A 230686-nucleotide genomic window follows, 5' to 3' on the forward strand; every position below is an offset into this window, starting at 1 on the left:
AAAGCCAGGACTTCATCATTTAATTTAGTTGTTGCGGCAGTAGGACCAGCCAAGAAACTTTCGTCACCTTCATATTGGTTCAAGTTCTTCTCAATGAAGTCGCGAACGTTGATCGTTGTTTGCCAATCTCCGCCAACAAAACCTTCCCAATAAGAAGGAGTTGCCGTTTTTTCCATCTGTTTCATTTATATAGCCTCCATTTGAACAAAATAGTTACAACACATTTGACGATTTAAGTATAACATATCACATTAGTTTTGCAAGCCTTTTCTCTGCCCTATTTTCAGGAGGTGTAACAGCGTAAAACGCTATCATTACAAGGTTTCGGAGCGTTTATGATGTAATACTGTTATCGCAATCACAAAAAAATATGCCAAAATAATATATATTGAGGTACAGATTAAACGAGTTGTATTATAACAAGACGCAGAAACAGCCATCCAACAAGCACCGCCGTTGCGGGGTCGAATGGCTGTATCAGTCAATCATTAAGTTTTAATTAGCCGAATCCGGGTCAGCATCAGGATCCGCTAAAATCGGTAAAATTTTAGTTGGGATCCCGACTTGATCGGTATCTAGGACAAAGCTGCCGTTAGAGTAGCGATCTCCGATTGGATAATCACTTGGTTGTAGCGTGACGAATTGCGCCGTCGAGGTCTGGATCTGCAATTCAGTCAGCTCGGTTGCGACCAGCACCACTCCCACGATTCGATGAGGCTTACTCTTTAGCTCCCGAAGGACCAGAAGACCACGACGGGCCCGATTACCTAATGGCAATTCACTGGCGCTCATTTGCTTATAGGCGCCGCGCTGGGTCAAGATGCCTAAGATCGGCTGCTCCGCCAGTTGGTCCGCGTTCAAGATCAAGGTGGCCGCCACCGTGTCGTCGTCTTTCAAACTGCTAGAACGCACACCAGCGGCTTTCGCGCCAACAACGGGAACATCACTTAAGGCGAAGTGAAGCCCATAAGCCTGGCGCGTGAAACTAAAGACCTCAGCGAAAGGCACTTGTTCGGGCAACAAATAGTCAACCGCCAGCACAACTGCCGCCGCGCTTTTAAGTGTGATCGCGTTTTGCGGTCGGGAACGATAAGTACGGCTGGGCTGTAAGTCGCTTAAGCTGACCTGTTTGATATAGCCATCAGAGGTGGTCAAAATAAAGTTGCCACCATGATCGAGGCTCGCGAACTTAAACACGGCCAAGACGGTTTCATTGCTAGCCAAGCCCACATCTTGCGAAAGATGTTGACCGGTATCCTTCCACTTAGAATCCATCAATTCATGAACCGGACGATACATCAGCCGTCCCAAGTTGGTGAAAATATACAGATGTTCCAAGGTGTTGGCCGGTTCGGCGTAGATTGGGAAATCTTCATCCTTAAGTCCATTATCGCTAGCACCGGTGGCTTGGTAAGAACGCAGGCTACTCCGCTTGATATAGCCGTCATGACTGACCAGCACCATCACATCTTCAGCGGTCACCATGACACTAGTATCGATCTCCAAGCTAGCGACTTCCGCTTCGATCTTGGTCAGCCGCGGTGTGGCAAAAGCTTGCTTGACCGTTTGCAGCTCCGTACGGATCACCCGATCAAGCTCAGTCGCTTCCGCCAGAATTTTCTGATAACCGGCGATGGCCACCGACAATTGTTGATGCTCAGCCTCTAAGGCGGTCACGTCGGTATTGGTCAGTCGATAGAGCTGTAAGGAAACGATCGCCTCAGCTTGCGCCTCAGTAAATTGATAAGCGCTGACCAAATTTTCTTTGGCATCGCCCTTATTTTTACTGGCACGAATCGTGCGGATCACTTCATCCAGAATCGACAAGGCCCGAATCAAACCTTCCACGATGTGTTGGCGCTTCAAAGCCTTGTTGAGATCAAATTCGGTGCGTTTCGTCACGACTTCCCGCTGATGCGCCACATAGGCACTTAACGCTTGTTGTAAGCCGACTTGTTGTGGCCGCAGATCCGCGATTGCCACCATATTGAAGTTATAGGAAATCTGTAGATCCGTGTTCTTGAAGAGATAGTTAAGAATGCCTTGACCGTCAGCATTCCGCTTCAATTCCACCACGATCCGCAAACCCGTGCGGTCGGTTTCATCCCGAACTTCGGAAATGCCGTCAACTTTCTTAAGGATCCGCAGTTCGTCGATTTTTTTGACCAGCAGGGCCTTATTGACTTCGTAGGGCAGCTCGGTGATGACGATCTGCTCCCGTTGACCCCGGGTGGTTTCCAGCGCTGTTTGTGCGCGCAACATCACCCGGCCGCGACCAGTTTGGTAAGCATCCTTGACGCCAGCGACCCCTTGCAAAATTCCTCCCGTCGGAAAATCTGGTCCCGGGACGAACTTCATTAAATCGGCCAAGGTTGCTTGCGGGTGCGCCATCAAATAAATCGTCGCGTCGATCACTTCCCCCAAATTATGGGGAGGAATCTCGGTGGCATAACCAGCAGAGATCCCTGAAGAGCCATTGACTAAGAGATTGGGAAAATGCGCCGGCAAAACAGTCGGCTCCTCCGTCGTATCATCAAAGTTCAACACCATGTTGACGGTGTCTTTTTCGATATCGCGGAGCAGTTCGCCAGAGATCTTACTCAACCGCGCTTCCGTGTACCGCATCGCCGCTGGCGGATCACCGTCCATCGAGCCATTGTTCCCGTGCATCTCGATCAAAGGCGCCCGCAGTTTCCAGTCTTGACTCATCCGCACCATAGATTCATAAATCGAGCTATCACCATGGGGATGGAAATTACCCATCACATTCCCCACGGACTTCGCTGATTTCCGAAATTCATGATCGTAAGTATTTCCATCAAGATTCATCGCGTAGAGAATCCGCCGTTGCACCGGCTTGAGGCCATCCCGAATATCCGGCAAGGCGCGCTCTTGAATAATATATTTAGAATAACGACCGAAGCGCTCCCCCATGACTTTCTCTAGGGAGAGTTCCTCGATTTTCTGTGGTTGTTCCGCCACCCTGATCACTCACCTTTATGTTGTTCGACTTGTTTCAAAAGATCTTGGGTCCCGGTATTTTGCTGGACATCTTCGGCCGCGGTCGTATCCAGAATACTGCCGGCCTCATCCAGAGTGAATTTAACATTTTGCTCGATCCAACGTCGCCGCGGCTCGACCTTATCACCCATTAAGGTGGTCACACGCCGTTCCGCCAAGGTGGCGTCGTCGATCTTGACCCGGATCAGCGTTCGTTGCGCCGGATCCATGGTGGTTTCCCACAATTGGTCAGCGTTCATCTCGCCGAGCCCTTTGAAGCGCTGCAAACTATAACCATGCCCCAATTCCTTGGTGGCCGCGCTCAATTGGTTTTCGGTCCAAGCATAACGGATCTGCGTTTTCGCGCCGCGACCTTTCTGCAGCTTGTATAGCGGCGGCAAGGCAATATAGATCTTACCAGCTTCGATCAACGGGCGCATATAGCGATAAAAGAAGGTCAGCAACAGAATCTGAATATGCGCGCCGTCATCGTCAGCATCGGTCATAATAATGATTTTGTCATAATTGGCCGCTGGTAAATCAAATTCCGCGCCCACACCGGCCCCGATCGTATAGATCATCGTATTGATCTCTTCGTTTTTGATAATATCTTGTAATTTGGCCTTTTGGGTATTCAAGACTTTCCCCCGTAAAGGCAAAATCGCTTGGAACCGCCGATCGCGGCCTTGCTTGGCTGACCCACCGGCGGAATCGCCTTCGACCAAATAAAGCTCATTTTTCTTCGGATTCCGAGACTGGGCTGGCGTCAGTTTACCCGACAACAGGCCTTCATTCTTCTTCCGCTTCTTACCGTTCCGACTTTCATCCCGAGCTTTACGGGCGGCATTCCGGGCTTCACGCGCCTTTAGCGCCTTTTGCACCAGCATTTGCGCCGTATCCCCATTTTCCATCAAGTAGAAGGTCAATTGTTCGTAGATCAGCCCGTCCACCGCCGAGCGCGCTTGCGGCGTGCCTAAGCGACCTTTGGTTTGGCCTTCAAATTGCAGGATCTCCTCGGGGATACGCACCGAGATGACCGCGCTCAAGCCTTCGCGAACATCGCTGCCGTCGAGATTCTTATCTTTGTCTTTCAGTAAGTTTGTCTTCCGGGCGTAATCGTTGAACGCCTTGGTCCACCCCGACTTCATCCCAACTTCATGGGAGCCGCCATCGCCAGTCCGGACATTATTAACGAATGAAATAATATTTTCGGAATAACCATCATTATACTGACCAGCAAATTCGATCTCAATGTCGTCCTTGGTGCCTTCGATGCTGATCACATCGGTCAAGGTATCCTTGTCCTCGTTTAAATAGCGCACGAAGGATTGCAAGCCATCATCGAATTTGAAAACATCGGTCCGTGTTGGCGTCACCCGTAGATCGGTCAGCGTGATCTGGATCCCCTTCAACAGAAAGGCCGATTCCCGCAAACGTTCCGCTAACACATCATAACTAAAGCTAGTGTTCGCAAAAATCGTCGGATCGGGCATAAAGGTCACCGTTGTTCCTGAAGCCAGCTTGCTCTTACCAACTTGCTTCAAGGTGCCAACCGGATGGCCGCCCTGTTCAAACCGCTCCTGATAAAGGCGATGGTCGCGGGAAACTTGAACTTCCATCCAGCTGGACAACGCGTTGACCACTGAAGCCCCGACCCCGTGGAGCCCACCAGAGGTTTTGTAATTATTTTCGGTAAATTTACCGCCAGCGTGTAACACGGTCAAGATCACTTCGATCGTTGGCCGGCCGGATCGGTGCATCCCAGTCGGCATCCCCCGACCTTGGTCCTTGACCGTCAAACTCCCATCGGCGTTCAGGCAAACATCGATTTCTTTGCCATAGCCACTGAGCGCTTCATCGACGGCATTATCAACGATCTCATACACCAAATGATGGAGCCCACGACTATCCGTGGAGCCAATGTACATCCCTGGCCGTTTACGGACCGCCTCCAGTCCTTCGAGAATCTGGATCGAATTATCATCATACTTCTGTTTAACCATTTAAACCCCCACTAGCGCTTCATACGAATGTATGTTCTTCTTTCAAAACATTAAATTAAAAAAGCCGATCTGTCAAGACTGGGTCGCCACACACACCGGTGATTCGCCCAAGCGCCACCTTCCATGCGGCCGCTTCTTAATGACTAACAGCAGCGCGGCCCCCACTGGTTGCGACCAAGAATACCACTGGTTGAGAAAACATGGTACAATATGAACGCAATCATTTTGGGAGGACTCACCTTGAAAATCGCAGTCTTAGTTATTTTAGCATATTTGCTGGGATCATTTCCTTCCGGCGTCATTGTCGGCAAAATTTTTTATCATCGGGACATTCGCCAGTTTGGCAGCGGTAATATCGGCACGACGAACACCTTTCGTGTCTTAGGACGCCCAGCTGGTCTGTTGGTTTTGGCCTTGGATATCCTGAAAGGGACTGTGGCGGCCAGTCTACCGGTGTGGTTTGGACTGGGGCTGCCCCATTACGCCATTCTCGCTTTCGGCGTCGCCGCGATCTTAGGCCATTCCTTCTCGGTCTTCATCAAATTCGCTGGCGGCAAAGCCGTGGCCACCAGCGCCGGCGTGTTGTTGGCCTATAATCCTAGTTTCTTCGTGATCGCCGCCAGCACCTTCGTGATCATCATGTTGCTCAGCAGCATGGTCAGCGTGGCCAGCATGCTTGGGATGATCTTGATCACCCTGTTTTCGCTCTTTTACCGGGATCCATTTCTAACGGCCTTGGCCGCCGCCTTGACCATTTTTATTTTCATTCGTCATCGCGAGAATATCAAACGGATCCGTCAAGGCACAGAAAATCTGGTGCCCTTTGGTTGGTATTACCATCACCAACACAAGCCGAAGCCACCGAAGCAATAACCGTCTAGAATAACCCCGCGACCCACCTCGTCGCGCAAAAAAGCTGTCCTAGCCCCGCCGCACTGATTCAAAGTGCGCTGGTACTAGTGGCAGCTTTTTTAACAGCTTCCGTAATTACGGTGGGATCAGGCGAAACTGATTTGATACTTCGCGCGGAAACGTTCTTGCGGCGCCAAGGTGTTCATGCCGAACTTCTCCGTCAATTCTCCGGTGGCGGTGGTCAAATCAGCGATGCCCCACCAAGGCTCGATACAGATATAATCACCTTCATGGGGATAAGCGGTCCAGATGCCCACAAAGGGAGCATCCCGCGTGTCCAGCGTCACCATGTGCGGGGTTTTATCGGAACGGATTTGAACCTCGTTGGCACTGTTCAACTGAAAAATCAGCGCGTCATTCTTAAAAACATCATGATCAATGCGCCAATCCACATCTGTCGGCGCTAGCGTGCGGGCTTCATAGTCGACCCCTTCAGGACTGAGGGGAATCTGAATCCGACTTTTGCTGGGCTTAAACCGCAAATAATAATCGCTGAATTTCAGCTCAGGGGTCATCGGAATCTTGAAGCCAGGATGACCACCGACCGCGAAGATCAGTGGTTGATCGGGACTGGGATTGGTCACGTAATAAGTCACATTGATCAAGCGGTTGATCAGTGAATACTTGATGCGCAACTCGAAGGCGAACGGATAATTGGCCCAAGTAGCGGGGCTATCCTTCAACAAGAACGTCAGACTGTGATCTGTCTCGCGCTCCAACGTAAATTCCGAATCTCGGGCGAAACCATGTTGGGTCATCTGATAAGTCTTGCCTTGATAGCGATACTGATCGTTTTTCAATTTACCCACGATCGGAAAGAGGTTCGGCGCATGCCGGCCCCAAACCTGGGTATCTGCTTGCCATAAGTATTCCTGACCAGTATGGCGATTGATCAGGCTTTGCATTTCGGCACCCTTCGTATTGACGGTCAGCCGATAAAACTCGTTTTGTACTTGAATGTCCATGGAAATGCCCCCTAAAGAATATATTTACTTAAATCACGATCCGCGGCGATTTCGTCGATCCGATCAGCCACATATTGCTCGGTGATCATGATCTCGCCCATTTGCATATCAGGGCCGTCGAAGAGAACCTCTTCCAACACCTTTTCCAAAATAGTCGCTAGGCGCCGGGCCCCAATGTTGTCACTGGTCTTGTTCACCTCATTGGCCACCGCTGCGATCTTATCGATTGCTTCCTTGGTGAAGGTCAACTTGACACCATCAGCGCCGACCAACGCGACATACTGTTTGATCAGAGCGGTATGCGGTTCGGTCAGAATCGCAATGAAGTCTTCCTTGGTCAAATCATCCAGCTCCACCCGAATCGGGAAGCGACCTTGCAATTCTGGGATCAAATCGCTAGGTTTGGTTTGCGCAAAAGCTCCAGAACCAATGAACAGCACGTGACTCGTGTCCAGAGGACCATATTTCGTATTGACTTGCGACCCTTCAACGATCGGAAGAATATCCCGCTGCACACCCTCACGAGAAACCTCGCCAGAATTACGTTGTTGCTTGGAGGTCAACTTGTCAATTTCGTCAATGAAAATGATCCCGTCATCTTGCGCCCGTTGCAGCGCCTGTTGTTGCAATTGATCACGATCGACCAACTTTTCAGAATATTGGCGGACCAATAACTCACGCGCCTCTTTGACCGGCAATGTCCGACTGACTTTCCGTTGGGGCGACAAGGAACTCAACATATCACCCATATCAACGCCCATGGTGCCCATGGTATCCATCATCGGATTCTTCTTCTTAGCTTCTTCGACTTTGATGGTCACTTCGCGGTTCTCAAGCAGACCGCGGTCCAATTTCTCGGCCAGATCCAACCGTTCATTCAGCACTTGATCTGACACTTTTTCCGGCTGTTCTTCTTCCGGCGCGGGCAGTTGACCAGACATTAACTGATTCATCATTTGCATCATGTTGTTATTGTTTTGCTTTTGTTGCTTTTTCTCACCTGGGGCCAATAGGCGAATCAACTTCTTGTTGGCTTCTTTCAGCGCCTGCCCGCGAACCCGATCATAGGCAGCCTTTTCTTCAATGGCGACAGCGGCATCGGCCAGATCCCGAACCATCGCCTCAACATCGCGACCCACGTACCCGACTTCAGTGAACTTGGTCGCCTCCACCTTAACAAAAGGCGCATTAACGATCGTGGCCAGCCGGCGGGCAATTTCCGTTTTACCCACCCCAGTTGGACCGATCATCAATAAATTCTTGGGGGTAATATCTTTTTGTAGTTGTTCATTCAATTGGTGCCGGCGGTAGCGGTTATACAAAGCGACAGCCACCGCGCGTTTGGCGGAATTCTGACCGATCACATAGTCATCTAAGGCCGCGACGATTTGCCGGGGTGTTTTCTCTAGTGCCATTAAACTGGACTCCTCTCAGAACTGGTCTGTGATAATGTTGTGGTTCGTGAAAATATCGATGGAAGCCGCGATTTCGATTGCTTCACGGGCAATCGCTTCCGCGGTCATCTCTGGCGCGTGCCGAGTCATGGCGATCGCCGCCGCCTGCGCAAAATTACCGCCTGAACCGATCGCGATCACATTCTCATCGGGCTCGATCACCTCACCATTGCCGGAAATCAGCAATAAATGTTCCTGATCAAAGGCGATCAACATGGCTTCCAGCTTCTGTAACGTGGGATCTTTGCGCCAATCTTGGGCCAATTCCACCGCGGAACGCCGTAAATCGCCGCTATAACTTTGCAATTTCTTTTCAAACCAATCTGATAAGGTGAAGGCGTCCGCCACACCACCGGCGAAACCGGTGATCACTTGATCATTGAAGATCCGCCGAACCTTATGGGCGGTCGCTTTCATAATATATTTCTCGCCCATGGTCACTTGGCCATCGCCAGCAATGGCGATTTGATCATGATGTTTTACAGCAACGATCGTTGTCATAATATCAACCTCTTTTATTTTTTCTTTTTAGCTTGTGGATCAGTTCGCGCCGAGTTGGGGCTTGCCGCTGAGTCGGTAGCGGTGTTTGGTTTAGGCGGCTCTGTTGTTGAGCTAGACGCGCCAGGCTCACTTTCGGACTGAGCCCGGGGGAAATACTGCCGATAATCCGCCTGAAGATGTTGCATGGTCACGTGCGTATAGATTTGCGTAGTGGACAGACTGGCATGACCCAATAACTCCTGGACCGTCCGCAGATCGGCCCCATGATCCAGCAAATGCGTCGCAAAAGTATGCCGCAACATATGAGGATGGATATCGCTATTCACACTAGAGTTCTTGATGATCCGATCCAAAATATAAGCGATCCCGCGACTGGTCAATTGTTGCCCGCGCTGATTAACAAATACATACTCATGCGTGGCCGGCCCTTGCGGTAGTTTTCGCATCAAAACCGGACGACTCTCCTGTAAATATTGCTGCAAAGCCGCCTGGGCGTGATGTCCGAACGGCACGTAGCGATCTTTGTTGCCCTTGCCATGGACCAGCACGATCCGCATGGTCAGATCCAATTGGTCGTTGGTCAAATCACTGACCTCGCTGACCCGCATACCTGTGGCATAGAATAGTTCCAGCAGCGCTCGATCACGCACTGTGACCGGCTCATCACCAACCACGGCGGCAAATAAAGCGGCCATCTCTTGCTCGTAGAAGAACCGCGGCAAGGTTTTGGCTTGGCCCTTGATGCGCACCGTCGCGAAGGGATTGCCTGCAACTAGTTTATGATTTTCCAGATAACGATAAAAGGACCTTAAGGCTGAAATTTTCCGGCTGATCGTCTCGCGGGCCAATTGTCGCCGCGTCAATTCATCAAGAAACGTCTCGATTTCCAGCCGGCCAACCTGACGATACGAAGCTAAACCACCATTTGCGGTCAAGAAATTCGTGAAATCAGCAATATCTTCCAAGTAGGCCTGTTGCGTCAGAGGCGAATACTGCCGCTGCACCAATAAATACTGGCCGAAATCAGTGACCCATTGTTGTTCTGCCATAAAAAAACCTCTCATCCAATAAGTATACTGTACCATACTGGTGAAAGGAATGAATAGAATTAAAGTTCAAAAATCAGGCTTTTACAAGCCAGCGCCCTGCCTAGCCAACGGTCAAGCGCCGGCGCGGCTTATCGCGGTCCAGCGTCAAAGCGGCCACTGGTCTTAGTCAAACAAGCTAGGTGAAACGGCCCTAGCTCAACGCCCCATCAACCGCGGGCCGACGATCGGATCGGACGTTGAGCGCTAACTGGTCGATGGCCGTTAACGCCCGCTGAGCCAAGGCCTCTTTCCGTAATTTTTTGTCACGGATCGTCGTGGGCAGCTCTGGGAAGATGCCAAAATTGGCATTCATCGGCTGGAAATGACGACTGCTGGCATGGGTAATATAGTGGGCCATTGAGCCCAATGAAGTGGCCGGATCAACGGTGTAAAGTTCCTGGCCGCGCAAGAGCCGCCCAGCGTTCAACCCCGCCAACAAGCCGCTGGCCGCGCTTTCCACATAGCCTTCCACGCCAGTCATTTGCCCGGCGAAGAACAAATCAGCCCGTTTGCGCGACCGATATGTTGGCTCTAGAACCTCAGGCGAGTTCATAAAGGTGTTCTGGTGCATGACACCATAGCGCACGATCTCGGCGTTTTCTAAACCAGGGATCATCCGAAAGACCCGCCGTTGTTCGCCAAACTTCAAATGTGTTTGGAAGCCCACGAGATTATAAAGGCTTCCCGCAGCATTATCTTGCCGCAACTGAACCACCGCGAACGGTTTCTTGCCTGTCTTGGGATCTTCCAAACCAACAGGCTTCAGCGGACCGAACGTCATGGTCTTCACACCGCGCCGGGCCATCACTTCGATCGGCATACACCCGTCAAAAACCTGGTCGTCTTCAAAATCATGCATCTCAGCCTGCTCCGCGGTGGCCAAATCCTCACGAAAGGCCATGAAAGTCGCTTCGTCCATCGGGCAGTTCAAATAGGCGGCTTCACCTTTATCATAGCGCGATTTCAAATAAACCTGATCAAAGTCAATAGATTCCTTCGTGATGATTGGCGCCGCCGCGTCAAAGAAATGCAGACCCGCCGCACCGTTAAGGTCTTGGATCGCCGCCGCTAAATCTGGTGAGGTTAGCGGGCCGGTGGCGATCACCGTGGGCCCGGTTGGCAAAGCCGTCAGCTCCGTGGCGATGACGGTGACTAAGGGATGTTGGCGCAATTGTGCCGTGATATAACCGGAGAATTGATCCCGGTCGACCGCTAAAGCGCCGCCGGCAGGAACGGCGCTACGATCGGCCGCCGCCATCACCAAGGAATCCAGGCGCCGCATTTCCTCTTTAAGCAACCCAACGGCATTTGTCAGCTGATTTGCCCGCAGTGAATTAGTACACACCAACTCCGCGAAATCACTGGTATGGTGGGCCGGGGTTGATTTAGTCGGTCGCATTTCATACAAATGGACCGGAATGCCTTGTTGGATCAACTGCCAGGTGGCTTCGCTGCCTGCTAAACCAGCGCCAACAACGTTAACATAATCTGTGGTCATCGCTTAACCTCATTTAATTGATTTTGAACTATGTGCCTACTCGTCTACTAGCATAGAAACGCTGCTAATTTTTTTGGGGGGCTCATTACGCCCCTGATTGAATTGAACCACTGTCCTGCTGTGCTGACGCAAGCGTTTATTTCTGGACTTGTTCTTGATAGTCACCGTTCGGACACAGGATCTGGTGACCACCCTTGACTTTCTTATCCACCAAATAATGTTGACAAACCGGGCAATCGCGACCGACTGGTTTGTCCCAAGAAACGAAATCACAGTCCGGATAACGGGAGCACCCGTAGAAAATCCGATTCTTCTTCGACTTACGTTCGAGAACTTGACCTTGATGACATTTCGGACATTCAACGCCGATTTCTTTGGTGATTGCCTTGGTATTGCGGCAGTCTGGGAAGCGACTGCAGGCGTAAAATTTCCCAAAGCGCCCCATCTTGATCACCATTGGCGCGCCACAAATGTCGCAATCAAAACCAGCAGGCTCATCCTTGATTTGGACTTTCTCGATTTGTGTTTCAGCGGTCTTCAATTCCGTTGCGAATGGTCGGTAATACTGATCGACCACCTTGACCCAGTCACCTTGGCCAGCCTCGATCCCATCCAAATCATTTTCCAACTTGGCGGTAAAATCAATATTGACAATATCAGGGAAGAATTCCTCAATCAAATTATCAACGATCTCACCAAGTTCGGTGGGTTCGAAGCTCTTACCTTGAAGTTTCACGTAATAGCGCTTCTGGATCGTATCAATGGTTGGGGCGTATGTTGAAGGCCGCCCCACGCCGTTTTCTTCCAGCGCCTTGACCAAACTGGCTTCCGTATAACGAGCTGGCGGTTGGGTAAAGTGCTGCTCCGGATCCGTTTTGACCAGATCAGCTTGGTCGCCAACGGCCAGATCCGGTAATTTGTTCTCTTTTTGCTCCTCGGTACTACTCTGATAGATCTTGGTGAACCCGGCGAACTTCATTTGCGAGCCATTGGCGCGATAAATGACCCCGTTCTGTTCCAACTGGACCATCATCGTGTCGTAGACCGCAGGCGTCATTTGACTAGCCAAGAACCGCGACCAAATCAGGCTGTATAAACGCAATTGATCGCGAGTCAAAATTTCCTTCAATGAATCCGGTGTCCGCATGACGGAACTAGGGCGGATCGCCTCATGGGCATCTTGAGCCCCCTCAGGATTCTTGTTCTTTCGGAGCTTCGTGGCCGCATATGCCTCGCCCAAAGTCTCGTGCAGATAAGTCGCCGCTTCATGCTTCGCAACGCTGGAGATCCGGGTTGAGTCGGTCCGCATATAGGTGATCAAACCAACGGTCCCTTCTTTGCCCAGATTGATTCCTTCATAAAGCTGTTGCGCGATCATCATCGTCTTGCGCGTCTTGTAATTCAGGCGACGATTGGCCTCTTGTTGCATTGAACTGGTGGTGAATGGCGCTGCCGGGAAACGTTTCCGCTCTTTCTTGGTCACCTTGGTCACGTCAAACGGTTGTTGGCGGTCGATCCGCTTAAGAACGGCCTGAACCGCAGCGTTGTCGGGTAAAGCCTGCTTCTTCCCGTCATAACCATAAAAATTCGCCGCGAACTTCTTGCCGCGCCCTTTTTGAAACTCTGCCGCAAGACTCCAATATTCTTCCGGAATAAAGGCTTTGATCTCCCTCTCCCGATCAATGACCAACTTTAAAGCAACGGATTGTACCCGGCCGGCGCTGAGCCCCTTCTTGACTTTGGCCCAGAGAATCGGACTGATCGAATAACCCACGATTCGGTCCAACACCCGCCGCGCTTGCTGCGCGTCAACCAAATTCATGTCGATACTGCGCGGTTCTTTAAAGGCGTCCTTGACCGCATTTTTCGTAATTTCGTTGAAAACGACCCGATTGTTCGCCGTCGGATCCAAGTTCAAAATGTGGGAAACATGCCACGCAATGGCTTCCCCTTCTCGGTCCGGATCGGCTGCCAGATAAACATGATCGGCTTTTTTGGCGGCGGCTTTCAGTCCTTTGATGACATCGCCCTTGCCTCGGATCGAAATATATTTCGGCTGATAATCGTGATCAAAATCAATGCCCATCTGACTTTTTGGTAGATCCCGAATATGGCCTAAACTGGCAACGACATGATAATTGCGCCCCAGGTATTTCTCAATGGTTTTAGCTTTTGCCGGCGATTCGACAATAACCAAGTTCTTCTTGGTGGCCATGCAAAAACTCCTTTCCTTCTGCTAGAAAACGTATTTATCAAAACTTCTAGACCGTCAAAAGCGGTGACGGTCAAATCGGAAATAATCATAAGCTAGTTTTCAACCGCTTGTCAACCATAAGAATTTCGGAGCAAGGCCGATTTGACCCGAAAAAGGCTAAATTGCCGCCATATTTTGAAAATCAACCAAGACGTCGGCAGCGGTCAGGACCGGGGTTGCGCCCGCGGCCAATAGTTCATTGGTCCCCACAGAGGTTGGCATCAAAATATCCCCAGGCAGCGCGTAAACATTGCGATTCTCTTGCAGCGCTAAATTTGCGGTGATCAAAGAACCGCTATGATGCTCAGCTTCCGTGACCAAAACACCTTGGCTCAACCCAGCGATGATCCGATTGCGCTGAGGGAAATTATATCGGGTCGGTGCCGTGCCAGATGGATATTCACTCAACACCAGACCCCGCTGCCCAATCAGTTGTTGTAACGAACGATTGCACTGGGGGTAGAAAATATCCAGACCCGTCCCAATCACCGCAATCGTTTGCCCATGGGCCAAGAGCGTTTCTTGATGAGCCAATTGATCGGCCCCCGCCGCCAGTCCACTGACGATCGTGATTTGATTTTGGACCAGCGGTGGAATCAAGCGGCGTAAACAATGTTGGGTGTAATTCGTACACGCCCGGGCGCCCACCACCGCCAATTTCGCGGTGGTCAACAGTCGCAAGTTGCCTTGATAATACAGGATCAGTGGCGGTCGATAGATTTCGGCCAAGGCCTGGGGATAGTCAGGATCTAGAATCGTCAAAAAGGGCATATTCGGCCGCGCGACTGGTTGCAACTGACTGGGACGCTGGGGCCAAGCCGCCAACAGCTCCTGATCAAGCCGCGGCCACTGCCAAGTCGCCACCTGAGTCGTTGCCAAAGTCCGCAACCACAGCGCCAACCACAGTCGATCGCGGTAACGCCACTTCGGTTGAGCCAACGCCGCTAATAACACCGCGTCTTTTTCCAAAAAAATCACCTACATTCTTAATCATACACTCATGATCAAGTACGCAGATGATCGCGATTTTACTTTTTCTGTTCGACCTTTTTGCCAAGAAAATAATCACTCTTGTGCGTTAGCGGCCAGCCGCTTGGACCGGGCTAAAACTGCGGCGATGGATCGGGCAAGGTCCCAGGCGAGCCAGCCCAGCCAAATGGGCCGCGGTGCCATAACCGGCGTTTTGAGCGAAATCATAGCCGGGATAAACCTGATCATACATCGCCATCAAGTGATCACGGACCTGCTTGGCAACAATACTGGCGGCGGCGATGCTGGCGGATTTCTGATCACCCTTGATCAACTTCTCCTGCCTGATCGGGACAGGGATGGTCATCGCGTCCACCAGAATCAATTGGGGCCGCCAAGCCAGCTGATTGATCGCCTGGGCCATGGTCAATTCGGTGGCGTGATAGATATTTTCCCGATCGATCAGGTCGGCGCTTCCGACCCCGATACCAACGGCTAACGCTTGCCCGAGAATTTCCGGATACAACGCTGCTCGTTTCTTCGCGCTGAGTCGCTTGGAATCATCGACGCCAACCAAAGCGAAATCATGGGGCAAAATAACGGCGGCGGTGACCACTGGTCCAGCCAGCGGACCGCGGCCCACCTCATCCACCCCAGCAATCAAGGGAAACTGCGGCCAGAATTGCCGCTCCAACCGCAAGCGCCCGGCCAAGGCCGCTTGGGCCTGTTCAGCGGCCAGCACCCGGCGCTGATACTGCTGCAACGCGTGCTGAACGCCCACCCGCGGATCGGCCTGCAAGCGCCGCAACCACTGGGGATCAATAGGTTGCGCTGGCGCGTCAGCCAATCGGGCCTTGATTTGGGCCAAAGTCCAAGGTGCTTCTGCGCCGGAATCGGCGCCGGCTAACTTCAGATCAGTCATCAGCAACGGTGGCCTCCCAACCAACTGGGGGCAGATCCAAAGTGATCCGCCCTAATTTACCTTTACGGAAATCAAGCAAGAACTTCGCCGCCATCCGATCGTAATCATCCCGCAATCCTGCCTGTTTGGTCAGTAACAACAGCAGTTCCACCGCCGGCAGGTCCAGTTGCGCCGCGGTCAACTGATAAGTTTGTTGTAAGATCTGTGGGTATTGTTTTTGATAGAAATCAAGGGCGAACAAGGTGATGTCATCCTCATGATATAACCCTTCCTTGATGGCCCCAGTCAGGGCTAGTTTCTGCCCGACGGTGGGATCTTCAAACTTCGGCCAAAGCACCCCTGGCGTATCGAGCACTTCAAAATCATCTTTGGTTTTCAACCAATTTTGCTTACGAGTTACGCCGGGTCGATTGCCGATCGGGGCGATATTCTTGCCAGCCAAGCGATTCAGAAAAGTCGATTTCCCCGAATTGGGAATCCCGATACACATGGCGCGGATCGTGGTTTTCAGGACCCCTTTTTGCTGTTGCGCGGCGATCTTCGGCGCCAGGATCTGCTTAGCCGCGTGCAAAACGGGACGGAGTGGCTGGCCGTGTTGTGAATCCAACGCCAAGACTGGTTGCTGTTCGCGCTGGTAATATTTCTGCCAAGCCTGGGTCATTTGCGGGTCCGCCAAGTCGGCCTTGTTCAAGAGCAATAAATGTGCCTTGTCGCCGATCAATTCCCGTAACATCGGATTGCGGGAACTTTCCGGCAAGCGGGCATCCACCACCTCCAAAACCAAATCAACCTGTTTTAAGCGTTCTTGAATCTCCCGTTTGGCCTTGGCCATATGTCCGGGATACCATTGAATTGTTGCCATTGTTCTAACTCCTTCGTGCCAAGGGTCTGGCGCCCATGGACTCTAATTTTCGCGAACGCCTCGCCAGAAAGCCACAGAATGGAACTGGGGGCCTTCTGTGCGGCCAAGCGCAAAATTCCTGTTCGTCGTCGGTTCACGCCAACTGCTGTTTCTGATGGACCTGTTGATCGTGGCCTGATCTACCCTGATCAATGACTAGTGCTTAATGATCAATGAATAATGATTAATGAGCAGACTCTATTTTACCATTCAACGCCAATATTTTCAGGGAATATTGAAACGTGAATCGACGGGTGGCCAAAAAAAGGGCCCGGCGCGCAAAATAATCATGTTTGCTGGTCGTTTTCCGTCATACTGCACTACTAAGTTACCGATCAGGTCAGGCAAATGGAACCCAAAAAGACCAAGTTAGCCGAACTACTGATCATTCAGTCGCGCTAACTTAGCCAGTGGTCGTATTTTTAGTTGAAAATCCTGACTTTTCGCAGGGTTTGAGCGGCGGACCGCCTTATTTCCGGGCCTGACGCGCTAGGATATCGTCAATGATATCGCGCAGTGACACCTGGGCCATTTGAGTTTCGGCGGCGGTTTGGACCTGGGTGTAAACCCCATTCAAGGTTCCTTGGATATTACCGCCCACAATACAAAGCGGATTTGTTTTCTCATCAACATGGAGCAAATTACGGTTGTCCTCAATCGCCAAATAAACATCCAAGAGGCTAATATCTTCCGGCGCTTTAGCCAAACGCAAGGCGACTTTACCTGGCTGGCTATTGAGCAGACCGGCCTTGACCAAGGTCGACATCATGCGGCGCACCATACTGGGATTCGCTTCAATGCTTGCCGCGATCGCCGTGCTGGACAGATTACCATCCGCATAAACATAAACAAAGGCCAAGATATGGACCGCATCGCTTAATTTATGGGAAAACTTCATGTTCAATCACTCTCCGGGTAACTTCTCGATAAGAAAGCACGCATATTTTCTGGCTGACGACCGGTGATTTTCGCAAAATCAGCGGTGACAATGTCGAACAGACCCAGCGCTGCCGCCGCATACATGCTGGCCAGTTCGGCGCCGTCACCTTCAGCCGCGTAAATCTCCTGGAATTGGGCGCCTGTCACCGGTTGATAACCGATCGAATGTCCGGTGACCGCTGTCATGATTCGACCCAATTCTGGCATCGTCAAACTTTCTTCCTGAGTTACAGTATACACCTGTCCGGCGTCTCGTAGTTGCGGTTTCGTCGCCAAGGCCGCGATCGCCGCGGCGCTATCAGCTTGACTGATGAAGGCCATTGCCTGTTGCCCCACCGGATAGATCAAAGCCTGACGCTGGATCAGCTCAGGTAGATAGGGCACCAGCGGATCCGCGTAAAGCGAATTCTTGATGATGGCGTAGTGTAAGCCACTCCCCGCTAAGCGCCGCGGCACGTAAGCATAATACGGCGCCATGGTAAAGGGATCATTCTCTTGATCCGCGTAAAAACTAACGAAGATCACACTAGGCACCTGCGCAGCCTGTAACGCTTGTAAGGAATTTTCAAATTCATTGATGCGCCGCTGTAAATCATAGGTTTTACTAGGAATGTAAACCACCACATCCTGGCCGCTAAAAGCCTGCGTCATCCCAGCCACATCAGCGTAATCCAACGCCGCCAGGTTCACACCTTGAGCCTGCAATGTTCGGGCCTTGGCCACCGTGTGCACCGCCGCCGTGACCTGCGCTGGACCCACCGTGGCAACTAAATCGGCCACCACTTGCTGGCCAAGATGGCCGGTCGCCCCGGTCACTAAATATTTCTGCAAAGTTGATTTCATTGTCATTTCCCCTTTTCTCATTAAACTTACTAATCTACCAGAAATCTCCTGATCTCCCAGTCAGCCAGGTTGGCGGTTAATTCATTTTTCAAGTCACCGCGCCAACCGATCTCACCTTTGATCGCGCTAGGCCTTAATCCTGCTTGAGAATACCATGGGCTTGTAAGTAACGTTTTGCGACCACCGCGGCCTTTTGATGCGCAACGGTCACCTGATAATTCATTGCCTGCATGTCTTTCGTGGAGATCTTCCCCGCGATCCGATTCAGACTGGTGACGATCTGCGGATGGTCCTGCGCAAAACTCGTTAACATCAGCGGCGCGCCTTGATACGGTGGGAAAAACGACTTGTTGTCCGTCAACACCACCAAATCGTACTTTTTGATCTGCGGATCGGTGGTATAGGCGTCACTCACATCCAGATCACCTTGGGCCAAAGCCTGATAGCGTAAAGCCGGCTCCAAAGTTTTCACGTTTTTGAAATTAAGGCCATAGGTTTTCTGTAAACCAGGGTACCCATCACTTTGTTGGAAGAAATCCGGGTCAAACCCCGCCCGCAGTTGCGGATACTTGGCCAGATCACTGATGGTCTTGAGCTGATATTTCGCCGCGGTCTGGCGGGTGACGGTCATCCCATAACCGTTCTGATACGCCATTGGCCGCAATAAGCTCATTTTGAATTGCTGCGCCAGTCCATTTTTCGCGTCCTGATAGGCACTTTGCGGATCATGACTGATTGCTGAATCGGTCTTGACCAACGATTGCAACACGGTTCCGGTAAATTCAGGATAAATATCGATTTGTTGCGCCTTCAGCGCCTTGAACAGGAAACTGGTCCCGCCAAAATTCCGCTTGAGCTCCACATTGACATGCTTGTTGTCGGCTTCGATCAAATCTTTATACAGATTGATCAAGATCTCCGGTTCGCCCCCCATTTTACCGGCGATGGTGATGGTTTCTGTTTTCGGCGCGGTCGCTGCCCGCACGCCATAAACACCACCACCAACCGCCACTAAGGCGACCAAACCGATCAGCAACCGTTTCAGCGAGGTGTGGGAGAGCAATTTGATCAACCAGCTGGCCACCAAAGCCAAGGCCGCCGCCAAAATCGCCCCAATCAACAAGGCCGGATTGTTATTGGTTTGGATGCCCAAGAGAATATAGGTTCCCAAACCACCACCGCCGATCAACGCCGCTAAGGTGGCCGTGCCAATGATCATCACCACGCCGATCCGGATCCCTGACAGAATCATCGGCATCGCCAAGGGGATCTGGACCCGCAACAATTTATACCGCTTGGACACCCCCATGGCATCAGCCGCCTCGATCAATAAGGGATCAATATTGGTCAAACCTGCGTATGTATTCTGGAAGATCGGCATGATCGCGTACAAGACCAACGCGATAATCGCTGGGACGGTCCCAATACCCACCAAGGGAATCAACAAGCCCAAAATCGCTAAACTAGGGATCGTTTGAATCACACTGGCCACCTGTAAGACAAATTCGCCACCGCGGCGATGGTTCATTAAAACCACGGCCAAGGGGATCGCGATCAAGATGGTGATGATCGTGGCGATCAAGGCCACCTCAATATGTTGGCCTAACGCCACCAAGATTTCATGCCCATTCGTTTGGGCGTAATGGATCGTTTCATTGAACATTGGTCGCAACCTCCTTTTCTAAACTGGCCAAGTAACTCACCAAATCGGTGGCGGCCAATGTCGTCTGGTTAACCTTGACCTGAACCAACGGCTGGTTCTGGATCAACGCCGCCCATTGATAGATCGTCGTTTCCGGCGGCAAAGCCACCAACGTCGGACTAGGTGACGGGCCCGTTGCTTGACCAAAGCCCGCTTTAACGACTTGGCGCAAGGTTTGGTGGTCTTCAATAATGTCCTTGAAGAAGTTAGCGACAAACTCATTGGCGGGAGCGCCAATGATCTCTTGTGGCCGCCCCACTTGTTGCAAATGACCATCATGGATCACCGCCACATGATCGGCCAACAACATTGCCTCATGCATATCATGCGTCACAAAGATAATCGTCGTGGCCAACTCCCGATGCAATTTCAAAATCAACTGCTGCAACTGCCGCTTGGAAACAGGATCCAACGCGGAAAAAGGTTCATCCATCAACATCAATTTCGGATCTGCGGCCAAGGCGCGGACGATCCCGACTCGTTGTGCCTCGCCGCCAGATAACTCTGCCGGCTTTCGGTTCGCGTAAATGGCCGGGTCCAAATCCACCATTTGCAACAATTGTTCGATCCGCGGCCGGATCTTCGCCTTGGACCAGCCCAAGGCCTCCAACTGCACCCCGGCGTTTTGTAGCACCGTCATATTGGGAAAAAGCGCGCTGGATTGTAGCACGTACCCAATATGTTGCCGTAATTCTTGCAAATTGCCAGCGGCAACGTCCACCCCGTCGATCAACACTTGCCCACTCGTTGGCACCACCAACCGATTGACTGTTTTCAACAAAGTGGTTTTGCCACTGCCGGATGGTCCTACTAAAACAAACAACTCCCGCGAAGCGACGCGCAAATTGATCGCCGCCAACGCCGCCCCACTTTGATACTCTTTAGTGACCCCTTTAAATTCAATCAAAATCATCGCTCCTACATGTAACTATATTAATAACTTGTTGTTTTAATAATAACACCATTTTCAAATTTGACAAGTCATTTATCCTAAAACAAGCGAAAAAAAAGACGAGCGCTGAACCTCGATGCTCAGCGCTCGTCTGACCCAAATAATCGGGTCTAAAATATTTTTTTAAGTGAATCAGGCCCCTGTTGCCGTTAATTTGGCGATGGCCTGCGTCAACATTTGATCGTGGGCGTGTAAATAGGTGGCCACGGCTTGATACAGCGCGATCCGCGTCTGTTCGTTGAAAACGCCTGTAGCGGTTAGCTGCGCTTGCGTCTGCACCTGTTTGACGGCGGCGACGGTGCTATCATCATAGACACCCTTCGTATTCGCCAACTGGTAACCCAAGCCTTGCAAATTCTGCTGTAACAATTTGACTTGGTCACTGACGTCACCAGCCTGTAAGGTTTTCCCGCTGGAAATCAGACTCAGATTCGCCAATGCGGGGTAAGCCACCAGCACATTAGGGGTAATTCCCTTGTGATTGATCCAAGTCTTGTTGGGCGTCAACCATTTCGCCGTGGTAAATTTCATTTCGCTGGTTTTGCTTAGTGGGACCACAGCTTGGACCGTGCCTTTCCCATAAGACTTGGTTCCGATCAGCGTCGCCGTACCCGATTGCTGCAACGCCGCCGCGAAAATTTCCGCCGCGCTAGCGCTACTGTTATCGATCAAGACCGCCACTGGTTCCGTTACTTTAAAGCCTTTGTCATATTTCTCGCTGGCGCGATAAATGTCTTCCTGGCCGGCGCGATCCTGAACCCGCATGATCACCTTTTTGTTGGCTAAGAACATACTGGTCACTGCCAGCGCGCTATCCATTAAGCCGCCGGGATTGCCACGCACATCGATCACGAAACGAGTCGCCCCAGCCTGACGGAGCTTCTTGATCGTCTTTTTCATGCCACTAGCGGTGTTTTCTGCAAAAGTCGTCACACTGATCACGCCGACGTTGGAGCCCTTTTCTGAAAGGGCGCCACTGACCGTAGCTTGATCGATCGCTGCTCGTTTCAAACTGACTTGGAAGGTGTCACTGCCCCGCTTGATCGCCAATTTGACCGTACTACCTTGCTTACCGCGGATCTTGCTGACGGCTTGATCCACGGTCATTTTGGCGGTAGAGTGGCCATCGATCGTCAGGATCAGATCATCAGCCTTCAAACCGGCTTTCTCCGCTGGTGAGCCCTTGATCGGAGCGACGATCTCGATGGCTTCCTTGCCCTGTCGCACCTGGGCTCCGATGCCTTGGAAGGACCCAGAGATCGAGTCATTGAGGCTGGAGGTTTCTTCCGTGGTCAAATATTGCGAGAACGGATCGTCCAAACTGTCCAACATGCCAGAAATGGCGCCGTTGATCAACTTCTTGGAACTCACTTTCTGAAAATAATTGGCTTTGATCGTGTGATAGACTTGATTGACCTGCTGTGTTTCACTGACCGCAGCCAGCCGTTGCGACACCTGATGCATGGTGAAAACAGCGCCGCCCACCACACCTAAAATCAAGGCGACCGCCACACTAACCCAATAAGTCAAACGAGTAAAGCGCTTCGGACGTTGCGGCTTGGGCAACAGTTGCCCCAGTTGCCCCTCATTTGAGGTTAGCTTGATGAGGTTGATGGCCGCCTCTGTATCGAATACAGGCGGCTCAGGCGCCGCGCTTGCTCCCGCTTGTTCCGGTTCCTTGGGGGCGGCGGTTTGGGGTTGTTCAGCCTGATCCCCAGTTGGCTGTTCTTGATCTGTTGATTTCAATCTTTTCCCTCGCTATGCTTCACTTTCCAAATATTGTTGGTAGGCCTGATCGAAAATCGTCATGCCCGGCAAATAATTGCCATTCAATTCCAAATAACGCGAAAGTCGGTCATAATCCGTTTCCTGTTTAGGAAAACTATGATCAAAGAACGCGTTGTTGGCAAACTGCGCGATCTCATCGTGGCTGTTGGGATTTCGTTGGGTCATTAAATATTGATAAAAGCTGCGTCTGAAGATCATGCGCGCGCCACCTTTCTTATTCCTGCGAAATCATTATCAAAAGTACGGCACCAGGTCAGTAAAAATAAAGCCAGCGCCTCAGCAAAGTTAATCAGCGCAAACCCGGTGAGTTCCGTCTGCCGGCTTGTCCGAATTGCGCCCTTATTTCGGCAAATACACGCTGAAATCCAGTTCATCGTTATCTAAATCAAAGCGCGTGGCCCGCAGGCTAATCCCGTTTTTGATCTTGTACTTGCGTAAATGCAGGGTGATCGTACTCTTCTTCGTGTCCAGGCTGACCCAGCTAGGAATCTTATAGTCATGACCAATAAAGTTCATCACTTGGCTGATTGGAATTGGGAGCGCGCCGATCGACAAGCTTTGGGCCTTCAATTGGATGTCGCCGTTTTCCAACACGTAGGGATCCAGCGATAAGTTAAAGGGCACCTGAGTCCCTAAGAAGGCGAAATTGCCGCTCAAAACGGCTTGATCGGTTAATTTGAACTGATACTTAATGTCATCACTCTTCAAGTAATCACTGAGTCCATACGCGACGATCCGATTGACCTGCTTCTTGGTCATCTGCACATTCATGACCGGCTCGTCAGCCGCCGCCACGTCGGCCGATAAGGTGGTCGGCGCCGGGCTAATGAATAGCTTCGTGCCGACAAAAATGCCCACGCCTAAAATCAAACCGATCAAGACTAGGAAAAGCCACTTCCACAGATTGAAAGGTTGTTTCGGTTTGTTTTTCTTAGGGGATTTCGCAGCTGGGGTCCGCCGTAGAGTTTGTGTTTGCGTTTGTTCTGCCATGATTTACTCCTCGATTTCCTAACGATATAACCAAGCTGTTCTGATACTCTGGATCTTCTTGACGAAGCGACCGGCAATCGCTTGGTAGCCGCGATTATTCGGATGGAAGTGATCTTCCGTATACAGATACGGATTGAAGGCATCCTGACCCGCCTTGTTATTCGCCAGGATCGATCCTTTTGGTTGGGTCATCACCGTGTCAATATCCACATAATACGTTTGCGTATATTGCTTGAGCACCTGTTGGGTCGTTTGATTCCACAGGCCCATGCTGGTTTTCATATCCGTGATCTGTGGGAAATAAACATAAAACGGATTATAGATGCTCGCCACGACTAAGGGCGCCTGGGGATTATACTTGCGAATCTCCTTGATCAACCGATTCAAATTCTTCTGATAAACCTTCTGACCTGCCTTAACTTTATTCAAATCCATGTTCATCACATCTTTTTTGATGATGTGCATCAAGTCATTGGCGCCGACGGTCATGGTGATCAGATCCGCCTTGGCCAACCCCGCTTGAATGTCCTTGGATTTAACGATGCGCTGATACACTTGACTGGAAGTATCCCCGCTCTTACCAAAGTTCTCACTGGTCAGAGTTACATTATCGACCTCGGCCAACTGTGATTTGACCAAGGGCACGTACCCGCCACTCTCACTGGCATCGCCTAACCCGAAAGTCAGCGAATCGCCAATGGCCACATAGTTGACCGTGGCCTTCACTTTAGTTTGCTTGGTGGTCAAACGACCCCCGTGACTGGTTGTTCCTGCTGGTGATTTGACCACCAATTCTAGCACCAAAAACATGACCAACGCGCTGATCACGATGGTCAAGATAACTTTAAGTGCCTGTCCCATTTTCTTCATTAACTTTCACGACCCATGTTTACATACTCTAAAACCTGAAAAAATCAACAAAAAAGTGGAACCGTAGCCCCACTTTTCTTCCCGCTTATCCTCGATAAAACATTACCGCGATCGCCCCAGCACCGGTATGGGTGGCGATTACAGGGCTCGTTGGCGCCACCAAGATCGGCACCTGTGGTAAAACGGCTTGGATTTGTTCCTTAACTTGATCAGCGAGGGCTTGCGCGTCGGCGTGAGAAATGCCGACCATCTTGACAGAAGCGCCGGCATTGGCCATTTTCTTGACCAGATCCCGGTAGAAATTCTGGATCGTCTTCATCCCGCGCCCTTTGGAGATCGCCTCTAACTGGGCATCATGTAACTGCAAAATAACTTTGATATTCAAAAGACTGGATAACATTCCGGAAACGCGGCTAAGGCGACCCCCCTTGACCATGTTCGTCAGACTGGTGACCGACATATACAATTCCGTTTGGTCGCGGACCTGATCCACCGCCGCGATGATCGCCTCGCGACTGGCGCCTTGCTGGGCCATTTTGGCCGCCTGTAACACTTGGAACGCCATCGCCCGATCGGTGAAATCACTGTCGATCACGGTCACCGTCGACCGAGAGATCTGGGCCGCTTGCCGGGCCGCGTTGACTGTGCCACTAATTGTTTCAGTCATATGAATCGAGATCACTTCGCTACCATCGGCTGTTAACTGATCGTAACAATCCAGGATCGTGCCGATCGAAGGTTGACTGGTCTGAGGTAAGGCCTTGGATCGGCTCATTTTTTCCATAAATTCTTGCCTTGATAAATTCACACCGTCAGTATAAACATCGTCATCGATCACGATCGTCAGTGGGATGACCGTGATTTGATATTGTTCGATTTCTGCCGGTGTCAATTGGACTGAGGAATCAGTCACAATCTTGATTTTGCTAGTCATGATATCTAGGCTTCCTCTCAAGCGCTTACCGCAATGATTTTATTGGCTTCATTTGGCTAGTATACCAGAATTAGCCGCCAAATTCATTAAAAGTGACTAGCCGAACCAACAAAAAAGGGGCACTTCGCCCAAAAGAGTGTGAGCCAGCCCGGGTAGCTTCCGAGCATTAACCTCGTCAGGATTTTGGAGGCCGCTCTTTGCCTCCGGAAGCCTGACGTTGTTAAGCGCAAGAAGCTGGGCTGGCGAACACGTTTCAAAAAAGAGTGCGAGCCGACCTGGGTAGCTTCCGAGCATTAGCCTAGCAATTGTTTTGAAAGCTGGGCTTTGCTTTCGGAACAATTGCGTAGCTAAGCGGAGGAAGCTAGGTCGGCGAACACGTTTCAAAAAAGAGTGTGAGCCAGCCCGGGTAGCTTCCGAGCATTAACCTCGTCAGGATTTTGGAGGCCGCTCTTTGCCTCCAGAAGCCTGACGTTGTTAAGCGCAAGAAGCTGGGCTGGCGAACACGTTTCTATCATGCCCGCGGCTTGCACTGCGAGAATCGGGGTGAGCTCGCTGTGGGCGTCACTTCGAGCTTTTCGGAAGGACGCCGAAAAGCTCAAAGCTGAGCCTTGTCCTAAGTGGCTGAGCCACCAAGGACAATTTCACGGCGACCTCACCCCGATTCTCTCCGCTCCAGCCGCTCAACGTTATCTTACTCGTTTCAGCGCTCCCGTCGGCTGGCGAACACGAGTAAGCGATCGCTGATTGCCGTTTTTCCGAACTGATCAAGCAGGATAAATTTGTTGCAAAGCCGCCACATCAGCGGCGCTCAAACTTGTCACTCCTTGATCCAATGGATACATGACCGAACTTTTCGCGGTACTGTGGCCTAACCCTAAACTATGGCCCACTTCATGCAAAGCCACGGAAACCGCCACGGCTTGAGGATAGGCCACGTTCAGTTGCGCCGAGCCTTGATTGCGCGCGTGCTCGTAAGTTCCCAGCCGATAAGTGGTGATCGCCGGTCCACCTTGACCTAATTCGATCGTCGTCTGAACGCCAGCGCCTTGGTTCTTCTGGTAGGTACCCAAGGTCAACTGATTGCTGTCACCATGGCCAGTGCCCGCCACTAAATTAACCAGTCGGGTGGCGTTGTACGCGGCAATCGCGCTGGTAAAAACTTGTCGCACTTGGTCGGGCGTTTGCGCCTCAAAGTGATAATAATAAGTGCGTTGCAACTTTCCAGTTGGGACGATCGACTCGATCGGTGTTGTGTTCGCCGCCTGATCCGACGTTTGCGGCGCCACTGCAGTCGAACTTGACGAACTCGATGCGCGCGTTGACGCCGCCGAATCACGACTCGCCGCAGCCGCGCTGGCCGCAGCCGACGCGCCAGTCGCCGCTGGCGTGGCGCCACCGTTCAACCGTTGGAACCCGGCTTTGATCAAGGCGATGGTTTTGAGCGAAACTTGTTTGACCTGTTGCTGAACTTGCAGCCGTTGTTGCGCTGGCAAGGGACTGCCGGCGCCAGTGAAAAACCAAATCACAGCGACTAACAGAATTAATTTGATCCATTTACGATGTCGACGCACCTGCTCACTCCCCATTATAGTTGTATACTTTAATCGCCTGACTCACGTGATCGCGGCAACTCAAATCGCATAATCACGTGATCGCGCACCTAAATCGCCCATTTTCAGAAACCAAAGGAGCGTGGCGTTATTTTTAAGCTAACTTTATTGAACCACACTCGCTGGTCAAGTGCGAACCCTTTTAGAAAAAATTAAAAAAGAAAGTCAGCAGGCTGACTTTCTCATTGGGAAAATGTTGATTTGATCAAACGCGTGGGCGCTGTTCTAACAAGCAAGCGGACCAGCGATCGTTTCATTCCCCGACGGATTCAGAAGACGGTCCAGCCGTGGCCCGGATCCGCTGAAACTCCAGAAAATGATAGGCGGGCTGAGAGCCCTGGGCCAAGAAATCTTGCTGCTGGGTCAATTCAAAGTCAGCCCAAGGCAGCGCGGGCATATAAGTATCGCCAGCGTAGTGCCCGTCGATTCGCGTCTGATAAAGAAAATCCACCTCGGCAGCAAATAGAGTAAATAAGGCCACGCCGCCGATCACATAGAAAGTACGCTGCGGTTCTTGGGCTAGGCGTTGCCGCAAAGCGGCCGCGCTGCCAAAGACCTCGACCTCATCTGGAAACTGCGTCGCCGCCTGATGCGTTAAGACCAAATGATGCCGTTGTGGCAACGGACCGTGGGGAAACGAGGCATAGGTCCGCCGCCCCATCACGATCGTTTGCTGCCACGTCACTTCCTTGAAACGTCGTAGATCAGCAGGCAAGCGCCAGGGCAGCTGCCCCTGAGCTCCGATCAACCCATTTTGATCCTCCGCCCAAACAAAGGCAATCATGGCAGACCTCCTTAAACAGCCACCGGCGCTTTGATCGCCGGCGCTGGGTCGTAGCCGCTTAATTTGATATCCGCCATTTGATAATCGGCCAGATCCGCCCGAGGCGCTGACGTCAATTCCAGCTGAGGCAGCGTCCGAGGGGTCCGCTGCAACTGCGTCTTGACTTGTTCCAGATGATTCGCATAAATGTGGGCATCGCCAAAGGTATGGACGAAATCGCCCACTGCCAAGCCAGTTTGGCGCGCCACCAAGTGTGTCAGCAGCGCATAACTAGCAATATTGAAAGGCACCCCTAAGAAGGCATCGCCGCTGCGTTGATACAACTGGGCCGACAATTTACCCTCATTCACATAAAACTGAAACAAGGTGTGGCAAGGTGGCAAGGCCATTTGGGGAATATCTTCCGGATTCCAGGCGCTGACGATCAGCCGCCGCGAATCCGGGGTCGCCTTGATCTGCGCCACCACCTGGGCCAACTGATCGATCGTCTCGCCTTGACGCGTCTGCCAATGCCGCCATTGCTGCCCATAAATATGGCCTAAATCACCATAGATTTGCGCGAAACTTGGATCATCAATGATTCGTTGATCAAACCGAGCCATTTCTTGGCGATAGACCTGCGCAAAGTCCGGATCGCGCAGGGCCCGCCGCCCAAAATCTGTCATATCAGGTCCCTGATAGGCCGAGCTGGCCACAAATTTAGCAAAGGCCCATTCATCCCAAATGTGATTATTGTGCTGTAACAAATAACGGATATTGCTATCCCCACGCAAGAACCATAACAGTTCGCTCTTGATCAAGCCAAAGGGCACTTTTTTCGTGGTCAATAAGGGAAAGCCCTGACTCAAGTCAAAGCGCATCTGATAGCCGAATAAGCTATAGGTCCCGGTCCCCGTTCGGTCTGATTTATAATGGCCGCGGGTCAAAATATCATTCAAAAAATTCAAATAAGTTTGTTCGCTTTGATTCACGTTGACTGATCCTTTATCTGTAGATTAGGCTCTCAATTCGGGATAAACATCAAACACGGTTCGGTTCGCGTCGATCACCACGTAGAGATGGCCATTTTGCGGCGAGATGATACTGGTTTGGTAAATGTTATCCAACCCCGAGGCATCTTTTTGTTTGAAAGGGAAATAGATCCGTAATGGTTTACGGTCACTTTCCTCAAACACGAGATCACATTTTTCGATATCTTGGTACTTGATCGCGCGCCCGAACATCCCCATTTCTAGAGAACCAGCATTGATATCGGTTGTCTTGGTGTGGTCTGCCTCAGGTAAAATCTCGATTTTAAAGCTCTTGCAAGGATGGATTTCTTGCATCTTACCCGCACCATTGATGCGGCCATAAGAAGTGGTGACGCGAGCGATCCAAACATCAGCCATTTCGGCGTGAGAAACCGTCCATTCATCCCCATTGCGGAAATAAAAACGTAATTCCTTAAACACGTGTTCTTCAATCATGACCAGATAACTTCCTTTCTCGCTTTCAGTCTAGGTTCTCCCCTATCATATCATATCTGGTAATCGTTTTCGTAGCCAAACGATCAGGGTCTCAGGCTCATTGATCACAGCTCCAGAAACGACAGCTTGCTCCGCTGATTTCAGCGCCCGTCCCAGTTGCGGACCAGGAGTCAACCCCAGGCGCGCCATTAAAAGGCCACCATCCACTGCAAGTTCGTGGGCGTCATGGATCGGCAAAGCCTGATAACGTTGCTCCAAGTCAGCGAAGTCCACCGTCCAGCCTAAATTAGCGCCAACCGTTGCCAACCGCGGCAATACCTGATCATCAAGTTGATAAAGATCGGCCGCGCTGATGGCTTGGCCCGCTTGCAACTTACGACTGAAGGCTAAGCTGGCGCGACTGGCCGCGATCACTTGATTGGCGGTTTTCCATTGACGTAACATCACCGTCAATTGCTGGTCCGACAGCGCGGCCACATCAGCCAACATGGTCCAAACGGCGGCCTCATCCTGCAGAGCGCTGGTGGCGCGCTGGGCAAACGTCGGCATGGTTAGCGCTTGGTCTTTAAAGAAAGGGACGTGGGCCACCAGTCCTGTTTGCAGGAAGCTGGCCCAACCCACTTGCCAGTTAGGACTAAGCATCATTTTGATAAACTCAGTGTGGATCCGTTCCACCGCGATTTTATCCAGCAAGGCCCGATTATCGATCAAACTTTGATAAGTTTCCGGGACGATCGTGAATCCTAGCTGACTGCTAAAGCGCACCGCTCGCATCATCCGCAGCGCATCCTCGTGAAAGCGAGCCTCCGCGGCGCCAACCGCCCGAATCTGTTTGGCCCGTAAATCGGCCAGCCCGGCGAAATGATCGATCACCAAGCCATCGTGGCGCACGGCTAAGGCGTTGATGGTGAAATCGCGGCGTTGCAGATCTTGGGCCAACGAGCGCACAAAGGTGACCTGATCAGGCCGGCGGAAATCTTGATAGCCCGATTCCGTGCGAAAAGTCGTCAATTCGTAACCCACGTGATCAACCAGCACCGTGACAGTCCCGTGTTTGATGCCGGTATCGATGGTTACCGGGAAGATGGCTTTGATCTCCGCGGGGAAAGCGCTAGTGGCAATATCCACATCTGCGATTGCCTTGCCTAAGAGAAAGTCCCGCACAGAACCGCCAACAAAATAAGCTTCATATCCATTAGCTTCAATTTGTTGTAGAATAGGAAGTGCCTGTTGGAATTCTGGGGGAAACTCAGATAAATACATTGATTATCAACACCTATTTCTTAATTTTAGTGGTGGTTTGATTCGGATAAGGGGTCAGGATATGGTAGCTAAACTACGTGTTCACTTCACTTGGACACATCTCAAGGAAATTTTGATGATCAGCCTCGGCGCGCTTTTTTATGGCTTTGGCTTGGTGACGATCAACATCAAGAACAATTTGGCCGAAGGGGGCATCACTGGGATCACCTTGCTTTTCCGCGCCTGGTGGCAAATCGACCCAGCCTACACCACGATTCTGCTGAATATTCCGCTGATCATTCTCGGTTATCGATTTCTCGGCAAAAAAGGCCTGGTCTACACGATTTACGGCACTATGGCCTTGTCCGCATCCCTGTGGATCTGGCAACGCTTGCCGGTAGGAAATTTGATCAATCTTCATGATGATCTGTTTATCGCCGGTGTGCTGGCGGGAATTTTCGGTGGCTTTGGCTCCGGATTGATTTACCGTTTTGGCGGGACCACTGGCGGCAGCGATGTGTTGGCGCGGATCCTGGAAATCGAACGCGGCGTCCCAATGGGCAAAACGCTGCTGGCCTTCGATGTGCTCGTGTTGTTGGCGTCACTGAGCTATCTGGACATTGAACACATGATGTATACCCTGCTGGCCTCCTTCGTCTTTTCCCGAATCGTGGACGCGACCCAAGATGGGAGTTATTCCGCCAAAGGGATGCTGATCATTAGTGACCATTATGAAGTGATCAGCCAGAAATTAATGGATGAGCTGGAACGTGGCGTGACCTACTTGAACGCCGAGGGTGGGTACCAACGCGACGAACGCCAAATCATTTACTGCGTGGTCGCGCCAAACGAACTGGTCCAAGCGAAGCGCATCATCATGGCCTGTGACAAAAAGGCCTTTGTGACGATTCTCGAAGTCCACGAAGCTGTGGGCGAAGGCTTCACCTATGCCCGGCCGCACCATTCTCTCTTTTCTAAACGCAAAGCCGGTTAACCCAACAAACAGACGGAATTGCCCGTCGTCAAAAGTAAGCCGCTTGCGCACGGCATGCTGCGCGACCATTGACCGTAACCACAACCTGCCCCACCACTATTTTGGTGAGGCGTAAGCACCTGCTAGCTGATTGCTAGGGGTGCTTTTTTGATGAGCTACTGATTCTATTTATTTTTCGGCAGTCGCGCCGCCTGTTTGAACGTGGCTGGTTTTAGCGTTCGCGATCATGCTCCAGGTCAAAGAGCAACTCGCTGTAATCAGGATCATCCGGAGCGAGCGTCAAATATTGTTTCAACGCCAAAATCAACTCGGACGTCTGGGCCTCCGCTTGTAAAAAGGCGATGAACTGCCGCATAAAATCAGGATTGGTTTTCAAATTCGGGTAGGCGGCAAAGAACGCCGCCTTGGCTTCGGGGACTTGATCCAAGCGATCGTAAGCCGCCGCCAATTGCCAGTTGACCTGTGGATCGGCCTGATCCGCCGTGGCAATCGGTGCCAACAACTCGATCACGGCCTGATCATCGCCCTTTTGCGCCATAATCGTCGCCAACAACAGCCGCAGCGGTTGAGCGTCAGGATCGACCCGCAGACCCGCTTCCAAGAGCTCCTGGGCCGTTTGGGGCTGTTGTAGCTGGATGGCCGCCTCTGCCCCTAACCGCGCCAGATTCAGATTAAACGCGTCATAGCCTAGACCAACCTGGGCCGTCTGTAAAGCCTCAGCCTCATGACCCAACGCACGCTGGCTGGCAACCAGTGGTTCATACAAGGCGCTATAATCAGCGTTTTGTTGCTGCAAACGGGTCAAAACCTTGATTGCCTGTTCCTCCTGATGCAAATTATGGTAGAGCACGCCCAATTGGAACAGTTGTTCATCTGTGGCCAAGTTCTTCGTTAGCTCCTCGAGCAACGCCACTGCGGCTTCGTATTCACCGGAACCAGAGAGTGCCTCGGCCAAGCGTTGTTTGATCGAAACCTGGGCCCAATAATCATGCCCCGCCGCCAACAAACGCTGATCATATTGAGCCGCCTCCTGATAACGACCCATATTGGCGTAAAGTTCCGCCAAGCCAAAGTCCAGCGCCGGCTCATCAGGTAAAAGCCGCTGCGCCGCCAAAAGTTTCTGCTCGCTGACTTCCAACAAGTTCATGGTTTGATACAAATCGGCCGCCGTGACCAGACTTTCTGGATAGACCGGTGAATCAGGCTTAATTTGATTCAGCCAATCCAAGGCCTGATCGGTTTGATCGTCATCGATCGCCACTTCGGCCAGAATCAGCTTCGCCTCATCAGCGCCAGGGTCATGAGCCAACAATTGCCTGGCGATCTGCGCCGCCTCCTGATCAAAGCCCAGCGCCTGCAACTCTTCCGCCAAACTAAATAATGTCGCGTCATCATCCTCGGCCAAAGCCAACGCGAAGTCACGCTGCGCCGCGGTCAGATCCTGATCATCTAGGTCTTGCAACATTTGTTCTGAATAACTCATGGTGGCACTCCCTTCTTTGCCTGATCACCTAAATCAGACAAGCTCCTTTTTATTATAACGGATTTCAGCTGAAATTGAACGGAACAGCACGACCTTTTACCGAAGAACCGATTGCCAACGATGACAAGCCCGGTCATAGCGCCGCTGAGTTGTTCACGGAACCCGGTGACGAGTTTGCCGTCTCGTGAGGATCAAGTAAAAAAAATAACCCGTTGGAGCATTGCGCCCCAACGAGTCTAACGTTCTAATTATTTAACTGCATCTTTCAAAGCCTTACCTGGTTTGAATGCAGGAACCGTACTTGCAGGGATCTTGATTTCATCACCTGTTTGTGGGTTGCGGCCTTTACGTGCTGCACGTTGACGAACCTCAAAGTTACCAAAGCCGATTAGTTGAACCTTTTCGCCATTAGCAAGCGTTGATTGGATCGTGTTGAAAACAGCATCGACAGCTGCAGTTGCGTCTTTCTTAGTCAAGCCGGTCTTTGATGCAACGCTATCGATCAATTCTGCTTTATTTGCCATATGGAATTCACCTCCCGCAGCCAAGCGTCACGCTAAGCATGCTTTTATATTTCATGAATTATGAAATTGAAACAATGATACGTTTTAGATCATTATTCCACTGATAAAGTTATCATAGAAAGCGCGATATAACAAGGTTTTTTGTCCAAAAAAGCGAGATTTTAGCAAAAAAATCTTAGCTTTCGCCTTTTTTCCTAAAATTAGGGTAAAATAAGGCGTTTTACTTGCGTTTTCGGGCAATCAAGCGGATCGGTGTCCCCGAGAAATCAAAGCTATCCCGAAGCTGGTTGATCAAGAAACGCTGGTAAGAGAAATGGAACAAATCGGGATCATTCACGAAAACCACAAATGTTGGTGGCTTGATCGCCACTTGGGTCAGGTAATAAACGCGGAGACGGTGACCTTTCACGTTTGGTGTCGGTGTGATCGCCACGGCGCGCAAGAGTACGTCATTCAGGACGGAAGATTGGATCCGGCGTTGTTGGTTCTCAGAAACGGTTTTGATCATTTCTGGCAACTGTTTCAACCGCTGCTTGGTGACCGCCGAAACGAAAATAATCGGCGCGTATTCCAAATACTGTAATTGTCCCCGAAGTTTCTCCGTGAACTCACCCATGGTTTTGGTGTCTTTTTCGACCAAGTCCCATTTGTTGACCAGAATAATGATCGCCCGCCCAGCCTCGTGGGCATAGCCGGCAACTTTCTTATCCTGCTCGCGCAAACCATCGGCGCCATCGATGACGAAGAGAACCACGTCGGAACGGTCGATCGCACGTTGCGCCCGCATGACCGCATATTTCTCAGTGGCCTCATAAACCCGGCCGCGCTTACGGATCCCGGCGGTATCGATCATCGTAAATTCTTGCCCGGTCTCATCAGTGAAATGGGTGTCGATCGCGTCACGTGTTGTCCCCTCGATATTGGAAACGATCACGCGCTCTTCGCCAAGAATCGAATTGACCAGAGACGACTTGCCAACGTTAGGCCGGCCGATCAAACTAAACTTGATCGATTGGTCGTCCTCATCATTTACTTCAGGCGGGAAGTGTGCGACCACTGCGTCCAAAAGATCGCCCAGCCCCGTTCCCTGAGTGCCGGAAATTGGCAAAGGTTCGCCGAATCCCAGCGAATAGAAATCATAAATATCTTGGCGTTGTTCGGGATTATCGGCCTTATTGACCGCCAAGATCACTTCCTTATGGGAACGGAAGAGAATCTGCGCGATCCGTTCATCAGCGTCTGTAATGCCTTCCCGAGCGTTCACGAGAAAAACGATCACATCGGCCTCTTCGATCGCGATGTCGACCTGATTACGGATCTGGGTCATGAACGGTTGATCCGCGAATTCGATCCCACCGGTGTCGATCATGCTAAATTCATGGTTCAACCACACGCCGCGGCTGTAGATCCGGTCACGGGTCACCCCTGGCGTGTCTTCAACGATGGAGATCCGTTCCCGGGCGATTCGATTAAAGATCGTCGATTTACCCACGTTTGGTCGGCCAACGATCGCGACTACTGGAATTGCCATTTAACCACCTCTATTTTTTATCGGTAAAAAAAGAGTTGGGCCAAATAAAGGTCCAAACTCTTTTTCAAAGTATGACACTGATTATTTGTCTGAATCGTCGCTGTCTTTCTTCAAAGCATCGCCGATCATTTCGCCTAAACTAAAGCCATTGCTAGTTTCAGGCATCTCATAATCACTTGGAGTCGCTTCTTCTTCCTTACCTTCTTCGCCTGGCTTTTCAGTCAGTGCTTTGATGGATAAAGATAGACGCTTGTTCTCAGGATCTTCGCTCAAGACCTTGACTTGAACAACTTCGCCCTCTTTAAGAACTTCATTCGGAGTAGCGATATGTTGATGAGAAATTTGGGAAATGTGAACCAAACCTTCAACACCAGGCGCAACTTCAACGAAAGCACCGAAAGTCGTCAAGCGTTTAACGGTTCCTTCGATTGTCGCACCTACTGGCGCAACCTCAGCGATCTTGTCCCAAGGTCCTGGTTGTAAAGCCTTGATTGACAGGGAAATGCGATCCTTGTCAGCATCAACGTTGAGCACCTTGACTTTGACTTCTTCGCCAACCTTTAAAACATCGCTTGGCTTGTTGACGTGTTCGTGAGCGATTTCAGAAATGTGAACTAAACCATCAATGCCGCCTAAATCGATAAAGGCACCAAAATTAGTTAACCGAGCAACCTTGCCTTCGACAACATCACCGGGTAACAATTTAGCGAAGATTTCTGCCTTCTTCGCTTCTTTTTCAGCCTTGACCATTTCACGCCGAGACAGGATCAGGCGGTTCTCGCTTGGTTCGATCTCAATGATCTTGACTTCCATGGTTTGACCAACATAGCTCTTCAAATCATCAACGTAGTGATCATCAACCATTGAAGCTGGAATAAAGCCACGAACACCAGCATCAACAACCAAGCCACCCTTAACGACCTCGGTCACTTTGACAGACAAAGTCTCGCCAGCCTTGAATTTAGCTTCAATATCGGACCAAACTTTGCGTGCCTCTAAGCGACGCCGTGATAACAGGTAGTTACCATTCTCTTTGTCGTGGCCCAAGCTTGATAAGACGACTAATTCTATAACGTCGCCCACTTGCGCTTGGTCTTCGATCTTGGCGTTGCGGTCAGCGGTCAATTCCTTTAAAGGAACGACCCCTTCAACACCGGCGCCTTGAACACCAACAACCAGTTGATTGTCATCGATTGCTAAAACTTCGCCCTTGACAACATCGCCCACTTTGATTTCTTGAACGCTATTCAGCGCTTTTTCCATTTCACTTTGACTGTAATCTTGCTCTGACATAATTATCCTCCTGCACTATAACATCACATTAATTCTAATAGAAAAGCAGCGAACAAGCTAGTAAAACGTACTAATTTGCTCGGAAAAAATGAATTTTATTGCATTTATTGCTTTTTTTGCGCCAAATCGACGATTTTTGCGACAACTTCGTCAATCGTCAGCGCGGTTGTATCGATTTCGATCGCATCTGCCGCCTTGGTCAACGGTGAGACTTTCCGATGCGAATCTTTATAATCTCGGGCGACGATCTCGTCCTCGAGTTGGGCCAAGGGCGTCTCGATACCTTTGGTCAAGTTTTCGGCGTAGCGCCGGCGCGCCCGTTCAGCGGCACTTGCCACCAAAAATACCTTGACCTGCGCCTGGGGCAAAACCGTCGTGCCAATATCACGACCATCCATCACGATCGAATGCCCGCTGGCAATCTGCCGTTGTTGCGCTACCAGTGCTTGGCGAATCTGGGCCAACGCTGAAACTTGCGAAACGTTATTGGTGATCTCTGGTGTCCGGATCGCAAAGGTCACATCTTCTTGACCAAGAAATACTTGCTGCTCATGTCCCGGTGCCCCCGGTTTGAAACTAATTTCTTGCTGGGTCAACTTGGCTAAGATGCCAGCCTCGTCGCCATAATCCAGCTGGTTCTCCGCGGCTAAAACTGTTGCGGCCCGATACATGGCGCCGGTATCACAATAAATAAATCCTAATTCTTGTGCGACCCGTTTGGCCACGGTACTTTTCCCGGCCGAAGCTGGTCCGTCGATTGCTATTTGCACGCCCTATCATTCCTTAACTAATTTATCAGTTTGCTTATTTGACTCGTAATGATTGACCTGGTACGATCGCCGAATTGCTACTCAACCCGTTGAGTTGGAGCAATTGATCCAATGAGATCCCATTGTTGAGCGCGATCCGGTAAAGGTTATCGCCCGCCTTAACGGTATATGTTCCGGCGGTCGTACTGGTTGATGACGAACTCTCCGTCGTGCTGGAACTAGCAGCCGTGCTGGTTGACGAACTGGTCGAATTGTCCGTGGTGTTGTCGGTTGAATTATTGCTATTGGCGATCGCTTCGCTGGAAGACGAAGCCGCTTCTTCCGAACTACTTGTCGCAGATTCGCTATTGGCCTTAGACGTCGTACTATTCGTATTCTTCTTCGTCGATTTCTTTGGTGCTGCTTTGGAAGAAACCTGGATCTCGGGACTCTTCTTAGCGTTCTGATCGCTGACCCAAGCACCGATCGTACTGCCGATCACGGCCAACAAAATGACCACCAAAACAGCAACGAAAACGGTATTGTTGCGTTCCCGCTTCTTCGTTGCTGTTCGAGAAAGTTGACCATTGGCGTCACGATCATTATCAAAGTTTTTTTCCCACGGACGCGTGACTTTTTCCGTTGGCTGATTTTGATTATCTTGATTGTCTTGCTTACTCATGATTGACCCCCTTTTCTGTCTATGCATTATTCTATCATAATCTCAGAAATATTTTCCAGAAATCTACTAAATCAGCAAAAAACTCACGTAACTTTCAAAAAAGGCGGGTCAAAATCACGAAAGGATCACGAATTTGGTCCGATGGCGCCGTTTTCGCCGGAACAACTTGAGCCAACTTCAACTGTTGCAACAAGGCACTCAGCCGGGGAGCTGGCGCCTCACTGCAACAAAGCTCATCGTGCTGGATCTGTGGCGGGTCCGGGTCAAAATAAGCACATAATTGTTGGCGCAAGCAACTTTGTGACGTCAGGTAGGCCCAGAAATTCTCCCACTGGCGCCAGCGCAACTGCGCGGTTTTTTGCAAGATCGCGATCACCTGTTCAGCGGGCATGCCCGCCTGTTGATAAGCTTGCAAAACCGTCTGTTGCCCTGGGTTGAGCCCCACTGGATCTTGAGGCTGGTCAAAGAATCTTTGGACCAACCCTGGTGTCAATTGATTGGTCTGGAGCCGCTGCGACAGCCGCTGCTGATCATTAGGCTGGACAAAGATCACGGCCAAGGCTTGCAGCCCATCACGTCCAGCTCGGCCGATCTCCTGCAAATAACTTTCGAAATTCGCTGGTAACTGATAATGGATCACCAGACGTAAATTACTTTTGTCAATGCCCATACCGAACGCACTGGTGGCCACCACCACCCGTAATTGATCCTTGAGAAACAATTGTTGGATCTGATTCCGCTCGATCGTCGCCAGCCCAGCGTGATAGAAAGCAGCCGTGCCTGGTTGGGCCTGGTTCAAACGTAAGGCGACTTCTTCGGCCTCGCGACGAGTGGCGACATAGATCAAGGTCGGCACCTGTTCGGCCACCAACTGTTGCGTCTGCTGCCACTTCGTTTGATCATCTGGCACATTTTGCAAACGTAAATAGATGTTGGGCCGATCCACCGACGCTTGATAGACAAAGGTCTCCGGACTTAACCGCAAATTCGTCAAAATATCCTGGCGAACGCGGGTGTTAGCTGTCGCGGTCAAGGCCAAGGTCAGGCGTGGTCGCAATTGCTGGCGCAACTGACCCAAGCGCAAATAACTTGGGCGAAAATCAGGGCCCCAACTGGAAATACAATGGGCCTCATCGATCACCAATAAGCCTAGGCCGAGCTGACGCAGTTGCGCCTGAACCACAGGCTGCTGCAAAGTCTCCGGCGCCATGAAAATAAACCGATAGTCGCCTAGCTGACGGAGCAATTGCTGCCGTTCATCAGGGGCTAACTGACTATTGATCACCGCGACTTTACCGAGATTTTGCCGGCGGATCCGCGACGCCTGATCTGCCATCAACGCGATCAACGGACTGACCACCAAGATCGGTCCGTCAAGATGAGGGCTCATGAATTGATAGAGTAACGATTTGCCACTACCAGTGGGCAAGATCCCCAGGGCGTCGCGGCCGGCCAACAATGCTTGTAATAACGCCGCTTGCCCAGGACGAAAGGTCGCAAAGCCGAAGCGCTGCTGTAATTCTGTTTGCAACTTGGTTAAGTCGATCTCAGTCATGGGTCACGCCTCCTTGCTGGGACGATTGCGCCGTGGTCTGGAATTGCCCCAACGCGGTCAGCTCCTGAATCCGCTGGCTGAAATAGCCATCGGGATCTAAAGTAAGCAGTTGTTGGATCGCCGGCGCGGTCAAAGCAAAATCGGGGCACAAAATGGCCGCCTGTAAGAGATGTTCTTTCAGGGTACTTGCCTTCAAACGCGAGTCGTGGGTCAATTTAGTCCAACTTTTCCCTGACAAAACCTGTTGATAAGTCCAGCCAGCGCTAGCGTTCAATGGACTGGCCGGCACCGGCAGCAATTGCGCCAAAACCGGATAAGCCGCCGCGTGACCATGAACGAAAGTCAATAGTTGGCCCAAACAATCGATTTGCGCCAACGGCAATTCCGCAGCCGTCAAGCCCAACGCCTGCGCCAAACTGCCCGCGGAAACACCTGGATCATAATCGCTCCAAAAGGAATTCGCGATGATCAAAGCCGTGCGTGGCGGCAAGGCGTTAAAGGCCTGACCTAATTCACGGGCCAGCCCCTGACTGCCCTGACGCCCCCAGCGCCGCAACCAGCGTTTGACATGGCCTTGAACATTAATGCTTTCAGTTAACGGTTGATAATGTTTGATTTGATGGTCCAAGTTGCTGACCACTTGAACGGCCAGCAAAAGTCGCGTCCATTGCGTCAACGCTGCCCCCATTCGCCAATAATCGTACGCCCGGGGCCAAAAATCCCGCGCTAGTAATTGCTCACGAGCGGTTTGCCCAGCAGCCGTTAGCGTGACTAGCGCTTGCTTGGAATCCAGCGTCACCAAACCAGCCTGCGCCAATTCACGCAAACTTGCTTGATAATCGGACCATTTTAAATTAGGATAAAGATGAAATTGATTCAATAAATCGTATTCTTGGCCCGCAAACAGATTTGAAATCGTTTGTTTACCTTGAAGAAGATAGAAAATAGCTTTATAGCGTCGCGGCTGATCCGCGAAGGTAACCAATAAAATCGTCGCTTGCACACCGACACCACCAATCGAGGTTTTTAAAGATGATCTATACCCGTGTTGTTCCTGCTCAATGTATTGCTTGTGGACTTTGCCAATTGAAGGCACCGGAACTCTTTGCCTATGACGAAGAAGGCATCGCTTACGTTAAAATCGACAATAACCAAGGCACCACGCCGCTTCCCTTGCCCTTGCAGGCACAATTCAAAGCAGCTTACACCAATTGTCCCACTGGCGCGATCATTCGTCAAAATCAGCCCTATACCGAAGCTCAGCGCCAACAATTGGACGCTGACCCGGATTTGACCGACCCCAGTCACCATTAACGTCATCCCAGCCCAGTGGCCGTTCCTTTTCAACCAAGCGCTCACCGGACCAACCGATTTTTGAATTTGGGGGAACACCCACTAGCCTCATCCTTAAAATACGCGACACAGCGGCCAAACCCCGCTCCACAATCAAAAGAAAACCACTTGTTCCACCGCTGGCATCACAAGCTGTCATGAAAGCGTGGGGAACAAGTGGTTTTTGTTAGGCCGATCTTAGCTTAATTCTCGATGCCGTCCCGTTCGATCAACATCAAGCGACGCACGCCGGATCAATTTGCTTGGTGGAACTCACCATGCTTTCTGCGGAAATAAGCGCCCACATGAATTTCCAATAAGACAAACAAGCCCATCACCAGGCTCCCCTTGATCAAGTTGAAGGGCACGATGGTCATCACCACATACTTCAAATAGCTCATGCCCAATTTGAAACCGGTCACCTGCACATACAACGGCGTTAAAATAAAGTAATTCAAAATGGCCATCACCAAGGTCAACGCCAACGTGCCACTGATAATCAGCGCCAAGCGCCGGCGCCAATTTGAACGCTGATTCAACAGGGCCCAAGTCACGCCCAATAACGTGAAACTAGCCACCACTGACCCCAGTTCACCTAATAACGCCGGGGCCGAGAAACCGGTCATGACTAGGTGCAAGAACGCTCGAATCAAGACCACCCCACTGGCGCCAGGGAAGCCGAATAAGATCAGACCAGACAAAGGCACCAAATCACTGAAATCCAATTTCAAGAATGGGAAAAAGGGAATCGGGAACTCAAGCAACATCAAACAATAGCTGAGCACCCCAAACAAAGTGACACTGACCCAATACCGCAAACGCCGACTACTACGCATTAAAACCGCTCCTTTACGAAACAGCTGTCTTCGCGCAGCCCCTCTGTTAGCCAAATAAAAACTGTTAGTCAGGGAACAACCAACAGTCTTGATCAACATAACAAAAAAGACTGTCTTCTTCCATCTAGACTATACTATCGGTCTCGGAGTTGCACCGAGTCAACCGTTCACACGGGTCGCGGACTTTACCGCCGGTCGGGAATCACACCCTGCCCTGAAGACAAACTATTATTCTTATTTTTTATCAGTTAAAGTATACCAAAAAAGCGCTGCCAGAGCAAGCGCTTCGTGTCACCAGTCTCAGCAGCCTATTTATGCTCCGCTAACTGATACAGCTCATGGACTTCTTTAGTATTCAATTTCCGGGCCTCACCTGGTTGGACCCCAGTCAAATCCAAAAATCCGTACTGCTCGCGCCGTAATTTCATCACTGGATAACCAACTTTTTGGAGCATCAACTTCACTTGATGGTTCATCCCTTCATGGATCGTTAACCCCACTAACGCCGTTTGCTTGGTTCGATCACTACTCTGGAGCCAAGCCTTGGCCGGCGCGGTTTGTTTGCCCTTGATGACCACACCCTGGCGCAATTGTTTCAGCGCGGCCGCGGTGGGAATGCCCTCAACTTTGGCCAAATAAGTTTTATCGACTTGAAACTTGGGGTGCATCAAGAGATTCGCTAATTCGCCATCATTGGTCACCAGGATCAGCCCGGAAGCGTCATAATCCAACCGCCCGATCGGATAGAGGCGCTCTTGCTTATCCACGAAATAATCACTGATCACCTTACGGCCCTTATCATCGCTGACGGCGGAGATCACCCCCCGCGGCTTATAAAACAGATAGGTCGCTAAGCGCGGTTTTGACAACGGAACACCGTCAACTTCCACATGATCACGGGGACCCACCTTGGTGCCTAATTCGCGAACGATGGTGCCATTGACTGCCACTTGGCCGGCGACGATCATCGCCTCGGCCTTGCGCCGCGAGGTGACCCCGGCATTGGCGATTACTTTTTGTAGCCGTTCTTGTTGTTCATTATTCTGACTCATGATTGGTCTCCTTAAGTTCCTGGGTTAACGCCTGTTGGGCATTGGTTGATGTTGCGTTGGCAGTTGATGCTGATTTGTCATCGGTTGCGCTTGTAGTTGCTGCTGACTTGTCATCGGTCGCGCTGACAGATGCTGCTGACTCGTTGGTCGCGCTGGTTGTGGGATCTGTGGCCGCCGCTGGTTCAGCGGCACCTGGGACCTGAGCGTTTTCTTTGCTGGCTTGATCAAAGAAGAGATCCAGATTGCCATGCTGGTCGAAAGCCTGGCCGGCAAAATCTTGTAAGTCAGGCAAATCCTTCAGATCCTTCAGCCCAAAGTAATCGAGAAAGTAGCCTGTGGTGCCGTAAAGGATCGGGCGCCCAGGTGCATCTTTGCGCCCGGCCTCCTTGATCATTTGCCGCGCCATTAGGGTTTGTAACGCGCCAGTACTTTGAACGCCGCGGATCGCGTCGATCTCGATTCGGGTCACCGGTTGCTGATAAGCCACGATCGCCATGGTTTCCAAGGCTGCTTGGCTCAGCGAATTGGGTTGATGACCGGCAAAATACTGATGCAACAAGGGCGCGAAGCGGGCCTTGGTCGCCAACTGATAGCGCTCGCCAAAACTCAACAGCGTTAAGCCACCGGGACCAGCCTGGTAGTCGGCTTGCAATTGAGCCAACAATTGCCGGAGGGCGCTGGGATGGATCCCTAAGATCCCGGCCAATTCCTTCAATGTGATGCCGGCGTCGCCAACCGTATAGAGCACACTTTCGATCTCACCTTGATACTGGGTCACAGGTCATTACTCCTCACTCAACTGGATTTCTTGACTAAAGGTACTTTGGTGGCAACAGATCACCTTGTTTTTCATTAATTCTAAACAGGCCAAGAAGAAGACCACCACTTGTTCCCGATCGAACTGACCGGTCAACAGGCTCATAAAGGTCACCCGTTGCCCCGCCGCTTGTTGCAACTGCGCTTCGATCTGAATGATTGCTTCATCCAAAGAAAAAGTCTCGCGACTGATCGTTTGTTGCGAGAAATGTGCTTCCTTTTGGCGCTGCTGGAGCAGCTCACTTAAGGCGGCCGCCATTTCATTGACCGTCACCAAATCCGGCGGTAACGGGGTGGTAATGGTTTCTTGCGGCGAACTCTCTTCCTTCACAAAATACTGGGACCGGTCGCGCTCTTGGCTCTGCAAATAGTGGCCAACCTCTTGATAGGTTTGATAAGCCAATAATTGGGCAACCAGCACCTCCCGGGGATCCTGCTCGGCCTCGTCTGGTTGATCCAACTGTGCTGATTTCGGCCGGGGTAACAGCATCCGGCTTTTGATTGCCATCAGATTGGCGGCCATCACTAAATAATCCCCGGCAACATCCAGGGTCAAGGCCTGAGTTTCATGTAAGAAAGTCAGGTATTGATCCGTGATCTGGGCAATGGGGATATCATAAATATCGATCTGTTGAATTTTGATCAGGTGTAACAAGAGATCCAGTGGACCTTCAAACTCCGATAATTTGATTTCTAATTCCATCGATGTCACTTACTGCTTCTCAGGCGCGGCAGGCGCCGTTCCTTGATGGCGCTCCCAAGCCGAGACGATCTCCGTCATATTAACAGGGGCCATCAACCGCTTGCCCTCGTAGTGCTGGGTCAACGCATCCAGCACTGCAAACGCGTTCTCTTGGTTGCGATAATCAGGTGTGAATGCCAGGTGGCGCAAAAGGATATAAGTCGACTGGATCTCGATCCCGACAATGCCCACAAAATCCCCCTGCTCCGTTCGCCACAAATACAAAGCCAATTGATCGTCACTGGTGTAGTTCTTCAACTCCGCCGCCAGCCGATCGAATTTCTTAAGATCTGGCGTAAATGATAGCAAACCTAAGGCGATTTTCTCGTAATCCTGTTTATACTTTACTAACATGTCATTCCTCCCGAACTGATCGCGCCCTGCGTTAGTCGCGGGGATGAGCCCGCTCGTAAACCTGCAGCAAACGCTTTTGGGTAATATGCGTGTAAATCTGCGTCGTGGAGATGTCCGCATGTCCCAATAATTCTTGAACCACCCTGAGATCGGCGCCATTTTCCAGCAAATGTGTGGCAAATGAGTGCCGTAACGTATGGGGTGTGACATCTTTCTTGATGCCGACCTGAGCGATATATTTCTTGATGAGCTTCCAAATAGCCTGGCGGGTCATCGGTTGACCGCGAAAATTCAAAAACAAGGTTCCCACGAAATGATCTGTTTTGATCAGCTTAGGTCGACTTTCGTCAAGATACAGTCTAACATATTTGACCGCCACATCGCCAATCGGCAAAAGCCGTTCCTTATTTCCCTTACCCACAGTTTGTAATAAGCCTAAGTCTAAATGAAGTTCGGCCAATTGCAAATGAACCAACTCGCTAACCCGTAAACCTGTGGCGTACATCACTTCTAGAATGGCCCGATCACGCAGGCCCAGTGGTGTGGCTAAATTGGGCGCCGCCAACAATTGGTCGACTTCAGCGACGCTTAAAGCCACGGGAAGATGCTGCCCGCGCTTGGGCGAAGGGATCGTGGTCATGGGATCATGCTGGATCAGCTCGCATTGGCGCAACCAACGATAAAATTGCCGTAAACTAGAAACTGCCCGCATGCGACTGCTCTGGCCTTTTCCTTGTAATTGCAAAACATGAAGATAATCGCTGATCACGGCTGGATCCTCAGGGAACGCGGTCAGTTGTTGCGCCGTCAACCAAGCCAAATACTGCCGCAAATCGCGGCCGTAGCTCAAAATCGAATTCTCCGCCAACCCCTGCTCAATTCGCAAGGACCGTAAATAATCGGCTAACAGGTTAGTCACGATAATCGCGGCCTTTATCGGTCAAGCGCGTGCCTTCACGGTCGGTACTGATCAAGCCTAGTTTCAGCAAACTACCTAGCGCCCGTTTGAACGCCCCTTTACTGATTCCGAAATAAGCCTTGATTTCTTCAGGGTCGCTTTTATCTTGATAAGCCATTTGTTGTTCCGGCGCTCGCTGTAACACCGCCAAAATCATTTTCGCGTCATCGGCAATTTCTTCATAGGCTAAAGGACGCAGACTGATCGACAACCGACCATCCCGGGTCAAGCCAATCACCCGGCCAGCAACCGCTTCACCAACCCGCGGCTCGTCCAAACGTTCCGTATGATGGACAAAGGCCAACCGTTTATCCGTCAGAACCACGAAAGAACCGACTTTCTTAGCCTGATAAACGGTGCCACTGACCGCTTCGTTACGGGTGAATTCCTGACTAAAACGCCCATGTTCCTTGAAATACTCATCGCCGGCCTGCTCCGCCCACAACCGATCCTTGTGATCGGTTTTCAAAGAAACGTAGAGATGATCGCCTTTTTGCGGCCAAATGTTGTGTAATTCCGGCAATTCATCTAGGGATAAAACCACATCTTTATCCGGCAACCCAATATTAATGAACACCCCAAGATCACGGCGTACCTGAACAACTTCGCCGGGGCCGACATGACTGCGGCTGACCAGTGGTGGTTCGGTATTCAAGACCCACTGCCCCTTCATATTCTGATAGACAAAACCGCTGACGGCAGCCCCAGTTTGGAAATCGGTCCGCGGACTATCGACTCGTAAAGTTTGACCCTCAGCCTGAGCAAAAAAGCCCTGTTCGTTTCGATCACTGATCGTCGCATTCACGATTGTTCCTTGTTCTAACATTTAAAAGATCCTTTCTTTTTCCGTTCCTTCCGCTACACGACCGTGGTGAATCAACCGCGGTTCACCATGGCATTGACCATGGTCAAGATCACATAGGTCATCCCTGACGCAATCACTGGGCCAGCGGCAATGCCCCGGAAGAACACCACCCCGACAATGGTCCCAAAAACCAAGGCCACCGTTATTTCTGGACTTTGGCCTAATAGCCCGACCCCTTTGGCCGACAAAACCGCCACCAAAATACCACAGCCAACGGCGATGAAGCCCGCCGGTGTTTTAAAAGCGTTGACCAGATCTTTGAACCCGATTTTCCCGGTGGCAATCGGCACTAGGATCGCCACTGAAATAACGGTCACGCCCCAATTGATCCCCCGATCGCCCACAAATTTCAACCATTTGTCCGCCTGAGGTAATAATTTAATCGCCAAGACCACCGCGGTGGCGATGATCAATGATTTATTCCGACCTAGCAAGGCGATTGCTAGGATCAAACCGAGAAATAACCAGCTTTCCACATTTTCACCCATCTCCTGTATTCTTCCATCATTGTACCAAAAAAAGTGGCGTTAATGAGGAAAAATTCTAAATTCTATCTTTCACGGTCCGTTTGCGTGCGGCGGTGGACGCGCTGACGGCGGCGGTGGACGCGCAAGTTTATCTTGGCAGTCCCTCCAGTAATCAAGGTCAAAAAGAGCTCGGTTCCCCTCGCGGGTCCCGAGCTCTTTTTCAATTCAATGAAGCGAACAACACACTTGATCAGCTAATGATTAAAGTGAGTTAGAAGCGCCACGGTAGATCACGCCACGACGTGAATCAACGGTGATCAATTCGCCATCCTTGATCAGGCTAGTAGCATCAGCTGCGCCGACAACAACAGGAATACCCATTGCGATCCCGACAACAGCAGCGTGTGAAGTCAAGCCGCCAGTTTCAACGACGATCGCGCTTGATTTTTCGATAGCTGGCAAGTAATCCTTGTCAGTTGTCTTAACAACCAAAACGCCACCTTCAGTTGCTTTAGCAACCGCGTCTTTAGCGTTATCAGCAACAACAGCCTTGCCAACGATTGTTTCGTCGCCAACACCTTGGCCTTGAGCTAACTTAGAACCGATCAATTGGATCTTCATCAAGTTAGTTGTGCCGCTTTCGCCAACAGGAACACCGGCAACGATCAAGATCAGGTCGCCTTCTTTAGCGAAGCCGTAATCTTGCGCCTTTTGACCAGCGATTTCGAACATTTCATCAGTTGAAGCTGGCTTAGCAGCTAAAACAGGTGTAACGCCCCAGTTGACAGTCAAACCGCGTTGCGTCTTCTCATCAAAAGTGATTGCTAAAATGTTAGCGTTAGGACGATATTTCGAGATCATCCGTGCTGAATAGCCTGATGAAGTTGCCACAACGATGGCCTTAACGTGTAATTCTTCAGCAGTCCGAACAACGGATTCGCCAATAGATTCAGTGGCGTTAGAACCTTTATATTCTTCAAACCGTTGTAATGCTAAAGTATTACGCTTCTTCATTTCGGTTTCAGTCCGAGTATCGATCCGGGCCATTGTAGCAACGGCTTCAACAGGATAGTCGCCGTTAGCACTTTCGCCAGAAAGCATCGTTGCGTCAGTACCGTCCATGACAGCGTTAGCCACGTCAGTAACTTCGGCACGAGTTGGGCGAGGATTTTCTTGCATGGAGTCTAACATTTGTGTTGCTGTAATAACAGGCATGCCCAAAGTGTTACACTTCTTGATCAAGTTCTTTTGAACGAAAGGAACGTTTTCAAATGGAATTTCAACACCCATGTCACCACGAGCAATCATCAAACCATCAGAAACTTTCAAGATTTCATCGATATTGTCGATACCTTCTTGAGATTCGATCTTAGGGAAGATTTTAACATTTTCAGCATGTTTTTCTTCCAAGATTTCACGAATATCTAAAACGTCGGCAGCTTTACGAACAAAGCTGGCAGCGATGAAGTTGATGTTTTGGTCGCAACCAAAACGAATATCGTCAGCATCTTTTTCAGTGATACCTGGCAAGCGGATCTCAACGCCAGGCGCGTTAACACCCTTACGCGAGCCGACCTTGCCATCATTTTGAACTTCTGTAACTAATTCATGATTAGCTTCGTCTTTAGCAGTGATCTTCAAGTCAACTAAGCCATCATCGATCAAAACGTGACCGCCAACATGAGTATCATCATACAAGCCAGGATAAGTAACCGCGATCTTGTCAGGGTTACCAGTCAAACTGTCATCCATTGAAACACGGATAACATCGCCCGTATGAGCTTCAAAAGAACCGTTTTCTTGAACCGTTGTCCGGATCTCTGCGCCCTTAGTATCAAGCATGATACCAACAAGCTTACCAGTGATCTTTTCTGCTTCACGGACCATGTTCATCCGGCTTAAATGTTCCTCATGATCACCATGAGAGAAGTTGAACCGGAAAACATTAGCTCCGGATTCGATCAACTTCACAATAATGTCGGTGTTGTTACTTGCAGGTCCAAGTGTTGAAACAATCTTGGTCTTTTTCATGAAAAAAAACGCTCCTTACATTGATTTTATTAAAAGGCTTGAACGCCATTCTAACCGTGTATTATCATAGCACAAAATGCTTACTGATTGAACTTATTATTCATGTCGTAAAGGTCTAAATCTGCATGATGTTTTTCATCAAACAGTTCTTCCATAGGATGCTCAGTGATCTGGTTGTTCTCGATCCCGATCGCTAAGCCACCTTTACCTTGAAGCAACAGCTCAACGGCGTAATTGCCCATCTTGCTGGCCAAGACCCGATCACGTGCGGTTGGAACACCACCACGCTGAACGTGGCCGATCGTGGTCGCCCGTGAATCAAAGTCACCATACTTGTCCAATTCCGCTTTGAATTCCTGAGCACTCATCACGCCCTCCGCCAAAACAATGACGGCGTTATCGTGACCGGCTTCCCGGAATGCTTCCAACTTCTTGGCAATGGCCGGAACATCATAGTCCCGCTCTGGCACGATGATCGCCTCAGCGCCAGTAGCGACACCAGCCCACAAGGCCAGATCGCCAGCGCCACGGCCCATCACTTCAACCACGAAAACCCGTTGATGACTGGTGGCGGTGTCGCGGATCTTGTCGATCGCCTCGACCGCCGTACTTAAAGCAGTATCAAAGCCAATGGTAAAGTCAGTATAAGGCACGTCATTATCGATCGTACCTGGTAGACCAACCGCGTTGTAACCATGTTCAGTCAAACGTAGCGCGCCATGATAGGAGCCGTCGCCGCCGATCACAACCAAAGCATCGATCCCGAATTTCTTCAGTTGTTCGATCCCTTTCAGTTGGCCTTCGACATTGGCAAACTCTGGATAACGGGCCGAGTATAAGAAAGTCCCACCACGAGCGATCTTATCATCTAAAACAGCCTCATCTAATGGAAAAATATCGCCAGCAACCAGACCAGCAAAGCCATAGTTGATGCCATAAACCTCAAGCCCTTCTGCAGAAGCTCTCCGGGCTACGGCACGAATCGCGGCGTTCATACCAGGTGCGTCGCCACCACTCGTTAAAATACCGATTTTTTTCATTTCTTCACCTCAAGTCAATCTCTCACTGTCATACTTGTGCTCCCGGATCTCTCCAGAACCACAGTCCTTAATCAGTCTACCACCTTTAAAGAAAATTGTCTTGTAATTAAAGACAAATATCATGAAATCAAACTGAAAAAAAGTAAAAATATTTGAAATCGCCGATTTTTTTCAGAAAGTCAGTTCCGGACAACCACATTATCACTACCCAACAATTGAGCCAATGCGGCTAGAAGCTCGCTGGACACCTGAACTTGAAAGCGTTGATCTAAGCGAACGTTTTTCTTGGTTGTTGCAAAATGAATGATAACTGGTGAAAGTCCCCGATGGGAAAGCAGTGTTTTTTCAAGCTTTTGTTTCACAGCCACCTGATCCGTCGCGGCGGTCAACTGCAAAAAGAGGGTCGCGACTTTTTGATCGGCGGCAACGGTGGCGATCTGTTCGGCAATAAATTGCGCTCGGCCTTGCCGCCCCGCCCTTTGATCGACTTTTCCTTGCAGCAGCAAGATCGCCCCGTTTTGCAAGAGTTCGTGGGACTGCCGATACGTTTGCGGGAAGACCGTGACATCCATTTCGGCGGTTAGGTCCTCAACTTTCAGAAAAGCCATCTGTTCCCCGCGCTTGGTTCTGATTGTCTTGAGCCCGGTGAGGTACACCAAGATCGTCGTCCGCTGACCTGCTGGTGGTAATTGGGCCAAGGTTTGGGCGCGGGCTCGCTGAAAGGCCTGGGTATAGTTGGACAAAGGATGCCCCGACACATAAACGCCCAGCAGTTCCTTCTCCAGCGACAACCGCGTTTGATTATCGTAGTCGGCCACGTGCTCCACTTTCGGCGCCAAAACATCGAACAACGGCATACTGCTGCCGGCCAACTGCAAACTTTCACTTAAGTCGGTCATGTTGAGCACCGTTTGATGCCGATTCTGATCAAATTGGTCGAAACACCCGACCTGAGCCAAAATCGTGAGAAAGTCAGTTTTCAACAATTTCTCTGGTAATCTTTTCAAGAAATCTGTGACACTTTGAAAACGACCGCGCGCCTGTCGTTCCGCCAAGATCTGCTGGCACCAATCGCGCCGCAAGCCCTTGATTGAACTGAAACCAAAGTAAACCTGCTCACCTTTCAAGATAAAACCAAAGCGGCTTTCATTGATATCTGGTCCATGGATCTTGATGTGCCGGCCGCGCAGCTCTTGCAAATAGTTCGCGACTTTTTGTTGGTTATTCAGGTTAGCGTTCAACAGCGCCAAGAAAAACGGCGCTGGATAATGAACTTTCAAATAGGCCAACCAAACTGCCACCATGCTATAAGCGACCGCGTGAGATTTATTGAAGCCATAATTGGCAAAACGTTCAATGTAATCATAAACCGTTTGCGCCACTTCCAAGGAGAAGCCCTGCCCTTGGGCCCCGGTCAAGAACTGTTCCTTGGCCGCGTCAAGAGCGCTGCGACTTTTCTTGCTGACGGCGCGGCGAAGGTTATCCGCTTGGGCCATGGTGAACCCACCCATCAACACGGCAACTTGCATGACTTGTTCTTGGTAAACCAACACACCATAAGTATCATGTAAGACTGGCGCCAAGGCTGGGTCTGGATAGGCAATTGGTTGACGGCCATTTTTCCGGGCCACGAACGTATCGATATTTTCCATTGGTCCGGGCCGGTACAACGCGTTAGTCGCTACAATATCCGCGAAACTAGTGGGGTGCAACTTGATCAAAACTTGGCGAATGCCCCCCGATTCAAATTGGAAAACGCCGTCTGTGTCCCCGCGCTGGAATAAGGCCATAGTTTCCGGATCATTCAACGGGATTTGGTGGGGGTCGAAATCGGCTGATCCTGGCTGCTGGCGAATACTGCGCAACGTGTTGGCAAGGATCGTTAAATTGCGTAACCCCAAGAAATCCATTTTCAGTAGGCCCAGCGCTTCCACATCACCTTTTGGAAACTGCGTCAGCTTAATATCCTCGGTGCCATTTTGGACGGGCACCGTATCGGTCAAGGCTTGGGCACTCAACACAATACCCGCCGCGTGGGTCGAGAAGTGACGGGGCAACCCTTCGATTTTCAACGCGGTCACAAACAAGAGACGATTGCGATCGCTGGTCGCCACTAAATTCTTCAACCCGTCGGAGTGTTTGTAGGCTTCCCGCAGATCCAACCGACTATCCGTGATGGCCCGAGACCACTCGTTCATCTCTGGCTGACTCAGGCCCAAAACCCGCCCCACATCACGCAAGGCTTGTTTCGCGGCCATGGTTCCAAAGGTAATGATCTGCGCCATGTGCGCGTCACCATAATGATCGTGCATGTAATGAATCAGTTCATCCCGCCGATCATCAGGAATATCCAAATCAATATCTGGCATGGAGACTCGTTCCGGATTCAAGAAACGTTCAAACAGCAGCTGATAGGTCAGCGGATCCACGTCTGTAATGCCCAGACTATAAGCCACCAACGACCCCGCGGCCGATCCCCGACCCGGCCCGATCATGATTTTGAGTTGGTGGGCCTGTTTGATCACATCCCAGACGATCAGGAAATAATCCGCAAAACCCATTTGAATGATGATCTTCAATTCTTCCGCAAGCCGTTGCTGGTAAGCGCCAGGTTTGACCCCGGACTTGGTCTGCAACCGGCGCGCCAGCCCCCGTTGCGCCAGTTGCGCCAAATAATCCGCCGAACTGACCCCTGCTGGTGTGGGGAAACGGGGCAATTCCGCTCGTTTGAAATCAAATTGGACCTGGCACTGCTGCGCGATTTTAACAGTGTTGGCCGCCGCGCCTTCAAGCTCAGCCTGTTGATAACGTTGGGCGCTGACTTCAGGCGGATCCAAATAGTATTGCCCCTGTTGTTGGGACTGGATCAAAGGCTGATCCAGTTGCTGGCCCTGGCCAATCGCCGCCAAGACATCATTGGTAAACGCGTCCTCGCTGGTCAAATAGCGCACATCATCCAAGGCCACCAGTGGGATTTGCCATTTCGCCGCCAGTTTAGTGGCCGCCCGTCGCATTGCCCCTGTTTGTCCACGGGTCGTGATCCCCCAGTACAATGGCGTTTGCGCAAATAGCGGTTGAAACTGTTGCCACCACAGATCCTGTTGGGCAGCTGGCAAATCAATGATTGCTGCCGTCTCGCTGGTCAATGCCGGCATGATCACGATTAGGTCCTGACATTCGGTCGCCAGTTGGGCCCAAGTTAAATCCGGCGTCGTCATTTTCAATGAGGACAAGCGAAATAACTGATGTAACCCATGATTATTGCGCGCGATAAAAATCAATTCCGCCTGCTGATTTTCAGCCAATAATCCTGGAAGTTGCACCGTTAGTCCGATCAAAGGCTTGATTCCCGCCGCCGTCGCCGCCCGATAAAAACTAACGGCGCCATACATTGTATTGAAATCAGTCAAGGCCAGCGCTTCATGTCCCTGCGTTTTGGCAGCGGCGATCAAAGCGTCGATCGTGATCGAGCTTTGCAGTAAGCTAAAGCAACTGCGGACTTGTAAATCAACAAAATCAGCCATTTCACTCGTTCCTTTCTAATAAATCCATTATACCAAAGATCCAGAGTTTGCGGTCAAGCTAGCCCGGCCAATACGCCGATGATTCGCGGCGCACACGGCTCAAATCGCCCAGTTCGGCCAGTCTTGATCCCGGCGAACCACGTCCGCTGCCAAATCACGCCAAAATAAAAAAGTGGGTGATGAAACATTACGTTTCGCCGCCAGCACTTTTCTAAATGGATATTTACATCTAACTCTGTCAAAACCCAATCTCGAACTCAGCTGTTCTTGACAATTCCCGGAACGAAATTCAATAACAGACCGAACACGAAAAAGGCGATCAAACTCGTTTGTAAGTTAAAGTTGCTCTGGTCGAGTTTCGCGCCAATAAATCCCGCGACGATTCCCAAGAGCAATGACCAAAAAATAACCACGATTCGTTTCATGATCGACCCTTCTTTCAAAGCATTATAGTAGCATAAAAAGGCAAGCTTGCCAAATGATTTCAAATATTTGTTCAATCAGCCCGCTGCGCGGGCGTTGGTGGATTGCAGATGTGGTGAGGCTCCAGGTCGGGCTGGGGGTGGTGGAACGCGGCGGGCACGACTTGAAGCTTTTCGGAAAACCACCGAAAAGCTTCAAGCTCGGCCTTATTCTAGGCGATAAATCGCCAACAATAATATCGCGGCTGACTCACCCCCAGCCCGACCTTCCGCCAAACGAGCGAACAGCCCACCAACGCCAGAGTGTGAACCGACCTGGGTAGCTCCTGAGCATAAGCCTAGCAATTGTTTTGGAAGCTGTATTTTGCTTCCGGAACGATTGCGTAGCTAAGCGCAGGGAGCTGGGTCGGCGAACACGTTTCCAGCCACGACAAACGGCCTGAGGCGGTTGCGTCCCCATCCAAACCCGGCATACCTGCAATTAGGCGAACGCCAACGGACAAATTTAATCAGATGCACCCAGCGCCAACGCTCAAGTCTAATTTTGGGCACTCGCGCTAATTGACAAGCTATGTCCAATTGATAGAGATCTCCGCAATTGACGATCATGGTTAGAGGTCACTAGCTCGATCTTGGTAACAACGGAATAGTTGACCTGAAGAACTCAAGCAAGTTCTGGATGAATCGGCCGAATCGTACTCGTGGACGATTTGGCGTGATGCTCAGTCAACACGATTGCACGACTTGAAATAGTCTAGCTGATAACCTCAAATCCGCTGGCATTGCCGTACCACCCCAAAAGTTGGCCATTATTTTGACCGCTAGCTTGCAAAAGCACTTCGTCAAATACCCAACTTCAATTGCAGATAGGCGCAATTCTGCCTAGCAACCGCCTCAGGACGTGTGGCTCAGCGGTGAAATTTGTCTTAGTGATTTATCACTTAGACAAAGACCTGATTTTGAGACAAGCCGCGCACTTTGCGGGTTGGCTCAAAACAGCGCCCACCGCGTTCCAGCCACGACAAACGTCCTGAGGCGGTTGCGTCCCCATCCAAACCCGGCATACCTGCAATTAGGCGAACGCCCACGGACAAATTTAACCAGATGTCCCCAACACCAACCGCCCAAGCCTAATCTTGGGCAATTACGCGGAAATTATCCTCGGTCTTAGCGCTGACCTGAGGATGTTGCCGTAAATAATCAGCGATCAGTTCCGTCATGTCCGCCGGATTTTCCTGGACGATTTTGTCCGCGGTGAACATGGCGTAATTGCCACCACCAACGGCCCGATATTGATTGATCACCACTGTCAGCGCTTGATCATCGCGAACTGGCGCGCCCTGATAAGTTAAGCTGGTGATCCGGTGGCCGACTGGGCGGGCCACGTTGATCACGTAATCGACTCCGGCGTACATATCATAATTATAGTGCTGCGGCTTTGGCTGCTTGAAACGGTCAGAAACCACGATTTGTCCTTGTGGATCCAACGAGAAATATTCCGCCGATTGTTCCAAGGCTGCGCGTAAATCGGCGCCAGTGATTTTTTCCACGGCGAGGGTGTTGGGATAAATGTAATTGGTCAGCACCGAGCGGAAAGTGATCACCTGGTCAAAACCGCGGCCATCATTGTTGAACAAGGCAGTGCCAGAGATTTTCGCGCCAGTGGCCGCTCGCTGAACATCTTGGACGAACTGAATATAAGGATGCGGACGTAATCGAACGGCCATCGGATCGGTAATGGTCAAATCGCCAGTCGTTGTGCCCAGAGGTTGATCAAGCCAATCCTCCACCGCTTGATTGGTGGGCGTCAAGGTGCGCACCAATTCTGGCGCTGGCTGAGCAGTTTCCGTTGGCAATAATTCGGCCTGACGAGCGGTCACCTGTCGGGCTTCATTCACCGTCAACGTGATTTTCCCGACAAATTCCCCCTTCGAACCTGGCTGCGTGATCGGTACCGTGCCCAATCGCGCCGCTAATTCCCGATGTTGATGGCCAGTCACTAAGGCATCAATTCCTGGAACCAACGCCAACGCCGAGCCTTCGTTTTCCCCGGTCAACGCTTCAGTGGGCACGTTTGTGGTCAAATCACGCTCAAAACCACCATGATAAGCGACCACAACCACATCCGCCAATGCTCTTAATTTAGGCACATAGGCTTCAGCGGTGGCGACCGCCGACCGGAATTGGAGCCCTTGGATCTTCTCTGGCGCTTCCCAGTGCGGGATGTATTGCGTGGTCAGCCCTAGCACGGCGACGGTCAGAGCTCCAAATCGCACAAGCTCATAGGGTTGCCCAAAAGCAGGTTGTCCATTCGCGTCTAAAATATTGGCGCAAAGAAAATGGCGCGAACTTTGTTGAATCGCGGTTCTTAAATAATCGGCACCATAATTGAATTCGTGATTACCAACAATGCCGATTTGGTAGGGAATTTGATTATAGGCTTGCGACAGTGGCCGCAAATCATGACTAACCTTGGCCACATAGTAAGCCAAAGGAGACCCTTGCAAGAAGTCGCCATTCTCGATCACCAGCACTGGCTCGGCGCCAGCCGCGGCGACTTGTTCCTTGATCACCGTAGCCGCCCGCGTTAAGCCATATGGTTTCTGGCTGTTGCGGCTAGTATAGTCAGTGGGCAATAAATAGCCGTGCGTATCACTGGTAGATAGAATCGTTAATTTCATTTTTTCTGACTCTCCTCGATTTTCAGTGTGGCTTCCTCGGCTTGTTGGGCCTCCAGCTTGCCTAAAAGCTTCAAGACCACCGTCCGCTGAACGACGGCGCTACAACTCAACTTCACTAAATTGGTGGTTTCCACCACCAAATCGTCCTGCTTCGCTGCTGTGATCACCACTTCATTGGCGAAGTCGCCGACCACATCTTGAATTGTTTTCAAAAAGACGGTCACGAAGTAATCGTAGGTTTGGGAATTCTTATCCGGATGGACCACCAAATGCAGCCCTTGTTTGATTTCGCCAATCGAAAAAACACTTTTCAAGATCGCGATCACAATCAACCGGGCCAGTTGCTGTTGACTATAACGTTTCTTCTGCGGCGCCCGCACCAATCCCGCCTTAACATAATTGTTGATCATCGCCGGGGTTAACTCATCAAATTCAAGGGGCTCCAACATTTTGTTGATGAAGCTGACCACTTGATCCATGTACAAATCAAATTGCGGCAATTCACTCCACCGAGGAATTGTCAGTACTTGGATCTGTTGTAAATATTGGGCAAACTTTTGCTTTTCCATTTATGACACCTCACTAGCACCAGTTTAACATATCATAATGAAAACTAGCTAGCCTTGCTAACAGAATTGGACAAATAAAAAAGCCCGCTAGGCGGACTAATTATTAGCTTCTTCAGCCTTCTTGATCACTTGGCTACCCTTGTAGAAACCTTTAGGGGAAACGTGATGATTCAAGCGATATTCACCATTTGCCGCGTCGAATTGCAAGTTAGGTGTTTGCAACTTGATATGACCACGACGTTGGCGCTTTTTCATTTTAGAAGTGCGACGTGCAGGAACTGCCATTTTAAAAACTCCTTTTCAAATCAACTATTTAAGCGAGATCAAAGCAACGTAATAGATGCTGTTTTCGTTCACCTATCCATGATACTATCAATGTTCCTTGATGGCAAGTAAAATTTAACTTTCTCGTCAGTCGCCACGCCGGAATCTATTTTTCGGGTCGCTGACCGACGCCAGTTGCCAGCCACCAACCTTATTGTTCAGATTCGTTGGAACCACCGGCCATTTGATGGGAGGCGCGTTGGTCCGTTAACTGCGCCTCTAAAGCAGCAATCGTTTGCTCTTTTTCCTTCAATTCTTGCCGCTGCTTTTCACGGGCGTCAGCCACCGCTTGATCGATTGTCGCCTGTTGGTTCTGCTTTAACGAACTGATTTCTTGCGTCAATTGCTTTTGTTGGCGTTTGTGGGAAATACTCCCCGTGGTTGACAACAACAACGCAATCAGCGCGCCCAAAATCAAAGCCAAGATCAGAATAATGATCAGCGGTAGTTTGACTTTAACGAACCCGAAATTGATCACGGTTGGTGCCACGTTCAAAACCGCAAAGATAACCACGACTAACGCAAGCACTAGCCCAATAATGAAACTCGTTTGCTTTTTCATTTGCCCGACCCCTATTTCTGATTGCCTAATGTGCTGGCTAAGAAATCACCTAAATGCGGCACCAATGGATAGATGCGCGCGGCGACTTCCATGATCCACGGTGTATTGATCTCCCGCACATCACGGCCAAAAACGCCGACGATCCGCTGCGCTAAGCGTTCTGAATCTAGCGCCAACCAAGCGATTTTAGCCAGATATTGATCACCTTGATCAGCGGTCGCGAAGAAATCAGTCTTGACCGGACCAGGATTGATCGTGGTGACCTTGATACCCAAAGGCTTGACTTCCAGACGTAACGAGTTGGAAAAAGCGATCACAGCCGCTTTCGTCGCCGCGTAAACCGCTGATTTCGGCGTTTGGATCTTACCCGCCATCGAACCGAAATTGATGATATGGCCCCGCGTGTTGACCAACAAAGGCACCAATTCCCGCGTCAAAATCATTAACCCCAGCACATTGACCCGGAACATCTGCTCGATCCGCGCCACCGGAACGTCGGTGAAGCTTTCAAAATCACCAAAGCCAGCCGCGTTGACCAAAACATCCACTTGGCGCGTGGCCGCACGAATTTCCGCAACCGCCGCTTCCAAGGCGTCAAGATCACCTAAATCAACGGGAATAACTGTCGTCGTTTCATGGGACAGTCGTTCACACTGAGCTTTAACTTCCATCAATTCAGGAACCCGCCGCGCCAACAAAAACAACCGTGCGCCGCGACTGGCCGCCTCTAGCGCAATATCACGTCCCAGCCCCGAAGAAGCGCCGGTGATGACGACGACTTTATGCCGTAATGCCAAATCAGAATCTGTCATATTCGATTACCTCCTGATCACTCAATCCGCGAAGGGGACTGGGATAATATCGAAATCATTGACTACTCGAGTTGCCTTGAAAATATGTTGCGCTTCAGACTGCAATTGATGCACACCCTTGCCCAGATAGCGAGCAGATATATGAGTCAGCAACAATTGGTGGCAATGCGCTCGTTGCGCCACCTTGGCCGCCTGCGTCGACGTGGAATGGAAATATTGATGGGCTAAGCGTGCCTCGGCCTGACTGAAAGTGCTTTCGTGGACCAACACATCGGCATGTTCCGCCAACTTTAAAATATTCGGCGTCTGCCGAGTGTCACTAATAATGGTCACGATACGACCAGGCTTATTCGGGCCTACAAAATCACGACCATCCAACTGGCGACCATCAGGCAAAGTCACCTGCTGACCTGCCTTTAGCTTACCATAAATCGGGCCTGAGGGAACCTGCAACTCGCGTAATTTTGCCACTAATAACTCGCCAGGAAGGTCTGCTTCAACCACGCGATAACCGAAACAAGCGATCCGGTGATCCAGTGGTAGCGTCGTGACGGTGATCCCTGCATCGGCGAAAATCACGCCAGCCCCGGATAATTCATGAAAGTTTAGCGGATAACCCAAGCGTGTTCCGGTTGTTTTCAATGAAGTCTGCACGTATTGTTTCAGGCCGATCGGTCCATAAAGATCGACGGGCTCGATGCCGCCTTGATTGGAACGACTGGATAGGAAACCGGGCAACCCGTATAAATGATCGCCATGTAAATGGCTGATAAAGATTTTGGTCACTTTGCGCGGGCGAATCGCCGTTTGTAAAATCTGCTGTTGGGTCCCTTCACCACAATCAAACAGCCAAATTTCATTTCGTTCATCTAACATTTTAAGGGCCAAACTACTAACGTTACGGCCGCGAGCAGGCACCCCCGCTCCGGTTCCGAGAAACTCTAACTCCATTCGATCACATACCTTAATTCAAATTTTGATAATCGGTCAAGCCGCAACAAACTGGCCAGTCATGACTGGCCACTGCCACTCTAATCTATGCACCACCACGGGTTGCCGTGGCGCTACTTATCGGCGGCTGCCAAAGTCGTCAGGATCTGTTTGGCAACATAAGTGTAATAGTACGGTGAGCCGGTGGGATTTGGATGGACATCATCTTTAGCAAACCAATCTTCATGCGCCTTCGAGTAACTGTACCAATCAATCACATGTAAATTCGCGAAGCGTTTGGCGCCGGCGGCCAGGTCTGCGTTGACCTGATTCTGCCACGCCCGGGTCGGCACGTGCACATTGATCCAAAAAACATTGCGATCCGGTCCAAACAAATGCATGATCTCGTCCAGATCGTTGGCCTGAAATGAGCCGTTGGTTCCCAATCCCACCAGCACATTAGTCGCGACTAAGCCTTGTTGCAGTAAACCCTTGATTTTAGGCTGGATCGTGTAGACTTGTTGGCTGACCGTCGCGTCTAAGTACATTTTCGGGAAGATCCGCTTATAACCTTCCGCGCTCCCTAGCATGACAGAATCACCGATCCCGGTGATCTGTAAATTCTGCGCCGCATGGAGCTGAACTTGGGTCAAGCCATACTTCTCTAAATCCTGGTTGACCGGATTCTTGGCCGCCTCGGATTCTTCCGCGGCACTGGATTTGCTCGCTGAGATACTCAAGGACTCGCTTAAGGATTTGTCCGACGCTGCCTTCCGACTTTCCGCGGCTGATGAGCGCGCGGCCGCCGCAATTTTAGCATTCTCTTTCTTGGTTTGCGCGGCGTTTTTCTTGATTGTTTTGGCCAAATCCGAATGATCAGCCGTGTTTGCGCGCACACTAGGCGCCTGAATGACGCCAATCAGGCCTAGGATCATGATCAAACTCATGATGCCAGCAACGAAACGTTGGCGCAACATTCCCCGATTATTAGGCGTGGTGAACAGCGTCTTGACCCAAGTCCAAGTTTGGCGATAATCAAAGCGCGCCAAGGGGCGTTCAATAAAGCGATAGGAGGCCTCACTCAACAAGAGGATCAAGATCACTTCGATCACGGGATACAAGATCGGATGATCAGCAATATTGCGCATCCGACTTTCAAAGAAGATCATCACTGGGAATTGATAGAGATAAATGCCATAGCTTCGACTCCCTAACCAATTAAATAGCGGATTCGTTAATAAACGATCCCAATCAGCGCCAGGATGGGCCACAACCGCCACCAAAAGCACCGTGAACAAAGAGAACAGCACCATGCCGCCACGATACAGCCACGACGACCGCGCGTCCAATGCCAAGGTCAACCAGACCATCCCGGCGAAACCAACCAAGCCGATCAGGTCGATGCCAATGCGATCGGCCACCGCCAATTTATCGCGTAATTCACCGCTGGGCCAAACCACCGCTAAGGCGCAACCCAAAAGAATCGAGAAGGCGCGGGTATCGGTGCCATAATAAATTCGGCTGGGATCCGCGCTGGGATTGAAGAGCAAAGCCATCAAGCCCGCTGAAACCACCGCCAACCCTATGCTAGTCCAGAAAACTGTCGCCTTCTTTTTCTTTGACCAACGCCAGATTCCCAGCACCAACAGCGGCCATAACAGATAGAACTGTCCCTCGATCGACAGCGTCCACAAATGAGTAAAGGGTGACTCGTTATTGGCAAACCGCTCAAAATAAGATTGGCCATTGAAGATTTGCCACCAATTATATAGGTAGATCAAGTTTGTTCCAACGATTCGATGCAAATTGGCCAACAGGTCCCGTTGAAAAAGAACGATATAACCAGCTGTCGCCATTAACATTGTGATCAAAGTTGGATATAACCGTTTAATCCGGCGTAACCAGAAACCACGATAATCATAATGCCCCTTTTGCCGCAGATCTGCCAGTAAATGATCCGTGATCAAATAACCAGATAGCACCATGAAAATCGGTACGCCTAAATAACCACCACGAAAAACATCCGGATTGAGGTGATATAAAATCACCGCGATCACGCCTAGCGCTCGCAGCCCGTTAAACCCATTGATATACCTTCTTTTCATGCGAGTGTTTCGCTGCATGACGATTCTCCCCTTAATTCTTGTCATCTAAAATAAAAATTTCTGCGTCAACAACCACCAAAAGTTCCCAGTTTACTCAACGAAGTCAAAAACAAAATCAGCGATGGTCACACTGTCACCATTTTCGGCGCCGTGCTCCCGCAACGCGTCTTCGATCCCCCAGTTATGCAAAATCCGGGCAAAGCGCATAATGCCATCTTGGTGATCAAGATTGGTCATCTTCACGAACTTCTCGATCCGCTCACCATGAACTTCAAATTCATGAGGCGCCACTTCTTCAATGGTATAGCCAGCCGCTTGATCTTCATCGAAGCTGTAAAGCACATCCTTGTCTGGTTGCGCCATGATTGGATCAACTGCCGGCGCCGTGGCCAACAGATCAGCGGTGCGCTGCAAGAGTGGTTGGACCCCTTGATGACTAACACTGGAAATCGGCATAAATTGCGCTTGTTCCCCCGCCGCTTGCAAAGCCGCCTGGAAATCCGCCAGCCGTTCCGCCGCGCCCGGCAGATCCATTTTCGTCGGAACGATCAATTCTGGCCGTTGCAACAAACGCGGATCATATTGCGCCAATTCATGGCGAATTTGCTGATAATCCGTCAACGGTTCCCGGCCATTATCGGGATCCATATCCACCAAGTGTAAAATCACCCGGGTCCGCTCAATATGGCGGAGAAACTGAATGCCTAACCCGACTCCTTGCGCCGCGCCCGCAATCAATCCAGGTAAATCGGCCATCACGAAATCACGGCCATCGTCTAATTGGACCATGCCCAAGTTAGGAACCAAAGTGGTAAATGAGTATGCGGCAATCTTAGGTTTGGCAGAAGTCGCCACTGACAACAAGGTGGATTTGCCCACCGATGGGAAGCCGACCAGGCCAACATCCGCCAGAACCTTTAATTCCAATTTCAAAAAGCGCTCTTGACCAGGTTCGCCATTTTCGGCGATTTCAGGGGCGCGATTCCGGGCCGTCGCGAAATGGATATTGCCACGACCACCACGACCGCCTGCCGCGACCACCAGCTCTTGGTTGTTAGCGACAATGTCTCCTAAAACCTCACCTGTATCAGCATCTGTAACCGTGGTGCCTGTGGGAACCTTGATATAGGTATCCGCCGCGCCGCGACCGTACATGCTCTTGTTCATACCCTTTTCTCCAGCAGCGGCCTTGAAATGACGCCGATAGCGGAAATCCAGCAAGGTCCGCAAGCCTTCGTCACCGACAAGAATGATCGATCCACCATGTCCGCCGTCACCACCAGCCGGTCCCCCATTGGGAACAAATTTCTCACGACGAAACGAAACCGCACCATCGCCGCCTTTTCCGGCCTTTACTTCAATTGTAATTTGATCAACAAACATGGATGATCCATCCTCCTAATTCCTGCCACTTGACTTAATGTCTAAAAGTTCATTACCTATGATACCAAATTATCGACCAAAAAACTAAGAATAGCGTTAATCCGTGGCATTATTTTGTTTGGGCCCTGTTTGGCCGCCCCTGACAGTGTCACGTCGCCTTCAGCGTGAAAACAATCAGGGTGATCAAAACAATCATTTCCTGTCACCAACCTTCAGAAGATGGCATTGAGCGGTCAGCCCCAGCGAAGCAATCTTGGTGGCGTTTTCCTAATTTATTGTTCGTTGCGAATCTTTTGAAATATTTTGATTGTTTATGATGGAAAAAGATTGCTTTTTCTGCGAAAATCATTTATTATCTGTCATGAGGTGAGTCAATGTTAACTGAACAACGGTACCAAATCATTCTCCAGTTGCTGGCGAACCAGCAGATTTGTAAGATCAACGAACTCGTGCGCCTGACCGACGCGTCGGAATCCACGATTCGCCGTGATCTGGACGAACTGGAAAAGCAAGGTTTACTGGAACGGATCCATGGTGGCGCTCGTTTGTTGGCCCACCTAACCACCGATCAAGCTCAAACCGATCGTGAACAGCTACATCGTTCGGAGAAGGGTAAGATTGCGGAATACGTGGCTCAGCAATATCTTCATCAGCAACAATTTATTTTCCTGGACGCGGGCAGTACCGTGCAAGAAATCATTCCCTATTTAAGTGAATGCCACGGATTGACCCTGATGACCAACAGCATCACAACCGCCGCTCGCCTGTCTGAATTGGAATTGACGGTGAATTTACCGGCCGGACGCTTGAAGAATGATACCAAAGCCTTAGTCGGCGCGCCGACAGTCAATGACTTGGCTCAGTATCGCTTCGATCTGGCGCTGATCGGCACTAACGCCGTCGCACCTTCCGGCGATCTAATGACCCCAAGAATTGATGAGGCCAGTGTCAAGAAAGTCGCCATCAGTCACGCCAAACAAACGGTGGTGATGACCGACGCGTCCAAGTTCTCAGAAATGGCCTTCGCCACGTTCGGCAACTTACAACAGTTGACGGCGTTGGTCACCAATCATATTCCCGATAAGATCCGGCAACATTATCATCAAACTAACATCAAGGAGCTGACTTTATGATTTACACCATTACGGTCAATCCAGCCATCGACTACATTATGCGTGGTGAAGCGCTGGCATTGGGCCAAGTCAATCGTCTCAAGGAAACAGCATATCTTGCTGGGGGCAAGGGAATCAATGTTTCCCAAATCCTCAATCAGTTGGCCGTCGGTAATCGGGCTTGGGGATTTCTCGGCGGCTTCACCGGTCACTTTGTCCAACAATCCCTGGACGCGAAACAAATCGACAGCGACTTCACCCAAATCGCCGCCAATAGTCGCATCAACGTCAAACTCAGCGCTGGCGAAGAAACCGAACTCAACGCGCCGGGCCCTCAAGTAACCACGACGGAGATCGCCGCCTTCACCGCCAAATTCCACCAACTCAAACCAGGGGACGTGGTGATCATGTCAGGCAGTCTTTTACCTGATCTACCCACCGATTTCTACGCGCAATTGATCAAATTGACCAAAGCGCAAGGCGCCGACTTTGTGGTCGACACCACTGGCCAAGCCCTGCTGGATACCTTACCAGCCCACCCTTTGGTCATCAAGCCTAACCATCACGAATTAGCCGAACTGTTCCAGACTACTTTTGCCAATGATGACGAGCTGTTGGCTCATGGTCAGCGCTTACTGACTGCTGGCGCACAACATGTGCTGATCTCCATGGCTGGCGCCGGCGCCTACTTGATTACGGCGGATCACATTTATCATTCCGCGGCGCCACAAGGAGCGGTGGTCAACTCCGTGGGCGCCGGCGACTCAATGATTGCCGGATTTGTAGGTGAATTCAGTCAACATCATGATCCTGTTCAGGCCTTTGAGTACGGCTTGGCTTGCGGCAGCGCCACCGCCTTTACTGAGGATATTGCGGATCGGACGCAAATCGAGGCGATTCGCCCGCAAATCAAGATCACCACAGTTCGTTAAGCGGCAACAAACTTGCGGATTTTCGCAACTTTAATTGGAAGAAATAAGGAAAAAACTCTGGGAGGTTTAACATGAAAGTTAAAGATTTACTGATCAAAGATGCCATGATCATGGATCTCAAAGCAACCACGAAAGAAGCGGCCATCGATGAAATGATCGACCGTTACCACCAAGCCGGCGTTGTCCAAGATGTGCCGACCTATCGCGCGGCCATTTTGAAACGTGAGGCTGAATCAACCACCGGGATCGGTGATGGGATCGCCATGCCCCATGCCAAGACTGACGCGGTCGCCCGCGCGGCCGTTCTTTTCGCCAAAAGTAATCAAGGCGTTGACTATAACGCGCTGGACGGCCAACCTGTTCATCTCTTCTTTATGATCGCCGCACCGGCTGGGGCCAACAACGCCCACTTACAAGCATTATCCGCGCTTTCCTCATTATTGATCGATCCTGACCTGGTGGCCAAGCTGAAACAAGCGCAAACACCAGAAGAAGTTCAGCAATTATTCGGCGCCGCCCAAGCGGCCAAGGACGCTAAAGAAGCGGCCGAAGCGGCAGCAGAGCAAGCTCAGGCCGCGCAAACCAGCCCCGCAGCAACCCCAGAAGCAACAGAAAAACCTTTTGTGGTCGCGGTTACCGCCTGCCCCACTGGGATCGCCCACACCTACATGGCTGAAGCGGCCTTGATCAAAGAGGCCGAAGCAATGGGTGTCGCGATCAAAGTTGAAACAAACGGTTCTGAGGGGGTCAAACACCAACTGACCGCCGCCGATATCAAACGGGCCAAAGGGGTGATCATTGCCGCCGATAAACAAGTCGAAATGGCGCGTTTCTCCGGCAAGCATCTATTGAACCGCCCCGTCATTGACGGAATCAAGAAACCCCATGAACTAATCGAAAAGACCCTCAACGAACAAGGCGCGATCTACCATGCGGACGGCGATGCCGTCGCCGCAACGGCCGCTGACCAAGGCGAAGCTGATCACGAATCGATCGGCCACAAAGCCTATGGTCAGTTGATGAACGGGATCTCCCACATGCTGCCCTTCGTCGTTGCCGGCGGGATCATCATGGCAATTTCTTTCTTGCTGGAACGTTTCGTTGGTGACCAATCCCTGTGGTTCACCTTCCCCAACCAAATTGGGAACGCCGCGTTCAGTTTTCTGATTCCTGTTTTGGCGGCCTACATCGCCGAAGCAATTGGTGATCGACCGGCATTAATGCCCGGTTTAGTCGGTGGTTACATGGCCAGCCAGGCCAGCATGAGCGTCGTCAGTTCCAAGAGTCCCGCTGGCTTCTTAGGTGGGTTAGCCGCTGGTTTCATCGCCGGCTTCATTGTCCTTTGGCTGAAAAAAGTCTTCAAAAACCTACCGAAATCACTGGACGGTTTGAAACCCATCTTTATCTTCCCGATCCTCGGTTTATTGCTGACAGGCGGCATCATGTTCTTCATTGTTGACCCGATTTTCAGCATGATCAATCTGGGCCTGACCAACTTCTTGAACAACATGGGCACCGCCAATGCCGTCGTCCTCGGCGCGCTATTGGCCGGAATGATGGCCATTGATATGGGTGGTCCTTTCAACAAGGCCGCGTACGTCTTTGCTATTGGTGCTTTTGAAACCACCCAAAACGGCTCCTTGATGGCCGCCGTGATGGTCGGTGGGATGGTGCCACCACTGGCGATCGCCTTGGCGACCACGATCTGGCCGAACAAATGGACCAAATCAGAACGCAATTCAGGTTTGAGTAACTATATCTTAGGAATTTCCTTCATTACCGAAGGCGCCATTCCTTTCGCCGCCTCAGATCCATTGCGCGTGATCACGTCCAGCGTGATTGGCGCCGCGATCGGTGGCGGGATCTCGCAAGCCTTTGGCGTCAATGTTCCCGCGCCGCACGGTGGCCTGTTCGTCCTACCACTGGCAGACCACAAGCTAGCCTATCTGCTTTCGGTGATCATCGGTTCTGTGATTTCTGCCTTGATCCTTGGTTTGTGGAAGAAGCCATTATCAGACAGTGAATCTGGCCTAACCGCCAAAAAAAAGCACTGAGGGACCATGAATTTCTAGAACATCGATTCCTCCGCGACAAAGACTCATAAAAAGTACCCCGCTGACGTCACAGGGGTTTTCGCCACCAAAATGACTTGGGCTCACCTGGCCAAACAAAAAGCACCGCCATTTCGCGTTTCTTAGACGCTGAATGGCGGTGTTTTATTGGTGCTTGATCACCTGGTGGTCGCTACCCCTTGATCAACAGCAAAGGCTAAAGCGCCACCAGAGCTGGCTGTCACAAAGGCCACTCACGTTGCGAACTTCAATCAAGTGCCGCTAATCGGCGACCTGGTTGACCGTGTCCTTGGCGTGCAACTTCTTTTCGAAATATTTCAGGAGCAAGGAGAGCAACAAGGTCAACACGAAGTAAATCAGAGAAGTGATCACCAATGGTAAGAATGGTTTGAAGCTTGAGCCCTGAACCACACTGGTTTGAAACATCAATTCGCCGACCCCGATCACACTGACGATCGCCGATTCCTTTAAGAGTGAAATAAATTCGTTCCCTAAGGCAGGCAAAATCGTCTTGATCGCTTGCGGCAAAACGACTAAGCGCATCGTTTGCTTCTGGGAAAGGCCTAAAGAACGCGCCGCTTCCGATTGCCCCTTGGCTACCGCCTCGATTCCAGAACGAATGACTTCAGAAACATAGGCCCCGGAATTTAAGGCTAAGGCAATCGCCGCGGAGGCAAAGGCGGAAACATCTAGATGCAAGATCTGGGTACCGAAGTAGATCATGAAAACCTGGACCAGCAACGGGGTGCCCCGGAAATACTGAATATAAACCACGGCGATTGCTTTGACTAGCTTGTTCTTGGCCCGTTTCATCAAGGCTAATAAGGTGCCCAAGAGACTCCCGAAGAAAACACCAATAATGGTCAACACAATCGTGATCCCGGTACCTTTAAGGAAATAGCTCCCATAACCTTGCAGAAAGTTCTGCTTGGTCAGCATTTGCGCGTTAGCTTCCTTCCGCCATTCCGCAAATTGGCCGTTCTTCTTGACCTTGCGAATGGTTTGATTAACGCTGGCCAAGTAGGCTGGCGCGTCCTTAGGCACCGCTACCGCGCAATCATAATCCGAGTTGGTGAACTTGACCTTGGATAAGGCCAAGGCTGAGTTAGTTTGGACATAAGCGGCCGCTACCGGTTCTTCGACCACGACGCCGGCAACCTTCTTTTGTTGCAAGTTAAGAATTAAGTCCGTCACTTTCTCTAGCGAGGTGATCTGGGCCCCTGCCAGCTCATCTTTGGCCACGGTTTCTTGGGTGGTCTGTTTCTGAACGCCGACCTTCTCACCCTTGAAATCCATCACGCTCTTATACTTAGCCAAATCGTCTTTACGAACGACCACCGATTGGCCCACTGTTAAGTATGAATCGGAGAACGCCACCTCTTTCTTCCGTTCCGGCGTTGGTGTCATCGCCGAAACGATCATGTCCGCTTTGCCGGTTTTCAAACTACCAAGCAAGGAATCAAAACCCATTTCCTTGATATGCAGTTCAACGCCGATATCCTTGGCAATCTGCCGCGCCAAGGCGATGTCGAAGCCGACGATCTTGTCTTCCCCATTGATCGTTTTGTGGAACTCATAAGGGGGATAGTCCGCGGAAACGCCCAAAACCATGTAGCCGCGCTTCTTGATCGCGGTCAAAGTTGGATCCGTGGTCGCCGCTGCTTGCGTCGGTCGCAAATTGACCACCCCGCTGAAACTACTGACCAGCAATAAGCCTAGTACCAATAATGCCCCAATTTTCTGCTTGATTGTTTTCATCAAAAACATCCTCTACCAAATTAATAGCATTAGTATACACCATATTTTATATTTATGCACTATTTTTGCGAAAATTATTTTATTTATTCACGAAACTTGGACAAAACGAAAACATGACCAACGGGCCGTCCCGTTCTTGACGCCCGCTTTGCCCCACCCACTGGCCCAACAAAAAAAGCCGTCATTGAATCGACAGCTTGATTGTTTGCGCCACGGTTTTGGAAATGCCCAGTGCTTGCAGATCCGCCAATGAGGCGCTTTTGATTTTCTTCAGTGAACCGAAATGCTTCAGTAATTTCGTGCGGGTCTTGGGTCCCACCCCTTGGATCGTTTCTAAACGTGAGGACAAGGCATTCTTACTCCGAGTTTGCCGATGGAAGGTGATCGCGAACCGGTGGACCTCATCTTGGATTCGTTGCAACAGATAGAAGCCCTGAGATTTGGGATCCAACGTTACCGGAGTCCCGGCCTCCCCGAAGATCAGCTGCGCGGTTTTGTGCTTGTCGTTCTTGACCATCCCCGCCACCGGAATGAATAAATTGAGTTCATTCTCCAGGACATCTTTGGCGGCGGCCATTTCAATAATGCCCCCATCCATCAAAATGAGATCGGGCAAATTCTGCCCTTCCTTAAGCAGACGGGTATAGCGGCGGCGGATCACTTCCCGCGTGTTGGCGGCTTCATCGGCGCCACGCTGATGTTCGACCTCACCGCGCAACTTATACTTACGGTAATTATGTTTGTCCGGGCGCCCGTCGAGAAAACTGACCATCGCCGACACCGGATCCGTCCCCTGGATATGGGAATGGTCAAAGGCCTCGATCACGTGGCCCGTTGGTAAGCCCAAGGCCGCCAATATTTCGTTTTGCGCCCCAATGGTCTGTCGTTCGTCCAACTCCAATAAGCGAAACTTCTCATTCAGCACCAATTTCGCGTTCTTATTCGCCAGCGCCTGCAATTCACGCTTGCGCCCGCGCACCGGTGTCTTGACGGGCACCTGCAAAATCTCACTCAGAACTTGATGATCCAACTCCTTCGGTACCAAGATCTCTTTGGGCAAAACATTGTTCTTTCGATTGTAAAACTGCAAAATAAACGTACTCAATTCTTCCATGGGTTCATCTGTGACCACTGGGAATAAGCGCTTGGTCCGCTTCATCAGACGCGCTTGGCGAATGAAGAAAATTTGGACCGACATCCACCCCTTATCCAAATAATAACCGAAAATATCCCGCGGCGTATTATCGTTGGAAATAATTTTCTGTTTCTCGACGGTCGCATCAATGTAATGCAGCTGATCCCGTAATTCCGCGGCCCGCTCAAACTGTAAACTAGTCGCCGCCGTATTCATTTCCCGCGTCAACTTCTGCTTCACCGCACCCACTTGCCCATTAAGGAACCGCTTGATTTTCTCAATTTGGGCCTGATATTCCGCCTCAGGCACCTCGCGGAAACAAGCGCCCAAACACTGCCCCATATGATAATACAGGCAAGGCCGCCCTAAATGACCGGCACAGCGGCGCAAAGGATAAACCTTCTGCAAGAAATGCATCGTTTCCTCAGCCGCGTAAACATTGGTGTACGGCCCGAAATAATAAGCGCCATCTTTTTTGATTTCCCCTGTGATCATGATGCGCGGATCACGTTCGTTCGTGATTTTAATATAGGGATACCCACTGCCCTGCTTCAAACGAATGTTGTAATAGGGCTGATATTTCTGGATCAAGGTGATTTCCAGCAGAAAAGCTTCCTTGTCCGTTGAGGTGATGATCGTTTCGAAATCGACGATCTCCGCGACGAGACGTTCGGTTTTCCCGGTGTGGCTACTTTTGAAATACGAGCGCACGCGATTTTTTAAATTTTTCGCTTTGCCAACATAAATAATCTGAGCGTTCAGATTCTTCATCAAATAACAGCCAGGCAAATCTGGCAATAACGCTAACTTATGCTCTAAATGTTCAGAAGCCAATTCTACACCTCATTAAAAAACGGCGCACGCCTTGACGCCCACCTTGAAATCTTCCACTGATTCTATTATACGATATTTTGCTTACTTTTAAAAACAAAGCGCGCGGTGCAATTGCCAGGCGGTGCTTGCTTTAGCCGATTTTAGGCCCGGTCGTCTGCGGCTAGTATCAAGCGCCGGGCCCAATGATAAATTGTCCCACCAAAAAAGAATCCCATTTTGGGATTCTTTTTGTTAGCTGACCAAGACTTTCGACAGGAAATCTTGGGTCCGCTGCTCTTGGGGATGTTCAAAGACCTGTTCAGGGGTACCTTGTTCAACCACCTGGCCGTCATCCATAAACCAAACTTCATCGGCGACGTTCTTGGCAAAACCCATTTCATGAGTGACGATCACCATCGTCATGCCGGTTTTCGCCAAATCACGCATCACATTCAAAACTTCGCCGACCATTTCGGGATCTAAGGCGGAAGTCGGCTCATCAAAGAGCATCACATCCGGTTTCATCGCCAGCGCTCGGGCGATCGCTACCCGTTGTTGCTGGCCGCCTGACAGGCTGGCTGGCGTAGCGGTGGCCTTGTCGCCAAGCCCCACTTGTTCCAACAACGCCAAACTTTGTTGATTGGCCGTAGCCTGATCTAGATGTTGCACGTTGATTGGCGCCAAATTGACGTTTTCCAAAACGGTATAATTGGCGAAAAGATTGAAGGATTGGAAGACCATCCCCATTTTCTCGCGGATCTGATCCAAATGAGCCTCATCCAGCTCATTGATTTCTTGATCTTTGAAGAAAACTTGTCCGCTAGTTGGTTGCTCCAAGAGATTTAAACAGCGGAGATAAGTGCTTTTGCCACTGCCTGAGGGGCCAATGATCACAATAACTTGTCCGGCCTGAACTTCGGAATCGATTCCTTTTAAAACGAGATTATCGCCAAATTTTTTAGTTAATTGCTGCGTTTTCAAAATTGTTTCCATATCTTCACCCACTTTTAGAATGACCAAAGCATAGCATATATTTTATAAATATTCAAGATAAAGGCAAATTTATTGTTTAGAATGAATATTTATTCTTACAGCTGCTCTTTTATAAACCAAGCCAGACCACAAGCAAGCGACTGGGCCAAGCGCTTGGGTCCAAACTTGTGGGCGGGCGCTCACTTGGACTTAGCTGACGGCAAGCGGCGCTCGAGTGATCCGCACCGTTGTCGCCAAGAGGTGCCGGCGATCTCCAGGTGCTGTGCTGCTGTGAGAAAAAGCTTTGACCGCGGCGGGATCTATGCTATGATTATGGCGAATGGTAGGTGACCAAAATGGCAATCACAATGAAACGCGATGATAAATTGACCAGCCTGTTCGATAAATTTGCCACACTCCCCGAAGATAAGAAAAACGGGGTCATGGCACAACAGATCAGAGCTAAACAAGCTGCGACCGCAAAGGCTGAACAAGCTGCTGCCGCCGCGGAAGCGAAAGCTGCTAAAGAAGACAAATAATCAGCAAAAAAAGCAATGAGTCACATTTTCACCCTGAAGTTGGGAAAATGTGGTCACTGCTTTTTATTTGCGCTGAAACCATTGGCTGCCGCCTGCCACCGCGAAAGATCGTCATAATCCGCTGACGACTGGTTCACGGTAACGGACAGACGCACGCAGGCACACCGCGGTGAATCCAGGTTACTTGCTGAGCCAAGCTACATTTTATCCGCGATCCACTGCCAAACTTCGGCCTTGCCTAAGTCTGAAACAGCGCTGAACGCTTGCAGATCATCGGCGGGGTCCATTTGCAAAACTTTGCGGATCCGTTGAAGATTTCCCGCTTGATGATTGCGCGTCACCTTGTCCATCTTTGTCGCCACCACAAGGATCGGATGGTGATAGTAATGAACGAACTCATACATGGTCTGGTCATCGGCGGTGGGATCGTGACGGCCATCAACTAAGATCACCACGCCGCGCAACTGCTTGCGACTGGTGAAGTATGCCTCACACATTTGGCCGAACTGCTCCCGTTGCTTCTTGGAAACCTTGGCGTAACCATAGCCAGGAACATCCACCAGCGTCAGATCCTGATTCAATTGATAAAAGTTCAAAGTTTGGGTCTTGCCCGGTTGGCTGGAGGTGCGGGCGAAATTCTTCCGCTGGACCAAGCGATTGATCAGGGATGACTTGCCCACATTGGAACGGCCAGCCAACGCGATCTCTGGTAATTGATTGACGGGATACTGCTCCGGCGCCACCGCGCTGATCAGTAATTTAATATCTTGGACGTGCATGGGTTCCCTCTTTTCTAAACCGAAGTCAGCTTGCTCTTGCCGAACCAACTTCATAAAAGTAATCAAAAAACTTGGTGGGTCCAACGCACCCCGGACGACATGAATCACGGCGTGGCGTTGAGCGCACCAAGTTACTGATTAAGATGCTTGTTCGTTGGTGTGGACCAGTTCAGGCTTTTGCAAACCTTCAGCAGCCTCTTTGGTCACGATCACTTCAGAAACATCCGTTTGATCTGGTAATTCAAACATGGTATCTTGCATGACTTCTTCCATGATGGCCCGTAAACCCCGGGCGCCGGTATCGCGTTCGATAGCTTCATGAGCCATCGCGTTCAAAGCGTCAGGCGTGAATTTCAACTTCACGCCGTCTAACTCGATCAGTTTCTGATATTGTTTGACCAACGCGTTCTTCGGTTCCGTTAAAATTCGAACCAAGTCACTTTCACTCAGTTTATTCAAAGCCGTCACGATTGGAATCCGGCCAATGAATTCAGGAATGATCCCAAACTTCATCAAATCCTCCGGCACAACTTGTTGCATGATGTGGGCTTCATCTTCGATCTTAACTTTCTGCTCACTGGCCGCGCCGAAACCGATCACTTGCTCGCCTAAGCGATTGCGAATGATGTTTTCGATGCCATCAAAAGCGCCACCAACGATAAAGAGGATATTCGTGGTGTCAACTTGAATGAATTCCTGTTGCGGATGCTTACGTCCGCCCTGAGGTGGCACGTTAGCGATCGTCCCTTCTAGAATCTTCAAAAGCGCCTGTTGGACACCTTCACCTGAAACATCCCGAGTGATCGAAACATTTTCGCTCTTTTTGGCGATTTTGTCGATCTCATCGATGTAAACGATCCCACGTTGCGCGCGATCGACGTCGTAATCCGCATTCTGCAATAATTTCAACAGAATGTTTTCCACGTCTTCACCAACATAACCTGCTTCGGTCAAAGTTGTCGCGTCAGCGATCGCGAAAGGCACATTCAAGATCCGCGCCAAACTCTGGGCGAGGAAAGTCTTCCCGGAGCCAGTTGGTCCGATCAAGGCAATGTTACTCTTCTGCAACTCGGTTTCGTCCGCGTCAGCGACAGCCATATGGTTGACCCGTTTGTAGTGGTTATAAACGGCAACGGCCAAGGCCTTCTTCGCGTCATCTTGCCCGATCACATAATCGTTCAAGAAATCCAAGATTTCCCGTGGCTTAGGCACATCAACGCTTTGATCCACCGCGTCAGCCTGTAATTCTTCATCTAAAATATCTTTACATAAGTCAACACATTCATTACAAATATAAACGCCGGGACCAGCAATGATTTTCTTGACTTGGTCTTGGGTCTTACCACAGAACGAACACTTGACCGTTCCTGTAGTTTGCATATTATCAAACATCGTTCGTCCACCTTTTTTATGCTCGATCAATGACCGATGATAGCATGTTTTGCCCGCGGCTGTAAAGCAATTCGCCTTTGATACCTTGTTGGAAAAAAGGACTGAACACAAACCGTTCAGTCCTCCTTTTCAGAAACTGGCGCTATTCTGCTTCTTCAACCGCAGAATCAGTGACGATATCAATGGCCTTCTTAATGGCGATATCGTGCTTCAACATTTCATCCGTCAAAGCTCCGCGAACTTTATCTTCTTCCATGTTGTATTCTTCAGCTAAATCTTTGATTTCATGATCAACTTCTTCTTGACTTGGCTCGATCTTTTCAGCCGCGACGATTGCTTCCAAAACCAAGTTAGTCTTAACGTTTTGGTCAGCGTTTTGTTCGAACTGCTTGTGGAGATCTTCCTCAGTCGTGCCCGTCAATTTGTAGTACATATCTGGATTGATGCCTTGACGTTGCATGTTGCCTAGGAATTGATCCATTTGATTATGGACTTCTGTTTCGATCATTGCATGAGGCAAGTCAAGGATTTCAGCATTCGCAACAGCTTTGTTCAAAGCGGCTTCTTGCTTAGCAGCATCAGCGGCTTCTTGCTTGTTTTGCGTCAATTGATCCTTGATCTTGGCTTTCAATTCGATCAACGTTTCAACTTCTTCGTCGATATCCTTAGCGAAGTCATCGTCAAGTTCAGGAATTTCTTTCGTCTTGATTTCATGGATCTTCGTGGCGAAATGCGCTTCCTTACCAGCTAATTCCTTGGCTTGATAATCTTCAGGGAAAGTCACGGTCACATCAACTTCGTCACCGGATTTATGTCCCAACAATTGATCTTCAAAACCAGGAATGAAGCTGTTTGAACCTAATTCAAGCGAATAGTTCTCGGAAGAACCACCGTCAAAAGCTTCGCCGTCGATCGTCCCAGCGTAATCGATGACAACAGTGTCACCCTTCTCGCTGACGCCATCTTCTTTAAGCACCAATTCAGCTTGTTGTTCTTGACGCTTAGCCAATTCAGCGTCAACATCTGCGTCAGTGACTTCAACGTCAGCCGTTGGTACGGACAGACCTTTATAGTCGCCCAACTTAACTTCAGGCTTAACGGTAACTTTAGCCTTGATGATCCAAGGTTCTTTCGGATCCATCTTTTCAATGCTGATCTCAGGCTGATCAACAGGTTCGATCCCAGCCTCAGCCAGGGCTGCCTCGTAGCTATCTGGCAAGACCACGTTCAAAGCGTCTTCATATAAGGAAGCTTCGCCATACATCTGATTAAAGATTTGGCGAGGCACTTTCCCCTTCCGGAAGCCAGGAACAGCTAAATTCTTCTTAACACGTTTGAAGGCTGCATCTAAACCTTCATCGATTTTATTTACACTAATTTCAAAAGTGAGTTCACCGTCGTTGGTGCCCTTCTTTTCCCATGTGGCAGACATTCAATTTACCTCCGATATTAAATTACATCTATCTCTTTAACATACTTAATTAATACTATCTTATTTGCCAAAAAAAGTAAATGAAACTTTCTCAAAAAGTCGTCAAGTTGCTCGGTTTCTTAATATTTTTTCACGTCAGGTTCGCGCAAAAGAAAAAAGACTCGAGCAATCGAGTCTTTTAGCCGTTTTAAACGAATGATTAGTCTAAGATTTCAGTTACCTGACCGGCACCAACAGTACGTCCGCCTTCACGAACCGTAAACTTAGTCCCTTTTTCAATCGCAACTGGCGCAATCAAATCTACTTCGAAAGTAACGTTATCGCCAGGCATTACCATTTCAACGCCATCTGGTAATTCGATGACACCGGTAACGTCAGTCGTATGGAAGTAGAACTGAGGACGATAGTTTGAGAAGAATGGTGTATGACGGCCACCTTCATCTTTGCTCAAGATATAAACTTCACCCTTGAACTTGTTGTGAGTTTGGATCGAACCTGGCTTAGCCAAAACTTGGCCACGTTCTACTTGGTCACGGTTAACGCCACGTAACAAGACACCAACGTTATCGCCGGCTTCGCCAAGATCCAAAGTCTTACGGAACATTTCCAAGCCAGTAACGATTGACTTTTGGATTTCAGGCTTCAAACCAATGATTTCAACTTCGTCGCCGATCTTAACTGTCCCACGGTCGATACGACCAGAAGCAACAGTACCACGACCAGTGATCGTGAAGACATCTTCGACAGGCATCAAGAATGGCTTGTCAGTGTCACGAACTGGTGTTGGGATATATTCGTCGATGGTATCCATCAATTCTTCGATAACTTTTTCTTGTTCTGGGTCGCCTTCAAGGGCCTTCAAAGCTGAACCACGGAGAACAGGAATATCGTCACCAGGATAATCGTATTCTGATAATAATTCCCGAACTTCCATTTCAACTAAGTCGATCAATTCTTCGTCATCAACCAAGTCAACCTTGTTCAAGAAGACAACCAAATAGTCAACACCAACCTGACGCGCAAGCAAGATATGTTCACGAGTCTGAGGCATAGGACCATCAGTTGCGGCAACAACTAAGATCGCACCGTCCATTTGAGCGGCACCAGTGATCATGTTCTTAACGTAGTCAGCATGTCCTGGGGCATCGATATGAGCGTAGTGACGCTTCAAAGTTTCGTATTCAACGTGAGAAGTGTTGATTGTGATCCCACGTTCCTTTTCTTCTGGAGCGTTATCGATTTGATTGTAATCTTCGGCTTTTGCAAGACCCTTCTTAGCTAACACCTTAGTAATTGCGGCTGTCAAGGTAGTCTTACCATGATCGACGTGGCCGATAGTCCCAATGTTTACATGGGGCTTAGTTCGTTCGTAATGCTCTTTTTCTGCCATTATTAAATGAACCTCCTGTAAAATTGCAAGAAGAATCGGCGTATCAATTGCGCCGAAAATTCTCTATGTTTAATTATACTACTTCAGCCGCGGAAATACCATGCTGCTAAAGGAATATCCTTTAATGATTATACGGAGAGTTGACCGAATTGTAAATACCTAAAACTCGCAAAATAAGAAAATTTTGAATTAAATCGCCCTAAAACTAACTTTAGGAACAAATTGCGCCAACTCCACATAAAAACGAGGCCGAAAACCTCGTTGTCACTACAATATCAAACTATTGTAAACTGCGCAATAATTTGGTCTCCTCACCTTGCCAAAAGTTCAAATGGGCCCGCGTTTGCTGAGAAACATCGGTGGGGACCCTCCCCGTTAAAACCAGTTGTTGCCACGCGGCCAAGGGCTGGAGTTCCGCTTGACTAAAGGGCGCTGTCAACATCAGATAGGTCAACAGATTGCTTTGGGCCAGATCTCGTTGTGAATCCGCCAACTGACCACTTTCGATTGCGACATCAATACCCGCGCGTAACGTCACGTAAGGCTCGCTTTGTTCAAACCTTTGCAGGGCTTGAGTCGAAAACTGCCGGACCTCCCCTTGCCAAAAAATCGACAGGTCCTTGGTCTGGGACATCGCCGCCAACTCCAGCAACAACTGAAACCGGATCACTGGTGACAGTAAAGCGTTCAGCAGCAGCGTTTGACTCAGTCGATAGAAACTTTGCGGCGGCAAGGTCGCCAAATCGGTAAAGAAATCGGCCACGTCCCCATTCAATTGTGTCAAGGTCAGCTGTTGCAGCCGATTTTCCCATTGGGCGAATTCGCTAGCACTCAGCTTAAGCTCACCGACTCGTTGGACCCAAGCTTGCCAGGTGGTCAAATCGGTCCCATTCAAGGCGGCTTGATTCTGGGCCAGATCATAGCCAGACTGGTCCAAAGTCAAATAAAGGCCCGCCGACCACAACGCCTGCCAATAATCGGGTAGCCGCCGCGCCGTCGCGAAAGCTTGAACTGTTTCCGGCGCTCGCAATAACTGACGGAGCGCCGGTTGACTCTCAGCCGCCTTAGCCGTTTCCAAATAGGCTTGAATGACGGTAAAATCTGGTTCGATCGCCAAAGCCTGATTCAAATACTTCAAGGCTTGGGAATAGTTGTCCTGTTCGGCCGCCTCTGCCGCGAGTGTCATCAAACTCTGGACTGATTCGGGAAATTGGCTCATCATACTACCTCCAACAGCAGTCGCGCCAAGTAAAAAAGGGCCGCGGCCCTTTTTTTACTGTGCATCAACGATGCCGATTTTGATTGACTTCCATAATGACTGGTAAAATCACTGGATGTCGTTTGGTTTGATCAAACAGATATTTGCTGAGATCTTCGCGCACGTCTTGTTTCAGGTTGTTCCAATCAAATTCTTTATGCGCTAAATTATTTTCGATTGCTTTGACAATGATCGAGGCGCTTTCGGCCATCAGGTCACGGTTAGCCTTGACGTAAACGAACCCACGGGAAGTCAGTTTCGGCTTCGCCACGATTTTCTTCTTACGCCGGTCGATCGTAACGACCGCGATGAAGATCCCATCGTCGGCCAATAGACGCCGATCCCGTAAAACAATATTACCGATATCGCCAACGCCCTTACCATCGATCATGGTATCACCAGCGTTGACCGCCGCGCCTAGACTGAATTCGCCCTGATGGTATTGCACCACATCGCCACTCTTGGTCACGAAAATGTGATCCAGCGGCAAGCCTGTTTCTTCAGCGATATGAGTATGCGCCTCTAATAGGCGATACTCGCCTTGAATCGGCATTAAGTTATCCGGGCGCAATAAATTGATCATCAATTGCAAGTCCGTTTTATTGGCATGACCGGATGAATGGAGATCATCACTAATCGCTTTGACCGTGCCACCAGCACGATAAATCAGATCCCGTGTCTTGGCGACTGTCGTTTCCATGGCGTGAGATGGCGTTGTTGTAATGAACACCAAATCACCTTCCTTGATCCGCAAGGTGCGATGGTTGTTCGTGGCCATTTTCTCCAAGGACTTCAGGGGCTCACCCATGCGCCCGGTCTCTAAAATAATGGTTTGTTCTGGTTTCAAGGTCTTTAAATCTTTCAATTGAACCAGTAAATCAGGTTTCGGCAAGGTCAGATATTTCAAGTTCAACGCCGTTTTGACAATTTTTTCTAAATCTTGGCCGGTCAAAATGACACGACGCTCGGTTTTCGCGGCAGCGTCAAAAATCTGTTGCATCCGTTCGATATTGCTGGCAACGGACGCCACAATAATCCGGCCGGGATGATATTTGAAAGTCTCCGTGATATAGCTGGCAATATCACGCTGGCTGCTATTCTCATAAGGTGATTCGGCGTTGGCAGAATCACTGAGTAACATGATCGTGTGGTCGCGTCCAATATCGGCCAGGCGACCATAGTCCGTTTGGAACATCGGTTTAGCGGCCTGATCAAATTTGAAATCACCGGTATAAACAATGTGTCCCGCTTCCGTCTTCAGATCAACGCCTAACGAACCCGGAATTGAATGGGTCGTCTTGAAAAATGAGACAGTGGCGTGATTGAAGTCGATCGCGGTTTTCTCGTCAATGACATGAAAATCCTTGAATTTCTTGGTTTTCTTCTCTCCAGCGACGGTGATCTTAGCCAAGGCAATCGTTAACTCCGAGCCAAAAACCGGCACGGGATGATCTGCCAAGAAATAAGGCAGGGCCCCAATGGCATCGGCGTGGCCGTGAGTCAGGAAGATGCCCACAACCTTGTCAATGTTCTCGGTCAAATAACTATAATCAGGAATGACCACGTCGATCCCTAACAACTCGTTCTCAGGGTACATCAAGCCGCAATCGAAGATGTAGATCTCATCTTCGACCTCAACGGCATACATATTCTTACCATTTTCGCGAACGCCGCCAAATGGAATTACTTTTAAATTCTGTAACATTATTGCTCCTTACTTATTCTTTATTCCGGTTCCGTGGCCAACAACGCTTTCCGTGAAGCGTTGATCCGCCCTTTACCATCAATGCTGATAACTTTGACTAAGAGTTGATCGCCTAATTTGACCGCGTCTTCAACCTTGTTCAAGCGACCTGGCGTCAGTTGGGAAATGTGAATGAGGGCGTTCTTACCCTTAGCCAGTTCCACAAAAGCACCGAAAGCTTCAATGCGATTGACTGTTCCCATGTAGACACCGCCGACTTCGATCTCACGCGTCAAGTCGGTAATGATTTGTTTCGCCTGTTCAATGGCTTCGCGATCATCAGAGCTGATCGTGACTTGTCCAGTTTGCTCTATATCGATTTTAACACCGGTTTGGTCAATAATCTCGTTTATTGTTTCACCGCCACGGCCGATCACGTCTTTGATCTGCGCTGGCTTGATCATCATTTGCTCGATCTTCGGCGCATATTGACTCAATTCTGTCCGTGACGCTGGGATCGTTGCCGTCAATACCTGGAGAATTTCTAACCGGGCTTTTTTGGCTTGGGCCAAGGCTTCGGCTAGAATTTCATTCGTGACCCCTTCGGCCTTGATATCCATTTGCAGCGCGGTGATGCCTTCAGTAGTACCGGCAACCTTGAAATCCATATCACCTAAATGATCTTCGATACCCTGGATATCGGTCAGGATCGCGTAGGCCGCGCCTTCTTTGACCATTCCCATGGCAATCCCAGCGACCGGCGCCTTGATGGGAACCCCGCCATCCATTAACGCCAAAATACTGGCACAAATGCTGGCCTGGGAGGACGAGCCATTGGATTCCAAAACATTGGAAACCAAGCGAATCGCATAAGGAAAACTTTCCGTATCCGGAATGACCGGTAACATCGCCCGCTCACCAAGCGCCCCATGACCGATTTCTCGACGGCCCGGCGCGCCATAGCGGCCTGTTTCCCCAACCGAAAATTGAGGGAAATTATAGTGATGGACAAAATTCTTGTGGTATTCCGGTAACAGACCGTCGATCGTCTGCGCTTCAGCCAATGGCGCTAAAGTCAACGCAGACAGGACTTGGGTTTGCCCGCGGGTGAATAAACCTGAGCCGTGAGCACGTGGCAATAGTCCCACTTCCGCGGATAACGCGCGCAATTCGTCTAAAGCCCGACCATCGGGACGCTGATGCTGCTCCAAAATCATTTGCCGCACTTCTTGGCGCTCCAAATCGTCTAGCAATTGATCCACCAGCGGCAAAATCGAGTCCGCGCCATCGCTGGCCGCTAATCCGGCATAATGATCATGGGCCAATTCTTTGACCGCGGCAATGTTGTCTTCGCGAGCTAACTTGTCGGTGGTCAAAATTGCTTGGCGCATCGTCGCCTGATAGAGATCATTGATTTCGGTCACCAAATCAGCCGGCGCGCTAGGACTAACAAAGTCCAGCTTAGGCGCACCGATCGCCGCAATGATTTCCTGTTGAAAGGCGCATAATTCTTGGACCTTGGCAAAGCCAAATTGTAAAGCCGCCAACATTTCGGACTCAGCAATCACGTCACCGCCGGCTTCGACCATATTAATGGCCGTCGCTGAACCCGCAACCGTCAAATCCAGATCAGAAGCAGGTAAAGCGCCACTGGTCGGATTCAATTGTAGCTCGCCGTCAACGCGGGCGACTTTCACCCCCGCGATTGGTCCGGCGAAAGGAATCGGTGAGATGCCTAAAGCCAAGGACGACCCTAACATCGCCATCAATTCTGGTCCGGCCTCCGGATCAGCACTGAAGACAATATTCGTGATCTGGACCTCATCATTGTAGCCCTCTGGAAATAGCGGCCGAATCGGCCGATCGATCAAACGTGCGGTCAAAGTCGCGTGCGTGCTCGGCTTACCTTCACGCTTATTGAAGCCCCCGGGGATTTTGCCCGCGGCGAACATCTTCTCATCATAATTGATTGTCAGGGGAAAGAAATCCTGATTTTCACGGGCCGCCTTATGAACGACCGCGCTTAAGACCGCTGAATCACCATAGCGCACAAAAACAGCGCCATCAGCCTGTTTCGCCATCTGACCGATCTCAACTTGGAGATTCTTGCCAGCCCACTGCCGCCGAAAAATATGTTTATCTTGTTCCATGTTCTTCTTCCTTTTCAATAGATTTTTATGTATAAAGAAAGCGAGATCGAAGCGACCTCGCTGGTAAGGCTATTAACGACGCAAGCCCAAGCTCTTGATAAGTTCACGGTAACGAACAACGTCATTGTTCCGCAGATATGCTAATAAGTTACGGCGATGGCCGATCTTTTTCAACAAACCAACGTATGAATGGTGATCCTTCTTGTGGACCTTCAAATGCGCGTTCAGTGTGTTGATCTCTTCAGTTAAAACTGCGATCTGCACCTCAGGAGAACCAGTATCCCCTTCGTGACGCGCATATTTGGTAATGAGTTCGTTCTTCTTTTCCTTCGAAATTGCCATTTCTTTCACCTCTTTGAAATTGTCCAAAAACAAGGTAAAACGTCGGTGAGTCGTCAAACCTAGTAATTGGTATAACAACAATACTTTAGCGAATATTTACCCAAAAAGCAAGCAGATATTTATGTTTCTCCCCTTAAGGCTGGAAAAAAGGGGTGAGAAATCGGTTAAATTCGCTGGAACCCTTGCATATCTAGCCTGTTCTGATATAATATTTTTTGGCAAGTTTTTATTTTTCTATAGTTGGAGGTGACCTCAATGCCACAAATCAAATCTGCAATCAAGCGTGTGGGTACGAACAATAAAGCTCGGACTCAAAACGCGAGCCAAAAAGCAGCAATGCGGACCGCAGTGAAGAAATTCGAAACTGCTCATGCAGAAAGCGCTGAAAATGCTGGTGCATTATACACTGAAGCAATCCGTGCGATCGATATGGCTGCTTCCAAAGGCTTGATCCATGCCAATAAAGCTGCGCGTGACAAATCACGCTTAACTCGTTTAAACCAAGCTAACTAATTCAATTGAATCAGTTTTAAACTAAAACGTCTGAGATTACTCTCAGGCGTTTTTTTGTGTTGGGCCGGCACTTTCTAGCGCTTAAAGATCCGCTTTGGCCATTTAGGCCGACGATGCTCTCTTCAGTCGTGAAGGCTGATCCAAGCATTGGTGGATGCTTGGATCGAAGCTCCGTTAAGGCTGCGTCGCGAAACGAGTGATCAGTAACTCCAAGCCGTTGGTTTTATCGACTTGGCCGGTTTTGATCTGATAATCCAACTGGACCAACTGCAAATACATTTGCTCCAATCTAATCAGCTGGTACCGTCGCGCCTGGGCCAAGGCCAACTGAACACGGTAAGGATGGATCTTCAGCTGCTGCGTGATCGTCCCTTGGGTATAACCACTTTGCTGGAGAATCTTAACTTGCAATAATAGGCGCACCTGGGTCAGCAGCAAGGCCAACAAGCCGATCGGTTCTTGACCAGTGATAATCAGTTGCTGATAGATTTGCAGCGCGGGCTGTAATTGCCCGTTCAGCGTCGCCGCAACCAACTCAAAGGCATTATCATCAATGATTTGTTCGACCATGGTCGTCACGATCTCCGGCGTGATCGTCGCTTGCGGTCCGGCGAACAAAGCCAATTTCTCCAGTTGCTGTAAAGCCAAGGAATAATCTTCCCGGGTCCGTTGGAGCAACAAATTCAACGCTGGACCCGTGATTGTCGTTCCCAACCGCTGGGCATCCTGTTGCAGACGCTGGTTCAAAGCTGTGCCTTGGACCTTGCCAGCGTTGACGATCAGCGCGGTTTTCTTCAAAGTCTTGGTGACTTTCTTTCGCTCGTCTAGTTTCTCGTACTCGGCCCAAATCACCAATTTCGTCGTGGGTTGTGGTTGCTCTAAATAAGCCATCAATAAGGTGGGATCTTGTTCAACCTTATTGCGCGTCGGTGCCCCCGTCAGGAAAAACGGCGCCGTTAAAATAATCAAGCGCCAATCGCCAAAGAATGGAACTGAGGCGGCATCGTCCAAAGCCACCGGTAAGCCCGTTTCCGAAAGATCATAACGCCCGAGATTCATTTGCCGTTCATCAGGGGTCAAGAGTTGATCGAAATACGTTTGGATCTGTTGTAAGAGCGCCTGTTCTTGCCCGAGAACTAGGATCACTGGTGGTAAATCCGCCAGTGTCATTTTCTGTAGTTGTTCGAGGCTGATCATTTTCGTTGCCGTCTTGACCACGAATTCCTTCACTTCCTGTCAACTTCGTTTGGATCCGTTGATGTCCCCATGGATCCTGACTCCATTCAATCATACCATAACGGGCAGTGTTCATAAACGGAATATTCGCAGCGCGTAGCCGGGCCAAAGTCGCTAGCGCCGGATGGTGATAGCGATTCGCCCGCCCAGCCGAAATAAAGGCCCCCCGCAACTGTAACTGGGCCAAAAAGCGCGGGTGACTGGAGGTTTGGCTGCCATGATGCCCCACCTTGAGGTAGTCCGCCCGCAGCTGCGGATAGCGTTGGCAGATTTTCAATTCATTGGTCTGATCCAAATCGCCAGTAAATAACCATTGGATCTTGCCTAAGCGCAGGAGTAGCACCAGCGAGTCCTCGTTGGTTCCAAGACCAGGCTTGGTCGGCGCTAGGAAACGCCCTTGGAGTCGTTGATCTTGAAGTTGGTCATCCGCCAAACAGGAACGGATCTGGGGTCGACACTGTAATTGGCGCAACTTGGCCTGTACCTGAGGGTTCGCCGCCATCCCCGCTGGTAACAGTAGCGTTTTGGCCGGCATTTGCTGGACAAGCTCGACCAAATCACCAAGATGGTCCGCGTCCTGGTGAGTCAAAAGTAAATAATCAAGCCGCTGGATCCCCGCGGCCTGCAAATAAGGCAAGGTGGTTTGTAAGGCGCCAGCAGTGGTTTGCCGCTGCTGCCAACCGGCGCGCTGAAACCCTAAACGACCACCGGTATCGATCAGTAATGTTCGCCGGGGCCACGCCGTTTGGACGAGAATGCTATCCCCCTGCCCCACATCGATCAGGGTCACGCGATCCACCAAAGGACACTTGATCAGTAAACAATTGACGCATAACAACCCAGCTGCGGGCGCCAGCAAACTAGGAACCAGTCGTGGCGCTTCGCCTTGCAGCAGAAGTAGCACTAGCGCCAATAACACGACCCAGCTGGCCGGTTTTCCCACAACAAGACGCCCAGAAAAGAGCTGGGTACACCAGGCCAAACCAGCGTACAGCAACCGCCAGCATGGTTCCCAGAGCGCGCTGGTGGCTGGCCAAAGCCAGGTCAACAATACGCTGGGTAGAATCAGCCCGGAAAATAAGGGCGCCAAAAGGAAACTTCCCAGCAATGCCCACCACGACCAAACACCCGTCTGCGCAATCAAAATCAGCCCGGTAACCCCACTAAGCCGTAACTGTAAGCGCCAATAACTGGTTTTTGCCGGTATGATGATCAACAACAGCGTCAAGCCGAAACTCAATTGTGGTCCTAATTCAAAGAGACAACTTGGTTTGAGCAAGAGACAAATCAGCAAATTGACTGCGAACAGATCCAGCGGGGGCCAATACCGCCGCCGCCAGCGCTGCCAACAACGCAATTGAAAACTTAAAATTGCCCGAATGATCCCGATCTGTCCACCGACAAACAGGCCGTATAGCGGTAACAAAATCAAGAGCAGCCCGCAGACCAGTTCGTCAGGGCAATGGCAGCGCGCCGCCAGCCAGCGACAGCCGCGAACCAATAAGTTCACATGAAAGCCAGATAGCGCGAATAAATGGACCAACCCCCAAGCGCTGAGCAACTCCTGCAAAGGGCGATCCAACCGATCAGAATAACCGGTGACCAGCATCCGCAAATGAAAGCGACAATAGCGGGGATACTTGGCGAAATAACTCAGTAGCGCGGCTCGCTTGCATCCGATCCATTCACTTAAGTTTGTTGGTGGCCGCGGTTGCCAAGTTTGCAGCGTGCCACTAACCTGCCAAATCAAATCACGATGCCGCCCCCAGCGGGCAAAATCAAATTGAGCTTGATTCGGTGCCGGAGCTAAACGTTCAGCGCGAGTCGCTGTCAGATCAACGACGATGCCAGCGGAATTGGCCGCTAGCGCTTGTTTGACGGCAGCTTGAGGAATTTTAACCAGCGCAAAGACCCGACAACCTGCGGGCGTTTGAGCGCTTCCCGTTAGTTGATCGCCATTAAGCTTGATCTGATCCGCCTTGAAATAAAGCTGCTGGGTCGTCTCCGGAACTTGTTGTTGACGTTGCTCAGACCAAGCCAGCCGGCCCACGAGCAGACCGCTGCAGCACAGGGCAATCCCTAAAAGGCGCCACTGGTGCAAACGAACCAGCCGTTCCAAAACTAAACCTAGCAATAGCCAAGCCAGCCAAGGTTGCTGACTTTCGAAGAAACCGACAAAAATCACCATCAGCGAACTGACCCAAATCAATTTGCCACCCCAGCCGTGGTCCTCACCGACCCGGTTGTGCTGCGGCCGTGACCGCTTTCGACTGATCCACTCGATCATCGCGTTACCGCACACAAAGCCGATCGCGGATCTTCGCCAAGGTCTTGTCCCCGATCCCGCTTACCTGGGTCAATTCATCAACGGATTTGAACCCGCCGGCCTGCTCGCGATACGCAATAATATCTTCGGCTTTCTTCGGGCCAATGCCACTGATTGTTTGCAAGGTCGCGGCGTCCGCGTGGTTCAGATCAACCTGATCCCCGGCACCCTCTGCAGGACTTGTACTTGTGGTTGACCCAGCTGATTGGCCACTTAATTCAGGACCACCGCTCTGAGCGACTTCTGCTTTCGTGGGCACATAAATACTCAGGCCATCGGTTAATGGACTGGCCAGATTGATGGTGCGATCATCACCGTCTTTAGTTAATCCACCAGCGCGTTCCAATAGGTCGATGACCCGTTGATCAGACTTGAAGCGGTAAACATCAGGGCGCTGAACCGCGCCTTTGATTTCGGCGTAGATCACCGCCGCTTGCTTGTCAGCGCCTGAAGGCTTGGTGGTCGCCCCTGAAGACTCTGCGGCAGCACTAGCATCAGTCGTGCTCGTGGCCACAGCGCCCGATGTGCCTGCAGCGGTGGCCTCCAAAAGCGATTGATCAGCAGCTTGGTTTTGACGCTGGCGCCGAACTAAAGAAATCGCCCCGCCACCAAGTAACAGCAGCAATAACCCCAGGCCCAACCAGATCCGCCAACGATATTGGCGATAACGTTCCCGGACTTGTTCCATATTTCTCACCTCGAAGATAAATACGCAAAACAACCAAAAACACCCGCAAGCAATCATCTTTTCTTGATTGCTTGCGGGTGTTACTTTGATTTTAGTGGCGAGATTGACAACATTCAGTCGCGCTCAGCGGGGGCCAACGATGTTGGGGGCGCAGGTTTTGACAGTTAGTTCGCTTCAAGATAAGCCAACACATCACTGAACTTCTTGACCGGCACGATTTTCATCTTGGTGTTGATCTTCTTGGCCGCTCGCTTGGCGGTTTGATAATTATTCAGGTAATCTGGATCAACTTTCTTGATTGCTTTCGTCACCGGATCATTCGGCGCGAAGAAAATCGTCGCCCCCGCCCGATCTGCCGCGACGACCTTCTTATCAATGCCACCGATCGCGCCAACCGTACCATCGGCAGCGATGGTACCAGTACCTGCGATCTTGCGACCGCGGCGCAATTGATTGCCGGTCAACTGTTCATAGACCTGCAGGGAAAACATCATCCCCGCAGACGGACCGCCAATATCGCCAGCGTCGATTTTGACCGGAATTTTCGTGGTGACTTTGGTTCGGTCCGTTAAGGTGATGCCTAACCCGATCCGATCTGTCCCGCGTAATTTGATTAACTTGGCCGTGCTGGTGTGCGCCTTGGAACCACGCAGATAGCTCACTTTTACCTGCTGTCCCAACTTCTGTTTGCCGATATAATCAATGAAACCTTGATTGTTTTTGAAGTGCTGACCATCGACGGCGGTGATCGTGTCACCAACCTTGACCTGCCCTTGCAATGAGGAATTGTCCAAGACCGACATCACGTACATCCCCAAATAATCCACATGATAAGTCGCGTCCGCGGCGCGATAAGCTTGGGTGATCGCATTATTGATCGAATTGGTCATGTAATATTCTTGGATTTGATTGTAAGTTTCAGAATCAGCGCTGCCCATCAGATCTTGGCGGCTGACCGTTTCCTGAAAATCATTGGTTTGCGCCAACAACCAACTAAATGGCGTGGCCCGGCGGATCCCCACCGTGACCAACATGTAACTACCTTTCTTCTGATCGTGCTTGCCGTCCACGGTTACGAATGGTTTCAGCGATTCAGCGGACCCCGGCTGTTCAATATATTGTTGTAATGGCAACGCAAAAAAGGCGATCACCGCCAAGCCTGCCAATGCCCACAATAAGGAGCGAACCCAATTCTTTTTCATCACGGACGAACGCCTTCTTTTCCAAATTTAACAAACTCGGATCAAGCGGGAACTTGATCACCTAGCCGGGTTTTCAGTGGTCGATGGCACCAACTTCGCCTGCAGCAACTGTGTGGCTAACGGCGTCAAATAGGTCGAAACATCGCCACCAAAGGTCAAAACTTCTTTGATCATGCTCGACGAAACATAGGCCAGCTTAGGATCGGTCAACAAGAAAACCGTTTGGATCTCCGGGGCCAAACTCCCATTCATCGCCGCGATACCTGATTCGTAGGTGAAATCAGCGCTATTGCGGAGACCGCGAACCAAAAATTGGGCGCCAACTTCCCGGGCCAAATCGGTGGTCAACCCGGCTGGGCGAGCGATCACTTGCACGCGCGAATCTTGATCGACCGCATCACGAATAATCGCGATCCGTTCGTCAACGGATAAGAGATAATGTTTGCTGCCGTTGGTCATCACCCCGACCACCACTTGATCAAAGAGCGCCAGCGCTTTTTTCAATGTGACCAAATGGCCTTGGGTCAAGGGATCGAAACTTCCCGCGAATAATGCCACCCTTTTCATAACCGATTACTCCTTTGTATACTGATAAACCGTGATCTGAGTCAAGCCGTAATCATGATGCTTGATTTGGCTAAACCCCAGCGGCGGTGTGATCAGCTCAGTACTGTGATCCGTTTCAGCGACAATGATCGCGGCCGGCGCCAACAACCCGGCTGTGGCCATCGTTGTCATCAACTCGGCCATGATCTTAAATCGGTATGGCGGGTCTAAGAAGACCAGATCAACGACCGTTTGAGTGGCCGCCAATTGATCCAAGGCCAGTTGCGCCGACATTTTCATCAGTTGGAAACGTTCTGGTTCCTTGGTCACCGCCAAATTGTGGCTGATCGTCGCTTGCGCTTGCCGCTGTTTATCAACCAAAATCGCCTGGTCGCAGCCACGGGAAACGGCCTCAATTCCTAAGCCACCAGTCCCGGCGAACAGATCCAACGCGATTCCCCCATCAAAATAAGGGCCAATCATACTAAACAAGGCTTCTTTGACCTTATCTGTCGTCGGTCGCGTTTGTTTGCCAGGAACAGCCAATAAACGGCGCCCGCCAAAGCGGCCTGCAATGATCCGCACCGTTAATCACCACGACTTTCTGCCGCCGCCGCTTGATCCAAGCGTTGGCCTAGATTAAGATCCAGGCTGCGGCGATACGATGGTTCCACCTTGCGAACAAAGCGCAACCGGCTCAACGATTTGGTCACCCGCTCAGCCTGATCCAGATCCACATAGAGCACCACATACTTCATTCGTTTTGAGACGTAATAGACCAGGCCGTAATGTCGTAGTTGCCGCAACTGTTTCAGGGAATAGACCCAGACAGCTAGCGCCGTTCTCTCTTTGATTTTAAACATCACGATCTCACCTCTTTCAGCGCCGCTTGCTTCTTGGCAAAGGCGCTAATATTCATTAGAATTCCGATACTGATCAAAGAAATAATCAAGTTCGACCCCCCAGAACTGATGAAGGGCAGGGTCACCCCGGTAATTGGCAAGAGTCCCAGCAAGCCACCCACGTTAAAGAACACTTGGACGAAGAACATGGTCCCGATTCCGAAACAAATCAAGGCCAAGGAAGTTTGCCGGACGCGTAACCCAATTAGGAAACTACGCAAAATAATGATCCCTAGCAAGATCAAAATGACGGTAACTCCGATCACTCCTAGCTCTTCGGCGACAATCGATAGAATGAAATCCGTGTAGGGCTCTGGCAAATAGCCAGATTTTTGAATACTATTGCCAAGTCCCTTGCCAAACCAACCCCCATTACTGATCGCATAGTAGGAATTGACCAGCTGGGCGCCCCCATGCTGCTCCAACTGAAAAGGATGAGCAAACGCCCGGAAGCGGTCCAGCTGATATTCGAGTTTGAAAAGCTTCAAGATCGGTGCATTGGCGCTGGCGTTACCCAAATAACGAACACCCACCGTAAATACTGCGGTCAAGCCGCCAATGATTCCCAACGAGTAAATCCAAGGAATCCCACTGACCGCGATCATCACCAAGCTGATCAATAAAAGAATGCTGGCGCCGCCAATATCGGGTTGCAACGCCGCCATCCCCATCAAGATCACAGCAACGACTAGCGGTGGCGTGAGACTCTTTAAATAATGACCAGCGTACAGGACATGCTGCCGGCGCCCGAAGATAAAAGCAAAATACAGAATCAAGGCCAACTTGGCCATCTCCACCGGCTGGATCGTGAACCCGCCAATGCTGATCCAGCCCACGGCCCCATTGATTGCCGCACTAGGCCGCACAATCCGCAAGATCACCAAGATCCCCATCAAAATAAAGGTAAGCGCCAGCCAAAAGAGGACGAACCGTTTACGATAGAGCACATCAGCGCGTAAGGCAAAAGCGAAAGTAGCCCCAAAGAGCCCGATCATCGCAAAGATAAGCTGTTTTTTCAAATAATACGTCGCAGGCAGCCCAACATTGGCCAACATACTAGAGCTGGCGGAATAGACCATGATCGCCCCCAGTGGCACTAGTAACAAAACCGGCACCAGTAACCAATAGTCGATCAATTTAAATTTTTCGCGCAATCCGCTGCCCTCCTTTTCCCAATTCTGAAGCAAGGCGCCAACACCGGCAAATCTCGGCGGCGCAACTAGCGTCCCACCAAACGGCCAGGTCTGAACGCCACAAACACTAACCCCTATATTTTAGCATAGCCCACCAGAAAATAAAAAACAGATCATCACTTTAGCCAAATTTTAGCTAAAAATAATGATCTGTCCTGACGCTCAAGCCTCAGTTGAAGCAGTTGTGTGGCTTAGTTATCCTGACTGGCCATCTTACGACGCTTGTCTGACTTACGCCGTTCGTTGGTGTTCAAGATCTTCTTACGTAAACGCGTCTTTGTGGGCGTCACTTCGCAGTATTCGTCTTCATTCAAGAATTCGATCGATTCTTCCAAAGACAATGACCGTGGTGTCCGAATCGCCGCCGCGTGGTCTTTACCAGCGGCCCGAGTGTTGGTCAAGTTCTTGCCCTTCGTTACGTTGACGGCAATATCTTGATCCCGATTACTTTGACCAACGATCATGCCTTCATAGACATCGATCCCCGCGTCGATAAACAATTCGCCTCGGTCTTCAACCGACTGCAAACTATAAGTCGTTGAGGGCCCTTGGTTGATCGAAACCAAGGCGCCGCTACGCCGACCAGGTTCCCAGTTGCGGATCACAGGCATGTATTTCTCATAAGAGTGGCTCATGATGCCGTAGCCACCAGTTTGTGACATGAATTCAGTCGAATAACCAATCAAGCCTCGTGAAGGCGCCAGGAAGGTCAAACGCGTCTGACCATTGCCCATGGATTCCATGTTCTGCATATCGCCTTTACGTTGCGCCATCGAATCGATCACAGAACCAACGTATTGGTCCGGCGTATCGATCTGCACCAATTCAAATGGCTCAGACAATTGACCATCGATTTCGCGATAAATAACTTCTGGCCGTGAAAGTTGCAATTCGAAACCTTCCCGCCGCATTTCTTCAACTAAAATCGACAAATGCAATTCGCCCCGCCCGGAAACGACCCAAGCGCCAGGCAAATCAGTATCATCGACCCGCAAAGAAACGTCAGTATGCAATTGGGATTTCAAGCGATCTTCGATTTTCCGTGGGGTCACGAATTTACCTTCGCGACCAGCGAATGGGGAATCATTGACCGCAAATGTCATTTGAAGGGTTGGCGCGTCGATCCGCAAAATCGGCAAGCGATCTTGATGATCAACTGGCGTAACCGTTTCCCCAACGAAAATATCTTCCATCCCGGAAACCGCGATCAAATCACCGGCTTTGGCTTCAGTGACTTCGATCCGTTTCAAGCCGAAAAAGCCAAACAACTTGGTGACCCGAAAATTCTTAGTTGAGCCGTCTAATTTCAAAACAGAAACGCTATCGCCGATCTTGATCTTACCGCGGAAGATCCGACCAACGCCGATCCGACCAACATAATCGTTGTAGTCCAGCATGGCAACTTGGAACTGCAAAGGTTCATCGCTGTTGTCGATTGGTGCGGGGATCGTATCCAAGATCGTGTCGAAAACAGGATCCATCGTATGCTTTTGCGTCTCCAAGTCAGCATCCATACTGGAAGTCCCATTGACCGCGCTGGTATAAACAACGGGGAATTCGAGTTGGTCCTCGTCCGCGCCCAATTCGATGAACAATTCCAACACTTCGTCCACAACTTCTTCAGGACGAGCGCCAGGACGGTCGATCTTATTGATGACGACGATCGGAGTTAAATGTTGATCCAGGGCTTTTTTCAAAACAAACCGCGTCTGGGGCATTGTGCCTTCAAACGCATCGACGACTAAGACCACACCGTCAACCATGCGCATGATCCGTTCCACTTCGCCACCGAAGTCCGCATGTCCTGGCGTGTCCAAGATATTGATCTTGTGGCTGTGGTAATCTACGGCTGTAACCTTGGATAAGATTGTAATGCCCCGTTCCCGTTCGATCGGGTTGGAGTCCATTGCTCGATCTTCCAAGTTGATGTGTTCGTCCAAAGTATCAGATTGTTTCAGTAATTCGTTAACTAACGTTGTTTTACCATGATCGACGTGGGCAATAATGGCAATATTTCGAATGTCTTCACGTGTTTTCAATGATTTTCTTCCTTCCAAAATGCATAAGTACGCTCTTGTTGTGACACAGTCAAGTAAGATAATAACACAAAAAACCGGCCGCTTACAGAAAATTATTCATAAAACCGGTTTCAGTTTTGCAACTTTTTAAAAGCGGGCCAAATCGCCGGAATTCCAGCCACGATCACTTCGCGTTGACGCAAGGCGGGCATGGTCCCGGCTAAATTATGAACTTCTAAGCCTAAGGCGCTGCCGATTGCCCAGCCCGCCGCCGCATCCCAAGGTGATAAGGCGGAAATGTAGCCAATTTGCTGGTTGGTGATCAGACTGATAAACTCTAGCCCGGCACTGCCAATAACGCGAACACCTGAAGTTTGCGCGGCCAATGCCTGCAGTGAGTAGCGGTCATGGGCATACATCAGCGCATTCACGCCTAAGAGCCCTTCTGCCAGCGGTTGCTGGTCTGGTAGTGTGAGCGGTCGCCCATTGAACTGAACGCCAATCTGTGGGCCACCAACGACCAATTCAGACCGCATCACATCGGCGATTGCGCCCACCAGTGGTTGGCCATCGAGAAACACGCCGATCATCGTCGCGAAATTCTGCCGTTGGCGCACGAAATTCATCGTCCCATCAATCGGATCCACGAAGAAAACCAACCCTTGAAGATCGGTAATTTTGTCGCCGAACCCCTCTTCACCGCAAATCTTCGCTTCCGGATAAGCCGCGCGAATCTGCTGAACATAAAATTGTTCGATCTGCCGATCAATATTGGTCACCAAATCGTTTGGTCCTGATTTCGTCGTAACCTGAATCGGTCCCAGCATGCTTTGCCTGATCCGATCACCGGCCAGTGACAGCCAGCTCACTAGATCATATTGGATTTTTAATGGCTCGAAAATCATGCTGCTCCCTCATTTCATCGTAATCGTCTTTTGCCCAGGCGCCGCTTGGTTGACTGCTTGCTGCACCCGATAGATCGAGTAGCCACTGACGGCGTTGAATTCATGATCCAAACGCCGTTGATCCATTTTTGCCGGATAAAAGTGAGTATACTCATGCCAGACATTACGAAATTCAGCGACACTGACTTGATGCTCGTAAGCCGCTTCAACTAAATTATAAAGGTGCATCACCAACAAAATCTCGGCGGTGGACCAGTCTGGATCTAACGGATAACTGTAATTGTGTTCCATATGCGCTCCTAAATCGTCTTTTAGACGTTATCTTCTCATATTCTACTCGTTCTGCCCGGCTTTCGCCACCAAAAAGTCAATTGCCCCTTAAATTCCTGCGGTTTTTCAACAAGACGCCCCACAGAAAAAATCCCTGGTCGTCACAACCAAGGATTTCATTGCTCGCTTAAATATTTGTCGGGAAGCCTTCTGCAACATCAGCTGCATCCATAATCGCTTCACTTAGCGTTGGATGGGGATGGATCGTTAAGGCGATATCAGTGATATTCATGCCGCCTTCAACGGCCAAAGTCAATTCTGAAATCAAGTCACTGGCACCGGAGCCGGCAATCTGAGCGCCCAGTAAAGTCCCGTCCGCCTTGTTGGAAATCAACTTGACGAACCCTTCTGTGGCGTTCAATGAAATCGCGCGCCCATTGGCCATGAATGGGAACTTGTCGGATTTCGCGTCATAACCAGCCGCCTTGGCTTCCTTTAACGTCAAGCCAGTCGAAGCTAACTCAGGATCGGTATAACAAACGGCCGGCATCGCCCGATAATCCACAGCGGCTGGTTTGCCACTGATTGCCTCCGCCGCGACCTTGCCTTCGTAAGACGCCTTATGCGCCAACGCCGCGCCAGCAACGATGTCACCAATCGCGTAAATATTTGGTTTATTCGTCCGGCCTTGATTGTCGACCGGCAATAATCCCCGTTCGCCAACTGTGACCCCAGCTTGTTCGAGACCCATATCATTGGTATTGGGACGACGACCCACGGTGACCATCACATAATCTGCCTTGATCGTTTCAGTTTGGCCGTTGACTTCATATTTGATTTCAACATGATCGTCAAAGTTGGTCGCCGACTGGGCCATCGCCTTAGTGATCACGGTCACGCCGCGTTTCTTGAAGCTATCCAACACCAACTTAACCATATCTTGGTCAAAGTTCGGTAAGATCGATGGTGTGCCTTCCAAGATCGTGACATGGGCGCCAAGATTAGCGTAAGCGCCAGCTAATTCAGAACCGATATAGCCGCCGCCAATAACCACCAATTCCTTCGGAACCTCAGGCAGATTCAGACCACCAGTCGAATCAACGACCCGCTTTTCAAATTTAAAGCCCTTGATTTCAACCGGACGTGAACCGGTCGCGATGATCAGATTTTTAAACGTGTAGGTTTGGGCGCTGTCGGACTTGATTACTCGTAAACTGTGATCGTCTTTCAAAAAGGCGTCACCCTCGATCAAATCGATCTTGTGCTTCTTGAATAACATCCGCACCCCACCGGTCAGCCGCTCCACCACTTGGTGTTGTTTCCAATCTTGGGTCTTCGCGAAATCGATCGTCGCGTCCGTCTTGCTGATCCCAAAAGCGCTAGCGTCACGCGCTTCTTGGAGACGATGGCCCGCGTTGATCAAGGCCTTCGATGGAATACAGCCCACGTTTAGGCAAACGCCACCGACATATTCGCGTTCGATCACGGTCACCTTTTGGCCCAATTCGGCCGCGTGAATCGCCGCTACGTAGCCACCAGGGCCGGCACCGATCACAACTGTTTCTAAATCAATTGCAAAATCACCAACAACCATCTTTAATTATCCCTCCATCAACAGTAATTCTGGATCTGCTAACAACTGTTTCAACTCGTTCAATGCCTTTTGCGCCGTCGCGCCATCGATCAAACGATGATCGAAAGACAAGGACAGCTTCAACATATTGCCGACGACGATTTCACCATCCGCGTTGACGATTGGCTCTTTGGCGATTTTACCAATGCCTAAGATCGCGTCCTCAGGGTAATTGATCACTGGCGTAAACCAACCACCACCTAAAGAACCGATGTTACTGATGGTCATTGAACCGTGCGCCATTTCATCGGGCTTCAACTTACTATCTTGCGCTTTCTGGGCATTTTCAGAAATCTCTTGGGCAATCGTGAAAATACTCTTGCGATCCGCGTCCTTGATGTTCGGCACGTACAAACCGTGTGGTGTATCTGTGGCAATGCCTACATTGAAGTAATGCTTATAAACGATTTCTTGGGTGGCGTCATCCAACGACGCATTGAGAATTGGGAAGTCGCGTAACACGATCACCAACGCTTTGACAACGTATGGTAAGAACGTCAGCTTGATGCCTTTATCAGCAGCCACTTGCTTGAAGCGCTTGCGATGCGCCATCAGCGCGGACACTTCAACTTCGTCAAAATGAGTCACATGCGGCGCAGTATGTTTGCTGGTCACCATGGCTTTGGCGATGGCCTTACGCATTGGCGACATCTTCTCCCGCGTCTCATTAGCAAATGCTGGTAACGGCGTTGGCGCTGGCGTTGCCGCTGGAGCAGCAGTGGCTGGGGTCACGGCCGCTGCGACCGTTGGGGTAGCAGCAGTCGCAGCCGCTACAGGCGCGCCACCAGCGGCCCGGGTCACATCATCTTTCGTGATTCGTCCATGAGCGCCGGTGGCTGTCACCTGAGCCAGATCGACCCCTTGTTCCCGCGCAAACAGCCGCACTGACGGCAAGGCCAAGATTGGTTGGCCAGGCGTGCTCGTCGCGACCGGTGGCACCGCCACTGGTGTCACAGCACTGTTGGTTGGGTTTGCCACTGGCGCCGCAGCCGCGGTTGCGGCAGGGGCCGCCGTGGCGCCACCGGTCGGGTTGGCCTCAGGCGCGTCGATTTCAACGAGCGGTTGACCAACGGTGACTGTTTCGCCTTCGTTAGCAATCAATTGGATCACTTTCCCGGTGACGGGTGAAGGGATTTCTTCGACTGACTTATCGTTTTGAACTTCCAGCAACGTGTCGTCCTCGTTGATCGTTTCACCAGGAGCCACATGCCATTTAACGATTTCGCCTTCCGCGATACCTTCACCCAGCTCAGGCAATTTGAATTGGTAATACCCAGCTGCTGCCGGTGCCGCCGGCGTATTCGGCGCGACCGCGGCTGCTGGAGCGGCAGTTGGCGCCGGCTCTTCACCGGAACCATTAAATTCAATCAGTGGTTCGCCGACCGTGACCGTGTCCCCTTCGTTGGCTAAAATTTTCGTCACTTGACCGTCAGTTGGCGAGGGAATCTCTTCAACCGACTTGTCGTTTTGGACTTCGAGGATGATATCGTCTTCTTTAACTTGATCACCAGGGGCAACATGCCACTTAACGATCTCGCCTTCCGCGATGCCCTCACCTAATTCAGGTAATTTAAAAATATAACTCACGATTATCTGACCTCCAACTTTTCTAGAAATTCACGGTTTTCTTAACTTCGGCAACAATATCACTGGCATTAGGGAGCCACGCCGTCTCGGCCTGGCCAAATGGGAAAGGTGTGTCAGGAGCTGCCACGAAACCGATCGGCGCTTGCAGATTCAAGATCGCCCGTTGGGAAATCTCTGAAATCACTTGATTACCGACGCCAGCCTGGCGCTGTGCTTCTTGAACTACGACAGCCCGCCCTGTTTTTTCAACGGAGGTGATAATCGTCTTCATATCTAATGGCGCGATCGTCCGCAGATCGATCACTTCCACTTCGATATTCTCTTTCGCTAACTCGTCAGCGGCCTTGGCAGCCTCACGCACCATCGCGCCATAAGTCACGATCGTCACATCGCGACCCGGCCGAGTGACATTGGCCTGATCCAATGGCACGGTATACTCGCCATCAGGCACTTCGTCACGGAAAGAGCGATACAATTTCATATGTTCCAAATACATCACTGGATCATTGCTCCGGATCGCGCTGATCAAGAGACCCTTGGCGTCATAGGGATTACTTGGGACCACAACGCGGATCCCTGGGAAAGACGTGATCAAGCCTTCGAAATTATCCGAGTGCATTTCCGGCGTATGGACCCCGCCACCAAACGGCGCGCGGATCGTGATCGGCATTTGCCGCGTATTCCCCATGCGGTAACGCATCCGCGCCATTTGTCCGCCAATTGAATCCATGGTCTCGAGAATGAAACCGAAGAATTGGATTTCAGGAACCGGACGGAAGCCTTCTAAGGCCAAGCCGATGGACAACCCACCGATGCCAGATTCCGCTAAAGGAGTATCAAAAACGCGATCTTCGCCGAATTTTGCTTGCAAGCCTTCCGTGGCCCGGAAGACACCACCGTTTTTACCAACGTCCTCACCGAAAACTAAAACATTATCATCGTTGGCTAATTCGATCGCCATGGCATCGGTGATTGCCTGGATCATTGTTTTTTGGGCCATTTTAGTTTGCCTCCCCCTGTTCGACTTGTTGTAATTGTTCCTGAATGTTTTGAGGTTGGACCTCATACGTATTCTTCAAGAAATCACTGACTTTTTGCTTCGGCGCTTGATCGGCCTCGTCGATTGCGGCCTTGATCTCAGCCTTATACTGATCAACTATTTCGGCTTCCTTCGCTTCACTCCAAAGGCCCTTATCCGTCAAATATTTCCGCATCCGGATCAACGGATCACGACTCAGCCAAAGTTGATCCATTTCCGGCGTCCGATAACGCTTAGGATCATCTCCAGACAAGGTATGCGGCCCATAACGATAAGTCAAAGTCTCGATCAAAACAGGACCATTTCCAGCCACGGCCCATTCCCGTGCTGACGCCATCACTTGGTAAACGGCCAACGCATCCATTCCGTCAACCACAACGCCAGGAATCCCAGCGGCCACGGCTTTTTGCGCTAATGTTTTCGCTGCTGTCTGTTCCGCTCGTGGGACGGAAATCGCGAAACCGTTGTTCTCAATCACAAAGATCGCCGGTGCTTTGAAATGGCCAGCAAAGTTAATGCCTTCATAGAAGTCACCTTGCGACGTCCCACCATCCCCGGTGTAAGCGTAGGCGACTTGCTTGCTGCCACGCTTCTTCAGGCCCAAAGCGACCCCAGCCGCCTGAACATATTGGGCGCCAATAATAATCTGTGGTGGCAAAGCACGAAAGTCGTCCGGATATTCATTACCAGCTTGATGACCCCGGGACCAGAGAAATGCTTTTGCTAACGGTAATCCGTGCAAAACCAGCTCTGGCACGTCACGATAACGCGGCAAAATAAAATCGCCGCGATCCATGGCATACTCGCTGGCCACTTGTGACGCTTCGTGTCCCGCGGTTGGCGCGTAGAACCCTAGACGTCCTTGACGGTTCAAGGCAGTCGAGCGTTGGTCCAACGTCCGCGCGAAAACCATTTTTGATAACAGTTCAACCAACTGTTCATCCGATAATTGGGGATCCAGATCAGGCGCGATGATCTCGCCCGCCTCGTTCAATACCTTGATCTCCGGGAATTCCTGTGCCTCTGTATCAACGATTTTAGCAAAATCGATTTTTCCGTTAACCATTTCTCCGGCCTCACTTTTCTGTAATACAAAAAATAATAAACTGTATTATATTCCAGCATTTGATTTTAAGATAACATGTTCAATTCCAACTTGCAAGCGATTTATCTTAAGATTCCAAAAAAGCGTTATCATTGCCGCTGTCTGTGAAGAGAAGCACAGAAAAACAACCGGCTTCATTTGTGAAGGTTTACACCCACAAGCGCTGCCGACTGCTGTTTTATATCTGTCTTATTTGATTGCTAATTCAGTTCAAGTCGATCCGTAATTTTTCCTTTAAGAAGTCGGATAACATCAAGTACGCCAACACCACTACTGGCAAAAACAGCCAGTATTGGTTCGGTAAGCCGACAAAGCCAAAGGTGTGTTGCAATGGACCGAAGACCACGAGAAAGCCCATCAGAATCGCCGCAATCGTCGCGACAATCACTGGTTTGCCCGCTTTACTCTTGAAGAAGGGCACTTGGGTCGTCCGATAAACGAAGATGATCAGGCTTTGGGTCGTCAGCCCGACTAGGAACCAGCCCGTTTGGAACAGGCCGGCTTGCGCCACGGTATTGGCCTGGAGCGAAAACCACATGAAGGCGAAAGTAATCAGATCAAAAATCGAACTGACCGGGCCGAAAATCAAAGCGAAACGCAATAATCCTTGAGTGCGCCATGGCGTTGGTGCCCGCAAAGAATCATCATCAACGTGATCCCAAGGTAAGGACATTTGCGCCAGATCATAAATCAAGTTTTGGACCAGGATCTGTAGTGACAGCATTGGCAGAAATGGTAAGAAGATACTCGCCAACAAAACACTAAGCGCATTACCGAAATTGGATGCGATCGTCATCCGAATATACTTCATCGTATTCCGATAAACGGTTCGCCCTTCAATGATGCCGTCTTCCAGCACTAGTAGACTCTTTTCTAGCAAGATGACTTGGCTAGCTTCCTTGGTCACATCAGCGGCGTTATCCACCGAAATACCGACGTCCGCCTGCCGCAGCGCCGGAGCGTCATTGATGCCATCACCCATGAAGGCCACAGTGTGTTTCTCCTGCAATACCTTGATGATCCGCGCTTTCTGGACCGGATTCAATTTGACGAACAAGTCGTGTTCCTCCACGACCGCCGCCAATTCCGACTCGCTGAGATCAACCAGTGCCTGACCTTCCAGATAGCTGGTATCGCGAATCCCCACTTTGCCCGCCACATGTTGCGTGATCGCGCCATTGTCCCCAGTGAGAATCTTAACGGTGACCCCATGGGCTTGCAAAAGTTGGATTGCTTGTTTAGCAGTCGCTTTCTCCGGGTCAAGAAAGCCCATTAATCCAGCGAAAACCATATGCTTCTCGTCGCTGATTTGGTAGGTGGCCTGTTCATGAACATCCAGGCGATAAGCGATGCCTAAAATCCGCATGCCTTCCTCATTCAACTGCCGATTCAAATTCACCATTTTCGCCTGAATCGCCGGCGTTAACGGTTGCACTTGACCGTCCCACTCAACCTGATCGCTGATCTTCATGATTTCTTCGAAGGCGCCTTTCGTGACCATCCACTGGTGCTGATCATTCTTGACGACAACGGTGAGTCGCCGCCGATTGAAGTCGAAGGGAATCTCATCGACCTTCTGCAATTCCGCCGGGAAATCGGTCATTAAGGTCGCGTGCTTGGTCGCTTGACCATAGTCGATCACCGCTTGATCCAGCAAATTGCGCCAGCCCGTTTGATAGTAGGAATTCATGTAGGCGTACTGTAACACCCGCGCGTCACTGTTACCTTGAGGATCCAAATGGGACATCAAGGTGATTTGATCTTGCGTCAAGGTGCCGGTCTTATCAGTGCAGAGCACGTCCACGGCGCCCAGGTTCTGGACCGCCCGCAATTCTTTGACGATAACTTTCTTCTTCGCTAACGTCGTCGCCCCTTTGGCTAAATTACTGTTGACCACCATCGGCAACATTTCCGGCGTCAAGCCGACAGCCACGGCCACCGCAAAGAAGAACGCCTGGGTCCAATCACCTTTCGTCAGCGCGTTGATCAAGAATACGATCGGCACTAAAATAATCATCATCACGATCAAAAGCCGCGAAATCCGCCGCAAGCCGCGATCAAATTGGGTCGCGCCCCGCTTTTGCGTGGCTAATTTGGCCAGATCACCAAACAAGGTGTGACTGCCGGTCTGAAGAATGACCGCTTGCCCGCTACCACTGAGCACATCCGTCCCCATAAAAACCAAATTATTGCGGTCAAAAACTTGATTATCGCTGGCCTCATCTGAAGACAACGGCTGCTGGCCCTCCGCGAATTTCTCAACGGGCATCGCCTCGCCGGTGATTGAGGATTGATTCAAAAACAGATCTTTCGTCTTCAATAGATAAGCATCGGCCGGGATCAAGTCACCCGTGCGTAATTCAATGATATCGCCGGGAACCACCGAGGTCATAGGTCGTTCACTGGTCAAATTCTGCCGGGTGATGGCACAGGTATTTTCAATCATTTTTTGTAACGCGGCGCTGGCCTTTTGCGACCGTAATTCTTGAACGAAGCGTAAAACAACGGACAAGAGGATCATCATGGTCATCACGATCGCGCCATCGTAATCCGCCGTTAAGGTTGATAAGATCGCCAGAAAAATCAAGACGATCACAAAGGGGTCTAGAAAAGCTTGACCCAATAATTTCAATTTACTATTTTTCTCACGGGTAATGACCTGATTCAGGCCATACTTTTCAATGCGAGCCACGGCTTCAGCGCTGGTCAACCCCGTGGTTCGGGTGGCTAAGGACGCTAAGACGCTGGCAGCGGATTGTTGGCTAGTCTTGATCAGGGCCGCGGCTTTATTGTGAGCGATCGCGGTCTTCTTATTTGTAAATAACATCGGTGGTTACCTCCAGGTTCTGTTTCTTCATTTTCTATCTGAGCTTGATTTGCTTGCGGACCAGCTGACACGCGATCACCTCCAATTAATAACCTGCTGCCACCATGCCGGGATCAAAAAAGGCACACTCGTCAGTGAGTGTGCCAATTCTAGCAGGATCACTGTCGAGTTTTAGCACTATACAACGTAGAATCAAATTCAGCTACATTAGAAAAAGCCTTGAAGGCAATTCCAGCTGACTCATGGGCATCTCTCGATGTTTCTGAGCAGTAGCGTGTGTTTGTATAGGAGCCTCACCTAACAGGTGTTTATTCAGATTTCTCTCACTTCTAATGATAACGACTTTTCCGACAATTGCAACCAATCGCCATCACTTTTTTTCAAAGAAGCCACGCAAAAGGTTGATTTAGCAACAGTTAACCTTAACTAATTTTTTTGTTTGCTCTGATGAATTTTTGCCGTTTGCACAGCCTTGTCTTAACCTTGGCCGCTTCGATGGTGTCGCGGCAACTTCTGGACGTCCCCTTCACCGGCGGCAATAATATCGTGGCCAACGATCAACGCTAGTTACCCGCAAAAAAGCTGCGGCCAGAAAGTTGTGTTCAGCCAAATTCGACTAATTTCAGCAGTTTTCCGATCAGTGCCTTTAATTGTGCGGTTATTTTTGATAAACTAGACTCATTGTGAAACTTATTAGAGTGGAGGAACGATTTTGATTTTAATGAATGATATCGTGCGCGATGGCGATCCTGTTCTTCGCCAAGTCGGCGCGAAAGTCGCATTTCCCTTAAGCGACGAAGATCGCCAGTTGGCCACAGAAATGATGGCCTATCTGGAAAATAGTCAAGACCCTAAGCTGGCTGAGAAATATGGGCTGCGTCCTGGCGTTGGTTTAGCGGCGCCGCAAGTTGGTGTTTCTAAGATGATGGCGGCAGTCTTGGTGCCGGGCCCTGAGGATGATCCCACACCATTGTTCAAAGAAGTGATCATCAATCCAGTGATCGTCAGTCACTCGGTCCAACCGGCGGCGTTATCAGAAGGCGAAGGCTGCCTGTCCGTTGACAAGGACATTGACGGTTATGTGGTCCGCCACGATCGGATCACCATGCGTTACCAGGACACCTCTGGTCAAACGCACAAGATTCGACTACGCGACTACCCAGCGATCGTTTGTCAACATGAGATCGACCATCTGAATGGTCATCTCTACTACGACTTGATCAACACCAAGACGCCTTTCCAACTAGCCGACGACAGTACTGTCCTGATCGACTAACACCCCAACGCGTCTATTTCGCGGCCAAAGTCTCATTTGATTGTTGGCTTCGTCGCTGATTTTTTAGGTTGGGCCGACTGCGCGCTTTCCGTGGGTGAGCTGGCCGGTTTCCAAGGCGCGGTTTGCGCTGCGACTAATTGATCAGCCGTCTTGATTCGGCCCATATCATGCATATAACGGATCGTCGCCTGATTGGCTAAATAAGCCACGTCGAAATGAAAAGTTTGTTTTAGTTGCCAGCATTCTGTCACATGGACAGGGGCTGGCAATTTTAGAATCTCATTCAATAAGGCGGTCAGTTCGGCGGCGGTCAACGGCAAAGTATGCGGTGCTTTGATCTGCACGGTATACTCGAACAAGAGCACATCGCGATGCCAAATCGAAACAGGCACGGCGCTGGTCAAACTAGCGAAGTCGATAAAAGGGTATTTCCCTTGCCATTTAACAAGTGTTTGGCGCAATTGTGCATCGAGAAATTGCTGCTGCCGCCGTTGTTGGCGAATCAGCCAGTAATGATGACCGCTGATGCCGAGAATGGTGATAACCAACAGACCAAGAATCACACTGAGAAAGATTTGCATGGCGCGTCGCCTCCTTTTGCCCTCAGTATACCCTATTCTCGCAGGAAAAAGGTCGAAGGTGCTCAATGCTGCACACCGATCGGGGGGATAAATTTTCCCCGTGGAAGACTGTTTCCTCAACCGTTTCGGTATACAACGACCGGAAATTATGATAATATCAAAATAACTGTGAGTCAGGCAGTTGGTTTTGCGTCGCCTTTTTTGGCACGTGAAACCGACTTGTTTGGCTGACCAAACGTTCGGAAATAAATGCTAATAATAAGGAGTTCTTAATTTGATTTATAAAGTATTATATCAACCCACCGAAATTCGCAACCCACAACGGGAGTTAACGCAAGCCCTCTACCTCGAGGCCAATTCAAGCGTTGCCGCTCGCGCCTTGGTTGAACAGAATACCGAGTACAACGTTGAATCGATCCAAGAATTAACGGGAAATTTCTTGGAATACGAGCAAAAGAGTCCTAACTTTAAGCTCACGGAGTTTAACTAATGGTTAAAAAGTTAAAAATCCAAAATAACGAAACCGCGGTTTACGCCATTGGTGGTCTCGGCGAAATTGGCAAGAATATGTACGGCGTCCAATTTCAAGACGAGATCATTGTGATCGACGCCGGGATCAAGTTTCCTGAGGATGACCTATTAGGGATCGACTATGTCATTTCGGATTATAGTTACATCGCCGAAAATATTGATAAAGTTAAAGCCTTAGTGATCACCCACGGTCACGAAGACCATATTGGCGGGATCCCATTCCTGCTGAAACAAATCCCCAGCATTCCCATTTACGCTGGCCCCCTGGCCTTAGCGCTGATCAAGGGTAAGCTGGAAGAACATGGTTTGTTGAGCACGACTGAACTGCATCAGATCGATGAGGACACGGTCCTGAAGTTCCCGAAGGTCAGTGTGACCTTCTTCCGGACCACCCACTCGATTCCTGATACGCTTGGTGTGGCGGTGCATACACCTCAAGGGGTGGTGGTGGAAACAGGTGACTTTAAGTTTGACTTGACCCCTGTTGGCGATCAGCCTGCCCCCAACCTGCAACGGATGGCCCGTTTAGGAGAAGAAGGCGTCCTGTTACTGATGTCTGATTCGACCAACGCTGAAATTCCGAACTTTACCAAATCTGAACGTTTTGTCGGAAATTCAATTCGCCATATCTTTGAAGGCATTGAGGGTCGGATCATCTTCGCCTCCTTCGCGTCGAATATTTCTCGGGTGGCTCAAGCCATTGCAGCGGCGATCGAACACGATCGTAAAGTTGCGGTCTTCGGTCGGAGTATGGAAACCGCGATCGTCAATGGTCAAGAGTTAGGCTATTTAAAGATTCCCGATGGCGTGCTCGTCGACGCCCACGAAATCAATCGCCTACCTGCGAACAAGGTCATGATTCTTTGTACAGGCTCCCAGGGTGAACCCATGGCCGCCCTTAGTCGAATCGCCAATGGGACCCACCGCCAGATCTCAATCAATCCTGGCGATACCGTGATTTTCTCCAGTAATCCGATTCCCGGCAACACCATCAGCGTTAACCATCTGATCAACCAATTGTCAGAAGCCGGCGCTGACGTGATCCACGGCAAAGTCAACAACATCCATACTTCAGGTCACGGTGGCCAAGAAGAACAAAAACTGATGTTGCGCCTGATGAAACCGAAATTCTTTATGCCGATCCACGGTGAATACCGGATGTTGAAGATCCATACTGAATTAGCGGAACTTTGCGGCGTACCGTTGGATCATAGCTATATTCTTGAAAACGGTGATGTTTTAGCGCTGACCGACAAACGAGCTCGGTTGGCGGGACACTTCCCGGCTGATGACGTTTATGTTGATGGCTCCGGGATCGGTGATATTGGCAATGTGGTGCTCCACGACCGACGCCTGCTCTCCGAAGAAGGCTTGGTGGTTGTCGTGGCCACGATCGACTATAAGAAGAAATTGGTCTTAGCAGGGCCAGATATTCTTTCACGCGGCTTCGTTTACATGCGTGAATCTGGTTCCTTGATCGAAGCGGCCCAGAAACGCATCTACAATCTGATCCGCAAAATGTTCGCTGACGAAGACAAGGTCACTGAGGCAATGCTACGCGATGCCATTATCGACGCCTTGCAGGAATTCCTCTTTACCCGAACCGAACGGCATCCAATGATTTTACCGATGCTGATCAGCACGAATTAAACTGAATTATTTTTCACTGGTGTGGCAAAAAAGTGACCCTCACTTTTTTGCCACACTTCATTTTTTGCTTGAATTGACAGGCTTTAGACAATGTCGCTCCACTGCCGATTCAATCGTTACTTGGGAGGAATTCATTAATGAAATATGTGGTCATTATCAACCCCAAGGCCGGTAGTGGCGCCGCCGCCAAAGTCTGGCCGCAACTTGCCGCCAGCATGACCGCGGCGAAGGTTGACTATGAACCGATTTTTACCGAATATTCTGGTCACGGTGTCTTGTTAGGCGAACAATTGGGCCAAAAGGCGTTGGCGCTTGAAGCCGCCGCTACCAGCGCGGGCCAAGCGCTGCGTGAGCCCGTGTTTACCATCCTGATCGTTGGCGGTGATGGCACCGTCAATCACGTGCTCAACGGTCTCCACCACCCAATGCGCCCGCATTTTCAGATTCCCATCGCCTATTTCCCCGCTGGCTCAGGCAACGATTTCGCCCGTAGTCTGCATTTGCCCCGGAAAGTCGATCAATTTATCCAACGTTTGCAGCAAATCAGCACGCCGACGCCACTGAATGTGTTCGCGCTGGCCTTGCAGAACAGCGCCGCAGAGCCTAGCCAGCCCTATTACCTGATCAACAATTTCGGCATGGGCTTTGACGCCCATGTGGTCCACCTCACCGAACACTCCCCGTGGAAAAGCAAATTGAATCGTTGGCACCTGGGTAACCTGGCATACGTGATCAATTTGATTTCGGTGCTCAAACACCAACAGCCCTATGCCTTGGATCTTGAGCTTGGCGCCGATCATTTCCATTTCGAGCAGGCCTATCTCAGTACTTTGACTAACATTGCCTATTTCGGTGGTGGGGTTCCAATCGTACCCGCCGCCGATCCCCATATTCAAGAGTTGAATTTGATTATTCTGGAAAAGCCGAGTTTGCCGAAGTTCATTTGGCTCTTCATTCTGATGCTGACCAATGGGAAACATTTGAATAGTCCCGCGGTCCACCTCTTTCGGGGGCAAACCCTCAAACTCCACATTGCACCAGCTCAATTCGGTCAAATGGACGGCGAAGACATGGGCGCACATGAATTTCATTTGACCGCTCACAATCAACAATACCCCTTCTGGATCTGATTTCTCACACTGCGCAGCGGGATCAACCACAACATCATGTGGCTGATCCCGCTTTTTGTCTGGGGTTCTAAGGGTTCGTTCTGCCTCGATTACGCTGCGGCCCACGGTACCGATTTTTTCTTGGCGGGAATTCGCCACAAAGGGTGGGGCCCACCAGCGAAAATCGATGGACAAGTTTACTTAGCATTCCTAAAATAGGCCTTGTTCTTAAATCAAAAGCAAAGGAAGCATTGGTAACATGGACAAGAAAAAATTATTGCAGGTGGCGCAAGCGGAGCAACGGGATGAGGGGCGTCTTGGTCGAATCACCCAACTCAGCCTCGTCCATTATCTGATGTTAATGATTGCCTGGTTGATCATTTTTGTGATTCGGATTTTAGCCAAACAACCGACGACGGACCTGTTCTTCATGATTCTCGTCGCGGGACTGGGACACGAAGTCTTCAGTTGGCAACAGCAGAAATCTTGGTGGTCCGCCCTCTTTCTCTTAGTTTTGCTGGTGGCGGTGGTGACGACAGGCTGGTCCCTGGTCGCGCCGCTGCTGTTTCGTTGAGCCATGAGCAGACCGAAATTACACCTACAAAATCGTTTGAAGCAAGCGCGGGGCGCCGCGGGCTTGACCCAGAGCGCCTTGGCAAAGTTGGTCGGCGTCTCGCGCCAAACCATCAGCAATATCGAAACCAATCAATTCGTACCCTCAGCGCGGCTGGCCCTGTTGCTGTGCTTGGCCTTAAATCAGGACTTCGCCGATCTGTTCTACTTTGACGATCCAGAACAAGTCCAGCGCGACCGCTAATTGTGCCCTGATCTTACCCACAGAGCAGCTGGCTGGCTGAATTGCTCAGAACAAAAAATGTCGGAAAAGTTTCTGTTTTCCGACATTTTCTTTAATTTAATGATCTGTTTACGGGTTTGTATATTGAAACTGGTAACTGTTGGGCTTGCGCGCTCGGTTGAAACTTAAGGCGGCTGGTGCCTAACAGTTCTCTGGGCGTAACGTCGCCATGCCAATCAAGGGATCGATGGTATTGGCCGCAATCAACTGGGGCGTTAAAATAAACGTTTTTTTGTCAGTTGGTGGGGTCGGCGCTGACTCCGCGACAACTGCGTGCTCCTGTTGGCTAACCATGGCAGCGCTAGGTTCCAGCGGCCTTGCCTCAGCGGTCGACATGGCCGCTGGCGCCGCCGCGCTAGCGGGCGTCACTTTCGCCGAACTCGCGGGCGTTGAGGCCGTTGTGGTGGCGGTCTGATAGCTGGCGTCCGTTTCCGCCACGGTTGGCTTCAGTAAAGTATGACCTGTCTGGAACATCGCCTTGATCCGTGGAGCCAATGTTGTTTGACGCTCACTGCCTTGATTACGGATTGCTTGAACAAAGGCTGCGGGATCGCCGACCATGACCAATTTGTTCTTTGACCGCGTCACCGCTGTATACAACAATTTCCGCTGTAACATCATGCGATTATTCATTGTTAGCGGCAAGACCACCAGCTGATACTCACTACCTTGCGACTTATGGATCGAAATGCAATAAGCCAAGCTCAGATTATGCCAAGATGATTGCGGGATCTCAACTTCCAATCCAGAAAAATCAATGATCAACTTGGCCTCAGCTTCATCTTCACCTTTAGCGGGGCGAATGCCAGTAATTTGGCCAATATCACCATTATAAATCCCCAACTGGCCTTCATTTTGCAACTGAATGACTTTATCGCCAATGCGGAAAACCCCATTATTGACCACGACTTCTTTTGTTCGCGCGGTCTTTTTGGGATTGACCAAGGCTTGGACCGCCACGTTGATCTGATCGATCCCGCCATCATAGCGGTACATTGGCGCCAAGACCTGCGTCTCGTTCAGGCTGAATTGCCGCCGCAACGACTTTTGCATGACTTGCTCAACCACATGGGCAACTTGTCCCGGGGCACACTGGATGAACGTGCGATCTGGCAAGCTCGCGGTCAGATCCGCTGGTACCTCGCCATCGCGGATCGACCGCGCCAAATTGATGATCGTCGAGTCGTCTGACTGACGATAGATCGCCGTCAACGCCGTAACCGGTAGACACTTGCTGGCGATCAAGTCCGCAAAGACCCGCCCTGGCCCCACTGAGGGAAGCTGGTCTTGGTCCCCCACCAACAAAACCTGCATCCCCTTAGGAATGGCCTGCACCAAGGTTTGAAAAAGTCGCTGATCAACCATCGACATCTCATCGACGATCAAAAGTTGCCCCTGCAAATCGTTCCCGGTCATTTCGCTGAACTGATCGTCATTTGGCGCCAGTCCCAGTAAACTATGCAGGGTTCGCGCTGGCAACTGGGTCATTTCATTCAGTCGTTTCGCCGCGCGCCCAGTTGGCGCCGCTAACTTGATTGGCGCCTCGTCTTGATCCTCGTCATTTTTGGTTTGTTTGAGTTTAAAGTCATTTTTCTCCGCGAACAGGTGAACCACCGCTAAGAGAATCGTGGTTTTCCCGGTGCCAGGCCCCCCTGTCAAGACTGAAAGGGGTTGATCCAAGCCGGCGCGGATCGCCTTGATCTGCTGAGAATCATACGTGACGCGATACCGTTTCTCCAACCGCTGCAGCGCTGTTTCGAACGAGTGATCATCCCAGGCCTTGACTTTGGCTGCCTGCAGACGGTGCAATTCTTGGGCAATCTTGACCTCACTCAAATAAGTCGCCCCTAAATAAAGCCGCTGCTGTTCCACCACGATCAAGCCTTCACTGGCCAAGGTCACCAACTCGTCAGCGATCTGAGCATCGGTAGGCACTTGCCGGCGGGCGGGCCGCAACAAAGCCAAGGCCCCTTCCAGCGCCGCTTGCGCCGTCACGAAAGCATCGCCAGTTTCCAGCAAATTGCTGCGCATGAATTGGATCACCGCGCCTTGGATCCGCACCGGCGCATCGAAATCGATCGCCAGATTCTGGGCCAGTTGATCGACCCGCTTGAAGCCGATCTGGGGAACTTTCAAGGCCAGTTGATAGGGGTTTTCCCGTAAAATGTCCAAGGTTTGCCCACCGAAATTCTTCATTGCTTGACTGATCATCCAAGGCGTCAAACCCAACTGGGTCAGTGACAAAATCATTTTCTCAGTGCCATAAGATTCCCGTAACTGGTCTAAAATCGTGGTGACTTGTTTGGTCTTCAAGCCGATCGTCGTCAACTGTTCGGGATCCGCCATAATCTCATCGATCGCGTCCACACCAAAATGAGCGACGATTTTCTGCGCCGCGACTTTGCCTACCCCAGGAAAGCGATCCCCAGAGAAATATTGAACCAAACTATCGGAAGTCGAAGGCGCCAAATGTTGCGCGCTAGTGACTTGGACCTGCGTGCCATATTTATTATGGACCACCAGCTTACCCTTGAATTCATAAAGTTGATCCAAGTCCAGTTCCCCAAAATCACCTTTGACCGTGATCGTTGGTTCCGGCCATGAAAAGTCGGCCTCTTTGATTTTTACGATGACGATTTTAAAGTAACTTTTCGGATCTTCAAAACGAATATCCTGAACTGAGCCAGTCAAAGTCACTGGTTGATTGATCATTGACACGCCCATAGCACCTCCACGACGAAAAATATTAGCGCTGCCTTTGTTTGCTGCTGAAGCTGTTGCTTGCCACGCTTGTTACTACTGCACCTGTTGCCAATAAAACTGTTGTTACCGCGCCGGTTACGTCACTATCGGTTCTCGCTGAATCTGACGTAGACCGGCCTGTCACCTAGGAATCGGTTGACGTTGGATCGGGCGCTGAATTCAAGGGCGCCCTGTTTGGTCCGGCAGACTGGTCCGGACCCAGAATCGCGGTCACCGCTGTCTGATATTTCTGCGGCGCCTGCGCGGCTGCCTGTCGCAATAAGGCGGCGCCCTGTTCCGCTTGCCCCTGATTCAGGCGGCAACCGCCCAACACAAAGGCCGCATCAGCGTTTTCAGGCGCAACCTGATAGGCCGTTTCCGCGTATGCTTGCGCCGCCGCCCACAACTGCTGTTTCGTGAGGATCTGGGCCAAAAGGAGATTTTCAGCCAAGCCTCGGGGCGTTTGTTCCACCGCGGTCAGGGCAAAGGCACTAGCCAGTTGGAGCTGTTGCTGCTCAAAATAAATCACGGCCAGAAGGTAATTGACGGCTGCTGCTAATGGGGACGTGACTAATGGCTGCAATAAGCCCAACGCCTGCTGATCATCCCGTAATTGGTGGGCGATCACTGCCTGATTGTACGGAATGGCGACATTATCAGGCGCCAGGACCGCCGCCTGGGCTAAAACTTGCTGGGCCTGAGTCAAATCAGCCACCGCCATTAAGCGAGTGGCCAATTCAATCAGTTTGGCCACATCATTTGGATTCTGTTGTAATTGTTTGGTTAGCGCAAGAATTGCCTGTTGTTGCTCAGCGACTGAAAGCTGAGCGCCATCTGGCTGTTTGGATCGTTTAGGCTGTTGCGCATCTGACGTTTTCACCATCGGAACTCCTTTCAAATTGAAAAATCGCCGCGACCACGCTAGCACACGGCTGTTGTTAACTGGCCTTGTCTGACCAACCAACCGTGTTGATCGAACCGGGCCCGGCGAAAAAGGACCCGAGTTGGTTCCGCCCACCTACTCAAACCGAATCACTGGTGCCAAGCTTCTTGCCCAAGTATGACGTTTCGTTCCAGCGGATCTTCTGAAATGTTCGCCCCTGATCATAGGTGGCCAATTCGGTCAAACTGGTATTGGCCAAACCCCCGTCTTTGCGCAAATCTTTCAAAGGGGTGCCCAGCAACGATTGCATCAACGCCGTCAGCGCCGCCCCGTGACTGACGACCAGAATATTCGCTGAAGTTTGCGGGTAACGCTGTGAAATCGCCACAATGACCCGCCGCATGCGCAAAATCAGTTGGCTGAAACTCTCCGCCTGGATGCGCTCAGCTTGAAACTGATCCGGGCGATAGCGAAACGCATCAACTTCATGGGGGTATTTGCCTTCCACCTCTTGGTAAGTTTTACCTTCCATTAGGCCCAGATTAAATTCGCGCAAATCTTTCTCCAAATAGATCGGCAAATTAGGCTGATTCAAATTCTCGCTGATGAAAACCGCCGTTGTCTGCGCCCGCAATAACGGACTGGTATAAATAGCCTGAAAATGAAGCCGCTCATGCTTCAAATAATTCGCTAAACGGGTAATATCCCGATAGCTAGCCGGCAATAACGGCGAATCTCCATGCGCGCCTTGAAGCCGTCCCTCCAGATTCCATTCTGTTTTACCATGTCGTACGAAGAAGAAATTTGTCATCCTTACCCCTGCCTATCAAGCTTAGTCAGCTACCCATCACTAAATCACTGTAATGAAAAAGGCTGGGCGATTTTCATCGTCAACAGCCCGATTTTCATTTGGACTTACACATATTGTAAGACTTTTGTATGGTCATAGGCAACATCAATTGTCCCGCCGCCTAAACATTCTTCATTCTCGTAAAACACAACGGCTTGACCTGGCGTGATCGCCCGGACTGGCTCATCGAAAATGACCTCAGCACTGGTTGGATCGGCTGGATCCACTTTCACGGTCACTCCTACATCTTGCTGACGATAGCGAAATTTTGCGGTGGCGTGGAACTCAGCTGCCGGCGCCTGACCAGCAACAAACGAAAGCTTCACAGCAGACAAGCTCGTCGCGAATAACCGCGGATTGTTGAACCCTTGGTCGACAATCAAGGTGTTCGTCGCCATCTCCTTACCAACCACGAACCAAGGCTCGCTGGAGTCACTAGACCCCCCGATCCCCAAGCCTGAACGTTGACCGATGGTGTAATACATCAAGCCATCATGCTGACCCTTGAGCTCACCAGCTGGTGTCCGCATCGCGCCAGGCTGGGCCGGCAAGAACTCCTTCAGGAATTTCTTGAAATCACGCTCGCCAATGAAGCAGACCCCAGTGGAATCCTTCTTCCGCGCGGTATACAGACCAGCTTTCTCAGCGATGGCCCGCACCTCTGGCTTGCGCAAATGACCAATGGGGAACATCACCTTTTGCAACTGCTCCTGCGACAAGGTATTCAGAAAATAAGTCTGATCTTTGTTGTCATCAGCACCGCGTAATAAATGAACCGTTCCGTCTTGATCACGCCGCAACTGAGCATAGTGACCCATGGCAATGTAATCCGCGTTCAGTGACAAAGCGTAATCCAAGAAAGACTTGAACTTGATCTCCTTGTTGCACATCACGTCTGGATTAGGCGTGCGATTGTGCCGATATTCATCTAAGAAGTATTCAAAGACCCGATTCCAATATTCTTTTTCAAAATCGATCGAATAGTACGGAATCCCAATCTGATTGGCTACTCGCGCAACATCTTCATAATCCTCGGTTGCCGTGCAGACCCCAGAATCCGTGGTGTCATCCCAATTCTTCATGAAAACACCAATAACATCATAACCTTGTTCTTTAAGCAATAGCGCCGTCACTGAGGAATCAACGCCACCACTCATCCCGACAACAACCCGGGTCTTTGAATTATCCATTGTTACATTCGCTCCTCAATTTAGGAGACGACAAGTAGAATGTCGCGCTCCATGAAATTCTCGATCAAGTAGTTGAACTGCTCAACTTCCTTGACATTCTTCTCATCTTTAAAAATATTGATTGCCTTTAAGCCGCTACGGTCTGTAATACTCATTTTCATGGTGGTCAGATCCGCGCCGACGGTCATTTTCAGTTGAAAAACCGCCACATAAGGTGATTCACCATAAAGCGGCCGGATCAAGTTGAAACTGCCATTTTTGCTCTTGGTAAAACCCACATCACGTAAGGTGTACGCTTTAACCTGTGGATTTAATTTAAATGTGCGTTGATCGCCCAATAACTTAACTTCATCTTTTGCCATTAAACTCGCTCCTTAATTAAGATCATGAGTTCATTATAACAAAAACAAGCGCTGTCGGTACAGTCCACCTTAAGTCGTCTGCTGTAAATAATCAGTTACGACAGCGACCAAGGCTTGACCCAAGGCCTGCGCCTGCGCCAAGGTGTTCTCACTGCCGAACGAGAGCCGCAACGATTCACTGATTTCCGCGGCGTTAGCGCCATACAGCGCTGTTAACACGTGCGATGGTTGCAAGCTGCCTGCCGTACAAGCCGAGCCGCCGGAAACCGCAAAGCCGCGCAGATCCAAACTGGTCAGGGCCAAATTGGTCGGCACTCCGGGAAACCATAAATTCAATACATGGGGCAAACTCGCCTGCAGATCAGGTCCATTAATGTGGTAAGTCACCCCAGCCTGATCCAATTCGGCTAGAACCGCCTGTTTCAAAACCAGCAACTGCTCCCGCCGCTTCGCCTTATTGGTTCCGGCTAAATCACGGACCGCTTGCGCCATGCCCACGATGCCGGGGAGATTCTCCGTCCCAGCGCGGCGTTTATGTTCCTGCTCGCCCCCATTCATAAAGGGCACCAGCTTGACCCCAGTTTTGGCGTAAAGAAAACCGACACCTTTGGGGCCATGAAGTTTGTGACCGGAAACCGACAAGAAGTCGACCCCCAGTTCCTGAACATCGATTGGAAGGACACCATATGCTTGGACCGCGTCAGTGTGGAAAATCACCGGTTTATCCGCCAACAGCGCCCCGATTTCCTTGATGGGCTCGATCGTCCCGATCTCATTGTTGCCCATCATGATCGACACCAGAATCGTCTCTGGGCGCAAGGCCGCCGCCACCTGGTCAACCGTCACATAACCCAGACCATCCACCGGTAAATACGTGACCTCAAAGCCCTGCTGCTCCAGTCGCGCCATTGTTTTCATCACGGCTGGATGCTCGATCGCGGTGGTAATAATATGATGACCCCGCTGACCATAGGCCGCCGCCGTGCTTAGAATGGCGGTATTATCACTTTCGGTGCCACCACTGGTGAAGATTACCTCATCAATACTAGCGGCGTTGATACTTTGCGCAATCGTCTGTCGGCTTTGATCCAGCAAATCATGGGCCCGCCGACCGAAAAAGTGCGTGCTTGAGGCATTACCGAAATCATCGCGTAACACGTCGGTCATCGCCTGAACCACCGTCGGACTCACCGGCGTGGTCGCGGCATTATCGAAATAAAAATGTTCCATCTTCCACCTCCATTAGAAGTCTAAACCAACTGAGGCGCTGTCCGCAAAGGAACTGGGCCTTACGCCTCGGCGAATTCTGGGATCGCGGTCAATAGTAATTTCGCCGCGTTACGCCCGGCGGTGACCACAAACTCATCAAAACTAACCGTGGCCGCATCGTCACCATTATCACTGATCGCGCGAATGATCAAGAACGGTTTTTGGAAGCTGGTAGCCACTTGAGCAACTGCCGCGCCTTCCATTTCCACCGCTTGCACCCCAGGGAAATTCTGTTTGATCAACGCCACGTGTTCGGGATCAGCGATGAATTGATCACCTGTAGCGATCAAGCCGGTCACACTATTCAAGGTCAACTGCGCAGCCGCCGCTTGGATCGTCGCCAATAGCTTCGCGTCTGCGTTGAAGTAGGTCTCATGATCGGGCACCTGTCCTAAGACATAATCGCCGCCACCGGTCACGTCAACATCATGATAAACCAACCGATCGCCAATGACCAAGTCACCCACTTGCAAGCCAGCGCCAACGCCAGCAGCCGAGCCAGAATTGATCACACAATCGACGGCAAAGTGATCAAATAAAATAGTCGCTGTCAACGCCGCCTGTACTTTACCGATCCCCGATTGCGCCAAAATCAAATCAACATTCTTATAATGACCAATGGTAAAACGCACCTGACCGATCACTTCTTCGCTAACGGCGCGTAAATGTTTCCGATACCGTCCGATTTCCTCTGCCATTGGGACCAAAATTCCAACTTTCATCCTAATTCCTCCATCATCGGCTGATCCACTGTTCATCCGTGGCTGTCTACTATTCTATGTTTTTTATCATGCAAATCTTGTAAATAATTCCGTTATTTGTCACGGTTGCTTCTTAATTTGTTTATCTGTCGCATGTGTTGATCTTTTTAAAATCCCTTTAAACCAGTTCCGAGCTTGGCCAATAATGAGCTGGTCAAGTTTGAAACGCGGCCTAAACTACAAAAAGAATAACGCCAAATAGGTTAGGATAATCAATAAGCTGACAATCACTAATGCCCAGTTTAAGCGGCGGCGCATTTTGGGATGCGCGACTGTGCCCGTGCCTGGCTGACCGAGTTCAGCCTCCCGGCGTGCCATCCGCGTAGTTGGAGTGGTATTTTCACCGTGACGTTCGCTTTCTAAACGTTCGCTGCGTCGTCCTGCCGCAGTGGGCTGGCTCAAATCAACGATCAAATCAGGCTCAGCACTCGTCCGGCGCGAGCTAGTCTTTCTTTGGACCATCTTGGATTTCACCACATTTCTCTTGTTGGGCCGCCTGCAATTGTTCCCAGTATTTCAAGGCGATCAACGTTTTCCCATCAAGAAACTGGGAAGTGCTTAACAATTGTTGCGCCTCAGCCAGAGTAAACAGCCGCACCTCCAGGAATTCATCTGGATCCAACGGCCGCTTCTCGGCCAATGCTTGCAGGCCTTGAGCTTGATATAACGACATCTTCTCCGTAGCAAAGCCTGGTGAAGTATAAAAAGTCGCCAGTAAGCGCCAGTCTTGGGCGGACTGACCAATCTCTTCGTTCAATTCACGTTGCGCCGTTTTCAAGGGATCAGTTTCCAAAGGATCGATCTTCCCGGCTGGAATCTCCCAAGTTTCATGGGCTAACGGCGCTCGCCACTGTCGGACGAAATAAGCGTGATCCAAATCCGCTAAAGCCAGGATCGCAACGGCACCATGATGCTCGACGATCTCCCGTTCGGCCAGTCGCCCATTAGGCAATTCCACGACCTGTTGATGCAAGCGTAAAATATGGCCGTCATACAGCAAACGATCGCCTTGAACTTTTTCTGTGAAATCCATGCTTCTCCCGCTTTCCACAAGTAAATATCATACCGAATTTTTGGCGCCTTGTCACTCAATTTAACTTATTTTTTGTACATGAAATGGCAACAAGACTTCAACTGCATATTTTCAGTCAACAAGTGTTATTATACCAGCACCAGAATCATAAATGAAAACAATTCTGATTCCTTTGCAAAAAATTAGACGCCAACCCTGCCCCAACGACTTCTGAATCAATGGACGGGCACTAAAATCAACCCTTAGCCTTATTCAGATTGGCGTAAATTATGATAGAATTTAGACAGTAAGTATTACGGGAGGTTAATCATGAAATTCAAAAGTATTTTATCTGGTCTATTAACAGCTTGGGTCATCGTCTTTTTCGGTCTGACCATTATCTCAGCTTTATTTGATGCCATGGATAGTACGGTTTTTGGCATCGCCATCATCGCCTTGGCCGGCTTGATCCTATTAGTTGTGACTCGGCGTTCAATGCGCCGCGACAAGAAGGCCACCGATGGCTTCAATGAGCCCATTAGCAAGAAAATGTTGGCTCATTACCAACAAGCCGGTTTGTCTGACGCCGAGATCGACGTTTTCCGCGAAACGATGAGCGATGCGAAGAAAGAGATCGTTGAGTTGGAACAAACCATGCAGGCCGTACCAAAATTGCGGGCCATCAATCTGAATCATGATACGATCGGTCTGACCAAAGCAATGTTCTCAGCCTTGGTCAATGAACCGGAACGGCTTCAAGAAGCGGCTGACTTCCTTTATAAGCACCTGCCTACTAGCTTGACCATCGCTAAGAAGTATCAAGAAATCAGCCAACACGAGATGAAAACCAGTGACACCTATGCCGTGCTCGATCGTAGCGTCGAGATGCTGGCTTCATTAAGTGAACAGATCAAGCAGGATTATCTGGATTATGTCCACGATGACGTCAGTGAGTTAGAATCAACTTTGGATGGGGTCGATAAAGAACCGGCCCACCCAGATTTCAACATCACCAACGACCGTTCGATCGCCCAGATGCAAGATCAGCTCAACCAGATCCAAGCGGACTATCTCGAGGATCAACAAACTAAGACCACCGATCAAAGCGATCATGACCCTGATCAAGGTACCCAAGACAATAAAGATGGTGAAGATAACAATGACAGATAAGCAAACCAGCAACCAAAATCAAGACCTTTACAATGATTTGCTCGCGACACCTTTTGACGCCACCGCCACCACGCCAGCGGCCAAGGCACAAGCCAGCACTGATGAAGAAACGGCTTTGGCCCGACTGACCCCTGAACAAAAGAACCAGGCCACCGCGCTGGTCAACCAAATCGACACGAAGAATCAAGCGGCGGTCCTTAATTATGGCGCCAATGCCCAAAAACAACTCTCCGCCTTTTCGCAAACCATGCTGGATCAAGTTTCCAGTCAACAAACCGGTGAGATCGGTAATGTCTTGACGGATCTGATGTATCGCCTGAACGAAGCCAATCCCAGCGAATTGGAAGCCGAGAACAAAAATGTTTTCCGTAAACTATTTGGCAAAGTTCGCCGCTCGGTCTACGAACTGACCGCAAAATATCAAAAAATCGGCGCGCAGATCGATACGATTGGTGTGAAACTCGACCATCAGAAAAATGATCTCCTTGTCGATAACAAAATGTTAGACGGTCTTTATCAACAGAACAAGGCTTACTTTGACGCCTTGAATGTTTATATCGCCGCAGGTAAGGTCAAACTCAATCAGCTTGAACAAGAAGAGATTCCTACCCTTTTGGCCAAGGCCGAGGCTTCGGGTGATCAGATGACGGTTCAAGAGGCCAATGACCTTAAACAATTCGCCGACCGTTTGGAGAAGCGCACCCACGACCTAGAATTGGCGCGCCAGATCACCATCCAGCAGGCCCCACAGATTCGCTTGATCCAAGGGACCAACCAAGCCCTAGCAGAAAAGATCCAAGCCTCGATCAATACCGCGATTCCATTATGGAAGAACCAAGTGGCGATCGCCCTCACCCTCTTGCGCCAAAAAGATGCCGTGACCGCGCAACGACAAGTCTCGCAAACAACCAACGATCTTTTGACCAAGAACTCAGAGATGTTGAAGATTTCGGCCATCGAGACCGCCAAGGAGAACGAACGTGGCGTTGTCGATATCGAAACGCTGCAGAAGACTCAGAACGATCTGATCGAAACCTTGCAACAAACCCTCAAGATCCAACAAGATGGCCGCAAGAAACGTCAAGCGGCCGAAGTCGAATTGGGCAAGATGGAAGAAGAACTCAAACAACATTTATTGGCCTATAGTCATGGTGAGACCACCAGTGATTATCGGACGCGTAAAACCGTTGATCCGCTGGCCGATCTCAAAATCGACCATCAAAATAACGACGATGCGCAGACGAATTAGCGCCAGTCAACTCTTTACCATTCACGATACCGTTCACGATACCATTCACGATAAAACAGCGCCGTCACTGCAAAAAGTGACGTCGCTTTTTTGATCTGATTTCTAGCGATACGCTCAACCAGGCTTAGTTCACCAACACTACTGATTTTACGCCGCGCGCCGGCGATGTTTCAACCAACGATACCCCGTTATGATCGTGGCCACCAAACTCAGAACGATCGAAATGATAAAAGTGACCTTCATGCCGTAAATAAAGGTGGCGGGATGCTGCGGCAAATAAGTGGTGACGTGACGACCCAACCGTTGACTCATGGCTGAAAATAGGATTGTCGTCGCAAAAGTGATCCCGATCACCATCCCCAACTCCCGCGCTAAACCATTGATTCCGCCGGCCATGCCCAGGTCTTTGGTGGCGACAGAGCTCATCACGATCGTATTATTGGGCGCCTGAAAGAGCCCATTGCCGAAACCAACCAAACCGACGAACGCGGTGAACAGCCATAACGGGCTTTGCAGATCCGTCAAGAAATAGCCGATCTGACTGATCGTGATCAAAACCAGCCCCAAGAAGGTCAAACTTTCCGGTCCGATCCGATCCGAAATCGAACCAGCAATCGGCGCGACCAACACTTGGATGATTGGGAAAACCATCAATAAGTAACCAGAAGTATTGGCCGCTAAACCCCGCGCGTTTTGTAAGTAGAACGGCGCGATCACATTGAAAATGAAGTTGACTACAAAAATCATTAAGGCGGTCAATAAACTCAACGAGAAATCAATATTTTTGAAAATCGCCAGACGTAACATGGGTGCCGGTGTCCGACGCTCATGATGAAAGAAAATAATCAACGCGAGCACAGCCAATAGCAACAAGCCACCCACTGCCCAATGACCGTAACCAATGTCTTGACCAATAAAGATCCCGCCAAAAAGCCCCAAGATCGCCGCCGCAAAAGACAGCGTCCCTAACCAATCGATCCGCGCTGGTGTTTTAGACAGATCCGTCGGCAAAACAAAGATGCCTAAGATAAACGTCAAGATGCCCACAGGAACATTGATCCAGAAAATATTGCCCCAATACCATTTTGCTAAGATCAGCCCACCGATGCCTGGTCCGGCAATACTCCCCAAAGAAACGAAACTGCCGATCCAACCCAACGCCTTGCCCCGTTCGTTCAGAGGAAATACTTCTGTAATAATGCCATTGTTCGTACTCATGGTCATCGCCGCGCCCAAAGCCTGAATCACCCGACCGATCAAGAGCAAGCTCAGCCCTTGATTGAAGCCGGAGAGCAATGAGCCGCCGATAAATAAGATCGTGCCCAAGCGAAAAATGCGGATCTTTCCGAAAATATCGCCTAATTTTCCGAAAAACAGCAATAAGGCGCAGATCACCATCAGGTAGACCGAGACGATCCATTCCGCCTGATTCATCGGAATAGCCAGATCCTTGCTGATGGTCGGCAACGCGATATTCACGATGCTGGCATCCAAGGTCGCCATGAAAGTAAACATCCCGACCGCCGTTAAAATCAACCAACGCTTGGCTTGGACCCGCTGATCATTTAAATAATTCTTGTTCATTATCATTCACTCCACTATTCTCTCGAGTTTACACGAACGGGCAGTGTGAGTGGGGACAGTTACGAAATGGCCATCCCGAAGTCGAGCCCACGTGACCGTCTAGCCAGGAGCGCCGCCCAGTTACCGCTAGACGCCCCTAGTTAAGACAAAATAAAAGGCTGTGTCAATCAATCTGCTTTGACTCAGCCTTTTACCTAATTTATTCTGTTCGTTATTGTAAGTTTACAACCATCAATCAAAAAATGCAAAGGTGTTTTCACACGTTTTAACGCGACAATAGCCTGACAAAAGTCACTTGACCAGTCGTGATTGCTGCGCTACGGACACCCTACTTCGTTGGCCGTTCAAATCCTGCGGTCACAGCTTCTGGGAATTCCCGGCGCACGATCGCCGCGCAATCCGCGCAGAAAGTTGGGAAGTCTGTATCACTACCCACGCTGGTCAAAGTCTTGCGACAGCGTTCGCAAACAGCACCATCCGCATGGCTGACCACAATAGCGAAATCATTGAAACTGGTTGCCGTTGCTGGCGCGTCAGCCGCGGCCACTGGGCTGATTTCTAATTGTGAGACAATCAACAGCTCAGCCAAATCAGCCTGAAGCTCCGTTAAAACCGGACGGAAGGTCGCCGTTGGGTACAAGACCACTTTGGCCTCCAACGACTTACCGATCAGTTTCTCATTGCGAGCGACTTCCAGGGCGCGGTGAACCCCATCACGGAAGTCCATGATCGCGGTCCATTTCGTCAATAACGCTTGATCGGCCGTGCTGATCGTCGCCGTTGGCATTTCCGCCAATTGAACATAGTCTTCTGGCTCAGCCAAGTACGACCAGATCTCTTCACTAGTATGGGGCAAGATCGGGGTCAACAGCTTCGTGAGTGTCACCAAGCACTGATAGATCACCGTTTGCATGGCACGCCGGCTAGCATCATCGGCAGCCTTGATGTAAATAACATCTTTGGCGAAGTCCAAGTAAAAGGCTGACAAATCATTGACCAGGAAGTTGTTGATTTGCTTGAAGACGGTGGCAAAATCAAGCTCATCGTAAGCCTGGATCGCCTGTTCATTGACTTGATGGAGCCGGGCCAAAATAAAACGATCAACCTCACGTAACGCTTCTGGCGCCAGACTTTCCGTCGCCGCGTCAAAATCCGCCACATTGGCCAACATAAAGCGGAACGTATTCCGGATTTTCCGATAAACTTCGGACATTTGCCGTAAAATATCCATCGAAACGGCCACATCTGAACTGCTGTCCACGGAAGCGACCCACAGACGAATGATCTCCGCGCCCATTTGCTTGAAAATATCATTGGGATCGATGACGTTCCCCAATGACTTACTCATCTTATGACCTTGATCATCCAAGACAAAGCCTTGGGACAAGATCTGACGATATGGCGACTGGCCGGTTGTCGCCATACTGGTGATCAAACTGGAGTTGAACCAGCCTCGATACTGGTCGGACCCTTCAATGATCAGATCAGCTGGGAAACTTAATTCCGGGCGCGTGGTCAAAACAGCCCGATGAGACGAACCCGAATCGAACCAAACATCAAGAATATCTTTTTCCTTGGTAAACGTGCCGTTCGGTGATCCTGGATGAGTGAACCCGGCCGGCAAGAGTTCCTTGGCCGACTTCTCAAACCAGATGATCGACCCATGTTTTTCGAACAGGTCAGCCACATGATTGACCGTTTCTGGGGTAATGATCGCGGTGCCATCTTCCGCGTAGAAAATCGGTAAAGGCAGACCCCAAGCTCGTTGCCGGGAAATAACCCAGTCGCCCCGATCGCGGATCATGTTATAAAGTCGCGTTTGGCCCCAGTCCGGCTTAAACTTGACACCATCGATCGCCGCTAAAATTTGATCACGGAAAGCATCAATCGACGCGAACCATTGCGTTGTCGCCCGGAAAATCACCGGCTTCTTAGTCCGCCAATCATGGGGATAACTATGGGTGAAGAAGCTTAATTTCAGTAAGGCGCCCTTGGCGGACAGCGCTTCAGTCACCATTTTGTTAGCGTCATCGTAGAAGACGCCCGTGAAGCCCGGCGCGTCGGCGGTCATTTTGCCCTGCGCGTCAACCACGGATAAGACCGGCAAGTGATACTTCGAGCCGGCGTTAAAGTCATCAGCACCATGGCCTGGCGCGGTATGAACCAAACCAGTCCCATCATCCAAGGTAACATGGTTGCCCAAGATGACCAAGGACGTCCGATCATACAGCGGATGTTGCACGGTGATCATTTCCAGATCAGCGCCCTTGACCGTTTTCAAGGTCTCGACGTGCTCGAAGCCTAACGCCTCTTGCACCGCCGCCAATCGTTCCGTGGCAAAAACATACTTATGGCCATCAGCTAAAACTACGCTGTAATTAAACCGCGGATTGACACAGATCGCCTCATTGGCTGGGATCGTCCACGGAGTCGTGGTCCAAATCACCAATGACGTATCATCATCAAGCACACCTTGGCCGTCGACGACCTTGAAGGCCACATAAATCGATGGCGACTTGATGTCATGATATTCGATCTCAGCTTCCGCCAAAGTTGATTCGGAAGAAGGCGACCAATAAACCGGCTTCTTGCCCTTATAGATATAGCCCTTAGCCGCCATTTCTCCGAACAAACGAATCTCTTCCGCCTCAAACTCAGGTTGTAAAGTGATGTAAGGATGGTCCCAATCACCAGCGACACCCAACCGTTTAAATCCAACCCGCTGTTTGTCAATCTCATCCAAGGCAAACTTCCGGCACAATTCCAAGTAGTCAACCAGCGGCATTTTGCGCCGATCGATACCCTTCTTCGTCAATTGTTGTTCGATCGGCAAACCATGAGTATCCCAGCCAGGTACATAAGGCGCCCGAAAACCGTGCATCGACTTGTAGCGCACCACAATATCTTTACTGATCTTATTCAAGGCATGCCCCAAATGGATACTGCCATTGGCAAACGGCGGTCCATCATGGAGAATGAAGGTCGGTTTGCCCGCATTCAACTTCTGCCGTTGCTGATAAACCTGATTTTCTTCCCATTCATGTTGCCATTCTGGTTCTCTCTTAGGTAAATTGCCCCGCATTGGGAAAGCTGTTTTTCCTAAATGTAAGGTATCTTTGACACGCATTCCTGTTCCTCCTTCAAACAACAAAAAAATCCCGCCTTAATAGGACGAGATTCCCGTGGTACCACCTAATTTGAAAAGTTGCCTTTTCCACTTTAATGTTGTCTTCAATTGTTCTTCCAAAGTGATGCACCAACTATCAGAGCCTGCTGACCTTTCACTGGCGTCAGCTCGCTAAAAGGGATTCATCGTTAGCTTAGCTTTAGAATTTCACATAATAGCTATATCTTACTCGTTTTCTTCAGGAAAAACAATCGTTACGCCATCATAATTTTGATCAGGCGCAGCCATATTCTCCTCATCAGGCGCTGTGTCGGCTGGGCCATCACCATTAGTATGGCTACGATAATGGAAAACGGCCGCATCATCCGTCACTCGATCCGCAGGAACTGGTGGCACTTCTGGGACGACCGAACCTTGATTCAATGCCGCTGAAAATTCGGCAGCGGGATTTTCTGGTCGCACGGGGGCAGCTGGTGCCTCATCATTTTTTGGTGCTGGCGTTGTTGAGGCCTCAGGTGCTTGAGCTGGAGCCGTTGCTGCCGCTGATCCGGCACCACCACTAGGATGATCGTGATCGGGATCGCGGTCATCAAAAGGCTCGTCAAGCAAGGCGCCGACCCGATTGGCACTCTCTTCACCCTTGCCCAGCAATGTGCGCCACTCCGGCGTCTTGATCATGGCCAATTGCGATTCAAGCAAAACCTGAAGTCGTTGATGGAAAACGCGCGTATCTTTCTTCAATTCATCCGTTTCGATCGTCAAATGACGCGCCCGCTCGGAAGCATCTTGCAGAATTTGATTCGAACGTTCGGTTGCCTCAGTCAGCATTTGCTTCGACTGCTTCTCCGCATCCGTTTTGATCATATCGGCTTCATGCTGGGCATTGTTTTTGACCCGATCCGCGGCGTTCTGAGCAACAATGATCGACTGATTGAGCGCATCTTTCAAATCGGTGAAATAAGCAACGCGTTCCTGACTCTCTTTCAAAGATTGGGTCAATTGCTGATTCTTCTCCTGCAGCTCACCTAATTCAGTCGCTAACTGCGTCAAAAAAGGCTTGACCTGTTCCGGATCCCAACCACGAAATTTGCTTTCAAAACTCTTATTCCGAATATCATCTGGTTTCAGTGCCATCAAAGTTCCTCCTTATCCTTGCCCTTTTAATGGACGGCGCCGTAAAGTGCCGATTTCCAATTTGTAGTGGGCTTTACGCGTTTGCCCCAGCACATTTCTCAGCTGGACGCGTCCAAACTTTCGTACACTTAACATATCCAGCAAGTCTAGCTGGAAGTCAGGTTGGGTGACCGTCGTCCAATTAACTTGAACTTGCTGTGCTTCGATCAGACCCTTGGCCCGCTGCCGGGAAATATTGAACGTATCGGCCACGATCGTATCAAGACGCATCGAGCTGACAACCAGTGATTCCGCGACCCAATCATTGGCCGGAACGACCGTTTCAATGGCATTCATCGGAATGACACGGACATTGATCGAACCGATCTTGGTGATCTGCTCCACAAAAAAGTCGGCCATCGACGCGACCCCGAAAAACTGCCAACGTTCGCCATCGGTAATAATGTCACCAAACTGGCTTCGATCGATCCCCGAATTGATCAGGGTTCCCAAGATTTTCCCGTGAGAAAGTTCGGCAAATTTCAGCGGATACTTGATCTCGAATAATTGGATCCGATAATCCTCACTTTGCGGCTGGTAATACCCGGGTGCAAAAATAACCCGCTTACGCTCTGCCTGATTGTAACCACCGGCTTGCCAATAACGAAAACTCTCATCCAGCTTGCCAATGACCGTTTCAATCAAAAACTGTTGTCGTGGATCCAAGAAGTTGGTGAGAATAGGCCGATATTCATCGATTGCCTGATTTCGCCACTCATCGATCCGCTCAATGAACGGACGCTCCTCGGGTCTAAAATGTTGAAAAACGGCGCTATCCATCGCCACACCTCCTCAATACTTGCAGAACAAGCCTGTGGTCGGCTGACCCATCGCTTTAGAGTAACATCAAGATCATGTTACCTAGCCGGCCGAAAGCCCACTGCAGTCCAGTGATGATCAAAATTCCCAGGATCGGGGCAAAACTTAAGCCAAAGATCGAGGGCAAGATGCGTTCAATCGCACCTAATAAAGGCTCGACTAACCACGCCAATAACTGTCCAAACCGAGTACTCCGTGCGTTGGGGACCCAAGACATCAATGCGTAAATGACGATTGCCCCACTATATACGTCTAGTAAAATCCGAATGAGTGAGAATAGTCCCATAATAAAAGTTGTCATGCTATCAAATTCCTTGTTCGCTTTTTAGAGTATCTGTGATGGTGCCTTCAATTTCAAATTTCGGTGGCGTACACAGGAAAATTTGCTCCCCGACTCGTTGGATCTCGCCTTTCATCGCAAAAACAGTCCCGGTCAGGAAGTCCACGATTCGCCGTGCTTGACTTTCTTCCAGCTGACTGAAATTGACGATCACTGCCTGGTTTTCCAACAGATTAGTCGCGATCTCCTTGGCGTCAGCATAGATCCGTGGCTCAAAAATAACGATCTTGCGCCCTTGCGTACGATTCCCAGCTTGCGTCATCGGCACAACCTTCGCACTGTGACTTGCGGGCATTTCTGGTTGTTTGAAACCAAAGTCAGCCGTATTGGGCTCATTTGCTGCTTCGTATTCGTTGTCTTGGTAATCATCTTCATCATCTGTGATACCAAAGAAACGACTGATTTTCTTTAAGGACATGGTTCTTCACCTCATTACAGTCCGATCATCCGACTATTATTGACGACGACGCTTAAAGAACGGTGGCACGTCGTTATCTTCATCTTTCTTCTGCTCAGTTTGACCAGAGGCAGACCGAGATTGATAAACATCGAAATCTTGTTTTTCAATATCTTTGAATTGTTGGTCAACATTTTCACGTTTGTTAACATTGGTGGTCAAAATATTCCAATCACCAAATTTGCCGTCATGGTCCGCCTGGTTGGCCGCATTGGCCTGGTCGCCTGCTGCATTATTAGTTTGTTGCCGATTAGCGGTTGGTTGTGGGCGGCGCTTAGCACCATCCAACTCCTCGATTCCAGTCGCGATCACGGTGACCCGAACCTCGTCGCCGAGACTTTCATCGATGGCCGTACCCCAAAGAATGTTTACATCTGAGGAGGCAGCATCGGAAACAATTTGTGCGGCCGCTTCCATTTCGTACAAGGAAAGGTCAGGCCCACCGGTGATATTCAGTAAGACTTTCTTGGCACCTTGGATCGAAACTTCCAACAAAGGCGACGAGATTGCTTTCTTAGTGGCTTCGGCGATCCGATTCTCACCATTGGCCGAACCCACACCCATTAAGGCAGAGCCCTGGTTCTTCATCACATTGGTCACGTCCGCAAAGTCCAAATTGACGATCCCAGGTGCGGTGATCAAGTCGGAGATACCTTGGACACCTTGACGCAAAACATTGTCAGCTTCGTGGAAGGCCTCGTTCAACGGCGTCTTCTTATCAATGATCTCTAATAAGCGATTATTTGAAATGATGACCAGCGTATCCACATGCTGTTTCAATTCCGCGATGCCTTCCGCGGCGAAGCGACTGCGGTCTGGTCCTTCAAAGGTAAACGGACGGGTGACGACCCCAACGGTCAATGCGCCCTGATCTTTGGCAATCCGCGCGATAACTGGCGCTGCTCCGGTCCCGGTGCCGCCACCCATACCACAAGTGACGAAGACCATATCAGAACCTTTCAGTGCTTCTGTCAGAACCTCTTCGCTCTCCTCTGCCGCCTTTTCCCCGACTTCAGGGGTCGAGCCAGCACCTAAGCCACGGGTCAATTTAGGGCCGATCTGGATTTTGATATCCGCCTTTGATTTCGCTAAAACTTGAAGATCGGTATTGGCCGCGATAAATTGAACACCTTTGATGCTCTCTTCGATCATCCGGTCAAGCGCGTTCCCACCGGCGCCACCGACACCGATGACCTTAATTACTGGTCCTGTACTTTGTTGGGGATCCATTGCAAAATCCATACGTTTTCCTCCTAAATTCACTACATCATCGTTTTTTTATTGTCTTGCGTCTACAAAAGCCAAATCAATCAAAGAAGTTCTTGAAAAAGGCACCGATGCCCCCTGATTTATGGGGCTTGGCTGGCTTTTCTTCGGTTGAGGCTTCTGGTTGCGTGCCATATTGCCGCTCTTTCTTCTGCGGTTTCGCCTGATTTGGTTGCTGCGGAAGATCATGACTCATCGTCGCATCTAAGGCACCTTGATTGACCACACTGGTGACTAACAGTTCGATTTCGCTTAAGTTATTCGCATAGGCAATCAAGCCTAACCCGGTGGCGAAACCCGCATTGCGTAGCCCCATTTCTTGTGGCGAATATAAACGCACCGTCACATCCAACAAGCGCTCCGCTAAAGGCACCAAACCAACTGTCTCAGCAACGCCACCAGTCAATACCACCCCGCCCGGCAGCGCCAAAGCGTCAACTTTCGCCAAGTCGTGTTGCAACCGGTCAAAAATCTGCTCGAAGCGCGCTTCCAGAATCTCGGAGAGATAGGTTTCCTCAACTAAGACAGGCTCTTCTTTGCCAACCACTTCCACAGGGAACTTCTCGCCTGGCGTCGTTTGGTCTGGATCAGCCATGCCATAATCGCGCTTGATCTTTTCAGCATTACTAAGTGAGGTATTCAAGACAACCGAAACGTCCTTGGTGAGATTTAGACCACCTTCATCATCAACAGCCACATACTTCAATTGGTGATCATGGATCGCATAGGCAGTTGATTGCGCCCCGCCCATATCGATCAATACAGTGCCAAAATCTTGCTCGCCATCATTCAAGGCCAGCTGCGCCAAAGCCAGTGGATTTAAAACGAAGTGTTTCAAACGTAGGCCGACTTTTTGTAATACTTTCCGAATATTATTGATCACGATCCGCGGTACTGAATAGACGAATGCGTCCAATTCGACCCGCGTCGCGGACATGCCTCTGGGATCTGTAACGCCACCTTGACCGTCCACGATAAACTGTTCTGGCGTGATCGCCACAACTTCTCGTTCGGCCGGAATACTGTGTGACAAACTAGCCGTGGCCACATTGAAGACTTCAACTTCGCTGATCTCCTTTGGCTGTTCGGCAACGATGATCATGCCATGAGTTGGCTGGATCAGTAGATCCTTCGCTGGCACGCCAACAACAACTTGATCAAATTTCAAATTTGATTTGGTCTGAGCCTGTTGGACTGCTGTTCGTGTTGCCGTCACGACTTTATCGATATCCACGATCACGCCGTCTTTGAGACCCTGTGATCGCTCGCTACCAACGCCAATAACATTCAACTGTCCGTTGACAGCTTCGCCAACGATCACACGAATCGCAGTTGTCCCAATATCGAGGCCCACATATACTTGAGCTTTATCCATCCAATAAAGCCTCCTCGATTTCACATTTATTTATCATTCAAAAATTTCTAGTACTCCCTAAAGTTTACCACATCAGGCGCCAGTTAAGGAACTCATTTTCCTTGTAACAACCAAGAAGTTGCAACTTTTCGGTAAAAAGTTGACCCCACAAATCAGAGCCGACCTAATTTGCGGTGATCAACCTGGCTTGTGACCTATTTTTGCTGGGCGAAGGGGGTAAAGAACGCCCCGACTTCCAAATCGACGATTCCTTTTTGGGAGGTTTGGCTCACAATATTTCCGTAATACTTCAAGCGTTTGACCACGGTGCGCGAATCTGCGACCACTTCATTCCCATCATTCATGTATAAGTGGATCCGATAGGGATTGGCCTTGCTAGGATCAGACTTGATCTCCGAGATCGCATTTTGGATCTGCGTCGGGATCTTCGCGTACAAGGTAATCACCTTATTCAAGGCAACACCCGGTTTGAAATCCGCATAGATCGGGAAATTACCGATCGGCTTTGCCATGATTTGGGAATCTAATTTGCCATTGGCGAAAATCCGTTGATAACCTTGCTTTTTGGCGAAAAAGCCCACGGTCGGTTCCTCTTTGACTTTCAGTGCCACTTTATTCCAATTACTCACGACCACCCTGACCGAGTGCAACGCTGGCAACTGCTGTTTCAAACGAGTTTCAAGTTGCTTTTCTTGAGCCATGGTCACCAAGACATTGCTCTCAGTGGTGAGTTGGCTGGCGTCGATCACATCCTGAGCGGCGGTGATCTCTACCCCGCTGACCGAAACCAAGGCAACACGCGAGTAAGGTGAGACATAATACCAAAGTCCCACCAGACCCGTCCCGAATAACAGAAAAATCAAAGCCAGCCGCCAAGCAATCTGCAAAGTTCGGTGGCGATGATACTGCGGCAGTTTTTTCGTAACCGGTCGTGGCTGGTGCTTCTGTTGCCGTGTTTGGGTTTTAAGTTTGAACGTTTCCCAAACCTTGATCGCAGAGTTGGGGTCCGTGCGCGTGATGCTTGACTTGCTTTTGTCCTGAGCGATAGCCCCCACCTCCCAATAATTATGACGACTCGCTTGACTACAACGAGCCGGACTGGTTACCAAAAGTCAACTTGATCAACGCTTGGCACGAATCAGTTCTTGCATCACCGTGATCAGTTGATCGGCCGCGTCCGGTGTGGCCATCCGCAAGGCCGCCTGGTGCATTTGCTGCCACTCTTCTGAGTCTAACAGAATATGATCCGCGGTGGCTACTAAGGAGCGTCCGTTCAACTCGATTTCTGGCAGAAGCAAGGCCGCCTGCTTGTCAACTAAATAACTGGCATTATGATTCTGGTGGTCATGAGTGACATAAGGACTAGGCACCAAAATCGAGGGAATCCCTAAAGCAGTGATCTCGGCCAAAGTTGTCGCGCCACTGCGACCACATAATACCGAGATCTCCGGTAAGATCTCACTCATGCGATCCAAGTAGGGCACAATCTTGATATTGGTTTTCTCGGTGAGTGGGCCAACTTGGTCGTTGACCTGATCGAACAATGCCTGACCCGTGACAAACAAAACTTGATAGGATTTCTCCGAAAACTCGGGAATAGCCGCAATCACTGCTTGATTCAATGGCGCCGCGCCGCGACTGCCGCCGACGATCAGCAAGGTTTGCAGGTCCGTGCGCAACCCCAGACCTGCCAGCAGGCCTTGTGGTTGTAATTTTGCCACCGCTTGGGCCCGGGGGTTACCGGTCAAGACCAGTTTCTTCTTCTCGGAAAATTGATGGGCCGCTTCAGGAAACACATAAGCGATGCGATCGACATAATGTCCCAGAAACTTGTTAGACAAACCGGCAATCGAGTTCTGTTCGTGGATCACGGTGGGAATATGCATCCGACTAGCCATGTAAACGACTGGAGCACAAACGTAACCACCGGTCCCCACAACGATATCTGGTTGAAATTCTTTGATCAACGCCTTAGCCCGATGCAAACTCCGCCGAAATTTGGCAATCGTTTGAAAATTCTCTAAAGTCAGTTTGCGGCGAAACCCTTGGATCTCAATGGTCTCAAAGGGAATCCCCGCCGCGGTGACGATCTTGGCTTCGAGCCCATTTTCGGTCCCCACATAGAGCACCTCATCTAACAAATGTCGTTCTTGAAGGCGCTGGATCAACGCCAGTGCTGGGTAGATATGGCCACCTGTTCCGCCTCCGGAAATCATTAATCTCATGCTTCTGTCTCTCCTGCTTCTCCAGTCAATTGGGCGACGGTTTCAATGAAGAGATCGCCCCGTTCTTCGAATGTTTTGAATTGGTCCCAACTTGCCGCCGCTGGTGATAACAAGATCACCTCATTGGGTTTTGAGAGCGCGACGGCTTGTTTGGTCGCCGCGACCAAGTCAGACACTTGGACGATCGCCGCGATCCCCGCCTGTTGACCAGCCGCTTTCATCAAATCCGAAGTTTCCCCATAAAGCACCATGGCCCGTACGTGTTTTTTGAGCAGTGGCACCAACGCTTCGAAGGTAAAGCCCCGGTCAAGTCCACCAGCGATCAGTACGATCGGTTGGGCAAAGCTCTGCAAAGCCACTGTGGTCGCTTCAATATTGGTCGCCTTGGAATCGTTATAAAAACGGCGTTGTTGCCATTCTTCAACAAACTGGATCCGATGCTTGACACCGGCAAAAGTCTGCAAAACCGTTTGGATTGCCTGATTACTGACGCCCTTGAGTTTGGCAACCGCCACCGCCGCTAAAGCATTCTCCACATTGTGCTGACCCGGGATCTTGATAACGGCCACGGGGCAGATTCGTTCCTCCCGGAAATAAATCTGACCATCTTTGACGTAACTGCCCGCTGTGCTCTTGCCCAACCGGGAGAAAGGCACCACCTGGCCGCGCGTCCGCTGACTTAATTTCTGCCATTCTTCACTGTCCCAATTGACCACGAAATAGTCATCAGGCGTTTGATTCTTGACCAGGTTCATTTTAGCTTCGATGTAATTGTGGCGATTGCCATGATAATCCAAATGAGCTTCATAAATATTGGTCAAGACCGCGATGTGCGGCCGCAATTCTGTCACGCCAAGCAGTTGGAAGCTGGACAGTTCGGTCACCATGGTTTGACCTGGTTGGATTTTCTGGGCGACTTCACTGGCTGGGATGCCAATGTTCCCTGCCACATAAGCCTTGGTGGTTGGTTGATCCTGATTTAGCATTAAATTGATCAAGGTCGTCGTGGTTGTTTTCCCGTTGGAGCCCGTGATCCCAATCAGTTCACCGGCCAGCACCTCATAAGCCAATTCCGGCTCCGTGATGATCGGCAGCTTGAGCGCTTGCGCCCGCTTGACCATGGGATTGCTATAGGGAATTCCTGGATTCTTGACCATTAAGCTGAAGTCTTCATCCAAAAGTTCCACCGGATGTGACCCAGAAATAACCCGGATCCCCGCTTCAACTAACTGCTGGGCGTGAGGACTTTGCTCCAAAGGCTGCCGATCATTGACCGTAACAAATGCCCCTAATTTGTGTAGCAGTAAAGCGGCATGGAGACCACTCTTCGCCAGACCCAAAACAATGACTTTCTTATTCCGATAGGTACTGATTTCTTTCATTTTAACCGAGACCCTTCTCATTCCAACTCATTTGATACGTAAACGTGACAACTAATAACTGCCAGCGCTAAAAAACAAAGATCAGCAAGTAAGCGGCGGCGCTAACTAAACCGACCGCCCAGAACACCAGGACAACTTTTCGCTCCGACCACCCGCTCATTTCGAAATGGTGGTGGATCGGCGTCATCTTGAAGATCCGCTTACCGCGTAGCTTGAAGGAACCCACTTGCAAAATAACCGAGGCCGTTTCCAATACAAAAACCAACCCGATCAACAACAATGACCACGGGCGCTGCAACAGGATCGAGATCACAGCCAGGCCGCCGCCCAACGCCAAGGACCCCACATCACCCATAAAGATCTGAGCCGGCAGATGATTGAACAGGAGAAAACCAACTAACGCGCCAGCCACAGCATAGCAGATCACGCCCAGGGACATTTGATGTTCATGGAACGCGATCAGCCCGTATGTGAAGTAAGCAATCACGCCTAAGCCCCCGACCAAACCATCTAGCCCATCCGTCAAATTGACCGCGTTGGAGAAACCAACGAGCCAAACACCGACGAATAAAGCAAAGACAATCACTGAATGGCTAACGCCGATTCCTGGGAAAACGAGGCCCTGTTCGGGGCGATCGTTCAAATAAATCACGACGAAGATGATTGCCGTCAAGATCTGGGCCAATAATTTCTGCCAGGCCGTTAAACCCATGTTGCGCTTCTTCAGGAGCTTGATACCATCATCCGCGAACCCGATTGCACCATAAAGGACGATGACGAGGACAAATAACCAAACTTGCGTCCCTAACGAATGGGTCAACAGCGCCCCCATCAAAACGACCAAAATGATCGCACTTAGAAAAACCAGCCCGCCCATGATCGGCGTGCCTGTTTTCTTCATGTGCCATTTCGGCCCCTCACCGCGGATTTGCTGACCTTCGTCGTGATCGCGTTGATAGTGAATAAACATGGGTAAGAACAAGACGGTCAATGCGAATGCACTGAGCGCGCTAAGCAATGGAAATATCATCATTTACTCTCTTCCTATTATGGCTCTGCCAATTTGATAACGATCTGTTGGCCGGCGGTGATCACCGCCCCTGCTTTCAGATTCTGACTAGTGACGTAACCATCGCCCGAGAACTTAAAGTCGCCACCAGTTATCTCTGCTAATTTTAACACATCATTTTTAGACCAGCCAACTACATTTGGCATGGTCATGGCGCCTTCGGTCAAAAGCACCACCCGTTGTTTGGCGATGACCTTCTCACCGGCCGCCGGTAATTGCTGAACGATCTTGGAACCATTGCCCACCTGCGTCACGGTCAAGCCTTGATCTTTAGCCTTTTTCACGGCGGCGGCGCTGGCTAGACCGGTCAATTTGCTCATCTCGATTGAATTGGCGTCAGTGTCGGCGCTGGTCGTTCGATAATTCAAGGCCCGTTTCATTAATGGATTGAAGATTTCGGATAAAATCGAAATCGCATCCGCTTTAGTTATATCTGGCTGTTTCGCCGTCACGTACAAAATATATTCCGGATCATCGGCTGGTGCGATTCCCGCCACCGAATAAATATAGTCGTTGCTACCTGTCAAATACCCGCCTTTGCTACTGGCAATTTGCGCGGTCCCGGTTTTGACCGCGATCTGCTGATCATAACCGTCAATTTTGTACTGCTGACCGGTCCCATAATCCGCCTCAACCACTTGGCGCATGGCCGCGATCACTTGTTTCGCGGTATCAGCGCTGATTGGTGTCCCGAGGACTTTCTTATCATAATTGGTGACCTTGCCTTGGTTGCTGACAACTTTGCTGACAATTCGTGGTTCTAACATTTCGCCTTGATTGGCAATCGCACTGAGGAAGGACATCATTTGAACGGCGCTGACATTAACCGCCTGACCAAATGAGGTGATGGCCCGATCCAATGGCGTTTTGATCTGAATACTGCCACTGGCCTCGTTGGGCAAGGTGATGCCTGTTTTCTGGCCCACACGGAAACGATTCAGATATTCTTTCCACAACGTTTCTCCTAGCGCTTGCTCAATGTGAACCGCGCCGGTGTTACTAGACCGCGGAATCACCTGAGAAAAAGGAATCGTGCCCCAACCGACTTGATTCCAATCGCGGATCGTAGAACCATTGATGGTTACCGACCCTGATTGGTAAGTAGCATTAGGATTATACTTACCTGAATCAATGGCGGCGGCCAATAAAAGCACTTTGAAAACAGAACCTGGCTCATAGGCATCCTCCACCAGACTATCACGCCATTGTGTCTCCAAACCTGATTTTGTGGCCGCATTGAAGGTCGGTCGTTGGGAAGCGGCGATGATTGCCCCCGTTTTCGCGTTCATCAGAATGGCTGATAATTCCGTCGGGTCATACTTATCCTGCACATCTTGCAACAATTGTTCCAGATAACTCTGTAGCCGGGAATCGAGGGTCAAATAAACATCGGAACCATCTTCAGCTTTTTTGACGACCCGTTTCGAATCGGGCAATTCATACCCATAATTATTGAGCTTCGCCACTTGACGGCCGTTGACCCCAGTCAATTGCTTGTTGAAATACTGTTCGACGCCCATCAGTCCTTTCAACTGCTGGGTACTCTGCTGATTGGTTTGGTCCACGGTGGTTTTCAACTGGGCCAAACCGACAATATGGGACGCAAAGGTGCCATTGGGATAAAGCCGTGACGGTGTTTCGGTAAAATTGATCCCGGGCAACTTCTCGTCAGTGATCTTTTGCTTAATTTCCAAACTCAAATTACGACCAGCGGCCCCAAATTCGACTTGAAATTGATTCTGGTTAAGCGTCTTGGTAATCTCGGTCGCACTGATTTTCAGGTATTTACTAAGAACAGTGGCTGTTTTCGCCTTATCTTTAACGTAGAGAGGCCGGCCGGCTGTTGAGACTTGATTCTTGTCCAAAACCGCGTACAGAGTATAAACATTCGAGTCCTCCGCAACGGCATTGCCATTGGCATCATAGATGGTTCCCCGCCGCGCCTTGATCACCTGATCAAAACGATATTTTTTCTGGGTCTTTTTAGTCAAATCAACTTGCCCAACATGACCGCTGCCTGCAATATAGGCAAATCGGATAACAAAAAGCAGGAGAACGATGATGCTCAACGCGGCCAAAACTAGGCCAATCACCCCACGATTACGTTGCGTTCTCCTACTACTATGCTGTTTTTTACCCCGAGCACTCATTTGCTCATGTTCCTGACGTTGGCGTCATCGAAGCTTAGCCCGTTCTTCTTCGCATAAGCCGCCAGGCGATCAGAACTGCCCAATTCCCCGATCTCTTGTTGCAGATCAACGTTACTTGTTTTAGTTTTGCCGATTTTTGTTTGAATATCTTGAAGTTGGCGTTGACTGTTAGTAACGGTCACGCTGCCATGGACCAAGAAAACCATGAAGCCTAGAATCGCCAAACAAGACCCTAAGGCTAATAGTCGTTCCAAAAGGGAAAAGCGAACTTTACGAGAATATTGGACCGGAGCGGCTTGCGGCTCCAGTTGCGGCGTTGCTAATGGTGTTACTTCCGGTTGTAATTTTCTAACTGCATTATCATTCATATTCAAAAACCCCATATTTTGATTTACTAAAGATTGATCACAGCTGATTTTTTATAGTCGTTGGCGCTCGGCTACCCGTAAACGGGCACTATGAGCACGATGATTAGCGGCAAGTTCCGCCGCGTTGGGCACGATTGGCTTGCGGTTGACCAATTTCAAGATTGGCTGTAACTCTGCCGGCACCACTGGCAACCCTGGCGGCAGCTCAATTTCCGCATATCGTTTCATGGTTTGTTTAACAATTCGATCTTCCAAAGATTGAAAGGTGATCACACTCAGGCGCCCATGGAGTGCCAGGAGGTCGACGGCTTGTTCGAGACTATCTGATAAGGCACCGAGTTCGTCGTTGACCGCGATGCGGATCGCTTGAAAAGTCCGTTTGGCTGGGTGCCCACCAGTTCGCCGAGCGGCTGCCGGAATGGCTGTTTTGACCAATTCGGCTAATTCCGTTGTGGTGGTGATCGGTGCGATGGCTCGCTGACGTTCAATCGCGCGGGCGATCGGCTTGGCAAAGCGTTCGTCGCTATATCGGTTAATGATCCGGACAAGGTCTTGATAGGACCAGTCATTGACCACGATCGCGGCAGTCAACGTTTGACTTTGATCCATCCGCATATCCAGCGGCGCTGTTTGTTTATAGCTAAAACCACGCTCACCTAGGTCCAATTGCGGCGAAGATACGCCTAAATCGTAGAGCACACCATCGACATGCTCGATCTGATAGCTGGCCAGAACCGACTGCAGCTGGCGGAAATTGGCATGGACTAAAGTGACTCGTTCAGGCTCCTGAAAGCTCGGATCGGTGGCCAGCAAGCGTTCTCCGTTTGCTAATGCCATCTCGTCTTGATCAAAGGCAAAAACACGACCACCATGAAAGCGGCTGAGTAATTCCCGTGTATGGCCACCACCGCCGAACGTCGCATCCACATAAATCCCCCGATCATGAGGTGCAACACCAGTTACGGTTTCTTCTAATAAAACTGTTTGATGGTTAAACACTTGAACCCTCCTCGCTTACTTGACTTGCATGTCTTTACCTGGTTACCAGCAGGATCACAAATCGAAATCCATGAGATTTTCAGAGATTTCGTCGAAATTATCCGCGGCAGCATCGTTGAATGCTGTCCAGCGTGTTTCATCCCAGATCTCGATCCGATCGGAAACGCCGACGATCACACAATTCTTGGCTAATTGCGCGTAACTTAATAATGGTTTGGCAATGTTGATGCGGCCTTGCTTATCAAATTCCTGCTCCGTTGCCGCAGCATAGAAGAAACGAACAAAGGCCCGGGCGTCTTTCTTGGTCAGGGGTAACTGATCCAATTTGGCTTCCAGCGCTTGCCATTTGGCCATGGGATAACCGAACAAACAGCCATCCATCCCACGGGTCAATACAAAGGATTCGCCCAGCTCGGCGCGAAACTTGGCCGGCATGATCACGCGTCCCTTAGCATCCAAGCTATGGTGAAATTCACCCATCAACATTTTCTCACCCCCGTTATTCTTAAATTTTACCACATCCCCCCACTATTAACCACCCGAATCCACCTTTCTCCCACTTTTCTCAAACAACAAAAAAAGCCCAAGCAGCAAGGGCTTAGGCAATGAGCGATTGATTCGTAATCATTTTTTAATAATTTATTCAGAAAGCGTTTCCAACAAGATGAGCGCTTCGCCTATTTGGCCAAGACCCAAACGAGAATAAACGGGTACCAAATACCGGAGATTGCCAAGTAAAACCGCCATAATCCTAAGAAAAACGATTTCAGTTTTAGGTCATCTTTAACTTTCACCAAGTAGACGGCGTAAATCAACGCCCAGGCACAAACCGCGATCAGGCTGTACGCCCACGTCCGCTTGATGGCCACGCTTTGCGCCAATAGATCCATCGCCACGGTCAAGATCGGTGGTAATAAGAAATAAATCGGGATCCGCCGATCACTTAAGCGTCGCGCCGCGATCGTGAGCAAAAGACCTAGGGCCAAGCCCAACCAAGGTAAGCCGATCCCAAGGATAAGTGCGGTTTTTGAAGTCATTTAAAGGTTCCTTTCAAGAAACGGTGATTGAATTTTAACTGATTTTTAGGTAGAATAACGTTAATAAGTTAGCAAATGAGGTGTCGATTTGAGAGAGAAGAAAAAGACCAGTACTTTTACCAAAATCACGAAGGTTTTCGTTTGGCTGATGATCATCGTTACGCTTGCTGGGGTTGTTTTTGGTGCGATCAGTTCTATGGGCATATTCTAGCGCACAGCTGATTGGTTTCATTTTACCGCAAAATCATTGATTACGCAGTATAATTCGCCACTCACGTCATTTCCGAGCTATTTCGCCGAAACATCTGGCCAATCCCCACTTGTCGGCTAGCATTCCTGACGTTGAGCGAGGAGCCGTACCGTCGTTTAATTCACAACTAAAAAAAGACTGATTCTGGTTAAGTGCTTGGGCCCTCGCCCTGGTTTAACCGAATCAGTCTTTTTCTTCTTTCGTCTTAGTCAACGCAACTAACGCCGTTTCGGCCGCCCGCGACGGTCAAGGCTTGGCCCTCGCTTACAGATTACGGCGTAGTAACTGCGGGATCAGCCCCACGAGTAAACTGATCACAATCGCTCCGAGGATCGCGTTGGCGACGAAACTGCCGCCATTGATCACCAATGAATAGACCCAGGCCGATTGTCCCTTAGGCGCGTATGATCCCCAGAAAAACACACCGGAAAGATAATGAACCGCGTACTTGGCGAAATCGCCAATCAAGAACCCTAGGATTGCCCAAAGCGCCGCCAGTTTCCGCTGATCCTGGGCCAAGGCGTGATCGACTTGAGGCTTGACCAATCCAATCAATCCTGCCAAAGCGAAGGGAACGGGGTAATCTAAGATGATCTGGATCGGGTGCAATAAGGAGCCACTGCCCCGTAGCCACATGTCCAACAAGCCCCAGATCAAGCCGGCAACCATCCCTGGCACCACGCCGCGGCGGTAACAATAAATTGCGATCGGGATCAATCCATAGGCCAATTGGATCGAAGAAACGCCGAAATCATGGGGCACATAGGTCAAGGCCATCGCTAGCCCCGCAAAGATCGCGCCCTCCACCATTGTTTTGAGCCGTTCATTTTGTTGCATAAAAAAACTCCTCCTTCGAGACATGACCATCAACAAAGTGGAGTTTTCACTCCATCACAATTCCTACGCGTGTACTGACACAACAGGTTCAAGGGTCTGATCCGAAATCACTCTCAGCTATAATAGCTCCCCTTTGTGATGGCATATTCGATTTTTCGTTACTTCCACATTAAACAGGGTTTTGGGGCGCTTGTCAAGCAGGCGAATCGTTGAAACCGCTGACATCGACAAACCCTGGTGAGTGCTGATGGCCCCCCACTTTAAGCGCCGATTTTAATGGCTAGATCTTGCTTAAACCACTTCTCGCTTAAGCGACTGATCGTGCCATTCTGGCTAAGCTTCGCCAGAGCCGTGTTGAGACGCCGCCGCAACTTAGTGTCTGACTTGCGCAGTCCCACCGCAAAAGTTTCCTCGGGATAGCCGCCGCTGATGATCCGATATTGCTTTTGATTGTGTTGCTGACGAATGTAATAGCCCGCGTAGATGCTGTCACCAACGATGCCTTGGATGCGCCCAGCCTGAAGATCCAGAAAGGCAGTGTTGAAATTCTCAAACAGGACGGCGGAATGATCCGCGACAATATTCTTCAAAACTTGGGGCTGCCGCTCAAACAGGGTTTGGCCAGATGAGCCGTTCTGTAACCCGACTTTCTTCCCTTTCATCGCCGCGAAAGACCGAATATTGGCGGCCGTTTTGGTGACTAAAACCTGCTGATTACGCAGATAGGGATCAGAAAAAGCAACTTCACGCTGGCGTTCTTTGGTTTTGGTATAGCCATTCCAAATCAAATCGATCGTGCCATTCTTGAGCTCAGTTTCTTTCATGTTCCAATCGATTGCTTGGAAGGTAACGGGCTGATCCAACTCCCGGCCCACCGCCTTGGCCAGGTCAATATCAAAGCCGGCAAGACTGCCATCTTTTTCTTGAAAACCCATGGGCACGAAGGTGTCGTCCAACCCAACGATCAGGGTTTGGCCGGGTTGATCGACTGCCTTTAAATTACGGAGGGAGCCACAACCAGCTAAACTGAATAATAACCCCATTCCCAGCAGGAGCGTTAGCATTTCTTTTTTTAGGCGCATTGTCATTCCTCCTTGATCAGGATTGGTATGGGGCCAACTGGAAGGTGCGATCCGCGATTTGATCGGCAAAGACCAAATCATGGGTCACCACGATTTGGGTCATCCCGGTGGCTTTAAGTTGCAAAATCAAATCGCGAACACTGTCACGCAAATTGGGATCCAATGCCGAAGTTGGTTCGTCGTAACAAAGGATCCGCGGCTTTAACGCCAAGGCGCGCGCAATTCCCACCCGTTGCTTTTGCCCACCGGATAACTGAAAAGGATATTGATTTGCTTGTTCGGTCAGACCCAATTGAGCGAGCAGTGTTTGTGCCTGCTCAGTGGCCGCTTGGGGACTTAACCCGAAGGTCAGGCGCGGCGCCAGCACAACATTTTCCAGTGTGCTCAGATGTGGAAAAAGGCGGAAGTCTTGGAACACCACGCCGATGACGCCTGCTTTCAGGTTATCCTGAGCTGGGACAAACGGCTGACCATCTAATTCGATTTTGCCGTGATCATAGGGGGTCAATCCGGCGATGATCCGAAGTAACGTGGTTTTCCCGGCGCCGCTAGGACCTACGATACACAAGGTTTGGCCTTCTTCAACGTTGAGCGTTGCCTGATCGATGATCGTGCGTGTGGCGATTTTCTTGGTAATTCCTTGTAATGTCAGCATTGCTTCTTCCTCCTAGTCATAATACGCATAGTGTTTCTCCGCCTGACGCAAGGCCCAGGTCAACACAGCGGTCAACCCCAAGTAAATCGCGGCCACGGCCAGCAGCGGCACCAGGGTCACGTCACGCGCCATGGCAATATTTCCCGCCCGCAGCAGATCACCTAACCCAATCACATAAACCAAGGAAGAGTCCTTGACTAGATTGATCACTTCATTGCCGATCGCCGGAATCACTTTCTTATTGACTTGCGGCAAAATAATATAACGGAACGTTTGGCGGCTATTCAAGCGCAACATCTGGGCGGCCTCAACTTGCCCCTGATCAACGCTCTGCAGACCGCCCCGAAAGATCTCGGCGAAATAAGCGGCATAATTCAACACGAAGGCAAATAGCGCGGCAGCGTAACGTTCCAACACGATATGCATCAACGGCAGCCCATAGAAAACAAAAATCAATTGCAGTAACAGTGGTGTCCCGCGCATCAACCAAACATAAAAATCCAACACCGCCCGCAATGGCTTGAACCGCGACCGCAAACCAACGCTAGCCAATAGGCCCAAGGGGATCGCCAAGAGTAACGTCAAGCCAAAGATGCTCAAGGTTACTTTGGTCCCATTCAATAATGCTGGAAAGATCTCACTTAAATACTGCCAACTCATCCAACTCACTCCTTTTTTTAAATGCGCTGTACTCTATCCAAACGTGCTGCACGCAACTGCTTTCTGCGCCGATACGCAATTGTTCCGAAAGCAAAGCCCAGCTTTCAAAACAATTGCTAGGCTAATGCTCAGAAGCTGCCCAGGTCGGCTCGCACTCTTTGGAATACAAAAAACGCCCTCTAAACTATTGCTAGTCTAGAGGGCGTTGATCAACACGGTCCCACCTCTGATTTCCATCCGTCTCACAACGAATGGCTCACTCAGTCCTTGAACTGAACCGATAACGGTGGCGAACCGGGTCGACTTTGGATTACCAAGGTAAAACTGACATCGATCGCAGAATTGTTGTGCATGACCACTTACCTCTCCTTCTCACCAACCAGGAGTTCTCTGAACGCAGCGGTAGCCACCGGGACAATTATTTGCTTAGAATCTGTTAATTATTCATTCATAATAATCACAGACAGACCAAAAGTCAAGTCAAAAATTTGTTTTTTTGGAAAAATTACCGTCCGGTTCACCATGCCACCTTCACCGGATAAGTCCAAGACAAAGTCCCAACCACGCCGAACACTGGCTTGGGAGCGTTTAACGATGGAATAACCGTGACCAAAAGCCTTTCGGGGCCGGTTCTGGTTCCGGCGTTGACTCAACCGGATCCTCTTCCCGCAAGGTCATCAGTGGCACACTATCACCCAGCATCCGCCGGGCAATGTTCCGGTAACCCTGACTGGCCGGATTCTCCGGTGTCAACGTGACCGGTTCGCCTGCATTGGCGGTGGCGATAACGGCATCATCATCGAAAACAATGCCGAGCAAAGGAACCGACAAATGGTCTGTGATTGCTTCAATACTCATCATATCGCCCTGATTCATCAGATTCTTGCGAATTCGGTTGATGATCAGCCGCGGGCCAAACTCCAAATGATGAGCTTCTAAGATACCGACGATCCGATCCGCGTCACTGACCGCCGCATTCTCCGGTGTGGTCACCAAAATCGCCCCATCAGCTCCGGCCACCGCGTTTTCGAAGCCTTGTTCGATGCCTGCGGGGCAGTCCAGGAGTACAAAGTCGAAACTCTCTTTCAGTTGATTGACGATGTTTCGAACTGCTTGGGGGGTCAGGGCGTTCTTGTCAGAGCTTTGCGCCGCTGGCAATAAGAACAGCTTATCTTCCAAGCGGCTGTCCTTAATCAGGGCCTGCTTGAGACTAGCGCGGCCTTGAACAACATCTACGATCGTAAAGATGATCCGATTTTCCAGCCCCAAAACGACGTCCAAATTCCGCAGGCCTAAATCCAGGTCAACCAAACAAACCTTCTTGCCTAATAAGGCCAAGGAGGTCCCAATGTTCGCGGTGGTTGTCGTCTTGCCGACGCCGCCTTTACCAGAAGTGATCACTAAGGCTGTTCCCATTACTGTTCCTCCAACTGTTGGAAGAGTTTAGGCTTGATTTTCTTCAGATCGGTCAATTTAGCCGTCGCCAAATTATGAAGGTCATCGATATAGGTGAATTGTTGGCCTTGGATCTCCGGCTGATCGGCCACGATCTCGACCAGATCGCTGATCCGCAACTGTGCCGCCTGGCGCAAATCACCAGCAATAATCGCCTCACTATTATCAGGGAAGCCCGCGTGAAGAATACCTTCGACCGCGCCGACCACATAAATATTGCGGGAAGCCATTAAGGTCGCGCCTTGATGGACGCTGCCCAAGACGATCACATCGCCTTCATAGAAGACCTCTTGCCCACTACGAATCACCTGGGGAACGAAGTGGAGCGCTTTGCTCTTGAGCAAGGCGGCGACCGTCGTTTGATCCATCACATCCGCCGTGACTTCAATGATTTTAAAATGTTCGAACTGCCCGACCAAGGCATAAAGTCGTTGCCGTTGTTCATCGGTCAGAATGCGCCGACCGGTGCGCACCTTGAAATCGATCTCCCGCGTGCTGGTATCCTCAGCCCGAACCTTTTCCAATAAGGTCGTTAATTCTTGCAAACTGAGCTCGAAGTTGCGTTCCGCTGGAATTTCGATTTCATAGCCATCATTGCGCCCTCTTAAAAAGACATTTTCCACGTCCTTACCTCCCTCGCTTCTGGTGAATAAATTGCAGTAGCCAGCGTGTTGGCCAAAAGAAAATCGCGAATAAAATCACGTTGAGCAAAATTGTTGGTCCTAGCGCGTCACTAATGAAGCTACCCAAAGACGCGCTGGTTAAATTAAAGAAATCAGCTAGAAAGAAGAGAATCACTTGGCCCACCAGCACGGTGATCACGAACGTCCCCAACTGATAGATCGGCTGCTTGCCGAAATAATTCAGCAAGAATTTCGTTAACAGATAGGTCAACGGTCCGATCAACGTGTACAGGCCGATCAATCCCGTATAAAACAAATCATAGGCCAGCCCGCCTAATAGCGCGTACCAGAAGAGCAGATTTGAAGCCGGCATCGCGAACGTACACAGAACCAGGGCCATTAAGAACAACTGGGGCGCCATTTGTAAACTATTATCAAAGAAAAAACCAGAGAAGGCCAGCGATAAGCTACCATCACTGAAAAAACCCAGCAAAATCACTAACGGGATCAACCAACGATGCTGGAATTTCTCTGCCTGCATATTAGTCATCCGCGATCCCCCGATCAATGACGGTCACCACGGTGAAATTATTCAAATTAGCCGCAGGTTTGATATAAATCGTGCTGGCCAGGCCATAGTCATCATCTTTGACCTTGACTACCGTTCCGATCAACAAGCCCGCCGGTGTTAAACCACCTAGCCCAGAGGTCACGACTTTCTGCCCTTTCTTGACTTTGTCGGCGGTCACCAAACGACCCATCTTGAGGGTGGCCGTTTCGGTATCATAACCGGTGATCAAGCCACTGACCGGCGTGCCACCATCAATACTGACCTCGGCCGCGAAACGATTACTCGAACCATTATCACTGGAAATCAACTCTACTTTCGAATTGGTTTGGTTGACCTCAACGATCCGACCGATCAAGCCCGAACCACTCATCACTGGCATGTCTTTCTTCAAGCCCGCCGCGGAACCGCGGTTGATCAGCAGATAGTTTTGCCAATTGATCGGCGAACGACTCATGACCGCCGCGGAAACTTGGGTATAGTCCGTTAACGTGGCGTTCAGTTTCAGCTGTTTCTTTAAGGCGCGATTTTCGTTTTTCAGGGTCTGATTCTCGACTTTGGTCTCGGCCAGCTCCTGGATCTCAGCCTTTAAGGCCTTATTCTCATCATAGGTATTGAAAAGATCTTTAATATTGGCGCTAACGCTACGGACACCGTTGACCGGAGCCGTGATCACATTGCCCACGATCCCCAAAGCGTCATTTCCAAAGCGTTGCACAAAAACAGGCGCCTTGCGATTGTCCCGTAATCCGATGGAAACGGATAACATTCCAAAGACGGCGATCAACGTGACCATCACGATAATCAACTTTTTGTTGGAAAAAAACTTATTCATTAAATCCTCCACAAATCAAAAAAGCGGGCACGCCCGCATTTTCGGATTTTAATGTTTCCGTTTCATAACTTCAATACTCTTGAGGGATTCCCCAGTACCGATGGCCACACAATCAAGCGGGTCTTGGGCGATGAACACCGGAACTTTAGTGGCATCTGAAATAACTTCAGGCAGATTCTTTAATAACGCGCCGCCCCCGGTCAAAACGATCCCATGGTCGATCACGTCAGCGGCAATCTCAGGTGAGGTCTCTTCCAAGGTCTCCTTGATCGCCGCAATAATTGCTTCGATCACTTCCTGAATCGCATTCGCAATATCAGTCGCGGAAACTTCGATTGTTTTCGGCAAACCAGTGATCAGGTCACGACCGCGAATCGTCATATCCTCTAACTCGCCAGCCTTGTCCACGGAAGCCGAGCCGATCTGGATCTTAACTTGCTCAGACGTCCGTTCACCGATCAATAAATTGAAATGTTGACGAATGTATGAAGTGATCGATTCATCGATCTTATCGCCGGCCATGCGGATCGACCGTGAGGATACGATCCCGCCTAACGAGATCGTTGCCACATCAGTGGTCCCACCGCCAATATCCACAACCATGCTGCCGGTAGGATCCATAATTGGCAATCCAGCGCCAACTGCTGCGGCGAAGGGTTCTTCGATCACGTAGGCCTCGCGAGCGCCAGCGACCCGAGTTGCATCGATCACCGCCCGTTTTTCGACTTCGGTCACCCCACTGGGCACACAAACCATCACATAAGGCTTGCCGCCACCCACGGTTTTCTCAATAAAGTATTTCATCATCGCAGCAGTCGTGTCATAATCCGCGATCACGCCATCTTTCATTGGCCGAATCGCGACGATACTTGCAGGAGTTCGGCCGATCATATCACGAGCTTCAGAACCAACCGCAATGATCTCGCCGGTTTTTGAATTTTTTGCAACGACAGAAGGTTCATTGAGGACAATGCCCTTACCTTCACTATAAACTAATGTATTGGCTGTACCTAAATCAATGCCAATATTCTTCGCACCGAATCCTAGCAATGTTTTCTCTCCTTAAATTCCAAGTTTATACTAATTGGAATTATACCATAATGGCAAAACGTTAAAAAGTATTCACTAAGAAATCTTAAAGAAATGGTCACCACCTGATTCGGCGCGCTGACCTAGACCAAAATAAACTTAGCAAGTTCTATTCTAACAGGAAACGGGCGAAAGTGCACATTAATGGCGAAATGAAATTACTGCACTGGACCTCACAATAAATCTTCTTCACGTAACGACAAATAATTATCATGGCCGATGATCAAATGGTCGAGGCATTCAATGCCCATCAACTCACCACACTGAACCAGTCGCTTCGAAAATTCCAAGTCATTACTGGAAGGCGTGGTTTGACCACTGGGATGGTTGTGCAAACAGATCAGCCGTGCCGCCGACAACAAAACCGCATAATGATAAATCTCCCGCGGATGCGCTACAGAACTGTTCAACCCGCCTGTAAAAATGATCCGCTCTTGGATCACTTGATTTTTGGTATCCAAATAGACCACCACCAATTGTTCCTGTTGGCAACCGCGAAACTTCTTGACCATTTCTTGACCCAACATCCGCGACGATAAGACAACGCCCTGACGCAATTGCATTTGCCGGAGCGACCGCCGCCCTAATTCGAAGGCAGCCTGCAATTCAATGGCCTTCGTGGGTCCAATTCCTGGATAGCGGGTCAATTCTGCTAAGCTCCCTCGGGCCAAAAAAGCTAAATTCCCAAACTCCTGCAACAATTGTGCGGCCAATTGTGCCGTACTCCATTTAGCCGTGCCCGTCCGCAAAATAATCTGCAACAACTCTTGATCCGTGGCGGCGCTAACCCCATGTTGATACACGGTTTCCCGCGGTCGCAAGGTGATCATGGTCGCTGCCTGCCCACCATCACTGATCACATTCGTCTCCTGCTTTCTCATCAAAAAATCACCCTTTCGTTTATAAATACGAAAGAGTGATCCGCTTTATTTTTTTGTTTTTGGAAAGAAGTCCGTTGCTGGAGCTACACCGCAGCAATCAACCTGCCACGCCAAATTTAGCGAGCAAACAGCTAGTCGGCCAATAAATAATGGCGCACCTCGGTGATCAGATAAAACGACCCGGCAAAGAGAAACACCCCAGCGCCACCTGATGCCTGAAGCGCGTTCTGAAACGCTTGTTGCCAGGTGGCCGCATAGGTGAAGGGCGCGGCGATCTGTTGTTGCAATTGCGCCTGATCAGCCGCCCGGGGATTATCCGCAACGGTGGTCCAAGTCACCTGCCAGTTAGTGGCGGCCAGTAACGCAGCGACTTGGCGAATGTCTTTATCCGCCATCATTCCCATCGTTAAATAGATTGGCTGACCGGCAAAGACCCGCTTGACCGTGGCAATCAGCTCCGTGATAGCCGGAATATTATGGGCGCCATCCAAAACCAGCAAAGGTTCCTGACTAATGACTTCCAAACGCCCCGGCACTTGGAAATCTGCCAAAACTTGCCGTACCACGCGAGCATCCAACTGACTGTGACGCTGATCCAACCAAGCTGCCGCCGCCGCCAGCGCCAAACTTGCATCAGCCACCTGCCAAGTCGCCAGCGCTGGCATTCGCAAATGACGCAGGGGCGCGGACAAGTCGGCGCCCACCCAGTCAAATTGCACCTGCGGCGGCGACCACTGCAGGTGCTGCGCCTGGATTGCTTGACCAAATTGGTAACCTTTAGCCGCCTGTTGCTGGATCTTCGCCGCGATCAAAGGTTGGACCGCCGCGGGCAACTCACCATAAATCACGGTTTGCTGGGGTTTGATGATCCCGGCTTTTTCCACGGCAATGTCCGCTAGCGTGGGACCGATCAAGTCTTGATGATCCAAGCCAATCGACGTGATCACGCCAACACTGGCGTTGATCACATTTGTGCGATCATGCGCGCCGCCAATGCCCACTTCGATCACGCCTACATCCACCGCTTGCGTCGCGAAATAATTGAACATCAGTAAGGTGACCCACTCAAATTCAGTCAACTCCAACTGCGCCGCCGCTAAAACCGGGCGCATTTCAGTCACCAAGGCAATCAGCTGCTCGTCGGGAATCATTTGATCATCGATTTGGATGCGTTCGTTGAATTTCAACACGAAAGGCGAGGTGAACAACCCCACGCGATAACCCTGAGCGACTAATAACTGACTGATCAAATGACAAGTGGAGCCCTTGCCATTAGTCCCAGTCACATGGATCGTTGGGAATTTATCTTGCGGATTGTCAAATAACGCCAACGCTTGTTTCATCAGATCCAATTTATCACTGCGATGTAACCGCGGTCGCCCGTGTAAAAAAGTCAAAACATCGGTAATTGTGGTCAAACTCAGCCCTCCGTATCTGCGTCTGGCGTGCGCAAGCCCAGTTGGTCACCAGACGGCTTGTTCCCGCCGAAACCTTATTTATTCGCGCTTAATTCAGCGATCCGTTGCTTAACGGCTTCCCGTTGGCTCAAATAATCCACCCGCTTCGACCGTTGTTCATCAACGACTTCCGCCGGTGCTTTAGCAACGAATTTTTCATTGCCTAATTTGCGATCGATCCGGGTCACTTCTTGATCCAAACGGCTGGCTTCCTTTTCAAGGCGTTGGATTTCCTGATCAAGATCGATCAGCTCCGCCAGCGGTACGAAAATCTCCACGTCACTGGTGACTTGCGACATCGCCAGTTTAGGCGCTTTGACGTGCGGTCCAACTTCCAAAGCGGTTGGATTCAGAAAACGTTCAAGGAATTCCAAATTGCTGTTCAACGTGTCCTCGATCGTCGTTGTTTTTGTCCGCAGTAAAATCTCTACTGGCTTGGAGATTGGCGCGTTAGCTTCCGCTCTGATCCCCCGCACACCGCGGATCACGTCGATCAACCCGGTCATTTGTTCCACCGCAACAACATCGTTAAGGTCCTCACTGTATTCAGGATAGTGCGCCACCGTTAATGAACGACCTTCATGAGGCATGCTTAGCCAGATCTTCTCCGTCACAAAAGGCATGATTGGGTGCATCAAACGCAAAATTTGATCCAGCACGTATAATAAGTTCTGCCGCTTATAACGTTTGGCACTTTCGTCATCGCCATTGAGCACCGCTTTACTCATTTCAATATACCAGTCACAGAAGTCATTCCAAATAAAGTTGTACAACAAACGCCCAGACTCACCAAACTCAAACTGATCATTCAAGCGCGTCACTGAGCCGATCGTTTCATTCAAGCGACTGAAGATCCACCGATCCGATAAGTCGAAGCGATCGCGGTCGCGAATCACGCTGCTGGCAGTCGTCTCACCTAAATTCATGATGACAAAACGACTGGCGTTCCAAATCTTGTTGATGAAATTCCAAGCAGAATCCATTTTAGTATAGCTGAAACGGGTGTCTTGTCCCGGCGTCGAACCTGTGGATAAGAACCAGCGCAACGCGTCCGCACCGTATTTCTCGATCACATCCATCGGGTCGATCCCATTTCCCAATGATTTACTCATCTTCCGACCTTGTTCGTCGCGGATCAAGCCGTGGATCAGGGCGTTTTCAAACGGCCGTTTACCTGTGAATTCCAGGCTTTGGAAAATCATCCGCGAAACCCAGAATGGAATAATATCATAGCCGGTCACTAACGTATTGGTTGGGAAGTAACGTTGATAGTCAGCGCTGTCCGTGTTGGGCCAACCCATCGTGGAAAATGGCCACAAAGCGCTGGAGAACCAAGTGTCCAAGACATCGGACTCTTGGTGCCAGTTTTCCGCATCCGCGGGCGCGTTCATCCCCACATAAACTTCGCCGGTGTCATTGCGGTACCAAGCGGGAATGCGGTGCCCCCACCACAATTGCCGGGAAATTACCCAGTCATGGATGTTTTCCATCCATTGGGTGAAGGTCTTCTCAAAACGTTCCGGCACGAAATTGATTTTGTCGGCAGTCTCTTGGTTCTTCAAAGCCATTTCCGCCAAGGGTTTCATTTTGACGAACCATTGCGTCGACAGCCGCGGCTCAACTTGGACGCCAGACCGTTCCGAATGACCCACACTGTGGACGATCTTCTCCACACGCAATAAATAGCCTTGCGCTTGCAAATCAGCGACGATTGCTTTGCGGGCGGCGAAACGATCCAACCCCGCGTATTTGCCGGCCCGTTCATTCATCGTGCCATTATCATTCATGATGTTGATCCGTTCCAGATCATGACGATTGCCGACCTCGAAATCGTTGGGATCATGGGCGGGCGTGATTTTGACGGCGCCGGTCCCGAAATCGATGTCCACATAATGATCTTCGATGATCGGAATCTGGCGATCAGTCAACGGTAATTTGACCATTTTGCCCACCAGTTTCGCATAACGGGGATCGCCGGGATGAACCGCGATCGCCGTGTCACCCAGCATTGTTTCCGGCCGGGTCGTGGCAATCTCGATGTCACCTGAACCATCAGCTAAGGGATAACGCACATGATAGAAACCGCCCTCATCATCTTGGTGGAGCACTTCAATATCCGACAAGGCTGTTTCCAATTGCGGGTCCCAGTTAATGATGTATTCACCGCGATAGATCAGGCCTTTTTGATACATTTTGACGAAAACGGTCCGAACCGCCTCGGATAAACCATCGTCCAAGGTGAACCGCTCCCGATCGTAATCTAAAGATAGCCCCAACTTGGCCCATTGCGCCTTGATCGTAGCCGCATATTCATCTTTCCAAGCCCAGACCTGATCAACAAACTTCTCGCGGCCTAGTTGATGACGATCTTGCCCTTGCGCCCGCAACTTGGCCTCAACCTTGGCCTGGGTCGCGATGCCCGCGTGGTCCATCCCAGGCAGCCACAAGGTATCAAAGCCTTGCATCCGCTTTTGGCGAATGATCATATCCTGTAAAGCTGTATCCCAAGCATGACCCAAGTGCAACTTCCCCGTCACATTGGGCGGTGGGATCACGATCGAATAAGGTTTTGCCTTTTTATCGCCACTAGGTTTGAAAACTTTCTCATCTAACCATTCTTGATATCGACCCGTTTCAACGCTCTTCGGATCATATTTCGGTGCCATTTCTGTTGCCATGTCATCCGCTCCTTCAACTAAATCCCGCCAACAAAAAAATCGCCCTAAAAAACATAGGACGATTTCTGATCGCGGTACCACCTAAATTGAGCATCGCTGCTCCAACTCAATGCAATAACGGCTGCTACCGGCGCAAACTACTGCTTCACTTGCGCAACTCCCAAGCTACCGCTACTGACTGTCTGGGGAAATTTCACACTGACCATTTCCTCACTGACCAGCCGATCAGTACCGCTCTTGTTCAAGGTTGTTGGTTAAATCTTAGCCCAAAAAGCAGCAACGGTCAAGTCCTGACCGCCGAATTTCACAGGATAAACAAACAAGCCCGGTCTAGGCTTAAAGATATTTACGACTCAGTGGCGCAATCGCGTGATCCAAGTAATCAGCCCAATGCAGCAATCACGCCGCCAAAAAATCACGTTGCTGGAAGCAACAAACAAACAGCAATTCGGCTTATTAGCAAGAGGAGCCCAGAGACGATAGCGTAATGCTTACGCTCGAAAGGAATCATCAGCGCGCAGCCCAGAACAACCAAAGTCGCTACAAGAAAATAGCCAAGGACCTGTGGTTGATGCAAAATGAACAGCGTTAAAATCATGGGGACGAGCGCGAGAATTAGCACTGGCGCAATTTTTTTTAAAACGGTGCGTTGCAACTGCCAGGCAGACAAGTTTCGCACCTGAATCAGCACCCAAATATCTTTGAATTCTTGCTCACATCTCACCAGATACCACCAGGCGTTCACCATGATCAGCGTCGAAAGTAGAACAACCCATAAATTACCTCGGAGAAAGCCAAAGGTCATTAAAATCAAGTTTTGCGTTGACAAGGCGAAACGATTCCTGACAACAATCACAAGGGACCCGATCCCAACCGAAACGAGCCAGCCAAATGGCTTAGTTCTCATTATTAGCTACCAATAGACCATCCTCGAGCAAATACATTCGCTGATACTGCACGCTGGGAATGATATCATGGGAAGCAATCAGAACGCTCTTACCTTGATTAGCCAATTTGGCAATCAAATCGCTAAAACCAGCTAGGGAGGGTTCATCCAGTCCTCTTGTCGGCTCGTCCAGCAAAATGATCGACTGATCTTCCATGACAGCCTGAATGATTCCTGCTTTCTGACGCATCCCCACGGAAAACTTGCCCATCTTATCCTTGTTATCCAGGTCAAGGCGCAAGATTTGGGAGAGTTCCTTGACCCAAGGTAAATTGTACGTGCCGCGCAACTCCGCCAAGAATTTCAAGTTAAGCGCCAGCGTTTCAAATTCAAAAAATCCGGGATTTTCAATTAAGGCGCCAAAAACATCTGCGTCACCCTTGACCACACTGCCAGCTGTTGGGGCCAATAATCCCACAATGACCTTAAATAAGGTTGATTTACCAGAACCATTCGCACCAGAAATGTGCGCGACTTCTCCGGGCTGAAGTGTTAGCGAAGCGTTTGTGAGCACTTGCTTTTCTTTAAATCGCATAGCAATACCATCAATCTGTAACATCAATTAACCTCCAATAATGCGCGGTAGTATAACAAACATTTCAATCCAATAATGATATAAAAAATTCAAGCCGATGATCACGATGATCAGTCCTAGCGAGCGCGCGACCAAAAAAGTCATGGCCGCCAACAGGGCGATGATGAGCAATAGGAGTAATCTCGAACCCCAAACAAGGAGTAAGCCTGATAGCGCAGTCGCTGGACCCAGGCTTGCTCCGCCCATGATATAAGTCAACGTTAGTGCGAAATAATAGCCAACCGTTGTAATAATGCCAACCATTCCCAATGCCAGAAACACATTGAATTCTTTGCCCCTGACCGCGACTAAGCCATAAATTGGCCGATTGACCGTGTTGTAGAAAAGTAGCGCGCAAAGCAGCGCGCTTTGCGGAATCAATGTTGTCCAATGTGAGCTGTAAACGCTGATCAATGTATTTGTTGGGGCCAACAGCGCACTAACGATTCCCAGCACGATGGCGAAAATGTACAACTTGACAGACGCCTGGCGAGTTAACAGAGTCTTCATTTACGCGCCCCCCTGCCTAGCCTGCTTTTGCCAAAAGACCAACAGCACCAAACAAACAACCATGTAAAACAGAACAGTTAGGAGATGAAGCGCCAATAATGGCAGCGGCATTGATGAAGTCCCGAAGTTGATTTCACCCGGCGCAATCATTCCCGGCAGAAAGATTGTGTACAAGAACAAACTGCCTTGACCGCCAAGCGCCACGTTCGCGATCCCTGGAAGCAACGAGAACAACAATAGTAATAATGCCGTGGCGGGAAAAATCAGCACGGTTCGTCGAACAAAGAGACTGACCGCGAAACATAAGATAGCACCGATGACCCACCCCACTGTTGAGCACAGCACAAACAGGAGCAGATTCATTGACCCATTAAGGGTGAAGAATGTCGGCAAGCCATTTTTCAAGAAAGAGCTCGCGGGGATCAATGAAATCGGGGCGAACAGGAAATGAATAAGCATTAGTTCCAGGCCAATTTGAACTAGACGAATAATTACCGTCCTGATAGCGATGTGGCAAAGCGCTTGCTTGATAAAGACACGGCGACCAACGCGTGTCACCCACAGATTGAATAACTTGCTATTTTTGCCATAGATAAAGAACCAAAAACAGCTGGTCGGAATAATCACCAACATGATGATCAAGTGCCAGATCGTCTCATTGTTGCCAAATAGCTGCATGCCGTAGAACAAGGCGGTCCCCGCCTCACCTCGACGTAAGATGCCCAGATTTTCATGGATCAAAAGCAGTGTATGGATCACCGTCACCATGGAGATCAGTAATAAGCCCATGAGAAAATATTTCCGCCAAAGTTTGATCAAAATGCCACCTCCGCAATTTGTAAAAGTGAAGCAGACAGTCAGCCGACTATCTGCTTCACAAAAACACTATTCTTTATCTCCTTCTACTTCTTATCAGCACTAAAGTGTAATTTCACGTTACTTTTATTCGGCTCGATTTTTTTCGAGTGAACATCAGCCCAATAGTAGTGATTAATGATGCCAGCATTGTCATTCGCACGCGTAGTCTTATCCTTATAGATCCCCACATAGCCTGTCTTAGGAGCACCATCCGAATTCACCAATCGTACATTATAGCCGAATGCGTTGCTCTGGACATCACCATTAAACGAAGCGTAGTTGTCATTCCTCAATTTGAGAAAATTAATTTCTTGCACCATCACAGTTTGTAATCGATTACATTTTTAGTATACACCCCTTTTTCGAGAACTCAAGTCAATTACAAAATAATTGTGTTTCAAAGGTAAAACAATCTAAAACCGTCATATAACGCTAAACTTAATTTATCCCTTAATCTTTCGAACAAATAACGACGCTATTTCATCGTCATGTACGGTCGTCCCCTAGCAAAGATAGGAGACCATTTTCGTTTGAAATTTCAAGTCAATTCTCGGCCTGCTTACTCCCGTTCCAAATAAATCCCTGTTCTCATTTCCAACTGTTAAAAGCAAGACCCTTCGTGCACCTGCTGTTGGCTAGGTATTCTACGCCGCTTTTATAGCGCCGCCCCGTGAATGTTAGTAAATATTTTGGGAGAGTAAGTAATACAGAAAAAGGCAAACAAAAAAGCTCAGTACATTTGTTAAAAATGAATTGAGCCGTTTTTAAACTGAAAACAGGTTTGAAAGCTGACTGTCGCGCGACCCGTTCCTGCTAGGTGCCATCGGGACAATGTTGTTCCCTAACTACAAGAAGTACAAGCCCGAGACCATCGGCCCGTGGTTATTTCGCCACCGCCGCTTGGCCTCGCTCCGAGAGCAGCAACAGATTCAGAACTTCGGAAGTCAAATCTAAATAGCGCATATTAACAAATTCCGGCAAAATCACCGGCTCAGGGGCAAAACTCAGGATCGAGCGGATACCATTATCGACCAACTTGGCGGATACCTGTTGCAGCGAGTGGCTGGGCACCGTGGAAATGGCGGTGTTGATTTGCAAGCTGGCGATCGTGGCACCCAATTCCGCCATCGGTTGAACGATCACCTGATTGATTTCCTCGCCAATCACCCCTGGATCAGCATCGAAAGCGCAAACGATGGCCATATTGGGATTGCGGCGGAAATTGTTCTTTAATAAGGCGCGACCTAAATTACCGACCCCGACCAGCGCCAGATATTGTGGTTCATCGACTTCAAGAATCTCACCGAAGATTCGGATCAAATGGCCAACATCATAGCCATACCCGCTACGGCCCAACTCACCGAAATAAGAAAAGTCGCGGCGGATCGTCGTTGGTTCGACCTGCGTCGCCGTGCCCAGATCAGCGGACTTGATCCGGCGCGTCCCCTCATCTGCCAAGTTGCAGAGAGTGCGGTAATATAGCGGTAAGCGGGACAGCGTCATTCTAGGAATTCTCGTTGTTTTCTGATTCGTCATCGTTATTCGCTCCGTTTTGTTAAACTCGTCACATTTCGTGATAAGCATACCAAAAAAAGCAAGTTCGTGCAAGCGTTAACAAAAAATATTTCCCACCAAGACGTCATAAAAATGAACAAAACCTTGCGAACAATCACCGCGCAGGTTGGTCCAACGGTTAAATCCCACCACACAAAAAAGTTCAATCAATTTTGATTGAACTTTTTTGATGGGTAGCTATTGTGGGTCTGGCAATGACACGCCACGCAACTGATCCAGCAATAAATTGATTAGAGGATCGATTGGATCTGATCCTGGTCACTTTGCATGAACTCATCATGGCTATGGATCTCGGTGATCTTGACGCCAGCTAACGCCCGCGCCATTAGCGCCGCGCCGTCCAACTGTTCCTCATAATAACGTGCCTTATCTAAACGCGGCTTAGTTTTGGGACGAGGTGGCGCGAAGATCGTACAACAGTCTTCAAAGGGCATGATCGATAAATCGAAGGTATCGATTTCTTCGGCGATTTTAATGATTTCATTCTTATCCATGGTCGCGACCGGCCGAATGACCGGCAAAGTCGTGACATCATTGATGGCGACCATGCTTTCCAAAGTTTGCGAAGCCACTTGACCAACCGATTCGCCGTTGAAAATCGCCAACGCCTCACGCTTCTCCGCTAAAGCCGCCGCTAACCGCAACATAAAGCGCCGTTGCACTGTCATCAGATAGCCTTCTGGGACCGAACGCTTCACTTCTTCTTGGATCTCCGTGAAAGGAACCTCAATGAAATTGATCGTGCCCACATATGGCGCTAACTTGGCCGTCAAAGCTTTCGCCTTGGCCAAGGCCCGTTCTGAAGTATACGGTGGACTGAAGAAATGAACCATTTCAATGGCAACGCCCCGCTTCATAGCCAAGTAGCCGGCCACCGGCGAATCGATCCCGCCAGACAACATCAGCATCGCTTTGCCGGCCGTCCCCACTGGCAGGCCGCCGGCACCTTTGATCGTTTGGGAAGACAAATAAATGCCATCACGGCGAACTTCCACACGTAAGGTCACGTCAGGATATTTCATTTGCGCGGTCAGTTGCGGCAATTGATCATAGATATAATCACCCAACATCAAATTAAGCTGATTGGTGTCATATTCGAAATTATGATCCGACCGACGGGTATTGATCTTAAAAGTCTTCGCGGCTGGGACCAATTCCTGCATCATCGCCAGCGCGGTCTGTTTCAGAATTTCGATATCTTTCGGGATCGTAATACTTGGCGAGAAATTCTGGATACCGAAAACTTGCCGCAACTTCGCCATGACCGCAGTTGAATCGGTCCCATTCAAAGCGATATGCATGCGATCACGTTTGGGATAGATTTTTAAGTCGGGAAATTCGCGCAAGGTCTTGGTAACATTGCCATTGAGCCGGCCGATGAATTCCCGGCGATTCTTACCTTTGGTGGATAACTCACCATAACGAACTGTGATTTCTGTGTATTGCATAATAGCTCCTTTTTCAATCGAATTAGTCGTTTGTCCGCCCGTTCATCCGTTGGAAACGTTGATAGATCCGGGGAAAAACCTGCTTGAACTGGTCAACTTCCGCTTGAGTATTCTGCGCGTCCAAACTGATTCGAACTGCGCTGGTCGCTAGTTTCTCGGGGACTTGCATCGCCTTTAACGTGCCCGATTCAACCCCGGAACGCGAAGAGCAAGCGCTGGTCGTCGACAAATAAATATCCGCTTCTTCCAACGCATGCACCATGGTTTCACCGCGGACACCTGTTAACGCGAAGCACAGGATATGCGGCGCCGCCGGACGATCAAGCGGCGAGAAAATCTTGATATTGGCTAACGGCTGAAGGAAATCGATCAACTGTTGCCGCAATCTCGCTTCATGCTGAGCCTTGGCCGCCTCATCGGTCAGCGCCAAACGTAGGGCCTTACTCATCGCCGCAATGCCTGGGGTGTTCTCCGTACCGCTACGGTGATTCTGCTCTTGACCACCGCCATCGATCAAGTTGACCAATTGACGTCCGCGTTTCGCATAAATGAAGCCGACACCACGGGGTCCATGGAATTTATGGGCGGAAAAGGTGGCAAAATCCACCCGCTCAGGTAAAACTTGGGAAAGGAGATTCTTGCCCACCGCTTGGACGGCATCCACATGGAAATGGATCGTGGGCCGATCAGCCAAGACCGCCGCGATTTCGCGGATCGGTTGGACGGTCCCGATCTCGTTATTGACCGCCATCACCGAAACCAACACCGTATCATCCCGCAACGCCGCCTGCACCTGTTCCGGTCGAACATAGCCTTGCGCATCCACCGGCAAATAGGTCACCGCCCAACCCATTTTCTCTAACGCGGCCGCCGCGTTCAAAACGGCGGGGTGCTCGATGCTCGACACGATCAAATGCCGACCAAAATCCCGTTTCGCCCAAGCGGTCCCCTTGACGATCCAATTGTCGCCCTCGGTTCCGCCACTGGTGAATAGAATCTCATCAGGCTGACAGTGAATCAGCGTCGCGATTTGCTGGCGGGCCGATTGTAACATTTTTAAGGCTTGATCACCTAAATGATGTAAACTGGACGGATTGCCCCAGAATTGTTCTGAAACCGCCTGATAAGTCGCCAAAACGGCGGGATCGATTTTTGTCGTGGCACTGTTATCGAAATAAATCAAAATCTAAACTCCTTTTTGAAACGTGCTGACCGCCCCAGCTCCCTGCGCTTAACTAAACAATGGTTCCGGAAGCAAAGTGCGGCTGCCAAAACAGTTGCTAGGCTAATGCTCAGAAGCTACCCGGGTCGGTTCGCACTCTTATAAATTAAAGAAAACACACCAAGTAGGTCCAAGGCAATTAGCTCATGCTCTTGGCGACTTAGTGTGTCTATTGTTGCCGACACGCGTAATCCTGTCAATTATAAAGGAGCGCTAGGCAACAAACAAGTTATTTTTCTCGAAAATAAAGATGGTCGGTCAGGCCGCGCTTGGCTAGTTCGTTGCCGCAGCGTAATAGGCCTGCTCAATGCGCTTGAACGAACCTGGCTCGATCTGTTCCAAAGCGGTTGCGATCGTATCCAACGCCTGCTTGTAGGCAAACGATGACTGATAAAGATCCTTCGTCTGCGCCACCGAATCAGCCAACGTCGGGTTCGCGTAAGCATAACGATTGGCATACTGTAAGGCTTGCTCCGTCAATATCGCCGCGTCCCGAAGATCCTTCGACTTCTGCGTCAAATTATTCAAATCTTCTTGGGTCATGATCAATTGCTTGGTGATGTCCTCGATATTGATCTGGACTTGGTTCAAATTATCATCCAATTTGGCGATTTCTTCCTTGACCATGTTGAAGTAATCCAAATAATCTTGCGGCAATCCTGGCAAATGCAACTGCTCGATCTCCCGCTGGATACTCTTCAAGTCGATGACAAATTGACGCACACCTTGCTTGGCCACCTTCTCGCCCTCGAAGAGCGACGAAACATCGTTACTGATCTTGAATTGTTGCTGCTCGATCTCGGTCAATTTCTGGTTGATTTCCTCAAAAAGTGCCACCGACTCAGTGTCAACCGCCTTTTTCTCAGCAATGGCCTGGATCTGATCGTCATACTGACGTTGCCGCTCCTGAATTTCCTTTTGCATGCCCTGAGTATCTTCTAACTCATGATGATTCAAGACGTAACTCTGGTTAAGATGATCCAAGGAATCCAGCAATTTCGTAGTTTGCGCACTGGCATGATTCAGAAATTCCAAGGTCGTTTTTTGCAAAACACCCACTTGTTGGCGTGCCTTCAACTCATCTTCAAGCCGTTGATACAGCAGATCGATCTGCTGACTGACTTTCTGATTCTGTTGTTCAACGGTGGTAATGTCTAATTGCGCCAGTTCTTCAATGATTGCCTGAAGCTGCTGTTGCAATAAGGTCACCTTATCCCCAATATTCGGTTCGGGAAATTGATAATCTTCGGCCACCATCTTCTGATAAACATCGGTGATTTCCTTCAACTGATCAGGAAATTCGGTGGCAAGTTCAGTGTAGCGCGGCGGGATCCGCTTCATCAAGTCTTTGATCGCCCACAGACGGGTCCGGGCTTCCTGCAACTCGGCTTCCGCCTTGAGATGGTCCCCTTGTTGCGACAAATTCTTGATCGAATCGAAGCGCTCATCAAAATCAGCCAATCGATTCTCCAATTGGTCGACAGCGGGCCCGAATTCAAATGATTTGGTCAAGATCAACTTGCGGATCTTCCGATAAGACTCCAGCAGATCCTTGGTTGCCGTCTGATTCTGCTCGTCACTATTCAGTAACTGCTCCAGAACCTTGGCAACTTCATCAGTCGCAACTTGCGCCCTTTGTAACAGCGTTTCCGCTGCCTCGATCTTGTTGTTGGCTGAGAAAACCGCAAATTTCTGGTTGGCCGCGTCCGCATCAAACATATTCTGATAAAGTTCCGCATACGTATCATTCAACAACAAATAATACTTCTGATGCCACTTCTCCAAGGTATCACGACTGGACCCAGCTAACTCCATATTCTCCAGCTGATCGATCGTTTTATAGATCGGGCGGTTAGTCATTTCCTCGAATGCGTCATTCAGTTTGCCCAAACGTTTGTCGTTCCGTCCTCGTTTGATTGCGGCTAACAAGAGTAAAACGAGAATCACGATCACAATGGCGAGTACGATAAAAAACCACTTTTGCACGATAATTTACACCCCTACGACGAATCGGCTTGCATCCGTTTTCTATATTCGTTACAATCTTATTAAATTATAGCAGATTTAGCCGCCAGTCCAACATCGAACTGCCCTAAAAAACGAATTTTTTACTATTTTCAGGTAAAATCATCGCTTTTCTGCCAATTTGTGGGCGAGTCCCAGACAAACTGTTGCCGGACCTGCTGAATTCGGAGGCTAAACAAATGACTCTCTTATTAGAACAGTACCAAGCATTATTCAATGATGCGGAATATGCGACCAGTGATCCCATTTCGATATTAGCCAATTCTAGTGCCTTCATTATGGAAATGGTTCCTGATTTGAACTGGGCCGGCTTCTATTTATGGGACCAACAGCGCCAGCAACTGGCTGTCGGCCCCTTTCAAGGCAAAGTCGCCTGTTCACTGATTGCCAGTGGCAGTGGTGTTTGCGGCACCGCCTTTGACCAGCAAGCAACCCAACGGATCGGTGACGTCCACACCTTTGCAGGTCACATCGCCTGCGACAGCGCCACCAACGCGGAAATGGTGATTCCTTTCGCGATCGCTGGTCAACCTGCTGGCGTCTTGGACTTGGATTCGCCACGGCTCCAGCGATTCAGCGCCGCCGACCAAGCGGTTTTGGAAGAGCTGACTGGCTTGATCGCCGCCAAATTAGCGCCAACCTCCTAATTCACCGACGAGGAACGGCCTGTCAAGTTGTGGCGCCTGTTGTCCGCAACTCATCAGTTTTAGCGATTGATCGGTTCCTATAGTCGTTTTCTTCTAGTCGTTTCTGCAAGCAAGTTCGAGCTTTTTTTGGCTTGACTTTATTCCAACTAATTGCTAGACTATCTGAGTGTGTAAAATATGCAGCACAAGGCGGCAAGCTCGTCAACATTTACCAACGTTTTACAGTTCAATTGTGTAACCCGCGGCTGCACGTGGCGAAGATTGCAATGGTAAATGCACGAATGTTAAACCTTGATCGTATATTTTACTCCAAAAAAACATTTGGAGGATTTTTTTATGTCTCGATATACAGGCCCATCATGGAAAGTTTCTCGTCGCTTAGGGATCTCCCTTTCCGGCACCGGCAAGGAATTAGCACGCCGCCCTTACGCTCCTGGCGAACACGGCCCTAACAACCGCCGCAAGTTATCTGAATACGGTACGCAAATGCGTGAAAAGCAAAAATTACGCATGATGTACGGTTTGAACGAACGCCAATTCCGTAACTTGTTCGTTCGCGCCGGCAAGATCAAAGAAGGTAAGCACGGTGTTAACTTCATGATCTTACTGGAACGTCGTTTGGACAACATGGTTTACCGTCTTGGCTTAGCAACGACTCGTGCCCAAGCACGTCAGTTAGTTGCCCACGGTCATATCACGGTTGACGGCAAACGTGTGGATATCCCTTCATACGAAGTTGCTGTTGGTCAAGAGATCTCATTACGCGAACGTTCACGTAACTTGGTCATCGTTAAGAGCGCTTTGGAAAACGCGGTTGGCCGCCCTGCCTTCGTTACTTTCGATGATAATACCTTAACTGGCAAATTGGTTCGTGATCCAGAACGTGAAGAACTGGAACCAGAAATCGACGAATCATTAGTCGTTGAATTCTACAACCAAAAACTGTAATATTCAGCTCCACAAACGTTGTTACCGCAATGTTTATCGAACTTGCTCGGACCGACAGCGGTGTAAAACCGTTGATTCGTCGCACAAGTCCATTGCACGCCCAATCCTGGGCGTGTTTTTTTTGCAGTAAAAAACCGGAAATCCCCAGCGGAGATTCCCGGTTTTTCATTAGCAACAACTACAATTTTTTTAATATGTTGGTCCCGTGAAATGTTGTCACGATTGACGGGACTTTTTAGTGCTGTTGCTCCCAATCGATCAGGCCGTGCTGGTAGCTGCCATCCTCCAATAGACGGCTGAGGGACAACTGCGCCAGCTCCACGTTAAATGCAGCTTGCGCGCGTTGAAAAGCCTGGGTAGCCACTTCCTGACTTTGAGCGAGATGCGTCCGATCGCCGGGAAATAAGCGCGCCGCTAAATCCAAGTCAGGCAATTCCAATTGATCCGTTTGATCGATTGCCTGGCAAACATCCAATAAACTAATGGTCGCGATCGAACGCTTAAGAGCAAAACCGCCGTCCTTACTGGCGCTGGAAACAATCAAGTCGGCGACCACTAATTTGCGCAATATTTTCTTTAGATAAGAATCAGAGACCTCTAAACGCTGGCTGATCACGCTACTTTTCAAGGGACGATGGTCTTTTTGAAGCGCCAACATCAGGAGAACATAGATCCCCTGCTCCACACTACGCTTGATTTTCACTGGCGGCCTCCTGTAAACCTTGTCGTAACACGGTGATGACTGTTTCGATCCGGACGGGTTTCATTTTCGGCACGAACAGCCCACAAAAACGTAACAGCGGAATCATTTTCGCCAGTTTGTCGTGACGATCCGCGCCGTAAACGACCGTTGGCACCACCACCGCTAAGGGCACTGAACTGGTCTTAAGTTCTGTGATCAGGCGCCGTTTGGTGGCCAAGAAGGCGGCCGAACCTAACCGACCACCAATGAAGCCCATCGCTTTGGCATGACGCTGTTCCGCCAGCTGGCGCATTGTCCGCGCCGGCGCGTCATTGATTTGCGCGGATAACTGCGGATCTTTTTCTGGGCGGCCTACCAAATCGACGACATAATCGATTTGGTGGGGAACCGCCGCCAAAACTGCGGCCAAATCAGTCACGTCCACCGCGATATTATGACAATTCGCCAATGTGACTGAATTTCTCCCAGAACGGGAAAGAATCCAAAACTCGGCCGTGGGGTCAGCTTGATGCCATTGACGGGTCAACTCCCGCCCCAAATAGCCGTTACCACCAAATAAAACAATTTGCTTATTCATTCGTTTCGCCTCGTATCGTGGATATTATTTATCTATGGATACAGAATAACCATGGATATGAAAGTTGTCAACAATTTTCTAGCCTCGGCAATAAAAATTTTGTCCTCGCCTAGTGATCACCAAATTGCAGCAGGCGCAATCGTGAGGTCGCGCGCTCAAATTCAATCACGGATACTCCGCCGTGACACGCCGGTTTCACTGGTGCGGTGATTTTGAAAGATTATCTTGATGGCGCTGACCACAATCAAAAATACGGTGCGCCACACTTACTTCGACGTAAAAAAGCAGATAGACCTTGATGAGTAGGCGCAGATTATCAAAGCATTTTGGGTGACCGAGTTTTGCCACTCAGCAACTCAAATAAGCCAGCTTTAACGATTTGCGTTGAGGCTGGCTTATTTATTGTCAATCTTTGTGGTGGAGCCGTCAGAAAATCCTTAATCAGGTCAACATAACCGGTCTATTGTTGTTGACTTGACGCTAAATTCTTACTGAACTATTACTGGACGAACTATTACTAGCATCTCATCACCTTGAAATCATGAGATCAGTCCAACGCCATCAAATCCTGATACAACGGCGTCAAGGCCTGGATCTGGGCTAAAATCAATTGTTGGATCCGCTCAGGTTCGGCGAAACGTGGATCGGACGCTAGGACCCAACTGCCCAGAATGAACTCACCACTTTTGACCTGCTGATAACGGTCTAGCGCGGCTTGCAAAGTCGCTGTGGTCAAAGGCTGCGCGTTGGGACTGGTATGATCCGTGCTGATCTGCGGCACGGCCAATTCGGCTAATTGCGGTTGGTGAGCCATAAGCCAATCTGCCCGCGCGGCTCGCTGCTGCATGTCCGCCAGAAGATCTAGCGTCACAAACAACCGATCAGCCCATAAACCCACCTCGAAATGGGGCAACATTTTATAACCGCGCTGATAGGTACTGATGGCCAACCAAGTGTCCACCGGCGGATTCTTGTGGCGCCGCAAATGCTTGGCCACATGTAAATAAAGCGGCGCGGCGACTTGCGGCTGCATTTGCTGTAAGATCAAGCCACCTAGCGTTTCAAAATCAGAGTCGACCTCCGCACGGATCCGCTGCAAACGTCCCGGTAACGTCGGCTCCTCAAAAACAGTAAAACTTGCGCGTGATAACATTTTCCCACTCCTCATGCTTGTTCCCTCTAGTGTACCACGATAGCCAATGTCGCCAACAAATTAACTAGGTCGCGCAGACGTGCCCAGGTCTCAGCCAAGTTTTGGGCAAAGCCGCCGCTCCCAATTCCTTACCCAGTAAAAATTAATTAGTCAAAGAATCCACAAAAAGTGTCCTGACCAAACAACACTCCCGCCGTCTGACAACTTCCTCGACGGACGAACTCGTTTTGATCTGGACACTCATGATTTGATAACTATTTCTTACCGAAACTGGGAATGAGATATAACGTTGAGCGGCTGGAACGGAGTGCTGCGGGGTGAGATCGCCGTGAAATTGTCCTTGGCGGTTTACCGCTTAGGACAAGGCCTGATTTTGAGACGAGCCGCGGGCTTTGCGGATTGGCTCAAAACAGCGCCCACAGCGAGCTCGCCCCGCAGCGCGCAGTGCAAGCCGCGGGCTATCTTGAAACGTGTTCTCCAATCTAGCTTCTTCCAATTAGCTATGCAATTATTCCGAAAGCGAAACTCGCTTCCAAAATCCTGCCTAGGTTAATGCTCGAAGTCAACCCGTTGTGTTCCGCACTCTGGCGTTGAAACGTGTTCGCCGACCCAGCTCCCTGCGCTTAGCTACGCAATTGTTCCGGGAGCAAAGTGCGGCTTCCAAAACAATTGCTAGGCTAATGCTCAGGAGCTACCCAGGTCGGCTCACACTCTGGTGTTCATGGTCTGTTTACTAGTTTGCGGAAGGTCGGGCTGGGGGTGAGTCAGCCGCGATGTTATTGTTGGCGGCTTTGCCGCCAACAATAAGGCCGAGCTTGAAGCTTTTCGGTGGTTTTCCGAAAAGCTTCAAGTCGTGCCCGCAGCGTTCCACCACCCCCAGCCCGACCTGGAGCCCTACCACTCTCGCCAACCACCAACGCCCACACTTTTTTAAAAGGTCACCGCTTGACCATTCTCAGTCACCGAATAAGTCAGCCGCTGTAAATCAGCGGTCAATTGCGCTTGTACTGTCCCCGCTTGATTTTCCCGGGTGATCACAATGCTTTGCGGTGTCGGCGTGGTCACCGTGATCGTCCCCGCCAAATCAAAGGCCGGGCTTTGATTGCGAAAAGCAAACAGAGCCAAGAGCGCCTGGACCACCGGGCGTTGGACCTCAGTGGCGATTTCCGCATCCGTATAATAATGGCGATTGATATTGCGGCCCTCTTTAGTCGCCTCCAGCAAGGCCAAATCATTTTTCCCAGCTAGAAGACCGACATAATATAGCTGTGGGATCCCGGGGGCGAACATTTGCAGCAAGCGGCTAAGGAAGTAGCGGCGATCATCATCGCCTAACGCGGAATAGTAAGTGGTATTCAATTGGTAAATATCCAGATTGTGATAGGCGGCGCTGGAATATTTCCGTTTCACATTAGCGCCGACCTTATACAATTCGGCCACGGTGAAATCGATCTCTGCCGGGGTCAGAATATCGCGAACATCCACAACGCCAATACCATCATGGGTATCCAAAGTCGTGAACTGCCGCATAGGACTGGCAGCCAGCCAAGCGGCCAGGCGCGTTGTCGTGCCGCTGTACAACGCGTGGAGCACCACCATTGGTAAGGCGAAATCATAAGTCCAATAACCATGATCCGTCAATTTACGTTGGATCGAATAGTGTTCATGGATCTCAGGCAACAACTCCGCCCCTTGTTCCCGGGCGATCGCGGCAACCTCGGCCAAAAGCGTCCAGATCTCGGGCTCCACGAAGAAGTCATTGCTATCCAATTTCTTGATGGCATAAGCGAACGCGTCTAAACGGATCATTCCCGAGCCGCGCTGGATCAATTCGGTCAGCGTCGCGCGGATGAAGTCCTTGGTCACCGGTTGGCGCACATCCAAGTCCAGTTGTTCCGGGCCAAACGTGTTCCAGATCGCCGCCGTACTGCCATCTTGAAAGGTGATCGTTTGTTCAGGCGCCCGATCTTTCCGTTTATAGATCAAGGCCACATCAGCCTCAGTCGGGCGGCCCACCGGCCAAAAACGATCCCAACGCAAGAACAAATCCCGATAAGCGCTGGCCGCTCCCTGTTGTTGAAAATCTTGGAATTGCGGGGACTGACGAGATAAATGATTGATCATGAAGTCGCTCATCAACGGATAATCCGCCGCCAAAGCGGTCACGGCTGGCCAATCACCTAACTGGGGATCGACTTGGCGGTAATCGCTAGGCGCAAAGCCCCGATCACCTGTCGAAGGAAAATAAGGCAACAGATGCACGTTTCCGATCGCCGCTTGAAAATATTGGTTCAAATTTCGGTGAACGGCAGCGATATCGCTCCCAAGACTGTCACCATAAGTAATCAACATAACTTGGTTTTTCAACTTCATTGTTGTCCTCCTTGCGCTGCAACGTGATCGCCTAATAACCCCTGCCACTATTGATCCGTGAGACCTTATTTGACTGCGCCATTGCTCATCCCGGAAATAATGTTCTTTTGGAAAACCAGATAAACGATCGTGATCGTGATGATCCCGACAACGTACGACGCGAAACTTGGTCCGTAATCGTTGAAATACTGGCCGGTGTAGTTGTACTGGAACAATGGCAAGGTCCAAACTTTGGAATCCTTGTTCAGAATCAGTAACGGCAACATGAAGTCGTTCCAGAACCACAACGCGTTGATGATCAAAGTCGTGGCATGCATTGGTTTCAACATTGGGAAAACGATTTTGAAGTAAGTGGTGAATTTGCCAGCGCCATCCAATTCCGCCGCCTCGTCCAGACTAACTGGGACGTTCATTTTGATGAAGCCAACGTACAGGAACAGCGTTTGCGGGATCGCGTAGGTCAAATACAGGATGATCAAGCCCCACATGTTGGCTAGACCTAATTTGTTCATCATGACCGTGATTGGGATCATAATAACTTGGAACGGCACGAAAATCCCTAAAATCAAGAATAGATACATAAAACTGAACGCCTTGGAACGACTCATTTTCCGAGCTAAGGCGAAGGCCGCCATTGGAACGAAGGCCATGACCACCAACACAGACAGCACGGTGATCACCGTGGAGTTCCAGAAATAACGCCCGATGCCATCACTTAACAACCGGGCATAATTGTCCCAAGTGCCCGGATTAGGAAAGCCGAAGAAATTCTCCATGATATCTTTGGTTTTCTTGAAAGAGCTGAAGATCGTGACCAATAAGGGAATCAGAATCAGGATCGCACCTGCGATCAGGAGCACGTACTTGCCGATATTATCTTTTTGTTTTGTCTCTTTCATGGTGGATCCCTCCTTAAATCTCATATTTCCGCGATAGTCTGATTTGAACCAAGGACACGATCCCGATCAAAACGAACAACACTAAGGAAATCGCGTTGGCGTAACCATATTGGTTGTTTTTGAAGGCGTAGTTGTAAACCAACAAACCCAGTGAAGTCGTGGCATCGCTAGGACCGCCGCCAGTCAAGGCAAAGATCTGATCGAAAGCGGTCAAGCCGCCTTTCAACGCCATAATGAAGACCATCGAAATGCTCGGCAGTAGATAAGTCAATTCGATTTTCCAAAAGACTTGTTTGTTATTCGCGCCATCCATGTGAGCCGCCTCGATGATTTCTTGGGGAATACTCTGTAACCCCGCCAAGAAAATAATGATCGGCATCGCCACACCTTGCCACAGCATTACGAAGATCACCGCGATCACCGCGCCCGTGGTTGTCCCTAACAAGCTGGTCTCCAGCGCTTTGATGCCCAGCATCGTGCCTAACTTTGGCAAGCCATAGTTGAATACTTGCTTGAAGATCAAGGAAACGATCAGTCCCGACAAGACTGCTGGGAAGAAGAACCAAGCCCGGAAGAAAGTCCGACCTTTGATCTTCGAATTCAGGGCTCGGGCGATCCAAATGCCCAAACCGATCTCGCCAACGATCATGCAGGCGGTGATGATCAAGGTGAACCCGATCGCCTTCATGAACTTGGGATCACTCATCAAGATTCGATAATTGTTGAGCCCGATAAAATCAAAGTTGTACGTCAACCCAGTCCAGTTCGTCAGACTGTAGAAGGCGCCTTGAAACATAGGAAAATAGAAAAAGATCAATTGTAACAGGACTGGCACGATCAAGAAAAGCCAGGCCCAATTACGGCTACAAAACGCTTTGAATTTCATGATGTTACCCCCTATTTTTTGACGTCGGCTTTCATTGGATTGAAGAATGTGTTCAAGTCACGGACCAACTCTTGCTTATTGCCTGTAGACAAATAATTGGTCGTGGCGGTGAAGAAGTCATTTTCACTGGTCCAATCTTGCGCCAGCCAAACCATGTGCCGTTTGGTAAACGCCAAGCGCGTCAACCCAGCCAATTCCGTCGCGTCTTTCTTGGTTTTGACCCCTTTGACCGCCACCGGTGAGCCGTCCACGTCGTAATACTTCTGCATCGTGGTTGCCCGCGTGAAATACTCGACGAACTTATTGGCCGCTTTCTTGTGCTTGCTCTTCGCGGAGATCGACATGGCCAGATCGGCGGAACCGACTGTTAATTCTTTACCCGCTTCAGCGGCGGGGAAAGCGAAGGTCCCGATCTCGAATTTCGGTTCTTGTTGTTTGATCACTGGTAAGGCCCAGGAGCCATTTGGCATGATCAAAGCGTTTCCTTTGGCGAAAGCCACCACCGCGTCATTGTAGCCGGCGCCTTGCCAGTTCTTCTGCATCGCTCCAGGGCGGCGCAGGAGATCCAACCGATTGAAGTCCGCTTGCATCGCTTTACTTTTCGCGCTGATGCCATTGACCTTGGAGAAGCGCAGCAACTGGTTCGCCTGTTTGCCGCCGCCGGTGATCGTGGCCAAAGCCAACTGATGATACCCATTCAAGGTCCAGCCTTCCGTCCCCGCGATCGCGAAAGCCGTTTGCTTCTTGGCCTTGATCGTCGTCACCAATTGCTCGAATTCAGCCCAAGTTTTTGGGGGTGTTAGACCTAATTTCTTAAAGGCCGTTTTGTTATAGTAAAAGCCATAAACATTGGCGCTTAATGGGACGTTGTAGATCTTATCGTTGATGGCGAACTTCTCCGCATAATTATTCTTGATCCGCTTCAAATATGATTTCTGAGTCAGGTCTTCGAAATAGCCGGCCTTGGCCCACTCCTGAAAATCGATATTTTGGGGATAGAGATTGACCACGTCTGGAATATCACCAGCCAGCATCCGCGTCTTCAACACGTCCCCGGGATTAGGAACATCCACGACTTTGACATGAATCTTGGGATTTTCCTTTTCGAAATCCGCCGCGATCTCTTTCAGTGTTTTGGACATTTCCTTTTTCTGGTTGAAATACTCGATGGTCTCAACCCCATTTTGGCTGGTTTGATTCTGCTGACCACAACCGACCAAAGCTAAACTTGCGCTCAATACTAGGCCTAAACCAATTTTTTTGACCCATTTCATCTGGGATCACCTCTCCTAACTCCGCTAAAAATCCGACTAAAGTGCCCGAAAATGATACCGCCACGACTGAAAATCACCGCTGGCCACTGGTCGGTACAAGCCTAAATTCATTAGCTCGTCGCCGCCATAGACTTGCCGCGTCGCTTGATCTTGATACTGGCGCCGTGGATCCAACCCCACAAACTTGATCAACTGAAAGATTGGTTGGGCCTGACTCAACTCGCTGAACGCAAAGGCCAACATTTCCGAGCGATCCGCCGCCACAAAGGCCCAGGCACAACCAGCTGGCGTCTCCGGCGCGCTCAGCCGATAAAAATCACCTTGTTGCACCAACGCACGGTATTGTTGATCTGTGGCGATCTGCGCTTTGACTGCCTGTTTCTCGGCCGACGTCAATTTGGTCAGATCCAATTCATAGCCAAACATCCCACTCATCGCCACATCGCCACGAAACGCCATTGAGGTGGTCCGCCCGGTTTGATGATTAGGGACAGCTGAAACATGGGCAGTCATCAGCGACGGCGGATACACCAGCGACGTGCCCCACTGGATCGCCAACCGCGCCACCGCGTCGGTATTATCGCTGGTCCAGATCTGCGGCATGTAATAGGCCATGCCGGCATCAAAGCGGCCGCCGCCGCCAGAACAGCCTTCCCATAAAATCTCAGGGAAATTTTGGGTCAAGCGTTCCAACAAGGCGTACAGGCCCAACATATAGCGATGACTGACCTCTCCTTGGCGGTCCGCTGGCAAGGCGCTAGAGAAAAGATCGGCGAAATGACGATTCATATCCCATTTCACATAGTCGATCTGGCCCGTTGCCAAAATCGCCGCCATTTGTTGGTAAATATTTTCGCGAACGTCCGCCCGGCCTAAGTCCAGGACGAATTGATCTCGACTTGGCGCTGGTTGGCGGTCCGGCGCGGCCAACAGATAATCTGGATGAGCGCGGTACAGCGCCGAATCCCGCGAGATCATCTCAGGTTCAAACCACAGGCCGAATTTCAAGCCTTTCTGATGAACATAGTTGGTAAAGTGAGTCAGCCCTTGAGGAAACTTGCGTTGATCCACGACCCAATCGCCTAACGAGGAGCGATCATCATCGCGATGACCAAACCAACCGTCATCCAACACAAACATTTCAAGCCCCAATTCGGCGGCTTGATCCACGATCGGGCGTAATTTTGTTTCATCGAAATCGAAGTAAGTCGCTTCCCAATTGTTGACCAAAATCGGCCGCGGGCGATTCTGCCAAGGACTACGCACCAGGCGCTCCCTGATCAAATGATGGTAGGCTTGGCTCAAGCCATTAAGACCGTGATCACTGTACGCGAGGATCACTTCTGGCGTCTGAAACTGCTCATCCGGCGCTAATTGCCACGAGAAGTCGGCCTGATTGATTCCTGCCACCAACCTTAATTGGCCCAACTGATCTTGTTCCAATTCCAAGGCGTGATTGCCAGAATAAACCAACTCGATACCATAAGCCGCGCCTTGATTTTCCGTCGTCGCCGGGGTGACCAAACCAACGAAATTACTCATCTGATGACTAGTAGCGCCCCGCCGACTGGCAAAACGCTTCACGCCGTAGCCGATTTTCTCCCGTTGGACTTGCCGTTCCCGAACATGGGCGCCGGGTAAGGAGATGACTTCAAGATCAGTCGCCGGGAAATCCAATTGGAGCGATGCGATTTTATTCAAGCGGACAGGTGTTTGACCTTGGTTGCGCACGAGAACGGAACGGGTAATGATCGGGCGCTGGCGATAAATCGTGTAGCTCAGATCTAAGGCCACCTGACTGATCGAATCCACCAAGGTGATCACCAAAGTTGCCGCCTCGTCCTGATCATCAACAAAGGTCGCGGGCAACCCCGTTAATTGCGGTTTCCCCGTCAGGATCCGATACCCTTGATAAACAAAGTCCGTTGCCTTACTGCCATTGGCCTGGAAAATCTCCGCGGCGGGAATGCGATAATCACCAGCACCACTACTACTGAATTCTTGGGGCAAGGTGTCTGGGGAAAAGCGCCGATCCTCCGCGCCAGGTAAATTTCCGGAAAAACCGCGATCGCGGCGGGGATAGCGGCGCTGGCCGTGGTACTGAGCCACTGCCGGGCCAAAGTATAAATGACTGAGCAGGCCAAAATCCTCGATTGCCATTAAGTACGAAATCTGTTGATTGTGTAAGTGGAACAGACCCTGCGTTTCATCAAACTCGATCAAATCGTTCATGTTTATCCTCCAAAATTGCTGTAAGCGTTTCATTCGTTAGCTTAAAGATAACATTTTTTCTTGGTCAGTCCCATAGCAATTATTACTACAAATATGGCATAATGTAGACAGGACATTTTGCTATGGATTGGAGCTCAAACGTGATGAACATTGACTATCGCCAAATCGATCTTGAACATTTCACCTGCAATATCGACTTTTATGGGCAGGAACAAACCAGCCCGAATTACGCTTTCTCTGGCAATAACATTCGCCAAAATTTCGTCCTCCATTATGTGCTCTCTGGGTCGGGGCAATTCGCTAGCGCCGGACAGCACACGGTCAAACTTGGTGCCGGCGCGGTTTTCTTGCTGCCACAACAAGTCCCCTGTTTCTACCAAGCGGCGCCGGCGGACCCCTGGCACTATTTCTGGATCGGTTTCTCCGGCGTTAATGTGGCCGAGATCTTCAGTCAAAGTGGGTTGGCTGAGCGTTATTTCCTGCGCCAAGTTCAAGGCACCGACTTTGAACGTGCCTTGAACGCGCTGTTCGCCACGCTACATCAACCGCAGACCTTGAAGAACCGTTTAGCCGCCGAAAGCCTGATGTTTCAGACCTTCTCCAATTTGCTCAGCGAATTTCCCAGTACGCGGGCAACAACGAAAACCACCGCTTGGTTGAAATTCAACGCCGCCCGGGATTACATTGATCAGAACTTAGCCCAAGGTTGCAACATCACCGATGTCTGCAATGCCTTGCATCTGTCGCGCAGCTATTTATACAGCCTCTTTCAACGCTACTTAGCGCTCAGCCCGCAACAATATCTGGTTCAAACTCGGGTCAACGCCGCCAAGAACCTGCTTTTGACCCGTGATCATTCTTTGGCGCGCATCGCCGAGGCGGTTGGCTACAAAGATCAATTCGTCTTCTCACGGGCCTTCAAACAAAGTACCGGATTGAGTCCGCAAAAATTCCGGCAACAACGTGGGCGCTAAGTCTGGCTGGCGCTCCCGCCTAAGTTGAAATGGGCCTGCTGAGCGGAGCAATCAAGGTGAGCCGACCGTCCCCCGGTGAATCAATTTGAAGGGGACAATTTGGGACTGGATCGGCTGCTTTGTTTGCAGACCCGTAATCAATTTATCCGCAGCCAATTGCCCCATCTCATAGAAGGGCTGGGCCACCGTGCTCAACGCTGGCGAGACCATACTGGCAATGGCGGAATTGTCATACCCAAGCACCGATAAATCTTGTGGGATCCGTACACCGGCTTGGTAACAAACCGCGATCACGCCCAACGCGGTTTCATCACTGACCGCAAAAACCGCGGTTGGTCGTAATTCCGGCGTCGCCAGAATCGTGGTCATCGCCCGTTGTCCAGCTTCGAATGTATAATCACCGGGGAAAATCAAGTTCCGATCCAGCCGTAATCCCGCGGCCTGCAACGCTGCCGTGTACCCAGCGATCCGCGGCCGTCCCGCTACACTGTCCGCCGGATCGACCCCCACCAGCGCGATCGTCCGGTGACCACGGTCGATCAAGTCGGCGGTGGCGGCATACGCCGCCGCGTAGTCATCCACCTTGACATAAGGCAAGCAATCGCCAGGTGCCTGAGCAGATAACAGCAGTAGCGGCACCGCCAAGGCGGCGATCGCCTGCAAATCGATTTGTGCGAGGTTGATCGACACCCCAATGATGCCTTCTACGCGGCGCTCAACCATGAAATTCAAACTCTCCTGCAGACGCACATTGTTGACGCCGGCATGGGTCAAAATCACGCTATAGCCAGCTTGATAAGCTCGATCTTCGATACCATTGATGATCTGCGCATAAAATGATGTCGCCACCGTGGGTATCACGATCCCGATCGTCCGCGTTGCTTGTTTGACCAAGCTGACCGCGCTATCGTTGCGCCGATAACCCAATTCCTTCGCTACCGCCAGAACCTTCGTCGCAACTTCGGGCCGATAACCGCCCAACTCATTCAGCACCCGCGAAACCGTTGCTGTGGAAACCCCACTGATTTTAGCGATGTCTTTGATCGTTGCCCGCAAAATAACCACCTCCATGTAATGGTTTGCGTTACCGATTTCGTTGATATTATCAAGTTTACTTGTCAAATCAAGTAAACGTTTACGTTCAGAGCGTATCACCGAATCATGCTGCTGTCAATTGTTTTTTTAACCGCTTTCATCATGATCGGCACTCCTCCCAAAAAACCGCTGCTACAAAAAACGACTGCGAAAACCATTTCGCGCCAGCATCGAATGCCTGGCCAGCAGCTTGGCAACGCCCACCACGGCCAATGACGGGACAATTTTATTCGAGAACGACCCAGCGCCAGCAACACCCGTAAACATGCTATACTTATTGTTAAATGGTTCAACCGAACCGATACAGATTGTGAGGTCGTTATAATGAGTCAAAATCAAGATGTTAATCAGCGTTTAAATGACGCGATTTATGGAACCCCCCAAACCCTACCGGACCAGCGGCGCCAATATCTGGGGTCATTACGGGAACGTGTTTTGCTTGAGATCAAGGCCGCCGACCTAACTGACGCCCGGACCTTGAAGCTCTTTCAAACCCACTTGGCCGACTTTACCGGTCAAGATGCTAGTGCGTTAGTCAACGGCAAACTGGATCACCAGTTGATTGGCCCTTATCTGAAAGAATTGGCCGGCGCGAATTTCCCGTTCACCTTGGTCAACAAGCCAGAGACTCCCGATGGCAGTGACTGTGAGGCGGTCCTGATCGTGGCGAAAACCGCGGCCAATTTAGAAACCGTCAATCTTTTGGCCCGCTATCCACTAAAGAACTTTATTCCCACGCCAAAGCCAACTAAGCCGGCTAAGAAATCCGGCTTCTTTCGCAACCTGTTCTAATTTCTTTCGCAGACCCACACTTTTAATTGTGACAGCGGCTGATGAAACAAATCACGCGCCGCTCGTTAAGGAGGCAATATTGTGGCGCAACACCCACTAGCTTGGCGGATGCGGCCTCGTGATCTAAGCGAAGTCGTCGGCCAGCAACATTTGGTGGCCCCAGGCAAGATCATCAATCGGATGGTCGTCAGCAAACAATTAAGTTCCATGATTCTTTACGGTCCCCCAGGCACTGGTAAGACTAGTATCGCCAGCGCGATCGCGGGCAGCACCAAGTACGCTTTTCGCAAACTCAACGCGGCCACAGATTCCAAGAAGGATCTGCAAGCAGTCGCCGCCGAAGGTAAAATGAGCGGCACCGTGATTTTACTCTTGGATGAGATCCATCGTTTGGATAAGACCAAACAAGATTTCCTCCTACCGGAATTGGAAAGTGGCCGCATCGTGTTGATCGGCGCCACCACCGAGAACCCTTATATGACCATTAACCCGGCGATTCGCAGTCGGTGTCAGATTTTCGAAGTGACGCCACTTAGCCCGGAAGACATCAAGATTGCCTTGAAACGCGCCTTGACTGATCCTGAGCGGGGCCTGGGCCAGCTACCGCTAGAAATCAGCGATGCCACTTTAACCTTTGTCGCCCAACGAACCAACGGCGATCTGCGCTCAGCGTTAAATGGTTTGGAATTAGCGGCCAAGTCGACCCCTGCCGATCCTGAAACTGGTGTGATCACGCTAAAATTGACCGATTTGGAAGAATCGATCCAGAAGAAAAGCTTCTCCCATGACAAGAATGGTGACGCGCACTATGATGTCATCTCGGCGTTCCAGAAATCCATCCGCGGCAGTGATACCGACGCCGCGCTCCATTATCTGGCGCGCTTAGTCACCGCCGGGGATTTGCCGATCATTATGCGGCGATTAATGGTGATCGCCTACGAGGACATTGGTTTAGCCAATCCGGCCGCGGCAGCCCGCGCCGTCACCGCTTGCCAGGCCGCCGAACGGCTAGGCTTGCCAGAAGCGCGGATTCCCCTGGCGGACGCTGTGATTGAACTCTGTATCTCACCAAAATCAAATTCAGGAGTCATGGCCATGGAGGCGGCGATGGCTGATGTCGCCGCGGGCAAAGGTGGTCAGGTACCACGCCATTTACAAGACGCCCATTATGCTGGCGCGAAAAAGTTAGGCCATGGCGATGGCTATCAATATCCCCACGATGCGGCCAATGATTGGCTCCCCCAACAATATTTACCAGATTCTTTGGCGCTGCGTCAGTACTACCAACCGAAGGCCAACGGTAAAATCGAAACAGCTTTTGGCGAACAATATTATCGGTTGAAAAAAGCGCAGCAGCAAGGCTTGAAGACCATTCGTCCCAAAAAGTAAACCGCTTACTAATTGCAATTGAGGGCCAAACATGGTAGTCTTAATTATGGAATTTCTAAGGTGTACGATTGATTCAACTTTATGTTGACCGATCAAGTAATTAGACATTAAAGCGGCAAATAACTATTCGGTGTGCCGGCCACTTGTTGGCTAGCCAAACTTTTAGTGCTGCTGCTGACGCGTTACACACGTAGCGGGTTCAACTATTCGAATCAGCCTCCGGCACCACTAGATTTTCTCAAAGTAGTCAATACTTTGTAAGGGATCAGCTCAGCTGGTCTCTTTTTTTTGGTCAAAAATTGGTCGCCCCTGCCCACCGAAACTGCTATACTACTAGTCATAAGGTTAAGACTGTGGTTTGCGGATTTATTAATCACCCCACGATATTTGACCAATTTGATTGGCGCCCAACTACCTGCGTGCGCCCTTATTTTAAGGAGAAAACTATGCAAATCGTTTTATATGTTGCCATGCTGATTTTTATTGCTTTGTTACTGGTGTTAGCCGTTTATTTGTTGAGCCATCTCAGCAAAGACTTTCTGATTTACAAACCAGACAGCAGCCCGCGGATCCGTAAAGCCATGTTGATCACTGGAATCTTGTTGCTGGTGATCAGCGCGGCCGGTCTAGTGATCCTCTTCACCGCCAGCGCCAAAAGTAACCTGATCACGCTGGTTGGCGCTAGCATCGTTGTCGCCGGCTTTGCCTTAAGCTTGACCCTGGGAAACGACTGAGCTAGGCGCCAGCGTATTCTGAAACGTGCAGTGCGCAACTGACAACTGTTGTGGACCGGAATCGTGCTCACCGATCTTGCCGGTTTCTAGGAAGAATTGAGCTTAACTGCAATTAAAGTAATCGATGTGTCGAAGTGTTTTTGCCAGCTAGAGGTCAAATAATTACCCTTTTTGGGGTGGTACGGACATGCCAACGGATTTGGATTAGTTGGTCGGAATATTTTGTGTGCACTGAACATCTTTATCTCACTCACTTGAACGGATTCTGATTGGAAACCGACCGATTCAGCTGATTTGCTGACAATTAGCTCTGTTCATCAATTGAATTGTACTGGTGTCACCAATTTAAAACTTGTGACCACTAACCACGGCCGTGAATTGCGTGGCTCCCCATCAATTGGCGATAGCTTGCCGGATGGCGTGAGTGCTCAAACGTCTGTTAAAACGTTGAGCGGCTGGAGCGGAGAAATTCGGGGTGAGATCGCCGTGTCGTTATTCTTAGCGGCTTTGCCGCTTAGAATAAGGCCTGATTTTGAGACAAGCCGCGCACTTTGCGGATTGGCTCAAAACAGCGCCCACAGCGAGCTCACCCCGAATTTCGCAGCGCAAGCTGCGGACATTATTAAAACGTGCTCGCCAGCCCAGCTTCTTCCGCTTAACTACGCCAGCCTTCTGGAGGCCAAACCCGCCTCCAAAATCCTGGCTAGGTTAATGCTCAGAAGCTACCCGGGCTGGCGAGCACTCTGTAACAACTAATCAATGCTTTTTTTCGGTAAATGCGTTAAACTAGACTTATCAAGTAGGAATTATGAAGGGAGCGCGAGATCATGTTGCAACAATATCATCGCATCCAAGTCGCAATTGACGGCTCATCGGAGGCAGAATTAGCTTTTCAAAAGGCGGTTGAGATTGCCAAGCGCAATCAAGGGGACCTGATGTTGGTTCATGTGATCGACACACGGGCATTTCAGAACGTTTCAAGCTTTGACTCAGCGATGGTCGAAGAAGTTTCGGAAACCGCGAAGAAAACCATGGCGGAATACGTGCAAACCGCGCGCGATAATGGCCTGGAAAAGGTCAAATATTTTATCGAATATGGCTCGCCTAAGACTATTCTGGGTCGAGAATTCCCTAAGCGTGAGCAAGTCGATTTGATTCTGATCGGTGCTACTGGTTTGAACGCGGTCGAACGCATTCTATTAGGCTCAGTGACTGAATTTGTGACCCGTAATGCCAGTTGTGACGTTTTAGTGGTCCGAACCGATTTAAACAATCAGCCCATGGTCACTCCTAAGAAGTAAGCGCCACACCTTAAATTCTGCTTTAATTTCTGACACACAAAAAACTGATCTTCCGCCGCCCGTGCTAACGTGGTAAGCGGCTAGATCAGTTTTTTTTTTGCAATTATTCAAAGATAAACGTTCAAGTCAGCGGCGTCATTGATATTGTGGCAGGATCAGCCGAATCAAGCGCCTTGATCGAGCGCGGGATCGGCCGCTGGCAAAACCAGTTCATAAGCCAGCCGTGGCGCCCCATCTGCCATCCACACCTGTCCACAGTCCTGGTAGCCCATTTTCGCGATCAAGTGGCGCATCGCCTGGTTCTTCTCATGAGTATCGATCCGAAGCGAAACTAGGCCCCGTTGTTGGGCCAGCCTGCGGGCGAAAGCAAAACTGGCCGCCGCGATTCCATGATGGGCAGCTTGTTGGCTAACGGCGATGCGGTGAATCACCAAATAATCTGTTCCCGTGGTCAACCATTCGCCGGCAATCTTCTGATAATTCGGATCTGGTCCCGGTAATAACGTCATCGTCAACGCGATTTCACCAGTTGCGGTGACCGCCACCCAGACGGCCTGTTGCGTCAGGTCAGCGGTCAAAACTGCTTGGTCCGGATAACCCGCCTGCCATTGAGGGATACCCTGGGCGGCCATGACGCCTTGCGCGCCTCGGATAATGGCCATGATTGCAGGCAGATCAGCTAACGTGCCCGGGCGAAAAGTCAATTGTCGCAGATCAGTTTGTGTCATAAAGAACCCCATCTCAATTAAATTAGTGTCGCTTGACTTGTTTGTCAGAGTGAACCCCAGCGGCTAGCAGCGCGGCGACTTTTTTGCCAGGGTGTCAGCTATCGGTGACCTGGCTTTACTCGCCAGCGCCTCGACCAAGCTGGCTCAGTATTGTGGTCGCTTTTGGAGGAATTTAACCAACTGGTCTGGCGTATCCGGAATCAATAAGAGACTGGCGAAGTAGTGGGTGCGATTATACCAGCGGGACCAGAACAAGTAATCGCCTGCGTCCGGCTCTTCTGGCAAACGCCGCAACCAGTTTTGCAATAATTCCAAGAGGAAATCAGCGTAGAACTTTTCTTTGTCGACTAAATTGACCGTCGCCATCGCCAACCGTTGATCCTCGCCAAACGCAAACGGTGCGGTCGCCGACTGGTAGCCCACTAAACAGGTCGTCAAAAAGAATAATTTCTGCGCCCGGGTCAACCGGCTATTGGTGCTCTCCGCCAAAACATTACCCAAGTGCGTGAAAGCGTGCGCCCAGCCTTTCTCCGGAACGTAACCGCGGTCATCTTGTTCCAATAAGGCGTAAGTTGCCACTTGCTGGATCACTTGCCAGTATTGAGCGCTAGTCAGAACCCCGCCATAGATGCGATCAGCCACCAACAAAACAGAAATCAGCATGACCGCCAAAGAGCGCCCGAAAACAGCATCATTTTCCGGCTCGAGGATATGATTGAACAAAATCTCGTCTTGGCTTAAATAAGCCAAGCAATCCCAGATCTGTTCTTGACTGAAGACTTCGCGACTCATCAACCCGCTAAAGGTGAAAAAGATGCCCCGATCGCGGACTTGCTCGTCCAACAGGCCAATATTTTCCAACAAGACCCCGAGCTCATCGTTACTCACTTTGGCGTTGGTGCGGTCATCCATGATCCGACTTGTGATCGTCTGGATGGTGCGATGGACTGTTTTAGCGTCAGCATTGGTTTGTAACTGCAATGGGCTGCGGCGCTTTTTGTAAATGATGTCATGTTTAATATCCAACAATTGCGCGTCCAGTTCCTTGAAGTTGCGCCCTTGATTGAATTGCTGGAATAAATCACTAAGTCTTAATTGGACGCGCGCTACTTCTGAAATTGCCAATAAACTCCCCTACTTTTCTTGTGCTTGTGTTATGATTCCCGGAAAATCGACGAATTGTTGACAGAAATTGGTCAACCTGGCGAGATCGCCCCGATCAGCGTCTTGGTCGATTTTCAGAACCGCGGTTGCGCGCAAGGCGCCTAAATGATTGAGCAATTGGTCAAAATAATCCAAGGCCCGCCCAAAATGGCGATGCTTGATCGACCCGGAACCCGTGACCCCATAGACTTTCCCCCGCAAATCGGCCGTTTGTAACTCGTCAAAGAAGGCTAAGGCCTCATCGGGAATCTGACCGTCATGATAAGTATAACTGACCATGATGAATCCAGGCAGCTGTTCCAGATCAGCCACCTTGACTGTTTCGATATTGAAAAGTTGCGTCGGTTGGCCCAAGTCCGCAAATTGTTGCTCGAGAAACTGAGCGATCTGTTCATTGTGCCCGGTTCGGCTGGCGTAAATCAAACCAATTTTATCCATTTCTTCCACCCCATTCTCAAATTGTCACGACACCTAAAGCGTTGAAGCAAATCGTTGAAACGGCTGAAACATGTGAGTCTATTTTAACACGAAGATTGGGAACATCCTAGCCATGCCCGTCACACATCTTCGAAAAAAGCCTGAGGCAAAGCCAGCCCGTTCGCGGCGGGCCCTAACTTGGACCCCCACCAACAAAAAAATAGCCAGTCCAAGGTGGACCGGCTAGGTGACAACAACGCCCGCTGACATTGATCAACTGGACTTCACAGCGCGGCGGCTCAGGGTGCGTCAACCCCGGCTGACCACGACTTAATCGCTGGCCGCGCTGACGGCGATCACCGCGTCACTGACGGTGATTTGCTTAGTGATCAGGCCCTCATCGTAGAACAGATCGGCGATCCGTTGCTGCTCCTTGACGACGGCGCTGGTCATGGCAGTCATGGCGTATGAACGCCGTGTCACCATTTTCTTCACGATTGTTTTGGAAAGCCCCAATTGTTCGCTCAACATGCTGATCAGTTTGGTCTGGTGTTCGTTGGCCCAGGTCATGTCGTCTTGGAGGTATTCCAATAGATATTGCGAAACTTCGGTATTGTTCTTAGCAAAGGTGCTGGTAGAGAGAATGAAATCGCGGCTGTTGGTCACGCCACCAGTCCCATTGAAGAGAATCTTGGCGCCTTGATTGACTTGCGCCGTGGCGGTCATTGGATCCCAAGTCGCCCAAGCGTCAACTTTCCCTTGAGCAAAAGCCACACTGGCCGCGGAGTTCGTCAAGTTGACCCAGGTGATATCCGTGGAACTCATCCCCGCCTTTTCCAGCGCGCTGAGCAATAAATAGTGGGAAATCGTGCCTTTGGTGTAGGCGACCCGTTTGCCTTTCAACGCTTGGATCGAGGTGATCTTTGAGTTCGCGGGTACCAGAACGGCTGACCCCTTCGCTTTCGAAGAGCCCGAGGCGATATAAACCAAATCGACCCCGGCAGCTTGGCTGGTGACCGGTGGCGTATCGCCGGTGCGGGCATAATCAACGGCGCCTGATTTCAGCGCCTGCATCAGCGCGGTGCCATCCTGGAATTCCTTCCAAACGACTTTGTAGCCCTTCGCTTTCATTTTCTTGGCGAAAACCCCGCGTTGCCGGGCAATATCGAAAGGATCAGCCTTTTGGTAGCCTAACACGATTTTCGTCAGGCCGGTACTCGTCGTATGTAGTTGGCGATAGCCAAACCCAGCAACAACCAGCCAGATCACTAGGAAGAACCCCAGTAAAATTTGTCTTGTTTTCCGTTGCATTAGGCACCTCCGGCCATAGATTCTAGTAGCTGCGCACGTAACTGGGCGCGGACAACCTTGCCGATTGAATTACGAGGCAACTCTTGTTGATAATAAATCAAAGTTGGGCGTTCGAAGCGCGCTAAATGCTTCGCGGCATACGCTTGAATTTCATCGGTGGCGGCAGTTTCGTCCACCCCTTCCCGCAAAACCACCACGGCGGTGACCGCCTCGCCATAAATTTCATCTGGCAGGCCGACGATGGCTACTGCGGCAATGAAATCCAATTCGTTCAGCACCGCTTCAACATGATTCGGGGCAACTTTCTCGCCGCCGCGACTGATCATTTCTTTACTGCGACCATTGATGAACAAATAACCATCCTGATCCAGATAACCCAGATCCCCGGTCAAAAACCAGCCATCTTTGAACGATTCCTGATGAGAATCCAAATAATCGGTGATGACATGGTCACCACGAAGCGCGATTTCCCCGGTAACTTGCGGTTTGTTTGTAAATTGACCGTCCCGATAAATCATCAGTTCGGTCCCACAAGGTTTCCCCGCCGAGCCGATTTTCGGCGCGTCCAGCGGATTGATCGTCGCCTGACTGGCGGATTCGGTCAGACCATAGCCTTCCAGGATTTTTGTTTTGAAACGATTTTGGAAGGCGCTGAATTTGTCCTTTGGTAAGGCAAAGGAAGAGCTGCGGACAAAGCGCAGGCGTAATTGATCCCGATATTTCAAATATTGTTGATTGGCCGCCGGGTTCAAGAGTAAGATCGTGATGATCGTTGGCACCACCGCCGACCATGTGACCTCATTTTCAGCCAATTGTTGCCAGTAATGAGAAGCGCTGAATTTCGGCGCGATCACAATCTTGCCACCAGCCAGGCGCATGGACAACACCGACATCACTTGGGCGTTGATGTGGAATAAAGGCATGGTAACCAAGACGGTGTCAGCGGCGGTCATTTGTTGACTGGCCACATTGTGGTGGGCCTCGTTGATAATCATTTGTTGGGTCAATCCAACCCGCTTCGGCTTACCAGTCGTCCCTGAGGTGTTCAAGATCAAGGCCAGGTCCGTGGGCCGCACCGTTCCCGTCGGCGCCACATCGCGAAAAACCAACTTCGCGAAATTCGGTAAAAGCCACAGCGAGTCCGTCGAACGCAAGTGAAGCTCAATCGGTTGCAGACCCAAGCGCTCGCTCACACCCGCCACCAATTCCGGTTCCACAATAGCCCCGGCGTAATCATGCGCCTGCCAATCACGGACCAATTCTTCAACCGGGGTCGTGTTGGACAACGGATGGGCAATGATTCCGCGTGCCCACAGCGCTTGCATCAATTCCGGATAGACCGCGTGGTTGCCTAGCGTCAGAACGATTTGATCTTGATAACCAATTTTTTGAGCGGCGAAGGCGGCCGTCAGTTGAGCCACATCGGCAGCCACATCAGCCCCTGTCAACCAAGCCGCGGCAGCCACATTTTTCAAAAGTGGCCGTTGGGGAAAGTCTGCTAATTGTTTTTGTAAAACATCATTTAATTCAGTCATGTGCGGGAACTCCTTTCTTGCGGCGGAACTTGGCGAGAAACTTCAACTTCTGGGGACGGCCGATCAAATAGCCAAAAGGTGTCACCCGGTAACAGAAGTAGGCCAAGCCAAACGAACCGCCTAAAACAAATAAATAACCAAGGGGTAATAACAGTAAGAGCAACCAGCTAGGCGTATAAGCCAAGTAGGCCAACACACCGCGAAGCATCATTAAAGGGATGGTCTGGACCAAGTAGATCCCAAAGGCGACGCGCGCGGACAAATGAATCCCCGTGGTCATTGTTTCACTTAACTGCGACCGTTTCTCAGCGTAGTTAAGCCCGATCAGGAAAACAAAAGCCACCATGATCACGGCGTAAAGCATCATCAGCGGTTGATGGATCTCGACGGCTTTGGCGTAACTAAGTCCTAACACGCGGCGATTGAAGAAATACAAACCAACTGTTGCCAGAGCGCCAACGCCAGCGGCCCAATAAATGCGACGAGCATGCCGTCTTAAAAGCGCGACCACCGCCTGATAATGGATCGCCGTATAGGCGCCAGCGACGAAATAGAATTGGTAAGTCAATAAATTCATGCCATACGCCCGAAAAAGATAGGGCCAGCCTGAGCGGTCCACACCGGGCAACCAATATTTGATCAAGGTGACCAGCGTCAATTGCAGGAGGAAACTCACCAACAAGATTTGTTCATGATGCCCTGCCAAGCGTTGGAATAACTTCACCAGTAAAGGAAAAACCAAATACAATTGGAAAATCACGAAGACATAATATAAATAGAAGCGATTGCCATGGAGCACCGCGGATTTGAAACCCGACCAGAAATCAGCGCCAGTTAGGCCCGCGGTCGTTCCGGCCAAGGTGATGGCCAAAAGAATCGCATTCCAGGCGAGATAAGGGATCCCCACACTACTGTATCGTTTACGCCAGAAGGTCAACCAATTCGTGTTTTTCCGCTGGTAATAATTCAAGAATAACACCACGCCAGTCATGAACATGAAGCCCATCCGCGTGAAGTGCAATGATAAATGCGTCGCGTGGAGGAACAGTTGACCGGCGGACCCAGCCGCCATGCTCTGGGAGAAGACCGAGGTGGTATGATTCAACAAGACACCGAAAATAAAAATGATCCGCATCAAGTCAACTTCGTGTAAATAGGGGCGTTTGGCCTTGCCGGCAGAGTCCTTCTGTTGACCAACCATGAAAGTAGTGGCGACCCCAGGCCCATTAACCGGCGCGCTGCTAGTGGATCGCTGGTTGCGCGTTGTTGAGGATACCATCAACTGGCCTCACCGACAATCTCCTGGAGCACCCGCTCGGCGACAATCGCCACCTCAGCAGGATCTTGATGATCGCGGACCTGCTCCTCATATAAGTTGGTATGGTCCTTGATGACCACGATCCGATCCGCCATCCGCGCCGCTTCTTGAACATCATGAGTCACTAAGATCGTGGTCAATTGTTGTTGCCGACAGACGGATAAAATCAGATCCTGCATATTCCGCCGCGTCAACGCATCAAGCGCGCCTAAAGGCTCATCCAGTAAAAGCAGTTGTGGCCGCGCCATCAAAGCGCGGGCCAACGCGACCCGCTGCTTTTGACCGCCTGATAATTGCGCCGGATAAACATCGGCGAAGTCGGCCAACCCGACCAGCGCCAACATTTTGCGTCCCTGTTGTTGTAACTGCTTCGTCTTTTGCTTAAAGGTGACATTTTGTAGCACTGTCATCCAAGGTAGGAGCCGATCATTTTGAAACATCACCCGAATTACCGGACGATCACCGGCGAAGGTCAAGGTGCCACTTGTTTGTTCCTCCAAACCAGCAATCAAGCGTAGAAGCGTACTTTTGCCACCGCCACTCATCCCCACTAGGGCGACGAATTCGCCTTGGTCGATTTGAAGATCGGCGTTGCTCAGTGCGGTTTTATCGGCGTATTTCTTTGTTAATTGACTAACGGTCAACATTGTTGCGGTCAAATCAATGACCTCCTTTCTGTTGTTGCCAGCCTAGCGCCAGCGTTTCAATATTCTTAGCGATCAAATCGGAAAGTTTCCCTAATAATGCGTAGATCACAATACAAAGTAGGATGGTTTCCATATCCATGAAGTTCTGAGCGTTGGTGGCCATGTAACCGATGCCGGAATCCGCGGCCATGGTCTCAGCGACGATCAAGGTGGTCCACATCACGCCTAGGGCATAACGAAGCCCCATTAGGATCGTTGGTAACGCCCCCGGGAAAATAATCTTTGTAAAGAGCGCCTTGCGGGACAAGCCATAGGAGCGTCCCATTTCAATCAATTCCGGATCAACGGACCGAATGCCGTGGAAAGTGTTGATGTAGACTGGGAACATCACTCCCACCGCAACCAGTGAAATCTTCGCGACTTCACCGATCCCCAAGGTCAAAATAACCACGGGAATCAGCGATAGGTGCGGGATATTACGCAACATTTGAATCGAACTGTCGGTCAAGGCGCGCATATGGGTCGACAACCCATTAACAAAACCTAGTAGAAAACCGATGCTGCCACCAATCAACAACCCCATTGTGGCGCGGTACAGGCTGATACTAATATTCTTCGGCAAAGTGCCATTAACGGTCAGACCAATGCCGTCTTGAATCACCGCCAGCGGTGAAGGCAAAGTGCTACTGGCGACCCAGCCGAAACTGACCACCGCTTGCCAAGCCACGAGCAGCGTCAACGGCACGATCCAGGGTAAAACTTTTTGCCAAGAGATTTGCCGCCAACCGGGGCGTTTCAATTGTGGATCAAGGGAATGTGTTTTATTGAGAACTGCTGTATTTTCCATCTGGAAGCACTCCATTCATTGTTTCTGCAAGTCACGCGGTCACACATCTAGGCGCTGGTAAGCAGATCATCGACCTTCAAAGCAAGGTGATTACGTTTAAGTTGTTATCAAGATTACGCCCTAGTTGCGAAACTTTGACGGACGCACCGTGATGAAACAGGTAAGTAAATATGAATAATCATTAGCCAAATATGAATTTTTATCAGTAAAAGCTAATTGGCCTTGACATTTGTAAGACCGCCCTACCCTTGAAACACCACGATTTGAAGCAAGTTATGCCAACCCGTGACCCCCAAAAATATCGACTAATCGCCAACAAATCGAAAAAAATCAAATTTGTTCTTCCCTTTTTCGTATTTTCTGGTAAAATAAATAGTGTTGTTGCCGCTGTGGCGGAATTGGCAGACGCGCAGCGTTCAGGTCGCTGTATCCTCACGGGTGTACAGGTTCGACTCCTGCCAGCGGCATTTTCAACGATATCTCGGCTCGCTAGCAATGAATTTTGCTGAAGGGGCCTGATGTCAAGACCTGATTAAGACTTCCAATTTATTTTGGAGGTCTTTTTATTTTTACTCGGACAAAATAAGCCCGCGTCAAAATAGATAAAGCAGGTATCGCTGGTCCCAGTTTGATCAGCGATACCTGCTTTTTGGTTTTAGGCGCCGCATTCTTGGCTTCAATCATGCTCCTTGTTCATCGCAAAAATTACTTCAAATTATTCAACCAGCTATGGTCGCGCAATTCGTCCAGGTTTCTGATAAATACGGATTGCAGCTTGATAAACCGTTTCAGTGTATGGAAGTATTACCGATTGAGTAGGATGCTGATTACCAAGTCGCGCTTGGGTAGTCATTACCTTCCCCCCAATCTTTATCCCCGCAGTTTAATGACATGCTTGGGTCAAATATTGTCTAGATCGACTTCTTCATCAGTTCCTTAATGATCACCTGACTGACTCTTTTCACTTTGATTGAAAACAATTTGTAGCTTTGGAAACTGAATCGCAATCCAGTCAACGATTTCTTCGTTCCTGGCCCATTCAGAATTCGCATCCAACCCAGACTCATATAAGAACGCATGAATCAGCTCATGGCGCAAGGTTTTTCGAGTATACACTTCTAAATCTTCCAACGAATTCTCATCAGCAACGAAATCACCGATATAAATATTTATTGTCGAAGTATCAGTAACCGCATCGAAATTCTCTAAAATAGGTTTGTCTGTCTTGCCACATGCAAATGAACTGTGTACTCAACCCCCAGAACCTTGACTTTATCCATTATATCGCCTCTGCCCTAGGGTTCAATCAAGCCTCCAAAGCAAACCCTGAAATATTAATTTGATTAAATACCGCATTTCTCTTTACTGAGTAGCCACGCCAAAATAGTCGAACTTCAATTCACTATCACCATTCTCGAGATTCTCAACTTTTTCGAATTTTAGCGTTTGTCCTGCCTTCAACCAAATAATCAATGACTTTTCTTTTTCCATTTCTACCATTCCTTTCAATTTTGGGTACAAAAATAGCACTTAGCCGAGTACTAGGTGCTACATGCCTGCCATTATATCTAAGATGCTCTCACACATTTTGCCGATTGGAGTTGGCTCATACTCGGCGTCAAATCCCTTAGTTTGAAGAAGCGTAGAAATGACGTCGTCAATTTGAAAATATTCGTCATCCGTTAACGTCTTTTCAAAGTCCACTTTAACGCCGTGATTACGCATAAACTCAATTTGGTCTTTCGAGAACATCATTTCTCACTTCCTTTGCCGTATCGATTTCGAAACTTTTTACTTGTTGGATAGGTTGTAATGACCTGTTTTGTGTCCGGATTCAGAACCACAACAGTTCGTTCGCCAATAAACCGTTTGGCACGTCGACCAAAATCATCTACCTCTACTGGATCCTCGTGCATTGGATGTGCAAGCGCCTCGGCAATATCAGCATTAGTTATTTGCCGTTGATTTTTTCGAACTCGACTGTGTTTACTGTTTACGAATTCTTGACCTTTGGACGTTGGTGCAATTTGTTTCCTCAATTTAATTTTAGCATCTTTATTAGCCTGAGCCAACTGTAACTCACGTTTCCTCTGCCACGTTTTTTTTCGCTTTTCACGTGCTGCAGCTTGCCTTTGCGGCTCTATTCGTTGTCGTTCTTTACTTCTTCTGATTCTTTCCTTTTTCGTCAAAGTGTAACTGCCATATTTATCTTTGACGTACTTCCGCTCACCCTCTTGGCCTGTGTGAACTTTTTCTCTCTTTCCGTCGGCTGGTTGATAGTCCACCTGCAATGACAACGATTATCTGATCACTCAAAACGATTACCTTTACTTCAGAGGTCTTTTCATTGGCTAGTTATTCAACTTTGCGCGCTATTTTATCAACTATTCCCTTATAATAGCGGTCTTGATATGTTTAATTTTCAATACTATACTTTTTGACGCCGCATAGTCGGGTCAATAGTAGCCAATTGACTTAGCTTGACAAACCGTCGAAATAGCCCCTATCATTAATTACTGTGTTTTACAAAATCAATCAGCACTAAAGAGCCCGCCGTACTCAGTGACGTGCGTTGTTTGATCACGGTAGTGGCGCCCATCGATCGAAAACGGCGCTATCCATATAGAGAGGATCAGTGAAATGCGTTCATCAACTGAAATGTTTGCTTTGATTTTAAAAAAGGCCCAAACCGACCCCCGGATCCGGGCGGTTTATTTGGAGGGTTCGCGGGTGAATCCTAGCGTTCCTAAAGATATCTTTCAAGATTATGACATTGCTTATGTCGTTGACGACATCAAACCATTTTATCAGGAGCAAGCTTGGTTGGATCAGTTTGGTCCGCGGCTTTATTGGCAACTTCCTGACGACAACGCCTACTTTCCACTAGCGGAAGCCGCCGATGCGTATGGCTGGTTGATCCAATTCGCGGATGGCAATCGCCTGGATCTGCATGTTCGGACACTCAACAACGCCCTGAATCATCTGAAAATGTATCAGATCCTTTTGGATAAGGATCATTGCTTGCCTCAACCGACCGAATTGACAGACCAACGTTATTGGGTGCAACGCCCCACTAACGCCGAATTTCGGGGGACCTGCAATGAATTTTGGTGGTGTTTGAACAATGTGGCTAAGGGCTTGTGGCGCCAAGAACTCCCCTACGTTTTGGATATGTTGGACTTCAACGTCCGGCCAATGTTGAAGCAAATCTTGAATTGGCAGATCGGCGCGGCTCATGATTTTCAGATCAGTGTCGGTAAAAATGGTAAATATTACCGCCAACTTTTGCCAACTGCGGTTTATCAGCGCTTCCTCGCCACTTACGCGACCGGCGATGTTGCGGCTGTCTGGTCAGCTGTGACGGTCATGTGCGATCTCTTCCAAGAAGTCGCCGGCCAGTTGAGCCAGCAACTAAACTTGACTTATGATTGGCAAGAAGCCACCAATAGCCGCCTCTTTCTTGATCATATCCGCCAGTTACCAGCCGATGCTTCAGAAATCTACTGATCAGTCGCTCCTGTTGCCCATAAATAACCGCCAAAAAAAAGGGGGGCTGATGGTTACTCACCACTTCCATGCTTGTTTCGATAAAACCTACACCCGTTTAGCAACACCGTCAAATTTCAGAACGCCTAAAAGCGGCGGTGAGTCGTAAAATCGAGTTGCCCTTGTGGCGCCACGGCGAATCAATGCAAGCTTGATTTTGATGATTGCTAAATTGTTTCGGTAGATTTCAAAAAACTATTGAAATCTACGTGTAAATTCGATATGATATTATATGTAGTTTTTAACAACATGCGGGTGTAGTTTAGTGGTAAAACATTAGCTTCCCAAGCTGAAGTCGCGAGTCCGATTCTCGTCACCCGCTTAGCTGGAATCCTTGATCAACAAGGGTTCTTTTTTTATGAGCAGATTTTAAACGAATGTGTCAAAATCCGATGCGATCTCCATCCCCATCTGACAAACGCCTTTACGAATCCCGGCAACACCACTATCATGGAGAGTAGTTGTTGCTAGCTGTGGGAAGTGCCTGGCAATCGGCAGTTGGGAATTTGGGTCAGTAGACTGAGAAATGAAATAAAAAGGATGGGTGTCACAATGATCGATTTAACGGAACCAATTCTTAGGCAAGTGATTCAACCGCGACCGGCGGAAAGCCATAAAGGAACTTTCGGTCGCGTTCTTGTTGTGGGTGGCAACGAACAATATGGCGGCGCGGGGATCATGAGCGCCAGCGCCGCCTTGTTTGCAGGCGCGGGGCTGGTGACACTGGCCAGTGCGGCGGTCAATCGCACGGCGCTGCATGCCCGTCATCCGGAGATCATGTTTTTGGATTGGGCTGAAACTGCCGCCTTACGCGCAAGCATTCAAAGCGCTGATGTGATCGTGGTTGGCCCCGGCCTAGGACTTGATCCAGGTGCGCAGGCGCTTTTACGGATGGTGTTCACCGCAGTCAGCGCCAATCAAAGCCTGATCGTTGATGGCTCGGCGCTAACCTTAGTCGCTGGCGGGGCCATCCCCTTGCCCCAACAGCCACAATTGATCCTAACGCCCCATCAAGAAGAATGGCATCGCCTGAGCGGGCTGCCAATTGCTCGTCAAACAGTCAGTGCCAATCAAACCGTGCTGGCTCAACTACCGGCGACGACGATCTTGGTCCTGAAGCAACATCGCACCCAGATCTATGCTGGTCAGGAGGTTTTCCGTAACACCACCGGCGTCGCGGCGATGGCCACTGGGGGCATGGGTGACACCTTGACCGGGATCATTGCCGCGTTTTGCGCTCAATTCGGTCAAAGCAAAAAACCGTTACCAGCGACACTGGCAGCGGTCTATCTTCATGGTTTAGCCGGGCAAGAACTGGCTCAGGATCACTATGTTACGCTTCCCAGCCAAATCTGTCCCCAATTACCTATTCTAATGGCGCGTTTCAGCTGTGCTGGCCTTTAAGGCAGTTAATTCAGCGGCGGTCAATTCACGATAAGCGCCACTGGCCAGATTTTCAGGCAAGCTCAAAGGGCCAAAGGATTGGCGTTGCAATTGTAAAACCGGATGGTCAAAAGCCATCAGCATTCGTTTAACTTGATGATATTTACCCTCAGCAATCGTCAGCGCCACTGTCGATTGCTTTTTTTCGGTGTCCACTGCGAGAATTTCTAGTTGCGCCGGTTGCGTGGTAAAGTCGCTCAACTTGATGCCTTGAGCGAAGATGGTGCTGAGTTCCGGTTGAACCAAGCCAGCCACCGTGGCCAGATAACGCTTGGCGACGTGATATTTTGGTTGTAATAAGCGGTGCGCCAACTGGCCATTATTAGTGATCAACAAAAGCCCAGTGGTGTCGCGATCTAAGCGGCCTACTGGCGCTAAGTCACGATAATGGGGCAACGTTGGTGCTAGTAACTCCAAGACCGTTGGCGCCGTCAGATCCGTGGTCGCGGTCAAGACTCCCGCTGGTTTATTCAATAAATAATAACCAAACTGAGTATAGACCAGGAGTTGCCCCGCAACGGCGACCAGATCGGCGGAAGTCACCTGCTGGCCCGCGTTTTTGACCACTTGACTATTGATGGTAACGACTTTTTGCTTGATCAGGGCCCGCACTTCTTGGCGACTCCCCTGACCCATGTTTGCCAGATAGCGATCAATTCTCATCTAATGTGTAACCTCCGCCGTAAACCGCTGATGCGATTGCCAATGATGCGATCAGCCAAACGCGTTCTCAAGATTAGATACCCATAAATCGCGACGCCAATGACCACAGCAATAATCAAAATGACGGCCGCGTAGATTTTTCGTTCTGGGTTCATGACCAACGACAGCAAATTGACCGCCGTTGCCGTCACTAAATACATCAGCGCAGAGAACGCCAAGATCCCCATCATCCGCCGCGCCGTTTGCTTGACACGGAAACCATAAGTCCGCAATAGCGAACCCAGCATCAATAAACAGGTGACCAACATCCCCAAGCCAGTGGAAACCAGCGGCCCATAAACGTTGAAAAACGCAATCATCGGATATTGGAGAATTAATTTCGTGGCAATCCCCACGACCAAGTAACCCATCGCCCGTTTGTTTTGATAAAGACCTTGCATCACGGCCGCTAAAACAGTAAATAGTCCCGAGAGGATCGCCGTAAAGGCATTCAAATGTAACACGCTGATTCCCAGGGCGTCATAGCCATAAAACAACGTATACAATGGTTCCGCCACTGCCGCCACACCAAACGCTGAAGGGACCATAATGATCAGAAAGAGTTGCAAAATGTTGGTGATCTGCGCCGACATATCACGCCGATCTTTCCGGGCGTACGCCGCCGACAACAATGGCACTGCCGCCACCGCCAATGCGGCCGCAAAGGAGATGACGATCATCACCAATTTATTCGAGTTGAAGTTGAAGATTCCGAAATAAATCTCCATCTGCTTCTTGGTGACAATGAAGAATTTCGGTAACATCCGAAAGAATGTGTATTGATCGATCAATTGGAAAATCGTGATCCCCGAGCCAATCAGAATAAAAGGGAGCGCCTGGCGCAAAATATCGATGACCAACCCCCGGGGGGAAACACGAATCTCATTATCAGACTGCGCCACCAACCGATTGATCTGCGGACGCTGGCGTAAATAAAACCAGACCAAAACCAAGATGCCAAATAAGGCGCCAATAAATGCCGCAAAAGTTGATTGGACCACAGCCTCTTGATAACGACCATGGTTGATTTTCATAATTACAAAAGTTGCGCCCAATAAATAAGCGACTCGGGCCAGTTGCTCCACCACTTGCGAAATCGCGGACGGTGCCATTTCCGAGAACCCCTGGAAGTAGCCTCGAAAAATACTTAGGAACGGAATGATCAACACGGCCCAACTGAGCGCGTGATAAACAGGAATCTCCTCGGGACTTTGGGCATATAGCGGCGCGGCAAAATACATGATCGCCGCCGAGACAACGCCTAGGATCGCCATGATCCGCACGCCCGTCTTGAACAGTTGTTGCCCGATTCGATATTCATTCAACGTATTATAGTGGGCCACTTGCTTGGCGATCGCGCCGGGGATCCCGGCCGTCGAGATCATCAGGAAAATCGAATAGATATTGTATCCCTTGCCATACAAGGCGTTGGCCAGATTACCTGTTTCCGCGTTGCCGATCATTGGCAGCCAAGCCATAATGTAAACGGCCCCTAGAATTCGCGAAAAGACACTTCCCGCCGTGATCCAAGCAGAGCCACGGACAAAAGTATCGCGGTTAGTCTCCGATTGTGCGGGACTGACCGCGTGTGGTCGATTTGTTTCTTGCGCCAATCAAAACGCTCCTTTAAGGGGGTGCGTCTCCGTCAACAGGACTCACCCCGATAATCTCAAACATCCATTAGCTTTTATTGTACCCCATTCAACAAGTAAATAAAACCGCGACCGGCAAACAAGCCGTGGTTGCAAGCTAGAATTGTATTTTTGCGCCCTGATAACTGAGCGTTGACCAGCAAAGCCAGCTCAGATCAGGTCAGCTAAATCGCCCCTGCGCAACGAGGATCAGCGCTTGATGGCTAATGACCTGTCGGCATCTAAAGCCAACGTCACCTTTTCAACCAAACTAGACAAGATTTGCCACCGCCGACGAGCATTGTTGGTTTCCTTTTCGCGCTAAATCATTAAAATATAATTACAGGAACAAAGCTTGACCCGCGATAAACCAACTGGGGGCGCGTCCGTATGGAAAGAGAAATAGCCTTACAAGTTTTAGACGATCTCATCAAAATACCGACGGTTAATGGCTGCGAAGGCGCTGTAGCTGTATACCTTCGAGATTTGTTACACCGATATCAGATTGACAGTCAACTGATTCCACTACCGGGAAACAATAACCGAGTCAATTTAGTCGCGGAGATCGGTCCCAAACGAGGCCCGATCTTAGGCTTTACTGGGCATCAAGATACCGTGGCGGTCACTGATCCACAAAGATGGACGTATGGCCCATTTTGGCCGCAACATCGTGATGGTCATATTTTCGGACGGGGATCAACCGATATGAAGAGCGGCCTGGCTGCGATGACACTGGCCCTGATTCAATTAAAGCAGGATGCACATTTCCATGGTCGGGTGCGCTTGCTGGCTACTGTTGGTGAAGAATTAGGCGAATTGGGTGCCCAACAACTGACGCAGTTGGGCTACGCGGCTGATTTAGCTGGGCTAGTCGTCGGCGAACCCAGCAACGCCTCCAACGCGCTGATTTTGCAACGGCTGGGCGGTAGTGGCTTGGTTTCCATGCCAGCCACAGCGCCACAAGCTTATGGTCGGCATCTGCTCTTTCGCGGCCACAAGGGCTCACTGGACTACATGGTCAGCGCCACCGGCAAAGCGGCTCACAGCGCCCTACCCAACTCAGGAATCAACGCGATCGACAACCTTTTAGCTTATTACCAAGCGCAACAACTTTACTTCCAGAAATTGGCAACGATCGAGAACAATTTACTGGGCCCGATCAACGCGGCGGTGACCGTGATTCAAGGCGGCGAGCAGGCGAATACCATTCCCGAGCAGGCACGCTTACAGGTGAAGATCAGAACGATCCCGGACTATCCCAATCAACGGATCGAGGCCGATTTGGCAGCGCTGGTCACCCAGCTTAACGATGCCGATCCTCATCTCAAACTGGTGCTCACCATATTGTCCAGCCAACCCGCCGTCATCACCCCTTCTGCTTCACCATTGATCCAAGCTGCCACCAATGCGTATCAGAAAATTTGGCATGAACCCGCCTTAGTTTTAGGCGCGCCTGGTGGTACTGACGCCTCCCAATTCATTCAAGGAACCCCCCAACTTCCGGTGATCATCGCCGGTCCCGGAAACGAAAGCGCCCACCAAATCAACGAATTCGTCAATCAGGTGGACTACTTGGATTATTGTGAACTTTATCAACTCTTGGCCAAAATCTATTTTGGTGAGATTCCCTTAGATTCCCGCAATTAAGTCGGGATAGTGGACCTCACAACTGACGGCTGATTCCTCTAGGCCAATAACTGACCTAGAACGCGTAAGACGCCATTCTCCTCATTTGAAGGCGCACGGTAATCCGTCAAATCCAGCAAAATCTGTTCAGCGTTCGCCATGGCGTAAGCACGCCCAGCCAGCTTGAACATTTCCTGATCGTTGGCGCTGTCGCCGAAAACAACCATTTGTTCAGGGGCGATCCGGAAATGCTCGCCTAAGATTTGCAGACCAAAGGCTTTATGCAACTTAGGATTGATCATATCTAAATAACCAAACCCAGAACTGGTCACATGTAGATCAGGCCAATCCTTGAAGGCCGCTTCAATCAGCGGCACTTCAGCAGGCTCAACTCGCGCCGTCAACTTGAGGATCTGTTTGTCTTTGATTTCCGTCAAATCATCAAACTCTGCTAGACTAGCGCAGTAGTGTTCTGATTCCTCTTTGAAGAATTCCGCGGAATTTGCGGGGAAATAACCAGCCTCTGGGGTGGAAACAATATAGTTCGCGCCAGGAATCGCCTTAACCGCAGCTACCGCCCGGGTCAAAGTGGACCAGCTGAGCCCACCACAGAAGACTTCGCGGCCGTGAGCCAACGTTAACGCGCCATTTTCCGCCACGAAATTCAATTGATCCCGCAAATCATCCGGAAACAGCCGCGCCAAATGGGGGTATTGATTGCCACTAGCGACGACAAATTCGATGTTCCGTTCCTGCATCACCTTAAACAAACGCCGAAATTCGGCCAGATCATAATGATTGTTATGATCTACGAAAGTTCCGTCGATATCAACGGCCACCAATTTCAAATTATCCATGTTCCACCTCAAATAATGTTCTAGACTTCCATTATAGCAAAGACGTGACACTGAAGACGATTTTTCAACAACTTTCTTTCCGCCTTTTCAAGCAAAAAAGTGTGAGCCGACCCGGGTAGCTTCTGAGCATTAGCCTAGCAATTGTTTTGGAAGCCGCACTATGCTTCCGGAACAATTGCGTAGCTAAGCGGAAGAATCTAGGTCGGCGAACACGTTTCTATCTTGTCCGCGGCTTGCGCTGCGAAATTCGGGGTGAGCTCGCTGTGGGCGTCACTTTGAGCTTCGCAAAACCCGAAAATCTCAAAGCTGAGCCTTGTCCTAAGCGGCAGAGCCGCCAAGGACAATTTCACGGCGATCTCACCCCGAATTTCTCCGCTCCAGCCGCTCAACGTTTTAACAGCCGTTTGAGCATTCACGCCGGCCAGCAAGCTATGACCAATTGATGGGGATCCACGCAATTGACGGCCGTGATTAGTGGTCTCAATCCTTAGATTGGTGACGCCATGAAAGTACGGCCGATGACTCAGATTTAGTTTCGATGAACCCGATAAATCCGATAAACCCATCGCATTACGGTCTTTCGCGGGTGGCAATTGGTTGACTCCAGCTCACAAACGTCCTTCGCCAAATTATCCAATTTGATTGCAGATGAGCTGATTCCCACTTAATGATTGCCTGGCGCAAGCAAAAAAAGCGTGTTTCTGACAGACACTGCGGTTGACAAAAGCCACCGCGTGATTGTCAGAAGACACGCTTTTTTGCGCTTGCTTATTTTATTCAAGCGGAGTGTTGACAGATGAAAAGCTTTAATTGATCAGCCACTTCGTTTTGAATTGCTTTGGCACGTGCGACCTCCGTTAGCGAACAGCCAATTGATCGCGTGGGTGCGCGCCGTTTTCGTCTAAACAGGCGGCTTTTATTTAACGACAATGTTCACGATTTTGTTCGGGATCACGATCACCTTGACCACCTGTTGATCGGCGATGAAAGCTTGAACGTGTTCGTCATTAAGGGCTTGCGTCTGCAAATCGTCCTTGGCGGTATCTTTGGCGACTTGCAATTTCGCCCGCAACTTACCATTGACTTGAACGATTACTTCAGTGGTATCATCAACCAATTTACTGGCGTCAAAAGTTGGCCAAGACGCATAAGTCAAACTTTCGTGATGGCCCAACTTCTCCCAGATTTCTTCCATCATATGAGGCGCGATCGGGGCCAACAATTGCACGAAGCCCGCCACATAGTCCGCGAAAAGAACTTTTTCTTTGTAGGCTTCATTAATGAAGACCATCAATTGGGAGATGGCTGTGTTGAAGTGCAGTTGCTCATAGTCGGCGGTGACTTTTTTGACGGTTTGATTGTAAACCTTGTCTAAATGGCCATTGTTCATCATCGTAATGCGGTCGCGTAACTTGTCGTCATCATCGACGAACAAGCGCCAAACCCGATCAAGGAAGCGCCGCGAACCCGCCAAACCTTCTTCGCTCCAAGAAATCGAAGCATCCAACGGTCCCATGAACATTTCGTACAGGCGTAACGTGTCCGCGCCATACTGGTCAACGACCTCATCGGGATTGACCACATTGCCTTTGGACTTGGACATTTTCTCGTGATTATCCCCTAAGATCATGCCCTGATTGAATAATTTCTGGAATGGTTCTGGCGTGGGCACAACACCGAGATCATAAAGGAATTTATGCCAGAAACGGGCGTACAGTAAATGCAAGACCGCATGTTCCGCGCCGCCAATGTACAGATCAACAGGCAACCAGTCCTTCAATTTATCAAAATCCGCCAACGCTTCTTGATTGTGGGGATCGATGTAACGCAAGTAATACCAAGATGATCCCGCCCATTGTGGCATGGTGTTCGTTTCCCGGCGGCCCTTGCGACCATTGGCATCCACCACATTGACCCAATCAGTTAAGTTGGCTAAGGGACTTTCACCGGTGCCTGATGGCTTGATGTTGGTTTCTTTCGGCAAGCGCAAAGGTAGTTCGGCTTCAGGAACCAAGGTTGTTTCCCCGTCTTCCCAATGGATCACTGGGATCGGCTCGCCCCAGTAACGTTGGCGGCTGAACAACCAGTCTCGCAGTTTATAATTGACCTGCTGTTTGCCCACACCTTTTTCCGTTAACCAAGCGATCATCTTGTCAATTGCCGCTTGTTTATCCAAGCCATCCAAAAATCCCGAATTGATATGAACACCATCACCAGTATAAGCGGCCTGGGCCACATCGCCACCCGCGATCACCGGAATGATCGGCAACTGGAACTTGGTCGCGAATTCATAATCGCGTTCATCATGAGCGGGCACCGACATGATTGCGCCGGTGCCATAGCTAGCCAAAACATAATCGGAGATCCAGATCGGTAATTTCTGACCATTGACTGGATTGATCGCGAAGGCGCCGGTGAACGCTCCTGTCTTGTCATGGTTCAGATCTGTCCGTTCCAGATCGCTCTTGTGGCTGATTTCTTCTTGGTAGGCGGCAACCGCGGCCTGAGCAGCCGCCGTGGTGATCTGATCCACCAGTTCATGTTCCGGCGCCATCACGATATAAGTCGCGCCGAACAAAGTATCCGCCCTCGTGGTGAAAACTTTGAAATCAAGATTTGGCTGATCCGCGATCGCAAACGTCACCTCAGCGCCTTCAGAACGACCGATCCAGTTCCGTTGCATATCTTTGATACTTTCGGGCCAATCGACCAGATCCAGATCATTCAACAAGCGCTCCGCGTATGCCGTAATCTTCAACATCCACTGACGCATGGGTTTCCGATAAACCGGAAAGCCACCGCGCTCAGTTTTGCCATCGATCACTTCTTCATTGGCGACGACCGTGCCCAGATCCGGGCTCCAGTTGACCGCAACTTCTGCCTCATATGCCAAGCCTTTTTGATACATTTGTTCAAAGATCCATTGGGTCCACCGATAGAATTCTGGATCAGTGGTATTGACTTCCCGATCCCAATCATAGGAAAAGCCCAAGGAATTGATCTGGCGCTTGAAGTTGGCAATATTCTTGGCAGTGAATTCTTCAGGCTGATGGCCCGTATTCAAAGCGTACTGCTCCGCTGGCAGCCCAAACGCGTCCCAGCCCATCGGATGCAAAACGTTGAAACCTTGCGCCCGTTTCATCCGGGCAATGATATCTGTAGCCGTATAACCCTCGGGATGGCCCACATGGAGTCCCTGGCCAGAAGGATAAGGGAACATATCCAAGGCGTAGAAATTCTTTTTATTAGGATCCTCGGTGGTTTTGAATTGTTGGTTTTCCCGCCAACGTTGCTGCCATTTCTTTTCGACTGTCGTATGATTATACAAAATACGCACTCCTTTTATTCATTTTCCGCAAACAAAAAGCCCTATAAGCCAATTGCTTATAGGACGCGCGACCGTGGTACCACCTAACTTTAGCCGATTTCTGATCGGCCCTCTAACCATTAACGCTGGTCCACGCCTACCGCTACTGTCTTCACGGTAAGTTTCGCAGGTGAGTTCATCGTGATTTGCGATAGGCTCGCACTGACCGCCTACTCGCTGAGCGCAAATTTTCGATTACTAGTCCTGTGACTCGGTATGTTGTTACTGTTTAATATACACCAGAATGACCGCAAAGAGCAAGGTTTGATTGCATTTTTTCGGCGCCTGCTTGGGCGTTGGTGGTTTGCGGATGTGGTGGGGCTCCAGGTCGGGCTGGGGGTGGTGGAACGCTGCGGGCACGACTTGAAGCTTTTCGGAAGTGCACCGAAAATCTTCAAGCTCGGCCTTATTCTAGGCGGCAGAGCCGCCAAGAATAATATCGCGGCTGACTCACCCCCAGCCCGACCTTCCGCCTGACGAACGAACAGCCCACCAACGTCAGAGTGCGGAGCGCAACGGGTTGACTGCGAGCATTAACCTAGCTAAGATTTTGGAGGCTGGGTTGTGCCTCCGGAAGCCTAGCGTAGTTAAGCACAGCAGTCAGTTGCGCGCAGCACGTTTCAAAAATCAGAGTGCGGAACACAACGGGTTGACTTCGAGTATTAACCTAGCTCTTGTTTTGGAAGCGTCCTTTGCTTCCGAAACAAGAGCGTAGTTAAGCGCAGAAGTCAGTTGTGTGGAGCACGTTTCAAACCAGAGTGTGAGCCGACCTGGTCGGCTTCTGAGCATTAGCCTAGCAATTATTTTGGAAGCCGCACTTTGCTTCCGGAACCATTGCGTAGCTAAGCGGAAGAAGCTAGGTCGGCGAACACGTTTCAACGCCAGAGTGCGGAATACAACGGATTGACTTTGACATTACCTTAGCCAGAGTTTTGGAGGCGGGTTTTGTTTCCGGACTTTCGGGATTTGCAATCCTCACTACGTTTGCAAGCGTCCAACGACAGAAACGCTCATCTTTCAAATCAATGACAGCTTGACAGACAAGCTGATCTTAACCAGCTCTTAACCATGTTGGCTGTGCAGATATGCTATAATATCTCTATTAATTTAGAATAAGCAAATAAGAGGAGTCGTAAATAAATGACATCGAAGAAGACTTGGCCGTGGTTGGTCGGCATTTTATACCTAGCTTTCGCTGGGTTCATCTGGGGCGTGGTCACGCAGCAACAATGGATCCACAACTATGATAATTTGATTTATGGCTGGCTGGCGCCCTGGCATCCAGCAGCGAATAACTTTTTTATCGCCTTTACCAAGGTGGGAAATCCGCTGATCATGACGATCCTGACCGCGGTGATCCTGGTGGTGCTGATCTGGGCCAAGCATTGGCGGCTTGGTGTGTTCATTGCCGCCAACAATGGGCTGGGCGCCTTATTGAACCACGTGATCAAAGGCTGGATCCAGCGACCACGACCGACGGATCAATTGATTCGTGAAACTGGCTTTAGTTTCCCCTCAGGTCACTCAACCGCGGCAGTGATGTTTTTTGGTAGTCTGATCGTCATCGGTTATTGTTTGGTCAAATCAAAAAAATGGCGCATCGTGCTCGCCATTTTCGGAGTTTTACTGATTATTCTCTTAGGATTAAGCCGCTTATATGTGCACGTCCACTACCCCAGTGATGTGACAGCGGGCTTTCTGTTCGCCAGCGCCAATCTGATTTTACATTGGCAAGTCGGCCAGCGTTATTATTTAAGCGCTGAATTACCAGCGTGGCGATGAGCGGTCCAAAAATTGACGACAATGGCAATAACCGCCAAAATCACCCCAGTAAGATAAACCCCATGCATCGCTTGGAGTAGGATCCTCCGTAATTGGGGCAAAAGATTGCTTTGAATCTGTGTCGCCGTTTCCGGGTTGATCAATTTATTTAGCATCGACATTTTCAATTGGGGCTGGTCTTGGATCCCGCGAGCAAATAAAGTATTCTGAATAATTCCAAACACAGACATCATCAAGGTTTGGCCGATGGTCCGGGACAAGGTGTTCATCGCGGACGCCACCCCGATCTCGTTTTCGGCAACAACGTTTTGCGCGGTCACCATGGTGGTCGTAATCGCGATTCCAAAGCCGAAACCGAGGAAAGCGGCGACTAACAAGAAGACCGCAAAGCTAGTGCCCATGGGCAGAAAACTAAGAACGCCAATGCCGGCAGTGATCACGAACAAACTGACACTGACAATCCGAGTAGCCGGCTGACTAACTAACAGGCGACCAGCCAAGAAGGAACCGAAGATCCATAGGACCGAGCTGGGCGTTACGGCGAAACCACCCATGGTCGCGGGCAAACCAAGAATGCCTTGCATCCACATGGGAATATAGACTTCAAACCCGATCAACACGCCACTGACCAAAGCGGCGACTAAGTTTTGCCCTAAAAAGAGATTGTTTTTGAATAAAGCCAAGGGAATCAATGGATCCTTGGCTTTTCGTTCGGCCTTCATAAAGAAGAAACCGGCGACAACGGCGAGCACAAGCCACAGCGCGTTGATCCACGGGTTCGTGGTGCCGCCCAGGCCCTGAGCGAATAGCATCAAAGCCAACAAGAGAATACTTAACGTCGCGGAGCCAGCCACGTCGATTGGTTCTTTGGCGGAGCGGCGATCTTCTTGGAAGAAGAAAATCACCAACAACATGGTGATCAGCCCCACAGGGACATTGATGAAGAAGATCCAATGCCACGACAGGTGCTGGACAATATAACCACCCAGCAATGGCGCCACAATCGACGCGATCCCCCAAGCGGAACTATTCAGCCCAAGCACGCGGGCTCTTTTCTCGTAAGGGTAGATGTCGGCGATCATGGTAAAGGTCACGGGTTGGATCGCGCCGGCGCCCAGCCCTTGCAAGGCCCGCGACAAAATCAAGGTCAGCATGCTCTGGGAGAGCCCAGCCATTGAAGACCCAATCAGGAAAATCACCAAGCCGACGAGGAAAACGGGTTTACGGCCAATCCGATCGGCGAGTTTCCCGTAAATCGGCGTGGAGATCGAACTGGTCAACAAATAGATCGAGAAGACCCAGCTCATCATGGAAACGCCGTTCAAACTGCCAATAATCGTTGGCATCGCGGTGGAAACAATTGTCCCCTCGATTGCAGTCATAAAGGTCGCGACAAAAATCGCGATGGTTGCTAAAACAACATTGGTTTCTTTTTTCTTTTTCATACTAACTCCTTTTTTCTACCCTTGCCCTGAAATCTTGACGCCAACCTGCAGCTTCAACCCGCAGTTGGCCGTGATCAACTGCGGCGCTGCGCAATTTTTCGCAAAAAAAGACCCAATTGGAAAAAAACTTTCCAATTGGATCGCCTCTTATCTCGCAACTTCACCATTAAGAGCCGCTTTCAGACCAGCGACGCGGTCTGTGTGCTCCCATGGTAAATCCACATCTGTACGTCCAAAATGCCCATAAACTGCTGTTTGCTTGTAAATTGGGCGTTGTAAATCTAACATTTTAATGATGCCAGCAGGTCGCAGATCGAAATTGGCGTGAACCGCATCAATCAGGGCCTGTTCGCTGTATTGACTAGTTCCGAAGGTTTCAATATTGATCGAAACCGGCTGCGCGACCCCAATCGCGTAAGCCAACTGCACCTCACACTTCCGCGCTAGGCCAGCCGCAACCAGGTTCTTGGCGACATAGCGCGCCGCGTAACTAGCCGAACGATCGACCTTGGTCGCATCCTTACCCGAAAACGCGCCGCCGCCATGGCGGGCGTAACCGCCATAAGTGTCAACGATGATTTTCCGGCCGGTCAACCCAGAATCGCCTTGAGGTCCCCCGATCACGAAACGACCAGTGGGATTGATCAGAAACTTGGTCTGCGCGTCCACTAACTCCACCGGCAAAACCGGACGAATGATCTGTTCCAGCACATCTTGCTTCAATTGAGCCAAGGTGACTTCCGGATCATGTTGAGTGCTTAAAACCACAGTGTCAATTCGTTGAGGCTTGGTGCCAGTCTCGGCATCATACTCAACGGTGACTTGGCACTTCGCGTCAGGTCGTAAGTATGGTAGGCGTCCTTCGTGACGAATCTTGGCCGTTTGCCGCATCAATTGGTGCGCCAACGAAATTGGTAATGGCATCAATTCCGGCGTTTCATCCACGGCAAAACCGAACATCATCCCTTGATCACCAGCGCCGATCTGATCAAGGGGATCCACGCTAGCCGCCGTCCGTTGTTCAATCGCCTCATTGACTCCTTGGGCGATGTCAGGCGACTGTTCATCCAAAGCGACTAAAACGGCGCAGTTATGGCCATCAAAGCCTAGTTCGCCACGATCATAACCTGCTTCAATGATCGTTTTACGGACAATCGCTTGAATGTCAACATATGCCGTCGTTGAAATCTCCCCAACGACTAAAACTAACCCTGTGGTAACGGTTGTTTCACAGGCGACCCGTGCTAACGGGTCTTGAGTTAATAACGCATCCAAGATTGCGTCCGAGATTTGGTCGGCGATTTTATCTGGATGCCCTTCAGAGACAGACTCCGAGGTAAATAAGTGACGATTTTTCATTAGATTGGTTCCCCCTTCTTTAAGGTTACAAGGCAGCTCCACATTGTGTGGATCCCATCGGGAATGCTGTAACTTGCCTATGATAACATATTTATAAACTGAATAAAAGCATCTTTTTGTGGTAAAAGCAGGTGTTATGAAACAAGCCTCAAATTAGTTGCTAGGCTAACGTGCAAAGCCAACCTGCTGTGTTCCGCACTCAAAACGTGTTCGCCGCCCAGCTCCCTGTGCTTAGCTACGCAATTGTTCCAAAAGCAAAGTCCAGTTTTCAAAACAATTGCTAGGCTAATGCTCGGGACCTCCCCGGGTCGGCTCGCACTCTGTTTTTCGTTAGACTCAGTCGTCAATTGCGTAACGCCATATAAATCATAAGAGTTTGCTGGTCAGCGTGAGTGATCAAACGATTATGATAACGTTGAGCGGCTGGAGCGGAGAAATTCGGGGTGAGATCGCCGTGAAATTGGTCTTAGTGGCTTTGCCACTTAGACCAAGGCCTGATTTTGAGACAAGCCGCGGTCTTTGCGGATTGGCTCAAAACAGCGCCCACAGCGAGCTCACCCCGAATTTCGCAGCGCAAGCCGCGGGCAGGCTACTTTTGCTAGCGCCGCGTTTCACCACCCCAAGCCCGACCTGAAGCCTCACCCATACCACATTCTTAACTTGACCACCTCGCAAAAAAACATTACGATAAATCTAACTGTTAAGGAGGTCTCATCATTGAAACGAGCCAAACCACGTCGAACCGATTACTTGCTCCTTCAGATTCTAATTGAAGCCATTCCCCTACTCAGCCTGCCTTTCTTGCTAGCCGGGCACATTAAAATTGCGGTGCCCCGGGATTTCGCCTGGGTGGTCATCTTCAGTTTATTGGTCGTCACGCTGGATCAAGCCAACGATTTCTGGACGGTGCCCCTGTGGCTGACCGATCTTGTCTTGGCAATTCCGGTGGTGGTCCTCCTGATCGAGAAATCCTGGCTGATTGCCTGCCTGCTTTTAATGCAATATATTTTAAAAATCGCCATCAACCCGCAAGTCCTTGAACGAGTTGATCTGCGCCTGGGTCTTTTACTCGAACAGGGGATCATTCCGATTTTTCTCTCGATCGCCTTACTGGACACGATCAACGATTCTGTTTCCACCGGTCAAATCCTGCTGATCAGTGGGTTATATTTGGCCAAAATCGCCTTCAGTGTCCCCTTCGATAGTTTCAGTGACTTTCTCTGGCCCTTTCTAAGTTTGGTACTGATTTTTATTCTGATGGCGCGCGACCTGCTGACCCTCAGCGCGACGATCGGAATCGCGGTCGTGCTTTTAGCCAGCCTCATTGGTTACCCACGGCGCAAAGACTGGCGCCAATTTCCAGCGCTGTTGCTATTCATCATGAGTATCTTGACCAAATTACCCTGAGGATCGCGGATCGACCAGCAATCACACAAATAAGCGCCCGCCTATCGACTTAGGGGGCGCTTATTTTGACTAAACCTCAATGACGGCGCGCTTGTCGCAGCTGGCCAATCAGCAACATGACACCGACCATCACCACCAAATAACAACTGATGACCTTGATACCCATCTGATAAGTAATCTGCGCGTTCCCCAGGGTCACGGCCAGCGAACCCGTCGCGATCCCGACCACTTGCAGATAAAATCCCGGCAAGAGATGGACGATTGTTTTGAAACTTTTTAAGATGGTCACCAAATAGGCTTGGCCAACAAAAACAAAAAACGTCAAAAAGAAAGTTAACAAGTAATTCCCCGTCACTTGTTGCAGCACGAAGCTAGTGATCGCGATCGCCGGAATGATCAGGCCAGCCAAGACGATGCTCTTGCCCAGAATGGTCGCCACATTGGTCAGCGCTGGTTGCCCGGCCTGATAGGCGCTGATTGGATAATTTGTGTGACCAAAACCAGCGAATAAAGCGGCGATCAGGTCAACGATTCCCAGAATCAAGGCTACCCCGAATAACACAATAATGGTCGAAAAGCACAATTTCTCCAATAAAATTTGCCAATAACGCTGGGGCAAGAGTCCATCTAAATTCAATTTGGCCGCATAGGAACTCCGGAAAATCAGCCCGAACACATAGGCGCTGACCAGTACGACTAAGACTGGAAAGACCGTTTCCAGGAAGCGATAGCTAAACAAGATCGTGTTATTGGCGTGGGCCAGATCGACCTCAGGTAAATCAGCCGCCGCCAATGCGTGCCATAACTGTATTTTCTCGTCAGGCGCCGTTAAATTGGCCTTTAACTGTGGAAAAGCCTGATAGTTCTTCAGCGTCAGCCGATAAGCCTGCTGGTAGTCGTGCTTAAGATAGGCTTGCTTGGCCGCATCCAATCTCGTGAGACCGGCGGTTATCGCCTGCCCATCGCCCTTTTCTGCCTGCACCACCGCCAGCGCCTCTTCTAACTGGGGCCGATCGAGCTCACTTTGCTGGAGAAACGGCGAATTTTGATTGGTCGTGTTCAAGAACCAAAAGCCCAATGTTATGACGAAGAGAAAACCAAAAGCCGCCAACAAAAAATAGTTCTTCCGTGTTTGCGTCCACAACAAGGCCAGATAGCTTTTCATGCGCGCTCACCTCGCCGTTCACCATACCAGACCGCGAGCAAGACCAAACAACTATAACCCGTATTAACCAGGATGCCCCCAGGTAAACTGATCTGGGCATTTTTCGTTAGCGCGCGAAATGTGCCGGTGACCACGCCAGTTGGTCCTAAGTAATAAGTCGGCACCAATGGGGTCAAGGCACTGGCTGAAGTCTGGTCGATCAACAAATACGAGCCAATAATCAGGATCAAACTCAAGAAGAGGGTCGCGAAACTATTCCTCGTTAACTGCGCGATCAGCTGCATCGAGGCGCTGATTGCCACAATTAAGGCAATCTGCAAAACAAGGATCTTCGCGAGGACTTGCCATAGTGGCTCCAACCAATATCGATCACGGGAATAAACAAAGATCGGATAGGCAAAACTACCGGCGCCATGCCGAATCGTGCCCACTAGGAAACAAGCGAAATAGAAGATCAGTAAACAGGCAACCCCCATGGTCACAGAAACGCCGGTGCGCAAGAGAACCTTCTGCGCGGCTGGTCGCGGCAACTCCCGTTCAATATCCAGCCGTTTGAAGTAAGGGCTGATCACCAAAGGGGTCAACACAAAAATGATCACCGCCGTCAAAATGACCGGACTATATAACTGGATCGTCCGATATAAAAACGTACTTCCCCGGACTTCATAACCTTCCAGCTCCACGCCTGTCTGCCCCTGCGCTTGTTTTTGGGCCAAGAGTAACATCTTCGCGATTGTATTCGTCATACCCGGAATACTGACGATCTTCGCCAACTGATCTGCTGGCGTATGTTTCTTTTGCCAGGTTAGGAGAGCGATTTGATTGGTTAAATAGGTTTGCTCATCGCCTTTTTTCAGTGCCTTGACCATGGCCTGCAAATATTGGCGTTGCTGCACCAAATTGGTTACCGCCGGCGAATCGGCGCTAGCAATTTGCTTATTCTGTTTGATATAGCCGTTGTAATCCTTGATCCTCAGCTCCGTTTGATTGAGCAGACTGTTGGCCCCAGTCGCATTTCTTTCATTATTCCAATTGAGCAGTGTGATCAACCCAACGAGCAGGATCAGCACCAGATAAAGACTGCGACGTCGGTAGCCTTTTTTGAGTAGGATTTTGACGTAGCTCATCCGCGCTCACCCCAATCCCGCGGCAGTTCCGCTGAGGCAATCAGTTGTTGCTTATCTAGGATATAGAAAGTGTCAGCCACGGATAACAGACTATCGTTTTGATGGGAAGAAAACAAAATCGAGGTGCCCCGCTGTTTGGCCGCCTTCATAAAGCTGATGAATCGCGCTTGACTGTCCAGATCCAGCCCCAGCGTCGGTTCATCCATCAGCCAGTACGGCGTGTTGGCCACATAGTAAAGCGCCAGGACCGTCTTTTGCTTCATCCCCAAGGAATATTTGCGAATCGGTCGGCGGAGGAACGGCCGCATTTCCCAGAAGTCCACCGCTTCCTCAATTAGTCGCGAATTACCTTGCCACTGTTTTGCCACAAATTTCAAATAATCCGCCGCCGTCAAGTTGCCGTCGAACCACTCGCCGGTCTCAAAATAAAACAGATTCTTCTTTTTGGCCAAGGTGGGCAAGCGCTCGTTGGTTTGGTCAGCGGTCAGATATATTTCCCCGCCTTTCAAAGGGAGCAAGCCGGCGATCGTGCGCAATAAAGTCGTCTTGCCTGAGCCGTTGGTGGCCACCAACCCATAAATCTGCTGATCAATGCGCATCTGCCCAGACCGCAGTAAAACATCGTTGCCAAACGCTAAATCGACATCTTTAATAATAATCATTTTTCTGCTCCTCGATGACTCAAGACCCTTTTCCACATGTGTTGTATTTATTTTAACAAATATTCAAAAAAAAAAAAAGGAGATCATGAGAACTTTAATAAAAATGATTTCGCGTGGTTCCGCGCCGAATTTCTGCTGGTCAAAGCCAGCAACAGCCAGCTCCAAACATAAGTAGCCGCCACACGCGACCCATTGACGGTCATCGTGTGGCGGCTATTATCATGTTCAAGGCAGATCAACATTTGGGAATATTAATTTAAGTGAGCGCACGGGCACCTCAGTCAACGGGCAGGCCTGACGCTACGGCCTACCGCAGCAATGACTGGATCAACGGCTGAATCAATGGCTGGGTTGCTGGCCGGCCTACTGCTGCCGCAACTGGCGGTCACGCCGTAGCAAGCGACCCCAGGCGAACAGAAACAACCCGACCACGCCTAACGCCAACGCATAGGCAGCCGTGCCAATGAATTGGCCGCGCTGATTGAACAGCATCGTAAAGAAGTTGCCCGCTTGCACCCCTAAATACCGTTGGACCAGCTGCGAAGCGTAAAAACCAGCAGCGACAAAAGCCCCCAATTCAATGACGGCGAGAATCACGGCCACTAGCCGGGCCCAGCGACTGCGCAATAAGCCCAAGACCACCACCGTGATCGGCAGCAATACCAACAACTTAGCCACTAGCGCCAAGCTTTGCGCGGCATTACCGGTCGCCGCGGCCACTGTTGTTGCCGTTTGACTGGCGATCCCCAAGGCAGCGCCAGCCGTGGTGACCAAACTGTACAAACTAGTGGGCGGCGTTTTGAGAAAACTACTAGCCAAGGTGCCATAAAGCGCCAACAAGCCTGAAAAAAGCAACAAGATTCCGGACACACCCCAATCAAGGCGCTGCTTTTGGCGGCGTGAATGAGGTAGATGTGCCTGCGGTAAATGGTGCTGGCGGCGGCGCTTGGTCTTTTTCTTGGTCACTTTCTTCGTGGTAGTCGTGCGCCGACTGACTTGGTCTGATGACCTGACCGGTGAACTCGGTGCGCTGGACTGTGGTGAAACGTCGTGGTCGGATTGAGCAGCAAGCGCTTGTTGGGTCGACTGGTTTGACCCAGCAACCGGCGCAGGTTCGGCTTCACCAACAGTTGGTGCCGTTGCCGAAGTTAGCTCTGGGCTGGTCCCAAGATCACGCGTTGCTTCGCTGGCCCCAGCGAAATGGGCTTGTTGGCGGCGGGCCACTCGTGATAAAGGTTGGTCGGCGTTAGCACCCTCATTTGGTTTTGTAACTTGGTCCAACGCTAATTGAATACCACAATGAGGACAGAATTTTTCTGACCCGGTCAAACGCACACCACAGTTGGAACAGTAGTGCCGATTTGACTGGGAGCGATCAGCAAGAACCATGTTAATTTACCTCCTTGACCGGGGTTTATCCCCGGATGAAAATCATTAACCCTTATCATAATCATTTTCCAGGCGGAAAGTGCGGATCAAACTTTTTTTGCAAAAAACTTAAAAATTAATCAGACGGCAATCAATTGCAAAACTAAAAGGCGCCTGTAACGTGCAAACTTGCGAAGTCTTTGGTTCCTATCTCGGAAACTAAAGCTTGACCCTGCCGACCAACTTTGCTACAATTCAATGATCAACAAAAGACAATCTGCCACCGGGTAGCGAAGAGTACCGATTCCATCAGGTCATTGAAGGAATCGCTACTCTTTTTTTGTTTTAAAGCGGCGATACGGGGCTTCAAGGAGGAAATAAAAATGTCTTGGCTTTATTTACTTTTAGCAGGGCTCTTCGAAATTTGCTGGGCCACCACAATGAAACTATCCCACGGCTTCAGCCGCCTAGGATTCAGTCTACTGACCCTGGGTGGGATGATCGCCAGCTTTTTCTTTTTAGCGCAAGCGATCAAGCGCTTGCCGATGAGCTTGGCCTATCCGATCTGGACCGGAATTGGCGCCATTGGTTCGATCCTGATCGGTTGGCTACTGTTCAAGGACCAAATCAGTCCCTTGACTTGGCTTTTTATCGGCTTTTTGCTGATCGGGATCGTCGGGATCAAAATGACCAGTTCTAGTTAAGCGGCTGGCGCCGACCAGCCAGGTGGTTTGATTGCGATCAGGCCTAGAAAACGAGCGTACGAAAAAAGTTTGCCAACGAAACAGTGGCAAACTTTTTTCGAATCGGTTTTAATTAACGGTCCCAACCGGATTTGAACCGGTGATCTCCTGCGTGACAGGCAGGCGTGATAACCCCTACACCATGGGACCAATAAAAAAATGGAGGTTACAGGGCTCGAACCTGTGACCCTCTGCTTGTAAGGCAGACGCTCTCCCAGCTGAGCTAAACCTCCAATGACCCCTACGGGATTTGAACCCATGTTACCGCCGTGAAAGGGCGGTGTCTTAACCACTTGACCAAGGGGCCATTAACATAACAGCAAGACTAATTATATGGGATAAACCGGTCGCGGTCAACAATTATTTGCAATTTCTTGGAAAAGATTTTTTTCGAGTGATTTGTAGGATCCGCTTAAGCACATTTCTGGCAGGAGCATGACTGACAAAAGACCAGCGCCCGCCAGAATCGATTGTTCCAAACATTTTCTTCAAGCCTGAAATTTGCCGAAATGTTGTTCAGCGCAGAATTGCTTTAGCTGATATGCTATTGCTTTCAGATCACGACCAAGATAATCCGCCCAAATCCAATTGATCTTTTTGACGTTCAGAATGACGTCGTAAAGGATGGTTGAGCTTCTACCGCCAAATTAAAATAGTAAGAAATCGAATTTTATGGAACTTCCGCCACCTCTCCCCCCAAAAACTAAGGGAAAAAGCCAGCCTCGCCTTCACTGTCAACTTGGCCATGACTACTTTCAGTGGGGCTTATTGAGGATCAGTGATCAGCCTATCCCAGCGGAAAAGTAATGGCAAAGACGCGCTTGGACAGAACTTGGTTGGAGTTTGATTGTTTCAAGCTTGTCGACGATCAGCCAGGCCGGAGAATAGATGTTTTCCGCCGACATTCGTTCTCTTTCCTCACCGTGAATAATTGGCGAATTATAGCGCGACCGACTAATTTTAGCAAGGTAAATCCGCTGTGGCTCTGCCAAGTCAGCCGCCGTGAACAAAAAGTTAAGTGCACGCGCTTCGATCGAGATGTTCAACTCTTCTTTAATTTCTCTAACGGCCGCTTGGGTAACACTTTCGCCAGCTTTTACCCCGCCTCCAGGAATTGTCCAGTACTGCTGATCGCTTTTTTTCCGAGCAATTAACAAGACCGAATTTGTTCGCTCATCATACAAGATGACTCGTGCGCGCATTTTTTATCCTCCTAACTTAAATGTTGGTCCCTTGAGCCATTTAAGCGCTGTGACCAAATCAGTAGTCTGATTGGGCCAAATGCAAAACAGCTGATTGTTGGAAATGAATAGGGGCTCCGCTCTTTACGGCGTTTAATTTGAACCCTTGCGTCCTCTCCGGAACAACCACATTAGAATCCAAATTAGATTTATCCTCTCCAGAACGCTATCTTTTAATTTAAGCCATTCGTTTGAAATTATGTTCTAAGCCTATCCAGATGTCAAGACCGTCATAGCCCGCTAACATATCTTTTTGGGAAGCATTCTGGTCGTGCATAGCGCAAGCAGATTCTTTAATGGCAATATCATAACCCTCAAATTTCATTTACCTATTGCACACACCGCGGCCACTTGCTTGAATGTACACTCTTTTTAACGGCCCTGCTGAGCTGGTTTATGAACCTAATTGCTCATCCTGATTAGGTTAACCGCTCGAAGTCAACCCGTTGTGTTCCGCACTGAAACGTGTTCGCCGACCTAGCTTCTTCCGCTTAGCTACGCAACTATTCCGGAGGCATAAACCAGCCTCCAAAATAGTTACTAGGCTAATGCTCAGAAGCTACCCAGGTCGTCTCTCACTCTGGCGTTGGTGGATTGTTCACTCGTTGGCGGAAGGTCGGGCTGGGGGTGAGTCAGCCGCGATATTATTGTTGGCGATTTATCGCCTACAATAAGGCTCAGCTTTGAGATTCGCGCGGGTTTCGCGAAGCTCAAAGTGACGCCCGCAGCGTTCCACCACCCCCAGCCCGACCTGGAGCCCCACCACATCTGCCAACCACCAACGCCCTGCGCAGCGCCGGCCGCGGCCAAACGACTCATTTTTCCAAAAGGTAACAAGCGCTTTCTTTTACAATGAACAGGCGGACTTATATAATGAAAGTGAACAATATTGAGAAGGAGTGTGCCAACATGACAGAACGCACCTTTACGAAAGCGGAATTAGCGGAATACAACGGCGTGATCCGCCCAGAGAAATACGCGGCGATCGACGGCTTGGTTTATGACCTGACCCCGATGGCGGCTTGGGCTGGTCCCAACCACCACGGCAATGTGGCCGGCCAGGATCTCAGTGAGGCGATCACCCACGCGCCCCATTTGAAAACAGTCCTGCCTAAATTGCAGGTCGTTGGTAAGTATCTAGGTTAACCGCGAACAATCGGGTCTCATCGCTTAGACCAAAAAAGGCAAGTCCAGAATAAAAATGGACTTGCCTTTTTTGCTATATTCAAGCGTGGCGGGTATTTTGACAAGCAATCCTAGCCATTAACTAATTTCGCTCGCAACTTATTGGAGATAGCCTCGACGATCAAGATCAAAACGACTAAACCGATCAAGATTGAGCCGACTTGGTGCCAACGATAGGAATTCATCGCAAAAATCAGCGGTGACCCGATCCCGCCGGCGCCTACCAGGCCTAAAATCGTCGCGTCCCGGAGATTCATGTCGAAACGATAGATCGTGATCGAGCTGAAATTGGCGATCAATTGCGGAATGATGCCAAAACGAATTTTCTCGAAAGTCGTGCAACCCATGGCGTCCATCGCCTCAAGAATGCCCCGATCGATATCTTCGATCACATCCACATACAACTTGGAAACCATTCCGATCGAGGTCAGCGACATGGTCAACACCCCGGCAAACGGTCCCGGACCGGAAACGCGGACAAACATCAAGCCATAGACCAATGAAGGGATCGTCCGGATCACCACCACCAAGAAGCGCGTGATCAAGTAGACCGGCTTCGGCACCACACTAGGCGCCATCAGAAAGGCAAAGGGGATCGAAAGGATCGCTCCGAAGATCGTTCCCAAAAAGGCAATACAGATCGTTTCGAACAATAAATAGAAAACACCTTGGGTAGTAAAATTCCAGAGCAATTGCATGTCCGGGCTCAAGATCCCCTTGATGATATTGCCGGCAATTTTAGCGCCGCCATCATCTGGCGCCGAAAACGTGATCGCCGTTAGTGACCAGAGCAACATCGCCAGGATGATGCCTCCTAAAAGCAGATACTGCCGTTTTTTGGAAGGCTGCTCACTTAATTTTAATTCAATCATTTCACTCATGCGCCCATCCCTCCTACTGCAATTTCTGCCGCGCGGTTTGACTGATCAATTCAATCAAGCCCACAGTGACGATCAACACCGTCAAAATCATCCCGACGTTGCCATAATCACGCCAGCCCAACTGCTCATTGAGAATGATCCCCAAGCCGCCGGCGCCGACGTAACCTAGGATCGCCGCATAGCGCAGATTACCTTCGAAACTGAACAGCGAGGTGGACAAATAAGTCGGCAAGATTTGTGGTACGATGCCGTAACGAAAGGCCTGCAACCGGGTCAACCCCAAGGACTCCAAAGCCTCAAAAGTCCCCATATCCAAGGATTCGATCTGTTCATAAGTCAGTTTACCCACATAAGACACGGTGAAGATAAAGATGGCCAACGTTCCTGCCATCGTCCCTAAACCGAAAATAAACGTGGCGATCAAGGCCATCACAATTGTCGGCAAGGTCCGCATAATACTAAGGAGCAACTTAAAAAAACCGGAAATTAATTTTGATTTGACGATATTCGTCGCCGATAACACCGCCAACGGAACGGCCACCAGCGCGCCCAGCAAGGACCCAAGGAAGGACATTTTGATGGTGTCAAACAGCGGTTGCCAGACTCGGTTCAAGAAATCTAAATGTGGAGGAAACATTGCCCCCAAGATCACGAAGAATTGATGGCCGTTAGTGGCCAAGGTGCGGAAACTGAAGTGGGTGACCCGCATCGCCACGATGATAAAGACCAATAGGATCGCGCAGATCAGTGGCACTTTCGAGCGTCGTTCCGTGACCACTTTTCCATTGGGCAGCGTTAAGGTTCGTTTACGCATCGACAACTACCTCCGTCGCCACTGGTTCTGCTGACCCTTTGATCGAACTAGCGCCATGACCCTGATAAATCTCATCGATAATTTCCTGAGTGACCGCGCTGGTCGGCCCATCGAAAACAATCTCCCCTTGGCGGATCCCGACAATGCGATCAGCATATTCAATCGCCAGATCAACATGGTGGATATTCAAGAGAATCGAAATATTCATTTCGCGATTGATCCGTTGGAAATCATCCATCACGATTTTAGCCGTGACTGGGTCCAAGGCCGCCACCGGCTCATCCGCCAAAATAATGTCCGGATCGCCAACCAGTGTCCGCGCCAACGCCACCCGCTGTTGTTGACCGCCGGAAAGCTGGTCCACCCGAGTGTACGCCTTATCCAAAATGCCCACGTTATCCAACGCCTTCAGGCCAGCAATCTTCGCCGTGGCCGGATAAACGCCTAATAAACGCCGCCACCAAGAAAGCTCCGGCACCAAACTGACCAAAACATTGCCTAAAACAGTCGTCCGCGTGATCAAATTAAAGGATTGAAAAATCATCCCGATCTTACTGCGAAAACGCCGGATCTCCTTACCCTTCAGTTGGGTCACATCAACACCATTGACGGTCAATTTTCCTGAACTGATGTCATGCATTTTGTTGACACAGCGTAACAAGGTTGATTTTCCCGCACCGGAAAGACCGATGATCGCCACAAATTCGCCTTGTTCGATTTGCAGGTCGACATTTTTTAGACCGACGTGACCGTTGGGATAGATTTTTGATACATTCTCAAATTTGATCATTTTCTGTTCCTCTCAATTTTCGCCCTGATCGACTAGCGCGCCAACCTCGCGACTGGACGCATATTCGGCAAAAAGTGAGACGCAAGGTCGCACCAACACGCTGCTGGCCAACAAGGGTCTCACTTTCTTTGATCAGGCTCTTGATCTTGATTTTAAAAATCTTTCAAGCCAAAACACAATACATAACTTGCACGCCACTTTGGCTATTTAGCCGCGGCTTTGACTAACTTCTGGGCTTCACGGGCATTATCGTAATCAGCGGAGGTTGCCTTCTTGTAGCCTTCGTGGGCATAGATCGCGATCACTTTCTTACCTTCTTCTGACTTGCCAATGTTGATAAAGGCTTGTGACAAGGCCTTCTTCAAGTCAGCGTTCATGATCTTAGAATTCTTGCTGACCGAGATCGTGTCATTGTAAATTGGTGGTGTCACACCTAAGACGTTAGTTTCATCCCAGATGCTGGCCTTGCGACCGTATTCTTTCTGCCATTGTTTTTCGTAATCCATCCGCGCATCAGCGAACGCAACCATGATATCGGCCTGACCCGCAGCCAAACGCGCCATGGAGCTGCCGTATGAATCAGCTTGGACGATGTGCTTCAAATCAGAAATGTTCTTCTTGTAATGATCTTTCAGCCAAAGACTTGGGTAAATGTAACCGGCTGATGAAGAGGAACTCATCACGCTCCAAGAAGCGCTATTCAAATCATCCCAAGTCAATTTCTCACCGGAATTGATTTTCTTGCCTAAGGCTTGACCTTTCGCCGAAGGTCCAGCAATCAGTAATGACCGGTAAGAAGCAGCCTGTTTGTCGGTCTTCTTCGTCGGTTTGTTTTCGTTCCATTTAACCGGATCTTCGCTGTCGTTAGACAAGCCAGCCCGTGTCGCCGCCAGGAGCACTTCGGCGCCATCATCGTATAAAACATAAGTCCCACCAGGAATGAAGCCCACATCTAAAGTGCCTGATGATAGGGATTCGCCAACAGCTTCATAGCTGGTCCCCACAGAAATATCCACGTCTTTGATCGAATAGCCTTGCTTTTTCATTTCTTTCTTCAAAAGATCCTTCAACGGCTTCGTCGCGGAAACGATCTCTTCCGGATCTCGGGATGGGACAAATCCGATCGACAATTTGTCGATACTCTTTGACGCGCCGGCATCTGCGCCAGACTTCGAACCAGTGGTGCTGGTGTCAGACGCGCAGGCAGTCAACGCCAAGCCCAAACCCAAAACGCCCGCAAAACGCAAAACTTTCTTAAACAAAATAGCTCCTCCTCAAGAAAAAACGGTTTATTGCTGTGTTCAGCAATTTTCATTATAGCATTCACAAGTTCGGCAAACCAGACGTTTTACGAACTTTATTTTAATATTTTCGGGAAAAGTTCACCATTTAAAAAGTGGCCAGATTCTGAAAGCGTCGCCGTAACAGCGCCATTACTTGCAGTAACAGCAATAGATAGGCATTGATTACAAATAACTCTTACCATTATCTTGATTGGTTCTTAGTAGCTTATAAAGTGGTTCGTTCCAATGTTCGGATTTTACCGAACTTTTAATAAAAAAAGTCAGAGCCACTCTTGACGCTGGCGCCACAAAAAAAGCATCGTGCGCGCCACGATGCTTGGACAAACAAATCTTAATTTGAGTGTACCCCCACCTAACCACATTCAATTGGCTAGAACCAACTGGTCAACGTCATGGGACTAAAGTTGCTTGCGGGCAAACTTCAGATTGGCCAAAAGCAAAGCCAGCACTCCTAAGGCGCCAGTCACCAGCATGGCCGGCCAATAAGGCGTTAAGCTACCTGCCTTGGTCAAGAAAGTCAGATTATGATTGATCAGTGACAAAGGATTATAATGCTTGAAATCAGCGAATAGACTCAGCAAATACAGAATAACGGTGTAGCCGATCACCATGAACAGGCCTTCGTAACTGTTGCGCGCCAAAGTCGAAGCCAACACGATCAGCGCCGTCAAGCTACAGCCAAACAGCAGCAATGGCAAGAAAGCCAGCCAAAGATGAGGACTCTTTTGATCGGGGAAATAATAAGCGGTATAGCCCCACGTGACGAGAAACGAAACCAGCGCCACCAGTACCCATTCCGCTGTGATCACCAGCCACTTACTGACGATCACCGTTCGCCGCGGCAATCCCTTGGTCACCAAATTGACCAACGTACCACGATTGACCTCACCACTGACGGTGCCACCGAAAATGATCGCCAGTAAATAGATACCGATCTGGCTATTATTTTTATAAAACTGGGTCCACGAATCCAATGAAGTCGGTGTCGGCACTGAGAATTGCTTGCCGAAACTCATTTTCATGATTTCTGGCGTTAATTTGGCCATTAAGGGATTCATGAGCCCAAAAATCAGAAAAACAATCAACAGGATCAAGAAACGCCGAGAGCGCCAGGCTTCCCGAGCTTCCTTTTTGATCATGATCCACGTCATGGTTGCCCCACCACCTTTAAGAAGATCTGTTCCAAGGAAGGCGCCACCTGTTCCATTGCCAATGGCGTTAGTTCCATTTGCAACAACAGCTGCCAGGCCCGCCGGATCAGGGGTTCGGCCGGGCCTTGATAAGCGAGGCGGACTTGCTGGGTGGCCGTCGTCACTTGACCCCAGTTTGGCTGGGCCGCCAATGCCTGGGCAAAGCGGTTGGCCGCGTCGACCTGAGCAAAGCGCCAGATCAATTGAGGCTGGGCATACTGCTGCTTCAAGGCGGTCAGCGTATCGCAAACTTGCAGTCGCCCTTGATCCAAGATCCCCACATGATCACAGATCCGCTCCACATCCGCAAGAATATGGGTCGAAAATAAAACCGTGGTCTGCCCTCGTAAACTGGCTAATAATTCGAGAAATTGATTCCGTCCCTCGGGATCAAGCGCGGAAGTAGGCTCATCGCAAATCAATAAACGAGGTTGATTCAACAGCGCTTGAGCGATCCCCAGCCGCTGCCGCATCCCCCGAGAAAAGCCCTTGATCCGCCGCTGCCCTGTTGCCAAGCCGACCCGGGTCAACATCGTTTTGATCCGCGGGGTCAACTCAGCCTGAGGCAATCCCGTGATCTGGCCACACAGTCGCAAATATTCTGCCGCCGTCAAATAATCGTAAAACGCGGGCACATCAGGTAAATAGCCCGTCAACTGATTGGTGGTCGCGCCGCCATATTCAACGGGACGGCCAGCGATCTGGATCGTACCGTGATCCAGTTGTTCCAGACCTAAGATCAGCCGCATCGTCGTGGTTTTACCTGCGCCATTCTCACCAACAAAGCCGAAAATCGCGCCTTCGGGAACAGCCATCTCTAAATTGTTCAGGACTTGCTGGCTCCCGAAACTTTTCCCAACTTGGTGCAATTCCAGCAAACTCATGCCTGGTCACCGCGGCCAAACACAAAGTAGACCACTGGCCCAATGATCTGGAAAACCACCACGATCACTAACCAGAGGATCTTGTTGCCGAAACGGTAATGAGGATGGCGGAGAACGTGGATCACCGCCGCGATCATTAGCCCAAATTCCAACAAGATCAAGGGAATCAGGATGGGCAGATTTTCAATAAAAAATTGACTATTATTCTGCAGGTTCGTCATGTTGTTCAACCTCCAATAAGGTTTGTAGTTTTTGTAGCTGTGGCGCAAGCGTCGGCTCCGTCGCCAAGGCTTGAATCTGCGGATCCCCCAGCAAAACGCGCAGTAAATCGCGGCGTAAATGATTACTATTGCGTGGCGTTTGCGGTCCGATCTCCAACTGATCCAGCCACGGTTGGATCCGATCGAAATAAGCATCCCCCTGTAACTTGATCGGCACCACGACTTGGCGCAGCACCGTTTCAAACCGGGTCAGCACCTGACTGAGTAGCGCGATCTGCCGCTGATGAGCAAACCCCAGACAAGCGCCGAGCAAGAAATTCAAGACCACGACGGGATGAATCTCGGGAAAGGAAAAGGCCGTGGCCAATTGCCAAGTTCGTTGGTAGGTTTCCGCAAATTTTGCGGGCTGGTCGCTTAAGAGTAACAACGAATTGGTCAGCAAACTCATTAATTCAGTCAAATATTGGAATAACGCGCTTTGAACCGTCCGCAACGCCTCATCATTGCGTCCCAATTGTTGAAAAGCGCCGGCAATCAACGACTCTGGTGGGATCGTCGCTGGCACGAACTCCCCCAATGCCGCTAAAACTTGCTCCGGCTGCTGCAGCATCAGATCACAATAAGCCTGATAGCTCCGCGCTTGCACGACCAACTCCGGATCTCCGGCCGCATTCTTGACCCGCTCAAATAAGGCCCGGGCCTCGGTCAAATAGGTTCTCTGTTTCTCGGCGGCATCTTTGCCCGGTAAATAATCCAAATGATTCACCAGCAATAGCCCCATTTGCAACACAAACGGGTAGCAGGAATAATACTGCCGCACCAAATCATGGATCTTTTTGAGCAGGATCGCCCCATCACGCTGACCAAACTCCGCCTTCAATTGCTGGTAGATGCGTTGGATCTCCGCGGTGGTCAACTGGGCATTGTAGGTCAATAACTGATCCACGCTAATGTCGAAATAGGCCGCTAAAAGTGGAAGCAGGGTCACATCGGGATAGCTTTGTCCCGTTTCCCTTAGTTAAAGATATTGTTGGGTATCTCAAGATGTGTCATTCGATTTTGCCGATAAAGCGGTAGAAGATTTCCACTTCCTGTTCCCGGCTTCCGTCCTCACTTTTGACCGCTTCATGGACAAGGATTTTTTCAATCAGCGTATTCAGAAGTTCAGCCGTCAATTCTGTGGGATTGACATACTGTTTCATCAGACCTATCCACTTTTCAGCGTCAACCGCTGTCTGGGCGGCGGTCTCCATCGCTTCGTGAAGCCGTTCAATTTTTACGTCCAATTCTCGCTGTTCGCCCTGATACTTTTCGGACAGCATATTGAAATTGTATTCTGTAATGCGTCCGGCAGACCAGTCCTCATACATTTTTGCAAACAGGGTGTCTACTTCTGCTTTGCGCTTTTCCGCCTTTTTCAGTTCGGCTGTCTGCCGCTTCCTTGCAGTATTGCGTTCCTTGTCGCTGGCGTTAAGTAGCCGTTTCAGAAGTTTGTCCCCATCCTGCTGTGCCAGCACAGACCAGTATTGCAGACGGGAAAGGACATAGGCGTAAAGCACATCATAGCGGATATAGTGCATGGAACACTGGTGCAATCCTTGCCCGTACTTGCTACAATGGTAGTGGGCATAGGGATTTTTGTTCTGGCTGTTCATACCATAGGCCAGCGACCAGCCGCAGTCCGCACATTTTACCAGCCCGGAAAATATCTGTGTTGTGCCGTTCTTCTGCCGTCTGCGCCTGTTGCAAATCTGCTCCTGTACTTGACGGAACACATCTTCGGAAATAATCGCTTCGTGGGTGTTCTCCACACGATACCATTCCTCTTTTGGCTTGCGTACTTTCTTCTTGTTTTTGAATGAAATGTTGGTCTGCTTATTGTGGACGCTGTGTCCGATATAGGTTTCCTCTTTCAGAATACTTTTCACCTGCGCTATCGTCCACGCATAGGCTTTTTCCTCCGGCGCTCCGGCATAGATATTTGCGAAAGTGCCGTATCTCTGGAAATTCAGCCAGCCGGGAGTAGGTACTTTTTCTTCGACCAAAATCCGTGTAATGCTGGCGGCTCCCCGGCCATGAACGGCAAGGTCAAAAATCTTTTCGATAATCCACCTTGTTTCCGGGTCAATCAGAAGATGGCCTTTCTTATCTGGGTCTTTGACATAGCCAAGCGGAGCATAGGCTCCATAGTGTGCGCCATTTGCGAACCGTGTCCGCATGGCCGCCTTTACCTTTTTGCTGGTCTGGCGGGCGTGCATTTCATTCAGAATGTTGAGGAATGGGGCAAGCTCATTCTCTCCGTTGATGGTGTCCACATTGTCATTGACAGCGATATAGCGGACGCCTTTGCTGGGAAAGTAGATTTCCGTGTACTGGCCGGTCAGAATGTAGTTTCTGCCTAAGCGGGATAAATCCTTCGTAACAACGCAGTTGATTTTCCCGTCCTCAATGTCATCAATCATTCTCTGAAAATCCGGCCTGTCAAAGTTCGTTCCAGACCATCCATCGTCGATATATTCATCTATGACATTCAGGCCATGCTCGGCGGCATATTGCCGGAGCATCATGCGTTGTGTCTGAATACTCCCGCTTTCTCCTTGCAGTTCATCGTCCCGGCTCAATCTCATATAAAGCGCCGTGTTGTAAATCGTAGTATTGTAAGGTTGTTTCACCGTAAAAATCCTCCTTCTAAAGAAACAACCCACGCTTACAATACTTTTGCTCTATGGCAATTATATCATAAGCGTGGGCGTGTTATCAATGATGGGCTATCAGGTTGAAGCGGCTTTTTCTGCGGTATGCCGCACCACATCTACAATCAGATCACCGAGGGGCTTCCCGCCTGCGGCGAAGTGTTCGGAGATTTTTATACGGTTGTTCCCACATACAAAATACTGCGTGCCGTTCTCTGCTTGTATAACCTGCCCTGTTCGGGGTGTAAAAATATCGCTTTCACTTTTTGCCATCCAGTGTCCTCCATATTCAGTTTTCAAGGTACAATGCCGCACAGAGGCGGCGAAAATTTCTGCTTATATCTATCACCTTTCCTTTACCGTGTGCCGCTGCTGACGTTTCAGTTCCGCCAGTATATCCGGCGGGATACGGTCAACCAGCCGCTGTAAATTGTCCAGTTCGCTTTTCAGCTTTGCCCGTTCCATCGTATCTTTCATCTTTCCTTTTTCGCTGGCCTTTGCCCTTGCTTCCAACTTCTCATTCTCCGCCAGCAGGTCATTGATTGTGACCTTGTACTTTTTCAACTGCCCGGAGAAATTCTCCATCTGCGGGAACCACTTTTTCAGCATGGAGAGGGCTTCCTCTTTTTTCTTTCCGGCGTTCAGCGGGTTAATGCCGTCCAGTGTGGCTTCAATGGCTCTTGCCTGCCGGGAGAGGGAAACCGCCTGTTTGAAAAGCCGGGTGGGGATATGCTTCCGGCCTGTCCTGCTGGCGCTCTCCCCACGCTCCAAGTCAGGATATTTCTCCACCATATAGGCGTGAAAATCGTCCTGCCACTTCGTCAGGTTTGCCCGGTTGCCGATAATCTCCTTTGCACACAGGCGGTTGTCCTTTGTCAGCGGAACAAAGGTCAAATGCAGGTGGGGCGTTTTCTCGTCCATGTGTACCACCGCCGACACGATATTTTCCCGTCCTACCCGGCCAATGAGGAAGTCCGCCGCCCTCTGGAAAAACGCCTGTATCTCCTTTGGGGATTTCCCCTTGAAAAACTCCGGGCTGGCAGTTACCAGCGTATCGACAAACCGTGTGCTGTCCTTGCGGGTTCGGCACCCGGCCTGTTCAATGCGGTTTTGAATGAAATGATAGTACCTGCCCTCTGGCTTGACGATATGAAAGTTGTACTTGCTCCGGCTTGTGTCAATGTCGGGGTTGCTGGCGTATTGTTCTTTCTGTCTTTCGTGATGGGCTTCCAGCGGCCTTGCCGGGTTGCCCTTGTGCTTCTCAAACCGCAAAATTGCGTGTTGTGCCATTCTGCTCCTTTCCCCATTCCTTTCCTATCCGGGGTTTTCCACAGGGAAAATCCCGCAGAAATTAGCTCGGATAGGATTGGAATGGATAGAATATAAATAAATCTTTTTAATCTTTGTATTTCTATATACCGTCCGGTTTTCGTACTTCCGGGGAGTGATTTCCTCACTTCATAAGTACGGTTTTCAGCCCTCCGGCGTACCAGAACCGGATTTCTTGAAGTCGGTGTTTGGAACCGCTTCATAGGATTTTGGGAAAATGCGGTTGGGTTTTCCACAGCCCTGCTTCTGGATCTCCACCAGCCCGGCGTATTGCAGTTCCCGCAGGGTGTTTACCGCTTTCTGCCGCCCACAGTGGAGCAGGTCAACCACCTCGCAGATGGGATAGTACAGATAAATCCGTCCGCAATCATCCGCCCACCCATTCTTGCGGGATAACTCTGTCCGGCGCAGGATAAAGGCGTACAGAACCTTTGCCTCGTTGGACAAGGGCTTGAATGTGGGGGCTTCAAAGAGGAAATTCGGGAGCCGGGTGAAGCTGAACGCCTTTTCCGGCTGATGGATATAGATGGTATTTGTCATAGTGCGTTTTGTGGACGGTTAGAAGCCCGTTTTCCGGGGCGGGCGATACTTTATACCACCAGCCCCGGTTTGGGGCTTGCGAAGCCTGATAAATCAAGGCTTTTTTCGCTCCTAACTGTCCACAGCAGACCTCCTTTTCCGTTCACTTTCTGTTTTCTGCCGCCTGTGAACTCTGGCGGCACAGCCGGGGCAGTATTTTGCCCGGTTGGATTTGGGGACGAACACACCGCCGCAGACCTCACAGCGTTTCAAGTCCTTATCCCGGAAAATCTCCGCTTCCAGCGTCCCGTCCAGCGGCAAGACCGCCCAGCGGAACCACTTACAGCAGACCGAGAAAGAAATCGTCTGCGGACAGGTGCAGGTGTCCCCATCGTCAAGGACAATGCAGTTGCCGTCCTCACAGCAACAGCACTCCCGGCGTATCAGGCTGGCCGCCTGTTTTCTCTGCGCCGGGGTCATGCGGTAAAGGGAACCGTCCGGCCTGCGTTCCAGCGGCGGCAAGTCTTTATAGGGGTTATCTCTCATGCGTTCCCTCCATTTTGCTTTCCGTTGCCGTTCTCCCCGAAAAGGTTTCCTGCCCCATTCCTGCGGCGTGTTCCGGCGTTGGCACGCTCCTCGCAACTTCGGGACATTTTGTCCCGAAGTCCGACTCCTTGCGGTGCTTCCCCAGCCGGGGTATTCCTTTTCGGACGGTCATTCTGTTTTCAAGGTGCCGTCCATCGATGAACTACCCTAAGTCTACACGAAAAAAATGCAATTCCCGGAATATTGCGAGAATTGCATTTTGATGAAGTTTACACTTTGGAAATTGCATTTTTGCAATCATTCTGTATAATGGAAGTATGCGGAGGAGGTGCGTATCTATGGCTTTACCCGGAACGCCCGGACAGCGGATTTCCGATTTATGCAACGGGAACCACATCACACAAAAGGAACTTGCGGAGAAGATAGGCGTTTCCGCTTCCCAGTTGAGCCGCATTGTCAGCGGCGAAACAAGAACGGTCAGCAGTGATATTCTCATAGGTGTGGCAAAGGAATTTAAGGTATCGACAGACTACATACTGGGCTTGTCTACCGTGAGCGTTCGTAAAAGCTACGATATTTCTGAATTAGGCTTGTCCGAGGGAGCCGTGAGGGGGCTTGTGACGGGTGCTGTTGATGTGCAAATCCTCAACCGCCTGTTGGAACACAGGAATTTTCCTAAGCTGATAGATTTGATACGGATTTATTTTCAGGATACGGCGGCAAAGGGCATAACAGCAAGAAACCAGCTTATCGAGATGGCAACGGCTTCCCTGTCCGACCTGATGAAAGAACACCCGGAACACCGGGCAGAAGCGAAGCAGGATTTACAGCTTTTGAACGCCCAAAAGATAGGGGAACATGAAGCGGAGATTGAAAAAATCAAAAATGTGTTCCTGGCTATCCTGCGGGACATTAAGAAAGACATTGACAACGGGGAACAGCCGGGAGAAGCTGTGACCGCCGCTATGTTCCAAGCCATGCGGGACGCACTGGCGGAACAGAAACAAAAACCACTTTCCATTGACGATGTAACGGCGATGATAGCTGGACAGATCGGACAGCTTACACCGATGGATAAAGAAACTGTTGAAATGTTCCAGCAGTTTGCGAAGAAGATGATTGAGCAGGCAGGAACAAAGTGATAAATTTGAATTGTGAGGGAAAATACAGATGAATCAAGGAAGAATTATTGTGATTACAGGCTCACCGGGGACAGGAAAAACAACAACTGCGTCAATTGTCGCAAAGGAATCAGATATGGATAAATCAGTGCATATGCACACCGATGACTTTTTTCATTACTTAAGCAAAGGCGCAATACCACCACATTTGCCAGAATCCAACGAGCAAAATCTGGTTGTCATTGAAGCCTTTTTAGAAGCTGCAAAGCGATATGCTCGTGGCGGATATGATGTAATTGTAGATGGGATTGTCGGGCCATGGTTTTTGGAGCCATGGAAAGCTCTTGCCCAAGAAGATTACGAGGTACACTATATTGTATTAAGAGCGAGTAAAAAAGAAACTATGAAGCGAGCTGTGGAACGCTCAAAATTAGATAGAAAAACAAATATTGAATTAGTGGAAACAATGTGGGAGCAATTTTCCGGTTTGGGAGTATATGAATCAAATGTCATAGACACAACTACATTCACAATTAAAGATACGGTTTCCGCAATAAAAGAAAGAGTTGCATGTGGGACGTCTTTACTATCTTAGACATTCCCATTTGTCAGGAAGATAGCAAAGCCAGCCGAGCCAGTCAACGGTCAAGATGAACGGCGCATTTCATGCGCCGCCGTTGACAGTCCCGCCCGTCTTTGCTAAAGGGTAATCAAGGCGGGAAAGCCCTAAAATGGCTTCACACCTATTTCAATAATTGGAGGAGATAAAAATGAGATCAGAAAAGGAAGTTTATGATATTGTTTTGAATTTTGCAAAAACAGACAAACGCATTCGCATGGTTACTTTGGAAGGATCTAGAACAAATACAAATATTCCGCCTGATGATTTTCAGGATTTTGATATTACTTTTTTTGTTACGGATATGGACAGCTTCACAAGTGATGATAAATGGCTAGATATATTTGGTGAAAGGTTGATTCTGCAAAAGCCGGAAGATATGGAATTATTTCCAGCTGTAGAAAAGGGATTTTCATATTTAATGCTGTTTACTGATGATGTTAAGATAGATTTAACTTTGCTGCCGCTGGAACTGATAGACGAGTATTTTACATGGGATAAACTGGTAAAGTTACTGTTGGATAAAGACAACCGTATCGTAAAGCCGCCAATACCAACGGATATAGACTACCACTTGCAGAAGCCTACTCAAAGAATGTTTGACGATTGCTGTAATGAATTTTGGAATACTACAACATATGTAGTAAAGGGCTTATGCCGCAAAGAAATTCTTTTTGCTATTGACCATATGAATGATATAGTACGAAAAGAATTGCTTCGCATGATTTCCTGGCTGATTGGTATCAAACAGGGATTTCATTTCAGTTTGGGAAAAAACTATAAATTTATGAAGCAATATGTCCCAGAGGAATTGTGGGAACGACTTATGTCCACTTATAATATGGATTCCTATCCCCATATGTGGGAATCCTTTGAACAATGTATGGCATTGTTCCGGGAGGTTTCGTCAGAAGTGGCATGCCAGTTGGATTACCAGTATCCACTATATGATGAAAAAATCAGTAATTATGTGATTCGGCAAAAGAAAAAATATGGCATTGAAGATGATAACAAATAAAATTTTTTCAATCGAAAAAATTTATTTTGATTATTCAATTTTGAAAAACTGAATACCTCAAAATCAGAAAGAGAGCGGCCAAGCACTTTGAGGGATTGGCCGCCTTGTCCACCCATCCAGCGGGACAGCGGGCGGAGGTCAAGGCCGGGTGTAAACCCGTTCATTTCAGCCTTGACGGTTGCCCGTTGTCCTGCTACTTTTCCGGGAGTGTGGCCACAACTTCGGGACACTTTGTCCACAAGTTGGAGCGTAGGACGAGGAACTGGGGCTTTCATATACGCCCTGTCTGCTGATGAGTCCAGACCTGCGCTTGCGGCTCCACGCCACGCAAGCAAAGCCCTGTTTTCCTGCCGCTTCAAATGCCCTTGCCCTCCCCGGCGGCAACGGCATTTTCACGGCAACGCCGGCAGAGCGTATAACACACTACACTTTGCTTCGCAAAGTCGTGTGCCAAATGGGGGCGTTGCCCCCTTTGGAAACCCCCACAAGAAAAGGCGGTACGCTACCCCTCCACGGGGCGCATACCGCCTTTTCTTGTTATCCAGCCCTCCGGCTGTATCGGTTGAGCAAAAGTCCGCGTGGGATTGATGTGGTATCTTTAACTTTGGGAAACTCCATTTTCCCACTTTGAGACCGATGCTTTGGAGACGCCAATGAAATCAGCCAGCTCTTGCTGGGTCACTTTAGCGGTTTTGCGCTGGGCGCTGATCACCGCGCCGATCTGCAAATGCATTGTGTTGCCTCCCCTTGATGGTTTTATTGATTGCTTAGCATCATTATTGTTTAGCTTCATTTTACCTGTTCGCTGGGCTGGCGGCAATGGACTTGCTGTTAACTTTTGGGCTGTTTTGTCAACTTGCGGTAAACTTGATGACAGTAGTGCGCCCGCAGCTTGCGCTGCGAAATTCGGGGTGAGCTCGCTGTGGGCATCACTTTGAGCTTTTCGGAAAACCACCGAAAATCTCAAAGCTGAGCCTTATTCTAAGCGGCAAAGCCGCTAAGAATAACGACACGGCGATCTCACCCCGAATTTCTCCGCTCCAGCCGCTCAACGTTATAACAGCCGCTTGAGCACTCACGCCGACTGGCAAGCTATCGCCAATTGAATGGGAGCCACGTAATTGACGGCCGTGGTTAGTGGTCAGCAGCTTTGAATTGGTGACACCAGCACAGTCTGTCTGATGGACTAAGGCAAGTCCTTGATGAATCAGCTGAATCGGTCGGTTTCCACCCATGAATCATTAAGGAAACGAGTAGAGATGTTCGGCCTATGCAAAATGTCCTGACTTCCTAATCCGAACCCGTTGGTGTTACCGTACCACCTCAAAAGCGGGCAATTGTTTGACCTCTAGCTTGCAAAACCACTTCGTCAAATCCTTCACTTCGATTGCAGATAAGCTCAATTCTGCCTAGCAACCGCCTCAGGACGTGTAGCTCAGCGGTGAGATTATTCTTAGCGATTTATCGCTTAGAATAAGGCCTGATTTTGAGACAAGCCGCCGGGCTTGCGGATTGGCTCAAAACAGTGCCCACTGCGTTCCAGCCACGACAAACGTCCTGAGGCCGGTTGCGTCCCCACCAAAACCCACCGCGCTCCGTTTCAGCCGCTCAACATTATCCTAGTTATGGAGGCACTCACGCCAAAGAGTAAATCATGTCCCATTGATGTGGATCCACATACCGGTCAACCTGGGTTTAATGATTCCGATCACTTCGGAGCGCTGCCTCGCCCCAAAATGAACAGATGCCCGCGGACTAAAAAACCGCTGTCAACTGACAACGGTTTTAGAGTTTTACTAAGGTGAATCGTGGGCTAACTATATGAAATGTCACGTTTTGAGAAGATCCAGTTTGCGATCAGGTAGAAAATCAACGTGTAAACCAAAACAGCAATTAAATTTGGCCAATAACCAACGTCCAGCTTGTCCTCGATATGAATCACGCCGGAACCAAAACGATAGTTCAAATATAATTGGGTCAACGGGTTCCATTTCAACCAGAACAGCTTTTTCCAGATGATAAAGCCACTCAGCAGGCTGCTGGCCATGCTACCCAACCAGATCAAACCAACGCCCATGGTCACGGCCAAGCCCAGTGAGCGGAAACCGCCGGCG

General features: G+C 50.0%; 213 protein-coding genes, 5 tRNA genes, 3 pseudogenes, 4 riboswitches and 2 other annotated features (2 of these 227 only partly in view). Of the genes and pseudogenes, 38 read left to right on the forward strand and 183 right to left on the reverse strand.

What is annotated here, in order from left to right; genetic code table 11:
• The 3 genes from pflB to parE all read right to left on the reverse strand — a co-directional run.
• Positions 1-185, reverse strand: partial view of a formate C-acetyltransferase gene (gene pflB, locus ACYVSB_RS02770; protein WP_461218356.1) — the start only. The gene continues 2077 nt to the left of window position 1, outside the view; the window shows 185 of its 2262 coding nt (coding positions 1-185); the start codon lies at positions 183-185; its stop codon lies off the left edge, out of view.
• Between the two features lie 310 nt (positions 186-495).
• Positions 496-2982, reverse strand: coding sequence for a DNA topoisomerase IV subunit A (gene parC, locus ACYVSB_RS02775; RefSeq protein WP_461218357.1), 2487 nt, complete (start codon positions 2980-2982; stop codon positions 496-498).
• Between the two features lie 5 nt (positions 2983-2987).
• Positions 2988-5003, reverse strand: a complete 2016-nt coding sequence (gene parE / locus ACYVSB_RS02780; protein ID WP_125595753.1) for a DNA topoisomerase IV subunit B — start codon at positions 5001-5003, stop codon at positions 2988-2990.
• Positions 5004-5213: 210 nt separating this feature from the next.
• Here parE and plsY point away from each other — a divergent pair, with 210 nt between their 5' ends.
• Positions 5214-5876 (forward strand): glycerol-3-phosphate 1-O-acyltransferase PlsY, encoded by a 663-nt coding sequence (plsY, locus tag ACYVSB_RS02785; protein ID WP_461218358.1) that lies wholly within the window; start codon positions 5214-5216, stop codon positions 5874-5876.
• 125 nt (positions 5877-6001) lie between these two features.
• Here plsY and ACYVSB_RS02790 read toward each other — a convergent pair whose 3' ends face one another.
• From ACYVSB_RS02790 to ACYVSB_RS02905, 24 genes and pseudogenes are all read right to left on the reverse strand, one after another.
• Entirely contained in the window at positions 6002-6880 is an 879-nt protein-coding gene (locus tag ACYVSB_RS02790; RefSeq protein WP_461218359.1) for an aldose 1-epimerase family protein, read from the reverse strand.
• An 11-nt stretch (positions 6881-6891) separates the two neighbouring features.
• Positions 6892-8295, reverse strand: coding sequence for an ATP-dependent protease ATPase subunit HslU (hslU, locus tag ACYVSB_RS02795; protein ID WP_125595744.1), 1404 nt, complete (start codon positions 8293-8295; stop codon positions 6892-6894).
• A gap of 15 nt (positions 8296-8310) precedes the next feature.
• Positions 8311-8835 carry an ATP-dependent protease subunit HslV gene (hslV, locus tag ACYVSB_RS02800; RefSeq protein ID WP_125595741.1) on the reverse strand — a complete coding sequence of 175 codons (525 nt, stop codon included), beginning with the start codon at positions 8833-8835 and terminating at the stop codon, positions 8311-8313.
• A gap of 143 nt (positions 8836-8978) precedes the next feature.
• Positions 8979-9884: pseudogene (gene xerC / locus ACYVSB_RS02805) on the reverse strand (tyrosine recombinase XerC); the annotation flags it as partial.
• A gap of 190 nt (positions 9885-10074) precedes the next feature.
• Positions 10075-11421, reverse strand: a complete 1347-nt coding sequence (trmFO, locus tag ACYVSB_RS02810; protein WP_461218360.1) for a methylenetetrahydrofolate--tRNA-(uracil(54)-C(5))-methyltransferase (FADH(2)-oxidizing) TrmFO — start codon at positions 11419-11421, stop codon at positions 10075-10077.
• Between the two features lie 136 nt (positions 11422-11557).
• Positions 11558-13636: a type I DNA topoisomerase gene (topA, locus tag ACYVSB_RS02815; RefSeq protein ID WP_461218361.1), complete on the reverse strand. Its 2079-nt coding sequence runs from the start codon at positions 13634-13636 to the stop codon at positions 11558-11560.
• A gap of 156 nt (positions 13637-13792) precedes the next feature.
• Positions 13793-14644, reverse strand: a complete 852-nt coding sequence (gene dprA / locus ACYVSB_RS02820; RefSeq protein WP_461218362.1) for a DNA-processing protein DprA — start codon at positions 14642-14644, stop codon at positions 13793-13795.
• A gap of 109 nt (positions 14645-14753) precedes the next feature.
• The gene (locus ACYVSB_RS02825; RefSeq protein ID WP_461218363.1) at positions 14754-15566 is read right to left on the reverse strand and encodes a ribonuclease HII; all 813 of its coding nucleotides are present in this window, start codon (positions 15564-15566) and stop codon (positions 14754-14756) included.
• Positions 15559-16428: a ribosome biogenesis GTPase YlqF gene (gene ylqF / locus ACYVSB_RS02830; protein ID WP_461218364.1), complete on the reverse strand. Its 870-nt coding sequence runs from the start codon at positions 16426-16428 to the stop codon at positions 15559-15561. Before ylqF ends, ACYVSB_RS02825 begins: the two co-directional genes overlap by 8 nt.
• 508 nt (positions 16429-16936) lie before the next feature.
• Positions 16937-17365, reverse strand: coding sequence for an Rrf2 family transcriptional regulator (locus ACYVSB_RS02835; protein ID WP_461218365.1), 429 nt, complete (start codon positions 17363-17365; stop codon positions 16937-16939).
• 2 nt (positions 17366-17367) lie between these two features.
• Positions 17368-18249, reverse strand: coding sequence for an NmrA family NAD(P)-binding protein (locus tag ACYVSB_RS02840; protein ID WP_125595719.1), 882 nt, complete (start codon positions 18247-18249; stop codon positions 17368-17370).
• A 133-nt stretch (positions 18250-18382) separates the two neighbouring features.
• Positions 18383-19912: an ABC transporter permease/substrate-binding protein gene (locus ACYVSB_RS02845; protein WP_461218366.1), complete on the reverse strand. Its 1530-nt coding sequence runs from the start codon at positions 19910-19912 to the stop codon at positions 18383-18385.
• Positions 19902-20864, reverse strand: coding sequence for an ABC transporter ATP-binding protein (locus ACYVSB_RS02850; protein ID WP_461218367.1), 963 nt, complete (start codon positions 20862-20864; stop codon positions 19902-19904). The genes ACYVSB_RS02845 and ACYVSB_RS02850 overlap by 11 nt, the downstream gene beginning before the upstream one ends.
• A 171-nt stretch (positions 20865-21035) precedes the next feature.
• Complete coding sequence (locus tag ACYVSB_RS02855; RefSeq protein ID WP_461218368.1) at positions 21036-22649, reverse strand: S41 family peptidase; 1614 nt, start codon at positions 22647-22649, stop codon at positions 21036-21038.
• Positions 22650-22661: 12 nt separating this feature from the next.
• The gene (locus ACYVSB_RS02860; protein ID WP_125595707.1) at positions 22662-22889 is read right to left on the reverse strand and encodes a YozE family protein; all 228 of its coding nucleotides are present in this window, start codon (positions 22887-22889) and stop codon (positions 22662-22664) included.
• A gap of 141 nt (positions 22890-23030) precedes the next feature.
• On the reverse strand, positions 23031-23681 hold the full coding sequence (locus ACYVSB_RS02865; protein ID WP_125595704.1) for a YpmS family protein: 651 nt from the start codon (positions 23679-23681) through the stop codon (positions 23031-23033).
• A gap of 18 nt (positions 23682-23699) precedes the next feature.
• On the reverse strand, positions 23700-24551 hold the full coding sequence (locus ACYVSB_RS02870; RefSeq protein ID WP_461218369.1) for an SGNH/GDSL hydrolase family protein: 852 nt from the start codon (positions 24549-24551) through the stop codon (positions 23700-23702).
• 85 nt (positions 24552-24636) lie between these two features.
• On the reverse strand, positions 24637-25485 hold the full coding sequence (locus ACYVSB_RS02875; protein ID WP_125595699.1) for a DegV family protein: 849 nt from the start codon (positions 25483-25485) through the stop codon (positions 24637-24639).
• A 561-nt stretch (positions 25486-26046) separates the two neighbouring features.
• A complete protein-coding gene (locus tag ACYVSB_RS02880; RefSeq protein WP_125595696.1) occupies positions 26047-26253 on the reverse strand; it encodes a hypothetical protein in 207 nt (68 codons plus the stop codon).
• Positions 26250-27056 carry a matrixin family metalloprotease gene (locus ACYVSB_RS02885; RefSeq protein WP_164511031.1) on the reverse strand — a complete coding sequence of 269 codons (807 nt, stop codon included), beginning with the start codon at positions 27054-27056 and terminating at the stop codon, positions 26250-26252. The genes ACYVSB_RS02880 and ACYVSB_RS02885 overlap by 4 nt, the downstream gene beginning before the upstream one ends.
• Positions 27057-27348: 292 nt before the next feature.
• Positions 27349-27879, reverse strand: coding sequence for a dihydrofolate reductase (locus ACYVSB_RS02890; RefSeq protein WP_125595690.1), 531 nt, complete (start codon positions 27877-27879; stop codon positions 27349-27351).
• 11 nt (positions 27880-27890) lie between these two features.
• On the reverse strand, positions 27891-28850 hold the full coding sequence (locus ACYVSB_RS02895) for a thymidylate synthase (RefSeq protein WP_125595687.1): 960 nt from the start codon (positions 28848-28850) through the stop codon (positions 27891-27893).
• A gap of 24 nt (positions 28851-28874) precedes the next feature.
• On the reverse strand, positions 28875-29342 hold the full coding sequence (locus ACYVSB_RS02900) for a hypothetical protein (protein WP_125596362.1): 468 nt from the start codon (positions 29340-29342) through the stop codon (positions 28875-28877).
• 48 nt (positions 29343-29390) lie between these two features.
• Entirely contained in the window at positions 29391-30608 is a 1218-nt protein-coding gene (locus tag ACYVSB_RS02905; RefSeq protein ID WP_125595684.1) for a CCA tRNA nucleotidyltransferase, read from the reverse strand.
• 61 nt (positions 30609-30669) lie between these two features.
• Here ACYVSB_RS02905 and ACYVSB_RS02910 point away from each other — a divergent pair, with 61 nt between their 5' ends.
• Entirely contained in the window at positions 30670-31581 is a 912-nt protein-coding gene (locus tag ACYVSB_RS02910; protein ID WP_225422113.1) for a YitT family protein, read from the forward strand.
• Positions 31582-31792: 211 nt separating this feature from the next.
• On the opposite strand, the gene ACYVSB_RS02915 is transcribed toward ACYVSB_RS02910, so the two are convergent.
• From ACYVSB_RS02915 to ACYVSB_RS02950, 8 genes are all read right to left on the reverse strand, one after another.
• The gene (locus ACYVSB_RS02915; RefSeq protein ID WP_461218370.1) at positions 31793-33064 is read right to left on the reverse strand and encodes a tetratricopeptide repeat protein; all 1272 of its coding nucleotides are present in this window, start codon (positions 33062-33064) and stop codon (positions 31793-31795) included.
• A gap of 248 nt (positions 33065-33312) precedes the next feature.
• Complete coding sequence (locus tag ACYVSB_RS02920) at positions 33313-33588, reverse strand: HU family DNA-binding protein (protein WP_125595678.1); 276 nt, start codon at positions 33586-33588, stop codon at positions 33313-33315.
• Positions 33589-33808: 220 nt separating this feature from the next.
• Positions 33809-35119 (reverse strand): ribosome biogenesis GTPase Der, encoded by a 1311-nt coding sequence (gene der, locus ACYVSB_RS02925; RefSeq protein ID WP_125595669.1) that lies wholly within the window; start codon positions 35117-35119, stop codon positions 33809-33811.
• Between the two features lie 81 nt (positions 35120-35200).
• Positions 35201-36412, reverse strand: coding sequence for a 30S ribosomal protein S1 (gene rpsA, locus ACYVSB_RS02930; protein ID WP_461218371.1), 1212 nt, complete (start codon positions 36410-36412; stop codon positions 35201-35203).
• Between the two features lie 104 nt (positions 36413-36516).
• On the reverse strand, positions 36517-37182 hold the full coding sequence (gene cmk / locus ACYVSB_RS02935) for a (d)CMP kinase (protein ID WP_125595663.1): 666 nt from the start codon (positions 37180-37182) through the stop codon (positions 36517-36519).
• Positions 37183-37216: 34 nt separating this feature from the next.
• A complete protein-coding gene (locus tag ACYVSB_RS02940; protein WP_164511030.1) occupies positions 37217-37843 on the reverse strand; it encodes a LysM peptidoglycan-binding domain-containing protein in 627 nt (208 codons plus the stop codon).
• Positions 37844-37937: 94 nt separating this feature from the next.
• Entirely contained in the window at positions 37938-39398 is a 1461-nt protein-coding gene (locus ACYVSB_RS02945) for a RecQ family ATP-dependent DNA helicase (protein WP_125595658.1), read from the reverse strand.
• Complete coding sequence (locus tag ACYVSB_RS02950) at positions 39391-40401, reverse strand: YpbB family protein (RefSeq protein ID WP_125595655.1); 1011 nt, start codon at positions 40399-40401, stop codon at positions 39391-39393. Before ACYVSB_RS02950 ends, ACYVSB_RS02945 begins: the two co-directional genes overlap by 8 nt.
• A 29-nt stretch (positions 40402-40430) precedes the next feature.
• On the opposite strand from ACYVSB_RS02950, the gene ACYVSB_RS02955 reads away from it, so the two are divergent.
• Complete coding sequence (locus tag ACYVSB_RS02955; RefSeq protein WP_164511029.1) at positions 40431-40712, forward strand: ferredoxin; 282 nt, start codon at positions 40431-40433, stop codon at positions 40710-40712.
• A gap of 272 nt (positions 40713-40984) precedes the next feature.
• On the opposite strand, the gene ACYVSB_RS02960 is transcribed toward ACYVSB_RS02955, so the two are convergent.
• The 20 genes and pseudogenes from ACYVSB_RS02960 to obgE form a co-directional block, all read right to left on the reverse strand.
• The gene (locus ACYVSB_RS02960; RefSeq protein WP_164511028.1) at positions 40985-41566 is read right to left on the reverse strand and encodes an ECF transporter S component; all 582 of its coding nucleotides are present in this window, start codon (positions 41564-41566) and stop codon (positions 40985-40987) included.
• 108 nt (positions 41567-41674) lie between these two features.
• Positions 41675-41792, reverse strand: a riboswitch (FMN riboswitch).
• 82 nt (positions 41793-41874) lie between these two features.
• Positions 41875-42618, reverse strand: coding sequence for a pseudouridine synthase (locus ACYVSB_RS02965; RefSeq protein WP_125595649.1), 744 nt, complete (start codon positions 42616-42618; stop codon positions 41875-41877).
• A gap of 229 nt (positions 42619-42847) precedes the next feature.
• Positions 42848-43375 (reverse strand): annotated as a pseudogene (gene scpB, locus ACYVSB_RS02970) (SMC-Scp complex subunit ScpB); the annotation flags it as partial.
• A 27-nt stretch (positions 43376-43402) separates the two neighbouring features.
• Positions 43403-44137 (reverse strand): segregation and condensation protein A, encoded by a 735-nt coding sequence (locus tag ACYVSB_RS02975; protein ID WP_125595644.1) that lies wholly within the window; start codon positions 44135-44137, stop codon positions 43403-43405.
• Positions 44138-44146: 9 nt separating this feature from the next.
• On the reverse strand, positions 44147-44530 hold the full coding sequence (locus tag ACYVSB_RS02980) for an N-acetyltransferase (protein ID WP_125595642.1): 384 nt from the start codon (positions 44528-44530) through the stop codon (positions 44147-44149).
• Positions 44531-44561: 31 nt separating this feature from the next.
• Positions 44562-45449 carry a site-specific tyrosine recombinase XerD gene (gene xerD / locus ACYVSB_RS02985; protein WP_125595640.1) on the reverse strand — a complete coding sequence of 296 codons (888 nt, stop codon included), beginning with the start codon at positions 45447-45449 and terminating at the stop codon, positions 44562-44564.
• A complete protein-coding gene (locus ACYVSB_RS02990; RefSeq protein ID WP_461218372.1) occupies positions 45442-46314 on the reverse strand; it encodes a CvfB family protein in 873 nt (290 codons plus the stop codon). The genes xerD and ACYVSB_RS02990 overlap by 8 nt, the downstream gene beginning before the upstream one ends.
• A gap of 50 nt (positions 46315-46364) precedes the next feature.
• Positions 46365-46829, reverse strand: coding sequence for a DUF441 domain-containing protein (locus ACYVSB_RS02995; protein WP_125596354.1), 465 nt, complete (start codon positions 46827-46829; stop codon positions 46365-46367).
• Positions 46830-47081: 252 nt separating this feature from the next.
• Positions 47082-48851, reverse strand: coding sequence for a pyruvate kinase (gene pyk, locus ACYVSB_RS03000; protein ID WP_461218373.1), 1770 nt, complete (start codon positions 48849-48851; stop codon positions 47082-47084).
• Between the two features lie 80 nt (positions 48852-48931).
• Positions 48932-49891 (reverse strand): 6-phosphofructokinase, encoded by a 960-nt coding sequence (gene pfkA / locus ACYVSB_RS03005; protein ID WP_125595636.1) that lies wholly within the window; start codon positions 49889-49891, stop codon positions 48932-48934.
• A 179-nt stretch (positions 49892-50070) separates the two neighbouring features.
• The gene (gene dnaE / locus ACYVSB_RS03010; RefSeq protein WP_461218374.1) at positions 50071-53415 is read right to left on the reverse strand and encodes a DNA polymerase III subunit alpha; all 3345 of its coding nucleotides are present in this window, start codon (positions 53413-53415) and stop codon (positions 50071-50073) included.
• Positions 53416-53672: 257 nt separating this feature from the next.
• On the reverse strand, positions 53673-53840 hold the full coding sequence (locus ACYVSB_RS03015; RefSeq protein WP_125595633.1) for a DUF2929 family protein: 168 nt from the start codon (positions 53838-53840) through the stop codon (positions 53673-53675).
• Positions 53841-54967: 1127 nt separating this feature from the next.
• Positions 54968-56518, reverse strand: coding sequence for a bifunctional metallophosphatase/5'-nucleotidase (locus tag ACYVSB_RS03020; RefSeq protein WP_461218375.1), 1551 nt, complete (start codon positions 56516-56518; stop codon positions 54968-54970).
• A complete protein-coding gene (locus ACYVSB_RS03025) occupies positions 56515-57087 on the reverse strand; it encodes a DUF1836 domain-containing protein (protein WP_125595629.1) in 573 nt (190 codons plus the stop codon). Before ACYVSB_RS03025 ends, ACYVSB_RS03020 begins: the two co-directional genes overlap by 4 nt.
• A 96-nt stretch (positions 57088-57183) precedes the next feature.
• Entirely contained in the window at positions 57184-57372 is a 189-nt protein-coding gene (gene rpmF / locus ACYVSB_RS03030) for a 50S ribosomal protein L32 (protein ID WP_125595627.1), read from the reverse strand.
• A 190-nt stretch (positions 57373-57562) separates the two neighbouring features.
• A complete protein-coding gene (locus ACYVSB_RS03035) occupies positions 57563-57973 on the reverse strand; it encodes a lipopolysaccharide assembly protein LapA domain-containing protein (protein WP_461218376.1) in 411 nt (136 codons plus the stop codon).
• Between the two features lie 11 nt (positions 57974-57984).
• A complete protein-coding gene (locus ACYVSB_RS03040) occupies positions 57985-58770 on the reverse strand; it encodes an SDR family NAD(P)-dependent oxidoreductase (RefSeq protein ID WP_461218498.1) in 786 nt (261 codons plus the stop codon).
• Positions 58771-58806: 36 nt separating this feature from the next.
• Entirely contained in the window at positions 58807-59736 is a 930-nt protein-coding gene (rnz, locus tag ACYVSB_RS03045) for a ribonuclease Z (RefSeq protein ID WP_461218377.1), read from the reverse strand.
• A gap of 113 nt (positions 59737-59849) precedes the next feature.
• Positions 59850-61838: an acyltransferase family protein gene (locus tag ACYVSB_RS03050; RefSeq protein ID WP_461218378.1), complete on the reverse strand. Its 1989-nt coding sequence runs from the start codon at positions 61836-61838 to the stop codon at positions 59850-59852.
• Positions 61839-61910: 72 nt separating this feature from the next.
• Positions 61911-63203 carry a GTPase ObgE gene (gene obgE, locus ACYVSB_RS03055; protein ID WP_461218379.1) on the reverse strand — a complete coding sequence of 431 codons (1293 nt, stop codon included), beginning with the start codon at positions 63201-63203 and terminating at the stop codon, positions 61911-61913.
• A 374-nt stretch (positions 63204-63577) separates the two neighbouring features.
• On the opposite strand from obgE, the gene ACYVSB_RS03060 reads away from it, so the two are divergent.
• The 3 genes from ACYVSB_RS03060 to ACYVSB_RS03070 all read left to right on the forward strand — a co-directional run bounded on the left by ACYVSB_RS03060 (position 63578) and on the right by ACYVSB_RS03070 (position 67301).
• Entirely contained in the window at positions 63578-64336 is a 759-nt protein-coding gene (locus ACYVSB_RS03060; protein ID WP_461218380.1) for a DeoR/GlpR family DNA-binding transcription regulator, read from the forward strand.
• Positions 64333-65247 carry a 1-phosphofructokinase gene (gene pfkB, locus ACYVSB_RS03065; RefSeq protein ID WP_125595614.1) on the forward strand — a complete coding sequence of 305 codons (915 nt, stop codon included), beginning with the start codon at positions 64333-64335 and terminating at the stop codon, positions 65245-65247. The genes ACYVSB_RS03060 and pfkB overlap by 4 nt, the downstream gene beginning before the upstream one ends.
• Before the next feature lie 71 nt (positions 65248-65318).
• Positions 65319-67301: a PTS fructose transporter subunit IIABC gene (locus tag ACYVSB_RS03070; protein ID WP_461218381.1), complete on the forward strand. Its 1983-nt coding sequence runs from the start codon at positions 65319-65321 to the stop codon at positions 67299-67301.
• A 279-nt stretch (positions 67302-67580) separates the two neighbouring features.
• Here ACYVSB_RS03070 and ACYVSB_RS03075 read toward each other — a convergent pair whose 3' ends face one another.
• From ACYVSB_RS03075 to ACYVSB_RS03085, 3 genes are all read right to left on the reverse strand, one after another.
• Positions 67581-69077, reverse strand: coding sequence for an ABC transporter substrate-binding protein/permease (locus tag ACYVSB_RS03075; RefSeq protein WP_461218382.1), 1497 nt, complete (start codon positions 69075-69077; stop codon positions 67581-67583).
• Positions 69078-69258: 181 nt separating this feature from the next.
• Positions 69259-71046, reverse strand: coding sequence for an excinuclease ABC subunit UvrC (gene uvrC / locus ACYVSB_RS03080; protein WP_125595608.1), 1788 nt, complete (start codon positions 71044-71046; stop codon positions 69259-69261).
• A 231-nt stretch (positions 71047-71277) separates the two neighbouring features.
• Positions 71278-72018, reverse strand: coding sequence for an amino acid ABC transporter ATP-binding protein (locus ACYVSB_RS03085; protein ID WP_125601752.1), 741 nt, complete (start codon positions 72016-72018; stop codon positions 71278-71280).
• Positions 72019-72353: 335 nt separating this feature from the next.
• Between ACYVSB_RS03085 and ACYVSB_RS03090 the strand changes: the two genes are divergently transcribed.
• Positions 72354-72536, forward strand: a complete 183-nt coding sequence (locus ACYVSB_RS03090; protein WP_125601751.1) for an SPJ_0845 family protein — start codon at positions 72354-72356, stop codon at positions 72534-72536.
• Positions 72537-72733: 197 nt separating this feature from the next.
• On the opposite strand, the gene yihA is transcribed toward ACYVSB_RS03090, so the two are convergent.
• The 8 genes from yihA to rpsO form a co-directional block, all read right to left on the reverse strand.
• Positions 72734-73315, reverse strand: a complete 582-nt coding sequence (yihA, locus tag ACYVSB_RS03095) for a ribosome biogenesis GTP-binding protein YihA/YsxC (protein ID WP_461218383.1) — start codon at positions 73313-73315, stop codon at positions 72734-72736.
• A 138-nt stretch (positions 73316-73453) separates the two neighbouring features.
• Positions 73454-74707, reverse strand: a complete 1254-nt coding sequence (gene clpX, locus ACYVSB_RS03100) for an ATP-dependent Clp protease ATP-binding subunit ClpX (protein WP_125601745.1) — start codon at positions 74705-74707, stop codon at positions 73454-73456.
• Positions 74708-74849: 142 nt separating this feature from the next.
• Positions 74850-76139, reverse strand: a complete 1290-nt coding sequence (gene tig, locus ACYVSB_RS03105) for a trigger factor (protein WP_461218384.1) — start codon at positions 76137-76139, stop codon at positions 74850-74852.
• A gap of 199 nt (positions 76140-76338) precedes the next feature.
• Complete coding sequence (tuf, locus tag ACYVSB_RS03110) at positions 76339-77529, reverse strand: elongation factor Tu (protein WP_125601739.1); 1191 nt, start codon at positions 77527-77529, stop codon at positions 76339-76341.
• A 280-nt stretch (positions 77530-77809) separates the two neighbouring features.
• Positions 77810-78748 (reverse strand): hypothetical protein, encoded by a 939-nt coding sequence (locus ACYVSB_RS03115; protein WP_125601737.1) that lies wholly within the window; start codon positions 78746-78748, stop codon positions 77810-77812.
• A 64-nt stretch (positions 78749-78812) separates the two neighbouring features.
• Positions 78813-80492 (reverse strand): ribonuclease J, encoded by a 1680-nt coding sequence (locus ACYVSB_RS03120; RefSeq protein ID WP_461218385.1) that lies wholly within the window; start codon positions 80490-80492, stop codon positions 78813-78815.
• A gap of 20 nt (positions 80493-80512) precedes the next feature.
• Positions 80513-82621 carry a polyribonucleotide nucleotidyltransferase gene (pnp, locus tag ACYVSB_RS03125; protein WP_461218386.1) on the reverse strand — a complete coding sequence of 703 codons (2109 nt, stop codon included), beginning with the start codon at positions 82619-82621 and terminating at the stop codon, positions 80513-80515.
• A gap of 72 nt (positions 82622-82693) precedes the next feature.
• Positions 82694-82963, reverse strand: a complete 270-nt coding sequence (gene rpsO / locus ACYVSB_RS03130) for a 30S ribosomal protein S15 (RefSeq protein ID WP_125601727.1) — start codon at positions 82961-82963, stop codon at positions 82694-82696.
• Between the two features lie 255 nt (positions 82964-83218).
• On the opposite strand from rpsO, the gene rpsT reads away from it, so the two are divergent.
• Positions 83219-83476, forward strand: coding sequence for a 30S ribosomal protein S20 (gene rpsT, locus ACYVSB_RS03135; RefSeq protein ID WP_125601724.1), 258 nt, complete (start codon positions 83219-83221; stop codon positions 83474-83476).
• A 174-nt stretch (positions 83477-83650) separates the two neighbouring features.
• Here the strand turns inward: rpsT and holA are convergent, their stop codons facing one another.
• The 16 genes from holA to mgtA all read right to left on the reverse strand — a co-directional run bounded on the left by holA (position 83651) and on the right by mgtA (position 102953).
• Positions 83651-84646 (reverse strand): DNA polymerase III subunit delta, encoded by a 996-nt coding sequence (gene holA / locus ACYVSB_RS03140; protein ID WP_461218499.1) that lies wholly within the window; start codon positions 84644-84646, stop codon positions 83651-83653.
• Positions 84546-86999, reverse strand: a complete 2454-nt coding sequence (locus ACYVSB_RS03145; protein ID WP_461218387.1) for a DNA internalization-related competence protein ComEC/Rec2 — start codon at positions 86997-86999, stop codon at positions 84546-84548. The genes holA and ACYVSB_RS03145 overlap by 101 nt, the downstream gene beginning before the upstream one ends.
• Before the next feature lie 4 nt (positions 87000-87003).
• Positions 87004-87726, reverse strand: a complete 723-nt coding sequence (locus ACYVSB_RS03150) for a helix-hairpin-helix domain-containing protein (RefSeq protein WP_461218388.1) — start codon at positions 87724-87726, stop codon at positions 87004-87006.
• Positions 87727-87890: 164 nt separating this feature from the next.
• Positions 87891-88928, reverse strand: a complete 1038-nt coding sequence (locus ACYVSB_RS03155; protein WP_125601713.1) for a SepM family pheromone-processing serine protease — start codon at positions 88926-88928, stop codon at positions 87891-87893.
• Positions 88929-88985: 57 nt separating this feature from the next.
• Positions 88986-89495 (reverse strand): pantetheine-phosphate adenylyltransferase, encoded by a 510-nt coding sequence (gene coaD / locus ACYVSB_RS03160; protein WP_461218389.1) that lies wholly within the window; start codon positions 89493-89495, stop codon positions 88986-88988.
• A 6-nt stretch (positions 89496-89501) separates the two neighbouring features.
• The gene (gene rsmD, locus ACYVSB_RS03165; RefSeq protein WP_461218390.1) at positions 89502-90059 is read right to left on the reverse strand and encodes a 16S rRNA (guanine(966)-N(2))-methyltransferase RsmD; all 558 of its coding nucleotides are present in this window, start codon (positions 90057-90059) and stop codon (positions 89502-89504) included.
• A 2-nt stretch (positions 90060-90061) separates the two neighbouring features.
• A complete protein-coding gene (locus ACYVSB_RS03170) occupies positions 90062-90337 on the reverse strand; it encodes a YlbG family protein (protein WP_125601705.1) in 276 nt (91 codons plus the stop codon).
• Positions 90337-91530, reverse strand: coding sequence for an FtsW/RodA/SpoVE family cell cycle protein (locus ACYVSB_RS03175; protein WP_461218391.1), 1194 nt, complete (start codon positions 91528-91530; stop codon positions 90337-90339). The genes ACYVSB_RS03170 and ACYVSB_RS03175 overlap by 1 nt, the downstream gene beginning before the upstream one ends.
• Positions 91531-91760: 230 nt before the next feature.
• Positions 91761-93608, reverse strand: coding sequence for a translational GTPase TypA (typA, locus tag ACYVSB_RS03180; RefSeq protein WP_461218392.1), 1848 nt, complete (start codon positions 93606-93608; stop codon positions 91761-91763).
• A 110-nt stretch (positions 93609-93718) separates the two neighbouring features.
• Positions 93719-94492, reverse strand: a complete 774-nt coding sequence (locus ACYVSB_RS03185) for an inositol monophosphatase family protein (RefSeq protein ID WP_461218393.1) — start codon at positions 94490-94492, stop codon at positions 93719-93721.
• A 9-nt stretch (positions 94493-94501) separates the two neighbouring features.
• Positions 94502-94783, reverse strand: a complete 282-nt coding sequence (locus ACYVSB_RS03190) for a UPF0223 family protein (RefSeq protein ID WP_125601693.1) — start codon at positions 94781-94783, stop codon at positions 94502-94504.
• 166 nt (positions 94784-94949) lie between these two features.
• Positions 94950-96356, reverse strand: coding sequence for a dihydrolipoyl dehydrogenase (lpdA, locus tag ACYVSB_RS03195; protein WP_461218394.1), 1407 nt, complete (start codon positions 96354-96356; stop codon positions 94950-94952).
• Positions 96357-96362: 6 nt separating this feature from the next.
• Positions 96363-97982 carry a dihydrolipoyllysine-residue acetyltransferase gene (locus ACYVSB_RS03200; protein ID WP_461218395.1) on the reverse strand — a complete coding sequence of 540 codons (1620 nt, stop codon included), beginning with the start codon at positions 97980-97982 and terminating at the stop codon, positions 96363-96365.
• 22 nt (positions 97983-98004) lie between these two features.
• Positions 98005-98982: an alpha-ketoacid dehydrogenase subunit beta gene (locus ACYVSB_RS03205; RefSeq protein ID WP_461218396.1), complete on the reverse strand. Its 978-nt coding sequence runs from the start codon at positions 98980-98982 to the stop codon at positions 98005-98007.
• A 1-nt stretch (position 98983) separates the two neighbouring features.
• Entirely contained in the window at positions 98984-100087 is a 1104-nt protein-coding gene (pdhA, locus tag ACYVSB_RS03210; protein WP_461218397.1) for a pyruvate dehydrogenase (acetyl-transferring) E1 component subunit alpha, read from the reverse strand.
• 244 nt (positions 100088-100331) lie between these two features.
• Positions 100332-102953 carry a magnesium-translocating P-type ATPase gene (mgtA, locus tag ACYVSB_RS03215; RefSeq protein ID WP_461218398.1) on the reverse strand — a complete coding sequence of 874 codons (2622 nt, stop codon included), beginning with the start codon at positions 102951-102953 and terminating at the stop codon, positions 100332-100334.
• A gap of 153 nt (positions 102954-103106) precedes the next feature.
• Positions 103107-103265, reverse strand: a riboswitch (M-box (ykoK) riboswitch).
• Between the two features lie 400 nt (positions 103266-103665).
• Here mgtA and def point away from each other — a divergent pair.
• Complete coding sequence (gene def / locus ACYVSB_RS03220; RefSeq protein ID WP_461218399.1) at positions 103666-104229, forward strand: peptide deformylase; 564 nt, start codon at positions 103666-103668, stop codon at positions 104227-104229.
• Positions 104230-104261: 32 nt separating this feature from the next.
• On the opposite strand, the gene ACYVSB_RS03225 is transcribed toward def, so the two are convergent.
• Positions 104262-104810: a hypothetical protein gene (locus tag ACYVSB_RS03225; RefSeq protein ID WP_461218400.1), complete on the reverse strand. Its 549-nt coding sequence runs from the start codon at positions 104808-104810 to the stop codon at positions 104262-104264.
• Between the two features lie 274 nt (positions 104811-105084).
• On the opposite strand from ACYVSB_RS03225, the gene ACYVSB_RS03230 reads away from it, so the two are divergent.
• The 5 genes from ACYVSB_RS03230 to ACYVSB_RS03250 all read left to right on the forward strand — a co-directional run bounded on the left by ACYVSB_RS03230 (position 105085) and on the right by ACYVSB_RS03250 (position 108917).
• Entirely contained in the window at positions 105085-105300 is a 216-nt protein-coding gene (locus ACYVSB_RS03230) for a DNA-directed RNA polymerase subunit epsilon (protein ID WP_125602148.1), read from the forward strand.
• Positions 105300-106991, forward strand: coding sequence for a ribonuclease J1 (rnjA, locus tag ACYVSB_RS03235; protein WP_461218401.1), 1692 nt, complete (start codon positions 105300-105302; stop codon positions 106989-106991). The genes ACYVSB_RS03230 and rnjA overlap by 1 nt, the downstream gene beginning before the upstream one ends.
• Before the next feature lie 137 nt (positions 106992-107128).
• Complete coding sequence (locus tag ACYVSB_RS03240; RefSeq protein WP_461218402.1) at positions 107129-108121, forward strand: diacylglycerol/lipid kinase family protein; 993 nt, start codon at positions 107129-107131, stop codon at positions 108119-108121.
• 238 nt (positions 108122-108359) lie between these two features.
• Entirely contained in the window at positions 108360-108674 is a 315-nt protein-coding gene (locus tag ACYVSB_RS03245) for a DUF6442 family protein (RefSeq protein WP_461218403.1), read from the forward strand.
• Between the two features lie 3 nt (positions 108675-108677).
• Complete coding sequence (locus tag ACYVSB_RS03250) at positions 108678-108917, forward strand: helix-turn-helix transcriptional regulator (protein ID WP_461218404.1); 240 nt, start codon at positions 108678-108680, stop codon at positions 108915-108917.
• Positions 108918-109097: 180 nt separating this feature from the next.
• Here the strand turns inward: ACYVSB_RS03250 and recD2 are convergent, their stop codons facing one another.
• From recD2 to ACYVSB_RS03295, 9 genes are all read right to left on the reverse strand, one after another.
• Positions 109098-111668 carry an SF1B family DNA helicase RecD2 gene (recD2, locus tag ACYVSB_RS03255; RefSeq protein WP_461218500.1) on the reverse strand — a complete coding sequence of 857 codons (2571 nt, stop codon included), beginning with the start codon at positions 111666-111668 and terminating at the stop codon, positions 109098-109100.
• Between the two features lie 175 nt (positions 111669-111843).
• Positions 111844-112578, reverse strand: coding sequence for a tetratricopeptide repeat protein (locus ACYVSB_RS03260; protein WP_461218405.1), 735 nt, complete (start codon positions 112576-112578; stop codon positions 111844-111846).
• Between the two features lie 142 nt (positions 112579-112720).
• On the reverse strand, positions 112721-113392 hold the full coding sequence (locus ACYVSB_RS03265; protein ID WP_461218406.1) for a histidine phosphatase family protein: 672 nt from the start codon (positions 113390-113392) through the stop codon (positions 112721-112723).
• 104 nt (positions 113393-113496) lie between these two features.
• On the reverse strand, positions 113497-114621 hold the full coding sequence (gene mnmA / locus ACYVSB_RS03270) for a tRNA 2-thiouridine(34) synthase MnmA (RefSeq protein WP_461218407.1): 1125 nt from the start codon (positions 114619-114621) through the stop codon (positions 113497-113499).
• A 20-nt stretch (positions 114622-114641) separates the two neighbouring features.
• Positions 114642-114983 carry a DUF1831 domain-containing protein gene (locus ACYVSB_RS03275; protein WP_461218408.1) on the reverse strand — a complete coding sequence of 114 codons (342 nt, stop codon included), beginning with the start codon at positions 114981-114983 and terminating at the stop codon, positions 114642-114644.
• A 69-nt stretch (positions 114984-115052) separates the two neighbouring features.
• Positions 115053-116213 carry a cysteine desulfurase family protein gene (locus tag ACYVSB_RS03280; RefSeq protein WP_461218409.1) on the reverse strand — a complete coding sequence of 387 codons (1161 nt, stop codon included), beginning with the start codon at positions 116211-116213 and terminating at the stop codon, positions 115053-115055.
• Between the two features lie 59 nt (positions 116214-116272).
• A complete protein-coding gene (locus ACYVSB_RS03285) occupies positions 116273-116974 on the reverse strand; it encodes a 5'-methylthioadenosine/adenosylhomocysteine nucleosidase (RefSeq protein ID WP_125602115.1) in 702 nt (233 codons plus the stop codon).
• A 216-nt stretch (positions 116975-117190) separates the two neighbouring features.
• A complete protein-coding gene (locus ACYVSB_RS03290) occupies positions 117191-117475 on the reverse strand; it encodes a hypothetical protein (protein WP_461218410.1) in 285 nt (94 codons plus the stop codon).
• Positions 117456-118046 (reverse strand): NUDIX domain-containing protein, encoded by a 591-nt coding sequence (locus ACYVSB_RS03295; RefSeq protein ID WP_461218411.1) that lies wholly within the window; start codon positions 118044-118046, stop codon positions 117456-117458. Before ACYVSB_RS03295 ends, ACYVSB_RS03290 begins: the two co-directional genes overlap by 20 nt.
• A gap of 309 nt (positions 118047-118355) precedes the next feature.
• On the opposite strand from ACYVSB_RS03295, the gene ACYVSB_RS03300 reads away from it, so the two are divergent.
• Together ACYVSB_RS03300 and ACYVSB_RS03305 are read left to right on the forward strand one after the other, a co-directional pair.
• Positions 118356-119195 carry a 5-bromo-4-chloroindolyl phosphate hydrolysis family protein gene (locus tag ACYVSB_RS03300; protein ID WP_461218412.1) on the forward strand — a complete coding sequence of 280 codons (840 nt, stop codon included), beginning with the start codon at positions 118356-118358 and terminating at the stop codon, positions 119193-119195.
• Positions 119185-120444 carry a toxic anion resistance protein gene (locus tag ACYVSB_RS03305; protein WP_461218413.1) on the forward strand — a complete coding sequence of 420 codons (1260 nt, stop codon included), beginning with the start codon at positions 119185-119187 and terminating at the stop codon, positions 120442-120444. Before ACYVSB_RS03300 ends, ACYVSB_RS03305 begins: the two co-directional genes overlap by 11 nt.
• A 147-nt stretch (positions 120445-120591) precedes the next feature.
• Here the strand turns inward: ACYVSB_RS03305 and ACYVSB_RS03310 are convergent, their stop codons facing one another.
• From ACYVSB_RS03310 to ACYVSB_RS03390, 17 genes are all read right to left on the reverse strand, one after another.
• Positions 120592-122031: an MFS transporter gene (locus tag ACYVSB_RS03310; RefSeq protein ID WP_461218501.1), complete on the reverse strand. Its 1440-nt coding sequence runs from the start codon at positions 122029-122031 to the stop codon at positions 120592-120594.
• Between the two features lie 325 nt (positions 122032-122356).
• Complete coding sequence (gene ileS, locus ACYVSB_RS03315; RefSeq protein WP_461218414.1) at positions 122357-125155, reverse strand: isoleucine--tRNA ligase; 2799 nt, start codon at positions 125153-125155, stop codon at positions 122357-122359.
• A 225-nt stretch (positions 125156-125380) separates the two neighbouring features.
• Positions 125381-126289 (reverse strand): DivIVA domain-containing protein, encoded by a 909-nt coding sequence (locus ACYVSB_RS03320; protein ID WP_461218415.1) that lies wholly within the window; start codon positions 126287-126289, stop codon positions 125381-125383.
• 12 nt (positions 126290-126301) lie between these two features.
• Entirely contained in the window at positions 126302-127108 is an 807-nt protein-coding gene (locus tag ACYVSB_RS03325) for a YlmH family RNA-binding protein (RefSeq protein WP_125599252.1), read from the reverse strand.
• A gap of 55 nt (positions 127109-127163) precedes the next feature.
• Positions 127164-127448 (reverse strand): YggT family protein, encoded by a 285-nt coding sequence (locus tag ACYVSB_RS03330; RefSeq protein WP_125599249.1) that lies wholly within the window; start codon positions 127446-127448, stop codon positions 127164-127166.
• A gap of 4 nt (positions 127449-127452) precedes the next feature.
• Complete coding sequence (locus tag ACYVSB_RS03335) at positions 127453-127905, reverse strand: cell division protein SepF (protein WP_461218416.1); 453 nt, start codon at positions 127903-127905, stop codon at positions 127453-127455.
• Positions 127906-127941: 36 nt separating this feature from the next.
• Positions 127942-129186 (reverse strand): cell division protein FtsZ, encoded by a 1245-nt coding sequence (ftsZ, locus tag ACYVSB_RS03340; RefSeq protein ID WP_461218417.1) that lies wholly within the window; start codon positions 129184-129186, stop codon positions 127942-127944.
• A 64-nt stretch (positions 129187-129250) separates the two neighbouring features.
• Positions 129251-130585 (reverse strand): cell division protein FtsA, encoded by a 1335-nt coding sequence (gene ftsA / locus ACYVSB_RS03345; protein WP_461218418.1) that lies wholly within the window; start codon positions 130583-130585, stop codon positions 129251-129253.
• A 194-nt stretch (positions 130586-130779) separates the two neighbouring features.
• The gene (locus tag ACYVSB_RS03350; RefSeq protein ID WP_164511135.1) at positions 130780-131640 is read right to left on the reverse strand and encodes a cell division protein FtsQ/DivIB; all 861 of its coding nucleotides are present in this window, start codon (positions 131638-131640) and stop codon (positions 130780-130782) included.
• Between the two features lie 66 nt (positions 131641-131706).
• A complete protein-coding gene (murG, locus tag ACYVSB_RS03355; RefSeq protein WP_461218419.1) occupies positions 131707-132810 on the reverse strand; it encodes an undecaprenyldiphospho-muramoylpentapeptide beta-N-acetylglucosaminyltransferase in 1104 nt (367 codons plus the stop codon).
• The gene (gene murD / locus ACYVSB_RS03360; RefSeq protein ID WP_461218420.1) at positions 132807-134192 is read right to left on the reverse strand and encodes a UDP-N-acetylmuramoyl-L-alanine--D-glutamate ligase; all 1386 of its coding nucleotides are present in this window, start codon (positions 134190-134192) and stop codon (positions 132807-132809) included. Before murD ends, murG begins: the two co-directional genes overlap by 4 nt.
• Before the next feature lie 67 nt (positions 134193-134259).
• Positions 134260-135222 carry a phospho-N-acetylmuramoyl-pentapeptide-transferase gene (gene mraY / locus ACYVSB_RS03365; RefSeq protein ID WP_461218502.1) on the reverse strand — a complete coding sequence of 321 codons (963 nt, stop codon included), beginning with the start codon at positions 135220-135222 and terminating at the stop codon, positions 134260-134262.
• A 17-nt stretch (positions 135223-135239) separates the two neighbouring features.
• Positions 135240-137411, reverse strand: coding sequence for a penicillin-binding transpeptidase domain-containing protein (locus ACYVSB_RS03370; protein ID WP_461218421.1), 2172 nt, complete (start codon positions 137409-137411; stop codon positions 135240-135242).
• Positions 137408-137779, reverse strand: coding sequence for a cell division protein FtsL (gene ftsL / locus ACYVSB_RS03375; protein ID WP_164511134.1), 372 nt, complete (start codon positions 137777-137779; stop codon positions 137408-137410). Before ftsL ends, ACYVSB_RS03370 begins: the two co-directional genes overlap by 4 nt.
• 51 nt (positions 137780-137830) lie before the next feature.
• Complete coding sequence (rsmH, locus tag ACYVSB_RS03380) at positions 137831-138778, reverse strand: 16S rRNA (cytosine(1402)-N(4))-methyltransferase RsmH (protein ID WP_125599221.1); 948 nt, start codon at positions 138776-138778, stop codon at positions 137831-137833.
• Positions 138779-138832: 54 nt separating this feature from the next.
• Positions 138833-139264, reverse strand: a complete 432-nt coding sequence (gene mraZ / locus ACYVSB_RS03385) for a division/cell wall cluster transcriptional repressor MraZ (protein WP_125599272.1) — start codon at positions 139262-139264, stop codon at positions 138833-138835.
• A gap of 191 nt (positions 139265-139455) precedes the next feature.
• Positions 139456-139815, reverse strand: coding sequence for a DUF3397 family protein (locus tag ACYVSB_RS03390; protein ID WP_461218422.1), 360 nt, complete (start codon positions 139813-139815; stop codon positions 139456-139458).
• Between the two features lie 88 nt (positions 139816-139903).
• On the opposite strand from ACYVSB_RS03390, the gene ACYVSB_RS03395 reads away from it, so the two are divergent.
• Positions 139904-140026, forward strand: a complete 123-nt coding sequence (locus ACYVSB_RS03395) for a DUF4044 domain-containing protein (protein WP_125599216.1) — start codon at positions 139904-139906, stop codon at positions 140024-140026.
• Between the two features lie 303 nt (positions 140027-140329).
• Here ACYVSB_RS03395 and thiT read toward each other — a convergent pair whose 3' ends face one another.
• The 20 genes from thiT to ACYVSB_RS03495 form a co-directional block, all read right to left on the reverse strand.
• Positions 140330-140902: an energy-coupled thiamine transporter ThiT gene (gene thiT, locus ACYVSB_RS03400; RefSeq protein ID WP_125599205.1), complete on the reverse strand. Its 573-nt coding sequence runs from the start codon at positions 140900-140902 to the stop codon at positions 140330-140332.
• A gap of 43 nt (positions 140903-140945) precedes the next feature.
• Positions 140946-141045, reverse strand: a riboswitch (TPP riboswitch).
• A gap of 117 nt (positions 141046-141162) precedes the next feature.
• Positions 141163-141984, reverse strand: a complete 822-nt coding sequence (locus ACYVSB_RS03405) for an amino acid ABC transporter substrate-binding protein (protein ID WP_125599202.1) — start codon at positions 141982-141984, stop codon at positions 141163-141165.
• Between the two features lie 16 nt (positions 141985-142000).
• A complete protein-coding gene (locus ACYVSB_RS03410; RefSeq protein ID WP_125599199.1) occupies positions 142001-142639 on the reverse strand; it encodes an amino acid ABC transporter ATP-binding protein in 639 nt (212 codons plus the stop codon).
• Positions 142640-142651: 12 nt separating this feature from the next.
• Positions 142652-143299, reverse strand: a complete 648-nt coding sequence (locus ACYVSB_RS03415; RefSeq protein WP_125599197.1) for an amino acid ABC transporter permease — start codon at positions 143297-143299, stop codon at positions 142652-142654.
• Between the two features lie 588 nt (positions 143300-143887).
• Entirely contained in the window at positions 143888-144715 is an 828-nt protein-coding gene (gene minD, locus ACYVSB_RS03420) for a septum site-determining protein MinD (protein WP_125599194.1), read from the reverse strand.
• Positions 144715-145377 (reverse strand): septum site-determining protein MinC, encoded by a 663-nt coding sequence (locus tag ACYVSB_RS03425; RefSeq protein WP_125599191.1) that lies wholly within the window; start codon positions 145375-145377, stop codon positions 144715-144717. Before ACYVSB_RS03425 ends, minD begins: the two co-directional genes overlap by 1 nt.
• Positions 145378-145381: 4 nt before the next feature.
• Positions 145382-145927: a rod shape-determining protein MreD gene (mreD, locus tag ACYVSB_RS03430; protein WP_125599188.1), complete on the reverse strand. Its 546-nt coding sequence runs from the start codon at positions 145925-145927 to the stop codon at positions 145382-145384.
• Complete coding sequence (gene mreC / locus ACYVSB_RS03435) at positions 145920-146780, reverse strand: rod shape-determining protein MreC (protein ID WP_125599185.1); 861 nt, start codon at positions 146778-146780, stop codon at positions 145920-145922. Before mreC ends, mreD begins: the two co-directional genes overlap by 8 nt.
• A gap of 48 nt (positions 146781-146828) precedes the next feature.
• On the reverse strand, positions 146829-147830 hold the full coding sequence (locus tag ACYVSB_RS03440) for a rod shape-determining protein (protein WP_125599182.1): 1002 nt from the start codon (positions 147828-147830) through the stop codon (positions 146829-146831).
• Positions 147831-148042: 212 nt separating this feature from the next.
• On the reverse strand, positions 148043-148750 hold the full coding sequence (gene radC, locus ACYVSB_RS03445) for a RadC family protein (protein ID WP_461218423.1): 708 nt from the start codon (positions 148748-148750) through the stop codon (positions 148043-148045).
• Positions 148751-148881: 131 nt separating this feature from the next.
• Positions 148882-150168 carry a bifunctional folylpolyglutamate synthase/dihydrofolate synthase gene (locus ACYVSB_RS03450; protein ID WP_461218424.1) on the reverse strand — a complete coding sequence of 429 codons (1287 nt, stop codon included), beginning with the start codon at positions 150166-150168 and terminating at the stop codon, positions 148882-148884.
• Positions 150169-150242: 74 nt separating this feature from the next.
• Positions 150243-152885 carry a valine--tRNA ligase gene (locus ACYVSB_RS03455; RefSeq protein ID WP_461218425.1) on the reverse strand — a complete coding sequence of 881 codons (2643 nt, stop codon included), beginning with the start codon at positions 152883-152885 and terminating at the stop codon, positions 150243-150245.
• Between the two features lie 51 nt (positions 152886-152936).
• Positions 152937-153139, reverse strand: a binding site (T-box leader).
• A 161-nt stretch (positions 153140-153300) separates the two neighbouring features.
• A complete protein-coding gene (locus ACYVSB_RS03460; RefSeq protein ID WP_461218426.1) occupies positions 153301-153792 on the reverse strand; it encodes a hypothetical protein in 492 nt (163 codons plus the stop codon).
• Positions 153782-154390: an ATP-binding cassette domain-containing protein gene (locus tag ACYVSB_RS03465; protein WP_461218427.1), complete on the reverse strand. Its 609-nt coding sequence runs from the start codon at positions 154388-154390 to the stop codon at positions 153782-153784. The genes ACYVSB_RS03460 and ACYVSB_RS03465 overlap by 11 nt, the downstream gene beginning before the upstream one ends.
• A gap of 3 nt (positions 154391-154393) precedes the next feature.
• On the reverse strand, positions 154394-154915 hold the full coding sequence (locus tag ACYVSB_RS03470) for a hypothetical protein (RefSeq protein WP_461218428.1): 522 nt from the start codon (positions 154913-154915) through the stop codon (positions 154394-154396).
• Entirely contained in the window at positions 154916-155734 is an 819-nt protein-coding gene (locus tag ACYVSB_RS03475) for a hypothetical protein (RefSeq protein WP_461218429.1), read from the reverse strand. It abuts the gene before it with no gap.
• Between the two features lie 921 nt (positions 155735-156655).
• On the reverse strand, positions 156656-157309 hold the full coding sequence (locus ACYVSB_RS03480) for a redox-sensing transcriptional repressor Rex (protein ID WP_125599164.1): 654 nt from the start codon (positions 157307-157309) through the stop codon (positions 156656-156658).
• A 269-nt stretch (positions 157310-157578) separates the two neighbouring features.
• Positions 157579-158796 carry a tRNA uracil 4-sulfurtransferase ThiI gene (gene thiI / locus ACYVSB_RS03485; RefSeq protein ID WP_461218430.1) on the reverse strand — a complete coding sequence of 406 codons (1218 nt, stop codon included), beginning with the start codon at positions 158794-158796 and terminating at the stop codon, positions 157579-157581.
• Positions 158797-158818: 22 nt separating this feature from the next.
• Positions 158819-159979 (reverse strand): cysteine desulfurase family protein, encoded by a 1161-nt coding sequence (locus tag ACYVSB_RS03490; protein ID WP_461218431.1) that lies wholly within the window; start codon positions 159977-159979, stop codon positions 158819-158821.
• Positions 159980-160291: 312 nt separating this feature from the next.
• Positions 160292-162004, reverse strand: a complete 1713-nt coding sequence (locus ACYVSB_RS03495; RefSeq protein WP_461218432.1) for a septation ring formation regulator EzrA — start codon at positions 162002-162004, stop codon at positions 160292-160294.
• A 218-nt stretch (positions 162005-162222) separates the two neighbouring features.
• Here ACYVSB_RS03495 and ACYVSB_RS03500 point away from each other — a divergent pair, with 218 nt between their 5' ends.
• Together ACYVSB_RS03500 and rpsD are read left to right on the forward strand one after the other, a co-directional pair.
• Entirely contained in the window at positions 162223-162690 is a 468-nt protein-coding gene (locus tag ACYVSB_RS03500) for a GAF domain-containing protein (protein ID WP_461218433.1), read from the forward strand.
• A gap of 336 nt (positions 162691-163026) precedes the next feature.
• A complete protein-coding gene (gene rpsD / locus ACYVSB_RS03505) occupies positions 163027-163638 on the forward strand; it encodes a 30S ribosomal protein S4 (RefSeq protein ID WP_125599148.1) in 612 nt (203 codons plus the stop codon).
• Positions 163639-163873: 235 nt separating this feature from the next.
• On the opposite strand, the gene ACYVSB_RS03510 is transcribed toward rpsD, so the two are convergent.
• From ACYVSB_RS03510 to ACYVSB_RS03550, 9 genes are all read right to left on the reverse strand, one after another.
• Positions 163874-164341 (reverse strand): RrF2 family transcriptional regulator, encoded by a 468-nt coding sequence (locus tag ACYVSB_RS03510; RefSeq protein WP_461218434.1) that lies wholly within the window; start codon positions 164339-164341, stop codon positions 163874-163876.
• Positions 164325-164918 carry an NAD-dependent epimerase/dehydratase family protein gene (locus tag ACYVSB_RS03515; RefSeq protein WP_461218435.1) on the reverse strand — a complete coding sequence of 198 codons (594 nt, stop codon included), beginning with the start codon at positions 164916-164918 and terminating at the stop codon, positions 164325-164327. Before ACYVSB_RS03515 ends, ACYVSB_RS03510 begins: the two co-directional genes overlap by 17 nt.
• Positions 164919-165113: 195 nt before the next feature.
• A complete protein-coding gene (locus ACYVSB_RS03520) occupies positions 165114-165266 on the reverse strand; it encodes a hypothetical protein (RefSeq protein WP_461218436.1) in 153 nt (50 codons plus the stop codon).
• A gap of 199 nt (positions 165267-165465) precedes the next feature.
• Positions 165466-166071 carry a DUF1054 family protein gene (locus ACYVSB_RS03525; RefSeq protein WP_461218437.1) on the reverse strand — a complete coding sequence of 202 codons (606 nt, stop codon included), beginning with the start codon at positions 166069-166071 and terminating at the stop codon, positions 165466-165468.
• Positions 166072-167001: 930 nt separating this feature from the next.
• Complete coding sequence (gene gtfA, locus ACYVSB_RS03530) at positions 167002-168444, reverse strand: sucrose phosphorylase (RefSeq protein WP_461218438.1); 1443 nt, start codon at positions 168442-168444, stop codon at positions 167002-167004.
• 65 nt (positions 168445-168509) lie between these two features.
• Positions 168510-169343, reverse strand: coding sequence for a carbohydrate ABC transporter permease (locus tag ACYVSB_RS03535; protein ID WP_261805705.1), 834 nt, complete (start codon positions 169341-169343; stop codon positions 168510-168512).
• A 13-nt stretch (positions 169344-169356) separates the two neighbouring features.
• Complete coding sequence (locus tag ACYVSB_RS03540) at positions 169357-170229, reverse strand: carbohydrate ABC transporter permease (RefSeq protein WP_125599133.1); 873 nt, start codon at positions 170227-170229, stop codon at positions 169357-169359.
• Positions 170230-170240: 11 nt separating this feature from the next.
• Positions 170241-171503, reverse strand: coding sequence for an extracellular solute-binding protein (locus tag ACYVSB_RS03545; RefSeq protein ID WP_461218439.1), 1263 nt, complete (start codon positions 171501-171503; stop codon positions 170241-170243).
• A 36-nt stretch (positions 171504-171539) separates the two neighbouring features.
• On the reverse strand, positions 171540-173735 hold the full coding sequence (locus ACYVSB_RS03550; RefSeq protein ID WP_461218440.1) for an alpha-galactosidase: 2196 nt from the start codon (positions 173733-173735) through the stop codon (positions 171540-171542).
• Positions 173736-173857: 122 nt separating this feature from the next.
• Between ACYVSB_RS03550 and ACYVSB_RS03555 the strand changes: the two genes are divergently transcribed.
• Positions 173858-174709 (forward strand): AraC family transcriptional regulator, encoded by an 852-nt coding sequence (locus tag ACYVSB_RS03555; protein ID WP_461218441.1) that lies wholly within the window; start codon positions 173858-173860, stop codon positions 174707-174709.
• A gap of 51 nt (positions 174710-174760) precedes the next feature.
• Here the strand turns inward: ACYVSB_RS03555 and ACYVSB_RS03560 are convergent, their stop codons facing one another.
• On the reverse strand, positions 174761-175765 hold the full coding sequence (locus tag ACYVSB_RS03560; RefSeq protein WP_461218442.1) for a LacI family DNA-binding transcriptional regulator: 1005 nt from the start codon (positions 175763-175765) through the stop codon (positions 174761-174763).
• Positions 175766-176128: 363 nt separating this feature from the next.
• Here ACYVSB_RS03560 and ACYVSB_RS03565 point away from each other — a divergent pair, with 363 nt between their 5' ends.
• From ACYVSB_RS03565 to ACYVSB_RS03585, 5 genes are all read left to right on the forward strand, one after another.
• On the forward strand, positions 176129-176596 hold the full coding sequence (locus ACYVSB_RS03565; RefSeq protein WP_461218443.1) for a DUF1694 domain-containing protein: 468 nt from the start codon (positions 176129-176131) through the stop codon (positions 176594-176596).
• A 108-nt stretch (positions 176597-176704) separates the two neighbouring features.
• Positions 176705-177985, forward strand: coding sequence for a replication-associated recombination protein A (locus ACYVSB_RS03570; protein WP_461218503.1), 1281 nt, complete (start codon positions 176705-176707; stop codon positions 177983-177985).
• Positions 177986-178431: 446 nt separating this feature from the next.
• Positions 178432-178719, forward strand: a complete 288-nt coding sequence (locus ACYVSB_RS03575) for a hypothetical protein (RefSeq protein WP_461218444.1) — start codon at positions 178432-178434, stop codon at positions 178717-178719.
• A gap of 294 nt (positions 178720-179013) precedes the next feature.
• Positions 179014-179475, forward strand: coding sequence for a hypothetical protein (locus ACYVSB_RS03580; protein ID WP_461218445.1), 462 nt, complete (start codon positions 179014-179016; stop codon positions 179473-179475).
• Positions 179476-179546: 71 nt separating this feature from the next.
• The gene (locus ACYVSB_RS03585; protein WP_461218446.1) at positions 179547-180020 is read left to right on the forward strand and encodes a universal stress protein; all 474 of its coding nucleotides are present in this window, start codon (positions 179547-179549) and stop codon (positions 180018-180020) included.
• 164 nt (positions 180021-180184) lie between these two features.
• On the opposite strand, the gene ACYVSB_RS03590 is transcribed toward ACYVSB_RS03585, so the two are convergent.
• From ACYVSB_RS03590 to ACYVSB_RS03625, 8 genes are all read right to left on the reverse strand, one after another.
• A complete protein-coding gene (locus ACYVSB_RS03590) occupies positions 180185-180748 on the reverse strand; it encodes a GNAT family N-acetyltransferase (protein ID WP_461218447.1) in 564 nt (187 codons plus the stop codon).
• A gap of 144 nt (positions 180749-180892) precedes the next feature.
• Entirely contained in the window at positions 180893-181873 is a 981-nt protein-coding gene (locus ACYVSB_RS03595; RefSeq protein ID WP_461218448.1) for a DUF2785 domain-containing protein, read from the reverse strand.
• A gap of 9 nt (positions 181874-181882) precedes the next feature.
• Entirely contained in the window at positions 181883-182350 is a 468-nt protein-coding gene (locus ACYVSB_RS03600) for a flavodoxin domain-containing protein (RefSeq protein WP_461218449.1), read from the reverse strand.
• Positions 182351-182659: 309 nt separating this feature from the next.
• Entirely contained in the window at positions 182660-183640 is a 981-nt protein-coding gene (locus ACYVSB_RS03605; RefSeq protein WP_461218450.1) for an aliphatic sulfonate ABC transporter substrate-binding protein, read from the reverse strand.
• Positions 183640-185175, reverse strand: a complete 1536-nt coding sequence (locus ACYVSB_RS03610; RefSeq protein ID WP_461218451.1) for an AMP-binding protein — start codon at positions 185173-185175, stop codon at positions 183640-183642. Before ACYVSB_RS03610 ends, ACYVSB_RS03605 begins: the two co-directional genes overlap by 1 nt.
• Positions 185168-186454, reverse strand: a complete 1287-nt coding sequence (locus tag ACYVSB_RS03615; protein WP_461218452.1) for an acyltransferase — start codon at positions 186452-186454, stop codon at positions 185168-185170. The genes ACYVSB_RS03610 and ACYVSB_RS03615 overlap by 8 nt, the downstream gene beginning before the upstream one ends.
• On the reverse strand, positions 186454-187152 hold the full coding sequence (locus tag ACYVSB_RS03620; protein ID WP_461218453.1) for an ABC transporter ATP-binding protein: 699 nt from the start codon (positions 187150-187152) through the stop codon (positions 186454-186456). Before ACYVSB_RS03620 ends, ACYVSB_RS03615 begins: the two co-directional genes overlap by 1 nt.
• A gap of 1 nt (position 187153) precedes the next feature.
• Positions 187154-187987 (reverse strand): ABC transporter permease subunit, encoded by an 834-nt coding sequence (locus ACYVSB_RS03625; RefSeq protein ID WP_461218454.1) that lies wholly within the window; start codon positions 187985-187987, stop codon positions 187154-187156.
• Positions 187988-188370: 383 nt separating this feature from the next.
• On the opposite strand from ACYVSB_RS03625, the gene ACYVSB_RS03630 reads away from it, so the two are divergent.
• Positions 188371-188454, forward strand: a tRNA-Leu gene (locus tag ACYVSB_RS03630).
• 469 nt (positions 188455-188923) lie between these two features.
• Here ACYVSB_RS03630 and ACYVSB_RS03635 read toward each other — a convergent pair.
• From ACYVSB_RS03635 to ACYVSB_RS03650, 4 genes are all read right to left on the reverse strand, one after another.
• Positions 188924-189118, reverse strand: coding sequence for a hypothetical protein (locus tag ACYVSB_RS03635; protein WP_461218455.1), 195 nt, complete (start codon positions 189116-189118; stop codon positions 188924-188926).
• Between the two features lie 231 nt (positions 189119-189349).
• Positions 189350-189478, reverse strand: coding sequence for a hypothetical protein (locus tag ACYVSB_RS03640; RefSeq protein ID WP_461218456.1), 129 nt, complete (start codon positions 189476-189478; stop codon positions 189350-189352).
• A gap of 57 nt (positions 189479-189535) precedes the next feature.
• Positions 189536-189742, reverse strand: a complete 207-nt coding sequence (locus tag ACYVSB_RS03645) for a hypothetical protein (RefSeq protein WP_461218457.1) — start codon at positions 189740-189742, stop codon at positions 189536-189538.
• Entirely contained in the window at positions 189739-190284 is a 546-nt protein-coding gene (locus tag ACYVSB_RS03650; RefSeq protein WP_461218458.1) for a hypothetical protein, read from the reverse strand. Before ACYVSB_RS03650 ends, ACYVSB_RS03645 begins: the two co-directional genes overlap by 4 nt.
• Positions 190285-190627: 343 nt before the next feature.
• On the opposite strand from ACYVSB_RS03650, the gene ACYVSB_RS03655 reads away from it, so the two are divergent.
• The 3 genes from ACYVSB_RS03655 to ACYVSB_RS03665 all read left to right on the forward strand — a co-directional run bounded on the left by ACYVSB_RS03655 (position 190628) and on the right by ACYVSB_RS03665 (position 192937).
• Positions 190628-191494 carry an aminoglycoside 6-adenylyltransferase gene (locus ACYVSB_RS03655; RefSeq protein WP_461218459.1) on the forward strand — a complete coding sequence of 289 codons (867 nt, stop codon included), beginning with the start codon at positions 190628-190630 and terminating at the stop codon, positions 191492-191494.
• Positions 191495-191784: 290 nt separating this feature from the next.
• Positions 191785-191855, forward strand: a tRNA-Gly gene (locus ACYVSB_RS03660).
• Between the two features lie 230 nt (positions 191856-192085).
• A complete protein-coding gene (locus ACYVSB_RS03665) occupies positions 192086-192937 on the forward strand; it encodes an NAD(P)H-hydrate dehydratase (protein ID WP_461218460.1) in 852 nt (283 codons plus the stop codon).
• Here ACYVSB_RS03665 and ACYVSB_RS03670 read toward each other — a convergent pair.
• Positions 192905-193639, reverse strand: coding sequence for a pseudouridine synthase (locus ACYVSB_RS03670; protein ID WP_461218461.1), 735 nt, complete (start codon positions 193637-193639; stop codon positions 192905-192907). The genes ACYVSB_RS03665 and ACYVSB_RS03670 overlap by 33 nt on opposite strands.
• Positions 193636-195291, reverse strand: coding sequence for a putative polysaccharide biosynthesis protein (locus tag ACYVSB_RS03675; RefSeq protein ID WP_461218462.1), 1656 nt, complete (start codon positions 195289-195291; stop codon positions 193636-193638). Before ACYVSB_RS03675 ends, ACYVSB_RS03670 begins: the two co-directional genes overlap by 4 nt.
• Positions 195292-195699: 408 nt before the next feature.
• Here ACYVSB_RS03675 and ACYVSB_RS03680 point away from each other — a divergent pair, with 408 nt between their 5' ends.
• The gene (locus ACYVSB_RS03680) at positions 195700-196956 is read left to right on the forward strand and encodes a M20/M25/M40 family metallo-hydrolase (protein ID WP_461218463.1); all 1257 of its coding nucleotides are present in this window, start codon (positions 195700-195702) and stop codon (positions 196954-196956) included.
• A 38-nt stretch (positions 196957-196994) separates the two neighbouring features.
• On the opposite strand, the gene ACYVSB_RS03685 is transcribed toward ACYVSB_RS03680, so the two are convergent.
• The 3 genes from ACYVSB_RS03685 to leuS all read right to left on the reverse strand — a co-directional run bounded on the left by ACYVSB_RS03685 (position 196995) and on the right by leuS (position 201123).
• Positions 196995-197792, reverse strand: coding sequence for a Cof-type HAD-IIB family hydrolase (locus ACYVSB_RS03685; RefSeq protein ID WP_461218464.1), 798 nt, complete (start codon positions 197790-197792; stop codon positions 196995-196997).
• A 197-nt stretch (positions 197793-197989) separates the two neighbouring features.
• Complete coding sequence (locus ACYVSB_RS03690) at positions 197990-198385, reverse strand: hypothetical protein (RefSeq protein WP_461218465.1); 396 nt, start codon at positions 198383-198385, stop codon at positions 197990-197992.
• Between the two features lie 323 nt (positions 198386-198708).
• Complete coding sequence (leuS, locus tag ACYVSB_RS03695) at positions 198709-201123, reverse strand: leucine--tRNA ligase (RefSeq protein ID WP_461218504.1); 2415 nt, start codon at positions 201121-201123, stop codon at positions 198709-198711.
• A 53-nt stretch (positions 201124-201176) separates the two neighbouring features.
• Positions 201177-201383: a binding site (T-box leader), on the reverse strand.
• A 916-nt stretch (positions 201384-202299) separates the two neighbouring features.
• On the opposite strand from leuS, the gene ACYVSB_RS03700 reads away from it, so the two are divergent.
• Complete coding sequence (locus tag ACYVSB_RS03700) at positions 202300-202941, forward strand: phosphatase PAP2 family protein (protein ID WP_461218466.1); 642 nt, start codon at positions 202300-202302, stop codon at positions 202939-202941.
• On the opposite strand, the gene ACYVSB_RS03705 is transcribed toward ACYVSB_RS03700, so the two are convergent.
• Together ACYVSB_RS03705 and metK are read right to left on the reverse strand one after the other, a co-directional pair.
• Positions 202908-204386, reverse strand: coding sequence for an MDR family MFS transporter (locus tag ACYVSB_RS03705; RefSeq protein WP_461218467.1), 1479 nt, complete (start codon positions 204384-204386; stop codon positions 202908-202910). The two genes, ACYVSB_RS03700 and ACYVSB_RS03705, sit on opposite strands and share 34 nt — an antisense overlap.
• Positions 204387-204533: 147 nt before the next feature.
• Positions 204534-205745, reverse strand: coding sequence for a methionine adenosyltransferase (metK, locus tag ACYVSB_RS03710; RefSeq protein ID WP_461218468.1), 1212 nt, complete (start codon positions 205743-205745; stop codon positions 204534-204536).
• A riboswitch (SMK box riboswitch) is annotated at positions 205743-205822 on the reverse strand. (Overlaps the previous gene by 3 nt.)
• A gap of 311 nt (positions 205823-206133) precedes the next feature.
• Here metK and ACYVSB_RS03715 point away from each other — a divergent pair.
• Together ACYVSB_RS03715 and ACYVSB_RS03720 are read left to right on the forward strand one after the other, a co-directional pair.
• Positions 206134-206379, forward strand: a complete 246-nt coding sequence (locus ACYVSB_RS03715) for a hypothetical protein (protein ID WP_461218469.1) — start codon at positions 206134-206136, stop codon at positions 206377-206379.
• Between the two features lie 83 nt (positions 206380-206462).
• On the forward strand, positions 206463-207152 hold the full coding sequence (locus ACYVSB_RS03720; protein ID WP_461218470.1) for a hypothetical protein: 690 nt from the start codon (positions 206463-206465) through the stop codon (positions 207150-207152).
• A 76-nt stretch (positions 207153-207228) separates the two neighbouring features.
• Here the strand turns inward: ACYVSB_RS03720 and ACYVSB_RS03725 are convergent, their stop codons facing one another.
• From ACYVSB_RS03725 to ACYVSB_RS03740, 4 genes are all read right to left on the reverse strand, one after another.
• Positions 207229-208317: a hypothetical protein gene (locus ACYVSB_RS03725; RefSeq protein ID WP_461218471.1), complete on the reverse strand. Its 1089-nt coding sequence runs from the start codon at positions 208315-208317 to the stop codon at positions 207229-207231.
• The gene (locus tag ACYVSB_RS03730) at positions 208314-209444 is read right to left on the reverse strand and encodes a hypothetical protein (RefSeq protein WP_461218472.1); all 1131 of its coding nucleotides are present in this window, start codon (positions 209442-209444) and stop codon (positions 208314-208316) included. Before ACYVSB_RS03730 ends, ACYVSB_RS03725 begins: the two co-directional genes overlap by 4 nt.
• Complete coding sequence (locus ACYVSB_RS03735) at positions 209441-210106, reverse strand: ATP-binding cassette domain-containing protein (RefSeq protein WP_461218473.1); 666 nt, start codon at positions 210104-210106, stop codon at positions 209441-209443. The genes ACYVSB_RS03730 and ACYVSB_RS03735 overlap by 4 nt, the downstream gene beginning before the upstream one ends.
• Positions 210107-210469: 363 nt before the next feature.
• Entirely contained in the window at positions 210470-211495 is a 1026-nt protein-coding gene (locus ACYVSB_RS03740) for a zinc ribbon domain-containing protein (RefSeq protein ID WP_461218474.1), read from the reverse strand.
• Positions 211496-211857: 362 nt separating this feature from the next.
• Here ACYVSB_RS03740 and ACYVSB_RS03745 point away from each other — a divergent pair, with 362 nt between their 5' ends.
• Positions 211858-212178 (forward strand): DMT family transporter, encoded by a 321-nt coding sequence (locus tag ACYVSB_RS03745; protein ID WP_125599039.1) that lies wholly within the window; start codon positions 211858-211860, stop codon positions 212176-212178.
• 116 nt (positions 212179-212294) lie between these two features.
• Here the strand turns inward: ACYVSB_RS03745 and ACYVSB_RS03750 are convergent.
• From ACYVSB_RS03750 to ACYVSB_RS03765, 4 genes are all read right to left on the reverse strand, one after another.
• A tRNA-Asp gene (locus ACYVSB_RS03750) sits at positions 212295-212367 on the reverse strand.
• 10 nt (positions 212368-212377) lie between these two features.
• A tRNA-Val gene (locus ACYVSB_RS03755) sits at positions 212378-212450 on the reverse strand.
• Positions 212451-212452: 2 nt separating this feature from the next.
• Positions 212453-212524 (reverse strand) — tRNA-Glu (locus ACYVSB_RS03760).
• A gap of 475 nt (positions 212525-212999) precedes the next feature.
• Complete coding sequence (locus tag ACYVSB_RS03765; RefSeq protein ID WP_461218475.1) at positions 213000-213419, reverse strand: NUDIX domain-containing protein; 420 nt, start codon at positions 213417-213419, stop codon at positions 213000-213002.
• Between the two features lie 948 nt (positions 213420-214367).
• Between ACYVSB_RS03765 and ACYVSB_RS03770 the strand changes: the two genes are divergently transcribed.
• The gene (locus tag ACYVSB_RS03770) at positions 214368-214604 is read left to right on the forward strand and encodes a cytochrome b5 domain-containing protein (RefSeq protein ID WP_125599033.1); all 237 of its coding nucleotides are present in this window, start codon (positions 214368-214370) and stop codon (positions 214602-214604) included.
• A 110-nt stretch (positions 214605-214714) separates the two neighbouring features.
• On the opposite strand, the gene phnE (ACYVSB_RS03775) is transcribed toward ACYVSB_RS03770, so the two are convergent.
• From phnE (ACYVSB_RS03775) to ACYVSB_RS03835, 13 genes are all read right to left on the reverse strand, one after another.
• On the reverse strand, positions 214715-215524 hold the full coding sequence (gene phnE, locus ACYVSB_RS03775; protein ID WP_461218476.1) for a phosphonate ABC transporter, permease protein PhnE: 810 nt from the start codon (positions 215522-215524) through the stop codon (positions 214715-214717).
• A gap of 13 nt (positions 215525-215537) precedes the next feature.
• Positions 215538-216338 (reverse strand): phosphonate ABC transporter, permease protein PhnE, encoded by an 801-nt coding sequence (gene phnE, locus ACYVSB_RS03780; protein ID WP_461218477.1) that lies wholly within the window; start codon positions 216336-216338, stop codon positions 215538-215540.
• Positions 216331-217128: a phosphonate ABC transporter ATP-binding protein gene (phnC, locus tag ACYVSB_RS03785; RefSeq protein ID WP_461218478.1), complete on the reverse strand. Its 798-nt coding sequence runs from the start codon at positions 217126-217128 to the stop codon at positions 216331-216333. The genes phnE (ACYVSB_RS03780) and phnC overlap by 8 nt, the downstream gene beginning before the upstream one ends.
• A 203-nt stretch (positions 217129-217331) precedes the next feature.
• Positions 217332-218390: a phosphate/phosphite/phosphonate ABC transporter substrate-binding protein gene (locus ACYVSB_RS03790; RefSeq protein ID WP_461218479.1), complete on the reverse strand. Its 1059-nt coding sequence runs from the start codon at positions 218388-218390 to the stop codon at positions 217332-217334.
• A gap of 440 nt (positions 218391-218830) precedes the next feature.
• Entirely contained in the window at positions 218831-219583 is a 753-nt protein-coding gene (locus ACYVSB_RS03795; protein ID WP_461218480.1) for an ABC transporter permease, read from the reverse strand.
• Positions 219580-220506 carry an ABC transporter ATP-binding protein gene (locus ACYVSB_RS03800; protein WP_461218481.1) on the reverse strand — a complete coding sequence of 309 codons (927 nt, stop codon included), beginning with the start codon at positions 220504-220506 and terminating at the stop codon, positions 219580-219582. The genes ACYVSB_RS03795 and ACYVSB_RS03800 overlap by 4 nt, the downstream gene beginning before the upstream one ends.
• Positions 220503-220727 (reverse strand): PLD nuclease N-terminal domain-containing protein, encoded by a 225-nt coding sequence (locus ACYVSB_RS03805; RefSeq protein WP_125601971.1) that lies wholly within the window; start codon positions 220725-220727, stop codon positions 220503-220505. The genes ACYVSB_RS03800 and ACYVSB_RS03805 overlap by 4 nt, the downstream gene beginning before the upstream one ends.
• Positions 220708-221715, reverse strand: a complete 1008-nt coding sequence (locus tag ACYVSB_RS03810) for an XRE family transcriptional regulator (RefSeq protein WP_125601974.1) — start codon at positions 221713-221715, stop codon at positions 220708-220710. The genes ACYVSB_RS03805 and ACYVSB_RS03810 overlap by 20 nt, the downstream gene beginning before the upstream one ends.
• Positions 221716-221776: 61 nt before the next feature.
• Positions 221777-223399, reverse strand: coding sequence for a recombinase family protein (locus ACYVSB_RS03815; protein ID WP_002334812.1), 1623 nt, complete (start codon positions 223397-223399; stop codon positions 221777-221779).
• A gap of 99 nt (positions 223400-223498) precedes the next feature.
• Positions 223499-223693, reverse strand: coding sequence for a hypothetical protein (locus ACYVSB_RS03820; RefSeq protein WP_002334813.1), 195 nt, complete (start codon positions 223691-223693; stop codon positions 223499-223501).
• A gap of 72 nt (positions 223694-223765) precedes the next feature.
• Positions 223766-224710, reverse strand: coding sequence for a MobV family relaxase (mobV, locus tag ACYVSB_RS03825; RefSeq protein ID WP_002334814.1), 945 nt, complete (start codon positions 224708-224710; stop codon positions 223766-223768).
• 183 nt (positions 224711-224893) lie between these two features.
• Positions 224894-225289 (reverse strand): replication initiator protein A, encoded by a 396-nt coding sequence (locus ACYVSB_RS03830; protein WP_002588752.1) that lies wholly within the window; start codon positions 225287-225289, stop codon positions 224894-224896.
• Between the two features lie 111 nt (positions 225290-225400).
• Entirely contained in the window at positions 225401-225814 is a 414-nt protein-coding gene (locus ACYVSB_RS03835) for a cysteine-rich VLP domain-containing protein (RefSeq protein WP_002588751.1), read from the reverse strand.
• A gap of 338 nt (positions 225815-226152) precedes the next feature.
• Between ACYVSB_RS03835 and ACYVSB_RS03840 the strand changes: the two genes are divergently transcribed.
• From ACYVSB_RS03840 to ACYVSB_RS03850, 3 genes are all read left to right on the forward strand, one after another.
• Complete coding sequence (locus ACYVSB_RS03840) at positions 226153-226956, forward strand: helix-turn-helix domain-containing protein (protein WP_002334816.1); 804 nt, start codon at positions 226153-226155, stop codon at positions 226954-226956.
• Between the two features lie 49 nt (positions 226957-227005).
• The gene (locus tag ACYVSB_RS03845; protein ID WP_461218482.1) at positions 227006-227530 is read left to right on the forward strand and encodes an AAA family ATPase; all 525 of its coding nucleotides are present in this window, start codon (positions 227006-227008) and stop codon (positions 227528-227530) included.
• 175 nt (positions 227531-227705) lie between these two features.
• Complete coding sequence (locus tag ACYVSB_RS03850; RefSeq protein WP_001255868.1) at positions 227706-228572, forward strand: aminoglycoside 6-adenylyltransferase AadE; 867 nt, start codon at positions 227706-227708, stop codon at positions 228570-228572.
• Here the strand turns inward: ACYVSB_RS03850 and ACYVSB_RS03855 are convergent.
• The 4 genes and pseudogenes from ACYVSB_RS03855 to ACYVSB_RS03870 all read right to left on the reverse strand — a co-directional run.
• Positions 228521-228931, reverse strand: a complete 411-nt coding sequence (locus ACYVSB_RS03855; RefSeq protein WP_461218483.1) for a hypothetical protein — start codon at positions 228929-228931, stop codon at positions 228521-228523. The two genes, ACYVSB_RS03850 and ACYVSB_RS03855, sit on opposite strands and share 52 nt — an antisense overlap.
• Before the next feature lie 248 nt (positions 228932-229179).
• Positions 229180-229305: pseudogene (locus tag ACYVSB_RS03860) on the reverse strand (helix-turn-helix domain-containing protein); the annotation flags it as partial.
• Between the two features lie 196 nt (positions 229306-229501).
• The gene (locus ACYVSB_RS03865; RefSeq protein WP_125601980.1) at positions 229502-229807 is read right to left on the reverse strand and encodes a hypothetical protein; all 306 of its coding nucleotides are present in this window, start codon (positions 229805-229807) and stop codon (positions 229502-229504) included.
• A 578-nt stretch (positions 229808-230385) separates the two neighbouring features.
• Positions 230386-230686, reverse strand: partial view of an ABC transporter permease gene (locus tag ACYVSB_RS03870; RefSeq protein WP_164511223.1) — the final stretch only. It continues 497 nt past the right edge of the window; 301 of the gene's 798 nt are visible here — the last part of the coding sequence; its start codon lies beyond the right edge, outside the window — the gene reads right to left on this strand; it ends in the stop codon at positions 230386-230388.

This window comes from Lapidilactobacillus salsurivasis (assembly GCF_054785215.1).

What these genes read in the sequence shown, in the direction of transcription:
- parE (WP_125595753.1), bottom strand. Translation starts at nt 5,003, where the DNA reads ATGGTTAAACAGAAGTATGATGATAATTCGATCCAGATTCTCGAAGGA.
- plsY (WP_461218358.1), top strand. Translation starts at nt 5,214, where the DNA reads ATGAACGCAATCATTTTGGGAGGACTCACCTTGAAAATCGCAGTCTTA.
- ACYVSB_RS02790 (WP_461218359.1), bottom strand. Translation starts at nt 6,880, where the DNA reads ATGGACATTCAAGTACAAAACGAGTTTTATCGGCTGACCGTCAATACG.
- hslU (WP_125595744.1), bottom strand. Translation starts at nt 8,295, where the DNA reads ATGGCACTAGAGAAAACACCCCGGCAAATCGTCGCGGCCTTAGATGAC.
- hslV (WP_125595741.1), bottom strand. Translation starts at nt 8,835, where the DNA reads ATGACAACGATCGTTGCTGTAAAACATCATGATCAAATCGCCATTGCT.
- trmFO (WP_461218360.1), bottom strand. Translation starts at nt 11,421, where the DNA reads ATGACCACAGATTATGTTAACGTTGTTGGCGCTGGTTTAGCAGGCAGC.
- topA (WP_461218361.1), bottom strand. Translation starts at nt 13,636, where the DNA reads ATGGCCACCAAGAAGAACTTGGTTATTGTCGAATCGCCGGCAAAAGCT.
- ACYVSB_RS02825 (WP_461218363.1), bottom strand. Translation starts at nt 15,566, where the DNA reads ATGACTGATCTGAAGTTAGCCGGCGCCGATTCCGGCGCAGAAGCACCT.
- ylqF (WP_461218364.1), bottom strand. Translation starts at nt 16,428, where the DNA reads ATGGCAACAATTCAATGGTATCCCGGACATATGGCCAAGGCCAAACGG.
- ACYVSB_RS02835 (WP_461218365.1), bottom strand. Translation starts at nt 17,365, where the DNA reads ATGAAGTTTTCCCATAAATTAAGCGATGCGGTCCATATCTTGGCCTTT.
- ACYVSB_RS02840 (WP_125595719.1), bottom strand. Translation starts at nt 18,249, where the DNA reads ATGAAATCAACTTTGCAGAAATATTTAGTGACCGGGGCGACCGGCCAT.
- ACYVSB_RS02845 (WP_461218366.1), bottom strand. Translation starts at nt 19,912, where the DNA reads ATGTTCAATGAAACGATCCATTACGCCCAAACGAATGGGCATGAAATC.
- ACYVSB_RS02850 (WP_461218367.1), bottom strand. Translation starts at nt 20,864, where the DNA reads ATGATTTTGATTGAATTTAAAGGGGTCACTAAAGAGTATCAAAGTGGG.
- ACYVSB_RS02860 (WP_125595707.1), bottom strand. Translation starts at nt 22,889, where the DNA reads ATGATCTTCAGACGCAGCTTTTATCAATATTTAATGACCCAACGAAAT.
- ACYVSB_RS02865 (WP_125595704.1), bottom strand. Translation starts at nt 23,681, where the DNA reads ATGGCAGAACAAACGCAAACACAAACTCTACGGCGGACCCCAGCTGCG.
- ACYVSB_RS02870 (WP_461218369.1), bottom strand. Translation starts at nt 24,551, where the DNA reads ATGAAGAAAATGGGACAGGCACTTAAAGTTATCTTGACCATCGTGATC.
- ACYVSB_RS02875 (WP_125595699.1), bottom strand. Translation starts at nt 25,485, where the DNA reads ATGACTAGCAAAATCAAGATTGTGACTGATTCCTCAGTCCAATTGACA.
- ACYVSB_RS02890 (WP_125595690.1), bottom strand. Translation starts at nt 27,879, where the DNA reads ATGATTGCCTTTGTTTGGGCGGAGGATCAAAATGGGTTGATCGGAGCT.
- ACYVSB_RS02905 (WP_125595684.1), bottom strand. Translation starts at nt 30,608, where the DNA reads ATGTATTTATCTGAGTTTCCCCCAGAATTCCAACAGGCACTTCCTATT.
- ACYVSB_RS02910 (WP_225422113.1), top strand. Translation starts at nt 30,670, where the DNA reads ATGGTAGCTAAACTACGTGTTCACTTCACTTGGACACATCTCAAGGAA.
- ACYVSB_RS02915 (WP_461218370.1), bottom strand. Translation starts at nt 33,064, where the DNA reads ATGAGTTATTCAGAACAAATGTTGCAAGACCTAGATGATCAGGATCTG.
- ACYVSB_RS02920 (WP_125595678.1), bottom strand. Translation starts at nt 33,588, where the DNA reads ATGGCAAATAAAGCAGAATTGATCGATAGCGTTGCATCAAAGACCGGC.
- der (WP_125595669.1), bottom strand. Translation starts at nt 35,119, where the DNA reads ATGGCAATTCCAGTAGTCGCGATCGTTGGCCGACCAAACGTGGGTAAA.
- rpsA (WP_461218371.1), bottom strand. Translation starts at nt 36,412, where the DNA reads ATGTCAGAGCAAGATTACAGTCAAAGTGAAATGGAAAAAGCGCTGAAT.
- ACYVSB_RS02940 (WP_164511030.1), bottom strand. Translation starts at nt 37,843, where the DNA reads ATGAGTAAGCAAGACAATCAAGATAATCAAAATCAGCCAACGGAAAAA.
- ACYVSB_RS02945 (WP_125595658.1), bottom strand. Translation starts at nt 39,398, where the DNA reads ATGACTGAGATCGACTTAACCAAGTTGCAAACAGAATTACAGCAGCGC.
- ACYVSB_RS02955 (WP_164511029.1), top strand. Translation starts at nt 40,431, where the DNA reads ATGATCTATACCCGTGTTGTTCCTGCTCAATGTATTGCTTGTGGACTT.
- ACYVSB_RS02960 (WP_164511028.1), bottom strand. Translation starts at nt 41,566, where the DNA reads ATGCGTAGTAGTCGGCGTTTGCGGTATTGGGTCAGTGTCACTTTGTTT.
- ACYVSB_RS02965 (WP_125595649.1), bottom strand. Translation starts at nt 42,618, where the DNA reads ATGAGTCAGAATAATGAACAACAAGAACGGCTACAAAAAGTAATCGCC.
- ACYVSB_RS02975 (WP_125595644.1), bottom strand. Translation starts at nt 44,137, where the DNA reads ATGGAATTAGAAATCAAATTATCGGAGTTTGAAGGTCCACTGGATCTC.
- ACYVSB_RS02980 (WP_125595642.1), bottom strand. Translation starts at nt 44,530, where the DNA reads ATGTTAGTAAAGTATAAACAGGATTACGAGAAAATCGCCTTAGGTTTG.
- ACYVSB_RS02990 (WP_461218372.1), bottom strand. Translation starts at nt 46,314, where the DNA reads ATGTTAGAACAAGGAACAATCGTGAATGCGACGATCAGTGATCGAAAC.
- pyk (WP_461218373.1), bottom strand. Translation starts at nt 48,851, where the DNA reads ATGAAAAAGACCAAGATTGTTTCAACACTTGGACCTGCAAGTAACAAC.
- pfkA (WP_125595636.1), bottom strand. Translation starts at nt 49,891, where the DNA reads ATGAAAAAAATCGGTATTTTAACGAGTGGTGGCGACGCACCTGGTATG.
- dnaE (WP_461218374.1), bottom strand. Translation starts at nt 53,415, where the DNA reads ATGGCTGATTTTGTTGATTTACAAGTCCGCAGTTGCTTTAGCTTACTG.
- ACYVSB_RS03015 (WP_125595633.1), bottom strand. Translation starts at nt 53,840, where the DNA reads ATGAAACGAATCGTGGTTATTTTTTGGTCATTGCTCTTGGGAATCGTC.
- ACYVSB_RS03020 (WP_461218375.1), bottom strand. Translation starts at nt 56,518, where the DNA reads ATGAAATTAACGATTCTATCTACCAGTGATACGCACGGCTATTTATTG.
- ACYVSB_RS03025 (WP_125595629.1), bottom strand. Translation starts at nt 57,087, where the DNA reads ATGGAAAAGCAAAAGTTTGCCCAATATTTACAACAGATCCAAGTACTG.
- rpmF (WP_125595627.1), bottom strand. Translation starts at nt 57,372, where the DNA reads ATGGCAGTTCCTGCACGTCGCACTTCTAAAATGAAAAAGCGCCAACGT.
- ACYVSB_RS03035 (WP_461218376.1), bottom strand. Translation starts at nt 57,973, where the DNA reads ATGAAAAAGCAAACGAGTTTCATTATTGGGCTAGTGCTTGCGTTAGTC.
- rnz (WP_461218377.1), bottom strand. Translation starts at nt 59,736, where the DNA reads ATGGAGTTAGAGTTTCTCGGAACCGGAGCGGGGGTGCCTGCTCGCGGC.
- ACYVSB_RS03050 (WP_461218378.1), bottom strand. Translation starts at nt 61,838, where the DNA reads ATGCAGCGAAACACTCGCATGAAAAGAAGGTATATCAATGGGTTTAAC.
- obgE (WP_461218379.1), bottom strand. Translation starts at nt 63,203, where the DNA reads ATGTTTGTTGATCAAATTACAATTGAAGTAAAGGCCGGAAAAGGCGGC.
- ACYVSB_RS03060 (WP_461218380.1), top strand. Translation starts at nt 63,578, where the DNA reads ATGTTAACTGAACAACGGTACCAAATCATTCTCCAGTTGCTGGCGAAC.
- pfkB (WP_125595614.1), top strand. Translation starts at nt 64,333, where the DNA reads ATGATTTACACCATTACGGTCAATCCAGCCATCGACTACATTATGCGT.
- ACYVSB_RS03070 (WP_461218381.1), top strand. Translation starts at nt 65,319, where the DNA reads ATGAAAGTTAAAGATTTACTGATCAAAGATGCCATGATCATGGATCTC.
- ACYVSB_RS03075 (WP_461218382.1), bottom strand. Translation starts at nt 69,077, where the DNA reads ATGAAAACAATCAAGCAGAAAATTGGGGCATTATTGGTACTAGGCTTA.
- ACYVSB_RS03085 (WP_125601752.1), bottom strand. Translation starts at nt 72,018, where the DNA reads ATGGAAACAATTTTGAAAACGCAGCAATTAACTAAAAAATTTGGCGAT.
- ACYVSB_RS03090 (WP_125601751.1), top strand. Translation starts at nt 72,354, where the DNA reads ATGGCAATCACAATGAAACGCGATGATAAATTGACCAGCCTGTTCGAT.
- yihA (WP_461218383.1), bottom strand. Translation starts at nt 73,315, where the DNA reads ATGCACGTCCAAGATATTAAATTACTGATCAGCGCGGTGGCGCCGGAG.
- clpX (WP_125601745.1), bottom strand. Translation starts at nt 74,707, where the DNA reads ATGTTTGATAATATGCAAACTACAGGAACGGTCAAGTGTTCGTTCTGT.
- tig (WP_461218384.1), bottom strand. Translation starts at nt 76,139, where the DNA reads ATGTCTGCCACATGGGAAAAGAAGGGCACCAACGACGGTGAACTCACT.
- tuf (WP_125601739.1), bottom strand. Translation starts at nt 77,529, where the DNA reads ATGGCAGAAAAAGAGCATTACGAACGAACTAAGCCCCATGTAAACATT.
- ACYVSB_RS03115 (WP_125601737.1), bottom strand. Translation starts at nt 78,748, where the DNA reads ATGAGCCAATTTCCCGAATCAGTCCAGAGTTTGATGACACTCGCGGCA.
- ACYVSB_RS03120 (WP_461218385.1), bottom strand. Translation starts at nt 80,492, where the DNA reads ATGTTACAGAATTTAAAAGTAATTCCATTTGGCGGCGTTCGCGAAAAT.
- pnp (WP_461218386.1), bottom strand. Translation starts at nt 82,621, where the DNA reads ATGGAACAAGATAAACATATTTTTCGGCGGCAGTGGGCTGGCAAGAAT.
- rpsO (WP_125601727.1), bottom strand. Translation starts at nt 82,963, where the DNA reads ATGGCAATTTCGAAGGAAAAGAAGAACGAACTCATTACCAAATATGCG.
- rpsT (WP_125601724.1), top strand. Translation starts at nt 83,219, where the DNA reads ATGCCACAAATCAAATCTGCAATCAAGCGTGTGGGTACGAACAATAAA.
- holA (WP_461218499.1), bottom strand. Translation starts at nt 84,646, where the DNA reads ATGACACTGGCGGATTTACCACCAGTGATCCTAGTTCTCGGGCAAGAA.
- ACYVSB_RS03145 (WP_461218387.1), bottom strand. Translation starts at nt 86,999, where the DNA reads ATGATCGAGTGGATCAGTCGAAAGCGGTCACGGCCGCAGCACAACCGG.
- ACYVSB_RS03150 (WP_461218388.1), bottom strand. Translation starts at nt 87,726, where the DNA reads ATGGAACAAGTCCGGGAACGTTATCGCCAATATCGTTGGCGGATCTGG.
- ACYVSB_RS03155 (WP_125601713.1), bottom strand. Translation starts at nt 88,928, where the DNA reads ATGAAAAAGAATTGGGTTCGCTCCTTATTGTGGGCATTGGCAGGCTTG.
- coaD (WP_461218389.1), bottom strand. Translation starts at nt 89,495, where the DNA reads ATGAAAAGGGTGGCATTATTCGCGGGAAGTTTCGATCCCTTGACCCAA.
- ACYVSB_RS03170 (WP_125601705.1), bottom strand. Translation starts at nt 90,337, where the DNA reads ATGTTTAAAATCAAAGAGAGAACGGCGCTAGCTGTCTGGGTCTATTCC.
- ACYVSB_RS03185 (WP_461218393.1), bottom strand. Translation starts at nt 94,492, where the DNA reads ATGATTTTCGAGCCATTAAAAATCCAATATGATCTAGTGAGCTGGCTG.
- ACYVSB_RS03190 (WP_125601693.1), bottom strand. Translation starts at nt 94,783, where the DNA reads ATGGAACACAATTACAGTTATCCGTTAGATCCAGACTGGTCCACCGCC.
- lpdA (WP_461218394.1), bottom strand. Translation starts at nt 96,356, where the DNA reads ATGGTTGTTGGTGATTTTGCAATTGATTTAGAAACAGTTGTGATCGGT.
- ACYVSB_RS03205 (WP_461218396.1), bottom strand. Translation starts at nt 98,982, where the DNA reads ATGGCCCAAAAAACAATGATCCAGGCAATCACCGATGCCATGGCGATC.
- pdhA (WP_461218397.1), bottom strand. Translation starts at nt 100,087, where the DNA reads ATGGTTAACGGAAAAATCGATTTTGCTAAAATCGTTGATACAGAGGCA.
- mgtA (WP_461218398.1), bottom strand. Translation starts at nt 102,953, where the DNA reads ATGTTATTTACAAATAAGAAGACCGCGATCGCTCACAATAAAGCCGCG.
- ACYVSB_RS03225 (WP_461218400.1), bottom strand. Translation starts at nt 104,810, where the DNA reads ATGCAAATCTTTCTCAGTGTGATTCTTGGTCTGTTGGTTATCACCATT.
- rnjA (WP_461218401.1), top strand. Translation starts at nt 105,300, where the DNA reads ATGGTTAAAAAGTTAAAAATCCAAAATAACGAAACCGCGGTTTACGCC.
- ACYVSB_RS03240 (WP_461218402.1), top strand. Translation starts at nt 107,129, where the DNA reads ATGAAATATGTGGTCATTATCAACCCCAAGGCCGGTAGTGGCGCCGCC.
- ACYVSB_RS03245 (WP_461218403.1), top strand. Translation starts at nt 108,360, where the DNA reads ATGGACAAGAAAAAATTATTGCAGGTGGCGCAAGCGGAGCAACGGGAT.
- ACYVSB_RS03250 (WP_461218404.1), top strand. Translation starts at nt 108,678, where the DNA reads ATGAGCAGACCGAAATTACACCTACAAAATCGTTTGAAGCAAGCGCGG.
- recD2 (WP_461218500.1), bottom strand. Translation starts at nt 111,668, where the DNA reads ATGATCAATCAACCAGTGACTTTGACTGGCTCAGTTCAGGATATTCGT.
- ACYVSB_RS03265 (WP_461218406.1), bottom strand. Translation starts at nt 113,392, where the DNA reads ATGACAAATTTCTTCTTCGTACGACATGGTAAAACAGAATGGAATCTG.
- mnmA (WP_461218407.1), bottom strand. Translation starts at nt 114,621, where the DNA reads ATGGATAATTCAAAGACCCGGGTTGTTGTCGGGATGAGTGGTGGCGTT.
- ACYVSB_RS03275 (WP_461218408.1), bottom strand. Translation starts at nt 114,983, where the DNA reads ATGGCAAAAGATGAAGTTAAGTTATTGGGCGATCAACGCACATTTAAA.
- ACYVSB_RS03280 (WP_461218409.1), bottom strand. Translation starts at nt 116,213, where the DNA reads ATGGAACATTTTTATTTCGATAATGCCGCGACCACGCCGGTGAGTCCG.
- ACYVSB_RS03285 (WP_125602115.1), bottom strand. Translation starts at nt 116,974, where the DNA reads ATGAAAGTTGGAATTTTGGTCCCAATGGCAGAGGAAATCGGACGGTAT.
- ACYVSB_RS03290 (WP_461218410.1), bottom strand. Translation starts at nt 117,475, where the DNA reads ATGGTCCAAAGAAAGACTAGCTCGCGCCGGACGAGTGCTGAGCCTGAT.
- ACYVSB_RS03295 (WP_461218411.1), bottom strand. Translation starts at nt 118,046, where the DNA reads ATGGATTTCACAGAAAAAGTTCAAGGCGATCGTTTGCTGTATGACGGC.
- ACYVSB_RS03300 (WP_461218412.1), top strand. Translation starts at nt 118,356, where the DNA reads ATGAAATTCAAAAGTATTTTATCTGGTCTATTAACAGCTTGGGTCATC.
- ACYVSB_RS03305 (WP_461218413.1), top strand. Translation starts at nt 119,185, where the DNA reads ATGACAGATAAGCAAACCAGCAACCAAAATCAAGACCTTTACAATGAT.
- ileS (WP_461218414.1), bottom strand. Translation starts at nt 125,155, where the DNA reads ATGCGTGTCAAAGATACCTTACATTTAGGAAAAACAGCTTTCCCAATG.
- ACYVSB_RS03320 (WP_461218415.1), bottom strand. Translation starts at nt 126,289, where the DNA reads ATGGCACTGAAACCAGATGATATTCGGAATAAGAGTTTTGAAAGCAAA.
- ACYVSB_RS03325 (WP_125599252.1), bottom strand. Translation starts at nt 127,108, where the DNA reads ATGGATAGCGCCGTTTTTCAACATTTTAGACCCGAGGAGCGTCCGTTC.
- ACYVSB_RS03330 (WP_125599249.1), bottom strand. Translation starts at nt 127,448, where the DNA reads ATGACAACTTTTATTATGGGACTATTCTCACTCATTCGGATTTTACTA.
- ACYVSB_RS03335 (WP_461218416.1), bottom strand. Translation starts at nt 127,905, where the DNA reads ATGTCCTTAAAGAAAATCAGTCGTTTCTTTGGTATCACAGATGATGAA.
- ftsZ (WP_461218417.1), bottom strand. Translation starts at nt 129,186, where the DNA reads ATGGATTTTGCAATGGATCCCCAACAAAGTACAGGACCAGTAATTAAG.
- ftsA (WP_461218418.1), bottom strand. Translation starts at nt 130,585, where the DNA reads ATGGATAAAGCTCAAGTATATGTGGGCCTCGATATTGGGACAACTGCG.
- murG (WP_461218419.1), bottom strand. Translation starts at nt 132,810, where the DNA reads ATGAGATTAATGATTTCCGGAGGCGGAACAGGTGGCCATATCTACCCA.
- murD (WP_461218420.1), bottom strand. Translation starts at nt 134,192, where the DNA reads ATGAAAGAAATCAGTACCTATCGGAATAAGAAAGTCATTGTTTTGGGT.
- mraY (WP_461218502.1), bottom strand. Translation starts at nt 135,222, where the DNA reads ATGATATTTCCATTGCTTAGCGCGCTCAGTGCATTCGCATTGACCGTC.
- ACYVSB_RS03370 (WP_461218421.1), bottom strand. Translation starts at nt 137,411, where the DNA reads ATGAGTGCTCGGGGTAAAAAACAGCATAGTAGTAGGAGAACGCAACGT.
- ftsL (WP_164511134.1), bottom strand. Translation starts at nt 137,779, where the DNA reads ATGAATGATAATGCAGTTAGAAAATTACAACCGGAAGTAACACCATTA.
- mraZ (WP_125599272.1), bottom strand. Translation starts at nt 139,264, where the DNA reads ATGTTGATGGGTGAATTTCACCATAGCTTGGATGCTAAGGGACGCGTG.
- ACYVSB_RS03390 (WP_461218422.1), bottom strand. Translation starts at nt 139,815, where the DNA reads ATGACTTCAAAAACCGCACTTATCCTTGGGATCGGCTTACCTTGGTTG.
- thiT (WP_125599205.1), bottom strand. Translation starts at nt 140,902, where the DNA reads ATGCAACAAAATGAACGGCTCAAAACAATGGTGGAGGGCGCGATCTTT.
- ACYVSB_RS03405 (WP_125599202.1), bottom strand. Translation starts at nt 141,984, where the DNA reads ATGCGCCTAAAAAAAGAAATGCTAACGCTCCTGCTGGGAATGGGGTTA.
- ACYVSB_RS03410 (WP_125599199.1), bottom strand. Translation starts at nt 142,639, where the DNA reads ATGCTGACATTACAAGGAATTACCAAGAAAATCGCCACACGCACGATC.
- ACYVSB_RS03415 (WP_125599197.1), bottom strand. Translation starts at nt 143,299, where the DNA reads ATGAGTTGGCAGTATTTAAGTGAGATCTTTCCAGCATTATTGAATGGG.
- minD (WP_125599194.1), bottom strand. Translation starts at nt 144,715, where the DNA reads ATGGGAACAGCCTTAGTGATCACTTCTGGTAAAGGCGGCGTCGGCAAG.
- mreD (WP_125599188.1), bottom strand. Translation starts at nt 145,927, where the DNA reads ATGACTAATATGCAGGCAGAGAAATTCCAGCATCGTTGGTTGATCCCG.
- mreC (WP_125599185.1), bottom strand. Translation starts at nt 146,780, where the DNA reads ATGAATAAGTTTTTTTCCAACAAAAAGTTGATTATCGTGATGGTCACG.
- radC (WP_461218423.1), bottom strand. Translation starts at nt 148,750, where the DNA reads ATGAGAAAGCAGGAGACGAATGTGATCAGTGATGGTGGGCAGGCAGCG.
- ACYVSB_RS03455 (WP_461218425.1), bottom strand. Translation starts at nt 152,885, where the DNA reads ATGGCAACAGAAATGGCACCGAAATATGATCCGAAGAGCGTTGAAACG.
- ACYVSB_RS03460 (WP_461218426.1), bottom strand. Translation starts at nt 153,792, where the DNA reads ATGAGAACTAAGCCATTTGGCTGGCTCGTTTCGGTTGGGATCGGGTCC.
- ACYVSB_RS03465 (WP_461218427.1), bottom strand. Translation starts at nt 154,390, where the DNA reads ATGTTACAGATTGATGGTATTGCTATGCGATTTAAAGAAAAGCAAGTG.
- ACYVSB_RS03470 (WP_461218428.1), bottom strand. Translation starts at nt 154,915, where the DNA reads ATGAAGACTCTGTTAACTCGCCAGGCGTCTGTCAAGTTGTACATTTTC.
- ACYVSB_RS03480 (WP_125599164.1), bottom strand. Translation starts at nt 157,309, where the DNA reads ATGACGAATCAGAAAACAACGAGAATTCCTAGAATGACGCTGTCCCGC.
- thiI (WP_461218430.1), bottom strand. Translation starts at nt 158,796, where the DNA reads ATGCAATACACAGAAATCACAGTTCGTTATGGTGAGTTATCCACCAAA.
- ACYVSB_RS03500 (WP_461218433.1), top strand. Translation starts at nt 162,223, where the DNA reads ATGACTCTCTTATTAGAACAGTACCAAGCATTATTCAATGATGCGGAA.
- rpsD (WP_125599148.1), top strand. Translation starts at nt 163,027, where the DNA reads ATGTCTCGATATACAGGCCCATCATGGAAAGTTTCTCGTCGCTTAGGG.
- ACYVSB_RS03515 (WP_461218435.1), bottom strand. Translation starts at nt 164,918, where the DNA reads ATGAATAAGCAAATTGTTTTATTTGGTGGTAACGGCTATTTGGGGCGG.
- ACYVSB_RS03525 (WP_461218437.1), bottom strand. Translation starts at nt 166,071, where the DNA reads ATGTTATCACGCGCAAGTTTTACTGTTTTTGAGGAGCCGACGTTACCG.
- gtfA (WP_461218438.1), bottom strand. Translation starts at nt 168,444, where the DNA reads ATGAAGTTGAAAAACCAAGTTATGTTGATTACTTATGGTGACAGTCTT.
- ACYVSB_RS03535 (WP_261805705.1), bottom strand. Translation starts at nt 169,343, where the DNA reads ATGAAAGAGACAAAACAAAAAGATAATATCGGCAAGTACGTGCTCCTG.
- ACYVSB_RS03540 (WP_125599133.1), bottom strand. Translation starts at nt 170,229, where the DNA reads ATGAAATTCAAAGCGTTTTGTAGCCGTAATTGGGCCTGGCTTTTCTTG.
- ACYVSB_RS03545 (WP_461218439.1), bottom strand. Translation starts at nt 171,503, where the DNA reads ATGAAATGGGTCAAAAAAATTGGTTTAGGCCTAGTATTGAGCGCAAGT.
- ACYVSB_RS03550 (WP_461218440.1), bottom strand. Translation starts at nt 173,735, where the DNA reads ATGAACGATTTGATCGAGTTTGATGAAACGCAGGGTCTGTTCCACTTA.
- ACYVSB_RS03555 (WP_461218441.1), top strand. Translation starts at nt 173,858, where the DNA reads ATGGATTGGAGCTCAAACGTGATGAACATTGACTATCGCCAAATCGAT.
- ACYVSB_RS03565 (WP_461218443.1), top strand. Translation starts at nt 176,129, where the DNA reads ATGAGTCAAAATCAAGATGTTAATCAGCGTTTAAATGACGCGATTTAT.
- ACYVSB_RS03570 (WP_461218503.1), top strand. Translation starts at nt 176,705, where the DNA reads ATGCGGCCTCGTGATCTAAGCGAAGTCGTCGGCCAGCAACATTTGGTG.
- ACYVSB_RS03575 (WP_461218444.1), top strand. Translation starts at nt 178,432, where the DNA reads ATGCAAATCGTTTTATATGTTGCCATGCTGATTTTTATTGCTTTGTTA.
- ACYVSB_RS03585 (WP_461218446.1), top strand. Translation starts at nt 179,547, where the DNA reads ATGTTGCAACAATATCATCGCATCCAAGTCGCAATTGACGGCTCATCG.
- ACYVSB_RS03590 (WP_461218447.1), bottom strand. Translation starts at nt 180,748, where the DNA reads ATGACACAAACTGATCTGCGACAATTGACTTTTCGCCCGGGCACGTTA.
- ACYVSB_RS03600 (WP_461218449.1), bottom strand. Translation starts at nt 182,350, where the DNA reads ATGGATAAAATTGGTTTGATTTACGCCAGCCGAACCGGGCACAATGAA.
- ACYVSB_RS03605 (WP_461218450.1), bottom strand. Translation starts at nt 183,640, where the DNA reads ATGCAACGGAAAACAAGACAAATTTTACTGGGGTTCTTCCTAGTGATC.
- ACYVSB_RS03610 (WP_461218451.1), bottom strand. Translation starts at nt 185,175, where the DNA reads ATGACTGAATTAAATGATGTTTTACAAAAACAATTAGCAGACTTTCCC.
- ACYVSB_RS03615 (WP_461218452.1), bottom strand. Translation starts at nt 186,454, where the DNA reads ATGGTATCCTCAACAACGCGCAACCAGCGATCCACTAGCAGCGCGCCG.
- ACYVSB_RS03625 (WP_461218454.1), bottom strand. Translation starts at nt 187,987, where the DNA reads ATGGAAAATACAGCAGTTCTCAATAAAACACATTCCCTTGATCCACAA.
- ACYVSB_RS03640 (WP_461218456.1), bottom strand. Translation starts at nt 189,478, where the DNA reads ATGGAAAAAGAAAAGTCATTGATTATTTGGTTGAAGGCAGGACAAACG.
- ACYVSB_RS03645 (WP_461218457.1), bottom strand. Translation starts at nt 189,742, where the DNA reads ATGATGTTCTCGAAAGACCAAATTGAGTTTATGCGTAATCACGGCGTT.
- ACYVSB_RS03655 (WP_461218459.1), top strand. Translation starts at nt 190,628, where the DNA reads ATGCGTTCATCAACTGAAATGTTTGCTTTGATTTTAAAAAAGGCCCAA.
- ACYVSB_RS03665 (WP_461218460.1), top strand. Translation starts at nt 192,086, where the DNA reads ATGATCGATTTAACGGAACCAATTCTTAGGCAAGTGATTCAACCGCGA.
- ACYVSB_RS03670 (WP_461218461.1), bottom strand. Translation starts at nt 193,639, where the DNA reads ATGAGAATTGATCGCTATCTGGCAAACATGGGTCAGGGGAGTCGCCAA.
- ACYVSB_RS03680 (WP_461218463.1), top strand. Translation starts at nt 195,700, where the DNA reads ATGGAAAGAGAAATAGCCTTACAAGTTTTAGACGATCTCATCAAAATA.
- ACYVSB_RS03685 (WP_461218464.1), bottom strand. Translation starts at nt 197,792, where the DNA reads ATGGATAATTTGAAATTGGTGGCCGTTGATATCGACGGAACTTTCGTA.
- ACYVSB_RS03700 (WP_461218466.1), top strand. Translation starts at nt 202,300, where the DNA reads ATGACATCGAAGAAGACTTGGCCGTGGTTGGTCGGCATTTTATACCTA.
- ACYVSB_RS03705 (WP_461218467.1), bottom strand. Translation starts at nt 204,386, where the DNA reads ATGAAAAAGAAAAAAGAAACCAATGTTGTTTTAGCAACCATCGCGATT.
- metK (WP_461218468.1), bottom strand. Translation starts at nt 205,745, where the DNA reads ATGAAAAATCGTCACTTATTTACCTCGGAGTCTGTCTCTGAAGGGCAT.
- ACYVSB_RS03725 (WP_461218471.1), bottom strand. Translation starts at nt 208,317, where the DNA reads ATGAAAAGCTATCTGGCCTTGTTGTGGACGCAAACACGGAAGAACTAT.
- ACYVSB_RS03730 (WP_461218472.1), bottom strand. Translation starts at nt 209,444, where the DNA reads ATGAGCTACGTCAAAATCCTACTCAAAAAAGGCTACCGACGTCGCAGT.
- ACYVSB_RS03735 (WP_461218473.1), bottom strand. Translation starts at nt 210,106, where the DNA reads ATGATTATTATTAAAGATGTCGATTTAGCGTTTGGCAACGATGTTTTA.
- ACYVSB_RS03740 (WP_461218474.1), bottom strand. Translation starts at nt 211,495, where the DNA reads ATGGTTCTTGCTGATCGCTCCCAGTCAAATCGGCACTACTGTTCCAAC.
- ACYVSB_RS03745 (WP_125599039.1), top strand. Translation starts at nt 211,858, where the DNA reads ATGTCTTGGCTTTATTTACTTTTAGCAGGGCTCTTCGAAATTTGCTGG.
- ACYVSB_RS03765 (WP_461218475.1), bottom strand. Translation starts at nt 213,419, where the DNA reads ATGCGCGCACGAGTCATCTTGTATGATGAGCGAACAAATTCGGTCTTG.
- ACYVSB_RS03770 (WP_125599033.1), top strand. Translation starts at nt 214,368, where the DNA reads ATGACAGAACGCACCTTTACGAAAGCGGAATTAGCGGAATACAACGGC.
- phnE (WP_461218476.1), bottom strand. Translation starts at nt 215,524, where the DNA reads ATGAGTGAAATGATTGAATTAAAATTAAGTGAGCAGCCTTCCAAAAAA.
- phnE (WP_461218477.1), bottom strand. Translation starts at nt 216,338, where the DNA reads ATGCGTAAACGAACCTTAACGCTGCCCAATGGAAAAGTGGTCACGGAA.
- phnC (WP_461218478.1), bottom strand. Translation starts at nt 217,128, where the DNA reads ATGATCAAATTTGAGAATGTATCAAAAATCTATCCCAACGGTCACGTC.
- ACYVSB_RS03795 (WP_461218480.1), bottom strand. Translation starts at nt 219,583, where the DNA reads ATGACGTGGATCATGATCAAAAAGGAAGCTCGGGAAGCCTGGCGCTCT.
- ACYVSB_RS03800 (WP_461218481.1), bottom strand. Translation starts at nt 220,506, where the DNA reads ATGAGTTTGCTGGAATTGCACCAAGTTGGGAAAAGTTTCGGGAGCCAG.
- ACYVSB_RS03805 (WP_125601971.1), bottom strand. Translation starts at nt 220,727, where the DNA reads ATGACGAACCTGCAGAATAATAGTCAATTTTTTATTGAAAATCTGCCC.
- ACYVSB_RS03820 (WP_002334813.1), bottom strand. Translation starts at nt 223,693, where the DNA reads ATGGCAAAAAGTGAAAGCGATATTTTTACACCCCGAACAGGGCAGGTT.
- mobV (WP_002334814.1), bottom strand. Translation starts at nt 224,710, where the DNA reads ATGGCACAACACGCAATTTTGCGGTTTGAGAAGCACAAGGGCAACCCG.
- ACYVSB_RS03830 (WP_002588752.1), bottom strand. Translation starts at nt 225,289, where the DNA reads ATGACAAATACCATCTATATCCATCAGCCGGAAAAGGCGTTCAGCTTC.
- ACYVSB_RS03835 (WP_002588751.1), bottom strand. Translation starts at nt 225,814, where the DNA reads ATGAGAGATAACCCCTATAAAGACTTGCCGCCGCTGGAACGCAGGCCG.
- ACYVSB_RS03840 (WP_002334816.1), top strand. Translation starts at nt 226,153, where the DNA reads ATGGCTTTACCCGGAACGCCCGGACAGCGGATTTCCGATTTATGCAAC.
- ACYVSB_RS03850 (WP_001255868.1), top strand. Translation starts at nt 227,706, where the DNA reads ATGAGATCAGAAAAGGAAGTTTATGATATTGTTTTGAATTTTGCAAAA.
- ACYVSB_RS03865 (WP_125601980.1), bottom strand. Translation starts at nt 229,807, where the DNA reads ATGGGTGGAAACCGACCGATTCAGCTGATTCATCAAGGACTTGCCTTA.